Consider the following 166869-nt stretch of genomic DNA (forward strand, 5'->3'; position numbering starts at 1 on the left):
GGAGGCCGGCTCGTACACCGTCACGCTTCCCGGCTCGAACTTCGCGCCGCCCTACGACGGCGTCTCCTGGCTCGGCCCGACACTCGTCACCCCGGCGATCATCGGCGCCTACCTGTGGATCTGGACCGGCTTCGCGATGGTGCTGATCGGCGCGGGCCTGTCGACGCTGCCGCGCGACACCCTGGAGGCGGCGCGCATGGACGGCGCCAACGAGTGGCAGGTGTTCCGCCGGATCACCGTGCCCCTGCTGGCCCCCGTACTGACCGTGGTCTTCGTGACCCTCGTCATCAACGTGATGAAGGTCTTCGACCTCGTCTACATCATCGCGCCCGGACCGGTGCAGGAGGACGCCACCGTGCTGGCCACGCAGATGTGGCTGGTGTCCTTCGGCGGCGGCAACGACCAGGGACTCGGCAGCGCGCTCGGCGTACTGCTCCTGCTGCTCGTCGTCCCCGCCATGGTCTTCAACGTCCGCCGCTTCCGAGGGAGTCAGCGATGAACGTCAACGCGCTCAGGCGGGCGCTCGGCAGCGGTCTCGTCCAGGCCTTCCTCGTACTCGTCGGGCTGATTTGGCTCACCCCGCTCGCCGGACTGCTCCTGTCGTCCCTGCGGTCCACCGAGGACACGGCCACCGGCGGCTGGTGGACGGCCCTCACCAGTCCCGGCCAGCTGTCCTTCGACAACTACACGGCGCTGCTGGGGAACGCCGGCATCACCCAGGCGTTCTGGAACACCGTGCTGATCTCGGTGCCCACGACCGTGCTCGTCGTCGTCATCGCCGCGCTCGCCGGATACGCCTTCGCCTGGCTGGACTTCCCCGGCCGTGACCCGCTCTTCCTGCTGGTGGTCGCCCTGTTGGTGGTGCCGGTGCAGATCGGCCTGTTGCCGGTGGCCAAACTCTTCGGCCAGCTGGGGCTGTTCGGCACGATCCCGGGCGTCGTCCTCTTCCATGTCTCGTACGGACTGCCGTTCGCGATCTTCCTGCTGCGGAACTACTTCGCGGAGATACCGAGGGAGATGCTGGAGGCGGCCCGCATGGACGGGGGCGGCGAGTGGCGCATCTTCACACGGCTCGTCCTGCCGGTCGGGCGGCCCGCCATCGCGAGCCTCGCCATCTTCCAGTTCCTGTGGGTGTGGAACGACATGCTGGTGGCGCTGCTGTTCGCCGACAGCTCGGCACAGCCCCTCACGGTGGAACTGCAGTCGCAGATACGGCAGTTCGGCAGCAACATCGACGTACTGGCGCCGGGTGCGTTCCTGTCGCTGATCGTGCCGGTGGTCGTGTTCTTCGCGTTCCAGCGGCACTTCGTGCAGGGGGTCATGGCGGGATCCGTGAAGTAGGCCCGGTGAAGCTCTGGACAGCTGAAGCACTGGCCAGCTGAAGCACCGGCCAGCTGAAGCACCGGCCAGCTGAAGCACCGGCCAGCTGAAGCTCCGGACTCAGGCCGCGTCCTGGAGCTTCACCGGTCCCGGCTCCGGCCTCTTCGCCGAGCAGCCGTCGCCCGACGAACGTCCGCGCAGTCGCCGCCACAGCCACGGTCCGAGGAAGTCCACGGCCCAGCGCACCTCGGCGCCGACGGCCCGCAGGGCGGGGACGCGAGGCCGCGGGGGCAGCGCCTCCGCCCAGGTGTCATGACCCGGCAGACCGAGCGTGTGGGCCATGCCGGAGGCGATGCGCGCGTGACCCAGCGGGCTCGCGTGCAGCCGGTCGTCGGCCCAGAGACGGGGATCGGTGGTGACGGGGTGGGCGAAGACGTCCAGGACGGCCACGCCGTGCCGCTCCGCGGTCTCACACAGGCGGGCGTTGAGGTCGAGGATGCGGGGGAGCACCCGGCGCGCGAGTGGCGACACCTTCCCCAGGTCGGGGAAGGTCACGGTGGCCACCCGCGCTCCCGACGCGGTGAGACGGGCGAACATCTCCTCGATGTCGGCGATGACCGACGCGGCGTCGAACCCGGAGCGCACCAGGTCGTTCATACCGGCCATGACCGTCACGAGGTCCGGCTTCAACTCCAGTGCCGGTCCGAGCTGTTCGGCCCTGATCCGGGCGGCCGTCTTGCCGCGTACGGCGAGGTTGGCGTACGCGAGACTCGGCTGGTGCCCGGCCAGGACTTCGGCAAGCCGGTCGGCCCAGCCTCGGTGCCCGCCCGCGGGGTCGGGGTCGCCGAGGCCTTCCGTCAGGCTGTCGCCGATCGCCACGTAGCGCGTGTAGGGGTGCGGAGCGGTCATGGAGAGAAGTCTTCCATCGATGTGCTGCCTCACCGGTGGCTGCCCCCGCCGACTGTGTGCGGTGCGGGAGGTTGTCGACGAGGTGTTCGCGCCTGCTTCTCCGCCCTGCCCGACGCGGACCGGGCAACCCTGCTCGACCTGCTGCAGCGCTTCACCGCAGAACGCGACACGTAGCCCCGGACCCGACGTCCAGGCACAACCTCACACGACCGTCCGTTGAGCGACCGCCTCGGCGCCGGCCGAAACAGACGCCCGGCAGGCGCCTCGGCCCCACCTGTCGACCACGGACTGTTCCCTGCCAACGCAGCTACGGGGCCCGGAGAAGTCGCCATGACAGTCTCCGGGTCCCGGGCCCGGGACGGCACGCCACTCCGGCCCGCCGGAAACCCCGGTGCTCAGCCGCGTCGGGCGGCGTCGTAGACGGCTCGCGCGGTCTTGTCGAGCGTCGGCCCGTACATCGGGGTGCCGCCGTCGCGCTCGCCGTGGCTGTTGACCGACACCACGGTCCCCTTGCCGGTGTAGGAGTTGAAGTCGGCGAGCCAGGGACCGCCGCTCGCGCCGCCGCCGAGATCGCACGGGACGCGCTGCTCGCCTTCGGGGGCGCGCTGAGAGGTACCGGCGCAGTACAGCAGCTGCTCGCCCCGCTGGGGCGTGGTCGCCGGATAGCCGAAGGCGGTGACCCGCACACCGGCCGGACGGTCGAAGGCGATGCTCTGCGCTCCCACCGCGTCGGTGAGCCGCTTCCCCTTGGCCGGGGTGGCGACGACCATCGCCGCGACGTCGTTGACCGTGTCCTCGACCCAGGTGCGCGGTGTCATGGTCGCCTTGACGGCATAGCGGCCGTACGGCGCCTTGCCCTTGGCGTAGCCGGGGACGAAGACGATGTCGCTGTAGGTGTTGACGGGCGAGGAGCCGAGGCGCGCGCAGTGAGCGGCAGTCATGATCACTGAGCGGTTGTCGCTGGTGACGGCGCTGGCCGTGCACCAGGTGTCCTGCCCCTTCGAGTTGACGAAGAAGAGCCGGCCGATGCTGGGGATGCCCTTGCCGGTCCAGGTCTTGCTGAGCGGTCCGGTCGGTCCCACGTCGACGGTGCGGCCGACCTGCTTCATGCGCGCGGGCGTCCAGTACGAGAGGGCGGCGGCCAACTCCGCCGCCGTGTAGGTGACCGTACTGACCTGGCCGGTTCCGGCGGCGGCCGCCGCGGGTGAGGCCGGGGCCGCCAGAGGGCCGGCCAGGGCCAGCAGGACGGTGGCGAGACCGGAGACGGTGCGGCGCGCGCCTCGGGACGGGCTGGGCGACATGGGTGTCCTCTCGGATGATCGGGATCGGGATCGGGCCATCACCCGGAAGGATGCGATTCTGGCGAGTGGGGTGCATCCGCCGTCTGATCTTTCGTTGCCACGGCCCACGGCCCACGGCCCACGGCCCACGGCCCACGGCCCACGGCCCACGGCCCACGGCCCACGACCCACGACCCACGGCCCTCTCGTCCCGGGGTGACGTTCCCACCCTCCCGGCCCTCACTTCGAAGCTGCGAAGACCCCCATCCGCATAGGCAGCCGAGTGCAGGCACCCTGCCGGCCTGGTCCGCGCATCACGGACACGACGGCGTGCTGCTCGACTCGGGCCGTGGCCGCCCGCGCTGCGAGGACCCGCAGGTCGGCCGCCGTGCCCGTCGTCTCGCGGTCGCGGGCCCACTCGACGCTGTGACGCCGTACGTCTCGCCGGAATGGCGCGGTACGACCACCGAGCGGTAACTGCACGAGACCGGGACCACTGCGAAGGCGAAGCCGCGTACGGCGTCGTCGGTGGCTGTCGGCGGTCCTGACGGCTCCGCGTGCTCGGCGAGCACGCGGTACAGGGCGTGCGGCCCACCCCGAGATCCCGCGCGATGTCCGTGAGGACTGGGGCGGGGTTCGCACGACAGCGGGTCAGGACGACGGCAAGGGTGTCCTCGTCGGCCGCTCCCGCGCGGTCGACGAACCCCATCAGCGGGTAGTGACCGTAGATTCGGAGACCGACGTGCTTCGGCCCCCGTGCTGCTGTGCGGCGCGAGGGCTCAACGAGTGCTGTCCCAACTCCTACTCTCAGGCCACTGGATTTTGGTGGCTCTGTCACCATGCGTTGATGACCGGAGCGTCGGGCGCGTGCTGCCGCCAAGCCGTGTTGAGGCGCGCGAGGCGGTCCGCGGCGGCGATGCCGCGCAGGGACGCGACCTTGCCGTCACTGATTTCGAACGCCACGGCGCCCACGATCCGGCCGTCGATCACGGCGAGGACGGCCGGGGAGCCGTTGACCAGCGCGCTATGGAGCGCGGGCGAGCCGCCGGCCAGCCGCCGCTTCGCCGGGGTGGGCTTGAAGCCGGCCCGTACGTAGGAGGCGACACGCTCGCGCGTCCTGTACCGCAGCAGCCGCCTGGCCAGTCCGGCGCCGTCCGAGACCGCGGTCACGTCGTCGGTCAGCAGAGCCACCAGCCGTTCGGTGCGCCCGGATGTGGCGGCGACGAGGAACTCCTCGACGACCCGGCGCGCGGCCGCGGGGTCGGCCTCGCCGCTGCGGTGGCGCTCGGCGGCGACCCGGATCCGGGCCCGGTGAACATGCTGCTGGCTCGCGGACTCGGTGATGTCGAGGATCCCGGCGATCTCGGCGTGGGGGTAGGTGAAGGCCTCACGCAGGACGTAGACGGCCCGCTCGACTGGTGAGAGGCGCTCCATGAGGGTCAGTACGGCCAAGGACACCGATTCACGCTGCTCGAAGGTGTCGGCCGGGCCCAGCATCGGGTCGCCCTCGAGGAGTGGCTCGGGCAGCCAGTCTCCGGCCGCCCGCTCGTGGCGCGCCTGCGCCGAGCGGAGCCGGTCGAGGCAGAGATTGGTGACGACCTTGGTCAGCCACGCTTCCGGCACCTCGACCCGTTTGCGGTCTGCGGCCTGCCAGCGCAGGAACGTGTCCTGCACGGCGTCCTCGGCGTCGGCGGCCGAGCCGAGCAGACGGTACGCGAGCGAGGCCAGCCGGCCCCGGCTGGCCTCGAACCGTTCGATGGCGACGCTCTCCACGCGGAACAGCCTATGCAGAGACACTCACACCGGCCCGGTCCGGTGCGGCTGCCAGGCGGCGCTTGTGCTTCGGCATGCCGAAGGTCGGGTGGGCGATGCCCCACCCGGCTCCCTTGAGCACGCCCGACTTGAGCCGCGCGGCGGTCCGGCCGCCCAGGTACCAGGACTTCGACAGGGCGTCCCCGTCCACCATCTGGAAGATCGCGTCCCGCCGCCCGAGGCTGATGTGGTTGCCGTGGTACTTCAGCCCAAGGGTCGGGACCTCACCCCCCGTCAGCCGTGCGATGATCGCGGCGGTCGCCTGCATGTTGGTGAGGCCGGCCGAGGCGCAGGACATCGGCAGCGGTCGGCCGTTCTCACCGATCGCGTTGGCGCAGTCACCGGCGGCGTAGACATCCGGGTGCGAGACCGAGCGCATGGTTCGGTCGACGACGATCTGGCCGGTCTCGGCGACCTCCAGTCCGCTGGCGGCCGCGATGGGGTGCACGGCGAACCCGGCCGACCACACGGTCACGTCGGCCGAGATGGACATACCGCTGGCGGCGATCGCCCGTGTCGGCTCGACGGCTTCGATGCGGGTCTGCTCGTGCACAGTGATGCCGAGCCGGTTGAAGGCCTGGCACAGGTGACGGCGGGCCTTCGGGGAGAGCCAGGCACCCAGCTCGCCGCGGGCGGCGAGCGCGACCGAGAGGTCGGGCCGGGACTCGGCGAACTCGGTGGCGGTTTCGATGCCGGTCAGCCCCTCACCGACGACCAGCACGGTGCCGCCCTCGCCCAGGCCGGCCAGGCGCTCGCGCAGACGCAGCGCCGAGGACCGGCCGGTCACATCGAAGGCGTACTCCGCCACGCCGGGGACGCCATGGTGGGCCACGGAGCTGCCGAGCGCGTAGAGAAGCGTGTCGTATGCGAGCTCGCCGTCGCCGTCCTCGCCGATCACGGCGACGGTCCTGCGCTCGGGGTCGACGCCGGTGACGCGCGCCAGGCGCAGCCGCACCCCGGTGCCCGCGAATACGTCGGCGAGCTTGCGGAACGCGAGGTCCTGGCCGATCGCGAGCTGGTGGAGCCGCATCCGCTCGACGAAGTCGGACTCGGCGTTGACGACGGTGATCTCGGTGTCGGCGGGGGAGAGCCTGCGGGCCAGGTTTCCGGCGGCGAAGGCCCCGGCGTATCCGGCGCCGAGTACGACAATGCGGTGCTTCATGACGTTGCTCCTGTCTCGTTCGCGTGCCCCTTGGACGAGACGGCGCCCCGATTGCTGACAGGAGCCGGGTGTGACGCGGGACACCCAGCCAGGACGAGCGGCTGAGCCTTCCGGCGGGCACTTGGGCCTGCTGCCTCGGGCAGTCGAAACGGGGCGACGGCCGGCTACCGATCGAGATGGCTTCTCCACTGAGCCGACTGCTGTGGATCTCGGCGGCCTGCCCCGGGCGCACCTCGGAGTTCGACGCCTGCCGACATGACAAGCTCACCCGGAAACTGCGGGAAGCCGGGCTCGGAGCCATCGCCGACCTGGGTTTCGTCGGCCTCGACGACGGCCGCCCCGACGCCGACCCGCCGGTGATCACCGGCTACGGGGCCGCCCGGAACCGGCCCCTGACGCGAGACGCGAGATCAGAAACCGTCCAACACGGCACTGGCGGCCGTCCGGGCATCCGTCGAGCAGGCTTCGCCCACCTCAAGAGCTGGCGCGTCCTCGGCAAGGTACGCACCGCCCCCGCCTGGGCAACCGCCCTGGTCCGGGCTTGGTTTGTTGTAGTCCAACCCGTTCGCGGCCCGTTTACGGCCCGGCCCACCGGCCCAGACGGCCCGGCCCACCGGCCCAGCTGGTCCGCCTGGCGACGCAGCCAGCAGGCGCGATCACGAGTAGTGGGCCATTACCGGAGACCAGTGTGACTGAGCACGTCCGCTGGCCACTCTGAGTACCGAAGTTGGTCGTCCCGAGCCAAAAGTTGAGGGGTTCATCGGTCGCTGGGAGTAGGTCCTGCGCCTCAGGCGCGCTTCGCGCCTGCTTGGCTAGGGTCGGCCCTCATGGAGACCACGGGAATCGTTCGCCGCCAGACGGTGGAGCGTAGGCGCGACGCTCTGAAGCGGCTCGATACCGAGCGGGATGTATGGGTGTCGACGGCTCACCCTGATCACGGGCCGCACCAGGTGCCGCTGTGGTTCTTCTGGGATGGACGAGCAGTGTGGATGTGCACCAGCGCCACTGCCGTGACCGCGCGGAACGTCCGCAAAGAGCCGCGCGTGCGCCTGGCGCTACCGGACACCTTCGACGTGGTGCTCCTCCAGGGTGAGGCGGAGTGCTTCCCGGACCAGGAGGTGCCCGGAGGCGCAGCGGAGGCGTTCGCCGACAAGTTCGGGTGGGATCCACGCGTGGAAGAGGGGTCCTTTCTGTATGTACGAGTGGTCCCGAGGACTGTGCGCGCCTGGCGCGGCGAGCCGGAACTACGCGGGAGAGTCATCATGAGCGACGGGATGTGGCTGGAATAACGGCCGCCCTGGCGGAGGACGCGCCGACGCCGGATCGCGCCCGGCCGTGTCCGCCGCACGCCGACGCGCCTCTCTCGGATCACGATCCAAAGCTGGAGTACTGGGGCGCGTATCGGGTCGTGATCAATGAGCACCGCAGCTTCCGGGGCGGGGGGGCTCCGTCGGGAGTACGGGGCCGGCGATCTGCGGCTGCGGCGTGTGGGCACGAGTGACCGGAAGCGATGCCGCAGGCACGCAGCGGCTCACGAGGGTCCCGGCTGCGCGCCCGCCGGGACGGTGTGTCAGACCATGGCGAGCCGGTCCACCAGCAGCTCCGTCCTCCGCTCGGTGTCCTCCGGCGGCAGCCGTCCCGCTCGGGTCAGGGTGGCCAGCCCGTGCAGGGCCGCCCAGAACACCTCGGTGAACAGTCCCGGGTGGACGCCGTCCCCGGCGACCTCGCCGAGGCTTTCCAGCAGGTCGGCGAAGGCGTCCTTCAGCGGCTCCGGGGTGTCCTCGTGCGCGAACGCCAGGCCGCCGTCGAGCCGGAACATGGCGTCGTAGACCGCCGGGTAGCGCTCGGCGAAGTCGGGGTAGGTGCGGGCGAGTGCGGTGACCCGGGTGCGAGGGCCGTCCGCGGCGGAGGTCGCGGCCCGCAGCGCCGCGGCCATCTCGGCGGCACCCTCGAGGGCGACGGCGCCGATGATCTCGCGCTTGCCGCGGAAATGGCTGTAGAGGACGGGCTGGCTGTATCCGATGCGCTCGGCGAGCCGGCGGGTGGTGACCGCGTCCCAGCCCTGTTGCTCGGCGAGTTCGCGGGCCGTCGCCACGATGAGGCGCTCGCGGCCCGCCCGTTCGCGCTCCTTGCGTTCCTGACCGAGCGGCAGCGGGCCACCGAAATCCCGGCATCCGGGAAAGCAGCCGCCGCCAAGAGTCCACCTCTGCGATCCCGACAAACTACGCCCCTTGATGACCTGCGCGGCTCTCGTGCTCTTGGCTCTCGGCTCTGGTTCGGGTGAGGTCTTTGATCCAGATCACGAGGCACGCAGGTGAAGCCCGGCGAGGTGGCTTCGCGGCGCCCAGGAACGAAGAAGGCAGCAGCGAAGTCAGCACTTCGGTTGGCGAGTTGAGTGGCGTGGTCGGCGAGCGAGCTGGTCTCGCTCCCGGCACGCACACTCTCGCCGCCCGAACCGACCGAGGCGTCGCAGCCCAGTCCACCCGGGGGCATGGCGCATGAGGACACAAGGTTCACGGGTCGGGGTGTCGTCAAGGTTCCGCGTCAGGAAGGGGCGAGGACGCAGAACTCGTGGCCCTCCGGGTCGGCCAGGCACGTCCACGGGACGTCGCCCTGGCCGAGGTCGAGGTCGGTGGCGCCGAGCGCCCGCAGCCGGGCCACCTCCGCTTCCTGATCGTCACCGGGGTACGGCAGCAGATCGAGATGGACGCGGTCTGGCACCGTCTTCCCGCCGGGCGTGCGGAGGAACTCAAGATACGGGCCGACGCCCTTGGCGGAGCGCAACACCGCATGATCGTCGGTCACCTCGTGCACGGTCCAGTCCATCGCCTCACCCCAGAACCGGGCCATGGCCCGCGGATCCGCGCAGTCGACGACCACCGCGGCGATCGGCCCGGTGTCCCGGTAGACCTCCCGAGGCTCCAGCACGCAGAACTCGTTGCCCTCCGGGTCGGCGAGCACGGTCCACGGCACGTCGCCCTGGCCCACGTGGGCGGGCGTCGCACCGAGAGCCTGGAGGCGCGCGACCAACTCCGCCTGATGGCCCGCAGAGGTGGTGGCGAGATCGAGGTGCACACGGTTCTTTGTCGTCGTCTTGGGTTCCGGGACGGGAACGACGTCGACGCCGACGGCGACCGGATCCGGCCAAACCAGGCCGCCGGCGGGGCCAACGTAGGTGGTCACACCGGGGCTGTACGCACTCCAGCCGAGCGCCTCCGCCCAGAACCGGCCGACAGCCGGGGCATCAAGAGCCTTAATGTTCACCTGAACAGGTCGCAGCGCCATGCCGGCGATCCTAGACGCCCGCTCTGCAACGACATCCGCAGCAATAGTCGACAAGCAGAGATCATTCGCTCACCAGCCGTAGTGCTCAGCCCGCCAACCAGGGCCTGTCCGGCGGAACTTGCCGGACAGGCCGCTGGTCTGGAGGAGGGCTCAGCGCTCTAGCGTGAAGATGAAGTCGCGGGAGAGCTTGCCGCTCAGCCTGACTACCGAAACGAGGCTTCCCTCCGTGATCGGCCTCTCGACCTCGGCCCGCGAAAGGCCGCATCGTTCAGCGATCAGTCGCACCGGCCGGAGAGCGATCCGCGCCGCGAAGCGGACCGAGACGTCGATCACCTCGCGTTCCAGGTTGATCGGACCCGCCGGTGTCGAGGCGCCAGGCGCTGTCCCGGTCGAGGGCGATGCGATGACGGCGCCGCACGGCCGGATCCTGGAGCAGTTCGGCTGCCAGGCCAGGGCCGTGGTCATGCAGCCGGTCCAGCAGCTCAGGTCGTACGGAGCGCACGTTCATCCTCTCCAGGACCGTGAGCTTCGTGGTTTCCCCGCAAGCGGTGCTGAGCGGGCGCTCCGGTTGGCCCGACTGGTCGACCAGAGCGCCCAAAGGAAGTACTGCCCGGACCTGTCGCCGGAGATGGGGGACCGCCCCGGCGACAGGTCAGCGGGTGACGAGGAACTCGAGCGTGTCGATCACGCGGTTCGAGAAGCCCCACTCGTTGTCGTACCACGCGACCACCTTGACGTGACGGCCGTCGACGCGGGTGAGTGCCGAGTCGAAGATCGACGAGGCGGGATTGCCCACGATGTCGGACGACACGAGCGGGTCGTCCGAGTACTCGAGGACGCCGGCGAGCGGCCCCTCCGCCGCCGTGCGGTACGCCGCCAGCACGTCGTCGCGCGTCACGTCGCGGGCGACGGTCGTGTTGAGTTCGACGATCGAGCCCACCGGCACCGGTACGCGGATCGAGTCGCCCGACAGCTTGCCCTCGAGGTTCGGCAGCACCAGGCCGATCGCCTTGGCGGCGCCGGTCGTGGTCGGCACGATGTTGACGCCGGCGGCCCGGGCGCGACGGGCGTCGCGGTGCGGACCGTCCTGCAGGTTCTGCTCCTGCGTGTAGGCGTGCACCGTCGTCATGAACCCGTGTTCGATACCGGCGAGTTCATCGAGGACCGCGGCCAGCGGCGCGAGCGCGTTGGTGGTGCAGGAGGCGTTCGAGACGATCGTGTGCACGGCCGGGTCGTAGGCGTCGGTGTTGACCCCGAAGGCGAGCGTGACGTCGGCGCCGTCCGACGGCGCGCTGACGAGTACCTTCTTCGCGCCCGCGTCGAGGTGGGCCCGGGCGGCCTTGGCCGAGGTGAAGCGGCCGGTGGCTTCCAGGACGATGTCGACGCCGAGTTCGGCCCACGGCAGCTGCCCCGGTTCGCGCTCGGCCAGCACCGTGATCCGACGGCCGTCGACGACGAGGGCGTCCCCGTCGACGGTCACCGGGCGCCCGAGCCGGCCGGCCGTACTGTCGTAGGCGAGCAGCCGGGCGAGAGTGGCCGGCTCCGTCAGGTCGTTGACGGCGACGACCTCGAGGGCGCTGTCGCGCTCCAGCAGTGCGCGCAGCACATTGCGTCCGATGCGGCCGAATCCGTTGATGGCGATGCGAGTCATGAGTGATGTCCCTTCCCTTCCCCACCAGGCTCGCCCGCGGCCGGCGCCGCTGACAGTGGCGGGATCGCCACGGTTCAAAAGGATCCCGCCACACCCGCCACACCCGAAACCGCACGGTGCCGGGCGGTTCACTCGCCCCGGGTGAAGGTGCGCCGGTATTCGCTCGGCGTGGTGCCGAGGATGCGCTGGAAGTGCAGGCGCAGGTTCGCGCCGGTGCCGAGCCCGATGTCGGCGGCGATCTGTTCGACGCTGAGCTGCGAGCGCTCGAGCAGTTCGCGGGCCAGGTCGATGCGGGCGCGCATCACCCACTGCATCGGCGTGTAGCCGGTCTCCTCGACGAAACGCCGGGAGAACGTGCGCGGCGACACCCCCGCCTGCCGCGCCAGTATGTCGAGGGTGAGGGGCTCGCCGAGCCGGTGCAGCGCCCACTCGCGGGTGGCGGCGAACCGCTCGCCGAGCGGCTCGGGGACGCTGCGCGGCACGTACTGGGCCTGGCCGCCGCTGCGGTAGGGGGCCGCGACCAGACGCCGGGCCGCGTGGTTGGACGCGGCCACTCCGAGGTCGCCGCGCAGGATGTGCAGGCACAGGTCGATGCCGGAGGCGGCGCCGGCCGAGGTGAGCACGCTGCCCTCGTCGACGAACAGCACGTTCTCGTCGACCTGGACGAGCGGATGCCTGGCCACGAGTGCCCGCGTGTAGTGCCAGTGCGTCGTGGCGCGCCTGCCGTCGAGCAGGCCCGTGGCGGCGAGCGCGAAGGCGCCCGTCGAGATGGCGGCGAGCCGCGCGCCCCGGTCGTGGGCGGCGATCAGTGCCTCGACGACGGCACGTGGCGGGTCGTCGCGGTCCGGGAACCGGTAGCCGGGGACGAAGACGATGTCGGCCCACGCCAGCGTGTCGAGGCCGTGCGCGACGTAGTACGCGAGGCCGTCGCCGCCGGTCACGAGACCGGGTGTCGCCCCGCACACCCGCACCTCGTACGGCATGCTCGCGCGGGTCGTGAAAACCTGCGCGGGAATTCCGACGTCGAGCGGCTTCGCACCCTCGAGCACAAGGACGGCGACGCGATGCAGGTGGGGTGCAGGCACAGGAAGAGGCTACGTGGGACGTGACTTCGATACGTCCACTGCGCGGACCGGGCACACGACACACCGGCCGGGCTGCCCTCCACGTTCCACGTTGGAGTCCACCGCCCGTCCGAGCCGTCGCTCGCACGGCAGGGCCTTCGGCCGGTGCGCATCGTTGCTGCGGTGAAGAACCTGGGCCGTGCGGGTGAGCCCAGCCGCCTTTGTCCCCGGGGGACGAGTGAGGGCCGGTAGAACGCGGGGAGTTGTTCCGTCGTGATGAAGGGTGGTCATGGTGAGCCGAGGCTTGATCGTCGTGGATGTGCAGAACGACTTCTGTGAAGGAGGCAGTATCCCCGTACCGGGCGGCGCGCGGATCGCGACCAAGATCGCCGACCTGGTGGAGCGGACCGCGGGTCGTGACTACCGGTACGTCGTCGCCACCCGCGACCACCACATCGACCCGGGAGGCCACTTCTCCGAGACCCCGGACTTCAAGGAGAGCTTCCCCGTCCACTGCGTCGCAGGAGGCGAAGGCAGCGAGTTCCACCCCCACTTCGCCCCCGCCGTCACCGGCGGAAAGGTCGACGCTGTCTTCTTCAAAGGCGCCCACAGCGCCTCCAAGAGCGGTTTCGAGGGAGCCGACGAAGAAGGAACCCTCCTCGCGGAGTGGCTGCGTGCCCGCGGGGTCGAGGACATCGACGTGGTGGGCATCGCCACGGACCACTGTGTGCGTGCCACCGCGCTGGACGCCGTGAAAGCAGGCTTCCGCGCACGGGTACGCCTCGACTACTCCGTCGGAGTCGCACCGGACACGACAGCCGCAGCCGTGGACGACTTCCACCAGGCAGGTATCGCCGTATCCGGCGAGGCACCGCTGCCGCAGTAGTCCCCGCGTCAGGCCTGGCGCGGACCGGAGCGAACGGTAGGCCTGGCGCGGACCGGAGCGAACGGTAGGCCTGGCGCGGACCGGAGCGAACGGTGGTGCGCCCTGCCGCCGAGGAACAGCGACAGAGCGCACTGACGAAGTCTCACGGGCGAGCAGCCGCAACGGTGCCGCTCCCCGGCCCAGGGCGGACCGGGGAGCGCTCGCAGCGCTGCCGGCCGCTCAGCTCGGCTGGTCTCCGGTGCAGCGGAAGACGCCGCCCTTCACCGACTGATCGCCGTACCTCGGGGGGGATCACGGTACGGGCGAACTGGCCATCGACTTAGTGGTGGTCGTGGTTTCCTCGGTGCGGTTACGGGCGCGCCCCGCAGGAGGTCTCGGGTACCGGGCCGGGGGCGTCAGGGCCGCGGGCACCGTGGCGGTGATGCGGTCGGGGCACCGTCGGACGTCCACCGCGAAGTCGGCAACCACTGCCGGCTGCCAGCCGCTGCGCCGGGCGACCAGGCCGGATGCGTAGGCGAAGACCACGAGTTGGGCCCGGTCGCGGGCACGGAGTTTGGCCATGGCCCGGTTGATGTGGGTCTTCGCGGTCATCGGGCTGATCACCATGCGGTCGGCGATCTGGTCGTTGGACATGCCCCGTGCGGCCAGGGCGACCGCGCCCGCCGTCCTGTTCACATGCACCGGCAACAGTGCCCGTTCCCCGTTCCCCGGTCGCCGAGGCACTGCTGCGTCACCGGACCGACGGTCACGTCGAGGTGGCAAGCGCCGGTAGCCACCCCAAACCCCGCATCCACTCCGACGCCGTACAGGTCCTGCGTGAACATCACGGCATCGACATCTCAGGGCAGCTTCCACGGCACCTGGACACCCTGCTCGGGCGACGATTCGACTATGTGATCAGCCTGTGCGACAAGGTCCGCGAGGTCTGCCCCGACTTCGGCGACCAGCCACGGCTGGTCCACTGGAGCATCCCCGACCCCACCGCGGCCACCAGCCCCGACCCGGTCGGCCACCCCGCGTTCGTTCGCACAGCAGCAGAGATCGACACCAGCATCCGCTACCTGCTGCCGCTGCTCACCCTCACGCCACAGGAGGTTCAGCCGTGACCACGCTCGACCAGTTCGCCAGCGTCCGCTACCTCGTCGACGACGTCCAGGCGGCCATCGACTTCTACACCACCCACCTGGGCTTCACCCTCCGCAGCCACCCCGCCCCCGCCTTCGCCGACGTGACCCGAGGGCCGCTGCGGCTACTGCTGTCCGGCCCGGCCAGCTCCGGCGCCCGCGCCACCCCCAGCGACCTCGGCGCCGGGCGCAACCGCGTCCACCTGACCGTCGACGACCTCGACGCCGAGATCGACCGGCTGCGTGGCGCCGGACTGACCTTCCTCAGCGAAGTGGTCTCGGGCCCCGGCGGGCGTCAGATCCTGCTCACCGACCCCGCCGACAACCTCATCGAACTGTTCGAACCCGCCCGCTGAGTGAAGCGCGTTCACCCCCGCCGCAAGCGAGTCACGGCAGCACTGGAGCTGCCGATCATGTGCAGCAGGCGCACCCGGGACGGCAGCCGCACGCGTCGCTCACCTTGCCCGCGGCCGGAACCGTCGCGGCGGAGGGAGCGCAGCAGCCCTTGCCCTGCCAGGCGTCATGGCCTTCCTTGACGGCGATGGCTGCGATGACGAGGGCGGCCATCGGGTCGGCCCAGGACCAGCCGAGAGTGGCGTTGAGGACCAGGCCGACCAGGAGGACGGCGGAGAGGTAGGTGCACAGCAGAGTCTGCTTGGAGTCGGCGACCGCGCTGGCGGAGCCGAGTTCACGGCCGGCCTTGCGCTGGGCGGCGGACAGGAACGGCATCACGGCCAGGGACAGCGCCGCGATGACGATGCCGGGGATGGAGCGTGCGGCCTCTCCGGTGCCGGTCAGCGCCCGGGCCGCGTCGACGCTGACGTACGCGGCGAGCGCGAAGAAGGAGAGGGCGATGATCCGCAGGGCGGTCTTCTCCCGCGCCTCGCGCACCGCGTGCTCGCGGGCGGAGAACTGCCAGGCGACCGCGGCGGCGGAGGACACCTCGATGACGGAGTCCAGGCCGAAGCCGATCAGCGCGCTGGAGGAGGCGATCGTGCCCGCGGTGATCGCGACGACCGCCTCGATGACGTTGTAGGTGATGGTGGCCGCGACCAGCAGCCGTATGCGCTTCGCCAGCGCGTCTCGGCGGGCCGGGGACGGGGCTGTGCCGATGGATGTCTCCGCGGCCATCAGCAGCAGCCCTTCGTCTCCGCGTCCGGGCAGGTCTTGTCCGCCTCGACGGCCACCACGGCGGTGCGCAGGTGGCCCAGCGCGTGCCCGAGACGCTCGTCGGCGAGCTCGTAGCGGATACGCCGGCCGACCGGCACCGCGACGACCAGGCCACAGTCGCGCAGGCACGCCAGGTGGTTCGACAGCCGGGTCCGGGAGATCTCCAGGGCGTCGGCGAGGTCGGCGGGATGGGCCGGGGCCTCGCGCAGGGCGAGAAGGATCCGGCAGCGGATCGGGTCGGCGAGGGCGCGGCCGAACCGCGTCAGCACCTCGATGTCGGCGGCGAGAGTCAGCACACCATCGATAGTACACAGAATCCTGAATTCATAGAATCGTGAATCATGGAATGGTGAATCGTCGACTCCCGGAGCACGGGCGCCACGGGAGTGCTGCTCGTCCCGCCCGACGACGCTCGGCTGATCACGAGCCCCTCCTGCCCATCCGGTTGAGCGTCTTCGGCGTGCCCAGCCCGGCCGTTCCGCGCGACCAACTGCTGTTCAACGTCGTCGCCGGGTCTGGCGCCCCGTGGCGTTACCGCCACGACGGCGCCCTGCACGGCGACCTCGCCCCGCGCCTGTTTGCCGGGCACGCTGCCCGGCGTCGTCCTCGGCGCTGCCGTCTGGGGTCCTCGCCCTGCCAGGCCCGGACGTATTCCGGCTCCTGATCGCCACCCTGCCGCCACCCTGCCGCTGCCGCTGGGGTTGGGGCTGCGCGCCTTTGCCCGGCGCACCACCGGCCGCCGTCCGCTGGAGGGTTGGTGCCTCGCGCGCTCACCGGTATCGCGTGGGTGGTCGGCCTGGCGGCAGCACACCAGGTCACGCCCTCCGAGCACACGAGCTGACCATCCGCTGCTGCTCGTCCCGGCGCTGCTGACGCCATCGGTGCCGGGGAACGTGCCGGCGTTGTCACCTGTCGTCGGTAGCGTGGCAATCGTGATGGTGGGCTCTGATGAAACCCGGCTGGTCTTGTTGCGCGGCAACAGTGCGTCGGGGAAGTCGTCTGTCGCGGCCGGCCTGCGCGAGAGGTTCGGCCGGGGCCTGGCCCTGGTCGGCCAGGACAACCTGCGCCGCGTCGTGCTCCGCGAACACGACCGCCCGGGAGCGGCGAACATCGGCCTCATCGACCTGACGGCCCGCTACGCCCTGGACGCCGGATTCCACGTCGTCGTCGAAGGCATCCTGTACGCCGACCGCTACGGCGACATGCTCGCCCGGCTGCGCGCCGACCACCGCGGCCCGACCCATGGTTACTACCTGGACGTGCCGTTCGCCGAAACCCTCGCCCGGCACGCCACCAAGCCGATCGCGGACGACGTCAGCGAGACGCAGCTGCGCGACTGGTACCGGCCGCGCGATCTGCTGCCCGACGGTGTCGAGACCGTCATCGGTGTCGGCAGTGCTCTGGAGGAGACCGTCGGCCGCATCATGCTCGACACCGGCCTGGCCCACCTGCCCGCACGGGACCGCTGACCGCAACTGGCGGTGTTGCGGCGGGTGTTGAGCCAAGAGAGGGAGAGGGAGAGGGCGGGATGGGCAGCGCGGGCGCGGGCGGGGATCGGGGCGCGCTTGACCGTGATACGCGTCGGCCAGGGCGCCGAGCGCCGCGCCGTCGGCGGCGACACCGGCAGTGAAACAGTGAGCACGTGGCACCCCTGACCTGGGCAGGGGGCCCTCTCATGCCGGGGCTGCTGAGAACCCGCACACCGTTGCACCGTCGGCTCGCTGTGTGCCGGCCGACAGCACGAGACCCCGGGACGGGGCTTCCCGGGGTCTCTCTGTGCACTGGTGTGTCCGGCACGTTCAACGACCGCCACCGGCCTCGGTCACCCCCGATCCCCGGGTTCCCGCGTAGTGCTGCACAAGGTGATCGGGTGATGGTCCAGGCGCGTGTCGTCGATCGGGTGATGGTCCGGGCGCGTGTCGTCGATCGGGCGGCGGAGCCCGTGTGCGAAGGGCAAGGCGCCTGGCGGATCTCGTGCGGGCGTATCCCAGCCGAGGTGCGAGGAACTTCAGCGATGTCTGTGCCGTCGACCATTGATCACCGGGCCACCGGCTACAGCCTGGCTCACGCCTACTGGCTGGCCAAAGCATCCGACCTCGCCTATAAGGACGAGGCCACCATCGAGGAGCAGGCACGCGCCTGGGGCTTCGACCGGGTACGGCACCACCAGACCCGGTTCAGCCCGCCCTTCCCCTTGCAGGACACGCAGGCCTACGCCGCGGCCAGCGACCACATGATCGTCACCGCGTTCCGCGGTACGGAACCGGTCCAGATCAAGGACTGGCTCTCGGACGCCACCACACCACACCACACCGCCCCGCCCCGGGCCCGGCGGCACCGGATTCGTCCACCACGGCTTCGCCGACGCACTGGAATCGATCTGCCCCGACGTCGAGGACACCCTCGCGGAGTACCGCACCAACGGCCAGACCGGCTGGTTCACCGGCCACAGCCTCGGCGGCGCCTTGGCCATGCTCGCCGACGCCCGCAGGTACCTGGAGGAGCCGCGCCTGGCCGCGGACGGCGTGCACACCTACGGTCAGCCCCGCACCTGCGACCGACTCCTGGCCGCCGCCTACGACAAGGGCTTCAAGAACCGCATGTACCGCTTCGTCAACAACAACGACATCGTGCCCCAGATGCCCCCTCGAGCCTGTCTACACCCACGTCAGCGCACTGCGCTACATCGACTCCCGCGGCAGGCTGCGGGAGAGCATGCCGCTGCTCGGCTCACTCACCGACCGGGCCGGAGGCCTGGCCACCGATCCCCTGGCACCGGCCGGCGACGGGGTGCGCGACCACTTCATCAACGCCTATGTCACCGCTTTGGAGAAGACCCTGGCGTGAGGGGCCGGCGCGACGGCCACCTGTGCCGACGCCCTCCAGGGCCCAGCGCCGACCTGTGGCTGAACCAGTAGCCCCGTAGCCCGCCGACCAGCCGAGTCGGCCCTGGACGCCAGGTCGCCGAAGCTCCACACCCGGTGCAGGGTGTGGAGCTTCGGCTCACTCAGCGGAAGGGACCGTCGGTCGCGAAGGCGTGGGCTGCGAAGCGCTTGCCCATTCGACGGTACGCGGCGGCGGTGGGGTGAAGGCCATCGGCCAGGTCATCCGCCTCGTCCGGGCCGAGCAGCTCGCGTCCGTCGAGATGGTGGAGGTGGGGATCGGACGCCTGCCGTGCCGCGGCGATCCGGGCCAGCTCGGCACGGACCACCGCCAGCGACAACGCCCCGTCGGCCACATCGGCCGGGTCGCCCAGGGCAGCGAGCCTCCCGTCCGGGCCGGTCGCGGTCGGGCCGGGGGCCTCCTCCAGGGCCGGACAGCTCACCGGAGAGATCAACAGCAGCGGGGTGTCCGGGTGTCCATCCCGGATCGTGTCCAGGAATCCGTGTACCGCCGGGCCGAACGTCCGCAGCCGGAAGGCGGACAGGCTCACGATGTTGATGCCCACCTTGAGGCTGATCAGGTCGGCGGGCGTATCGCGGATCGTCCGGGCGACATAGGGATCCAGCAGCGCGTTGCCCGCCAGGCTGAGGTTGATCACCTCAACCCCTCCGAGCGCGGCTGCCACCACCGGCCAGGTCCCGGTCGGGCCGTCGGCCTCGATGCAGTGGCTGATCGAACTGCCGTGGTGCACCCAGCGGCGCCGCCCGTCCGGCAGCGGTGCCAGCACGTCGCCGTCAGCGCGCAGTGCCACCAGTTCCGTCGGGGTCTGCTGCGGCAGCCACAACTCGACGCTCTTCATGCCGGCCGGCAGCCCGGCGAACCGTACGGTCCCTGGCTCGCCCGGGATGAGTCGCTGTACGGCCCCGGGGCCCGCCATCCGCAACACGTTGCCCACCGGCGCCTGCTGACGCCCGGCCGAGGCGCCGTCCACCAGCAACTCCAGCATCCCGGTCGGGCGAGGGTGGGGGTCGGAGTCGAGCTGGCCGGTGGAGGTGAGTACCTCGAACTCCAAAGCGCGCGCATCGGTGCGGAACACCAGCCGCACCCCCGAAGGCATCACGGTCACCCCGTAGACCGACGGGTCCTGGTACTGCTCCTTGGTCCACGCGGGCAACCGGCGCGGCATCACCCCTGCCTGGGTGGTCTCCAGGTCCAGCGCACCCCGTAACTCCACCGGCCCGCCCACCAGGGGAACCGCCCGCATCGCCACCGTCACCGCTCCTGTCCGAGGCCAATGTGGACCGGAGACGACAGCAACCCGGTGCCTCCGCGCCTCATCGGCGCCCGCCGAACTCCCAGTCGTGGACCTCGATGTCCGCGTACCGGCCCGGAGTCAGGACGGCTCGTGCCGTGTCCGGATCCGGGGCCCTGAGCAGCGCCGCCGTACCCAGCCAGGTGTCGCCGTCGTCGGACAGCAGCGGCCCGTACGCGACCAGCTCGTCCCGGTCGAGCGGCAGGGCAAGGTCGGCGGCCGGGCCCTCTCCGAGGCCGAGCACCAGGTACCGGTTGCCGCCGGTCCGGCCACCGGGGAATTCCCACATGGTGCGCCCCAGCACGTTCCGCCACCGGCGCAGCAGCACGTCCCGGTACGCGCCGGCCTGGTAGTTGGGCTCGTCGAAGGCGAACGCGCGGGCGGCGGCGGGATCGGGCAGGTCGACGATGTGCACGCTGCCGGTGGGTGTTTCACCGTCATCGGCGAAGGTCGGGCCGCGAGCGATCAGCTCCTTCGCGTACCGGTCCATGTAGGACCAGTGCTCCTCCAGCAACTCCTCGCGTAACGCGAGGGAGCCGGGCCGATCACGGTGGTAGCAGAGGAACTCCATGACCACAGACCCTTCCCCACCAAGGGCACCATCGCAACTGGCTTTTGGCGACGATGATCCCGCGCTCCGAGCGAGGCAGCCTTCCGCCGATCGGCGTAGCCATACTGCCGCGCGGTCACCACCAAGTGGCTTGCGAACAAGGCTGCTTCGCAGCCGAGTGACAGAAACGGCGTCCGGCGCCGACGTCCCCGGTCCAGGACGCCCCACAGCCGCCCAAAGGAGTACGCACCTGACTTTGAGAACGGCCCTGAGGATCGCGGTACGAGCGCGATCACCGCGACGTTCCGGCCGGTCGCGGCATGACACGGCGCGCAGTGAGGACGCACCTGATAGCGGCGAAGCGCGCGGGTAAACGTCGAGTACCCGCCCACCGCTATCCTGGCGTGCGAACCTGCAGGTGAAGAGAGGAGAGCGCGTGCCCCGCATGGCGGCGAGCGACCGGAGGGCCGAGCTCCTCGAAGCGGCGATCCGGGTCATGACGCGGGACGGCGTGGCCAAGGCCACCACCCGCGCGATCGTGAACGAGGCCGGCATGCCCCTCGGGGTGTTCCACTACTGCTTCGACTCCCGGGAGCAGTTGCTCGAAGTGGTCACGCAGACGCTCACCGAGCGGTACGTCGCGGAGGCCCGCGCCCTGTTCACGCCGCACCGGGAGATCCGCGACAGCATCCTCGACAGCCTGCACGCGTTCTGGAAAGGGTTCGAGGCGAACCCGCGAGAACACCAGATCAGCTACGAGCTCACGCAGTACGCGCTGCGCAATCCCGGCTTCGAGAACGTGGCCAGACGACAGTACGAGATCTTCCTGAGCGCGTTCGCCTCCCTGCTCGACCTGGCCGCCGACAATGCCGGGATCGAGTGGACGGTGCCTGTACCGGTGCTCGCGCGATACGTGCAGTCGACGATCGACGGCCTCAACATCACCTGGCTCGTCGACCGCAACAGCGACGACAGCCAGGCGGCCCTCGAACTGCTTGCCGATCACCTCCTCCAGCACACCCGGCCCCGGGAGGCCTGAGCCCGGCGGGTCGGAACAGCTCATCCCGCGGTGGCGGACGTGCCCGGCTCGGACCACACGTCGGGCGGGACGACGCCGAGTGACCGGCCGCGCGGGTCGAGGACCCGGCCGAGGAGTTTGTCGTGGCGCAGGGTCATCGTGCGGTCGGTGACGACGAGGCCGGGATGGACGTCGCAGAGACGGGTCTCCAGCCGCAGCACATCGCTCACGGAGTGCAGAGAGGCCTGGACGACGAGGTTGTACTCGCCCGTGACGGCGGCGCAGTTGCGGACCTCGGGGAGACGGACGAGGGCGTGACCGATGGCGGACAGCTCCTTGACGGGGGCCGTGGCCCAGAACGTGACAGCGACGGGCCAGCCGCCGAGCGGGCGGGCGAAGTCGCAGCGGAAGCGGACCAGGCCGAGCTTGGTGAGCCGGTCGAGACGCCGCCTGACGGTGAAGGCGGTCGTGCCGAGCGCCTCCGCCAGGGCCTGGAAGGACGCACGACCGTCCTCGTGCAGCAGGCTCAGCAGGGTGCGGTCGCGCGAGGTGATCTCCTCGCCGCCCGTACTCCGGCGGGCGTCCCCTCCACCGGGCGGTGTGCCAAGCAGCGAGCGCTGTTCGGGATCCAAGGCGTCGATCTGCCATTGCCCGCCCTCGGCGAACATGTACGTGACGATCCTCGTGCGTACGGCGGAGATGCCCGGCACGGCCGAGAGGACGTCCAGGGTGTAGTGCGCCATCGCCGTGACGTCGGCGGTGCCCACGGTCGCGAGGAGCCGGTGGGTGTCCGCCGACCGCTCGACCGTGACCGCGTGCGGGTGACCCCGCAGCGTGCCGGCCACGGCGTTGGCCGTGCCGGCCGCGCAGTCGATCTCGACGAAGGCGACACAGAGGCGATGGAGCAGCCTGGGTCCGGGCGAGACCCCGACCCAGGCTTCACCCTGGTCGGCGAGCCGGCGGAAGCGGCGCGCCGCCGTGACGGCGTCCACACCGAGGGTCCGGCCCAGCCCGGTCCAGGAGGCGCGAGGGCGTAGCTGCAGGGCGTGGATGAGCGCGAGATCGCCTTCACTCAGCACGAGCACTCCTGTCCATATCCTGCATACGATGCTGCTACTGAGGCTGAATCCTGCACCTGGGCAGCCCGTACGGCAGAGTGTCGCACTCTGGACGCCCACAACACTCCCTGTGCGTGTCGCAGCCGAGCGATGAGGTGGCCGTCATGGCGTTCGCCGACTACCAGAACGAGATCTACCTGAACGGGCTGGGAGGGGTTCTGCCCCCGTTCCCGATGGACTTCGCGGAACTGGAGGCCAAGGCCCGCGCAGCGCTGTCGCCATCGGTGTGGTCCTACGTCGCCGGTGGCGCGGGGGACGAGCACACCCAGCGAGCCAACGTCACCGCCTTCACCCGCTGGGGGCTGATCCCGCGGATGTTCGTCGGCGCCGCACAGCGCGACCTGACCGTGGAGCTGTTCGGCATGACGCTGCCGTCCCCCGTGTTCCTCGCCCCGGTCGGTGTGATCGGACTGTGCGCCCAGGACGGGCACGGTGACCTGTCCACGGCTCGCGCCGCCGCGCGCACCGGCGTGCCCATGGTCGCCTCGACGCTGTCCGTCGACCCGCTGGAGACCGTAGTCGCCGAACTCGGTGACACCCCGGGCTTCTTCCAGCTGTACACGCCCACCGACAGAGCACTCGCCGAAAGCCTGGTCCACCGCGCCGAACGCGCCGGCTACCAGGGCATCGTCGTCACCCTCGACACCTGGATCACCGGCTGGCGCCCGCGTGACCTCGCGGTGTCCAACTTCCCGCAGCTGCGCGGCCACTGCCTGGCGAACTACTTCACCGACCCTGTCTTCCGGGCGGCGCTGCCCCGCCCGCCCGAGGAGGACCCGCAGTCCGCGATCCTCCACTGGACCCAGGTCTTCGGCAACCCGCTGACCTGGCAGGATCTGGACTGGCTGCGCTCCCTGACCGACCTGCCGCTGATCGTGAAGGGCATCTGCCATCCCGAGGACGCCCGGCGCGCTCGGGACGGCGGAGCGGACGCGATCTACTGCTCCAATCATGGGGGCCGCCAGGCCAACGGCGGCCTCCCCGCTCTCGCCGCACTGCCCGCCGTCGTCGAGGCGGCCGGTCTGCCGGTCCTCTTCGACTCCGGGGTCCGTAGCGGCGCCGACATCGTCAAGGCCCTCGCCCTCGGCGCGACGGCGGTCGGCATCGGCCGCCCCTACGCCTACGGCTGCGCGCTGGGCGGCACGGACGGAATCGTCCACGTCCTGCGCGCGCTACTCGCCGAGGCGGATCTGATCATGGCGGTCGACGGATACCGGTGCGTGGACGGCCTGGTTCCCGAGGCGCTTCAAGCCCTGTAGGCGGCAGGCCTGTGAGGAGCCGCCACGCGAGGGCCTGCCCCCGCGGCCATGTCCGTGAGTGACCGCGTGGTCCGGTGTGTGGCTGCGCAGGTCCTCAAGTGCGACCGACCTCTCTCTGTGCCTGCCGTCGCTCTCCGAGCGAAGACCGAGGAAGAAGCCATGTGTATGAGCCGGACGCGGGCGACACATGTGTCATCGGTGCCGGTCCGGCAGGGCTCGCGACGGCGCGGGCGCTGAAGGCGCGCAACCTGCCGGATCGGTGGTGGCTGGACGGTCGGGCGCGCGGACGGGCAGCGCGGCCGACACACCCATGTGCTGATGTGCTGATGTGCTCGGGATCGCAGTGGTATCCCGACATGCCCCGGCTGCCCGGAGGGATTCAGCGGCGAGGTCCGGCACGCGAACACGTATCGAGGCCCGGACGAGCTGCGCGGCAACCGGGTGCTGGTCGTCGGGCCCGGGGCCTCCGGACTGGACCTCGCCTGCAGTCGGTCACGCGGCGGACGACGGTCGGCGCCCCACCGAGCCGTCTGCCCAGCGGGACCGCGGAGTGACAGCGGGCGGTGGTGCGGCTCTCGCACTCGCGCCGCCGAGTGGGTTGCTTCGTCGCGTATCGGGTCAGGTGCTGGGTGTCCTCGGCGCTCGGTATGTCCTGGACGCGGATGGCGCCGATGTCCGGAGCGGTGCCTCTGAGGAGCGCTCTATCCGTAGGCCAGTTTCCGGAGTATCAGGGAGGCGAGCGGTGTCGGCAGAGCACGCAGGGTACGGACCAGAGCCGCTGTGGGCCAGGGGAAGTACGCCTGGGCCGGTTCGTTCTCCAGGGCGTGTATGACATGCCGTGCCCCACGTTCCTCGCTGATCTCGAAAGGCTTGGGCAGCCCGTCCTCGCTGATGCGTGCTGTGGCCACGAAGCCCGGATGGATGGTGGTGAACCGGATTCCCCGGGGCCCCAGTTCGACACGCGCAGCGTCAAGGAGGGTGCGTGCGGCGGCCTTGGCGGCCGAGTACGGGCCCTGGCGGGGAATGCCTATGAGCCCGGCGAGGGAGTTGGTGTGGGCGATCAGGCCGCCGTCGCGCTGCCGCAACATCTGTTCGGTCAGCGGGATGAGGTAGTTGACGACGACGTCGTAGTTCAACGCCATGATGCGTGAGACATCGGCGACAGAGACCTCGTCCATGGCCATGTCCGGTCCGTCACCGGCGTTGAGCAGCGCGATGTCGACGGACCCGAACTCCCTGGTGGCGGCCGCCACCACGTCGGCCGCCTCCCGCGCGTCGAGGGCGTCGGCCGCGATGTCCAGGCAGTCGCTGCCCGCGGCCCGTACCTGCTCCGCGAGCCTGGCCAGTTCGGGGGCGCGCCGGGCCGTGATGACCAACCGGTTCTTGCCGGGGGCGAGTTGGCGCGCCACTTCCGCGCCGATGCCCGAGGACGCGCCGACGATCAGGATCGTACGGTCGGTGATCCTTGCCATGGTGTTCCTGTTCTCGAAGGTAGGGCGAGCGTCGCGGGACGCGGGAGAAGGGGAAGCCGACGGTGCCTCCAGAGGTGATCATGCCCGCGCGTGTTCCCGATACGGTCGCTCACCGTTCAGGAGTGAGTCAAGTGTCCAAGACGTTCGTCTTGGACACGGTGGTAGCCTGTGGGTCGACCCGATCTGGAGGAGCGGCAGCCGAATGGCCCGTATGGCGCTGAGGGAACGGCGGGAAGAGCTCATCGCCGCGGCGATCAGGGTGGTGACCCGGGAGGGCGTCGCCAAGACGACGACCCGCTCCATCGTCCGCGAGGCGGGCATGACCCTCGGCGTCTTCCACTACTGCTTCGATTCACGTGAAGACCTTCTCGAACAGGTGATCACGCGTATCACGGACGATTTCGTGATCGCCTTCCGGCAGGCGTGTGCCGGGGAGACGGAGCTGCGTCCGGCCGTCGAGAAGAGCCTGAGCGCCTTCTGGGACGGCGTGCAGGCCGGCCCCGGCGAGCATCTGGCCGGTCACGAACTGGCCCACTACGCCTTGCGGCAGGCGGGTATGGAGAAGCTGGCGCGCCGTCAGTACCGGCACTACCTGGACGTCCACGAGGATCTCGTGACGGACATCGCCGCGAAGACCGGCGTCCGGTGGACCGTCCCGGGCCCGGTCCTCGCCCGCTACCTGAACTCGGTCCTGGACGGGCTCACGATGTGCTGGCTCATCGACCGCGACACCGAAACCAGCCGCGCGGTCCTGGATCTCACCGGCAGGCACCTGGAGACCCTCGCTGTGAGCCGTACGGACGCGCTGTCGGCCTGAGCCGGACCGGTAGCACGGAGCGCCCGGCCGGTCGGGCCGCCGAGCCCGCCCGGCCGGCGTTCCAGGCCCGTCCGTCAGCCGAACAGATCCGGTTCCGTTCGGCGGCAACATCATCGAGACCGGCACCGACTCCTACCGACTGGCCGCCACCAGCGCCCGCGCCGAACAGCAGGCCGCCCGGGCCGCCGCGGGCTGACAAAGACGGCGCCGTCCTACGGGGCCCGGGCACGTCGGCGCTCTTTTGCCCGGCCGGCGAGGCGTTGACGCGCCCGCCCGGGTGCTCACGAGTGCCTCTGATCAGGGACGTCCCGGCGCTTTGCAGGTCGTTTCCCGTGAGGTGTGTGATCGTTCCCCGCCAGGCTGGGTCAACTGCCTCGGAGGGCCCCTTCATCGAGGTGTCCGTATCTGTGGGCCGTGCGGCACTGACTCCAGTCAAACTGCAAGGTCGAACGACTCAACCGAACCCTGCTCGACAACTCACGAACAAGTTTTCAGGCGTTGCGCGAGCAATGGCGTGGCTTCGGCGGGATCGATGTCGCAGACCAACAGCCCGGGCTTTCCGTAAGGTTGATGGCTAAGCAGCGTGCCGTCCGGCCGCACTACGGCGGATGTCGTGGGCGATCCCGGGCTCGCGCAGTTGACGGCGGCGATGTAGCAATTGTTCTCGGCGGCGCGACATAGAAATGCCCTCTCGTGAAAGGAGTTTCTCGGGTCGGCGAATTCAGTTGGCTGAAACGCGCCGGTCTCTGCTTCGCTATAGTGCGGGTGGAACACCAACTGGGCGCCGTTGCAAACGGCCCAGCGTACTGTCTCCGGATAGCGAAAGCCCTCGTGGCAAATCGCGATGCCGAAGCGGAAGCCGTCGACTTCGAATATCCGGCGATCGCTGCCCGCCTCGTATATGGAATCTTCTGCTGGGTCGAGCTGCACCTTGTCCTGATAACCCGCTCGACCGCCGTCGGGCCGAAGCACGAGCGTGGTCAGACGTGGCTTGTCGGAAACGTACCGCTCCGTACCGAGCACCACGTAGATGTGGCTCTCCCGCGCGGCCTGGGCGATGCGCTCGTGCGCAGCTTCCAAGAAGTTGGCGCTCACGGCCTTACGCGATCGCGGCGGCCATGGGTAGCCCGGCACGTACGCTTCCGGGAAGCACACGATACGCGCGTCGGCAGCAGCAGCGGCTCTGACCGCGCGCTCGGCTCGCACCACGGAGTCTTCTGGATTCTCGGGAATTTCGAGGTTGGCGAGCGCGATGCGAAGTCTTGTCATGCGACTCATTGTGCTGCACAGCCCGGACACGCGAGGGGGCGATCCGGCTGCACTGCCCAGCGGCCGGGCCGTCGCCTTCGGTGAATTGTTCGCGCCGCGACCGGCTCTGCCCCACCACACCACGTCGCTCCGGACCACCGCCCGCTGTGATCAACCTCGCCGACAGCCGCACACGCGCCCCGCACCTCAGCCGACCCCGCTGATTTCGCCCCATGGCTTGTCCAACGCATCACCTGCGGACGGGATGCACTCGCGAGTCCCAGAGTTCAGAAACAGGCTCTGCCCCGGCACGGGCTCAATCCGTCGCAGCGGGCCCGCCAGGTGGAGTCATTTCTCACCTACAAAATCGGGTCCCTCAGGCACCGGGTGGAGTCAGAACTGACCTACAGGTGGCGTCAACCGTCACCTACGAAGCCACTGGAGAGGGGCCCGGCATTCTCAACTGGATGGTCCTGCAAGCTCGTTGCTTCTGAAGTGAGGAGGTGGGCTGCACCGGGTGTGACGCCTCCGGGGCGCCGCAACGGCGCCGCAACGGCGTCATGCGGGGGCCGGGGGCCGGGGGCCGGGGGCCGGGGGCCGGGGGCCGTACAGGCCGTTCATCGGCGAGTCCTGAGGCATGGGTCCGGACCTGGGGCGGAACAAGCGCGTCTCTCCCACAGGGGCGCGGTGCAATGGGTGCCGTGACAGCGCGGTCTGGGGGAGGCCCGCTGTGCTCGACGGTGCGGCGGCGGGGGATCGCGCCGCCTGGGTGGCGGTGGCCGGGGCCCGGCTGCAAGGGGGGGCGGGGGGCGTCTGCCCGGGGGCTTCGGGTGGCTTCTGTCAGGCTTCGTGGTTCAAGTGCTGTGCGTACCAGGCGGAGCAGGCGGCGAAGCGCTCGTCGAAGCCCGGGCCCGGGTCCAGTTCCGTGTGGTGCCAGATGTGACTGGTGTCGAACCAGTGGTCCTCGGTGAGCAGGGCGTACTGGTGGGCGGAGAGTTCCGGTATCCGTTGTCTCACCAGCCCGCGGTGTTCGCTGATCGGCACCCGCTGGATTTCCGGCAGGCGCAGGAGGGTCCGCAGGCGTGCGAGCAGGCTGTCCATGGGCAGCAGCCGCGGGTCGGCCACGTGATAGGTGTCGTCGTTGCCGTGCGGGCGGGGCTGCCGCGACAGAGCTGCGATGACTCGGGCGAGATCCTCGACCGCTATGACGGAGGATCGGGGCGGTGTTCCGTCCGGCCAGGACGGCACCTGCCGAAGAACGCGGGCCACGGTGGGTACGAACCAGCGGTCCCCGGCACCGTATATGAGGTGAGGGCGCAGGACAGTGCCGCCTGCGGCCCGTACGGCTTCCTCGGCGCGTAGGCGTGTGGTGCTGGCGGGTGAGACCGGCGAAGGCTCCAACTGCCCCTCGTGCGGGCCGCGGTGGGGGCCCATCCCGTAGATTGAGGCCGTGCTGACGTAGATGAAGTGCCGGACTCCGTGTCGGCGGGCCTCGGCCAGCAGGGCTTGTGTGCCCAGGTGGTTGATGTCGTGGCACTTGTGCCGGTCGCGTCCCACGTAACTGGCGGCGTGGATCACCGTCGCGACTCCCGAGCAGACGTCACGCAGGGTGAGGGGGTCGGCGAGATCGCCGGCCACATGCCGCACTCCGGTGGCTTCGGCCGCCTGGGGCGGTCTTCGGGACAGTACGCGCAGGGGCCTCGGGCCGTGTGCGGGATGTTCTCGGGCCAACTCCTTCAGTACGGCGCTGCCGATGAATCCTGTGCCGCCCACCACCAGGATCGCGTCGGTGTCGGTACTCGTCGTGGTGGCGCGGTTGTCGGTCGTCGACGTCCGTGTGGGCCCGGCCGTACTTCTAGGGGAAATGAAGGCCATCTCAACCCTCCTGGGTATGCGTGGTGTTCATGTTCACCCGCTTCGCAGAAAAAACCGCTCGCCTGGTATGTTTTGGGGGCTTGTGTGTGTGATGTGTGCGCGGATTGGGTTGCTTGTTCGGCTTTGCGGTGCTGCGTGGGGTGTTAGGAGTGCGTGCCGCCGCTGGCATCGAGGTGTGTGGTGGTGGGTTGGTTTTGGGGTTGTTGGGTTTCTTGGTGGACGTGGGCGCCGCGGGTGGGGGTGAGGTGGAGGTTGGTGATGATGGGGGGTTGGGTGATGGTGGGGAGGAGGTGGCGTAGGAGGTGGGTGGCTCGGGTGGTGAGGTCGTTGTAGTCGGTGAATGCTTGGGACATGGATTGGATGCCGGCGAAGGAGCCGACGATGACGTCGGAGGTGGTGGGGGGGTGGATGTGGGGGAGGAGTTCGCCTTGGGTTTGGGCGTTTTCGAGGATTTCCTGGATGAGTTGGCTCCAGCGTTGGAAGGGGCCGGTGCGGTCGAGGGTGGTGGCCATTTGGTCCATGGCGAGGCGGACGCTGGCGCGGACCATGGGGTCGGTCTGGAGGCGGTGGGCGTGGAGCATGACGATGTCGACGAGTTCTTGTGTTCTGCAGGGTCTGCGGGGGATGTGGAAGTGGTTGTCCTGGGCGTCGAGGACGCCGAGGGCGAGTTCTTCTTTGGATCGGAAGTGGAAGTAGAGGGCTCCTTTGGTGACTCCGGCGCAGTTGAGGATTTCGGAGATGGTGGCGGCTTGGTAGCCGCGTTCTTCGAATACTTTGGCTGCGGCGAGGAGGATGGTTCGGTGTGTGCGGATGGCCCGGTCCTGTTTTGCCATGCGGTCTCCCCGTGTGTGTCGTGGCTGACGGGCTCCGGTAAAGAAACCGCCTAGTACGTATATTACAGCGGGGGTGGGGTGGGGGGTGGGGTGGTCCGCTGTGCCGGGTGCGGTGAGCGGGGGGCCGGGGTGCGGGTGCCGGGGGTGGGTGCGGGCTGGAGGGGGAGACCGGCTGGGGTGCTGGGGTGCTGGGGTGCTGGGGTGCTGGGGTGCCGGGGTGTTGGGGTGCCGGGGTGCCGGGGTGCCGGGGTGCTGGGGTGTGGGGTGGTGGGGTGGTGGGGGTGTGCTTTCCCGGGTGGTGTGGTGGGTTGTCCGGGGGTGGGGGTGCGGCCGGTTCGTGTGGGTGATGTCCGCCGCGCCGGTCTGCTCCGGGCTGCCCTGGCCTGCCTCGGCCTGCCTCGGCCTGCCTCGGCCTGCCTCGGGCTGCCCTGGCCTGGGTCGGGCTGGGTCGGGCTGGGTCGGGCTGGCTCGGGCTGGCTCGGGCTGGCTCGTGTGTGGTGTGTGTGGTGGTGGGGTTTGGGGCTGTCGTAGTGGCTGGTTTGTTCCTGGCTGGCGCTGTTGTTTTGTTGCCGTGTCTTTGGGGGTGTGTGCCTGCGGGGGTGTGGGGTTCTGCCCGCGGGGGTGTTGGGGGGTGTCGGGCCTGCTCCCGGTGTGTGTGGTCTTGGCGGGCTTGGGTGGCGGGGGTTCCCCCGGGGTGCCTGACCTGCGCCCGCGGGTGTGGGGGGCTCCCGGGGGTCCGGCGGGCTTGGTTTTTCGGTGGCGGGGGTTCTCCCGGGGTGCCTGACCTGTGCCTGGGGGGTGTTGGGTTCCCGTCCCGGGGGGTGTTGGGCCTGCCCTGAGGGGTGTTGGGTCCGGCTTCCGGCAGCGGGGGGTGGGGGTGCCGGGGGTGTCGGGTCTGCCTTGGGGGTGTGTCTGTGGGGGTGTTGGGTCCGGCTTCCGGCAGTTGGGGCTGGGGGCTGGGTGCGGGCTGGAGGGGGAGACCGGCTCGGGTGCTGGGGTGCTGGGGTGCTGGGGTGCTGGGGGTGTGTCTGTGGGGGGGGTGGGTTGTTGGGTGTGGGGTGGTGGTGTGGGTGCCTGGTGTGTTGGTTGGTGTCTGTGGGGTGGGGTGGGGTGGTTTGTGCTGGTCAGTGGGGGGTGGGGGTTACGGTGCAGTGGAAGACGGGTTGGCCGTTTTGGTGGCCGGTGATCTGGACGGGTGTGTGGGGGCCGGGGTTGGGGCCGGGGTTGGGGGTGGGGGTGGCTTTGATGATGCAGGGGGTGTGGAGTTCGGCGTAGCGGTGGAAGGTGCTGGTGAGGGAGAGGGGGAGGAGGGGGTGGGGCAGGACGGTTGCGGTGGCCTGGCGGGCGGCTTCGATCAGGACCATGCCGGGCACGTGGTCGACGGGGTGGTCGAAGAGGACGGGGTGGCGGGTGTCGAGGCGTAGTTGCCAGTGGTGGGGTGTGGTGAGGGGGGTGAGGACGACGTCGGTGGGGGATGTGCGTCCGACGGTTTGTGGTGCGACGGGGGCGGTGAGGGGGAGGCGGGGGTGTGTGGTGGGGGGTGTGTGGGGGGTGCGGAGGCGCTGGTAGACGGTGGGGGAGGCGCAGGAGTAGGAGGCGCTGCCGGTGGCGAGGGGTTGTCCGTCGCGTCGGATCACTGCTTCGTAGCGCAGGGCTGCCAGGGTGCGGCCGCGGCGTTTGATGTCGGGGCAGGTGATGTCGAGTTCCAGGGAGGCGGGGGCGGCGCCGATGTGGAGCTGTTCGGGGTGTACGGCGATGTTGAGTTCCCACATCAGGAAGTGGTGGCCGAGGGGGACGCCGAATTCTGCGTGGGCCAGGAGTGAGCCGACCTGGCGGATTGTTTCGGCTGCGATGAGCGGGTCGTGGCGGCCTTCGACGGCGGTGAAGAAGCTGTGGGCGCGGGGCCATTGGGCTCTGACGGTGAAGCGGGTGTCGTCGGTGCGTTCCCAGCCGGTGAGCAGGACTTCCGCGACCGCTGCGCGGTGGACGAACTCTTTGGGGACGGTGGTGGTGAGGGCGAGGTGGTCGAAGGCGCCGGGGAGGCTGGAGGCCCCGGTGAGGGCTTTCGGCGGTGCTGTGCGGAGCGTTGGGTGTTCGACCTGGAATGTGCTCGCGGTCATTGATCCCCCTTGAACACGACTGTGGGAGGTGGGCCGTCCGGCCCCCTGGCGGGGGCCTTGGGGCCCTCTGGGCGCCCCAACATACATACCAACCGGTTTTGTTTCTAGCGGTAGCCGGGACTCCGCTAATCCGGAACGGGGGGGTGTGCGGTGGGGTGTGTCCGGGGGGTGCGGGCGGCGGTTGCCGCGCACTTGGGCGGGGTGAGGGTGCGGGCGCGGCGGGCCGGGCGGGGCTCAAGCGGAACCAAGGGTTTTCTCCAGGGCGGCGGTGGAGCATGGCCGGCGGGAGGGATCCATGGACGGGCGTGGTGGAGCGGCCCCGGTGCTGCGGGTGGAGTGCGGTGGGGCCGGTGGGAGGGGACTGGCGGCCGTTGCCGTGGTGCTGTTCGTGCTGTTCGTGCTGTGCGGCGGCCCGGCTGTCCGGGCGGCGGGGCCGGCCGGCGGTGCTGGTGCGGGGGGCGGGCCGGGCTGGTGCGGGGGGCGTGATGGCTGCCGGCCGCCGGGGAGTTGGCGGTGAGGGGGAGCGGCTGCGCGGTACGGCGGAGCGTGCGGCCGGCTGCCGGGCCGGGAGCGGGGGCGGGATCTCCTTCGGTCTGTCGCGGAAGGGGTCTGGCGTGGCGGGTGCCGTCCGGTGTGCGGGGGCGGCACCGGGGGCCGGTGTGCGGGCTTGGGCCGCGTGCGGCGGGAGGGCGGGCGCGGCGCGGCAGGTGGGGGGCGGCGCGGCGGCCCGTAAGCGGAGCGGTCCGCCCCGCGTCCGGGTCCCGGCGGTGGGGCCGGGCGGCCGCGCGGTCCGGGTCTCTTCGGCGGGGCCAGGGCGGTCCGGGGCGGCGTGTGGCGGGTGCCGGGCCGGTGGGGGGACGGGCCGTACCCCGTTGGTGTGATGGCCGGGCGGGGGCGGGGCGGGGCCTGCGGGCGGTGTCTGCCGGTGTCCGGGGCGTGGGTGTCCTCGGTGGCGTGCCGGGGTTTCGCGGGCGGGGCCGGGCGGGGGCGGGGCGGGGCGGGGTTGGCGTGGTGCCGCTGGGTGTGTGCCGGGGCGCGGGCCGGGGGCGGACTCCTGCGTGCGGCGCGGGCGGGGGCCCTGCGCCGGCTGGTCGGTGGCAAGGCCTACGGTGGTGGGTGCGTCGTGAGGGACGGTGTGCCCGCCGGTACGGGCCTGGCGCGCGCGTGGACGCACCTGCGGGGACGCGGGTGCGGGGACGGTCTGCCAGTGCCAGTGCCAGTGCCAGTGCCAGTGCCAGTGCCAGTGCCAGTGCCAGCGTCGGCGTCGGCGCGGTGCCGGAGCCGGGGTTCCCCCGGGCGGGCGGGCGGTCACGGTGTGCCGGGCCGGGGCGGGGTGCCCCGGCCGCGCGGCCGGGGCACGGCCTGGCCGGCCACGTCACCGGCCGGTGACACGGCCGGTGACGTGGCCGTGTCGCCGGGCGGCGGGCTGTCGGCGTCCGGTGCGTGGCCGGTCCGTCCGGGTCCGGTGCTGCGCGGGTGGGGCGTGGCGCGCCGGCCCGTGCGCGGACACGCCCGACCCGCCCTCGTGTGATGAGCGAACCGATGATCCACCGGACGCCGCACGCCCTGTTGCCGGGGGTGCCGCGGGACCGCAGTGCCAGCCAGGAGACAGCCGATGGTCAAGCAGGAGCGCGCGGCCCGTACCCGCGGGGCACTCATCCGTGCCGGGGCCGAAGTGTTCGCGCAGGAGGGCTTCGCGCCCGCTTCGCTGTCGGCGATCAGCAGACGGGCGGGGGTCAGCAACGGTGCGCTGCACTTCCATTTCGCGAGCAAGAAGGCGCTGGCGCAGGCGGTCGAGGCCGAGGCGCTGGAAGGGATGCGGCAGGTCGTGCGTGATGCCCTGCGCCAGGACGGCGGCCCTCTGCGGGTGCTGGTGGAGGCGACGTACGGCCTGATGGGCCGGATCGCCGATGACGTCGTGGTGCGGGCGGGGTTCGAGCTGGGCGGCGGTCCGCGCCGCCGGGAGGGTTCCTCGCTGCGGGGGGAGTGGCAGCGCTGGGTGGAGGAGACGCTGCTGCGCGCCGAACGGGACGGCTGGCTGGCCGAGGGGGTCTCCGCGGATGACGCCGCGACCGCCGTCGTGGCCGCCACGGTCGGCTTCGAGGTGCTCGCCGGCACGGACCGGGCGTGGCTCTCCGAGCGGAAGGTCACGGGGCTGTGGGGCCTGCTGCTGCCCCGGCTGACCGCCCCGCACGCCCTGGTGCCCGGGGACGCCGGCGACAGCGGGCCGCGGCGGTAACACCCTGCCGGACCGCTCCGGCCCTGCGCACTCCACCCGCACACACCCGGACACCCGTACCTCTCCCCGCCGGGAAGCCCCCTGCCCGTACACCCGGACACCCGTACGCCTCCGTGCGGTGAAGTGCCCGCGCTGGTACGCCTGTGCGTCTCCGCGTGCGGTGAAGTGCCCGCGCCGGTGCGCCCGTGCGTCTCCGCGCCGTGAAGTGCCCGCGCCGGTGCGCCTGTGCGTCTCCCCGCCGTGAAGTGCCCGCGCTGGTACGCCTGTGCGTCTCCGCGTGCGGTGAAGTGCCCGCGCCGGTGCGCCTGTGCGTCTCCGCGTGCGGTGAAGTGCCCGCGCCGGTGCGCCTGTGCGTCTCCGCGTGCGGTGAAGTGCCCGCGCCGGTGCGCCCGTGCGTCTCCCCGCCGTGAAGTGCCCGCGCCGGTAGGCCGGTGGGTCTCCGCGTGCGGTGAAGTGCCCGCGTTTGCCGTCGGCCGTCCCGGTGGCCGGGGGGTTTGCCGGGGCGTGTCTGCGGGGTGGGGCCGGAGGCGGTCGCGCGAACAAAAAACAGCACGGACGGTTTGATATTGACAAACCGTCCGTGCCGTTTTTTACTGGGGGGCATGCCGGCAGCGGCTCCGCCGGGACCAGGCGCGAAAAGGACTGACCACTTGCTCGCACTCGTGCAGGACTTCATGCAGCAAATGAGGGGGACGGCATGGACATCGCTGTACTGGGCGCGCTGGACGTCCGGGAGAACGGGGTCTCGGTGACTCCCACGGCGCCGAAACCGCGCCAGGTCCTGGCGCTGCTGGCCCTGCACGCCGACCAGGTGGTGCCGGTCGCCGCGCTGATCGAGGAACTCTGGGGCGAGCGGCCCCCGCGCAGTGCGCGCACCACGCTGCAGACCTACGTGCTGCAGCTGCGTGAGCTCATCTCCGCGGCCCTGGCGCGCGACGCGGCGGGCGCCCCGGCGCGTACGGCCAAGGATGTGCTGGTCACCACGCCGGGCGGGTACCGGCTCGACACCTGGGGCGGTGCCAGCGATGTCGGGGAGTTCGAGCGGCTGGCCGGCAGCGGGTACCGGGCCATGGACGCCGGTGACTTCGCCGGCGCGGCCCGCCACCTGCGCGAGGCCCTCGCGCTGTGGACCGGCGCCGCTCTGGCCGACATACAGACCGGCCCGCAGCTGGGGATGGAGACCAGGCGGCTGGAGGAGACCCGGCTGTGCGCGTTCGATCAGCGTATCGAGGCCGATCTGCGGCTGGGCCGCCACCGCGAACTGCTGGGCGAGCTCACCGTCCTGGTCAGCCGCTACGCAACCCATGAGAAGCTGCACGGCCAGTTCATGCTGGCCCTGCACCGCTCGGGCCGGCGCAGTGAGGCCCTCGACGTCTACCAGCGGCTGCGTAACGCCCTGGTCCGCGAGCTGGGCCTGGAGCCCTCGGCCGGGCTGCGCCGGCTGCAGCGCTCGATCCTGGTGGCCGGTCCGGAGCCGGCGCTCGATACGCCGGTGCGCAACGAGCGCCTCACCCGCGTCGGCTGACCGGCCGTCATGCCCTCAGCAGCGCGTGACCTCTCCCGGGGCAGGCGGGCGGGATCCGGGCCGGGGGCGGTACGGGCGCCGCTCCGGCCCCCGGGGCGGACGCACGGATGCGCGGGCGGCGGCCCGCGCCGGTCCTGTCCGGCAGCGGCCTACGTCCTGCCCCCGGCTCCGGCGCGACGCGGGCGGGTGGCGGGAGGGCCTGCCGCCGTCCCCGGCGGCGGAGCATCCCCGGGGACGCCCACGGCCGCCCCGCCCCGCCCCGGCCCGCCCCGGCCGGGGGCGGGGCCTTGGTGAAGCGGCCCTGAACGGCCACGCCCCTCGGCGCGGTGCCCGCCGCCCCCGGCGGCCGCGTCCGGCGGCCGCGTCCCGCACCCCCAGCAGCGTCCGTCGCCGGCCGGCCGGGACGGACCGTCCCTTGGAGTCACACATGATCGATGACAGCCGGCCGCTCCCGGCCGCCCCGCTCCCCGCCCCGCCGGCCGATCTGCTGACCGGACTCGTGGAGATCCTCGCCGCCGTGCTGCGGCTGAAGGCCGAGAAGATCGACCCCGGGCAGACGTTCCGGTCGCTGGAACTCGACTCGCTGCTGACCGTCGAGTTCGTCGCCACCGTCAACACCCGCTACGCCACGGACGTCAAGGCCGACGCCCTGTTCGACCACCCCACCCCCCTCGCGTTCGCCCGGTACGTGGCGGGCGAGCGGCAGACCCCGCACGCGGCTCCCTCCGGCCCCCCGGCCCGCGGCCGGCAGGCTCCCGCTCCGGCGGCGCTCCTGTGGCCCGGGCCCGCGTTCACGAAGCAAGCGGTCCTCGACGTGCTGCGCGAGGAACTGGCCCGCACCCTGTGCTGCGACCCGTGGGACATCGACACCACGGCCGCCTTCAGTCTCCTGGGCGTGGACTCCATCCTGGGGGCGGAGTTCGTGGCGGAGGTCAGGCGCATCTACGGTCTGCGGGAGCGGCCCGTCACGCTCTACGACCACACCAGCCTCGCGGCGCTGGCCGCCCACATCGCCGCCACCGCCACCGCCACCGCACCCGCATCCGCATCCGTCCCGGCACCCGTATCCGCATCAGTCGCCGCCCCCGCGGCCGCCATCGTCCCCGCACCCGCGGCCATCCCCGCACCCGCGTCCGCCACCGTCCCCGTCCCCGCACCCGCACCCGCCCCCGCGTCCGTGTCCGCTTCTGCACCCGCGTTCGCACCCGCGTTCGCGGCCGCTTCTGCGGCTGTCCCCGCGGTCTCGCTTCCGGTACAGGTCCCGGTGTCCGGTACGGCCGCCGGGGCGATCGGACTCGCTGCCCTCCTCGACGCCGTGTCCGACCACCGGATCTCCGTCGACGAGGCGCTCGAACTGCTGCCCCGGCGCGCCTGACGGCCGCGGACGATGGACGAACGCGAGATCCTCACCCGGCTCAGGGCCGGAACCCTCGACCGCGAGCAGGCCACCCGCCTGCTGACGCGGCAGACACGGCGCGGACCCGAAACCCCCCGGCCCGCACCCCCGTCCCCGCCCCCACCGGTGTCCCCTGCGGTACCCCCGGCCGCGCCCCCGTCCCCGGCCCCGCCCCTGTCCCCGGCCGCGCCCCTGTCCCAGGCGGCACCTGTGTCCCCGCCCCCACCGGTGTCCCCTGCGGTATCCCCGGCCGCGCCCCTGTCCCAGGCGGCACCTGTGTCCCCGGCCGCACCTGTGTCCCCGGCGGCACCGGGGGCATCGGTGTCTCCGCCCGCACCGCCCGCACCGCCCGCACCGGGGGCACCGGTGTCCCGGCCTTTTCCGCCCGTCGTGGCGGAGTGCGGGCCGGTCCTTCCCTCCGGGGCCGGGGCCGGGGCCGTACCGGCGGCGGGCGGTGACATCCCGGGTGTGGAGGACGGTTACGCCGTCGTCGGCCTTGCCGGGCGCTACCCTGCGGCGGCGGACCTGAACGTCTTCTGGGACAACCTCCGCGAGGGCCGTGACACCTCCTCGGACGCGCCCGCCGGCCGGCCCGGCCCTTCCCCCCTGGAGGAGGGGCAGCGCGGGCACTTCCTGGACGGTGCCGCCGACTTCGACGCGGAGTTCTTCCAGTTCGCCCCCGAGGAAGGCGCTCTGACGGACCCGCAGGAGCGGCTCTTCCTGGAGACCGCCTGGGAAGCGCTGGAGGACGCGGGCTGCACCGGAGCCCGGCTGGACGCGCTGCGCGGCCCGGACGGCACCCCGCGCGCGGTCGGTGTCTTCGTCGGCGCCAGCGCCGGCGACTACGCGCTGCTGGCCGCCGCGTCCTTCAGCCGCGGCCGGCCCGCCGTGCCCCGCAGCGGCCACTGGGGCCTGCCCGGCAGGCTGGCCGCGCTGCTCGGCCTGAGCGGGCCCGGGCAGGCCGTCGACACCGCCCAGTGCTCGGCCCTGACCGCCCTCCACCTCGCCGTGCAGGCCCTGCGCCGCGGTGAATGCGCCGCCGCCGTCGTCGGCGCCGCCGAACTGCTGCTGCACCCCTCACGGGCCCGGGACGCCGCGGGGGAGGGCGTCGGCGCGGCCGTCGTCAAACCGCTGCGCCGGGCGCTCGCGGACGGGGACCGGGTGTATGCCGTCATCCGCGCCACCTCCAGCGGATTCGCCCCGCCCCCCGCGCCCGCGCCTGCCGCCGGCCTGCACGAGACCCGCGAGGCGACCGTGCGCCGCATCGGCGACGCCGGGGCGGCCACCGGACTGGCGGCCCTGACCGCCGCCGTGCTCCAGCTCGGCCACGGCACCCTCGCCCCCGCGGCCAGCCGGCCCACCGCCCGGCCGTGGCCGCGCCCCCGCGACGGACAGGGGCGCCCGACGCCCCGTACCGCCACGGTCGAGGTGGCGGCCGACGGCGGCTTCACCGCACGCGTCGTCCTCCAGGAACACCTCGCGCCCCCGCCGGCGCACCGCCCCCCGGCACCGGAGGACACCCCCGGCCGCGAGGAACTGGTGGTGGTGTCCGCGCCCACGCCCGCCCACCTCGCCGCCACCGCCGCCAGGCTCGCCGACTGGCTCACCCGGCCCACCCCACCGCCCGACGGCGACGGCGACGGCGGAGGCGGAGGCGGAGGCGCGGCCGGCGGGCCGGTCCTCGCCGACGTGGCGCGGGCCCTGCGCACCGGCCGGGCCGCCCTGCCCTGCCGGATCGCGCTGCTCGTCACCGACCTGCCCCGGCTCGTCGCCGGGCTGCGCCGCTTCGCCGGACACCCGGCCGCCGGCGGCGACGTCCGCTACGCCGACCTGCGCGGGCACGGCGGCGACCCGATGGGCCTGGGCGCCCTGCCGGAGACCGGCGCCTACCTGGCCGCGCTGTGGCGGGGCGGACACCTCCGGCAGCTCACCGGGCTGTGGCTGTCCGGGCTCGACGTCGACTGGGCCGCGCTGGAACCGGGTCCGGGTGCCGGGACACCGGCCGCCGTACCGCCGCCCTCGGCGTTCCTGCGCCGGCCGCTGTGGCTGGACCCGGCCCCCGGCACCCCGGCCCCCGGCACCCCGGCGTCCGGCCCGGCGCCCGCCACCCCGGCGTCCGGCCCGGCGCCCGCCACCCCGGCGTCCGGCCCGGCCCCCGCCACCCCGGCCCCCGCCACCCCGGCGTCCGGCTCTCCGGTGTCCGGTACCCCGGCGTCCGGTACGGAGCGGGCCGGATGACCGGCCAGGACCCGGGGCGGCACACCTCTGCCCGGCAGGGGCCGCAGCCGGTGAAACTGTGGTTCTGCCCCAACGAGGAACTCGCCCCCGGCATGACCGCGATCCTGGCCGCGCACTGGCTGGACGAGCACGAGCGGGAGACCGCGGGCCGCTTCCTCTTCGAACGCGACCGGCGCCAGTACCTCGTCGCCCACGCCCTCGTACGACGCGTCCTGGCACTGGAGAGCGGTATCCCGGAGGCCGAGGCGGTGATCTGGCGTTCCTCGCGCGGCCGGCCGTTCCTGCACAAACCGCCCGAGGGGCTGCCGCGCGGGGGCCGGGAGCTGGACTTCAACCTCTCCCACTCGGGCGGCCACAACCTGCTCGGCGTGGTGCGCCGCCACCGCATCGGGGTGGACGTGGAGCGGCTCGACCGCGGCGGCCAGGGCTTCGACGCCGTCGTGGCGTCCTTCGCCGAGGACGAGCGCCGGTGGGTGGCGCGGGCCGCGCCGGGCCGGGCCCGCGACCGGCGGGTGCTGCGGCTGTGGACACTGAAGGAGGCCTACTCCAAGGCCCGCGGCCTCGGCCTCGCACTGCCCTTCGACGCGTTCTCCTTCACCCTGGCCGAGGACCTGGGGGTGACCGGCTTCCGGCCGCCCGACAACGACGCCGACCCGCGGTGGCGCTTTGTGGAACTGGAGCCGGTGCCCGGCGTGCTGGCCGCCGTGGCCGTCCTGGCCGACACCGGCACACAGGCCGTGCTCCACCTGCACCACGGATTCCCGTGGGGGCGAGCCGCTCCCCGGCTGCTGCCCCTGCCCGAACCCGCCCGCGCCCGGGTGTAGGCCGGGTGCAGGACCGCAGAGGGACAGAGGGACAGAGGGACAGGGCAGGCAGGGGGGCAGGGCGGGCGGGGCAGGTGTCCGGCCCGCTGGCCTGCCTGCCTGCCTGCCTGCCGGCCGTGGGCCGGGCGGCGGGCCCACGGTCACCGAGGTGCCCGGCCCGCCGGGCGCGGGCGCGCAGCCGGTGCTGTCACCGGGCCGTGTGGGGGGCCGTGTGGGGTGGCTTGCGTATGCCGCTTGGCCAGGGCGAGGGTGGCGGTGGAGTTGTGGCCCAGTGCCCGGCGCAGGCAGCGGCGGGCCTGTTCCACGGTGGTGCCCTCGCCCAGGACGGGCCCGATGGCCTCCTCCCGCAGCAGGACCGTGTGCCGGGAGGTGACGGTGACACCCGACGCGTCCGGGACGACGGACCACTGGCCGGTGTGGGAGTGCATCAGCGCCGGTGTGCGGGTCTGCTTGTAGACGATCCGGCCGCTGTCTGGGAAGCAGACGCGTACGGACTGCGTGGTGTGCGCGGCGCCGTCGGCGGTCCGCGTGTCCATGGTCATGACCTGCACGCCGGGGGTGTCCTCGGCCACCTCCAGGCGGGCGACGCGGGGCAGGAGCCGGGGCCAGTCGGCGACGCGGTGGAGGAAGCCGTAGACCGGCTCGGGCGGGCCCTGGACCCGGATGCTGTCCTCGAAGGACAGCACCAGCTGATCCAGTCGCTCCCACCGCTCGGCGAGGTCCTTCAGCCGGCAGAGTTCCGCCCTGCTGTTGGTGTCGGTGGCCCGGCGGACCCACTCGGCGTCCTCGGCGCGGTCACCGCCCACGGTGAAGTCGTGCAGCAGGACCAGCCGGCACGCCCCGCTCCCGCGCTCCTGGACGGTCCACCGCCCCGCACCCCGCACCCCGAACCCCACGCCCCACGCCGCGTGCCGCGTGCCGCGTGCCGCGTGCCGTCACGCCGCCTCCGGCTTGCGGCGAGCGGCTACGTCGTCCCCGGCAGCCGGGTGGCCAGGGCGTCGAAGCGGCGCAGCAACACCTCCTGGCGGCGGCCCAGTTCCTCGACACGCTGCTGGAGCCGGGCGATCTCGGCGCCCAGTTCCAGCGCCTGCGCCTGCGCCGGTGTCGTCGCAGCGGACGGCAGGTCCGGGCGGGCCGGGACGGACAGGTCGGGGGCATGGTTGAGGATCGCCTCCAGCCGGCCGCGCAGCACCGGACCCGGCTCGATCCCCAGGGCCTCCACCAGACGGCGCCGGGCCCGCTCGTAGACACCCAGCGCCTCGGCCTGCCGGCCGCCGCGGTACAGGGCGACCATCAGCAGGTCGTAGAACCGCTCGCGCAGCGGATGATCGGCCGTCAGCTTCTCCAGCTCGCCGGTGATCTCGTCGTGCTGCGCACAGCGCAGACACACCTCGTACAGCGTCTCCAGCACGCTCAGGCGGTTCTCCTCCAGCCGGTCCGCCTCGCTCGTGCAGATCGGCCCGTACCGGCTGTCCTGGAGCGCCGGCCCGCGCCACAGGGCCAGCGCGCCGCGCAGCAGCCGGGCCGCGGACCGCGGATCGGTGGCGGCCGCCGCCCGGCCCTTCGCCGAGAGCCGGCAGAACCGTTCGACATCGGTGGTGGCGCGGCCCAGGCTCAGCAGATAGCCGGTCGGCAGCGTGGTGATCCACTCGTGGCCGGGCACCGCAAGGCGCGGCTCGGGCAGCAGCCGCCGCAACCGGGCCACATGCGCCTGCAGCGCGTTCCCCGCGTTCGACGGCGGGTGCCCGCCCCACAGCTCCTCGGTGAGCTCCTCGGCGGACAGCAGCCGGCCGGCACACAGCACCAGCGCCGAGAACAGGGCGCGCTGCTTGGACCCCGGCGGCACGATGTCCTCGCCCGTGCGGCCGTCGTGTATCTCCACCGGCCCCAGCAGCCGGAACTCCGTCCCCCCGGCGGGCACGGCAAGAACCCCGGCGCTGTCCGCTCCGGCGGCGGACGCCGCGCCCCCGCCCGGCACGCTCACCGCGCCACCGCGCGGTGCGGTCCGGCCCGGCGGACGCCCCCGGCGATCCGCGAGCCGCCGGGGAACCGGCGCGGCCGCTCACGGCAGGCCGCAGGGGAACCACCGGCGTGGCGAAACACCAACAGCCGCAGCTCCATCGTGACTCCCCTCCTGGCCGACAGCCGACAGCCGACAGCCGACAGCCGACAGCCGACAGCCGGCAGCCGACAGCCGACAGCCGGCAGCCGATGGCCGGGCGGCTGGCCATCGCCATCGCCATGGCCATGGCCGTCGGCTGCCGGCCGGGCGGCGGTGGCCGTTGGCGGCCCCGCGGTGCTCGTCGCCCGGGCACCTGGTGAGCGCGGGTGAGGCGCCCGGCCGGTCGGACGATATCCGCCCGGCCGGGGCGGCGGCCGGGCGCACGAGGCAGGTTCCACCATCCGTACAAGCGTTCTTGAGCGGACCGGCCCGGCGGGGCGGGCCCCGGCTGTGGAAGGTCACTCGAACTTGGCTGGAGCTACCGAGGGGGGTGGCGGGAACGGGGCTAGCGTGCTGAACGGCCGACGGCTCTCAAGCCATCGAGGGAACTCGATCGATACGGGGAGGAAACCATGGAGTTGCAGGTCCTGGGACCGTTGAGCGCTGAGGTCAACGGGGTGTCGATCGTCCCGACCGCGGGCAAGCCGAGGCAGATGCTCGCCCTGCTCGCCTTCTACCCCAGCCGGGTGATGCCCGTGTCCATGCTCATGGAGGAGATCTGGGGCGCCCACATGCCCCAGAGCGCCATGACCACCATGCAGACGTACATCCTCCAGCTCCGCCGCCGCCTGGGGACCGCGATGGGCCCCGACGCCCCCGGAACGGCCAAGGAGGTGCTGGCCACCCGGCACGGCGGCTACGTGCTGCAGATCCCGCCCGAGAGCGTCGACGTCCACCGCTACGAACAGCTGGTCACGGCCGGACAGTCGGCCTGCGAGGAGGGCCAGGACACACGGGCGGCGGACCTGTTCCGCGACGCCCTGGCCATGTGGCAGGGACCCGCGCTGGTCGACGTACGCGTCGGTCCCATCCTCGAGATCGAGGTCATGCGGCTCGAGGAGAGCCGTCTGGTCACCGTCGAGCGGCGCATAGACGCCGACCTCAGACTCGGCCGGCACACCGAACTCATCGCCGAACTCACCGACCTGACGGCACGTCACCCCAAGCACGAGGGGCTGCACTCCCAGGCCATGGTGGCGTTCTACCGCTCCGGCCGGCAGGCCACGGCACTGGACGTCTACCGCCGGCTGCGCATGCGTCTGATCGAGGAACTGGGCATCGAGCCCTCGCCGCAGCTGCAACGGCTGCACCAGGCGATGCTCACCGTCGACCCGGCCCTGGACGTGGTGTGCGGGCCGCGCCGCACCTCCACCTTCAACCTGTACGCGGTCTGAACCCCAACGGCACTCCAGGCGCCGGCGCCACCCTCATCAGGCGCGGACCCACCAGGAGGAACGGCCGATGCGCGACGAACAGCCGGGCGGCCCCTTCTTCGTCCGCGGACCCGCACCACCCCGGCCGCCGGGAGAGGCCTGCCGCGTCGCTGGGCGCCTGGCACCGGCCCCGCCCGCGCCCCCGGCGCGCTGCGGCACCGCCGGCCCGCCGGCGGGCATCAACCTCGCCCTGCAGGACGCGGCCGCCGCCCACCCCGTGCTGCTCGACGCGCTCCACGCCGGCGACACCAGCCGGATGCGGCTGCCGCCCTACCAGCAGCGGCGCGCCCGCACGGCCGCGGCCGTGCACCGCATGGGAGCGGATACAGGCCCAGGGCACCGCTCGGCCGCGGCGGACCCGTGACCGCACAGCTGCGCTCCGGCGCCGCCGCACTGCTCACCCGCTCCCGGCTGGGCGAGCACCGCACCCACCGCATCGCCCACGGCGCCGACGCCGTCACCGTACGCACCGACCTGACCGACCTGTTCGAAAAAGGCCCCCGGACAGAGCACACCTGACACCCCCGCCCGCGGCGGCCCGGACAGGCCGGCCCCCACCGGCCCACCGGCCCCGCCGCCGGACCGCCGGACCGCCGGACGCCTCGGCGGCAGGCCGTCACGGAGGCCGTCACGGAGGCCGTCACGGAGGCCGTCACGGAGGCCGTCACGGAGGACGCCGTACCCGGGTGCGCCAGGGGCCGCGAGCGCTCTTCGAACGGTCCTCGAGCGCACAGGCAGAACGTGAGAGCCCCCAGCGGTGCACGCGCCGCCCGCCGAGACCCGGAGGACACCAGCCGTGGCGCACCTGACGTACCCCGGCCTCCCGGTGGACGGCCTGCTGCGCACGGCCGCCGCCCGCAGCCCCGACAGCGTCGCCGTCCGCGCCGCGCGCACGGCGCTGTCCTACGGCGAACTGGACGCCCAGGCCGGCCGGATCGCCGCGTTCGTGCAGCAGGAGACCGCCGGCCGGCCCGGCGTGCATGTCGCCGTCGCGGGCGTCCTCGACGACCCCGTCTTCGCGGCCGCCTACTACGGAGTGATACGCGCCGGTGCCACGGTTGTCCTGGTCAACCCGCTGACCGGCAAGGACGGGCTGCGGTACGTCCTGGCCGCGGCCGCCGCCCGGATCGCCCTGGTGTCCTTGGCCACGGCCCGCCTGCCGGCCAGGACGCGGGACGCGCTGCCCGCGCTGCGCACCCTGGTGGTGATGGGCCCGCCCGACGGCACGGTGCCCAGCGGATGCCTGCCGCTGCGCACCGCCCTGGACACCGCGCCCGACGCCCCCGCCGAGCACCGCCCCCGGCCGGGACACCGTCGCCTGCGCGCAGTTCACCACCGGCACCACCGGCCGGCCCAAGGGTGTACGCGTACTGCTCACCCACCGCGATCCGGTCGCCAACGCCCGCCAGACCGCGCTCGCCCACCTCGTCCGGGCGGGCATCGTCCTGCGCGAGACGCCCGGGAACCACGACGGCGACGGCCCCCTGCACGCCATCGCGGCCCGCGCCGACGAACGCCTCGCCCCCTTCGGGCGGATCCGCCTCACCGAAGCCTGCGACGCCGTACCCCGCACCCCCACCGGCAAGCCGGCCCGTGCCCTGGTCCGCACCCGGCTGCGGGCACGGGCCGCCGTCGGGCCGTTCACCCCCACCCCCTGACCGAACCCGCCAGGAGCAGACCATGGTGACCTTCGTCAACAAGCTGACCGTCAACATGGTGACCTTCGTCAACAAGCTGACCGTGCACGGCGGCCTCGGCCGCTTCCTGGAACCGGCCCTCCGGCAGGACACCGCCGCCCACCGCCGGGCCGTGCGCGGCCAGGAGTTCCAGACCCTGCTCCAGAGCCTGCGCCCGCCGGCCACGCCCGACCGGGGACGGTACGAGACGGTGGAGGCGAGCGCGTGAGGGCCCACCCCGGCCGGCCCCGGGCGATGGTCGTCGGCGCGGGCCCCGTCGGACTGACCGCCGCCTACGAACTGGCCCGCAGGGGGCTGCGGGTGCGGGTCGTCGACGCCGCGGCCGGGCCCGCCCGCACCAGCAGGGCCGTGGCCGTGCATCCGCGCACACTGGAGACGTTCGCGCAGATGGGCGTCGTCGACGCCATGACGGCACGCGGGCGCAAGAACCGGGCCTTCACCATGTACGCCGGCGGACGCCGGCCGGTCCGCCTGGAGGCCGACTACTCCACGATGCCCACCTCCTACCCGTACACGCTGGTCATCCCCCAGACCGAGACCGAGGCCGTGCTGCGCGAAGCGGTGGCCCGGTGCGGGGTCGACATCGAGTGGGGCGTACGGCTGACGGGACTGGAGCAGGACACCGAGCGGGTGCGCGTGCGGCTGGCACGGGCCGACGGCGGCCAGGAGAGCGCCGAGACCGGCTGGCTGGTCGGCTGCGACGGGGGACACAGCACCGTGCGCCGCCTGCTCGGTCCGGAACTGCCCGGCCACAGCAGCGAGACGTGGATGCTCGCCGACGCGCCCGCAGGCACCGACCTGCCGCCCGACACCGTCTACTGGACCCACACCGGCGGCCAGGCCCGGTTGACGGTGCCCTACGCCCGCGACGGGCACTGGCGCCTCCTCGACACCGCCCCGGCCCCCGGCGCATCCGGCGAAGACGGTGCCGCCGAGCGGCTGAGCGCCAGGCTGCCGGCCGGGTTCGGCCGCCGGGTCCGGGTCGGCGAACCCGTGTGGACCTCCGTGTTCACCTTCCGGCAGCGGATGGTGCAGCGCATGCAGGACGGCCGCGTCTTCGTGGCCGGGGACGCCGCCCACGTGCACAGCCCCGCCTCCGGACAGGGCATGAACACCGGCATCCAGGAGGCGTACAACCTCGCCTGGAAACTCGCCCAGGTGGAACAGGGACACGCCGGAAGCGAACTGCTGGCCACCTACAGCCAGGAGCGGGTGCCCCTCGGCGAGGCGCTGCTCGGCTCCGCCCGCACCGCCACCTTCCTCGTCCAGCTGAAGAACCTGCTCGCCGCGGCCGCGCTGCCGGCCGTCTTCGCCGCCGTACGGGCGCTGCCCGCGCTGCGCCGCGCCGTCCAGCGCAAGGTGCTCGGCGGCATGTCCGGACTGCGCATCGGATACGGCGCGTCCTGCCTGACCACCACCGCCTGCGACGAGGACGCCCAAACCGGCTTCCTGGCGATGTCCGTGCCCGTGCGGATCCCCCCGGCCACCCCCGCCCCCGGCACACGGATCACGGCGGCGCCGGTCCACCACCCGCGCGCGCCGGGCTGCCGCGCCCTGCACGACGAACTGCGCGATCCCCGCTGGTCGCTGCTGCTGGCCGCGGGCGGCACCGGCCCCGGCGACACCCCCGTCGGCGTGGCCCTGACGGCCGCTGTCCAGTACGGCGAGTGGCTGTCGGTGCGGACGGTGGGCGGTACGGGCCCCGACGGGCCCGCCCCCCTCGCCGACACCGGCGCCCGGCTGCGCGCCGCGCTCCAACTGGCCCCGGGCTGCTGGCTGCTGGTGCGCCCGGACGGCTATGTCGCCGCACGCGGGGACCGGCTCACCCGCGCCGCGCTGAACCGGGCCCTGGCCCCGCTGCGCCCGGCCGCCCCGCTGGCCGGGCAGGCACCCCCCGAACCGGACGTCGCCCGGCCCGCCTCCACATACCGGCCCAGGGAACACTGACCGCGGCCCGCCACCCGCCGCACCGGTCACCGACGGAACAAGAACGAGACCGAACGGAACGGAACGGGACCGGGCGGGACCGGGCGGGACGGGGGAGGGGGCGGGGGCGGGGCGGGGCGCTCCGGGGCCGGAGGTCTCCCGGCAGCCGGACCGGCGCCTCCCGGGGCCTCGCGCCCGGCGTCGCCCCCACGGCCGGGCGGGCTCGGCGGGCTCGGCGGGCTCGGCGGGCTCGGCGGGTTCGGCGGGTTCGGCGGGTTCGGCGGGTTCGGCGGGTTCGGCGGGTTCGGCGGGTTCGGCGGATGTGGCCGCGGTGCCGACCGCGGCCGAGGTCTCGACGACGAAGGGAAGGGTGCTTGTGGTGACGGGTGAGCGCGTGCACCGTACGTCGCACTCGATCGAGGTGGCCGCACCGGCCGGTGTCGTGTACGGACTGATCTCGGACGCGGTCCGGTGGCCTCTGCTCCTGCCCTCGACCGTGCATGTGGAGCGGCTGGAGTTCGACGGGACCAACGAGCGGCTGCGCATGTGGGCGACCGCCGGCAGCCAGGTCAGATCCTGGATCTCCACGCGCGTGCAGGACCCGCGCACCCGGTGCGTGCAGTTTTGCCAGCAGCACCTGCAGGCGCCCGTGAGGACCATGAACGGCACCTGGGTCGTCGAGGAACGTCCGGGCGGGAGCAGCCTGCTGACCCTGCTGCACGACTTCACGGTCCACGGCGACCGGGCCGAGGACGTCGCCTGGACGGAGCGGGCCCTGGGCGTCAACTCCCCGGCCGAGCTGGGCAGTCTGCGCTCGCTCGCCGAGCGGTGGACACGGTTCGACGAACTGGTGCTCTCCTTCGAGGACGCGGTGGCGATCGACGCGCCCGTCGAGCCGGTGTACGACTTCCTGTACCGGGTCGGCGACTGGCCCCGGCGGATCCCGCACGTGTCGCGGCTGGAGCTGACCGAGGACACCCCCGGGGTGCAGGTCGTGACGATGGACACGCTCACCGCCGACGGGCTGGTCACCACCGCCTCGCTCCGGTTGTGCTTCCCGCACGCCGGCCGCATCGTCTACAAGCAGACCGTCACGCCGGCCCTCATGCAGGCGCACACCGGCGAGTGGAACGTCCTGCACGGTGAACACGGAGTGATGGCTGTCGCGCAGCACAGCGTCCTGCTCCGCGAGGAGGCCGTGCGGCGCGTCCTGGGCCCCGACGCGGACCTCGCCCAGGCCCGCCGCCACGTCCGCGAGGCCCTGGGCCGCAACTCCACCGCCACCCTCCACCTGGCCCGCCGGCACGCGGAATCGGTGACCGGGCCGCGATGACCGGGCCGCGATGACCGGGCCGCGATGACCGGGCCGCGGTGACCGGGCCGCGGTGACCGGGCCGCCCGTCGCCGGGCAGGAGGCGACGGCACGCACCGGGCGGGAGCCTTTCCGCCGTGCCGTCGACCGCGGTGAAGGGCCGCGACGGTGCCGGCCCGCGCATGCGCAGGTCCTCAAGCGGCCGCCGGAGGCGCGCGAAACGGTGCTCCGGCCGAACCCGGGCGCCCGATCGAGCCGCCCTCCGAGCCGCCTCCGAGCCGCCTCCGAGCCGCCTCCGAGCCGTCTTCGAGTCGTCTTCGAGCCGCTTTGGAACCGCTTTTGAGCCGCCTTCGTCAGGATGTCAGCCATGACCACCACCGCCATCGGGACCACGCCCGCCGGCCCCGGTCAGTGGGAGGCCGACACCCGGGGCCGCGCGGCCCGGCTCGAGGCCCTGCTCGGCGACCCCTACGACCCCGCCAACCCGCACGGGCTGCGCGCCCTGTTCGCCGCGGACGAGCGCCGTCAGCCGCCCGCCGCCACCGAGGAACTGCTCACCGGGGCCGCGCTCGCCGCCGAGTTCGTGCCCGCCGAGTACGGCGGCCGGCTCACCCGGGCCGATCTCCTCGCCCGCGTCCTGCGCCCGGTCTTCCGGCGCGACGTCGCCCTCGGCTTCGGCCACGGCATCACCTCGCTGTTCGCCGCCGGCGCCGTCTGGGCGGCCGGCACCCCCGAACAGCGCCGGCGCCTGGCCGGCCTGCTGCTCGCCGGCGGCCGGGCCGCGATCCTGCACCACGAACTCGCCCACGCCAACGCGATCCTGCGGCACGAGTTCACCGGCCGCGCCGTGCCCGGCGGCGGTTACCGGCTCGACGGACGCAAGGACGTCATCATCAACGCCGCACGCGCCACGGCGCGGGTCGTCTACGCCCGCACCGGCAGCGGCCCGCGCAGCCACTCGGTGCTGTTCGACGCCGGGCCGCCCGGCGGCGAGGGCGTGCGCCACCTCCCGCGGGTGCCCACCTCCGGCATGCGAGGGGCGCTCTTCTCCGGGCTGGAGTTCACCGGCCGCCCCGTCCCCGGCGACGCCCTCGTCGGCGGCACGGGAGACGGCATCGCCCTCGCCCTGCGCACGTTCCAGGTCAACCGCAGCGTGATCTGCGGGGTCCTCACCGCGGCCGCGGGCACCGTCCTGCACTCCGCGGTCCGGGCCGCGACCGACGGCCGCAGCGGCCCCGTCGCCCGCCGCTGGGGCAAGCCGCTCACCGGGGTCTTCGCCGACCTGCTGGCCTGCGACAGCATGGCCACGGTCGCCCTGCGCGCCCTGGGGCTGCTGCCCGAAGCCGCCCATCTGTTCGCCGCCGCCGTCAAGTACGTCGTGCCCGACCTGCTGCGGGAGGACCTGGAGGAACTCGCCACCGTGCTGGGCGCCCGCGGCTACGAACACGGCAGCCCCCACTACGGCGCCCTCGACAAGCTCCTGCGGGACCTGCCCGTCGCCGGACTCGGCCACGCCGGCACCGCCGCCTGCCAGGCCGTGATCGTGCCGCAGCTCAGGACCCTCGCCGAGAGCTCCTGGTTCATCGAGGAGGAGCCGCCGCCCGCGCTGTTTCGCGAACGCGCCGAACTGCCCCCGCTGGACTACCGGCTGCTGGGCATCGCCGGCGGCGGCGACTTCATGGCCGCCTCCCTCCTCGGATCGGCCGCCCGGCTCGCCCCCGCCCGCCGCGCCGGCGGCCAGATCACCGCGCTGGCCGCGCTGGCCGAGGTGTTCGTCACCGAACTGCGGGCCCTGCGCGAGGCATGCCGGCGGCTGCCCGGGTACGGGTCCCCGGCGCTCGCCGATCCCGCGGTGTGCGTACTCGGCGACCGCTACAGCCTGATCGTCGGCGCCGCCGCGGTCCTCGGCATCTGGGAGGGCCAGGACGGCAGCGACCCCTTCCTCTCCGACCCGGCCTGGGCCGTGCTCGCCCTGTCCCGGATCGGCCAGCGGCTCGGCGTCCCCGTGCCCGACCTGCCCGACGGCTGTGCGGCACGGGTACTGGAAGAACTGCTCCGCCGCTACCGGACCGGCCTCAGCTGCGACCTGGACGCCACGCTCCTGGCCCAGTGACAGCACCCCCGCACGCGCGCCGGCCCGACGGATGGCCCCGAAAACCCAAGGCGCCGGCCGCCCAAGGCGCCGGCCGCCCAAGGCGCCGGCCGCCCAAGGGGCCGGCGGCACAGACAGGGCAGAGCAAGGAAGGGCAGAACGCGGAACAGGAAGGGCAGCCAGGGTGAACCCGTTGACGCACACCGAACCGGCCGCGGCGGCCCGGCCGACCGGCGCCGCCCGCATCCCCGAACCGGTCCACGTCAGCGGCCCCGACGGGCCCTGGCACGGGGTGCGCGAGGACATGGACCTGCGGGGCAGCGCCGTGGTGTACACCACCTGGGGCGAATGGCTCACCGCCGCCGTCACCGACCCCACGCTGCGGCACCTGCTCGGCCGCGACTGGCAGCGCTACCGGCATACCACCGAACCGGTCGTGCGCCTGCGGTTCGTGGCCTCCCGCATGGCCACGAAGTTCACGGCCGCCGCCGCGCTGGGCACACAGCCGGCCGCACTCGACCTGGCCTACAAGATCGGGGGACGCCCCTATCTGCGCGGCCTGGACCAGATCGACGTGAGCCTCACCCACACCGACGACCTGATCGCCGTCGGCGTCAGCCGCAACGGACGGATCGGCGTGGACGCCGAACCCGCCGGACGGCCCATGTCGTTCGACCTGCTCCACAGCCACGTGTGCACACCCGCCGAGCGCGCCGAACTGCAACAACTGCCCGAAGCCCGGCGAGCCGCCGAACTGCTGCGGCTGTGGACCCTGAAGGAGGCCTACACCAAGGCCCTCGGACAGGGAATGCGGCTCGGTTTCACCGAGTTCGGCTTCGGCGTGGGCGGCAACGGCCTGCTCACCCCCGACGGCCGGCCCGCGGCCCGGGACGAATGGGCGTTCGCGACCCACCGCGTGCTCGGCCGCTACCTCATCAGCGTGGCCTGCTACGACACCGGCCTCGACACCTCCCGCGACACCGCCCCCCACACCATGCTCGACGAGGGCTTCATAAGCGCCGTCGCCGGCCTGCTGCACCCCGACGACCCGCCCCGGCGCTGACCCCTCTCTCTCGCCCCCGGGCGCCGGGCTGCCCCGCCCCGGCTGGACGGCACCGCCACGCAGGGCCGGTAATTCCGCCCCCGACCGGGGCGACAGGCGAGGGCACGCGCCCGCCGGTTCCCGGCCCAACGGCGAGCGGCCGGTGCACGCGCCGCTCCCGCCCACCCCAGGACGAGCCGCGCCTTGGGGAGGGCACCTGCGCCGCTCCCGCCTGGCCGCACCGCCAGGACGAGCCGCGCCTTGGGGAGGGCACCTGCGCCGCTCCCGCCTGGCCGCACCGCCAGGACGAGCCGCGCCTTGGGGAGGGCACCTGCGCCGCTCCCGCCCGGCCGCACGCCAGGACGAGCCGCGCCTTCGAAACGGCACCCGCGCCGTCGCCTTGGGGGAGGGCACCCGCGCTGCTCCCGCCCGGCCGCACCCGCGCCATCCCGCCGTGCCCGGCCGGGCACGCCGCACCCGCGGGGCCACCGCCGGACCACCGCCGTGTCAGCGCCGTGTCAGGCCCGTATGGGCCGGCCTTCGCATACTCGTTGCGCGCTCGCAGAGAGGGGAGGCAGGGGGTTCTCCGCAGTCGTCCGCACAAGCCGTGCACACAGCCGTACGCGTCCAGGGGCGGCGTACGCGCGGCCACGCGGACGTGCGCGCCCCGGACAGCCGATGACCGCCGACCACACCTCATCCACGCCGCCCGAGGAGATGACGACCGTCGTCGTCGACCTCGGCCGGCCCCCCTATGACACCCCCGCCCTCGAACTGCGCGGCCCGCTGGGCCCGGCCCGGCTCGAGGCCGCCCTGGACCACCTCGCCGCCGACAACCCCGACGCGCCGGTGTGGCGTCACCGGATCGACCGCCTCGGCCACGAGCACCACGCGCTGCGGCTGGCCGCCGACGACGTGCACACACCGGGCGACGCCTTCCCCTACGGCCTGCTCGCCGACCTGCTCACCCGCTCCACGCCCGCACGGCCCGCCCCCACCCTGGTGCCCACCCCGCTGCAGCGCGAGCTGCTCGCCGACGCCGACGCCCTCCCCGGCCGGCACCTCGCCCAGCTCGCCTGGGCCTGGCACGGCCCCCTGGACAGCGAACGCTTCCACACCGCCTGGCAGTCGGTCGTCGACCACGAGAGCGTGCTGCGCACCGCCTTCGACGACAGCTGCGAACCCCTCCTCGTACGGCACGAGCACACCGACGCCGAGGTGCTGTGGCTGCCGCACGGCACCGCCCGCTGGCCCGACGTACTGGAGGACGACCGCCGGCGCGGCATCGACCCGCGCCGGCCCGGCGCCCTGCGCGTCACCGTCCTCGCCGGCGCTCCCGCCCCCACGCCCCCCGCCGAGCCCGCCCGGGTCCTGCTCACCTACCACCACGCCCTGCTCGACGACTGGAGCGCACGCCTGCTGCTGCGGGCGTTCTACCGCGCCTACCTGGCGGACGGCCGCCTGCCCGGCGGTGAACGGCGCCCCGATCTGCGCGACTACGTCCGCTGGCTGCGCCGTCAGGACACCGCCCCGGCCAGGGACTTCTGGACGCGGGCCGTACCGCCGCGCACCGCGGCCGCCTGGCCCGCCCGGCACACCGCCCCCGCCCCGGCCGGCCCCGTCGGACGCACCCGGCTGCGCCTGAGTGCCGCCCAGACCGAGCGGCTCGCCGCCTGGGCGGCACGCTGGGGCAGCACCGAGAGCGGCGCACTGCAAGCCGTCTGGTCCCTGCTGCTGTACCGGGCCGGCGGGGCCCGGGCCGCGGCCCCCGTCCGGTTCAGCGTCACCGCCTCCGGACGCGGCATCCCCTTCGAGGGCGCCCCCCGCATGCCGGCCGCGCTGAGCACCGCCTGGCCGCTGTCCGTCGAGGTCGCCCCCCACTCCACCGTGGCGACGCTGCTCAGCGATCTGCGCGACCGGATCCTGGAACGCTCGGCCTATGAATGGCTCTCACCGGGACAGATCCGCTCCTGGACGGCCCCGCAGCACCACGCGGCCAACGGTACGCACAGCCCCACCGGCACCGAGGACGGTACGCACAGCCCCACCGGCACCGAGGACGGTACGCACAGCCCCACCGGCACCGAGGACGGTACGCACAGCCCCACCGGCACCGAGGACGGTACGCACAGCCCCACCGGCACCGAGGACGGTACGCACAGCCCCACCGGCACCGAGGACGGTACGCACAGCCCCACCGGCACCGAGGACGGCACGCGCAGCCCCACCGGCACCGAGGACGGTACGCGCAGCCCCACCGGCACCGAGGACGGCACGCGCAGCCCCACCGGCACCGAGGACGGCACGCGCAGCCCCACCGGCACCGAGGACGGCACGCGCAGCCCCACCGGCACCGAGGACGGCACGCGCAGCCCCACCGGCACCGAGGACGGCACGCGCAGCCCCACCGGCACCGAGGACGGCACGCGCAGCCCCACCGGCACCGAGGACGGCACCCTCCTCGTCTTCGAGAACAGGTTCCGCGACCCGGACGACCTGACCGCCGCCCTCGCCGCCCGCGGCATCCGCGTGGAGCACCCCGAGACCCTGGGAACCCCCACGGCCTTCCCCCTCACGCTCGTCGCCCACCACGACGGCGACGAACAGCTCGTCCTGACCGCCGTCCACGACCGCTCCCGGATCGCCGACGCCACCGACGTCCTGACCCACAGCGCCCTGCTCCTGGGCGAACTGCCCTACGTGGCCGACGACTCCACGACCGTGGCCGACCTGCTGCGGCTGCTGCCCGCCGCCGACACCACCACGACGCCCGCGTCACCCCCCACCCCACCCACCGGCGCCGCCCACCGCGCGGACACCCGGCCACACGCCCAGGCGCAGCCCCCACTGCTGCCGCTGCGGGCCGCCGCCGACGCCCGGGCGGGCACCGTCTGCCTGCTCCAGACCCCCCACGTCCCCCGCGCCCGCTACGACCGGCTCGCCCGCGCCTACCAGGGCCCCGAAGCGGTGATCCTGCTGCGCGCGGTACCCGGCGGGCCGCACGCCCGGTACACCGCGCTACGCCCCCTGGCCCGCGCCGGCCGGCTCCTGGTCCTGGGCGGCTTCTCCGGCGGCGGAAGCACCGCCTACGAGATCGCCCGGCGTATCGCGGCGGCCGGCGGCCGGCCCCCGCTCACGGTGCTCACCGGCGCCGCGACCGGCGCGGACCGCCTCGCCCGGCTGCTCGAAACCGCCGCCGCCCAGGCCGGGCACCCCGGACGCACCGGATGACCGGCCCCGGCGGCGCCGCCATGAGCCAGGGACGGCCGGCCGGCCGTCACGCGACCCCCCTACACCCCTGGAGAGACATGTCCCGTCGCCTGTTCACCTCGGAGTCCGTGACCGAGGGCCACCCCGACAAGATCGCCGACCAGATCAGCGACGCCGTCCTGGACGCCCTGCTGCGCCAGGACCCCCACGCCCGTGTGGCCGTCGAGACACTGATCACGACCGGCCAGGTCCACATCGCCGGAGAGGTCACCACCACGGCCTACGCGCCGATCGCCCAGATCGTCCGCGACACCGTCCTGTCCATCGGATACGACTCCTCCGCCAAGGGCTTCGACGGCGCCTCCTGCGGCGTCTCCCTCTCCCTCGGCGCCCAGTCGCCCGACATCGCCCAGGGCGTCGACACCGCCTACGAGGCCCGGACGGCCGGCGCCGACGACGCACTGGACCGGCAGGGCGCCGGCGACCAGGGCCTGATGTTCGGCTACGCCACCGACGAGACACCGTCCCTGATGCCGCTGCCCATCGAGCTCGCCCACCGGCTGTCCCGCCGCCTGGCCGAGGTGCGCAAGAACGGCACCGTGCCCTACCTGCGGCCCGACGGCAAGACCCAGGTCACCCTCGAGTACCGGGGCCACACCCCGGTCCGCCTGGACACGGTCGTCGTCTCCTCGCAGCACGCCGCCGACGTCGACCTCGACACACTGCTCGCGCCGGACATCCGCCGCCACGTCGTCGACCACGTGCTGGCCGGCCTGGCCGAGGACGGCATCAAACTGGACACCGAGGACCACCGCCTGCTGGTCAACCCGACCGGACGCTTCGAGATCGGCGGCCCCATGGGCGACGCCGGCCTGACCGGCCGCAAGATCATCATCGACACCTACGGCGGCATGGCCCGCCACGGCGGCGGCGCCTTCTCCGGCAAGGACCCCTCCAAGGTCGACCGCTCCGCCGCCTACGCGATGCGCTGGGTCGCCAAGAACGTCGTGGCCGCGGGCCTGGCCGAGCGCTGCGAGGTGCAGGTGGCGTACGCGATCGGCAAGGCCGAACCGGTCAGCGTGTTCGTGGAGACCTTCGGCACCGGCGAGGTCCCCCAGAACCGTATCGAGGACGCCATCGCCCAGGTCTTCGACCTGCGCCCGGCCGCCATCATCCGCGACCTCGACCTGCTGCGCCCGATCTACACGCGGACCGCCGCCTACGGCCACTTCGGCCGCGAACTGCCCGACTTCACCTGGGAGCGCACCGACCGCGCCCGGCACCTGAAGGACGCGGCCGGCCTCTGAAACGGCCGGCCGCCCCAGCCCGAGGGAGGCGTAGTGAACACGACCCGGACGGACGCCCTGCGCGAGGCGCTGGCCACCCGTGTGGTGGTCGCCGACGGCGCGATGGGCACGATGCTGCAGGCGCAGGACCCGACCATGGAGGACTTCCAGCAGCTGGAGGGCTGCAACGAGGTCCTCAACGCCACCCGCCCCGACATCGTGCGCTCGGTGCACGCCGCGTACTTCGAGGCGGGTGTGGACTGCGTGGAGACCAACACCTTCGGCGCGAACCACGCGGCCCTGGCGGAGTACGACATCCCCGATCGTGTGCACGAACTGTCCGAGGCGGGGGCGCGGATCGCCCGCGAGACGGCGGACGAGTACACCGCCCGCGACGGCCGGCAGCGGTGGGTGCTGGGCTCCATCGGCCCGGGCACCAAACTGCCCACCCTGGGCCACATCGGGTACACGACGATCCGGGACGGTTTCCAGGCCAACGCGGAGGGCCTGCTCGCCGGCGGCGCGGACGCGCTGATCGTGGAGACCACGCAGGACCTGCTCCAGACGAAGGCCGCCGTCCTGGGCGCCCGCCGCGCGATGCGGGCGGCGGGCGCCCAGGTTCCCCTGCTGGTGTCGCTGGCGTTCGAGACGACCGGCACCATGCTGCTGGGCTCGGAGATCGGCGCCGCGCTGACCGCGCTGGAGCCGCTGGGCATCGACATGATCGGCCTGAACTGCTCGACCGGCCCCGCCGAGATGAGCGAGCACCTGCGCCATCTGGCCCGCCACTCCCGCATCCCGCTGCTGTGCATGCCCAACGCCGGCCTGCCGGTACTGACCAGGGACGGCGCCCACTTCCCCCTCGGTCCCAAGGGCCTGGCCGACGCCCAGGAGAACTTCGTCCGCGAGTACGGTCTGTCCCTGGTCGGCGGTTGCTGCGGGACCACGCCCGAGCATCTGCGGCAGGTGGTGGAGCGGGTCCGTGGCCTCACGCCCGCCCCGCGCGAGGCGCGTCCCGAGCCGGGTGCCGCCTCCCTCTACCAGAGCGTGCCCTTCCGCCAGGACACCGCGTACATGGCGATCGGGGAGCGGACGAACGCCAACGGGTCGAAGAAGTTCCGTGAGGCGATGCTGGAGGCCCGCTGGGACGACTGTGTGGAGATGGCCCGCGACCAGATCCGTGAGGGCGCCCACATGCTCGACCTGTGTGTGGACTATGTGGGCCGTGACGGTGTGGCCGACATGGCCGAGCTGGCCGGCCGGTTCGCCACCGCCTCGACCCTGCCCATCGTTTTGGACTCCACCGAGGTGCCCGTCATTAGGGCCGGGCTGGAGAAGCTGGGCGGGCGGGCGGTCATCAACTCCGTCAACTACGAGGACGGTGACGGCCCCGCCTCCCGCTTCGCGAAGGTCACGCAGCTGGCGCGGGAGCACGGGGCGGCGCTGATCGCGCTGACCATCGACGAGGAGGGGCAGGCCCGCACCCCGCAGAAGAAGGTCGAGATCGCCGAACGGCTGATCGCGGATCTGACCGGGAACTGGGGTATCCACGAGTCGGACATCCTCATCGACACCCTGACCTTCACGATCTGTACCGGTCAGGAGGAGTCCCGCGGGGACGGTATCGCCACCATCGAGGCGATCCGTGAGCTCAAGCGCCGCCATCCGCAGGTGCAGACCACGCTGGGGCTGTCGAACATCTCCTTCGGTCTGAACCCGGCCGCCCGGATCCTGCTGAACTCCGTCTTCCTGGACGAGTGTGTGAAGGCGGGCCTGGACTCGGCGATCGTGCACGCCTCGAAGATCCTGCCGATCGCCCGCTTCAGCGAGGAGGAGGTCACCACCGCTCTGGACCTCATCCATGACCGGCGGGCCGAGGGGTATGACCCGCTGCAGAAGCTGATGGCGCTGTTCGAGGGCGCCACCGCCAGGTCGCTGAAGGCGGGCAAGGCCGAGGAGCTGGCGGCGCTGCCGCTGGAGGAGCGGCTCAAGCGCCGCATCATCGACGGTGAGAAGAACGGCCTGGAGGCCGACCTGGACGCGGCCCTGCGGGAGCGGCCGGCGCTGGACATCGTCAACGACACGCTGCTGGACGGGATGAAGGTGGTCGGTGAGCTGTTCGGCTCCGGCCAGATGCAGCTGCCGTTCGTGCTGCAGTCCGCCGAGGTCATGAAGAGTGCGGTGGCGCATCTGGAGCCGCACATGGAGAAGACCGACGACGAGGGCAAGGGCACCATCGTGCTGGCCACGGTGCGCGGTGACGTCCATGACATCGGCAAGAACCTCGTGGACATCATTCTGTCCAACAACGGCTACACGGTGGTCAATCTCGGTATCAAGCAGCCGGTCTCGGCGATCCTGGACGCCGCCAAGGAGCACCGGGCCGATGTGATCGGGATGTCCGGGCTGCTGGTCAAGTCCACGGTGATCATGAAGGAGAACCTTCAGGAGCTCAACCAGCGCAAGCTGGCCGCCGACTACCCGGTCATCCTCGGCGGGGCCGCCCTGACCCGCGCCTATGTCGAGCAGGACCTGCACGAGATCTACGAGGGCGAGGTCCGCTACGCCCGGGACGCGTTCGAGGGGCTGCGGCTGATGGACGCCCTGATCGGCGTCAAACGGGGCGTGCCGGGCGCGAAGCTGCCCGAGCTCAGGCAGCGCCGGGTACGGGCGACGGCCACGGCCACCGCGGTCGAGGAGCGCCCGGAGGAGGGGCACGTCCGCTCCGACGTGGCCACCGACAACCCCGTCCCCACACCCCCGTTCCGGGGCACCCGCGTCGTCAAGGGCATCCAGCTCAAGGAGTACGCGGCCTGGCTCGACGAGACCGCGCTGTTCCGCGGCCAGTGGGGCCTGACCAAGGAGCTGGTCGAGACCGAGGGCCGGCCCCGCCTGCGCGGCCTGCTGGACCGGCTCCAGACCGGCAACCTCCTCGAAGCGGCCGTCGTCCACGGCTACTTCCCCTGCGTCTCCAAGGGCGACGACCTGATCATCCTGGACGAGCAGGGCAACGAACGCACCCGCTTCTCCTTCCCCCGCCAGCGCCGCGGCCGCCGGCTGTGCCTGGCCGACTTCTTCCGCCCCGAGGACTCCGGCGAGATGGACGTCGTCGGCCTCCAGGTCGTCACCGTCGGCTCCCGCATCGGCGAGGAGACCGCCAGGCTCTTCGAGGCCGACGCCTACCGCGACTACCTCGAACTGCACGGGCTGTCCGTGCAGCTGGCCGAGGCACTCGCCGAGTACTGGCACGCCCGGGTGCGCGCCGAACTCGGTATCGCCGCCGGCGACGCCCGCTCACTGGACGGCCTGTTGCGCACCGAGTACCAGGGGTGCCGCTACTCCCTGGGCTACCCGGCCTGCCCCGACCTGGAGGACCGCGCCAAGATCGCTGAACTGCTGCAGCCGGAACGCATCGGTGTGCGCCTGTCGCAGGAGTTCCAGCTGCATCCCGAACAGTCCACCGACGCCCTCGTGGTCCACCACCCCGAGGCGGGCTATTTCAGCGCGGGGGGCCGGCCTTGAGCACCCTGCGGGAGATCCTGGCGGGCGGCGCCCACTCCGTCTCCTTCGAGTTCTTCCCGCCGAAGACACACGCCGGGACCCGGACGCTGTGGAACGCGATCCGCCGGATCGAACCGCTCGCCCCCACCTTCGTCTCGGTCACCTACGGGGCCGGCGGCTCCTCGCGGGAGCGCACGATCGAGGTCACCAAACGCATCGCCGCCCAGACCACGCTGCGGCCCGTGGCGCACCTGACCGCCGTGGGCCACTCCGCCGACGAGCTGAGACACATCATCGGCCAGTACGCGGACGCGGGCGTGCGCGACGTGCTCGCACTGCGCGGCGACCCGCCGGGCGACCCGAACGCGCCCTGGGTCCCGCATCCCGGGGGCTTCACCCACGCCCACGAACTGGTCTCGCTGGTGCGCAGGTCGGGCGGCTTCAGCGTGGGCGTGGCCGCCTTCCCCGAGCGCCACCCCCGTTCGCCCGACTGGGACACCGACATCCGCCACTTCGTGGCCAAGTGCCGTGCGGGCGCCGACTACGCCGTCACCCAGATGTTCTTCCGGGCGGAGGACTACCTGCGGTTGCGCGACCGGGTCGCGGCGGCGGGCTGCGACACCCCGGTCATCCCCGAGATCATGCCCGCGACCGACGTCCGGCAGATCGCGCGGTTCGCCGAACTGTCCCACGCCACCTTCCCCGACGACCTCGCCCGAAGGCTGGACGCCTGCCGCGGCAACCCGGCGGACGGACACCGCGTCGGCGTCGAGCACGCCACCGCCATGGCCGAACGGCTGCTGGCCGAGGGCGCTCCCGGCCTGCACTACATCACTCTCAACCGGTCCACCGCGACCCTGGAGATCCACCGGAACATCCACCGCGCCCTGCGCGGTCCCCACGCCCTCTCGGCCGCCCGCTGACACCGGATCGGCACGGGCGGCGCGCACGGCAGGCACCGCACCCCGCCGCACCGCACCGCACTGGACCGGCCGCACCGGACGGGGCGGGACGGGGCGGGGCGGGGCCCGCAGGACCGCTTGAGCCGCGCTCGAGATCCGTGGCCCCTGCCACGGGCCCGGGGTTCACTTGGCGCCATGGCCCTCCACGCGCAGCTCCCGCCGTGCCCGATGCTGTCCGAGCCCCGGCTGCGGGACGCCCAGGCCCTGCTGCTGTCCGGCGACCCGCGCCGGGCGGCCGACCGCTGCGCACACCTGCTCGGGGGTGCCCCGCACGCCAGGACACCCGGCTGGCAGGCCGCGTTCGGCGCGCTGCGCGCGGAGTCCCTGCTGTGCCTGGGCGACGCCGGGTGGGCCGAGCGTGAGGCCGCCGCCGCGGTACGGGCCGCCCCGCCCGGCGGTGCCCTGGTGCTGTGGCCGGCGGCGGTCCTGGCGCAGACACTGACCGAGACGGGCCGGTACGAGGAGGCGGACCGGCAACTGCGCGACGCCGCCCGCGGACCGCTGCCGTCCACGGCGTACGCCCTGCCGTACCTCAGGGCCCGCGGCCGGCACCGCCTGGCCGTGCGGCGCCCCGCGGAGGCCCTCGCCGACTTCCGGCGGACCGGGGGAGGGGTGAACCGTCCCGACGCGGGCCTGTTCTTGCACCTTCCCTGGCGGACCGACGCGGCCGAGGCCCTGCTGGGGCTGGGCCGCTGCCGGCAGGCCGCGGAACTGGTCCGCGAACAGCTCGCCCGCACCGCCGTCCTCGGCCCCAGGTACCGGGGCGTCGCCTTGCGTCTGCTGGCGGCCACCGAGGAACCGGCCCGGCGGCCGGCCACGCTCGCCCGGGCGATCGTCGAACTGCGCGCCTGCGCCGACCGCCCGGAGCTCGCCCGTGCGCTGGCCGACCTGGGGGACTGCCTGCACGACCTGGGGGACGACTTCACCGCCGGCGGGGTCCTGCGGCGCGCCCGGCACCTGGCCGCCGACTGCGGAGCGCCACCGCTGCCCGCACGCGTCCTGCCCGGTACCGTCCGCCCGGCCCGCTACCGGGCCGGCACGTCCCCGCGCCGCCTGCCCGCCGCGCCCCGCGACGACCGTCCCGCCGCCAGCGGCGTGTGAGCGCCCGGCCCTCGGCGCCGGCACCCGGCGCCGAGGGCCGGGCGTCCGTGCCGGAACCCGTGCCCGCGGCCGCGTTTGCGCCGGCCCCCGTGCGCGGTCAGTCGTCGGCGCCGAAGTAGTCCGGCTGGGTCTGCACGTTGAGCTCGCGCAGCCGGATCTTCCGCGCGGGGTCGGTCCGCCTGTCGTTGATCTTCAGGACGTCGAGCCCCTTGACCAGGTCGCTCGAGTAGATGTGGCCGTTGTAGTAGTACGCCGACCACGAGCCGCCCCATGCGACGGCGTCCGTGGTGAGCGGGCCGCGCTCGAAGTAGGCGATCTCCCTGGGCCTGGCGGAGTCGGTGAAGTCCCAGACGGAGACACCGCCCTGGTACCAGGCCTGGACCATGATGTCCTTGCCCTTGACCGGGATCAGTGAGCCGTTGTGGGCGACGCAGTTCTCGGTGGCCGTCTGGTGGCGCGGGATCTTGTAGTAGCTCCTGAAGACGAGCTTGCGCCGGTCGCCCTTGCCGACGATGTCGTAGATGCCGTCGGCGCCTCGGTCGGGTCCGATCTCCGCGTTGCAGGTGGCCGCGCCGCCGCCGCCCAGCTCGTCGGTGAAGACGACCTTGTCGGCTTTCTGGTTGAAGGTCGCCGAGTGCCAGAACGCGAAGTTGACGTTGTCCTGGACCTGGTCGATGACCCGGGGGCGCTCGGGGTCGGCGATGTCGAGGAGGACGCCGTCGCCCATGCAGGCGCCTGCCGCGAGGTCCTCGGAGGGCAGCACGGTGATGTCGTGGCAGCCGGTGGTCTTGGTGACGCCCGGGTGGGTGGGCTCGCCCGGGTTGCCGCCGCCGTCCGGTCCGTCGCCGGGGAAGAGCACCGGGAAGCCGACCACGGCGGCCTTGTGCGGGGCGCCGCGCGGCACCTTGATGACCGAGATGCCGTCGAGCGGCGGCCGGCAGTCGGGGTAGGTGGCGCTGGGGCCGTAGGAGGAGACGTAGATGTAGACGCTCCGGCGCTCGGGCACCAGGGTGTGGGTGTGCGAGCCGCAGGGGGTCTCGACGGCGGCGACGTACTTCGGGTTCGCCTTGTCGCTGATGTCGAAGACCTTCATGCCCTCCCAGGAGGACTTCTCGGTCTCCGGCTGTTCGGTGCTGGCGCAGGAGTCGTCGCTGCGCGAGGAGTCGGTGGACAGGAAGAGCAGGTTCCCTGAGACGGATATGTCGTTCTGCCAGCCCGGGCAGAAGACCTGGGCGACGGTCTTCGGGGACGCGGGCACGCTCATGTCGAAGATCCGGAAACCGTCGAAGTTGCCCGCGAAGGCGTACCTCCCCTGGAAGGCGATATCCGTGTTGAAGCCCGGCAGCGCCTGGTTGGGGAGACTGGCCACGGGTTCGATGTTGGCCGAGTGGACGATCCCGTCGGGAGCCGGGACGCCGCCCGGGGACGGCGCGGTGGTGCCGGGGCCGGGGGCCGCACCCGCCTGAGTCGTCGTCAGGAGCGTGCACAGGAGCCCGGCGGCGGCCACGAGCGCGCCCAGGCGTCTGCGCCGCGCTCGGGGACGGGGCAGGGGACGGGTCAACAGGGGCACCGCGGCCCTCCCTGGTCGAAGTGGTCGCCGTGCACGGCGGAACGGTGCACGGACATCGGCAGTATCGGTCCGGTCACGACCGCGCCGGTCGAGGCGGGCTTGACCGTCCGTGGAGCCGCCGGACCCGCACCGCGCGGGAGCGCGGTGCGGGCGGCTAGGGGGCTTCTGATGGATCTCCGCGGCGTCGCGACGCCCGGCACGCACTCTCGCCGCACCGGACGAAAGCCCGACTAGCTCCGCTACGAGGACTTCCGCCCGGCACGCCGGGAGCACGCACCGACCGCCGCTCCTTCTTCCACGGAGCTCCGTCAGAAGCCCCTAGGCGTCGATGTCGCGGAGCTTGAAGGCCGAGGCGAGTTCCGCGACCGGAACGGTCCGCCCCGCGTACCGGTCGAGGTGCGCGCTCTCGAACAGCGCGTGGATTGCGCGGCCGGGGAATTCCAGCGAGTCGGTGTCCGCCGGAATCCGGTCCGCGCTGGTCGCCGCCATGACCGCCTCGGTGCGGGTGAACCCCGGCGAGAGCGCCAGCGCCGTGGCGCCGTGCGGGCGCAGGTCGTGCGCGACGGTGCGGGCGAGCCGGCTCACGGCCGTCATCGCCAGGTCGTAGAACACGTGCCCGCCCAGGACCTCGGAGCCGGGATCGGTGTAGCCGGTGAAGACCAGCAGGCCGCGACGCTCGATGAGCAGCGGTGCGGCGTGCCAGGCGGAGACCATGTGGCTGCGGACACCGACGTCGACCATGTTCGACCAGTGTTCCAGCGGCAGTGTCCAGAACGGCCCGCCCACGAAGGGCAGCGCGTTGCCGTTGAAGGCGTTGGCGACCATGAGGTCGATGCCGCCCTGTTCGGCACGGATCCGGTCGAACAGGGCGGCCACCGCCTTGTCGTCGGCGTGATCGACGACCACCCCGATCCCCGTGCCGCCACGGGCCGTCACCTGCTCGGCCGTGTCCTCCACGGTTCCCGGCAGGTCGCTGTAGCGCCGCCCGCGGGACTCCCGGTCGGTGACGTAGACGGTCGCGCCGGCCTCGCCGAGGACGAGCGCCGTGCCCCGGCCGATGCCGCGCGCCGCACCGGTGACGACCGCGATCGTGCTGCTGTCCATGTGATCCTCCCCTGGCATGCGTCGCCTGGCACGCTACGTGCGTCACCCCGGGGGGAGGCGGTCCCACACGGGACAGAGGAGGACATCCGCCGCGAATTCCGCGCCGTGCTCGACGGATCCCCGAGCGAAACTGCACCGCTGGTGCAGCGGGGCCGGCGGCCACCGCCGGCCGATGGTGACACGGCCACCGCCCGGCCGACGTCCGTGTCCTGGCCGGCCGGACGCGCCCCCGCCCCGTGCGCCCCGTGCGCCCCGTGCCCTCCAGGATCGCTCGAGCCCCGGTGGGGGACCGTGGCCCTGCCGGGCGGACCCCGCTTCACTTGGGGAACCAGCCCCCCCCGCGACCGCCGGCCGCCGGCCCTCACCCCCCCGGGGCCGGCGGCCCGGCCGCGGCGTCCGCCACCGGGCCCCGGGCCCCGGCCCGCACGCGAGAAGAAGACGGAGCCGACCGTGCACCCACCCGCCCCTGCCGAGCCCGGCCGCCTGACCGCCGTCCGGGCCGCGAACATCTTCGACGGTGACCGGGTGCGCGGACCGGGCACCGTCTTCATACGGCAGGGGGTCATCACCGGCGTCGAGACGGCCAACACCGCTCCCCCCTGCGACGCGGCCGTCCATGAACTGGGGCCCGGCTCCTTCCTGCTGCCCGGGCTCATCGACGCCCACAGCCATCTGTGCTGGAACGCCGGGCCCGACGCCGTCGCCGCCGTCACCGCGGACCCGCAGGCCACCCTGCACGCCAACGTCCGGGCGGCCGCCGCCCGCGCCCTGCGGGCGGGCATCACCACCGTCCGGGACCTGGGCGACCGCGACTACGCGGTCGTGGCGGTACGCGACGCCGCCGCACCCCGCCGGCACGAACTGCCCGAACTGCTCGCCGCCGGGCCCCCCTTGACCACGCCCCGGGGCCACTGCCACTTCCTCGGCGGCGGCACCGCGGGGGCGCACGCGCTGCGGCGCGCGGTGCGCGAGCGGTTCGACCGCGGCTGCCACACGGTGAAGGTGATGGCCAGCGGCGGCAGCGTCACCCCGGGCAGCGACCCCTCCCTGCGGCAGTTCACCGCGGACGAACTGCGGGCCGTGGCCGAACAGGCGCACGCTCTGGGAATGAACACGGCCGCGCACGCGCACGCCCCGGCCGCCATCCTCGACGCGGCGCGCGCGGGCTTCGCGACGGTCGAACACGTCTCGTTCATGACGGGCGACCGCTTCCGTCCGCGGGCCGCCGTCATCGACGCGCTCGTGAGCGCCGGGACCTTCGCCTCGCTGACGGCCGGGGACGTCTGCGCGGACCGGGCCGCCGCGCCGCCGCTGGCCGCGAAGATGCTCCAGTGCCTGGCGACGGTGCTGCCGCCGCTGAGGGCGGCGGGCGCCCGGATCGTCCTGGGCTCGGACGCCGGGATCGGGCCGACCAAGCCCCACGACGCACTCGTCGAGGGCGTGCGCGATGCCGTGCGGCTCGGCGTCGACGGTGCCGCCGCGCTGCGCATGGTCACCGGCGAGGCGGCCGAGGCCTGCGGGGTCCAGGGCCGCAAGGGACGCCTCGCGCCGGGCGCCGACGCCGATCTGCTCGTCCTGGGGGCCGACCCGGTCCTGGACATGGCGGCGCTGACCGAGGTGCGCGGCGTCTACCGCCTGGGACACCCGGTGCACGGCCACGACGCCGCCCCCCTCTGAGACGCCCCCGCCGGGCAGGCATCCGGCGGCCCGCTGGACTTCCGCTCGACGACCGCTCGAGTCCGGGCGGAAAACGGCGTTTTGCCCCGCGCGGCCCGTTACGGTGCTCAAGGCCGACGGCCGGCGAGGAACCCACAACCGGCCCTGCGCCCCGCCTGTCCCACCCGCACCGCCCTTTTCCGCACCACAGCCGACAACCGGGGGAGAACCATGATCAACCGCAGAGGAGCCGTCCGCCTGGGCATAGGCGCCGGCGCCGCCACCGCACTCGGCGGTGCCCTGTCCGCCCCCACCGCGGGGGCCGCGCCGTCCGGCCGCCGCCGCGCCGCGGGCCCCGACTGGAACGCGCTGCGGCGCCACCTGTCGGGGGACGTCGTCCTGCCGGGGGAGGCGGACTACGACCGCGCCCGCAAGATCTACATCGGCTACTACGACCGGGTCAGACCGCAGGCCGTCGCCTACCTGGACAACACCGAGGACGTCCGCACGGCCCTGAAGTTCGCGCAGGACCACGCGATCCGGCCGACGATCCGCAGCGGCGGCCACAGCTTCGGCGGCTACTCCGTCTCCGACGGCCTGGTGCTCAACCTCTCCCGCCTCGATACGGTCCGCCTCGGCACGCGCACCGTCCACGTGGGCCCCGCCGCCCAGCAGGTCGACGTCCTCCAGCAACTCGCCCCCCAGGGCATCGCCGTGGCCAGCGGCATCTGTCCCGGGGTGTGCCCCGGCGGCTTCGTGCAGGGCGGCGGCCTGGGCTGGCTGACCCGCCAGTACGGCATGGCGTGCGACACCCTCGTCTCCGCGCAGGTCGTCCTCGCCGACGGGCGCGTCGTGCGGGCCTCCCCCAAGGAGCACCCCGACCTGTTCTGGGCGATGCGCGGCGGAGGCGGCGGCAACTTCGGTGTCGTCACCCGCTACGAGATGCGGGCGTTCGACGTGCGCTCCATGGTGAACTTCCAGCTCACCTGGCCGGCCGACGCCGCCCAGCGGCTCATGGCCGCCTGGCAGAACTGGGTGATCGACGGCCCCCGCGAACTGGGGGCGGCCCTGGGCCTGCAGATGACCGACGCCGGCAGCGACGCCGTCGACCTCATGGTCTACGGCGCCTGGCTGGGCGCGCCGGACAGGTTCCCGGCGGTCCTCGACTCGCTGATCTCCATGGCCGGTTCGGCACCCGCGACCCGGGACATCAAGGAACTGTCCTACCGCGACGCCATGATGTCCTGGTACGGCTGCGCCGACCTGACACCGCAGCAGTGCCACACCGTCGGCTACACCCCCGAGGCGAAACTGCCCCGGGAGAACTTCGCGCTCGACCGCAACCGGATGTTCTCCGGCCCCGTCCCCGACCAGGGCCTGCACGACATGCTGAACGTCTTCTACGCCGACCGGCGCCCCGGGCAGTTCCGCTACCTCAGCCTCTTCGCCTTCGGCGGCGCCGCCAACGACGTCGAGCGCACCGCGGCGGCGTACGTCCACCGGGACACCGAGTTCTACACCGGCTTCTCGGTGGGGCTGTCCGACCCCAGCCCCACCCCGGAGGACGAGGCGGCCGCCCGCGCCTGGGACGACAAGGCCTTCGCGGTCATCGACCCGCTCTCCAACAAGGAGAGCTACCAGAACTTCATCGACCCCGCGCTCACCGACTGGAAGTCCTCCTACTACGGCGAGAACTACGAGCGGCTCACCACCGTCAAGCGCACCTACGACCCGCACCGCCTGTTCTCCTTCGCACAGGGGATCGTGTGAGCTCCAGGCACCCGCTCAAAGGCCGCGTGGCCGTCGTCGCCGACGGCCACGCGGCTGCGGCCGCGGCATCGCCACCGGACCCGGCGCAGCCGGCGCGACCGTGTACGTCACCGGCCGCACCTGTGCCGGGCACCCCCTTCGAGAGGGGCCGCCCGGAGACCACCGAGGAGACCGCGGCCCTGGTCCAGGAGGCCGGCGGCACCGACGGCCACCGCGACGACCTCTGCTGCGACCCGGCCGAACACGCGGTGGTCCGGCTCGCCCGCGCCCAGGCCGCGGAACTGGCACGGCACCACGTCGCGGCCGTGGCCGTCACCCCGGGACTCCCGCGCTCGCAGGCGATGCCCGACCACGTCGGGGTGAGCGAGGAGAACCGGCGCGAGGCGATCGCCGCCGACGCGCTCTTCGCGTTCTCCGCGAGCCCGCGCCACCTGCGGCGCGGTGTGGCGCGGCCGGCCGCCGACCCGCACGCACCCGGCAGGTCGGGAGACCTGTACGCCAGTTGGGAGCTCGCCGAGGAGCACGGCTTCACGGATGTGACCGGCGACCGGCCCGACTGGCGCCACCGGAGCCGGTGAACGCCCCTCCGGTGAACGACCCCCGGTGGAAATCCGATACCCGACCAAGAAGGTGACACACATGGCCGACCCACGAGCCGGCACGAGCAACGGTGCGGGCAAGATACTCCTCGCACTGCTCTGCATGGCTCAGTTCATGCTGATCCTGGACCTCGCCGTCGTCGCGGTGGCCGTGCCCTCGATCCAGTCCCAACTGGGCGTCTCCACGGCGGACATCCAGTGGGTCTCCACCGCCTACGGCCTGGCCTTCGGCGGCTTCCTGGTCGCCGCGGGCCGCGCGGCCGACCTCTTCGGACCCAAGCGCATCCTCCTGGCCGGCCTGGCCGTCTTCGCTCTCGCCTCCGCCGCATGCGGCCTGGCCCCCGGCGGCGGCCTGCTCTTCGTCGCCCGCGCCGTACAGGGATTCGGCGCCGCCCTCGTCTCCCCGGCCGCGCTGACCCTGGTCACCACCAGCTTCGGCGAGGGCGAGGACCGCAACAAGGCGCTCGGCATCTGGGGGGCCGTCTCCTCGGGCGGCGCGATCGCCGGACAACTGCTCGGCGGAGTCCTCACCGACCTGGCCGGATGGCGCTCCATCTTCCTGATCAACGTGCCCATCGGCATCGCCGTGATCGTCGCCGTGGCGGCGTATGTGCGCAAGGACCGGCCCCGCGCCCAGGGACGCATCGACCTGCCGGGCGCGGCGCTGCTCACCGCGGGCGTCGTCCTGCTGGTGACCGCGGTGACCCGGGCGGCCGAACACGCCCTGGACACCAGTGTCCTGGCCACCGGCGCCGGCGGGCTGCTCGTCCTGGTGGCCTTCACCCTCCACGAATCCCGGGCCGCCCACCCCGTGGTCCGCCTGTCGATGTTCCGCAACCGGTACGTGGCCTACGGCAACCTGGTGTGCATGCTCACCTCCGGCGTGGGCACCGTCTCGGTGTTCCTCACCACCCTCTACCTGCAGCAGGTGCTCGGCCTGAGCCCGATGACGGCCGGCCTGGGGTTCGTCCCGGTCACCGCGCTGATCCTGGTGGTGTCGATGCGGATCCAGCCGCTGGTGAAGAGGTTCGGCGTGCGGACGCTGCTGCATGTCTCCGCGCTCTGCCTCGTGATCGGGGCGCTGCTGCTCAGCCTGGTCACCGTCGACGGCTCCTACTGGGTGCAGGTGCTTCCCGGGCTGCTGTTCAGCGGCCTGGGCGCGGCGCTCAGCTTCACCCCGGCGATGATCCTGTGCACCACCGGCGTCGCCGACGAGGACCAGGGGCTCGCCTCCGGGATCCTGGGCACCTCGCAGCAGATCGGTGCGGCCGTCTTCCTCGCGGCCCTGAACACCGTGGTGGCCGCGGTCGCCGCCGGCGGCGGCCCGCAGGCGCTGACCGACGGGTTCCGGGCGGGTTTCCTGTGGTCCCTCACACTGCCCGTCCTCATGGTCGTCTGCGTCCTGGCGCTGCCCCGCGAACGGGCGGGGCAGCCGGACGGCGCAGGCACCGGCGACGGCGGCTCCGCGAAGCCGGGCCCGGCCGAGGAAGCCGTCCGCTGACCGGCACGGGCCGGCCATACCGGCCGGCCCGTGCCTTTGCTCGCCGAGCGGGCCCGAAGGCGAGGGGCACCGCACCGGTGGGTCCTCACGCCGCCGCCTCAGGCGGGGGCCGTCCCCCGCGGGCGCCGGCGCCCGCCCGGGCGCCGCCGCCCGGGCGGGCCGGGCCGCACCAGTACCGCAGGCTGTGCCGCAGCTGCCCGGTGCCACCGCCGTGACCGGCCCAGGCGATGTACCCGTCCGGCCGCACGAGCAGCGCCTCGGCCAGATCGGTGCGCTCCGCCCGGCCCCGTACGACGGTGACCCGGTCGGCCCACCCCTGGGCGGCACCCGCGCAGACACCTCCCGCGGACTGGTCGAGCAGGACGAACGTGCCCTCCCGGAACAGCTCGTACAGCCGCCCGGCCCCGGGCCCGGGGCCGGCCCCGGCCGGCCGCAGCGCCGCATCCGGCAGCCGGCGCCCCACGAGCCGGTGCACCGGGCCGTCAACGGCGCCGGGCAGCGGCGGATACCGCAGCGTGAGACCGGACAACTGATCGACGACCGCGGACTGCACCAGGGGCAGCCCCATCAGCCGGGTGCTCAGCGAACGCACCACGCGCGCGGCGGGCGACCTGGACACCTCGAAGCGGTAGAGCAGATCCGTCGTGCGCAGCGTGGCACGGGCGATGGGGCGGCGCTCGCGCTGGTAGGTGTCCAGGACATGCGCGGGACAGCGGCCCCGCAGATGGGCCGCGAGCTTCCAGCCCAGGTTCAGCGCGTCCTGGACACCCGTCTGCAACCCCTGGCCGCCGGAGGGGATATGGGTGTGCGCGGCGTCACCGGCGAGCAGCACCCGGCCCAGCCGGTAACGCTCGCTGAGCCGCTGCTCGCTGCGGAACCGGGACATCCACAAAGGGTCGTGCAGACCGAAGTCGGTGCCCAGGACCGACCGGCAGCTGTCCCGCAGCTCCGCCACCGTCACCGGCGTGTCCACCGGCACCGCCATCCGCTCACGGTCCAGGACGATCAGCCGGAACGTGCCGTCACCGAACGGGAAGAGGACCACCATGCCGCGCCGCCCCATGCGCGCGTACACCACCGGGTCGGGCTCGACGGCGAGCCGCACGTCGGCGACGATCAGCGAACTCTCATAGGCCGACCCCTCGAACCGGATACCGGCCAGCCGCCGCACCGTGCTGTGCGCCCCGTCGCAGCCGACCACGAAGTCCGTGTGCAGCACCGTGGTGCCCTCCGCGGTGGTGAGGTCGGCGCTCACACCGCCGGCGTCCTGCCGCAGCCCGGTCAGTTCGACACCACGCCTGATGCGGGCGCCGCGCTCCACCGCCCAGCGGCGCAGCTGCTCCTCGGTCCGGTGTTGCGGGATGACCAGCATGTACGGGAAGGGGGTGTCGGCCCTGCCGTAGTCCAGCCAGCCCTTGCCGTCGCCCAGGGCGGCGTGCGCCCACGGCAGCCCCCGCTCCACGAACGGCTCGGCGCGGCCCCGCAGGTCGAGCAGTTCGAGGGTGCGCGGGAGCAGACCGAAGGCCCGGGAGCGGTCGGACGCCGCCGGCCGCTTGTCGATCACATGGCAGGTGAGGCCTGCCGCGCACAGCTCCGCGGCAAGCGTGAGACCGGTGGGCCCGGCTCCCACCACGAGGACGGACGGGGACGTGGACATCGGCGCTCCTGAAGGTGCCTGTCGGGCCGCAGCGGTCATACGGGGCGTACGGCGTGGGTGACGACGAAGACGCCCGGGTGGGTCTCCGCCCGGCGCGGGCAGAGGCCGGCCCGCCGTACCAGGGCCCGCATCTCCTCGGCGCCGTACAGCCGGGGCAGCCGGCCCAGAGCCTTCAGGACCACGGTGAGCAGCGCTCCCGGCGGGGCGTGCTCGGCGATCAGGACGGATCCGCCCGGGCGCAGCACCCGCCGCACCTCCCTGAGCCCCGCCTCCGCGTCCGTCCAGTGGCCGAACGAGGTGGTGCTGAGCACCAGGTCGACACCGCCGTCCGGCAGCGGCAGCCTCTCGGCGCGGCCGGCGTGGAGCGAAGCGGCGGGCAGCCGCTTGCCGGCGATGGCGAGCATCGCCTCGGCCGGGTCCACGCCGTGCAGGCGGGCGCCCGGCCACCGCTCGGCGGCCGCGGACAGCAGCTGCCCGGTGCCGCAGCCGATGTCGAGCACGGTGTCCGGGGCGAGACGGGCCTGCTGGGCCCAGCCGAGCACCAGGTCGTGGGCGGCCACGCAGTCCTTGCCGAACTTGGCGTCGTAGCGCGGCGCGATCCGGTTGAAGGTGCGCACGTGTCCGGGGTCTGCCATGGCTTGCTCCGCCTTTCCGGCGCTGTCGACGCAGGGCACATCACCAAGACGCAGGGCCCATCACATGAAGGGGGCCCGCCGCTCCCGTGAGGGCTGCCCGCCCCGCCGTGGCCGGGCCCAGGCCCAGGCCCAGGGCAGGGGCCGGGGCCGGGGTCAGGGGCTGAAGTCCTGGCTCTCCTTCAGCACGGACCGGGCGATCTCCTCCAGCCTGTCCCACTGGATCGACTCCGGAGGCGTGAGCCCGCGCGCCTTGAGGTAGCGCGCGGTCTCACGCTCCATGGCCTCGGCGACGCCCGCCCAGCCCTCCGAGCCCAGACCGGGCCCGGGAATGACCCGCTCGGGCGTGAACCCCCAGCCCTCGCCGTGCCGGGCCAGGCGGCCGGTGACCGACAGCAGCTGGATCGAGCCGAGCCGTTCGTCGTGGCTGTGCCAGAGCAGCCACGCCGGCCCCTCCGCGGCCGGGGTGCCCTCCGGCAGCGCGAGCACCATCACCGAGGACTCCCGGTCCTGGCGCGGCTGCACCCGCAGGCTGAACGGGTACCCGTCGAGGTCCGCGAAGGAGAGCACCGGACGGCTGAACAGGTGCAGGTACTTGTCGAGTTCGGACCACGCCGTCATGCCACACGCTCCAGGATCTGCTCGCCCGTCTCGTTCTTCGAAAAGGTCCACACCCGCTCGGGGGTGACGGTGATCCGCACCCGCCACCAGTAGCCCTTGGGCGTCATCTCCCGGCTCTCGGGGGACAGGACGCCGTGCAGCGAGTCGGGCTGCCTGCGGAACAGTTCGGCCCAGAAGTCCTCCAGGCCCTCGGCGGTGTGCAGCTCGTCCGGCGCGGTGGCGCGGCCCTGGACGAGCACCGGAGCCGTGGTGGAGGGCAGACCGCTGCCGGTGAAGTCGGAGAAGAGCAGGGAGACCCGGTCGTCGCGGTGGATGTGCTCCAGCTTGCGCGGATAGGCCACCCCCGTGCTCAGCACGATCTCGTTCTGCTCGGGCTTCCACAGATACGCCAGGGGCCAGGCGACGGAGCGCCCCTCCTTGGAAAGCGTGGCGAGCTCACAGACTCGTACTCGTCGCAGAACGTCGGTGACGTCTTCGGACAGGTTGGCGAGCATTGGTCTCCAAACCCTTTCGTGGCACGGGCGTCGAATTTCCTGCTGTGCACTTCTTACGCCGCCCGTCACCATAACGGGCCATACCGGCAAGCCACTTGAGAATTACTTGAGGAACACTTTCGCCGTCAGCGCGGCAGGGCGACCAGCTCGGTGAGCGAACCGGATATCGGGACACAGGCCGGCGCCTCGGCTCCCGGCGCCGTGACCAGGGCCCGCACCGTGCCGCCGGGGACCGTGGAGATACGCACGACCGGGTCGATGACCGTGCCGGCCGGAAGGACGACGGGCGCCCGCTGCATGATCCGGGTCAGCACCAGCTGCATCTCCAGGAGCGCCAGGTTCCGGCCGATGCAGTTGTGCCGACCCAGCCCGAAGGGGAAGTACTCGTGCTGCGCGGGCCTGGCGTCCTCCCAGCGCTCCGGGCGAAAACGCAGCGGCTGCGGGAACGTCGCCGGGTCGCGGTGCGTCACGAAGGAGCTCACCACCGCCATCGCGCCGCGCGGCACCGGACACCCGTCCACCTCGGCCCCCTCGTCGGCGTAGCGCACACCGAACGACGCCGGCGGCATCAGCCGCAGACTCTCCTTCACGACCCGGCCGAGCACCGGCATCCGGGCCAGCGTCGCGGGCGTCGGCGGCGCCTGCCCGGCGACCTGGACCACCTCCTCGCGCAGCCGCCGCCACCACGGGCGGTGCTGGTCGAGCAGGACCAGGGTCCACAACAGCGAGGAGGCCACACTGTCGTGGCACAACGCCGTGTACGCCTCGCCGAGCAGCTCGTCATCGGTGAGCCGCTCCCCCTCCTGCCCCTCTGGCCCCGCCAGCCTGCCCAGCAGGTCACCGCCCGCCCCGCCGGCGCGACGGTCGGCGACCAGGGCGCGCAGGATCTCCTCGATCTCGGCCGCCAGCCGGGTCATCCGCGCGTACGGCGTGCCCGGCAGCGGCACCTGCACCAGCGCGGTCAGCGGATGACCGGCCGCCGCGGCCAGCCGCACCATCTTGTCGTTGAGGCGCTCGGCGGCCACCGGATCCTCCAGCCCGGCCATCGTGGCCAGGGAGATCCGGGTCACCAGCCGCGCCAGCTCCTCGTGCAGCACCACCTGCGCGCCGGGCCGCCACCGGTCGAGCATCTCGTCGGTGAACCGCACGATGGCATCGCTGTAGGCGTTGACGTACCGCGGCGAGAAGGCCCGCTGCATGGCCTGGCGGTGCCGCCGGTGCACCGTGCCGTTCAACCGCAGGAGCCCGCTGGTCAACAGCATCATCGGGGAGCCCGCGGGCAGCCGCAGGTGCCGGAAGGAGTCCGACACGAAGCCCGCGCCGGTCAGGACCTGACGCGCCTGCTCGGGACCGAACGCGAACAGCGTGCGCGGCCGGGACGCGGGCAGCGCGCACACGGCACCGTACTCGCGCCGCAGCCGGCACAGAAAGGGCAGCGGACGGCGCAGCAGGTTCAGCCCCGCCGCCATCCGGCGCAGCCCCAGCACATCCGCCGGTCCGGCAAGCCGTCCCGCCCCGGCCGGGGCGGGAGAAGGTCGAGGCATGGCGATTGTCCTCTCGAAATAACGTGCCGAAAAACGTGCCGAAAAAAGTGCCGAACGACGTGCCGAATGACGTGCGTTCGTGATTTCGGGTGCCCGCGTACGGAAGCCGCGTGTCCCAACCCGTCAAACCATCACCCGAAAACGGTGCGCCGAACAGAATTCCCCGGAAAAGAAACATGCGGTGCACCGAGGCTCAGCCCCTCGTCCAGCGACGCCCTAATTCCACTCAGGGACCGCGCAAGGCGGTTCAGGTGTCCTGGGTCCCGGGCCACGTCCGAACGCCCCCTTCGCGTGGGCCGCGACGACCGCGAAGAAGCATCGAGGAAAGGGCGAGCGCCTTGCATGCGCGTACGAACGAGCAGACGGTGCTCGCCGCCATCCGGTCGGCGTGCGACCGCGACCCCGGCGCGGTGGCCGCGGTGTTCCCCGCCCAGCCCGCGCTCGGCCGGCCCGACGAGACCCGCTTCACCCGCGCCGGCCTGGACCGCGCCGCCCGCGCACTCGCGGTCGGACTGCGCCGCCACGGCGACGCGCCCGTCCTGCTGCTGATGCAGCCGGGCCCCGACTACCTCACCGCCTTCCTCGCCACCACCTACGCCGGGCTGCCCGCCGCGCCCGTCTACCCGCCCAACCCCGCAGACGTACGGCGGGACTTCACCCGGCTCGGCGCGATCCTCGCCAAGCTCCCCGACGCCACCCTGCTCACCGAACCGGGCCTGCTCCAGCCGCTGCGCGCACTGTTCGCCGAGCGGCTGCCGCACATCGACCCCGCCCGGCTCCTCGACACCGCGGCCGACGACGCGCTCGCCGACGCATGGCGCGAGCCCGCCGTACGCGCCGACGACCCGCTGTTCATCCAGTTCACCTCCGGGTCCACCGGCACCCCGCGCGGCGTCGTCGTCGCGCACCGCAACCTGCTCGCCAACGTCGCCGCCATCACCGGCCGGTTCGGGCTCGGCCCCACCAGCACCGGCGCGCTGTGGCTGCCGCCCTACCACGACATGGGGCTCGTCGGCGGCATCCTCACCCCCCTGCTCACCGGCTTCCCCGTCCACCTGCTGTCGCCCCTGTCGTTCCTCGCCGACCCGATGAGCTGGCTGCGGCTGCTCGACCGGACCAGGGCCACACACACCGGTGCCCCCAACTTCGGCTACGCGCTGGCCACCCGGCGCGCCACGCGGCAGGACATCGCCGCCCTCGACCTGAGCGCCCTCGAGGTCGCCTTCTGCGGCGCCGAACCCGTCGACCCGGCAACCCTGCGGGCCTTCGCGCACACCTTCGCCCCCGCCGGCCTGCGCCCGGACGTCTTCCTGCCCTGCTACGGACTGGCCGAGGCCACCCTCATCGTCAGTGGCGCCCGGGCCGGCGCCGGGCCGCGCACCGTACGCGCGGACACCGACGCGCTGGCCCAAGGCCGCGTCCAGGAGCCCCGGGAGGGCGCCGCCGTCACCGAACTGGTCACCAGCGGCCCCCCGGTCGCCGGCACCGACGTGCTGATCGCCGACCCCCTGGACGGCAGCCGCCGCCCGGCCGGCACCGTCGGAGAAATCCTCGTCGCCTCCGACGGCGTCGCCACCGGTTATCACGACGAACCCGAGGAGAGCGCACGGGTCTTCGGCGTGCGCGTCGCCGGATCGTCCAGGACCTGGATCCGCACCGGCGACCTCGGCTTCCTCACCGACGACGGCGAACTGGTGCCGGTCGCCCGCGTCAAGGACGTCATCGTCGTACGCGGCCGCAACATCCACCCGCAGGACCTCGAACGCACCGCGCAGGACACCGACCCGGCGATCCGCAAGGGCTGTGTCGCCGTCAGCGCACTGCCCGGCCCCGACGGCAGCGAGGAGATCCTCCTCGTCGCCGAACTGCGCAAGGAGGCTGCCGGCGACCCGGCCGCAGCCCGCCGCACCGCCGCCGCGGTGCGTGCGGCCCTGGCCCGCGAACACTCCGTGCCCGTCGCCGCCGTCCACCTCATCCGCCCCGCGACCCTGCCCAAGACCTCCAGCGGCAAGGTGCGGCGCCGGGCCGCCCGCGCCGCACACCTCGACGGCTCCCTCGACACACTGTGGTGCGACACCGCCTCCCCGCCCCCGCCCGGTGTTGCCTCTCCGCCCCCGCCCGCCCTCGCCTCCTCGCCCCCGCCGGGTGCCGTCTCCTCGCTCTCGCCCGGTGTTGCCTCTCCGCCCCCGCCCGCCCTCGTCTCCTCGCCCCCGCCCGGCGCCGCCTCCCCGCCCCCGCCCGGCGCCGCCTCCCCGCCCCCGCCCGGCACCGGGCCCCGGCCGGCCGGGAACCCGGCGGCCCCCCACACGGCCGACGGCGACCTGCTGCACGCGCTCGCGGCCACCGTCATCGCCCACTTCGGCGGCGGCGACGCCCCCACCGGGGGCCCAGGCGGCGACGCCCCCGCGTGGGCCCCGGACTCCCTCACCGCCGCCCGCCTGGCGGGCGAGACCTCACGGATCTTCCGGATCCTGCTGCCGCCCGCCGACGTGCTCGCCGGCGTCGACGCCGGCCGGCTCGCCGAACTCATCCGGTCCGCGCCCACCGCCGGCGCACCCCTCGCCGCCCCGGACGGGCCGGCGCCCCTCACCCCGGGCCAGGAGTCCCTCGCCCTGCTCCACGAACTCGACCCGGCCGCCCCCGGCCTGTCCCTCGGTATCGCCTTCGCCCTGCCGCAGGCGATCCCCCCCGAACACGTCGCCCGCGCCCTGAACGCCCTGGTCGCCCGCCACCCCGCGCTGCGCAGCCGCCTGCTGCGCCGCGGCCAGGAGTGGACCCGCGTCATCGACGCCGCCCCCGACCCGGCCGCAACCTGGGGCCGCTACTGCGCGCTCACCCGCCTCCTCGCCACCGGCGAGGACGAACTCCTCGGCCTGCTCGACGAACACTGCCGCCGCGTCCCCGACCTCACCGAAGGCCCGCTGTTCCACGCCGAGATGGTGCTCTGCGGCACCTACGGCGCCCACCTCGCGGTCACCGTCCACCACGCGGTCGCCGACCTGTGGTCGATCGGCGTGCTCGCCACCGAACTCGCCGCCCTCCTCACCGAGGTGGACCCCGCCACCGCCGCGGCGGCACTGCCCGCCCCGCCCGCCACCCCCGCGGCCCGCCCCGACCCCCGGCGCACCGCTCGCGCCTGGCGGTTCTGGCGCGAACTCTGGGGCCACGGCGTCGACCCTCTCCAGCTCCCGCCCGCCCAGACCCGCCCCGAGAAGGACACCGAAGAGGGCAAGGGCCTGGCCCGCACCGCCGTCCACGCCCCGCTCACCCTGGACGCCGCCCGCACCCGGGCCCTGAAGGCCCTCGCCAAGGAATGCGGCGCCACCCTGTACGCGGTCCTGCTCGCCGCCCAGTCCCTCACCCTGGCCCGGCTCACCAACACCGCCAGGGTCCCTGTCGGCGTCCCGATGCACGGCCGCACCTCCGGCACACATCACGCCGTCGGCTTTCTCGTCTCCACCGTCCCCGTGCCCCTCGACACCGCCACCGGCACCGTCGGCGACCTGGTCGCCCGTGCCTCCCACGCCCTGCGCGGCGCCCTCGCCCACCACACCGTCGGCCACCCCGAACTCGTCGCCCTGTCCGCCGCCGACAACGGCCCCGACATCCCCGCACCGGACGCGGCCCTCCTGCTGCAGCAGGACACCCCCGGCGCCCCCCGCGGCCTCGGCACCGGGCTCCTCGGCGCCGGCGTGCGCCTCGGCGACCTCCACCTCGGCGTGACGGTCACCCCGCCGAGCATCGGCCCGTTCGGCCTCACCACCCTCCTCACCGAGAACGACGGCACCCTCACCGGCCGCGTGGAGGCAGACCCCGCCCGGTACGCCGACTGGCTGGCCGGCCAGTTCGCCACGGCCTTCACCGCCGTCGTCGACGGCCTGAGCGCCGGAGCGGACCGGGCCGTCGACGACATCAGCGCCGTCGACGACGAGCAGCGGGCCCGCATGGCGCGCTGGTCCCGGCCGGCACTGCCGGAGAACGGCGAGTCGACGCTGCACGAACTGGTGCTCGACACCGCCCGCCGCCACCCGGGGCGCACCGCCGTCGTCGCCTACGACGGCAGCCTCAGCTACCGGGAACTCGCCGACCGCTCCGCCCGCGTGGCCGCCGCCCTCGCCGCGGCCGGATGCGGCCCCGGCAGCACCGTCGGCGTCCTCGCCCCCCGCGGCCGCGACCTGCCCGCCGCACTCCTCGGTGTGCTGCGCGCGGGCGCCGCCTATCTCCCGCTGGACCCCGCCACCCCGCCCGACCGTGTCGCCGCCGTCCTCCAGGACGCGGGCTGCCGCCATGTCCTCACCGGCTCCGTGGCCGTGGAGCGCGACCACCTCCTGCCCGTCACCCTCGTCGGCCTCGACGCCGCCCTCCGCGACGCACACCGGACCCACATCCCGGTGCCGGAGACCGCCACCGGCCCCGACGACCCGGCGTATCTGCTGTTCACCTCCGGCTCCACCGGACGCCCCAAAGGAGTCGTCATCCGCCACCGCGGCGCCGTCAACCTGGTCCGCTGGGCCGGCCGCGCCTACCGGGACGACGAACTGGCCCGCACCCTCGCCGTCACCCCCACCACCTTCGACCTGTCGGTGTTCGAACTGTTCGTGCCGCTGGCCCGCGGCTGCCAGGTACACATCCTCGACAGCGTCCTGGACCTGTCCGACGCCCCCGCCCACGCCCGGGGCGCCACCCTCCTCAACACCGTGCCCTCGGCCGTCGCCACCCTCGCCGAGCGCGGCACCCTGCCCGCCTCGCTGCGCACCGTCAACGTGGCCGGCGAACCCCTCACCGCCGGCCTGGTGCGCACCCTGCACGACACCCTCCCCGGCGTCCGCGTGGTCAACCTGTACGGGCCCAGTGAGACCACCACCTACTCCACCTACGCCGAACTGCCGCCGGGCACCACCGACCCGGTGCCCATCGGCCGCCCCGTCGGCGGCACCACCCTGGCCGTCGTCGACGCCGACCTGCGCCCGGTGCCCCCGGGCGGCACCGGTGAACTCCTCATCGGCGGCGCCGGAGTCGCCCGCGGCTACGCCGGCCGCGCCGACCTGACCGCCGCCCGCTTCCTGCCCGACCCCGACAGCCCCGGCCGCACCCGGTACCGCACCGGCGACCTGGTGCGGTGGCGGCCCGACGGACAGCTGGAGTTCATCGGCCGCACCGACCACCAGGTCAAGGTCCGCGGATTCCGCATCGAACTCGGCGACGTGGAGAAGGCACTGCGCACGGTCGCCCCCCTCAAGGACGCCGCCGTCCTGGCACTGGGCGAGGGCACCGGCCGCCGCCTGGCCGCCTACCTGGTGCCCGAACAGCCCCTCGACGGCGACCCCGCCCCCTGGCTGCGCGGCATCCGCCGCCGGCTCGGCCGCGAACTGCCCGGCTACATGGTGCCCGGCCAGTACGCCGTCCTGGAGGAACTCCCACGCAACCGGCACGGCAAACTCGACCGCCACCGCCTCGCCCACATCCCGGCCTCGGCACTGCGCACCGGCAGCCGGATCGCCCCGCGCGACGAGCCCGAACGGCGCGTCGCCGCCTGCTGGCGGCAGGTCCTGCCCACCACCGAAGTCGCCGTGAGCGACGAATTCCTCGACCTCGGCGGCCACTCGCTGATGCTCAGCCGCCTCGCCCACCTCCTGGGCCGCGCCTTCGACGTCCACGTACCCCTGACGGAGCTGCGCACCCGCACCACCGTCGCCGAACAGGCCGCCTACCTCAGCGAACTCGCCCGGCAGCCCGCCCCGCCGACCCCCGCCACCCCCGGCTCCCCACGCCGCCTGGACCGCAGCCGCTACACGGCCGCCGGCCGGAGCCGCGGCACCCCCTGACCCGCGTCCCCGGCCTGGCCGCCTCCCGCCGCCCGCCCGACACCGCCCGCCCGCCCCGATTCGGCTGCGACGCCTTGGAGCCCCAGTGAAAGACCGGATACCGCCAGACGCGCACCTCTTTCCCGCCTCCCCGGGCCAGGAGCGGCTGTGGTTCCTGGACCGGATGAACGCCACGGCGAGCCGGGCCTACACACTGGCCCTGCGGCTGGACCTCAAAGGCGCCCTGGAACACACCACCCTGCAGGCCGCCCTCAACCGCGTCATGGAACGCCACGAAGCACTGCGCACCGCACTGCGCCAGGTCGACGGCCGGCTCACCCAGGTCGTCGTGCCCGGCATCACCGCCGGCCTGCCCCTGGTCGACCTGACCGACACCGCCGCAGACGACGACGAGTGCCGGCGCCGCGAACTCGACCGGCTGCTCGGCCAGGAGACCCGCCGCCCCTGGAACCTCGCCCAGCCGCCCCTGCTGCGCTGCCTCCTCGCCCGCCTGGCCGACGACCACCACGTGCTGCTGCTGACCGTCCACCACGCCGTGTGCGACGGGCTCTCCCTGCAGATCGTCCTGCGCGACCTGCTGCAGGCCTACACCCAGGGCGGCCTCGACCCGGACACCGAACCCCTGCAGTTCGCCGACTACGTCGTCTGGAACAGCGGCGCCCCCGACGACGACGGCACCCCCGACCCCCAGTGGGCCGCGCGCCGCCGGCGGGCCCGCGACCACTGGACCGACACCCTCACCGGCGCCCCCCACATCCTCGAACTGCCCACCGACCGCCGCCGCCCCGCCCTGCAGTCCCACGCCGGCGCCCGCGTCCCCGTACGCCTGGCACCCGCCTACGCCGACCGGCTGCGCGACTGGTCCGCCGCCCACGGGGTCACCCCCTTCACCGCACTGCTCACCGCGTACGTCGTCGTCCTGTCCCGCACCAGCGGCTGCGACGACCTGCTCGTCGGCCTGCCCGTCGCCGGACGCGGCCACCCCGACCTGTCCGGCACCGTCGGATACCTCGCCAACACCTGCCCCCTGCGCGCCGACCTGCGCACCGACCCGACCCTCGGCGACCTCAGCCGCACGCTCTACACCACGCTCACCGGCGTCCTCGACCACGCCGACCTGCCCTTCGGTGAACTCGTCGACCTGCTCGCGCCGCCGCGCATGCCCGAACGCAACCCCCTCTTCCAGGTGCTGTTCGGCCTCCAGCAGGACGTGCGGCGCAGCTGGGACCTGCCCGGACTCCACGTCGACGTCACCGACGCCGACTGCGGCAGCGCCCGCGTCGATCTGTCGCTGTTCCTCTTCGAGGACCGCTCCGGGGCCTTCGAGGGATTCCTGGAGTACGCCACCGCGCTGTTCGAGCACTCCACCGTCGAGCGGTTCGCCGACCAGCTCCACCGCGTGCTGAACCAGCTGCTGCGCGACGCGGACGTGCCCGTCTCCGCGGTCGACCTCACCGGCGTCGGCGGCGACACCACCGCCCGCATCGACGGCGGACCGCTGGAGCAGCCCTGGCCGCTGGTGTGGCCGCGCATCGTCGAGATCGCCGGCCGGCACCCCGACGCCGAGGCGGTCCGCGACGAGCGCCGCGCCCTCGACTACACCACCCTGCTCGCCCGCGTCGAAACGGCCGCGGCCCGGCTGCACCGGGCCGGAGCGGGCGCGGGCGACCGCGTCGCGGTCTGCGTCGAACGGGACGCCGACACCGTCGTGGCCCTGCTCGCCTGCTGGCGGCTCCGGGCGGTGTACGTGCCCCTCGACCCGGCGGCCCCGCCGCCGCGGCGCGCGATGATCCTCGACCAGGCCGCCCCCGCCGTCGTCGTCGCCACCGACCCGGCGACCGTCCCCGACGCCCACCGGGCCCGCACCCTGCCCGCCGCCGCCCTGGCCCCCGACCCCGCCCGTCCGCCCGCCCGGCCCTCACCCGCCGCCGCCCGGGCAGCGGTCGCGTCCGCGCCGCTGCCCGCCGGCGGTGCCCGCCCGCCCGACACCGCCTACCTGATGTTCACCTCCGGCTCCACGGGACGCCCCAAGGGCGTCGCCGTCAGCCACGCCAGCCTCACCTCCTTCCTGCACGCCCTCACCGGCCGGATCGAACTGGGCCCCGGCGACCGGTGGCTGGCCCTGACCACCACCGCGTTCGACATCTCCCTGCTCGAACTGCTCGGGCCCCTGGTCACCGGCGCCACCGTCGTCGTCGCCCCCGCCTCCGCCCAGCGCGGCGCCGTCGAACTCGCCGACCGGCTCAGCGCCGCAGGCATCACCGTCGCCCAGGCCACCCCCGCCGTGTGGCGGCTCGCCCTGTCCGCCGGCTGGCAGCCCAGACAGGGCTTCACCCTGCTGTCCGGGGGCGAGGCCCTGCCGCCCGACCTGGCCGACGCCCTGGCCCGCACCCCGGCCGACGTCCACAACCTGTACGGGCCCACCGAGACGACCATCTGGTCCTGCGCCGCCACCGTGCGCCCCGGCGAGCCGGTCACCATCGGCCACCCCCTGCCCGGCACCCGCGTCCTGGTCGCGGACGCCGCACTGCGCCCCGTCCCGGCCGGCGTCTGCGGTGAACTCCTCATCGGCGGGCCCGGCGTGGCCACCGGCTACCTCGGCGACCCGCGGCGCACCGCCGCCCGCTTCGTGCCCGACCCCGACCGCACCGGCGAACGCCTCTACCGCACCGGCGACCTGGTGCGGGTCCGCCCCGACGGCCTGATCGAGTTCGTGGGCCGCGCCGACGACCAGGTCAAGGTGCGCGGCCACCGCATCGAACTCGGCGAGATCGAGGCCGCCCTGCACGCCCTGCCCGGCATACGCCACGCCGCGGCCACCGTCCTCGATCCGCGCGGCGCCGCCCGCATCGCCGCCTTCCTCGTCGCCGACGGCGACGCCCTCGACGCCCCCGACGCGGCGACGGCCCTGCGCGGCCGCCTCGCCCAGGTGCTGCCCGCCGCGTATCTCCCCACCGAGCTGTACGCGCTCGACGCCGTGCCGCTCAACCCCAACGGCAAGGTCGACCGGCGTGCCCTGCCCGGCAGCGGACGGCGCCTGGACGGCGGCCACGAGCGCGTCGCACCCTCCACCGGCGCCGAACGCGCCGTCGCCCGGCTGTGGTGCGAACTCCTGGGCCTGCCCGAAGTCGGCATCCACGACGACTTCTTCGGCCTGGGCGGCCACTCCATGCTCGCCGCCCGGCTGCTGCAACGCATCGACGACGACCTCGGCACCCGCGTGCCCGTGGCCGAGTTCTTCATCGAACCGACCGTCGCCCGGCTCGCCCGGACCGTGGGCCAGCTGCACGGCGACGACACCGCACTCCACGGCCCCCACGGCCGAACGCCACAGCACACCGAGCCCGCGTCCCCGGGGCAGCCGGCCCCCGCCGACGACTGGGACTTCCCCGCCGTCCGCCGCACCGTGCCCGGCCAAGTCCCCGTTCACCAGGAGGTTGTGCAGTGAGCAAGCAGGACGCCCCCTCATTCGGCCAGACCCTGCAGCAGGTGCTGGCCGAGCGCGGCGCGGACGCCGCCGCCCCGCTGTCCGCGGAGCAGAAACGGCTGTGGCTGCTGGGCGGCATCGCCGACGGCGCCTGGGCGGTGGTCAGCGCCCGCTACCGCATCCCCGCCGCCACCGACCCCGCCGAACTGCAGCTGCGCCTGGCCACCCTGGTGTCCCGGCACGAGACGCTGCGCAGCGTCTTCGTCGACGTCGCCGGCCGCCCCGCCCGCCTGGTGCTGCCCTTCGCCCAGCCCCTGATGCGCACCGTCGACGACACCGGCCGGCAGGACCCGGCCGCCGTCGAGGAACTCGTGCGCCACACGGTCCAGGAGGAGTTCCCGCTCGGCCACGGCCCGCTCCTGCGCGTCCTGCTGCTGCGCTCCGCCGGCACGGACAGCGAACTCGTCCTGGCCGGACACCGACTCGCCCTCGACGCCACCTCCCTGGACCTGCTCGCCGCCGAACTCCTCGGCGCCGACGTCACCGAACCCCCCGACGCCCTCTCCACGGCCCTGGCCGCGCAGCGCACCGCCCTGGCAGACGAGGGCCTCAAACCCCGGCTCACCGCCTGGGCCGGGCAGCTCGCCCGTCCCGCCGCCACCGACATCCCCGGCCACGGACCCCGCCCCGAGGTCAAACAGAACGCCCACGCCCGCGTGGAACTGCGGCTGCCCGCCGCCCTCGCCGCCCGCGCCGCGGACACCGACGACCTCGACGCGCACGCCGCCACCGCCTGGCTCACCGTGCTCCTGCGCAACCAGGCCACGGGCGCCGCCCAGTGCGGCGTCCGCACCGGCCGGCCCGCCGAACTGGCCGCCGTGGCCGGCCCGCTGGACACCCTGCGCCCGGTCCGCGTGGACGACGCCGCCGACCGCCCGCTCGGCGACCTCCTCACCGAGGTCGCCGCACAACTGCGCACCCCCGCCGCCGACGTGCCCTTCGCCCACCTCGTGCAGAGCGCGCCACCGCGCCGCGACCTCAGCCGCACCCCGTATCTGCAGACCGTCGTGCGCACCCACCGCGCCGGGCGCGGCGCGGCCCGCCCCGTGCCGGGCGCCGCGGGCGGCACCGAATACGACCTCGAACTCACCCTCCGCCCCGACCAGGACGCCCTGCACCTGCGCATCGACTACGACAGCGCCCTGCACCCCGAAGAGCGCGTGCGCGGCCTCGGCTCCCAGTTCGCCGCCGTCCTCGACGCCGTACTGCCCGGCGGCGACGCCCGGCTCACCCCCGCCACCGTCGTCCTGCACGACGACGCCGCGGCCGCCCGCGCCGTCCGGGCGGGACGCGGAACACCCATCGAGGACTGCGGCAACTCCCTGGTCGACCTGGTCCGCGACCGCGCCGCCGAAACCCCCGACGCCCTCGCCCTGCGCCAGAGCGACACCCACCTCACCTACGCCCAGCTGTGGGCCGGCGCCACCCGCCTCGCCGACGAACTGGCTGCCCGGGGCGTGCGCCCCGGCGACCGCGTCGCCGTCTGGCTGCACCGCACCCCCGCCACCGTCACCACCCTGCTCGCCGTCCTCGCCGCGGGCGCCGTGTTCGTACCCGTCGACGCCGCCTACCCCGAGGAACGGGTCCGCTACCTCCTGGCCGACGCCCGGCCCGCGCTCGTGGTGAGCGACAGCTCGGTGCCCGGATCCGCCGACCCCGGCGTGCCCACCCTCCTCCTGGACCGGCTGCCCGCCACCCCCACCCAGGGCCCCGCCAGACCCGAACGGGTCCCGGCGCACGCCCCCGCCTACATGATCTACACCTCCGGATCCACCGGCCGCCCCAAGGGCGTCCTCGTCCGCCACTCCAGCGTGGTCAACAACCTGCGCTGGCGGCAGCGCACCTGGCCGCTGAACGCCGACGACCGGGTCCTGCACAACCACAGCTTCAGCTTCGACCCCGCCATCTGGGCGGTGTTCTGGCCCCTGGCCGCCGGCGCGTGCGTCGTCCTGGCCGCACAGGAGCAGATGACCGACCCCAACGCGATGCTGCAGACCCTCCGCAACGAGCAGGTCACCGTCCTGGGCGGCGTCCCCTCCCTGCTCACCGTGCTGCTCGACCACCGCGACGCCGGAGCCTGCACCCGCGTCCGCCTCGTCCTGTCCGGCGCCGAGCCGCTCACCGACACCCTCCTGGAGCGGATCTCCACCACCTGGTCCGCGGACGTCGTCAACCTGTACGGGCCCACCGAGGCCACCATCGACGCCACCGCCTACACCGTGCCCGCCGGCGCCCGCACCATGCCGCTGCCGATCGGCCGCGCCGTCGACAACACCGGCGTCCACGTCGTCGACGCCCAACTGCGGCCCGTACCCGACGACATACCCGGCGAGATCGTCGTCACCGGCGCCGGCCTGGCGGCCGGCTACCACGACCGGCCCGAGCTGTCCGCCCGGCGCTTCCTGCCCGACCCCTTCGACACCCCCGCAGGACGCCTGTACCGCACCGGCGACCTGGGCCGCCGGCTGCCCGACGGAAACATCCAGTTCCTCGGCCGCATCGACGACCAGGTCAAGATCCGCGGCCACCGCGTCGAACTGTCCGAGGTCGAGAGCGCCGTCACCGCCGTACCCGGCGTCCTGGACGCCTGCGTCACCGCCCTGGACGCCGGCACCGAGCACGCCCGGCTGGCCGCCGCCGTCGTCCTGCCCGGCCAGGACGGCCAGGACGGCCGTCCCACGCCCGAGCGGCTCCGCGAGGCCCTCGCCCAGCAGCTGCCCGCCCATCTGGTGCCCGACCGGTTCCTGGTCGTCGACCAGCTGCCGCGCACCCCCAACGGCAAGGCCGACCGCCGCCGCGTCGCCGAACTCCTCGCCGACGCACCCGAGCCGGGCCACGGCACACCCCAGGGCACCACCGAGCCCCGCAACGCCGTGGAGCGCTCCGTCGCCCAGGCCTTCGCCGAGGTGCTGCGCGTGGACGCCGTCGACCTCCACGCCGACTTCTTCGACGCCGGCGGCACCTCACTGATGCTCGCCCGGCTGGCCTCCCTGCTCGGCGACCGGCACGACGTGGACATCCCGCTGCACGAGTTCTTCCGCACCCCGACCGCCGCCGGCGTCGCCGAGACCATCGAGGTGTACCGGCGCGAGGGCATCGCGGGAGTCCTCGGCCGCAAGCACGCCGCGACGCTGGAGAACGACGGCACCCTGGACGCGTCCATCACCCCCGACGGGCTGCCCCGCGCCGACTGGGACAACCCCCGGCGCGTCTTCCTCACCGGCGCCACCGGCTACCTCGGACTCCACCTCCTGGAGCAGCTCCTGCGCCGCACGGACGCCGAGGTCGTCACGCTGTGCCGGGCCCGCGACGCCGAACACGCCATGCGGCGGCTCCGGGACGGCTTCGCGCTCTACGAGATCGACATCGACGACCAGCTCCACCGGGTGACCTGCGTGAGCGGCGACCTCGCCGAGGAACGCCTCGGCCTGACCCCGCGGCAGTGGCACGACCTGGCGGCCACCGTCGACGTCATCTACCACAACGGCGCCCTGGTCAACTTCGTCTACCCCTACTCCGCGCTCAAGGCCGCCAACGTCGGCGGCACCCAGCGGGTCATCGAACTGGCCTGCACCACCCGGCTGAAGAGCGTCCACCACGTCTCCACCATCGACACCCTGCTCGCCACCCACATGCCCCGCCCGTTCCTGGAGACCGACGCCCCGCTGAACTCCGCGGTCGGCGTCCCGGCCGGCTACACCGGCAGCAAGTGGGTCGCCGAGAAAGTCGTCAACGAGGCCCGCAAACGCGGCATCCCCGTCTGCGTCTACCGCCCCGGCCTCATCCTGGGCCACACCCGCAACGGCGCCACCCAGACCATCGACTACCTGCTGGTCGCCCTGCGCGGCTACCTGCCGATGCGGATCCTGCCCGACTACCCCCGCATCTTCGACGTCATCCCCGTCGACCACGTCGCCCGGGCCATCGTGCACATCTCCGGCAAACCCGAAGCCCTCGGCGGCTTCTACCACCTGTTCAACCCCGCACCGGTGCCGCTGCGCACCTTCTGCGACTGGATCAGAAGCTACGGCTACGAGTTCGACACCGTGCCCTTCGAGGAGGGCAGGCGGCGGGCCCTCGGCGTCGGCCCGGGCCACCTGCTGTACCCGCTGGTACCGCTGATCAAGGACGCCGAGGCCGAGCCGCACCGGGCCCTGGACCCCAAGTACCTGCACGAGGTCCGGCCCGCCCTCGAATGCGCCCGGACACTGCGCATGCTCCAGGGCAGCGACGTGCACTGCCCGCCGACCACCGAGGCCGACGCGCACGCCGTCCTGGACTACCTGGTCCGCACCGGTTTCATGCCCGCGCCCGCCGACATCGTGCCCGACGCCTGGACCGCAGGGGAGACCCGATGACCGACCTCGACCACACCGCGCCCTCAGGCCGGCCCGACTACGTGGCCCAGGTGGCCACGGTGCCCTTCCTGCTCGGCCGCCCCGAGGAACTGCCCGCCACCGGCCCGCGGATCCGCGACGCCGCCGCCGGCCGGGCGGCACAGGTACTCGGCCGGCTGTCCGGGCCCGGCGCCCGGGACAGCCTCGCCGGCCTCCTGTCCGCCGCCCGCACCGCCCGGGACGAGCTGACCCCCACCGGCACCGGACCGGTCGGCGAGGACCCCGAGGAGTCGGAGGCCAACGGGGACAACGACCTCGCCTTCGGCATCGTCCGCACCCGCGGCCCGGCCGCCGAACTCCTCGTCGACGCCGGCGTCCACGCCCTCATCGGCATCCTGGAGGTGGCCGCCGACCACGGCAGCGACCTCGACGCCCCGACCTGGCAGCGCTTCCTCGGCGGCTTCGACGCCCTCTTCGGCTGGCTCGCCGACCCCGGCCGCGCCCCCGCGGTGAGCGCGATGCCCGCCGCCGGACCGCCCGCGGCCCCCGCACCGCAGGACGCGCTGCGCCGCTGGGTGCGCGGACACCACGTGTTCATGGTGTTCGCGCAGGCCGCCACCACCGCCGCCCGCGTCCTGCAGAACAGCGCCGAACACGCCGACCCCGGCGCCGCCGCGGCGGCCGCCGCCGCCACCGTGGAACTGATGCGCGGCTGCCACGGCGCGCTCGCCTACGCCGGCAGCGCCAACCGCGACCAGTACAACGAGCAGATCCGGCCCACCCTGATGCCGCCCGTCGCCCCGCCGAAGATGAGCGGCCTGCACTGGCGCGACCACGAGGCGCTCATCGTGGAACTGGGCCGCAGCGGCCCCGCCTGGCAGTGGCTGGAGGCCCGGCGCCCGGGCCTGCTCGGCGAGTTCCGGCACGTGCTCGGCGAGGCCTACGACGCGCACCGCGGCGTGTGCGGGCACTTCGTCGGCGACATGGCACCCAGCCTGCTCGCCACCCAGCGCTCCTCGCGTTCCGCGGTCGGCGTCCTCTCCCAGCTGCGCCGCGTCCGCCTCGGCGCCCTGCCGACACCGGCCGACCCGGACGCCACCGCCCCCAACACCGCATCGCACACCACCGCCCCTGCCGCCCCCAACACCGCATCGCACACCGCCGGCCCGGACGCCGCATCGCACACCACCGCCCCTGCCACCGCCGACCCGCACACCGCCGCCCCCAACACCGCATCGCACACCGCCGGCCCGGACGCCGCATCGCACACCACCGCCCCTGCCACCGCCGACCCGGACGCCGCATCGCACACCACCGCCCCGGACGCCGCCGCAGCACCTCACGCGTGCCCGGCCGACTCCGGCACCGGCGCTCCCGCGTCCACCCCGCCCGCCCCGCCCGCCGCGCACGGGGAACCCACGTGAGCCGCCCGACCCACGCCCTGCGGCGGGCCCTGACCCGGTTCGGCCCGGCCGCGGCCGCCACCGCCGCCGCCGCGGTGGCCGCCACCGCCCTCACCGCGCCGCGCCCCCGCCCCCAGGACGCCCCCGACCGCGACTTCTCCGCCGCCCGCGCCCTGCGCCACCTGCGCGAAGTGGCGTCGGAACCGCACCCGACGGGCTCCCCGGCCGCCGACCGGGTACGCGCCCACCTCCTGGCCGAACTCAAGGAACTGGGCCTGGAGACCGAGGTCCAGGACGCCGTCGCCGGCCACGCCGTCGGCCGTACCCCCTACGGCCCCGAGTACCTGGCCGCGGGCCGCGTACGCAACGTCATCGGCCGCCTGCCCGGCTCCGTGCCCGGCAGGTCCGTCCTGCTCATGACGCACTACGACTCCGTGCCGCAGGGCCCCGGCGCCAGCGACGCGGGCGTGCCGGTCGCCGCCCTCCTGGAGGCGGTGCGCGCACTGCGCGCCGACGGCCGCACCCTCCTCAACGACCTGCTCGTGGTCTTCACCGACGGCGAGGAGGCCGGACTCCTGGGCGGCCGGGCCTTCTTCGACCAGCACCCGCTCGCCGCCACCGTCGGCGTCGTCCTCAACTTCGAGGCGCGCGGCACCCGCGGCCCGGTGCTGATGTTCGAGGCCGGGCCGGGCAACGGCCCCGTCCTCGAACACCTCGCCCGGACCGGCGTCCCCGTCTTCGCCAGCTCCCTGTTCGACGCCGTCTACCGGCGCATGACCAACGCCACCGACTTCTCCGTCGCCAAGCAGCACGGCCTGCCGGGCCTCAACTTCGCCCACATCGGCGGCTTCTCCCGCTACCACGGCCCCCTGGACGACCTCGACCACGTCGACCACCGGGCCCTGCAGCACCACGGCGACCTGGCCCTGGCACTGGCCCGCCGCCTCGGCGACGCCGACCTCGCCGAACTCACCGGCGGCGACGCGGTGTTCTTCCCCGTCAAACGCGGCACCCTGGCCCGCCTCCCGGCAGCCGCGGTGCCCGCGCTGACCGCCACCGCAGGACTTGTCTGGGCCGGCGGCCTGCGCAGCGCACTGCGCCGCGGCACCCTCGACGGCCGCCGCCTCGCCGGTGACGGCGCCCTGCTCGCCGCCAAGGCCCTCGCGGGCGCCGCCGCCGGCACGGCGTTCACCGCGGCGCTCGGCAGGGCCGCCCCCGAGTTCCGCCGGCACGGCGACTTCCACGGCTCGGGCGATGTGTACGCGGCCGTCCTCGGCCTCGCCTCGGCCGCGGCCCTCGCCCAGCGCGGCGACCGCTCCCGCGCCGCTTCACGGGCCGCGGCCGCCACCCTGCCGCTGACGGCCGCGTCCGCCGCCCTGGCGGGCGCCCTTCCGGGCGGCAGCTATCTGACCCTGTGGCCCTGGCTCGGCGCCGGCACCGGCCTGTGGCTGCTGACCGCCGACGACACCGGCCGGGCCGCCGATCTGCGGCACGCCGCCGGCGCCACCGCGGCCGCCGTGCCCGCCGCCGCGCTGCTCCTGCCGCTGACCCGGCTGCTCTTCGACGGGCTCACCCCGCGCCTGGCCGGGACCGGTGTCGTCGCCGTCCAGCTCGCCGGGGAACTCGCGGCACCCGCCCTGGCCGGACTCGACCCCCGGGTGCGCCGCACCGCCGTCGCGGGCGGACTGCTGCTCGCCGCCGGCGTCGCCGCCCGGCGCCTGGCCCGCCGCGGCAAAGGCACCCCGCCGCCCGAGACCCTCAGCCATCTCCACCTCCCCGAGCGCGGCGAGGCACTGTGGCTCAGCAGCGACGCCACCCCCACCCCGCGCGCCCGGGCCGCCCTGGGGGACACCCCCGAACACGGCCCGCTGCCCGAGCTGTTCCCCGGCTGGAACTACTCCTTCCACCACGCCCCGGCCCCGACCGTCGACCTGCCCGCACCACGGGCGGACATCGAGGGCGAGGCTCCCGGCGAGGCGGGCTGCCGCAGCGTACGGCTGCTGCTGCGCTCCCCGCGGGGCGCCCGCCAGCTCTCGCTCGCGGCCCTGGACACCGGGGTACGGCGCTGGCGCGTCGAGGACGGCCCGTGGAGCGAACCCACCGCCCGCACCCCGTCACCCCACGCGCCGGCCGGCCCCCAGGACGGCGGCTGGGAGCTGTGGCTGCACGGCGTACCCGACTCGGGCATCCGGGTCGAACTCGAACTTCCGTCCGCTCCGGTGCGGTTGAGGCTGCTCGACCGGGTGGACGGACTGCCCCGGGAACCCGCCGGCCTGCCGGCGGGCGGCACCGGCCCCGGGGAGCACCACCCGGCAGCCGCCCTGCACGTCGACACCTGGGGCAACGCCTCACTGGTGGCGGCCACCGTGCGGATACCGGCCCGGACTCACCCGCAATGACAGTCGACCCAGACTCGAGAGGAACGCAGAGGGTGCCCACTTTCCTGGGAGAAGACGACTCCGTCGCATGTGCGGTGGTCGTCAACGACAAGGGACAGTACTCGATTTGGCCGCAGGAGCGCGCGATCCCCGAGGGTTGGCGCGCCACCGGTGTCAGCGGGCCGCGCGACGCCTGCCTCGAGAACATCGCGTCCGTCTGGCCCGAACCGACGGCTGCCACCTGACACCGCAGGAACCGACAAGGAGATCACATGACCCTGAACGCCCCGGACCTGTCCCCGCTCACGGCCGCCGCCGGCGGCCCGCCCACCGGCAGGACCCCGCTGGACATGGACGGCCTGGCCTGGATCCTCTTCGGCCACGCCGCGTTCCAGTACCTGAACGCGGCCTGTGAACTGAACCTGTACGAGCTCCTCGAGGCGAAGCCGGGTCTGACCGGCGAGGAGATCGGTGCCGAGCTGGGCCTGGCCGAGCGGGCCACCGACATCCTCCTGCTCGGCGCCGCCTCCCTGGGCACGCTCACCGTCCAGGACGGCCGCTACCAGGTGGCGGCCGTCCTCTCGGACCTCGTCAAGACCCCCGACTGGCAGCGCTTCAAGGACACCGTCGCCTTCGAGCAGTACGTCGTCTACGAGGGCCAGCTCGACTTCACGGAGTCGCTGCGCACCAACAGCAACGTCGGTCTGCGCCGTGTCCGCGGCACCGGCCGCGACCTGTACCACCGCCTCAGCGAGAACCCGCACATGGAGTCGGTGTTCTACAAGTACATGCGGTCCTGGTCGGAGCTGGCCAACCAGCACCTGGTGGAGAAACTCGACCTGTCGGGCAGCCGCCGGCTGCTCGACTGCGGCGGCGGCGACGCGGTGAACTCCATCGCCCTCACCCAGGCCAACCCGCACCTGTCCGCGACCATCCTGGAGATCGCGGCGACCGCCCCGATCACCGAGAAGAAGATCGAGGAGGCCGGTCTCAGCGACCGCATCGACGTCAAGCCGGGCGACATGCACGCCGACGAGTTCCCCACCGGCTACGACACCGTCATGTTCGCCCACCAGCTGGTCATCTGGACCCCGGAGGAGAACACGGCGCTGCTGCGCAAGGCGTACGAGACGCTGCCCGAGGGCGGCCGCGTCATCATCTTCAACTCCATGTCCAACGACGAGGGGGACGGCCCCGTCGTGGCCGCCCTGGACAGCGTCTACTTCGCCGCGCTGCCGGCCGAGGGAGGCATGATCTACCCCTGGAAGACCTACGAGGAGTCCCTGCGCAAGGCCGGGTTCGACGAGTCCGCCTTCGAGCGGATCGAGTTCCCGGGCTGGACTCCGCACGGCGTCATCATCGCCACCAAGTAAGCACCGCGCCCCCGGTACACCACCGGGTCCGCGCACCGCCCGGCCCCCGGACCGCCAACGCCCGGGGGCCGGGCCCCTTCGTGTGCGGGGGCCGGCCCCCGGGCGTGGACCGGGGCGCCGCGCTGCGGGCCGAAAGGCGTGCCTACGAAGCCGTCCGCACCGGCTCCGGCTTCTCGGCGCCGGGAGCAGGGGAGGCGCCAGGGGAGGCGGGGGAGGAGGCGCCGGGGGCGGGGGCGGGGGGAGGCGTCGGGTGGTCGCGCAGTACGGGCCAGCCGCGCCGCACGCGCAGCCAGTCGCCCAGCGGGTCGGCGGCGGACGCCTGCACGGACAGGACGGCGATGCCCGTCGGGGAGGCCGGGGACTCCTCGATCCGCAGATCCTCCACGTTGACCCCGCGCCGGCTCACATCGGCGAGCAGCCGGGCCAGCTCACCCTCCTGGTCGGCCAGCGGCACCCGCACATCCTGGTAGGAGCGGCCCTGCGCACCGTACTTCTGGGGGATCAGCGCCTGCCCGGCGCGCCCCTGGTCGAGCAGGTGGCGCAGCAGTTCGCGGTAGGCGGCCCCCTCGTCGGCCGGCCCGTCGGGGGCACGGCCGGCCAGCGCGGACAGCGAGCGCCGGACGAGACCGAGATCCTCGACGAGGATGTCCAGGGCGTCCAGGACCGCCGAGGCGTTGGAGCCGAGGATGTCGGTCCACAGCTCCGCGTCACCGGCCGCGATCCGGGTGAAGTCACGCAGACCGGACCCGCACAGGCCGAGCGTCTTGCTGTCACAGGAGCGCAGCATCCGGGCCGTCACGGCACTGACCAGGTGCGGCAGATGCGAGGTGACGGCGATGGCACGGTCGTGGGCCTCGGCCTCCATGGTCACGGCATGCCCGCCGCACAGCTCGACCAGCAGCAGGGCGGCCCGGGCGGTCTGGGCCGAGGTGCTCGCCGACGGAGTGAGGATCCACGGCTTGCCGCGGAAGAGGTCCTCGCGGGCGGCCCCGGGGCCGTGCAGCTCACGCCCCGCGATGGGGTGCCCGCCGATGAAGAGGGAGGCCTCGACATCCGCCCCGCCCCCCGCGAGAGCGGCCTTCACGCTGGCCACATCGGTGTAGTGGCGGGCGATACCGCGGCGCTGCGCCTCGGCGACGGCGGTGTACACCTGGTGCGGGGGCACCGCGAGCACGGCCAGATCCGTCGGGCGGCCGGGGGCGCGGGCGGTGCCCGCGCCCATGGCCTCGGCGATGCGCAGGGACTCGCGGCGGACATCCTGCAGATGCACTGCGACGCCCTGCCCGCTGAGCGCGAGCGCGATCGAGGTGCCGATCAGGCCGGCACCGATCACGGTGACGGTGTGCAGGGACTCGACAGGCTCAGGGATTCCGATCACCTTGGCAGGACTCCGTCTCGGGACCGGGGCCGGGGCCGGGGCCGGGGCCGGTCGGTACTGGGTGGTCTGGGTCGGTCGGTCGCCGCCGGGCGGATCAGTAGCGGTACTGGTCCGACTTGTAGGGGCCCTCGACCTCGACACCGATGTAGGCGGCCTGCTCGGGGCGGAGCGTGGTCAGCTTCACGCCGAGCGCGTCGAGGTGGAGACGGGCGACCTTCTCGTCGAGGTGCTTGGGCAGCGTGTAGACGCCGATCGGGTACTGCGACTGCTTGGTGAACAGCTCGATCTGGGCCAGCGTCTGGTCCGCGAAGGAGTTGGACATCACGAACGACGGGTGACCGGTGGCGTTGCCCAGGTTCAGCAGACGGCCCTCCGACAGCACGATGAGGACCTTGCCGCCGGGGAACGTCCAGGTGTGGACCTGTGGCTTGACCTCGTCCTTGACGATGCCCGGGATCCGCGCCAGACCGGCCATGTCGATCTCGTTGTCGAAGTGGCCGATGTTCCCGACGATCGCCTGGTGCTTCATCCTGGCCATGTCCGAGGCCATGATGATGTCCTTGTTGCCGGTCGTGGTGATGAAGATGTCGGCCGTCTCCACGACCTCGTCCAGGGTCGTGACCTGGTAGCCGTCCATCGCCGCCTGCAGCGCGCAGATCGGGTCGATCTCGGTGACGATCACCCGGGCGCCCTGCCCCCGCAGCGACTCCGCACAGCCCTTGCCCACATCACCGTAACCGCACACGACGGCCGTCTTGCCGCCGATGAGAACATCCGTGGCCCGGTTGATGCCATCGATCAGGGAATGCCGGCAGCCGTACTTGTTGTCGAACTTCGACTTGGTGACCGCGTCGTTCACATTGATCGCCGGGAACAGCAGCACACCGTCACGCTGCATCTCGTACAACCGGTGGACACCCGTCGTGGTCTCCTCCGTCACACCACGGATCTCCGAGGCGAGCTGGGTCCACTTCTGGGAGCCGTCGGTGATGGTGCGGTTCAGGAGTTCGAGGACGACGCGGTGCTCGTCGTTCTCGGCGGTGTCGACGGCAGGGACCTTGCCGTCCTTCTCGTACTCGACGCCCTTGTGGACGAGGAGGGTGGCGTCACCGCCGTCGTCCAGGATCATGTTCGGGCCGCCGGTCGGGCTGTCCGGCCAGGTCAGCGCCTGCTCCGTGCACCACCAGTACTCCTCCAGGGTCTCGCCCTTCCAGGCGAAGACCGGGACGCCCTGCGGGTTGTCCACCGTGCCGTTCGGGCCGACCGCGATCGCGGCGGCGGCGTGGTCCTGGGTGGAGAAGATGTTGCAGGAGGCCCAGCGGACCTGGGCGCCGAGGGCGACCAGGGTCTCGATGAGGACGGCGGTCTGCACGGTCATGTGCAGGGAGCCGGTGACGCGGGCGCCGGCGAGAGGCTGGGCCTCGGCGTACTCCTTGCGGATCGCCATCAGGCCGGGCATCTCGTGCTCGGCGAGCGTGATCTCCTTGCGGCCGAACTCGGCCAGGGACAGGTCAGCGACCTTGAAGTCCGAAAAGTGGGCTGTGGGCGAGGGCATGGAAGAACTCCTAAGGTTTCAGGCCGATGTGGGCCGGGGCGGGCGGGTGTGGGAGCAGCGCGCCTCCAGGCGGTGGACGCGACGGCGCCCGGTGCACCGCGCCAGGTGGCCGCAGGAACTCCCCCGAGAGCCGACGCCGGTCCGCCGGGGCACGAGGAGCCGGGCGCTCGCGCGGCACGGCCGGTACGGAGGGCGGGTACGGGTGGCCGCGGCAGGAACCGGCAGCCGCACCGCACCGCACCGCGCCGTGCCGCGGGAGCCGGTGACAGCGATGCGGCGCATCACACCCCGGTGGCCTCGGCGGGAACGGCGCGGATGACATTCATGCCACTGGGCAGGGCGTCGACCCGGCTGACCCGGAACCCGGCCTTGGACAGCAGGGACTCGACCTGCGCGGTGGTGCGTTCCTGCCCGCCGGTGCCGCCGAACAGCGAGAGCATGTAGAGGTCCATGACGGCCGCGGTGCGCAGCCACTCGTCACGCTGTCCGAGGCCCGCCCCGATCAGATCCACGATCATCACCGTCGAGGAGTCCGTCATGGCGGCCCGGACGGTCCGCAGGATGTGCACGGCCTTGTCGTCGTCCCAGTCGTGGAGGATGTGCGACAGCAGATAGAGATCCCCGCCGCCGGGGACGCTGTCGAAGAACGAACCGCCCACGACGCGGTAGCGGTCGGCGAGCGGATCGGGTTCCGCCCGCTGGGCCTGCAGCGACACCGAGCCCGGCAGATCGAAGCAGATGCCCCGCGTCTGCGGATGCTTCTCCAGGATCCGGCGCAGAAACGTGCCGTCGCTGCCGCCGACGTCGACGACCGTCCCGTACCCGGAGAAGTCCACGTACCGCAGGAGCTCGTCGAGTTCGAGCACCAGCCCGCGGCCCTGGGAGTCGTCGAAGACACGGCGCAGCTCGTCGTCCCGCTCCATGAGCGTGAACAGGGACGCTCCCCGCGCCCGTTCGAGCGGCGACGTGCCGGTGCGCACCGTCTGCAGAAGGTCGTCCCAGGCCGACCCGAACACTCCCGCCACCAGCTTCGCCGACGGCTGCACGGAAGCCGGGTGGTCCAGGGTCAGGGCCCTGCCGAGCGCGGTGAGCCCGTAGACCCGCTCGGCGACTTCCTCGAAGGCACCCAGAACGGCCAGAGCGCGCAGCAGCCGGTTGAGCGCGGCCGCGTCGGTACCGGTACGCTCCGCGATCACGTCGACGGCCAGCGGGCCCTCGGCGAGCAGGTCCGGAACGCCGATCTGGACCACGACGACCAGCGCCCGGGACGGAAGCTGGTCGTAGAGCATCCTGCGGGAGGCAACCGCCGCCTCCCGCTGCTCGCCGTTGAGTTGCCGCACGGTCGCCTCCTGACGTCAGGCCTGCCGGTCCCGGGCGCCCGCCCACGGTCCACCCGGGGCAAGCACATGGTCACGATTCGACGGCACCGCCCCGGAATCCTGGTCGAGCACGGCTCGCACGTCCCGCGGACCCACCCGCCCCATGCGGGAAGGGGAGGCGTTCCGCGACCCCGGCGGCAGCGAACCTCGAGCATCCTTCGACGCGCCTTCGAGCAGCCGCCCGGACCATGACGACAGGGCGAACCCGAAAGCCGACCACGGTGCACCCCCCCGGCCCGGGACCGCCCCCCGTGTCCTCGCCCTTTGGCGTGGTCGCGGACCCGGCCGGCCCGACCGCCACGCACCACCCGTCCGAAGGGGACCGCGCGTCCGGACCGGCGACCGCGCCCGCCTCCGCCCGCCACCACGCCGGGCCGGGACGGCGTCCTCGGGCCGCACCCCTGAAGATCCTCGACCGGAGGGGCCCCGCCCGGCGCCCAGGCTCCCCCCCACAGTCCTCGGCGCCTTCGTCACGTCCCACCGCCAGAGAACCGGAGACCTCCCATGTGGCCGATGCTGGGTTGGATACGGCGCCTGAACAGCTCCTCCACGCCCCGCTACGACAACCCCCACGTGCACCCCAGGCGCCCGCGGCGCGGCCTCTTGCGGCGTGCCCCGGCGGCCGGCCGCCGGAAGGACGGTCGAGCCCGGCTCGACGTTCCCTAGCACCCCTGCGCGTGGGCCTGTCCCTCCTCCCGCCGGTCAGGGCACTGTGCGGGTATGAGGTCTGGCGAAACGGTACTGCTCCGCGGCGCGCCGGCGAACCGGCGGCCGGGGCGGGTGCGTCGAGCCCGGCTCGACCGCCCACCGGGCGGCCTGGCGCCCCCCGCGCACCGCCCGACCGGTACCAGCCCCTGACTCCCGCATGCGCCAAGGCGGCCGACAGCCCCAAAGCCCCGGGCGGCCGGCTCCTCTCTCTTCGACGAATCGTGGAGGCCCAGCTTGCCGACCCACACGGGAAACTCCCCTCAGCCGTGCGGCCACCCCCTCGCGGAAACCGACGACACCGGCCGCGACATCTCCTTTGGCATCCTCGGCCCCCTGCAGGTCGTCATCGACGGCAAGCCGATCCGCATGGGCAGGAACCGCCAGCGGACCGTCCTGGCCGTGCTGCTCCTCAACGCCAACAAGATCGTCCCCGTCGGCTCCCTGGTCGACGCGGTGTGGTGTTCCGAACCCCCGGCCACCGCCGACAAACAGATCCAGACCTGCATCTGGCGGCTGCGCAACGCCTTCGCGGCCGCGGGCGCCCCGGCCGGGCTCATCGACACCGCCCAGGGCGGCTACCGGATGCGGCTCACCGACGAGGACCTCGACGTCCACGTCTTCGAGACGACCGTGCGCCAGGCCCGCGAACAGGCTGCGGCCGGCGACCTGGAGAGCGCCATGGCCCGCTACCAGAGCGCCCTGTCCCTGTTCCGGGGCAAGCCGCTCGCCGACCTCACCGGGCCGCTCGCCTACAGCGTCGCGGCCCACTGGGACGAGCGCCGCTTCACCGTCCTGGAGGAGTGGCTCGACGTCTCGCTCGCCCTCGGCCGGCACGCCGAGCTGATCAGCGAACTCAAGCCGCTGGTCGCCGAGTACCCGATGCGCGAGCGGCTGTGCGCCCAGCTGATGACGGCGCTGTACCTCTCCCAGCGCCGGGCCGAGGCACTCGCCGTCTACCGCAACAGCCGCACCACACTGATCAACAAGCTCGGCCTGGAACCCGGCGCCCGGCTCCAGGAGGTCCATCAGCAGATCCTCGCCGGCGAGCCGGTCGCACCACCGCCCACCGCACCGCGGCGCACCCCGCGGCCCGGCCGTCCCCCCGCCCAGCTCCCCGCCCGGATAAGCGACTTCACCGGCCGGCACGATCTGATCCACCGCATCACCCGGGACCTGCGCGCGGTGGGCGGACCCCGCGTGGTCTCCCTCGCGGGCTGCGGCGGCAGCGGCAAGACCGCACTCGCCGTACACGCGGGACACAGCGTCGAGGAACACTTCCCCGACGGCCAGCTCTACGCGGATCTGCGCGGCCAGAGCGAGCCCGTGCCGCCCCAGGAGGCCCTGCGGGGCTTCCTCGACGCCCTCGGCGTGCCCGAGCACCGGATTCCGGCCGGCCTCGCCGCCCGGGCGGCGCTGTTCCGCAGCACCACCGCCGGCAAGCGCCTGCTCATCGTCCTCGACGACATCGCCGAGTCCACCCGGTACGAGGCCCTGCTGCCCAGCGGGGAGAGCGCGGTGCTGTGCACCGGCCGGGCCAGCCTCCTGAAGATCCCCGGCCTGATCGAGTACCGCGTCGACGGGCTGCCCGCCGAGGAGGCACTGGACCTGCTCGCCTCGGTGGCGGGCGTCGAACGGGTCCTCGCGGAGGCGGACAGCGCCCGGCAGATCACCGAACTGTGCGGCCGTCTCCCGCTGGCCATCCGGGCAGCCGGAGCGCGCCTGCGGACCCGCCCGCACGGCACCCTGAGCAGCTTCGTGGACCGCCTGGAGGACCGGCACAACCGTACGGCCGAACTCTCCATCGGCTCCCTGGACGTGGGCGCGCGCCTGGCCTCGACCCTCGACCAGCTCTCCCCGGCCGGCTACCAGCTGTGGCTGCGGCTCAGCCAGTGCGACCTGGAGGCCGTCCCGGAGCGGACGGCCTCAGCCCTCTCCGGCCGGCCCGCCGAGGACACCCAGCGCATGCTCGACACCCTGGTCAACCAGCACCTGCTGACCGTCGCCCCGGGCGACGCGGCCGACGGCCCCACCTACGGGTTCAACCCCCTGGTGCGCGACTACGCCTGGCAGCGCGCCGAAGCGGAACTCGGACCGGCCGCACGCGGCACGGCCGACCGGATCGCGCGCCCCCTGCGGCCGGGACAGCTGTCCGCCGCGGGCACCGGCCGCCACCACCCGAACGGAAAGTCAAGGAGCTATGGCAGTCAAGTGGTTTGAGCCGCCCGCGCTCCGGCGGCGGACACCGCGCCCCGCGCCCGCCGCCGCGGGCGACGGCCGCACCACGGCGCCGAGGCCGTGGTGGCCGCTGTCCGCCACCCTCGTCCTCGCCCTGCTGTGCCTGGCCCTGGCCGCGTGGGACAGCCGGATGCCCGGGCCGCGCGGACCCGACGCGCCCGCCGGAACCTTCTCCGCCGCGCGGGCCACCGCGCACGTCCGCGCCATCGCACAGGAACCGCGCCCCCACGGGTCCGCCGCGCAGTCACGCGCCCGCGATCACCTCGTACGCACCCTGACCGGCCTCGGCATCGACACCCGGGTCCACACGGGAGCCGCCGCCGCCCACATGCCCGATCTGTCCCCCACCGGAGCGGACTCCCGGTACGCCAGCCTGCGCCTGGACAACATCGTCGCCCGTATCCCCGGCACGGACAGCACCCGCCCGGTCGCCCTGGTCACGCACTACGACTCCGTGGAGGCCGGCCCCGGCGCCAACGACGCCGGGGTCCCGGTGTCGGTGCTCCTGGAGACGGCGCGCGCGCTGCGATCCGGCCCCCCACCACGCAACGACGTGCTGTTCATCCTCACGGACGCCGAAGAGAGCGGCCTGCTGGGCGCGCAGGCCCTGGTGAACTCACCCGACGTGCTGCCGCGCGACGCCGTGGTGCTGAACTTCGAGGCACGCGGCAGCAAAGGGCCCAGCCTGATGTTCGAAACCGGGCCCGACGCCGCCTGGCTGGTCGACGCGCTCGCCGACCACGCCCCCGACCCCCGCACCAGTTCCCTGCTCGACGCCGCCTACGGCTATCTGCCCAACCTCACCGACTTCACCGTGTTCAAAAGGGCCGGCCACCAAGGACTCAACCTGGCCTACCTCGACGGCTACACCCACTACCACGGGCCGGACGACAGCCCCGAGAACGTCGACCCGGCCACGGTCCAGCACCAGGGCGACCAGGCCCTCGCCCTGGCCCGCGGCCTGGGCGCCGCCGACCTCGCGCACACCCCGCGCGGCGACTCCGTCTACTTCCAGGTCGCCGGACGGCTCCTCTCCTATCCGGCGGCGGTGGCCCTGCCGACCGCCCTCGCGGTGACCGGCCTCGCCCTGGCCCTGTTCCTGCGGCTCCGCGCCCGGGCGACGGTCACCGTCAAGGGCACCGCCCGCGGCCTGACGGTCGTCCTGGGCCAAGTGCTGCTCGCCTGCGGTGCCGCCTTCGCCCTGGCACCGCTGACGGCGTCCGGGCACGCCGAGTTCAGCCACTACGGCGACATCCCCGGCCACGGGCCGGCCGTCACCGGGTTCCTGCTGCTCGCGCTCGCCCTCGGCACGGCACTGGCGCTGCTCACCCGCCGCTGGGCCGGCCGCCGCGACCAGGTCACGGGCGCGATCGTGCTCTGGCTGCTGCTCGCCTGCGCCACGGCGGCATTCCTGCCCGGCGCCAGCCACGTGTTCACCTGGCCCGCCCTCGGCCTCGTCGCCGCCGCGCTGCTCACCTCCCGCGCCGGCGCGGCAACGGCGGACCGGATCCTGGCGGCCGTCCTCGGCGTCCTCCCGCTCGGCCTGCTCGTCCTCCCGCTCGTACTGCTCCTGCCGACCGCGCTCGGGCTCGGCCTGGTGGCCGGACCGGTGGTGTTCGTGGTCCTGATGAGCGCACTGCTGCCCGCCGTGCTGCCGCCCGCGCCGCGGCCACGGCTGCTGCCGCTCGTCCCGGCCACGGCCGCGGCCGTCAGCGCCGCGCTCCTCGCGGCCACCGCCCTGTTCCCCGTGCGGGACGACCACCCCGGCCGGGCCGACCTGCTCTACGTCCTCGACGCGGACCGGCGCCGGGCGCACTGGCTGAGCGGCTCCCCGCCGGACGCGTCCAGCGAGCGGTTCCTGCCCCAGGGGGCCGAGCCGGCCTCGGTGGCCGACCTGTGGCCGGGCTGGCAGGTACCGGTCCGGCGCGGCCCGGCCGCAGTGCGCCCGCTCGCCGCCCCCAAGCTCACCACGACACTCGTCGGGGACGACGGCGCCGACGGGCGGCGCGTGCGCGTCACCGCCGCATCACGGCGCGGCGCCCGGGAACTGGTGTTCCTGGTGACGGGCGCGGCCGTACGCGGCTACACCCTCACCGGCGTACCCGGACACCACCGGGACACCCCGGCCGGCAACCCGCCGTGGGAGCTGTGGGTCCGCCAAGTACCCGACCGCGGACTGCGGTTGGAACTGGAGCTGGCACCGGGACCGGTGACCGTCCGGGTCATCGACCGCACGACGGGACCGCCGGCCGACCCGGGGGACCAGCCGCGGTCCGAACCCCGCCCCCCGGCCCTCGGCGTGGCCTCCTTCAGCGAGGCCACCATGGTCATGACCGCCCGCACACTCGGCTAGAGAGGCCCGCGACGGCCGAGGCCACGCCGGGCCGTGAAGCCTCCCCGCGGGCCTCCCCGACCCCGGCAGCGCACCGACATCGGCGGACCCCACCCCCGGTGCGCGCAGCCGACAGCGTGCGCCGGCGCCGAAGTTCCCGCCGCCGGGCAGAAGGTGTGGCCGCCGCCGGGCCGCCGGCCGGCCCACACAGAACGGCCCGGGCCGGATCACCCGGCCCGGGCCGTTCCTGCCTCACGCGCCGCACGGGCCGCACGGGCCGTCGTGGGGCGGCGACGGGTCAGCCCGTCTGCTGCTGCGCGGGCAGGCGGCCGGCCAGGACGCCGGCCGCCTTCTTCACGTCACGGCAGATCTGCGGGGTCATCGCCGTGGTCCGCGACAGGCGCAGCTCGACGCTGGACCGGTCCCCGTCCGCCAGGAAGACCTTGCAGACGCCGTTGAGGGCGCCCTCCAGCATCACGGCGTCCCTGCCCTTGATCTCCATCTTCGTGCGCTTTCCGTCGCCGGAGACGGCGGCGTCGAGCGGGCGGTCCTCCGGCCTCAGGGTGAGCGTGCCGTACTCGTGCTCCTGCGCGGTGCAGCCGTCCTCGGCGATGGAACTGACGGCGGGCTCGCTCAGGCCCAGCTCCTGCGCGACGGGCCGCAGCATCGTGCAGGCCGGGGTGTCGGAGGCCGGCGGCTCCGTGGCCGAGGAACTGCCGCACGCGGCAGCTCCCCAGGTGGCGCACGCCAGCGCCGCGGCCGCGGCCAGGGCACGCCGAACGGGGTGACGGGTCATGATGTTGCGCTCCGATCTATCCGGTGGTCATCGGCTCGGCACGAGAGACGAAGAGAGGAAAAGGGGTCCCCGGCAGAAGCCGGGGCAGGGGTCAGCGCTGGAGGATCGCGCACGCCCAGTGCATCCCGCGGCCGTTGGCGGCGAGCGCCACGAGGTCCCCGGCCGCCAGCTCGCCCGCCTCGTCGAGACGGGCCAGGCAGAACAGGTGATCGGCGGCGCCCAAGTGTCCGTGGCGGGCCGCCAGGCGGGCGTTCGTCCGCTCCACCGGCACCCCGATCAGCTCGGCCTGGGCGCCGAGCACCCGGGTGTTGTCGTTGAGCAGCACCAGCCGTGCCAGGTCCTCCTCCGTGCACCCGGCGTGGCGGCAGGCGCGGTGCACCGCGCGCGCGGTGCGCTCGTCGATCTCCTCGGCGAAGGCGGCCATCCGGTCGGCGTCGTGGCCGAAGTGCTCGACGATGTCCCAGGCGTCGCGCACCGCGGGCATCTCGGTCCCGGGCACGAACGGGTGCCGCCCGCCGCCGACGTCCATCCGGAAGAAGTCCGCGTACCGCCCGTCGCTCTCCGCGTAGGAGGCCCGCCAGCGCAGACCCGGCGCGCCCCGCACCGCGAGCGCCGCGGCGGCGCCGTCGGAGAACAGCAGCGAGTGGGTGTCCAGACGGTTCCAGTACGCCTCGACGGTGCGGTTGGCGCCGATCACCAGGGCCGTGCCGTAGTCGGGGTGGGTGGCGAACCGGCCCGCCAGGGTGTCCAGGGCGGTGACGCCGCCGACACAGCCCTGGTCCACGAGCACGGCCTCGGCACGGACCAGGCCCAGCGCCTGCTGGACCCGGGCCGCGGCGTCCCAGTACAGGTGGTCGGCCAGGTCGGTGAGGGCCACCACGACCAGATCCACATCGCGCGGGTCGACGCCCCGCAGGGCCCGCGCGCCCGCCTCCACGGCCAGGTCGGTGACGCTCACCTCGGGCAGCGCACGGTGGAGGTACTCGTAGCCGTATCCCAGGACGCGTTCGATGTCCTCGGTGTACTCGGCCACGATGTCCTTCACGGCGATCTCTTCGCCCAGGGCGACGCCGAAGGCACTCAACCCGTAATCCATTGGCGCACCTCACGGTAGGTCGACGAGTCGCTCGAGCTGTTCGGGGTCGCTGAGGGAGTCCGAGACGGCCCGCAGGAACGCGACCGCCTCCCGGCCGTTGACCACCCGGTGGTCGTAGGCGAGACCGAGGGTGACCACCGTGGCCGGCACGGGCGCCCCGTCCGCCAGGACGAGCCGGGTGAGCGGGCCGCCCACCGAGACCATGCACAACTGCGGCCACATCACGATCGGCTGGACGACGACGACTCCGGGCTCGACGTTCAGCGACACCGTGATGGCCCCGTCGGCGAGCTCTCCCGCGGTGAGCTCGCCCCGGAACGCCTTGAGCCGGAAGTCCATCAGGTCGTCGGCGAGTTCGGTCAGCGGCCGGTCGGCGCAGTCCCGCAGCACCGGGGCGTACAGGCCGTTGCCGACGTCCACGGTCACCGCCACGTCCGCGCCGTCGGCCAGCTCCACGGTCCGCTCGTCCAGGAGCGTGCCGAACAGGTGCGGGAAGACGGGCTGCGCCGCGGCCACCGCCCTGATGACCGCCTCCGGCAGGCCGACGTCCGCGCCGGACTTCTCCGACAGCGTCCGAAGGCGCGCCAGCAGGGCGTCCACCTGGACCTCGACCGCCGAGAACGCAGCGGGCACCTCGCGGTGCGCACGGGAGACCACGGCGGCGGTGCCCTGCTGGACACGGTCCAGGACATGGATACGCCGGCCCGGCCCGGCCGCGCGGGCGGCGGGTACGGCTTCCTCGGCCGCCACGGGAGGTACGGCTTCCTCGGCCGCCGCGGCGGGGGAGGGGCCGGGGGGCGGGGCGAAGGCCGGGCCGGGGGGTGCGGTGAACAGCTCGGCGAGGAACTCGCCCACCCCGATCTCGACGCCGGCCGGGGCGTGCACCCTGAGGTACCCGGACGCCGGTGCCTCGATCTCCTCCACGGCCTTGGAGGTCTCGACCTCGACCAGCGGCGCGCCCTGCTCCACGTACTGTCCGTCCTCGGCCTGCCAGTCGAGCACCAGGTAGGCGGTGTCGTTGTTGTTCAGCTTGGGCACCGCGACCGGCACTCCGGCCGCCCGCGTGTCCGGCTCGGCCGCCTGCGTGTCCGGGGCGGCTGTCCGCGTGTCGGGGGCGGTCTGTCGCGCCGCCGGTCCGGCCGGCCGCGTGTCCGGCGCGAGGGCCTGCGTCACCGCGTCCACGATCTGCCGGACCCCGAGCAGCACCTGGGCCTCCAGGTGCGGCGCGGTGGGAACCACGGAGTCGGCCGACGACAGCAGCAGCACCGGGGCGTGCAGCTCGCGCCAGGCGAGCTGATGAATCCGGGCCGCCACGTCGGCCCCCCAGGTGCCGCCCTCGGTGCTCTCCTCGGCCACCGCCACGAGCCGGGCACCCGTGATCAGCGGCAGCACCGGCTCCAGGTCCAGCGGATACAGCCGGGCGGGCACGAGCAGCCGCACGCCCCGTCCCCGCTCGCGCAGCTGCCGGGCGGCGTCCAGGGCACGGTGGGCGACCCCGCCGGGGCAGAGCAGCACCACGTCGGCGCGGCTGTCGTCCGTGGCGCTCACGTGCGCCCAGCCGGTCGGACCGTCCAGCAGGGAGAACCGGTGGGCCTCGTCCACGACACCGTGGCGGAACAGGCGCCGGGTGTAGAGGACCTTGTCCTCGAACAGCATCGCGGGCCCGTCATCCAGCCCCTGCGACAGCAGCGCGTAGGGATCGTGGAACGGCGTCGTCTCGTACAGCGCCAGATTCGGGATGCCGAGGAAGTGCTTCTGCACGCTCTGACTGTGGGTCGGGCCGTAGCCCCGGTTGCCGCCCACCGGACAGCGCACGACCACCCGCATCGGCACCCGGTCGCCGTACATGGTCACCGACTTGGAGATCATGTTGAGGATCTGGTCGAAGGCGAGCGCGGCGAAGTCGCCGAACATCATCTCCACCACGGCCTGATCGCCCGCGAGCGCGAGGCCGGCCGCGACCCCGGAGATGCCCGCCTCGCTCAGGGGGGTGGTCAGCACCCGGTCCGGGTGGCGGGTCGAAAGACCCCGGGTCACCTTGAAGGCGCCGCCGTAGGGATCGTGTACGTCCTCGCCGAGCAGATGGAGGGCCGGCCGCTCGTCGAAGAGCCGGTGCAGGGCGCTGTTGAGGGCCTCCACGACCCGGGGCGCGGGCTGCGTCGTCACCCTGTGCTCCCCTTCTCCTTCTCCTTCTCCCTCTCCTTCTCCGCGAGGATCGCCCGCAGCCTGCCGACCGACCGGCAGGCGCGTGCCTCACGGGCGGTGAGCCGTATCCCGTACCTCTTCTCCACGTGGGCGACGATCTGGACGTGCCGCAGGCTGCTCCAGGCCGCCGTGGTGGCCGGACCGGTGTCCTCGGTCACCTCCTCGGCGGGCACCTGCAGGACGTCGGCCACCAGCCGGGTCAGTTCGCTCATGAGCTCACCATCCTCGTGTCGCTCGGGCCGGCCGCCGTCCACTGGGCCGGCGGCCGCGCCTCCACCTCCTCGGCCACCCTCTCCATCTCCGTTCGTATGCGCGCGTCGAGTTCGAGGAACGGCCGGCCCAGACGGGCGGCCAGCTCCTGATGCCAGTCGGCCGCCCACAGGGCGTCGACCTCGTCGCGGGGGCGGGTGTCGTCGCCCTTGCTGTGCGGGCCGAGGCGGCGCGTGGTGAACTGCACCACCGCCGGGCGGTGTTCCTCGCGCACCCGCCGCACCAGCGGCGCCATCCGCTCCCGGATCTCCGGTATGCCGTGGCCGGTGATCTCCAGGAAGTCGATGCCGAACGCGGCGGCGCGGTCCGCGAGGGAACCGGCCATCTCCAGGTGCGTCGGCGTGGACTGGGCGATGCCGTTGTGCTCCACGACGACGAGCACCGGCACCTGCCACAGCGCGGCCATGTTGAGTGCTTCGTACACCGCGCCCTCGCCCCAGGTGCCGTCACCGGTGAACGCCACGGCGATACGGCCGGACCCGGTGCGCTTGCAGTGCAGGCCGAGCCCCACCGCCAGCGGCAGGCTCTGCCCCTGGACACCGGTGGAGTGGAACCCCTCGCGCCGGATGTGCTGGCTGCCGCCGACACCCGAACACACCGCCCCGGCCCGGCCCATGATCTCCGCGAGCAGGCCGGCGGGGTCGCGGAACAGGGCCAGGTAGTGGCCGTGGCCCCGGTGGTTGCTGAGCACGAAGTCACCCGCCAGGAGCGGCGCCAGGGCGACCGGGACGTACTCCTGCCCCAGGCAGGTGTGCGTGGTCCCGTTCAGCCGCCCCTCGGAGAACATCCTCAGCAGCACGGTTTCGAAGTGGCGGATGCCCAGGAGGGCTTCGAGGTCTCGGGCATCCGGTGCGCGGAACGGTTCCCGCCCTTCAGCGGTCATACCTGACGCCTCCCAGCGGGCTGGACAACGGAATTCTTCGCGGGCGGGACCGACCCTCCGGAGGCCCCCTGGACGGGAGGCCCCAGCGGGCTCGGGACAAGGCGCGGCCTCGTCGGGGCGTGACGCTAACGAGCCCTGTTCTCAAACCGGTATCACCGCCAGGCCGCCCGCTCTTAGGGGCCTCTCACCCCGTTCTCACCTGCTTGCGGCCGCCGCGCGCCGCACCCTTAACTGGTCGTGCGTCCCGGAGAAAGCGGCCCGCGTACCGCCCTTTCGCCTGCCTCGCGCGCCGTCGTTTCCCAGCGCGTCTCCCGCCCCATGGCCGTACCAAGCCCGCACCCCCGCACCCCCGCGCCTTCGCGCGCCGCGGCCCGCCGGCCCCGCGCTCCAGGCGGGACACCCGACCGAAGGAGTCAGCAGATGCCGCACTCGCCGCAGGTGCTCATCGTCGGCGCCGGCCCCACCGGACTCGCGCTCGCGGCGGAACTTGCCGGGACCGGCGTCTCCTGCCTCGTCGTCGACCGGCACACCGAGCGCGGCACGCTCTCCCGTGCCTGCACCGTCGAGCCCCGCACCCTGGAACTCCTCGACATGCGGGGGCGGGCCGACGACGTCCTGGCCGCGGGACTGGAGTGCCCCAACCCGCCGCTCGGCAACGAGGACGGCCACCTGGACTACGGCCTCCTCGACACCAACTTCCCCTTCAGCCTGTCGATTCCGCAGTCCAGGACCGAGGATGCGCTGCAGAAGGCGGCAGAGAAGGCGGGCGCGGAACTGCTCTTCGGCACGTCCGTGACCGGCCTGGAACAGGACGACTCGGGCGTCGAGGTACGCATGGAAGGACCGGCCGGTCCCCTCACCGTGCGGGCGCGGTACGTCGTCGGGTGCGACGGCGTGTACAGCACCGTGCGCGAGGCGATCGGGGTGGAGTACGACGGCTGGAACTACGAGCAGTCCCTGATGATGGCCGACGCCCGGCTGAGCAGCCCGCCCGGGCCGGCCGAATACGCCCGGATCACCCGGCGCGGCATGGCGGCCTTCTTCCCCTTCAAGGACGGCACGTACCGGATCATCGTGCTCGACCGCCAGAAGTTCACCGTCCCCGCCGACGAGCCGCTGACCCTGGAGGACCTGAGCGAGAGCTGCGCGGCCATCCTCGGCCTGGACGCCGGCATCCACGACCCGCTGTGGCTGTCGCGGTTCCGCAGCTCCCAGCGGCACGCCAAGCACTACCGGGCCGGCCGGGTCCTGCTCGCCGGGGACGCCGCGCACACCCACATCCCCTCCGGCGGCCAGGGGCTGCAGACCGGCATCCAGGACGCGTTCAACCTCGGCTGGAAACTCCGGCTGGTGATCGAGGGCGCGGCGCCCGACGCCCTCCTGGACAGCTACGAGGCCGAGCGCTACCCGATCGCCGCCGACACCCTGCGCAAGACCGACCTGTCCTTCCGCTTCGAGACCTCCGACGGCCTGCCGGCCCGCATCCTGCGCAAGGTCACCATGTGGTCGATGCGGATCAGGGCGGTGCACCGGCTCAACGTCGAGCACCTGTCCGGACACGCCCTGCGGTACCCGCCCGACCGGGGCGGCCGCTGGGTGGGCCGCCGCGTGCCCGACCGCCCGCTCGCCGCGCCGCAGGCAGCGGGCCGGCTCTACGAGCTGTTCCGTGACGGCCACTTCGTCCTGCTCGGCCCGGACGACCGCGTACCACCGGCCGCGACCGCGTGGTCGGCGCGCCTGCGCACCGGTGTGCTCGCCGAACCGATCGGCGACCGCTGGCCGCGTCACGTCCTGATCCGGCCGGACGGATACGTCGCCTGGGCCGGCCGGACCCCGGACGCGGGCCTGGAAGGCGCGCTGCACCGCTGGTGCGGCGCCCCGCGACCGGCCGCCGGCTGACCCGCGCCGACCGACGGCCGGGCCACGCCTGCGCCCGGCCTTCCGCGGCCCACGACGGGCCCTACTGCCGTGCGGTCCGTCCGGGCGCGCGGCTGGGAGAACATCTGCGATGTCCGCGCTCTTCGTAGCCCTGATGCTTCCTCTCCTCGCCGCCGTCCACTACTACGTGTGGCGGCGCACGGTCCGTGACACCACGGTCCGCGGCTCCCGGCCGCGCCGCATCGGCACCGCGGTGATCATGCTGCTCGGGCTGTGCCTGGTCCTCGCGCCGCCGGGCGAGTGGACGCTGCCGAGGCCGCTGGCCGTCGCCGTGGTCTGGGCGGGCTTCCTGTGGGCGGCCGTGCTCCTCTACCTCACCCTCGCGCTCCTCGTCGGCGAGGCCGTACGCCCCCTCCTGCTGCGGGCGGCGCGGCACCGGCCGGCCGCCGCAGCCGAACCGGCCCAGGTCCCCGCCCCTGCCCCCGCTGCCGTGCCCGGAACGGGGACGGGGACGGCAGCGGAGGAGGGCACGGCGGCCGCGGGCACGGCGCACACGGCACAGGCAGCCGTCCCCGATCCGTCCCGGCGGCTGTTCGTCGCCCGGGGCATCGCCCTGGCCGCGGGGGCCGCGGCGGCCGCGACGGTCGGCCACGGCGCCCGCACCGCGCTCGGCCCGCCCCGGCTCAAGCACCTCACCGTGCCGCTCACCCGGCTCGACCCGCGGGCCCACGGCTTCCGGATCGCCCTGGTCAGCGACATCCACCTCAACACCATCGCCGGACGCGCTCGCACCGAGCAGATCGTGGACCTCATCAACGGGACCGAACCCGACCTGGTCGCCGTCGTCGGCGACCTCGTGGAGGACGGCTCCGTACGGGACATGGGGCGGGCCGCCGAACCGCTCGCCCGGCTCCGGGCGGCCCACGGCAGCTTCTTCGTCACCGGCAACCACGAGTACCACGCCGGCGCGGAGCAGTGGCTCGACCTGGTACGGGATCTGGGCCTGCGCCCGCTGGAGAACGAGCACGTCGCGCTGGAGGGGTTCGACCTCGCCGGAGTCAACGACGTCACCGGCGAGGAGCACGGCCAGGGCCCCGACTACGACGCCGCCCTCGCCGGGCGTGACCCGGACCGGGCCGTGGTCCTTCTCGCCCACCAGCCCGTGCAGGTCCACGAGGCGGCCGAGCGTGATGTGGACCTGCAGTTGTCCGGCCACACCCACGGCGGGCAGTTCTGGCCCTTCACCTACCTCCCGGCCCTGTCCCAGCCCACCGTCGCCGGCCTCGACCGGTACGGCGACACCCAGCTCTACGTCACCCGGGGCACCGGTTTCTGGGGGCCGCCGGTGCGGGTGGGCGCGGACCCGGACATCACGGTCGTCGAACTGGCGTCGCCGCGCGCGTGATCCACGCCGGTCCGGCGCGGCGAGGACGACGAAGACCCGGCCCGGCCCCTCCGTGCCGCGCGCCTTCGGGCCCCTGCGGCAGGGGCACGCCCGCGGCGGGGCGCGGCGGGGCGGGGGCGGGAGTGGAAGGCGGCTGCCTGGAGTACCGGCGCCGGTGAGGGTGCCGCCCGGGCCGAGGAGCACATCGAGGGCGTCCACCCTGCGCCGGATGCCGGATGCCGGATGCCGGATGCCGGATGCCGGATGCCGGATGCCGGATGCCGGATGCCGGATGCGGGGTGCGGGGTGCCGGAGGGGCGCGGGCCCGGGGCGGCCTCGTCGAGCACGGCCGTCAAGCGCACGCCGACCGGCCTGCGGCCGTAACCGGCGCGGCTCTCGCGGGGGAGATCCCGGCCCGGGACTCCCTCCCCGACCACCTGCACCCGACCACCTGCACCCGACCACCCGCACCCGACGACCCGTGCGGCGCGGCCCGTCCCGGCCCCGCGACGTCCCGTACGAACCCGGTCACGTCCGTCCGCCCTCTCGCCACGTCTCAGGGCAGGGGCACGGAGGTCCCACCACCCCGAACGGATCGATCACATGGCCGTGCGGCGCCCGTGCGCAGCGCACGGTGGCCTCATCACCGGCCGGCGATCGCCATGGACCGCAGGGCGAGCGCGTCGACCTTTCCCCCCGCCGTCCTCGGCAGCGCGGGCAGCACCTCGATGTGATCGGGGCGCATCGCGTCGGGCAGCGTCTCGGCGATCTTCCGGCGCAGTTCCGCGTCCGCGACCTCGGTGTCCAGCGCCACGAAGGCGACGAGCCGTTCGCCCGCCTTCTCCTGACGCAGCAGCACCGTGCAGTCGGCGACCGCCGGATGCCGGCGCAGCGCCGCCTCGACCTCGCCGAGTTCGATGCGGAACCCGCGGACCTTCACCTGGTGGTCGACCCGGCCGAGGATGTGCAGCCGCCCGCCGGGCGACCACAGGCCGCGGTCACCGGTGCGGTAGAGGCGCCGGCCGGCCTCGAACGGGTCGGGCAGGAACCGCTCGGCGGTGAGCGCCGGCCGACGGTGGTAGCCGTGGGCCACGGCGGGACCGCCGAGGTAGATCTCGCCCGGCACGCCCGGCGGTACCGGCCGCAGCCGCGCGTCGAGCACGTAGGCACGGTAGTTGGGCACCGGGCGGCCGATCGGGATGCCCGCGCCGGCCGGCTCCGCGGGCCCGCAGCGGTGCGTGGTCGCCCATACGGCGCACTCGGTGGGCCCGTAGTCGTTGAACAGCGGCGCGTCGGGGCAGTGCCGCAGATGCTCGGCGACGGTCTCGGGTGTCAGCTGCTCCCCGCCCACGGCCACCATGGCGAACCGGCTCAGCACCGTCGCGTCCGCGACCTGGAGCACGATCCGGTAGTGCGAGGGCACGGCGTGGACATGGGTGATGTCCGCGCGCTCCAGCAGCCGCAGCAGCGCGATCGGGTCGTGCGCCTCCTTCTCGGTGGGCAGCACCACGGTGCCGCCACCGGTCAGTGCCCAGTACATGCCGCCCGCCGCACCGTCGAAGCACAGCGGCGGCAGCACCAGATCACGGCCCGGCGCGGGCCCGGCGGCGGCCCGTGCCGCGGTGGACGCGACGATCGCCCCGTGGTGCACGGCGATGCCTTTGGGCACCCCCGTGGAACCGGAGGTGTAGATGACGTACGCCGTGTCGTCGGGGCTGACCCGCACTCCGGGGCAGTGGCCGGGCAGGCCCTCCATGTCGGCGGGCAGCAGCACCGGCACCGGCACGTCGGCCTCGGGCGGCCGCGGGGCGAGCAGCGCGTCGGCGCCCGCGTCGCGCAGGATGTGCCGGATGCGCTCCGCCGGATAGGTCGGCTCGATGGGCACGTAGGCCGCGCCCGACTTCAGTACGCCGAGCATCGCGACCACCGACTGCGCGGCGCGCTCGGTGAGCAGAGCCACCAGGCGGCCCGGTCCGATGCCCTCGGCGCGCAGCCGGTGGGCCACCCGGTTGGCGGCGAAGTCCAGTTCACGGTAGGTGAGTTCGGTGTCGCCGCACACCACGGCGACCGCGTCCGGGGTGCGGCGGGCGCACTGTTCGACCAGGGTGTGCAGGCACACCTCTTCCACCGGGCGCGCCGGGCCGCGTGACCACGCCTGGAGCGCGGCCCGCTCCGCGCCGGTCGGCGCGTCGATGTCATGGACCGGGGTGTCGCCGAGCAGCGCCTGAAGGACGCCCGGCAGCCGCGCGGCGAACGCGGCGACCGCGTCCGGCTCGAAGAGCCCGGTGTCGTAGTCGACGCGCAGCCCGTCCCCGTCGGGGTCGAGCAGGACCAGCAGGCCGTGCCGGGCCACGGCGTCGGGGAGCCGTACCCCCGCCACCGTACGGTCGCCGACGCGCTGCGCCCCCAGCCGCCCGCCCGGGGCCACGGCGAGCGTCGCCCGGGTCTGCGCGGGCACGGGGGTGCCCGCGTCGACCGCCCGCTCGGCCCGCCGCAGCAGTGCGGTCCCCTTGAGCGTCTCGTCCACCCGCAGGGACACCGCCGCCGGGTCGGCGCCCGCGAGGAGGAGTCGGCTTTCCTCCGGGCCGCCGTACCGGGCGAGGAGTAGGTTCACGGCGGCCGCCAGGGCCGCCTCGGCGGGCATCCCGGCCGCCCGCAGCCGGTCGGCGACCGGCCCGGCCGGGATGTGCACCGTCGCCGCGACCCCCGACGGCGAACCGCCGGACCGCAGGGCGGCCGGCAGCTCTGCCGCCAGGGGTGCCGCGACGTCCCCGGCCCCCGCCCGCGGAAAGGGGGAGCCCGGGGTGAACAGCCACCGCATGACCGCGGCCGGCGGCAGCGGGGCGGCGGTGACGACGACCAGGAGGAACCGCTTCTCGGTGAGCCGGCCCAGGAGCACGCGGGCGTGCCCGGTGTCCGCGCGGGCGGCGGCCACCTCTTCCCGGACCAGCTCGCCCCACGCCGACTCGTCCGCCACGCCCGTCAGGTCGTGCACGGTGAGCGTGACCTGCGGCCGCTGCGCGGCGAGCCGGGTGCGCAGCGCCGGCACGTCCGCCGGGCCGCCGACGAGCCAGGCGTCGGCGAGCGGACTGTCCGCCACCGGCCTCGTGTTGTCGGACACGGTTCCTCCTGCTCTCGTCACGGGCGTCAGATCAGGACGCGTTCCCGCGCCGTGCGCCGGTGCGTGCGGGACTTGCGCAGATCCCGGGTGACGACCACCTTCTTCAGCCAGCGGTCGGTGCCGTCGAACCGGGCCTTGAACGCGCTGCGCCCGTGCACCGCCTTGAAGTTGTCGACCACCAGCAGATCCCCGGCACTGAGCGGCACGTCGACCAGGTTGCGCTGCAGCTCCCGGCACAGGGCGTCCAGCGCCTCGGTGGCCTCCCCATCACCCGGCAGGGCCGACATGAACTCCGGGTCGATGCGCAGGTACGGCTGCTCGGGATGGCCGAACAGCACGGCGCACGGCTCCGGATCGTCCTCCATCAGATGGATGGAGTGCGCCGTACCCTGGTGCTCGGTCAGCTGCTGCGCGTTCTTGAGCTGCAGCGTGTCCGGGCGGATGAGGAACCGGGGCTCGGACAGCACGGCACGCTGACCGTCCGTCAGTTCCACATCGTCCACACTGGCCACCACCGTGGGCACGGCATCGTGATTGCGCAGCCCCAGGAGCATCAGGTAGTCGCAGCGGTACGGGTGGAAGCCGTCCTCGGTGTGCCAGGCGAGCTCCACCGTGCCGTGCCCGCTCTGGGACTCCTCCTGCCCCGGCATGGGCAGCACGTCGTGCACGAGCCGGCCGCCCTGCAACGTCGACCATCCGAAGACGTCACCGAGGTGTGCCGAGGCCAGCAGCAGGAACACCGCGTGCGCCTCGGCCTCGGTGTCCCGCGGTACGTCGTGCCAGTGCTGCGGGGTCGGACCGATCCGGTCGTCGCCCACCGGCACGCCCCGCACCACCAGGGCCGACGCCGTTTCACCGGCCCGGAACTCCTGTAACTCCTTGACCAGGGACGACGGCAGCCGGTGGCCCTGGGACGGCAGGTCGTCGAACAGTTCCGGTGCGCTGCTCGACCCGTACCGGGCGAGCACCGATGCGGTGAGCGTGCGCAGCGCGCTCCGGTCGGCGTCGTCGAGGTTCACGTAGCGGATCACGCGCACCCCCGGCCCCGGCACACGCAAGCATTCTCGTATGTTCATCACATCCCCTTTCGCCGCGATCAACTGGCGGCGTCCTGCGGCACGATGTCCTCGGGTGCCGGCAGATAGCCGGCGTCGACCAGGAAGCGGAAGCAGGAGTGCGCCCACTCCTCGCTGACCGGAGGGCAGCTGATGCCCGAGCCCTCGAGCGCCTCGGTGAGCATCCGGCACTCGTCCATCGGGTTGATCTGCTTCTGCAGTTCCGGGTCGAGCGCGGCGTGGCGCATCGTGGCCACGCGCAGCAGCGGCGTCATCGGGAACAGGATGTGGTCCTCGTCGACGTTCAGGGCCTGCTGGCGGGCGTCCTCCTCGTCGATCACGTTCAGGTCGTAACCGAACGAGCGCAGCCACTGGTAGCACTGCGTCATCGTGGTCGGCGCCGGGTTGGTGATGTTGAAGTTCTTGCCGAAGTTCTCCTCCCGCAGGGACGTGTAGACGATGGCCTCGGCCGTGAAGTCCACCGGCACCGCGTTGATGACGTCGTTGTAGAGCGGCAGCACCCCCAGGTCCAAAAAGCCCCGCAGGTAGACGTACAGGTAGTCGGTGTGGTGCGAGGCACCGGTCTCGGTGTGGCCGGTGATCATCCACGGGCGCTGCATGGTGACCGGGATGCCGCGGTCCCGCGCGATGTACATGATCTTCTCCGCCAGCCACTTGCTGCGCGGGTAGCCCGTGGGGATCTTGATGGGCCGCGGGTCCAGGTCCTCCTCGGTGAACGGGCGCTCCGTGGCCGTGCCCATGAACACGTCGACACTGGAGACGAAGTGCACCGACTTCAGCGTCTCGGTGGTGGCCAGCCGCAGCACCTCCTTGGTGCCCTCGACGTTCGCCGGCCGCGCCGCCTCGTACGGATAGGTGAAGTTGACGACGGCACCGCTGTGGTAGATCACGTCGATCTCGGACGCGCAGGCCGCGAAGTCCTCGTCGTCCAGGCCCAGACGGGGCTTGGCCAGGTCACCGATGACCATCCGCATACGGGAGCGGTAGGACTCGTCCCAGGCGTGGTAGGTGCGCAGCGTCTGCTCCATGCGCTCCCACGCGGCCTCCTCGTTCTCCGCGCGGATCAGGCAGTGCACCATCGCCTCGGTGCGCTTGATCGCCTCCACCACGATGAACGCGCCCAGGTAGCCGGTGGCACCGGTGACCAGGACATGGCGCGGGTTGAACAGCTCGGCGCGCGGCAGATTCCCGGGCGTGATCTCCTCGGGAAGCGTGATCTCCGCGTGCAGCTCCTCCAGCTGCTGGGCGTACAGGACCTCGCTGTCGACGTTGTCGCGCTGGCGCCGGTCCTCCTCGATGGCCTGCGCGACACCGGCCACGGTCGGCACCCGGAAGATCTGCTCCACCGGCAGCGTCACCCCGTGCGTCCGCGACAGCTGCGCGGTCAGCCGCGCCACCAGCAGCGAGTTGCCGCCCAGCTCGAAGAAGTCCGCGGTGGCACTGACCGTGGCAAGCCCCAGCAGCGAGCAGAACGTCTCGGCGATCTCCGCCTCCAGCTCGGTGCCCGGCTCGACGAAGTCCTCCAGACCCAGGTCCGGGGCGGGCAGCGCCGCGGTGTCCGTCTTGCCGTTACGGGTGAGCGGCATCTTCTCCAGCGTCACGAACGCGCTGGGCACCATGTAGTCGGGCACCTGCTCCAGCACATGCTTGACCAGCGCTTCCTTCGTCACCACCCGGCCGATGACCGGAACGACGTAGGCCACCAGACGGGGCACACCCGGCTGGTCCTCGCGCACCATCACCGTCGCGGCGGCCACCAGCGGATGGCGCCGCAGCACGTTCTCGATCTCGGTCAGCTCGATACGGAAGCCACGGATCTTGACCTGCGTGTCGGCGCGGCCCAGGAACTCGATGGTGCCGTCCTGCCGGAAACAGGCCAGGTCACCGGTCCGGTACAGACGCGCCCCGGGCTCCTCGGAGAACGGGTCCGGCAGGAAGCTCCCGGCCGTCATCGCCGGCCGGTTGACATAGCCGCGCACCACACCCGCACCACCGATGTACAGCTCACCGGGCACCCCGGGCGGCACCGGGTTGAGCGCCTTGTCGAGCAGATGGATACGGGCGTTGGGGATAGGACGGCCGATCGGCACCCGGCTGCCGCGCGCGTCCTGGGCCGACACCGCGTGCACCGACGCCCACACGGTCGCCTCGGTGGGACCGTACTCGTTGAACAGCGCGACCCCCGGCGAGCGACGGAAATGCGTCTCCACCAGGCCGGGCGGCAGCACCTCACCGGCCAGGACGGTGGTGCGCACCGACGCGAACGCCTCGTCGTCCGTCTCCAGCAGCACGGCGTACTGCGAGGGCACACCGTCGACGTGCGTGACCTGCTTGGCACGGATCAGCTCGCTCAGCAGCCGCGGGTCGAGCACCTCCGTCTCGTTGGGCAGGACCAGCGTGCCGCCGCGCCGCAGCGTCCAGTACAGGCCACCGCCGGAGGCGTCGAAGGTGAACGGGGCGAGCACCAGATAGCGCTCCGGCAGCCCCGGCTGCTCGCACGCCGACCGGGCGAGCGTGGAGTGCACGATGTGCCGGTGTTCCACCGCCACACCCTTGGGACGGCCGGTGGAACCCGAGGTGTAGATGATGTAGGCCAGGCCGTCCGGGGCGACCTCCACCGCGGCCCGCTCGACCGGCTGCTCGGGGTCGGCGACCGGCAGCGGCACACCCCGCACGCCGGGCAGCTTGCCCGACAGGGCCTTAAGCGCGCTCTCGGCGCCGACGACGCACTCGATGCCCGCGTCCTCGGTGATGGCCGCGATCCGGTCCGCCGGATAGGACGGGTCGATCGGCACATACGCGCCGCCCGCCTTGAGCACACCGAGCAGGGCCACCATCGTGTGCACCGAACGGTCGGCGAGCACACCGATGCGGCTCTCCGGACCCGCTCCGTGCTCCGCGAGCCGCGCGGCCAGCGCCTCGGCGCGCAGGTTCAGGGAGGCGTACGTAAGCTCCGCCGTGCTGGAGGTGAGCGCCACCGCGTCGGGGCGGGCCGCCGCGCTCTGCTCGACGAGCTCGTGCAGCAGAGACGGACCCCCGTACGCGGCACCGGTGGCGTTCCATGCGGCCAGCCGCTCCTGCTCGTCATGGCTGAGCAGCGGGAAGTCCGCCAGGGCACGCTCGGGAGCGGCGGCCGCCGACTCCAGCAGCAGCAGCATCCTGCCCAGCAGCCGCTCGACGGTGTCCCGGTCGAACAGGGCGGTGTTGAACTGCGCGCGCAGCACCAGCTCCCCGTCGCGCACCACCGCGTACAGGTCGATGTCGTGCGCCGTCCAGGTGACCGGCAGGTCGACCGGGCGGGCGGTGGCGCCCGGCAGCTCGCGGACCGCCCACTGCTCCTCGAAACCGAACAGCACCTGGAACAGCGGCGTGTGGCTCAGGTCGCGGGCCGGCTTGGCCGCGTCCACGATCTGCTCGAACGGCAGCCGCGCATGCCCCAGCGCCTGCGACAGCACCGACTGCGAGCGCCGCAGCAGACTCGACAGGGACTCGCCCGCCTCGAGTTCGAACCGCAGCGGCAGCGTGTTCTCCAGTGGACCCACCAGATCGGTGGCGCCCTCCTGCCAGGTGGGCGGCACCGGCACACCGACCGCGAAGTCGCTCTGCTGGGCATGGCGCGAGAGCACCGCCGCGAACCCGCTCAGCAGCACCCCGGACAGCGTGCCGCCGCCCGCCGCCGCGACCCCCTCGAGAGCCGCGTGCAGCCCGCGCGGCACGGAGACGCTCACCACGTCGGCGTCGATGGTCTTCACCGGCGGACGCGGCCGGTCCGTGGGCAGCTCCAGGGTGTTCAGACCCGACGTCCGCCCGCGCCAGAACGCAACGTCCCGCTCCGCGTCGTCACCGCCGAGCCACGCCTGCTGGGCGGAGCCGAGGGCCTGGATGTCCGCGACACCGGCGCCGGCCGCACCGCCGCCGCCGAGCTGCCCGGCGTACCCGGACAGGATCTCGTCGGTGAGCCGCCCGACCGAGGGACGGTCGGCCACCAGCTGATGGACGGTCAGGAGCAGGATGTGGTCCTCCTCCCCGAGCCGCAGCAGACTCGCCCGCACCAGCGGGCCCTGCGCCAGGTCGAACCGGCGGCGGGTCTCGGCCGCCGCGATCCGCTCCAGCTCCTCCTCCAGACGGCCGGGATCGACCTCGACCACCGGAAGCCGCAGCGACGCCACCGGCTTGACGGTGGCGAGCGCGTTGCCGTCCACCGTGCGGAACGTGGTGCGCAGCACCTCATGGCGCTGCACGACCGCCGCCAGCGCCTGCTGGAGCACGGCCGGGTTGATCCGGCCGGACAGCCGCACCGCGGTGCTGGTCTGCCACGGCCGCTTCTCGTCCAGCTGGATCAGCAGCCACAGACGGCGCTGCTCCAGGGTGAGGTTGCTGGTGAACGCCGATGCCGAGCCGTCGAGAAGACCGGCCAGGGCCGCGCGCTTCTCGTCAGCGGACAGTGAACTGATCTCATGCGCCGTGCTCATGTGCGGACTCCCGTCCTCGCTGTGGTGGTGGTCAGGCAGCGCGCTTGCGAACCGAGCGGGGACGCATATCGGTCCAGACCTTCTCGATGTGCTTGAGGCACTCCTGCTTGCTCCCGGTCCGGCCGGTGGCGGACCAGCCCGCCGGCACCGCCCGGTCGGCGAACCAGACGGAGTACTGGTCCTGTTCGTTGATGACGACCTGGAAGACCGTGTCGGCGTCGTCGATACCCATGCGTGGCTCCTGGTGATGTGAGGTGGTCGGTTGTGCGAATGTGGCTCGCGCGGATCACTTCAGCTGCCGCAGCAGCTGGTCGATCTCGTCGTCGGACATCCCCGCGAGCTGGCTGAGCACCGCCTCGTCGACGGTGGGCCGCCGCTCGCGGGCCCGCTCGAGTTCCTCGACGGCCGCGGCGAGACCGGTCGGGGTCGGCTGACGGAAGAACTCCCGGACGGGCACCTGGAGACCGAACTCCTCCCGTACCCGGCTGAGCAGCTTGGCGGCGAGCAGGGAATGACCCCCGAGGCCGAAGAAATCGGAGTGCACACCGACCTGCGGCAGCTTCAGAACCTCCCGGAACAGCTCCAGCAGCTGCCGCTCCACGTCGTTGCGCGGCGCGGCGTCCTCCAGCCCCTGCGCCGGCTGCTCCGGCGGCGCGGGCAGCGCCCCGCGGTCCACCGCCCCGTCGGCACCCAGCGGCAGTCCGTCGACCACCACGAACACCTCGGGAACCTCGCAGGCGGGCAGCGCGGCCCGGGCCCGGGCCCGCACCTGGGCGGCGAACGCCTCCCGCTCCGCCCGCCCGGCCGGCGTGCCCTCCGCGACGAGCCAGGCGACGAGAGCGCCACGCCGATCGGCCGTCACGGCCGCGCCGCGCACGCCCGGGAGGGCACACAGCCGCTGCTCGACCGCCGCCGCCGTGATCACCTGATCCCCGGCGAACAGCCGTCCCTCCGCGGGCCCCAGGACCTCCAGGGCACCGCCCCGGGATCGACGGCAGAGCAGCCCGGCCGAAACCGGAGGATGCGCGGCGTCGGCCAGATGCAGCTCGCCCACCACTCCCTCGGGCACCGGAACGCCTCGCACGTCGAGCACGCTGCGGACGGTGCCCGCAAGGGCAGGCCCCAGGTGACGGCCCCGCGAGCCGTCGAGCGGCGCCAGAGCCAGCGGCGTGGCCAGCGGCCGGGGAGCGGGACGGCCCAGGAACACCTGACAGCCGGTGCGCGCCAGCATGTCCACCAGCTCCGGGTCGAGGACCCCGCCGACGCAGACGAGCCGGGACCCCGCAGGCGGCGTCCACCCCGCGGTCAGCGCCCGCTGCCACGCCGGGGGAGCGGCGAGCACCAGCGCCCCGGGCGGCCCGCCCGGCGCCGGCGCCGGCCCCGACAGCATCAGGCTGCGGCCGTGCACCAACGGCATCAGCAGGTCCAGCGGGGACGGCGGCACGTCATCGCCGAGCAGCAGCACGTCGTCCTCGGCGCTCACCGACAGCCGCTCGGCCACCGCGGCCACCGCGGCGGCCAGCGCCCCGTGCGTCCACGCCGGCCCACCGCCCGCCCCCCGCCACGCGGGTGCGCCGGGGCCCGGCACGGCACCGGCCCCCACCGGATCGAAACGCGGCCCGGTGGTGATCAGCCACCCACCCGGCTCGCCCTCGTCCCGCCGCACGAAGGCGCCGTCGCGGTCGTGGCGATCGCCGTACGCCACCACACCCCCCACCTCCCACACCGCGAGGACGACGGCGAGCAGACCCGCCGACGCCTGCGGGGGAGTGGTGACCACGGTCCCCGGACCGGCGATGCCCTCCGCGCGCAGCGCCCGGGCCAGCGCGGCGGCCCAGTCACGCAGTTCACCCAGACTCACCACGGCGTCCGCGGCGGACACCGTCACCTCCTCCGCGCCGCGCCCCGCAAGCAGGTCAAGAACCGTGCGCCCGGCACCGGGAACGGGAACGGCGTCGGGAACGGGAACGGCGTCGGGGACGCGCCGGGCGACGCCTTCGCCCCCGCCCCCGCCCCCCGACGGCAGCGCCCCCACCGGCGTCTCCGGCTCCCGCACCGCCTGGGTGAGGATCTGCCGGTGCAGCTCCCCGATACGGGCCGCGGTCTCCTCGTCGTACAGCCCCTGGCTGTAGTCGAGCTGCAGGCGCAGCCCGTCGCCGTCCGGCAGCACCGTCAGCCACAGATCGAACTTCGCCGCCGTGCCGGTCAGTTCCACCGGGCTCATCGTCAGACCGGGCAACTCCACCGCCGTACCCGGTGTGTTGGGCATCGAGAACATCACGTCGAACAGCGGATTGCGGTCCACAGCACGGGCCTGCCCGACCTCCCGCACCAGCCGGTCGAACGGCATCCGGTCGTGCGAGAACGCGCCCACACACACATCACGGACCACGGACGCGGCCGCACCGAACCCCTCCCGCATCGGCAGCCGGGCACGCAGCACCAGCGTGTTGGCGAAGAACCCCACCAGATGCTCGGCGTCGGGATGGTGCCGCCCGGCCACCGGCGTACCCACGGCCACGTCGTCCTGCCCCGTCACCCGCGCCAGCGCCACCATGAACCCGGTGAGCAGCACCATGAACAGCGTCCCGCCCGACTGCCGGGCCAGACCCTCCAAAGAGGCCACCACCTCGGGAGCCAGCCGCTGCTCCACCCGGCCGCCCGCACCGCCGGCCCCTTCACCACGGGGCCGGTCCACCGGCAGCCGCAGGGGCTCCGTGCCCGCCAGGGCCTCGCGCCAGTACCCCAGCAGCCGCTCCATCCGCTCCCCGGCGACCTCCCGCTCCAGCCAGCCGACGTAATCCGCGTACTGCACGGGAAGCTCGGCCCAACCGGCACCGCCGCCCTCGCTCAACCCCCGGTAGGCGGCCGCGAGATCGGCATAGAACACATCCATCGACCAGCTGTCACACACCAGATGATGAACCGTCACGATCAGGGTGTGCCGCCGCGGCCCCTCCTTCACCAGGACCAGACGCACCAACGGCGGCGCGTCCAGGGCGAACGGCTGCTCCGCCTGCTCCCGCGCCAGACGCTGCACCCGCGCCCCGGCCTCCCGCGACGGCAGGCCCGAGCAGTCGACCACCGGCACCGACACCAGAGCCTCGGGCAGCACCAGCTGATGCGGCACCCCGTCGACCAGACCCACGCCGGTGCGCAGACTCTCGTGCCGGGCCACCACCTCGTTGACCGCCTGCTGCAGCAGCACCACATCCAGGTCACCGGCCAGACCGACCGCACTGACCACGTTGTAGGCGGCGTTGCTCTCCGGCGCGAGCTGGCACACGAACCACAGACTCCGCTGAGCCGGCGCCGCCGGCAGCACGAAGTAGTCGCTGTAGTCGCGGATCTCCCCACTGCTGACACCGCCGACATACGAGGAACTGCTCATCGGCTCCACGCCTCCCTTCCCAGCAGTGCGCCGACGGCTGTCTCGATGTACGCCACGACACTCCTCTCGTGGTCCTGCACGAAGAAATGACCGCCGGTGAACTCGCGTACGTCACAGTCCACCGACGTATGCCGGCTCCAGCCGCCGTCACCGCCCCGCACCAGCGGGTCCCGCGATCCGCGCAACACCCGCACGGGGACGGGCAGCGGCGGCCCCGGCGTATGCCGGTAGGTCTCCGCGAGCGTCAGATCGGCCCGGATGGTGGGCAGCATCAGCTCGATCAGATCGGCGTACTGCGGCAGAACCGGAACATCCAGCCCCTCCCAGGCCCGCAGCCGGCCGAGCAGCTCCTCGTCCGGCAGATGCCGGATCTCCTCGGCGTCGCCGTAACCCGGCGCATCCCGGCCGGAGACGAACAGCGCCACCGGCAACGGCAGTTCACGGACCTGCAGCCCACGGACCAGCTCATACGCCGCCAAGGCACCCATGCTGTGCCCGTACAACGCGTAACGCCGCCCCGTCAGCGGCCGCAACACCGGCACCACCGCATCGACGAGCGCGCCCACCTCGGTGAACGCCGGCTCCCGGATCCGGGCCTCCCGCCCCGGCAACTGCACGGCGGTGACCCGCAGCGCCGACGTATGACGGTGCCAGTTCCCGAACACCGACGCACTGCCCCCGGCATGCGGCAGACAGACCAATTCGCAGAGCGGCTCCGTCACTTCACCGAAGGATCTGAACCACCTCGAACTCAGCCGGACCGGGCCCACGCGTACCTCCACAGGAGATGACGAACGTAAATCGCGAAAAGCACTGCTCCCACACCACCGGATCAGGCCCAGGAATCAGATCTCCCGACCGAGTCACAACGCGGCCATCAATGCCTACCAGTTCCAAGGGAGGGCACGTCAATGACCCATCGCCCGCCTGATAGGCGAGCGATAAGAAACTGAGAGCCGAGTGAGAAACGAAGTGAGACCCGAACGAGAGACACGGCCCCTTTGATGGTGCGGCGGCACGTCCGGCGCCTTCCGTGCTGCCGTCCCACGGTCCCCGCTCCACCGAGACACACAGGGCCCCAGCGGCCAAGGGAAATGGAGTCCGCCGATGTCGACCCCCGCTCGCTCCACACTCGTGCACACCCTGGCCGGACACGCCGCCACCCGCGGCGACCGGACGGCCTACGAGTACCTGCACGACGACGGCCGAGTGGACACCCTCACCTACCGACAACTCCTCGACCGGGCGGCCAGGGCGGCGACACGACTACGGGCGGACACCACCCGCCCCGGCGGGCCCGCCCTGCTGCTCTACCCGCCCGGCCTGGACTTCGTCATCGCCGTATGGGCCTGCTTCCTGGCCGGCGTACCCGCGGTGCCCTGCTACCCGCCGCTGTTCGGCCCGACCGAGCGCATCGCCGCCCGCTTCGCCCGCATCCTCGACGACTCCCGCGCCACCACCCTGCTCGCCGACCCCGCCGTCCTCGGCCTGCTGACCGCCGGCCTCCCCGCCGGACGACTGCCCCGCGTGGTGACCCTCGACAGCACCGGCGAACCGGAGAAGGACCAACCCCCGCAGCGGGACATCGACCACCTCCTCGACACCGCACCCGCCCCCCACGACGTGGCCCTCATCCAGTACACCTCCGGCAGCACCGGGCAACCCAAAGGCGTCGTCCTGGAACACCGCAATCTCCTCGCCAATATCAAGGCGATTTCAGACGTGTTCCGCCTCGACGAAACAGCACGGGTGATCTCCTGGCTGCCGCCGTATCACGACATGGGACTCATCGGATTCATCCTCACCCCGGTCCACGGCGCATTCCCGGTACGCCTCATGTCCCCCATGCATTTCCTCAAAAAGCCCCTCGACTGGCTGCGACAGATCAGCGAACTCGGCATCACCCACACCGGCGGACCCAATTTCGCCTACGACCTGTGCCTGCGCCGCGCCGAAACCGCCGACCTCTCCGGCCTCGACCTGAGCACCTGGCGCCTGGCCTTCAACGGCGCCGAACCGATCCGGCCCGCCACCCTCACCGACTTCACCCGGCGCTTCACCCCGCACGGCTTCCACGCCACCTCGTTCCTGCCCTGCTACGGCCTGGCCGAGGCCACCCTCATCGTCACCGGCCGCCACTGGACGGGCCCCGAAGAGACCGGCGAGGACGGCCGCGTCGACTGCGGACCGGTCATCGACGGCCACCACCTCGCCGTGGTGAACCCCGACACCACGCTCCCCGTACCGGACGGCACCGAAGGGGAACTCTGGATCAGCGGCCCCAGCATCAGCACCGGCTACTGGAACACCACCGGCATCCCCGACAGCGACCTCTTCGGCACCCTCGACGGCACCCGCTACCTGCGCACCGGCGACCTGGGCCGACTCCACGACGGCCACCTCACCGTCACCGGCCGGCGCAAGGACGTCCTCATCCAGAACGGTGTCAACCACCACGCCCACGACCTGTGCGCCGCCGCCGTCGAGGACAACCCCGCCGTCCGCCCCGCCGCAGCGGCGTTCAGCGGCCCGGACGAGGAGATCATCATCGCCGTGGAAGTGGCCGGCAAGGACCACGACCCCGCACAGCTCGCCGCCGACATCCGCGAACGCGTACTCGCCGCCACCGGAGCCCGCGTACACACCGTCGTCCTCTGCCCGCCCCGCACCATCCCCCGCACCACCAGCGGAAAAATCCAGCACTCCCTGGCCCGCACCCGCCACCTCACCGGCGACCTGGGCGGCCACGCCGTCACCGCCCACACGACCCTCGCCGCCGAGGAGGACGCCGGCCTGATCACCGCCTTCCTCTCCTCCGTCTTCGCCGCCGTGTGCCAGGTCCCCGCCTGCGGCCCCGACGACACCCTCACCTCCATCGGCGGCGACTCCCGGCGCGCCGCCGAGATCGCCGCCGTGGTCGAGGACGCACTCACCCTCCCCGTCCCCGTCGAAGAGGTCCTGCGCGCCCAGTCGCCCCGCGAACTGACCGCCACCCTCTCCCAGCAGTGGGCCGAGGACGGCATACGCACCCAGCACGCCCTGGAACGCGTCAAGGCGCTGCTCCCGCACGGCGCCTGACCCCCCCCACCACCGGTACCGCACCAGCCTGCGGCGGACCGGACCGCACCTCGACCAGCCACACCGCAGGACGACGAAAGGGAGGGCCACGACCGTGTCCGAGACCAACCAGTTCCCCGCCGAACTCGGCCGCTCCCTCGTCGACCGCTGGCGCACCCGCACCGCCGGCCCCGCCACACCCGACACCCCCGACGGTGCCGCCCGCGTCAACCCCATCCAGCTCGGCCTGCGGCTCTTCGAGGAGATCCACCCCGGCACGGCGGCCAACGTGCTGCGCTTCGACGCCGAGGTCGAGGGCCCCCTCGACACCGACCGCCTCGCCACCGCACTCGGCGAACTCTCCCGCCGCCACGCCGTCCTGCGCACCACCTTCCCCGACGGCGACCCGCACACCTGCGTCGTCGCCCCGGCCCCCGGACCCGACCCCGACCTCACGGTCGTCGACCTGACCTCCCACGACGCGGAAACCGGCCGGGACACCGCCCTCAGCCAGGCGGACACCCGCGCCGCCGCACCCATGAACCTCGCCACCGGCCCCCTGTGGCGCGTCGCCGTCTGGCACCTGTCCGACGGCACGTCACTGCTTCAGCTCCTCGCCCACCACATCGTCGCCGACGGCTGGTCCCTCGGCGTCTTCCTCACCGAACTCACCACCCTGTACGAGGGCCGCACCCCGGCACCGGCCACCCCGCTGCCCACCGTCGCGGCCACCCCGAGCGAGGCCGACCTGGCCGCCTGGCGCGAACGGCTCGACGGCGCCAAACCGCTGTCCCTGCCCACCGACAGGCTCCGACCCCGCACCCGCCGGTTCCGCTCCGCACACGTCGACCTGGCCGTCGACACCGAACTCCTGCGACGCGTCGAAGAACTCGCCGGCACAGCCCGCATGACCCCCTTCATGGTGCTGCTCTCAGCCCTCCACCTCACCCTCGCCCGCACCGCGGGCCACGCCGACATCACCATCGGCTCACCCATCGCCACCCGCGAACGCCACCGCGCCCCCGGCGCGGTCGGACCGCTGGCCACCATGCTCGCCCTGCGCACCGACACGACCGGCTCCCGCACCGTCCGGGACCTCCTCAACACCGTCCGCGACACCTGCCTGGACGCCTACAGCCGCGCGCACGTGCCCTTCGAGGCCCTGGCAGGCCAGGCCGGCCAGAGCGGCGAGTCACTCTTCGACGTGCTGTTCGTGCTCCAGCCACAGCTCACCGAGACCCGCCTGGGAGAACTCCCCGTACGCCCGCGGCTCATGGCCCCCTCCACCATCCGCAACGACATCGAGCTGTACCTCTGGCAGGGCGACGACGGCATCACCGGCTTTCTGGCCTACGACACCGACCTGTTCGCCGCCGAAACGGCCACCCACCTCGCCGAACGCTTCCGGACCGCCCTGACCGCGATCGTCACCGACCCCGACCGCGACCTCGCGGACGTGAGTGTGGTGTCGGGGGGTGAGTGGGGGCGTTGGCGGGAGTTGTCGGTGTCGCGGGTGCCGGCGTTGATTCCGTCGTCATCGTCATCGTCATCGTCATCGTCATCGTCGTCTTCGTCGTCGGTGGTGTCGGTGTGTGGGTTGGTGGAGGCGCAGGTTGATCGTGTGCCGGGTGCGGTGGCGGTGCGTGCGGTTGATGGTGTGTTGACGTTTGGTGAGTTGGAGGTGCGGGCGAATCGTTTGGCGTGGGGTTTGAGGGGGTTGGGGGTGGGGCCGGGTGATCTGGTGGGGGTGTGTTTGCCGCGTACCGCTGATCTGGTGGTGGCGTTGTTGGGTGTGTTGAAGTCGGGTGCTGGTTTTGTGCCGGTGGATCCGGGTTATCCGGCGGAGCGTGTCGCGTTCATGCTGGAGGATTCCGGTGTGTCGGTGGTGTTGCGTTCTCTGGACGACGTTCCGGGTTTTGCTGGGGGTGCTTTCTCTTCGTCTCGTCCGCCGGTTTTGGGTGGGGGTGATGATGTTGCGTATGTGATTTATACGTCGGGTTCGACGGGGCGTCCTAAGGGTGTGGTGATTGAGCATCGTCAGGTGGTGGCGATGTTGGGCTGGGCGGGTCGGGTGTTTTCGGCGGGGGAGTTGTCGGGGACGCTTGCGGGGACGTCGGTGTCTTTTGATCTGTCGGTGTTCGAGATTTTTGCGCCGTTGTCGGTGGGTGGTTCGGTGGTGTTGTCGCCGGGGAGTGTGCTGGATCTGTTGGTGAATCCTTCGTTTTATGAGGGGGTGACGTTGGTTAATACGGTGCCGTCGGTGGTGCGGGAGTTGTTGGCGGCGGATGCTTTTCCGTCGGGGGCGCGGACGGTGAATTTGGCGGGGGAGGCTTTGTCGCCGGGTTTGGTGCGGGATTTGTATGCGCATCCGGTGGTGGAGGTGGTGAACAATCTTTATGGGCCGAGTGAGGATACGACGTATTCGACGCATGCGGTGACGTGTGTGGGGGATGAGCGGACGCCGATCGGTGTGCCGGTGGACGGGACGTCTGCGTATGTTCTGGATGGGGGTCTGCGGCCGGTTCCTTTGGGTGCGGTGGGGGAGTTGTATTTGTCGGGTGCGGGGGTGACGCGGGGTTATCTGGGGCGTGCTGCTCTGACGGCGGAGCGTTTTCTGCCGGATCCTTTCGCCTCCGGTGGTGGGCGGATGTATCGCACGGGGGATCTGGTGCGGTGGCGTTCGGACGGTCAGCTGGATTATCTGGGGCGTGCGGATGGTCAGGTGAAGGTGCGCGGTCACCGGATCGAGCTGGGTGAGGTGGAGGAGGTCCTGCGCCGGCACGAGCGGGTCGGCGAGGTAGTGGTCGTGGCGGGTGAGGGCGCGGCCGGCACGACCCGCCTGATCGCCTACATCGTCGCGGCCGACACCGACACCGACGCCGATGCCGATGCCGAAAGCACGCTGGACGTGGCGGTGTTGGGTGCGCATGCGCGGCGGTGGTTGCCGGACTTCATGGTCCCGTCGGTGTTCATGACGCTGGATGAGTTCCCGCTGCTCCCGAACGGCAAGATCGACCGCTCCGCACTGCCCGCCCCTGACTCCGAGGCTGCCCGGGCGGTGTTCCGGGACCCGCAGACGGAAGCCGAAAAGCTCATCGCCGGGATCTGGCAGGAACTCCTCGACGTCCCCCGCGTCGGCGCGGACGACGACTTCTTCACCCTCGGCGGCCACTCCATCCTGGCGACCCGGGTCACCCACCGGCTCAGCGAAGAACTCGGCACCCACATACCCCTGCCCCTGCTCTTCGAGCACCCCACCCTCACCGACCTCGCCGCGCACCTCCCCCAAGCCGGCGAGCGCCACCTCCCCATACCGGTGGCGACCCGCACCCCCAACCGCGACGGCACGATCACCCTCCCCGCGTCCTCCGGGCAGAAGCGCCTGTGGCTGCTGTGCTCACTCGACCCACGGGCCCATCTCGCCTACCACCTCAACGGAGGCGCGAAGATCACCGGACCCCTCGACGCCCAGGCCCTGGCGGAGGCCATCCGCGACGTCGCCCGCCACCACGAAATCCTGCGCACGACACTGCGCGAGGAGAACGGCGACATCGTCCAGGTCGTCCACCCCACCTGGCGCTGGGACCCCACCACGACCCCCGACGAGGCCACGACCCCGGACGAGGCCGAACTCATCGAAGAATGGCGCCACTCCACGGCCGACCTCGCCGAAGGCCCCCTGTTCCGGGCACACGTGGTGCGGCAGGCCGACGACCAGCATCTCCTCCTGCTGAGCCTGCACCACACCATCGCCGACGGCTGGACGCTCACACTCCTGCTGGACGAGATCGCCCGCCGCTACGCCGAGCTGTCCACAGGCCAACCCCCCGCCGCCGAACCCGCCCTCCAGTACGGTGACTTCGCCCACTGGCAGAGCAGTACGCCCACCCCCGAGACCGGGCTCGCCCACTGGCGTGAACGACTCGCCGGAGCAGCCGAACTGGACCTGCCGACCGATCACCCCCGCCCCGCCCGCCCCACACACCGCGGCGCGGCCGTTCCCCTCGAGCTGCCCGCCGAGGCCATCGCCAAGGCCGCCCGGACAGCGGGAACAACCGAGTTCGCCGTGGTCGCGACCGCCGTCACCATCACCCTGAGCGCCCTCTCCGGCAGCCACGACATCACCATCGGTATCCCGACCAGCGGCCGTACCCACCCGGACACCGCGGGCATCCTCGGCTTCTTCACCAACACCCTCCCGCTGCGCCGCACACTCGACCCCCACGCCACCCTCGCCGAGGCCCTGCGCGGCACCCACCACGCCCTCATGGAGGCGCACCAGCACGCCGACATGCCCTTCGAGGAGATCGTGCGCCACGTCGCGCCGGCCTCGCAGGGCCCAGCACGCAGCCCGCTCTTCCAGGTCATGCTCGCCCTGAACGAAGCCCCCTCGCGCACCCTCGGCCTCCCCGGACTGCGTGTCACCCGGCTCGACATCCCCCCGGCGGAAACCCAGTTCGAGCTCTCGCTCCACCTGGAACAGACCGACACCGCCGTCACCGGCTACCTCACCTACAACACCGACCTCTACGCGGAGACCACCGCCCGCCTCTTCCCGGAACGCCTCGCCGTCGTCGTCTCCGCTTTGGCGGAGCGTTCGGGTGTGGTGCTGGGGGAGTTGAGCGTGGTGTCGGGGGGTGAGTGGGGGCGTTGGCGGGAGTTGTCGGTGTCGCGGGTGCCGGCGTTGATTCCGTCGTCATCGTCATCGTCATCGTCATCGTCATCGTCATCGTCGTCTTCGTCGTCGGTGGTGTCGGTGTGTGGGTTGGTGGAGGCGCAGGTTGATCGTGTGCCGGGTGCGGTGGCGGTGCGTGCGGTTGATGGTGTGTTGACGTTTGGTGAGTTGGAGGTGCGGGCGAATCGTTTGGCGTGGGGTTTGAGGGGGTTGGGGGTGGGGCCGGGTGATCTGGTGGGGGTGTGTTTGCCGCGTACCGCTGATCTGGTGGTGGCGTTGTTGGGTGTGTTGAAGTCGGGTGCTGGTTTTGTGCCGGTGGATCCGGGTTATCCGGCGGAGCGTGTCGCGTTCATGCTGGAGGATTCCGGTGTGTCGGTGGTGTTGCGTTCTCTGGACGACGTTCCGGGTTTTGCTGGGGGTGCTTTCTCTTCGTCTCGTCCGCCGGTTTTGGGTGGGGGTGATGATGTTGCGTATGTGATTTATACGTCGGGTTCGACGGGGCGTCCTAAGGGTGTGGTGATTGAGCATCGTCAGGTGGTGGCGATGTTGGGCTGGGCGGGTCGGGTGTTTTCGGCGGGGGAGTTGTCGGGGACGCTTGCGGGGACGTCGGTGTCTTTTGATCTGTCGGTGTTCGAGATTTTTGCGCCGTTGTCGGTGGGTGGTTCGGTGGTGTTGTCGCCGGGGAGTGTGCTGGATCTGTTGGTGAATCCTTCGTTTTATGAGGGGGTGACGTTGGTTAATACGGTGCCGTCGGTGGTGCGGGAGTTGTTGGCGGCGGATGCTTTTCCGTCGGGGGCGCGGACGGTGAATTTGGCGGGGGAGGCTTTGTCGCCGGGTTTGGTGCGGGATTTGTATGCGCATCCGGTGGTGGAGGTGGTGAACAATCTTTATGGGCCGAGTGAGGATACGACGTATTCGACGCATGCGGTGACGTGTGTGGGGGATGAGCGGACGCCGATCGGTGTGCCGGTGGACGGGACGTCTGCGTATGTTCTGGATGGGGGTCTGCGGCCGGTTCCTTTGGGTGCGGTGGGGGAGTTGTATTTGTCGGGTGCGGGGGTGACGCGGGGTTATCTGGGGCGTGCTGCTCTGACGGCGGAGCGTTTTCTGCCGGATCCTTTCGCCTCCGGTGGTGGGCGGATGTATCGCACGGGGGATCTGGTGCGGTGGCGTTCGGACGGTCAGCTGGATTATCTGGGGCGTGCGGATGGTCAGGTGAAGGTGCGCGGTCACCGGATCGAGCTGGGTGAGGTGGAGGAGGTCCTGCGCCGGCACGAGCGGGTCGGCGAGGTAGTGGTCGTGGCGGGTGAGGGCGCGGCCGGCACGACCCGCCTGATCGCCTACATCGTCGCGGCCGACACCGACACCGACGCCGATGCCGATGCCGAAAGCACGCTGGACGTGGCGGTGTTGGGTGCGCATGCGCGGCGGTGGTTGCCGGACTTCATGGTCCCGTCGGTGTTCATGACGCTGGATGAGTTCCCGCTGCTCCCGAACGGCAAGATCGACCGCTCCGCACTGCCCGCCCCTGACTCCGAGGCTGCCCGGGCGGTGTTCCGGGACCCGCAGACGGAAGCCGAAAAGCTCATCGCCGGGATCTGGCAGGAACTCCTCGACGTCCCCCGCGTCGGCGCGGACGACGACTTCTTCACCCTCGGCGGCCACTCCATCCTGGCGACCCGGGTCACCCACCGGCTCAGCGAAGAACTCGGCACCCACATACCCCTGCCCCTGCTCTTCGAGCACCCCACCCTCACCGACCTCGCCACCCATCTCCCCCCAACCGGCGCGGGCCAGGACACCGACGCAGAAGCAGCCGCATACGGGGACAGGCAACCGGCACCGCACCTCCCCGTCGTCGACCGGGTCCCCGAACCCGACGGCACCCTGGTGTTCCGAGCGTCCCCCGGCCAGGAACGGCTGTGGGTGCTGTGCCGCCTGGACGAGCAGGCGAACCTCGCCTACCACATCAGGGGCGCCGTCCACATCGAGGGAACCCTTGACGCGGACGCATTCCACACCGCGCTGCGGCACCTCGCGCACCGCCACGAAGTCCTGCGCATGTCCCTGCGCGAAGTGGCGGACCACGTGTCCCAGGTCGTGGCACCCGACCCCGAAGTACCGCTGACCCGAATCACCACTCCCGACTGGGAATCGGTGATCGAGGCCGAGAACCAGCGGGCGTTCGACCTCACCACCGGACCGCTGTGGCACGTGACGCTCGTCCGCGTCGCGCCCGAGCACCACGTCCTGGTCATGAGCCTGCACCACGTGATCGCCGACGGCTGGTCCCTCGACCTCCTCCTGCGTGAGATCGCCGTGCACTACGGCTCCGTACTCCAGTCCCCGACCACCGAACCGGCTCCGCCCCCGCCCGCGGCCTTCCAGTACGCGGAGATCGCGCACTGGCAGCGGGAGACCGCACACACCGAACTCGACTTCTGGCGAACCTACTTGGCCGGCGCCTCGGCACCCGACCTGCCCACCGACCGGCCCCGCCCCCCGAAGCAGACCTACCACGGCGCCGCAGTACCCCTGGCCCTGCCGCACGAGGCGCTCACCACCGCGGCCCGGGCCGCGGGAACCACCGCGTTCACGGTCCTTGCCACAGCACTGTCCGTCGTCCTGGCCAAGCTCACCGGCCAGTACGACGTCACCATCGGCACCCCGGCCGCCGGCCGCGACAACCCGAGCACGGCAGACGTGGTCGGCTACGTCGTCGACACCCTGCCCCTACGACTGCGTATGAACCCGGGCCACACGCTGGCCGAGACCCTGCGCGAGGCGCGGGACGCCGTGAACGCGATCCGCGGCCACCAGCGGATTCCGCTGGAGGAACTGATCCGCGCACTGCGCCCCCAACGCGACCGGAGCCGCAGCCCGCTGTTCCAGGTACTCCTCGCGGTCAACGGCACCCCGCCCCAGTACCACTTCCCCGGCCTGCGGATGCACCCCGCACCGATGCCGATCGGCACCACCCCCTACGACCTCGTGGTCCAGGCCGAGGAACGCGACGGCCGCATCACCGGACACCTGGTCTTCAACACCGACCTGTTCGAGACGTCCACGGCCCAGCTGATCGTGGACCGCCTGACGGAGACCGTGTCCGCTTTGGCGGAGCGTTCGGGTGTGGTGCTGGGGGAGTTGAGCGTGGTGTCGGGGGGTGAGTGGGGGCGTTGGCGGGAGTTGTCGGTGTCGCGGGTGCCGGCGTCGTCATCGCCGGTGTCGGTGTGTGGGTTGGTGGAGGCGCAGGTTGATCGTGTGCCGGGTGCGGTGGCGGTGCGTGCGGTTGATGGTGTGTTGACGTTCGGTGAGTTGGAGGTGCGGGCGAATCGTTTGGCGTGGGGTTTGAGGGGGTTGGGGGTGGGGCCGGGTGATCTGGTGGGGGTGTGTTTGCCGCGTACCGCTGATCTGGTGGTGGCGTTGTTGGGTGTGTTGAAGTCGGGTGCTGGTTTTGTGCCGGTGGATCCGGGTTATCCGGCGGAGCGTGTCGCGTTCATGCTGGAGGATTCCGGTGTGTCGGTGGTGTTGCGTTCTCTGGACGACGTTCCGGGTTTTGCTGGGGGTGCTTTCTCTTCGTCTCGTCCGCCGGTTTTGGGTGGGGGTGATGATGTTGCGTATGTGATTTATACGTCGGGTTCGACGGGGCGTCCTAAGGGTGTGGTGATTGAGCATCGTCAGGTGGTGGCGATGTTGGGCTGGGCGGGTCGGGTGTTTTCGGCGGGGGAGTTGTCGGGGACGCTTGCGGGGACGTCGGTGTCTTTTGATCTGTCGGTGTTCGAGATTTTTGCGCCGTTGTCGGTGGGTGGTTCGGTGGTGTTGTCGCCGGGGAGTGTGCTGGATCTGTTGGTGAATCCTTCGTTTTATGAGGGGGTGACGTTGGTTAATACGGTGCCGTCGGTGGTGCGGGAGTTGTTGGCGGCGGATGCTTTTCCGTCGGGGGCGCGGACGGTGAATTTGGCGGGGGAGGCTTTGTCGCCGGGTTTGGTGCGGGATTTGTATGCGCATCCGGTGGTGGAGGTGGTGAACAATCTTTATGGGCCGAGTGAGGATACGACGTATTCGACGCATGCGGTGACGTGTGTGGGGGATGAGCGGACGCCGATCGGTGTGCCGGTGGACGGGACGTCTGCGTATGTTCTGGATGGGGGTCTGCGGCCGGTTCCTTTGGGTGCGGTGGGGGAGTTGTATTTGTCGGGTGCGGGGGTGACGCGGGGTTATCTGGGGCGTGCTGCTCTGACGGCGGAGCGTTTTCTGCCGGATCCTTTCGCCTCCGGTGGTGGGCGGATGTATCGCACGGGGGATCTGGTGCGGTGGCGTTCGGACGGTCAGCTGGATTATCTGGGGCGTGCGGATGGTCAGGTGAAGGTGCGCGGTCACCGGATCGAGCTGGGTGAGGTGGAGGAGGTCCTGCGCCGTCACGGGCGGGTCGGCGAGGTGGTGGTCGTGGCGGGTGAGGGCGCGGCCGGCACGACCCGCCTGATCGCCTATATCGTCGCGGCCGACACCGACACCGACGCCAAAACCGACGCCGATGCTGATGCCGATGCCGAAAGCACGCTGGACGTGGCGGTGTTGGGTGCGCATGCGCGGCGGTGGTTGCCGGACTTCATGGTCCCGTCGGTGTTCATGACGCTGGATGAGTTCCCGCTGCTCCCGAACGGCAAGATCGACCGCTCCGCACTGCCTGCCCCTGACTCCGAGGCTGCCCGGGCGGTGTTCCGGGACCCGCAGAGCGAGGCGGAGAAACTGATCGCCGGGATCTGGCAGGAACTCCTCGACGTCCCCCGCGTCGGCGCGGACGACGACTTCTTCACCCTCGGCGGCCACTCCATCCTGGCCAGCCGCGTAACCAGCAGGCTCGCCACGCGCACGGGCATGGACGTCCCGCTGAACCTGCTGTTCGAGTACCCCGTCCTCGCCGACCTCGCCACCCAGCTGCCCGATCCGGCGACATGGCCGGCCCAGGCCGCCATTCCCCGCGTACGCCGGGTCCTGGGACGTGCCGGATCGAGCTGAACGAACCCCACGGCCAACAGGACCACCACGGCCAACAGGACCACCACAGCCAACAGGACCACCACGGCCGCCACGGCCAACACAGCCATCAGCAGGACCACTGGAACACGCGAACCAGGAGAAAACGATGAGTCAGACAGAGCACATACTCCACACCTCCCCGGTCGGCGCGGGCGTCGGTGACGCCAAGGCGACCGTGCCCGCAACCTCCGCCGCACCCAAGCCGGATGCCTCCACCGGCCTCTACGCGCCGCAGCCCGCGATGCTGGGATTCGCCGGCTTCCTGCTCGGTTCCCTCTCGCTGGCGTTCTACCTGAAGGATGTCAGCATCCCGGCCAACTCCCTGGTCGCCCAGTTGCCGATCATGGTGTTCAGCAGCGCCATCCTGCTGCTGATGGCCGCCGGCTGGGCCATGCGCCTGGGAGACGGGGTGTTCGCCGCGGTGTACGGCCTGTTCGGCACGTTCTGGCTGAGCTTCTCGGTGCTCAGCATCGCGCTGAACAACAACTGGATGGGCGAATTCGAGAACATCGAACAGCGCAGGGCCACGGCCAACTTCGTCCTCGTCTGGGCCATTGTGATCATTCTGCTGACCCTGACGACCCTGCGCCTGCCCAAGGCGTTCACGTTCCTGTTCGTGGTGGTCTCCACGACGCTGCTCGTCCTCTTCGGGTCGATCGAGCAGGCCATCGACCAGATGATCAACAACCCGGCGAAGCCCGACGACCCGTGGCTCGTCTACGTGGGCATCGGCACCATGTTCCTCTTCATCGCCATCGGCATGTACATCTTCGCCAGCGCCGTGCACAGCGCCACCGGCGCCAAGCGCATACCGCTGGGCAAGCCGTTCATCAAGTCCCGGTAGTCCAGGCCTCGCAGGACCCCCTCGGCCGGGCACCGAACCGCGGCAGGTCACGCCGCCCCCGGTGCCCGGCCCTCCGGCCCCGCCCGCAGGCCGGGAATCGCCGGCCCTCGACGCCGGCCGGCCTGTCTGGGGGCACGTTCACTCTCACTGACTGGGCTCTCCTCGATGACTCCACAGGAAACGACCGTCTCTTCCCCCGCGCGCGCCGGAAAACGTGAATGGACGGCTCTCGGTGTTCTCGCTCTGCCGGCGATGCTCATCACCCTCGACAACACGGTGCTGCACCTGGCCGTGCCGCACCTGAACGCGAGCCTGAACCCCAGCGGTCTGCAACTGCTGTGGGCCGTCGACGTCTACAGCTTTCTGATCGCCAGCCTGCTGGTCGTCGCGGGTACGTTGGGCGACCGGATCGGGCGCCGCCGGCTGCTGCTGATCGGCGCGGTGGGCTTCGGTGCCGCCTCGCTGCTGACGGCGTTCTCCACCAGTGCCGAGATGCTGATCGTCAGCCGTGCGCTGCTCGGCATCGCCGGGGCGACCTTGACGCCTTCCTCGATGTCGCTGATCCGCAACATGTTCCACGACGCCCGGCAGCGTGCCGTGGCCTTCAGCGTCTGGATCGCCTGTTTCCTGGTGGGCGGCGCCATCGGCCCGCTCGTCGGTGGCGCGATGCTGGAACACTTCTGGTGGGGCTCGGTCTTCCTGCTGAGCGTGCCGGCCATGGTGCTCACGCTGATCCTCGGTCCCGTGCTGCTCCCCGAGTACCGCGACCCCGAGCCGGGCCCCCTGGACTGGGCGAGCGCGGGCCTGCTCGTGCTCTCCCTGCTCGCCACCGTCTACGGTCTCAAGAAGCTCGCCGGCGACGGCATGGCCGCGGTCCCCGTCCTGGCCCTCCTCGCCGGTCTCGCCCTGGGCGTGGCCTTCGTCGTGCGCCAGCGCAGGCTCACCCACCCGCTGATCGACATGGGGCTGTTCCGCGAGCGGACCTTCTCCGTATCCCTCGGTGCGATGGGGCTCGCCCTCTTCGTGATGTCGGGATCGCAGTTCTTCATGGCGCAGTACATCCAGATGGTGGTGGGACTGTCGCCGCTGGAGGCCGGGTTGGCGTCGCTGCCGGGCAGCGTCGGGGGTGTGACGGGGGCGTTGCTCGCCCCGGTGGCTCTGCGGTGGACGCGTGCGGCGCATGTGATGACCGTGGGCCTCGCGATCACCGCGGTCGGCTTCGTGGTCCTGGCCCAGGCAGGTGCCGACAGCGGGCCGGTCACGGTGATGGTCGCGCTGGGGCTGCTGAACTTCGGCGTCGGTCCCGCCATCGTGCTCGGCACCGACATGATGATCAATTCCGCGCCGCCGGAGAAGGCCGGAGCGGTCTCCGCCATCTCGGACACCTCTCACGAACTGGGCCTGGGCCTGGGCATCGCCGTACTCGGCAGCATCGGGAACGCGGCATACCGCGGTCAGGTCTCCGGCGAACTGCCCGCCGGGCTGCCCGAGGAGGCCGCTGCGGGGATCCAGGACACCATCGGCAACGCTGTCGACCAGGTCTCCCGTCTGCCGGAGGACCTCGGCACAGCCGCGCTGGATGTGGCACGGGAGGCGTTCACCCACGGGATGGTGCTGGTGAGCGTCATCTGCGGGGTCCTGACGGTGGTGACCGTGTTCATGACGCTGGGCCTGCGCAGGGTGCCCGCGGTCGTCGGGAGCGATGAGGCGGGCGAAGCCGACGAGGCCGGCAGGGCCGGCGCGTCCGAAGAGCCCGGCAAGGCAGGCAAGCCCGGCGAGGCGTCGGCGGAACTGCAGGAAGCCGGCGGCCGCACCACCGACTGACGCTGCGAACTGCGAACTGCGAACTGCGAACTGCGCTGCGAACTGCGAACTGCGAACTGCGAACTGCGCTGCGAACTGTGACTGCCCGACACCCGCAGCGGGATGTCGGGCAGCACCCGCACGGCAGGCCGAGGTCAGGAGCCGGATGCCGGGTCCAGCGTCGCGGCGATCACGAGGTATCCGTTGTCCGGGCTGGCCGCCGCGCGGCGCATGAGGTCGATGTACTGGTCGACCGGTTCCGGGCCGTCGAGCCGGGCCAGTTCGTCGCGCCGGGCCTCGACGACATCGGCCATGATCATCCCTGTCCGGACCACGTGGTCGCTGATGTCACGGATCTCGACGTCGACGAACCCATGGGCGGCCAGCAGCTCGGAGTACTCGGCGGCGGTGGCGAACGGGCTCACGTGGTAGGCGGCGCAGATGTCGTCGAGCACCTTGCGGCCTTCGGGACTCACCGGCGGGCGTTCGACGGTGTCGGCGATCACCAGCCGCCCGCCGGGGCGCAGCACCCTGGCCGTCTCGGCGAGCGCCCGGCCCCGGTCCGGCACGTGGAGCATCGACTCGATCGCCCACGCGTCGTCGAACGAGTCGTCACCGAACGGCAGCGCCATCACGTCGGCGTTGTGGAAGGCGGTCACGTCCGACCGGCCCGCCTCCACGGCGCGTTCGGTGGCCTGCTCCACCTCGACGTCGCTGATGGCGATGCCGGTGACGTGCGCGTCCCTGGCCGCGACGAGCTGCAGCGCGGGTTTGCCCACACCACAGCCGATGTCGAGGACCGCGGCGCCGGGGGCGGGGTCGAGCAGGGTGATCAGCAGGTCGGTCAGCCGGGCCGTGGCGACCTCGACGCTGCTGTCGTCGGCGTCGTCCTCCCAGTAGCCGTAGTGCAGGTTCTCGCCCCAGGCGGCGTTGAGAACCTGGCCGAGGCCTTCGTAGAAACCCGCGACATCGTCAACGCCGGATAACAGCTTGTCAGCCATTTCTGATCTCCCTGTCGTGTCTGCGACACCCTGCCCCTGGCCGCTCGACCGGCCGGACCACCGCAGAGGCCATGAGGACCACTGCGGAAAGAACGGGGCCGGCCGGCAGTATTTCCCGGGGTGCTCGATACATGGTGCTCTTACGCGTAAACAAACATCACGGCCGGCATCGGCTGTCAAGGCATTCCGTATCAGCCCCGGCCGAGCCGGTCCGGCCGAAAGCGACCGGCCAGCGGCATGAGAAAGGCCGGCCCCCGAGAGACGGGCACAGACCACCCCGGCCCGCTCCTGCCGTCCGGCCGCGGGTTTCCCGACGCCAGACGCATACGCAGCCATCCAGTCCCGCCACACCCCGAACGGTCCGGGATTCAGAATCGGGGGCTTCATGTGAAGCCCCCGATTCCACCTGGCGGAGAAAAGCTCCCGTGGCGGCACGCCCTTGACACCGGAACGGATACCGAAACGGAACCGAAACGGATACCGAATCGAGAGCGCCCACGCCGCCTCCGAAGACGGGGCACCCACCGGCCGGGACATGAACCGGCCGGTGAGCGCTCCGTACCGATGCCGGATCAGGCGGGGCGTATGGACAGTGCGTGACGGAACACGTCACGCGGATCGTAAGCCTTTTTCACCTGCTGCAGCCGCGCGTAATTCGCTCCGTAATACAGCGTGTGCCACGGTGTGTCGGAGGTATTCCACGCCGGGTCGGCGAGATCGACGTCCGGATAGTTGATGTACGCCCCGGCGTTGATGTCGTTGGGCACCGGAACACCCCCGGTCGTGCTGTAGACGTCCCGGTAGAGCTTGCGCACCCACGCCACGTGCGCGGCGTCCTCGCTCTGCGTTCTCCATACACCGGGGGTGAAATAGACGCGCAGGACCGAGTCCCGATGCACATAGGCGGTCGCGTCCGGGCGTATGGTGTTGATCTTCCCGCCGAGAGCGGCCAGGTTCACCTGGGCGCCCGGATTGCTGATGGAGTCGTCGTTGAGATAGCGGTAGATCGTCGCTATCTGCTCATCGGTGTAACTCTTCCGCAGATCCGAGGTCTTGTCCTTCTGGCGCCCGGGGGGACCCCAGTACCAGTTGTCCCGGTCGAGCCACGGCAGCTCGTGCCTCGTGTCCGACGCGACCTTGACACCGGCGCCCGAGGTGACGTCCGCGAACAGCCTGTCGAGCAGCGCCTCCCCGCCCTCGACCGTGTCCTCGACACCGGCCATCAGGCCGATCGTGCCGGCCGACCGGTGCGACCCGGAGAACGTGGCCCAGATCTGGGTCTCCTTCGCCCCGGGAGCACTGTTGCGCTCGAACCACTGGCAGTAGTTGCGGATGAGCGTGGTGAACGACTGCTGCGACAGGGACTCCCACGACCACTGCACCGTCCGGACCCGCTGATTCCCGGCCCGGGGAAGGAGTGTGCCGGGATCGGTGGAGACCACCCCCGGCGTACGCAGCCAATACCGCGTCACGACACCGAAGTTGCCGCCGCCACCGCCCGTGTGCGCCCACCACAGGCCCCGGTTGGGGTCGTTGGCCTCTCGCGTTGCCACGACGGTACGGGGTGTTCCGTCGGCACCCACCACGACCACCTCGACGGCATAGAGGTGATCGACGGCGATCCCGTGCATGCGGGAGTAGAAGTTGTAGCCGCCGCCCAGGATGTGCCCGCCCAGACCCACCTCCGAGCAGCCCGCGGAGGGAATCATCACGCCCCAGCCCTTGAAGAGCGTGTTCTGCGTCGGAGCCACGATCGCGCCCGGCCCCACGGAGAACGCCTTCCGTGACTCGTCGAAGTAGACGTCCGACATCTGGGAGAGATCGATGATCTCTTTGACCTCGGAGGACGCCGTGAAGTTCTCCAGGCAGTGGCCCCCGGAGCGCACGGCGACCCGTCGACCGGCCGCGACGGCCCGGCCGAGCGCCTCGGCGACCTGGCCGGGGGAAGTCGCGATGGTTATCTGGTCGGGCCGGCCCGTGAAACGGGTGTTGTGCCCGCGCAGGAAACTGTCGTACCGGGTGTCCCCGGGCTGCACGGTGACGGAGCCGAACGCCGGTGTGCACGCTCCGCCGGCCGCCCCCGCCGCGGCCGCGGCCGCGGGCCGGGCACCGGCCAGGACGTCCGCCGACACCAGACCGGCCCCGGCGACTGCGGCACCGGTGAGAAATCCCCGGCGCTTCAATTCGGACATGGATGAGACTCCTTGCTGTTGACGATCATTGGCAGGCGCCGCGACAGGTCGTCGTGGGGAGCGGCGCCGCGGCGGGTCGGCCCGCCTTCTGTTTCACGGGCAGTCGGACGGCCGGCACTCCGGCCCCCTCTTCACATCACGGCGGACCCGGGACGCACCGAACCCCGGGGGCGCGGCGCCCACGGGCCACGATCCCTGCCGCCGGCCCGGATGCTGTACCCGGCGGCAGAACCCCAGCGCCCCGCCCACGGGCCACCACGATCCCTGCCGCCGGCCCGGACGCCGTACCCGGCGGCAGAACCCCAGCACCCCCTGCACCCCTTGAACGGGGCCCGTCCTCACACCCGGGACCGGCCGGCCGCCGCCCGCACCTCCAGCAGCGGCAGGCCGGCGGCGTGCCGGCGCAGGAACGTGGCGGTCGGGGTGTCGGCGTCGGCGACGGTGTCCACAGTGCCCTGCGCGACCACGGCACCTCCGTCGGGGCCGGCTCCCGGCCCCAGGTCGATCACCCAGTCCGCGGACGCGGCGACGGGGATGTCGTGCTCGGCCACGACGACGGTGTTGCCCGAGTCCAGCAGCACATCGAGTGCGTCCACCATGCGCTGGATATCGGAAGGATGCAGGCCCGAGACGGGCTCGTCGAGCACGACCAGACCGGCGCCGCGGCCTGCCGCGCCACGCTGGATCGCCGATGCCAGCTTCAGCCGCTGCGCCTCTCCGCCCGACAGTTCGGTGGCACTCTGCCCGAGCTGGAGATAACCGAGCCCGACCCGGTTCAGGGCCTCCAACGTTTCCGCGAGCTGCCGCGGCGCGGGAAACCGCTCCACGGCCTCGGCGATGGTCAGCTCCAGAACCTGATCGATGGTCAGCCCCTGGTAGGCGATCTGCAGAGCCTCCGGCTTGTAACGCCGGCCTTCGCACGCGTCGCACACCACCCACACGTCCGGCAGGAAGTGCATGTCGACCAGCTTGCGGCCGTAACCGGTGCAGGTCTCGCAGCGGCCCCCGCCCGCGGTGTTGAAACTGAACCAGGAGGCACTGACCCCGCGCCCGCGGGCCGCATCGGTCTCGGCGAACAGCCTGCGGACGATGTCGAACGCCTTGCTGTAGGTGGCCGGATTGGACCGCGGGGTCCGGCCGAGCGGCTCCTGGTCGACGACCGCGACCCAGCTCAGCCCGCCCAGACCGGTCACCTTGCGCACCGTGTCGGTCGCCGTCCCGTTCAAGGCGGCCTCCACACCCGCCCCGAGCGCGCCGAGCAGACTGCTCTTGCCACTGCCGCTCACCCCGGTCAGACAGGTGAGCCGGCCGACAGGAAAACGCACCCGCTCCGCGGTCACATTGTGCGCACGCAGGCCGTGCAGCTCCACCCAGCCCGTGCCGTCCCCGACCGGCCGGCGCCCGCGCCGCAGCCGCGGCCCGTCACCGGCCAGATACCGCCCGGTCAGCGACGTGGGATGGGCGGCCGCGTCGGCCGGCGGACCCGACACCAGGACCTCACCGCCGAGGCGGCCCGCCCCCGGCCCCATGTCGATCACCCAGTCCGCCCGGGCGATCAGCTCGGGATCGTGCTCGACCAGAAGCACCGTATTGCCCGCCTCGCGCAACTCCAGGGCGATGTCGAGCAGATGCGCCTTGTCCGCCGGATGCAGCCCCGTCCCGGGTTCGTCCAGGACGAAGATGATGCCGCTCAGTTCGGTGCTGAGCTGCGCCGCGAGCCGGGTGCGCTGCAACTCGCCCCCGGACAGCGTGGCCGCGCTCCGGGACAGCTGCAGATGGGCCAGACCGAGCCGCTCGAGCACCCCGAGCCTGCGCACCAGATCCTGCAGCAGCGGCTCACCCACCTCACGCTGCCCGGCACCCAGGTCGTCCGCCACATGCTCCGCCCAGCTACGCACCTCCCGCACCTCGACCCCGAGCAGGCCGGGATACGTCATCCCGCCGAGCCGCACGGACCGGGCCACCTCGTCGTACCCGCTGCCACCGCACGTGGCACACGGCTGCTTACGCATGTACGGCAGATAGCGCTCCTTGGCACTGGGCGTCTGGGCGTTCACGAACACCCGCTCCACCTCGGCGAGCGCGCCCCGCAGCGGCTGGGTCGAGCGGTAGGTCATCGACGCCGTCTCGTTCTTGTTCGGCATGTCGATGGTCGCCTCGATCTTCTCGTCCCCCGTGCCGTACAGCACGCAGTGACGAAACTCCTCCGGCAGCGACTGCCACGGCCGGCCGAGGTCCACGCCCCGCTTCTCGGCAAGCGCCGGTACGAACGCGTGCTCCCCCGACCGCCACTTCGCGAACCAGGGCGAGGCCCCCTCGAAGAGCGGAAGCTCCGGCCGGGTGATGATCAGCTCCTCCTGCGCCTGCCAGCGCCCGCCCACCCCGTGACAGTCGGGACAGCTCCCCTCCGGCGAGTGCCGGTCGAAGTGCGCGGTCGTCAGAAGACCGCCCCCGCTCACCGCCACCGGGTCCGCGCCCAACGCGGGAAGCCGCGAATACAGCAGCCCCAGATGCCCGTCGATACCGGTGATCGTCGCGACCGTGGAACGGGGGTTGCGGTTCAGACGGCGCTGGTCGACCGCGAGCGTCGGGCCGAGCCCCAGAATACGGTCGACCTTCGGCCGGTTGCGCTGGGTGATGTACTGCCGGACGAACGGCGAAAGACCCTCCAGGTACCGCAGTTGGGCCTCGTTGTGCAGGGTGTCGACGGCCAGCGAGGTCTTGCCGCTGCCGCTCACCCCGGTGAAGGCGACGAGCTGCCCCTTGGGGATGCTCAGCGACACGTCCCGCAGATTGTTGGTACGAGCCCCCACGACGTCGATGGTCTCGCGGCCCATGCTCGCGACGTCCCGCACGAATTCAGTCAAGTCCCGCCACCCTCTCAGACGTTGCAGGGCATGAGCGGGGAGGTCACCCCCACGCACCCCGAACGGATCGATCACGCTACTACGGGCGATTCGCAGCCCGGTTGCCGTCGGGTCGAGGACGGCTCGAGACCCTCTCGAACCCGACTTGAGTCCCACTTGAACACGCCGGATGACCAGCCCCGTCCGGCGTGCGACGACGAGCCCCCTTCCGGGGCGAAAGCGGGGCCGCGGGCACCGCATCCACGAGCGGTTTCGCCGCGGGCCCCAGGTGACGGCACCCCAGCCGACGACACCGACCACGCGATCCGTCACAAAGAACCCGGCGCCGGCCGCCGCGCGCGGCGAGAGCCAAGGCCCGCAGCACCGGCGCCGCGGACCGTCCCCCCCGTTACCTTCTTCATGACCCCGCCCCCGGGCCCCCGGCCCTGAAGGAGCGACGTGATCGAAACCAGCGAAACCAGCGCCACCGGCGGCAGCACCATCCGCACAGCCCTGACAGCCCTGACCGTGCCCATCGCGCTGCGCCTCCACCGAGCACCGACAGCGGTACCCGCCGCCCCGCCCGGGACAACACCAACCACCACCGACAACGGCCGCCTCCCGTACCAGGGGCCAGGCAGGAGAACAGAGCGGGCCCGGACCCACAGGTCCCCCGCCCGGCTCGCACACCCGACCCGACATCGAATGAAATGAACTATCCAGTCCTCTATGCTGTACCTCGCTCGGCCGTCCTGAGCGCCTTCACGACGCCCCCGGACCGCCGCCACCACTCACAGACCCCCACCACACTCCGAGGCAGGCCATGTCCCTCTCGCTCACCGTGTCCGACGAGGTGCGCACCCTCGCGCCCGGCTTCACGCACGTCGCCGTCGAGGCACACGACCTCACCAACGGACCCAGCACCGATGCCAGCTCCGTCCTCCTAGACGACGCCGCCCGCCGCCTCGCTGTACGCCTGGACGGACGCGCCCCGCACGAGGACCCGCACATCGCCGCCTGGCGCGAGGTCTACACGGCGTTCGGCTCCAAGCCGTCCCGCACCCGCAACTCGGCGGAGGCGCTGGCGAAACGAGCCCTGTCGCCGGCGGGACTGCCCCGCATCAACCTGCTCGTCGACCTGTACAACGCCATCAGCGTCGCCCACCTCATCCCCGTCGGCGGCGAGGACATCGACCACGTCCAGGGCGGCATGCGCCTGGTACGCGCCACCGGCGACGAGGACTTCCTGACCGTCACCGGCGGCGAGGAGGTCATCGAACACCCCGACGCCGGCGAAGTGATCTGGCGGGACGAGACCGGCGTGACCTGCCGCCGCTGGAACTGGCGCCAGGGCCCGCGCACGAGGCTCACCGAGAAGACCACCTCGGGCATCTTCCTGCTGGAGAGCCTGGCGCCGATGCCCGTCACCGACGTCGAGACGGCCGCAGCCGAACTCGCCGAACTGCTCGCCAAGTTCAGCCCCGGCGCACACATCACCGTGCACGCCCCCCACCCCGACCGATGAGCGAGCCCGCCCGACTCCGCCCGGAGCGCGACCAGGCGGCGCTGACCCCGTCCCCGACCGCCCTGAAGCAAGAAGGCAATGCCCGGCCGGCTCGACGGCTTCCGCACCCCCGGCCACCAGCCTGCGCGTGATGAACCACTGAGCCACCCACCACCTGGCCGCACCCACCTCGCGGCCAGGTGAGACGACCAACCCGCCCCGGGCGGACCGGACATCCCCGGCCGGCGAAAGGGCACAAGGCCGGGCCCGGCGTGCTCGTCACAAGCAGCGACAGCAACGGCGCCGCACGCACAGCCCACGAAGACCGCCGAGGCCACGAACCCACCGGTCATCCCACCGGTCATCCCACCGGCCTGCCGAGACCGTGACGAACGTGACCGAACGAGGGAACCGCCCACGGACAGCGCGGAGCTGACAGCACCGAAGACCGCGCCCGCCCCCACAGGCACAAGGGCTCACCCGGCCACGACCGCGCAGGCACCGCCGGCGGGCCGCAGCATGGTCACCGCGGCCCGCCGACGGTCCGCCCCTCACCGATACCCGGTCGCATCCGCGGGCTTACCGGCGTCGTCGACCTCGACCAGGTAGCGCCAGCAGTCCGGACGCGAACCATCGAGGTCGGTGAAGCCGTACTCCTGGGCGAGCTGCCCGCTCGACAGCGACTGACCGTTCCAACGAGCGACATCAACATCACCGGCCAACGCCGCGACCGCACGCCCGACATACGCCGGACTCTCCGAGATGCAGAAGTGCGGCACCGTGGCCAACGCGTCCCGCCAGTTGTCCTCAGCAACACCGAACGCGTCGAGCATCATCTCCGAACGCAGCCAGCCCGGACTCAGCGCCACCGCCGTTCCACCATGCGGCTTCAGCTCGTGAGCGAGCACGAACGCCATACGCAGCACACTGTTCTTGACCAAGTCATAGAAGTACGAGTTGCGATAGTTCACCCCGTTGTACGCGGACGTGCCATCGGTCATCTCCACCACGAGACCACCCGGTTGCCGCACCAGCAGAGGCAGCAGGAAGTGGCTGGTGATCGCATGGGTCTCCACCCCCAGCCGCAGCAGCCGCAGCCCGTTGTCGAGGTCGTGCTCCCACACCGGCTTCTCGAACTCGAACAGCCGCTCACCACCCCAGACATTGTTGACCAGCACATCAAGCCGCCCCTGCTCGGCGCCAATGCGCTCGGCCAACGCACGGACCTGCTCCGGCACCAGGTGGTCGGTCGCCACCGCGATACCGGTTCCGCCCGCGGCACTGACGAGTTCCGCGGTCTCCTCGAACGTCTCGGCCCGGTCATACTCCGAACGCCGTTCCGCAGTCGTACGGCCGGTGACATAGACCGTCGCACCCGCCGCCCCGAGCTGGACGGCGATGCCCCGCCCGGCGCCCCGCGTGCCCCCCGCAACCAGCGCGATCTTTCCGCGGAGGTCCGGTGTCGATGTGTCGGGCGTCAATCCCATGAAAGTCCTTTTCTCTCTGTACGGCCGGCCCACGTCCGCCATCGACGCCAACCGGTGACACCATCCTCACCCCCATACCCGACACCTTGTGTCGCCTTTCCGCACCCATCTCACCGACACCACCGAAAGCGGCCGACCCGATGCCACACGCGACCTCACCCCTCCCGCACCAGGCCTTCCACACCAGGCGCCCCCTCACCCGTCGACCGCACCGGACCGGCCTGAACCCAGCGCATACCGATGGCGGACAACTGCTCCATCCGCTCCGGCGAAAGCGCCCCCGCCCGGCTGCGCTGGTTACCGATCTGACAAATCCACGAAGGACCACTGCATGGATGCCGAATCTGGCGATCTCGAGGTCATCGCTTCAGCTGTCCTCGGCCGGTCCGGACGCACGGGCTACAGTGCCGCGTTCGAGAAGGCGGTCACTCATCCCGTCGGTGATCTGCTGATCCTCGACCGTGTCCATCTCGACAAGGCATGGAGGGGCTTCGGACCAGGACTGATCCTGGCGGCCGAGGCGATCCGGCGGCTGTTGCGCGGTGGGGCGTACCCGGCCATGGGCGAATACCTCGAGGACCGCGAGCAGCTCACCTAGGCGTACCGGCGCCAGGCGAAGAAGAAGATCGCCGCGCTGTGGGAGAGCATCGGCTTCCAGCGATGGGGCGGGGACCCGGCCGGGGCGGCCCCAGCCGACGTGCCGGAGGCCAAGCGGCCCGGTATCCGCCTCACGCTGCTTGTGGCGCTGGTGCTGTACCGGATCACCGACGCCGACGTGGCTGCCTGGCGAGCGGGCCGAGGCGAGCGGACAGGCAGCACAGTCGGTGACCTGACCCGCGGCCTAGCCTTCGGCGCGATCACGGCGGTGCTGCGGCGTCCTGGATCAAGGCGCCGTGGATCGCTGAGAGGCGGGCGGCCCGGACGGGCACGGGCCGGAGTCGCGGAGACCAGCCCGTCGGGATCGGAGGGCTGCGGGCCGAGGGGACGGCGGCCGAACGCACTGCCGAGTTCCGGCCGTCCGGATGCTGTGGCAGGACGGGGCCGATCGGCCTTTACTGGAAGGTGAGGATCACCGGAACAGGCGACCGAATCGTTTCGCCCGACGCCGGATGCTTCGCCAAGGCAGGAGGTCGTGCCATGGACCCTCCTCCGCGAGAGCGCGACCTACCGCACCTCGTGGTCGACCGCCCGGACCGGCTGCGCGGCCGGGTCTTCGTCCTCGACGACCAGCCGATGCTGGTCGGGCGGGACTCCGACTGCCAGATCCAGGTGGGCGATCCGGGCGTCAGCCGACGGCACGCGGTGGTGTGGCGGGCCTCGGGCCGGACCACCGTCGAGGATCTCGCCTCCACCAACGGCACCATGCTGAACGGTCACCCGGTGCTCGGGCAGCAGGTGCTGCACTCGGGTGACGTGCTGGATTTTGGTCCCTTAGAGGTGCATTACGAAGAGCTGCGCTCCGCCGACCGGACCGTTCAGGCCCCGAAGCCCGGAGCCGGCGGCACCCCGGGCGGTACCTCGGACACCATGCCGGGCTGGGGCCCCGCCCCCGAGCCCGGGCCCACGCCTCACGGCGCTCCCGCCGCAGGGCCGCCGCCCTCCGGCCCGCCGGGCCGCCAGGCACCGCGCGAGGCCGGCCGTACGCCGCCCGGCGGCGAGCGGCGGTTCGACATCGGGGAGCAGCAGGCCGACCGGCTGAGCAATGTCGCCGGGGACCAGTACAACTACGTTCAGCAGGCGCAGCGCGAGAGCTTTTTCAGGGAGATCGCCGCGACCCGTACCAGGGCGCGACACCTGATCATGCTCGGCTTCCTGCTCTTTCTGGTCGGGGGCGGGATCTACGGCTGGGTGATCATTCGATTCGTTTCCGGGACCAACGACGATATTTCGTCGGGGAGTTCGACCTTCGACTCTTCCCCGGAGCTGCTCGGACCGAAGGTGGCCGGGGTGCCGGTAGGGGCGGTCGGGTTCGCGATGGCGGCTATCGGGACGGTTCTGACGGTCATCGGGATCGTTCTGCACATCGTGACGACGTCCCGGCGCCGCCGCTTCGAGGATGCCGAGCGGCAGGCGTCCTGGCGGCAGCGGTGAGGAGATGGGGAGCCATGGCCTTCAACATTGGCAACCAGCAGGGCGGCGTGGTCAACAACGTCGCCGGGAACCAGACCGTTCACGGTGGCCAGTCGGCCGTCTTCACGGCGGGCGGGCAGGAGGTGCGCGGCCTGGTCCGGGAACTGAGGGCGTCGATCGAGCGGACGGCGCTGCCGCCGGCAATCGAGCCCGAGGTGCGGGCCGAGCTGGACTCGCTGGACGAGGAGGTCGCCCGGCCGGAGCCGGACCGGGAGGCAGTGGCGGGCCGGCTCGGCCGGATCACCCGGCTGCTGTCCTCGGCGGGTGCGCTGGTCACGGCCGGCACCGGGCTGATCGGGCCGCTCGGAGCGCTCGCGGGCTGGCTTGGCGCACTCGGCCAGCCGATCTTGCGGGCGATCGCAGGCTGATGGGAGGAGGCTGACGGAGAGGGCCCTGACCCCGGAGTTGGACACGGGCCACGCGGGTCCGACAAGGCCCGGCCTCAGCCGCTCACCACAGGGATCACCATCTGCCACCACCGAAAACGGAATAAAAACCTCGGTAACCACTACTGGGGTGCGAGATTCGGTGTCGTCAGCCCGTCCTCGCAGGGTCCCCGGCGCCTGTGCCGCTCGAAAAGTCGTGGCTGCACGTCACGCGGTATATCCGTCGTACTCGTTGATGAGGCCACCGGTGATCCGGGTGTGCAGGACTTTGCGGGTGTCGAGGTCGTGCACGGTGGCGGGCTTTTCGCGGGCGTCGGGTGGTAGCTGGTCGCGGGCCTGGTGGGGCCGGTGCCCGTTGTGGTGGAGCTGGTAGGCCGCCAGGTCGATGGGCGGGCACCCAGGTCGTCCGGCGTGCTCGGATCGGAGCGGCTTCATGCCGTCCTGCAGCCCTGTTTCGCGGCCCGGAAACATAAGTGGATAGCTTATCCGATTGCGTGTTACGGTCCCCGGTAAACGGATGAGCTATCCGCATAACCGGGTGGAGGGGCACATGACGAAGAAGACAGCCGTGGTCACGGCGGGGACAGCCGGTATCGGACTGGAGACAGCCCTGGGGCTGGCCGACGCCGGGTTCTTCGTCACCGTGGTCGGACGCAACGCCGACAGGGGTGCTCAGGCGGTCGACCGAATCAACGCGATGAACCCGTCCCATCCCGCGCGGTTCCTGCCCGCCGACCTCGGCTCGCTCGACCAGGTGCGCGCGCTCGCTGACCAGATCGCCGCCGAACATGCCACTTCTGGCGACCCCCTGACCGCGCTGGTCAACAACGTCGGCGCGATGTTCTCGCAGCCACAGACCCTGGACGGGATCGAAGCGTCGTTCCTCGTCAACCACCTCTCGCCGTACCTGCTGACGGAACTGCTACTGCCCACGCTGACGGCCGACACCCCCAGCAGGATCGTGAACGTGACATCGAGTGCAGTCGGGCTTGCGAAGCGGTCCTTCGACACCGTTGAGCCGCCCGGCGGCTACTACGGCTTCCATTGGTATGGCCGCGCCAAGCTCGCCAACCTCGCCTACACGCTCGACCTTGCCACCCGGCTCCAAGGCACGGCCGTCTCTGTCTTCGCCGCCGACCCCGGAGGCGCCGCAACCGACATGACCAACGGCACCATGACCGATCCGAAGATCGTCTCACCAGCCCTGCGGCTGCTCTGGCCGCTGGTACGCCGCAAGTTCGAACGCTCTACTTCGGGTCCGGCGTCCCTGGCTGCCCGGCCCTCGATCGTCGCCGCCACCGACGCCACCCTTACGGGCCGGACCGGCATCGTCATCGGAGCCCAGACCCACCCGGTGAAACCTCTGCGCGCAGCCACAGACCCCCGCGTCGCCCAGGACGTGCGCCGGCTCAGCGAACGGCACGCGCCCCTCACGACAACCTGACCCGCCGAGCGGCACGGGTACCGGCGGCGACATCATCCGGATGGGTCATCCGATTAGCATGTCCCCCATGACGACGCCCCTTCGCAAGGACGCGGCCCGCAACTGGGACCGGATCGTCGCTGTCGCCCGTGCCCTCGTCGACCAGGGCACACCCCTGCAACTGAACGACGTCGCCGGCCGCGCCGGACTCGGAGTCGGCACTGTCTACCGCCACTTCGCCACCCCCGAGGCGCTGCTGGAGACCGTCGCCACTCCCTGCCTGGAAGCCCTGGCCGCCCACGGCCGGCAGGCGCTGGCCGACACCGATCCCCGGCGCGCGCTCGAAGCCTTCTTGTTCCGCACCGTCGAAGCGCAGGTCACGGACGCGTCCCTGGCCCCGGTCGCCGCCGCAGCCACCGACACCTTGCCGCGCACCACGGAACTCAAAGAGACGCTTCAGTCGGTCGGCACCGCACTCCTCGACCGGGCGCGCGACGCCGGGGCGGTTCGACGTGACCTGGCCGCCACCGACCTCGTCCCGCTCATGTGCGGCATCGCCTACTCCGTCAACGTCCATGGCGGCACACCTGCCGACCGGCTCGACACCGCACACCGCTACTTGGCCGCACTCCTCGAAGGACTGCGGGCCACGCCACAGCACCCGTGAGAGCACCGCCCGCACACCAACCGGGGGTGCTTCGGGTGCCCTCCGCCGGTGTGGGCAGTCCGATCGCCAGCAGGAGACGGCTGCCCGCCCCAACGACGACTGCATGGCGCACAGGTCCGCGACCGCCGTCCCCATGGGGAACCGTGACCACGAAGGCGGGGAATCTCGTGACGCGGAACCGGCCGAAAGCGGAGAATTTCGTGACCGTTGACAGGCGGCGAGCTCGGCCAGGCGGGCTTCGGTCTCGGCGAGGGCGGTGGTGAGCCGATCGATCTGCTCGCGCAGGTTGTCGGCGCGGGCTGCGGTCTCATCGTGTTCGGTCTGCAGCAGCCGCAGGAGTTCGCTGGCGTTCACGCGGCCGGCTCCACGTCGTCCCGCCCGGTGGGGGTAGGGGTGGTGAGGCGGCGGAGCATGCCGGCGGTGGAGGCCCAGTAGACCCGGTAGGCCGCGATGTCGGGTCGGTGATCGTAGTTGCGGGCGAGGCCCCGGTGCAGCATGAGGGTGCCGTTGACCTGCTCGACCACCCACCGCTTCGGTTGCGGGACGAAGCCCTTGCCTTCGTCGTCGGGGTTGCGTCGGACCACCTCGACGGTGATGTCCTTCACCGCCCCGTGGATGATCACTGGTGCGGTGACGCTGACTGGAGAGTACGGAGCGCGCCGCCGCCGCCCGGGCCAGGAGGCGCTCGCGGCCACCGACGCCGCACCCACCGCCGAAAAGCCAACGCCATCCTCAAGACCTGGCGCGCGAGGATGCGTTCCGCCCGCGCCGCCGTCCGCCGCATCACCGGCCACAGCATGCGTCGCGGCTGGATCCAGCTGAACGCCTCGCTGACGGCGTTGTCGAAACAAGATCCGACCCGGCCCATGGACTGGAAAACGCCCAGCTTGCGGCAGGACCGGCGGAACCTCCGCGAGGCGTACTCGGCGAGTTCAACCAGTCGTTGCAACACCGGGCTGTTGCAGCGAGCGTAGCTGCTCTTCGAAGACCTCGGCGGGTGTCCGCCAGCCGAGGGTCTTGCGGGGCCGGTTGTTGATCGCCATGGCGACGGCTTCGAGGTCCGTGGACGACCACCGGGACAGATCGGTGCCCTTCGGGAAGTACTGACGCAGCAGCCCGTTCGTGTTCTCGTTCGTCGGTCGTTGCCAGGGTGAGTGGGGATCGGCGAAGAACACCTTCGTCCCGGTATCGATGGCGAACTGGGCGTGGCCGGAGAGTTCCTTTCCGCGGTCCCAGGTGAGGGTTTTGCGTAGCTGCTCGGGCAGCTGCGTCATCGACGTCGTGAGCGCCGCGTTCATCGCGATCGCGCCATAGCCCCCGAGTGAGGTGCCGTTCTTCACGGGCGGATTCTCGCCCCAGCCCTCGAGCCGGGGCAGGTGCACCAGGAGCGTGGAGCGGCTGCTGCGCTCGACCAGCGTGCCGATCGCGGAGCGACCCGTCCCGATGATCAAATCGCCTTCCCAGTGTCCGGGGACCGCGCGGTCTGCGGCCTCGGCGGGGCGTTCGCTGAGGATGACGTCCGCGGTGACATGCCCCTGCGGTTTGTTCTGTGACCGTGCACGGGGAGTCCGCAGCGCCCGGCCGGTGCGCAGACACGTGACCAGTTCCCGCTTGAGCGCGCCACGGCCCTCGATGAACAGCGCCTGGTAGATCGCTTCGTGGCTGATGCGCATGGACTCATCATCGGGGAAGTCGACATGGAGACGGTGCGAAATCTGCTCCGGGCTCCATGCCGTCGCCCATCGTCTGTCCTGCCGGTGCGGCTTGTTCAGCCCTTTCCATGCGGGCGTCCTGGGCCCGGCGACGATCGTGTTGTCGGGGCGGCGGACACTGCCGACGAGCCGGTCCTGCACGTACTCACGCAACCTGTCGTTGCCTGTGAGCTTCGCGGTCCTCGGGCGCTTGGCGGCCTGCTGTGCTTTCCACTGGGCGACCGTCGCGCGGTACTCCTGCTTGCCGCCGCGCGTGGCGGCGTTGCGGCGCAGTTCGCGAGAGATCGTTCCGGGGTCACGCCCCAGGGCGCGGGCGATCTCGCGCACGCCCTTGTTCATCGCCCTGAGGATCGCGATCTCCTCGCGCTCCTCGAACGCGAGGTACCGGCCCGTGGGCTCGGCCAACGAGATCGGAGGCATGCCGCCAGCGTGACGAAACCACCTCGCACCCACCGGCCACGACACGCCGACCGCCAACGACGCCTCCACCGTCGTGACCCCCGTGGCGATCAGCCGCCAGAACTGGCGCTGCACGACTCGAGACGGATCAGGCCGCCCCGGCGAACGCATCGCCGGCCGCAACGCACGATCAGCGCGCCACTGCCGACGCCGACCCTCCGGAACATCGCTGGTCTTCAAACTCCAGTCCGCCGTGGCCACGTCGCACACCTCCGAGATCAAAGTGTTGCGACGACCAGTTGAATCCACCCTCGCTGCCGCGGTCCGTGTGGAAGATGACGCCCCGCACGTTTCCGCCGCGGGTGGCTGCGGCCATGTGCAGGGCGGCCACGACTAGGCCCGCGTCGTGCCGCTCTCCCATCGCGTAGCCGAGCAGGCGGCGGGAGAACAGATCGATGACCGTGGCCATTCTGTGGAATCTGTGACCTGCGACTTCAGTTCTGGGAGCTTTGCCGGACTTCGATGATCGGTAGCAGTTGGGCGGTGATGGGTCCGCTCAGCTCGCGGGGGCTCGGGCCGGCGGGTGTGGGGGTGTCGGCGAGCCGGTCGAGGAGGGAGTCGAGGGCTGCCTGGCCGTCGTCGACGGCGGCGCGTTCGTCATCGGTGAGCGGGATGGAGACGAGTATCCGCTGCAAGTTGGCTTTGGCTTCCAGGAGTTGAGCCCGGCTGGAGTCCTTGGGCGTGTAGAAGTCACAGCGTGCGCAGGCCATGCGGTGCTGGCACTGCTCGAAGAAGCTGTAGGTGCAGTAGCCGTGGCCGAGATCGTAGTGCTGCCAGGGCTCGCCGCCTGCGGCGGCGCCCGAGGCGACCGCGTCGCGGTCGACGAGGACCTCGATGGTCCGCAGGTTCCGGGAGAAGTATCCGGCCTCGGTGTATGCCCTGGTCAGCGTGTTCGGTGTGATCTTCGCGTAATGCTGGGTGCTGGTCGGGCTGCGGTGCCCGAGCCATGCCTGCAGTTCGAAGAGCGTCATCGGCTCCTTGGCGTTGTAGAGCTGGCTGGCGATGGTGGAGCGTGCCCGGTGACTGGTGATGTTGCCGCGGACGTCGGCGGTGGGCACTCCGGCCTTCTCGCAGAGCGAGGGGATCAGGGTGCGGTTGATGTAGTTCTTCGCGACGGGGTGGGCCCGGACGGAGAAGAGCAGGTCAACGCGCTCGTTGGTCTTGGCGTCGAGGCGCTTGGGCTGGGTGGGCCGCTGGGCCTGCCAGGCTTCGATGGCCTGGCCGACGATCGGGTCGACGGGCTTGGTGAACGCCGTACTGGTCTTGTTCACGGGGACATCGAGGAGGCAGACAGCCTGTTCGGCCAGGACCTCACGGGAGGCACCGTCGATGGGGTGTCCGTCGTGCTGCCAGCGGACGCAGCCGACCCGGAGCCGGGAGATCTCGTCGCTGCGCAGGCCGGAGAAGAGCCAGGTCAGAGCGAGAGCGCGGATCAGTTCCAGGGGGTAGTAGCTGCCCGCTGAGGTGCCGGGGAGGTCGCTGGCCTGGAGGTTGAGTCCGGCCCACAGCAGTTTCGCCCAGACCTCGTCGGCGATGACGCGAGGGTCGGTGGAGATCAGGGCGGCGATCGTGCGGGGCACCGCCAGGGCTCGGTTCGTGTCGAAACGCCTGGGGATCCATTCCCATTCCTGCAGGTCGCGCAGGAACGTGCGGGTGCCCATCAGGATGTGGGATTTGGTGCGTGGGGCGATCGGGTCGCCGAGACGCTCGTGGAGGTGGTCGGTGCGCTGGACGTAGTCTCCGACGGCCATCTTGTCGACTGCGGCGACCCAGTTCGCGCAGGTCGACCGCGTCCAGTGGGCCGGATCGACGGCGTCGGGATGTTCGGCAGCCAGCCAGCGGCCGGTCTTGGCCATGTTCGTACGGATGTTGTTGCGAACGGCCGTGGTGAGCGTGGAGGTGTCGTACCAGCGTTGCAGATAGCCGGCCCACGGCTCGGGCACTCCGGCCAGGCCCGGAGCGTGGTTGAAGCCGGGTCGGACCGGGACCCGGCAGTGCCCGAGATCGGCCAGGACCTTCTGCAGTGCGTAGAACCCGGAGGCATAGCGGGGGCCGGTGGCCGGGTGGGCCTGCAGGCGGGCGAACGCCTCGGTGGTCAAGTCCTCGAGGCGGGGGCTGCGGTTGATCAGCAGCGCCTGGGCCAGCACTCCGGGCAGCCGGTAGCGGCCATCCTCGCGGCTCTGGCTGCGGTAGCCCCAGCCCTCCGAGACCTTCGCGACCTCGGCCATCGCCGTCTGCAGCATCTGTGGCCCGAACAGCAGCTCGGCCAGGTAGAACCGGTTGAAGTAGCCCAGGTGCTGGTAGTCGGTGAAGCCGCCGAGGAGATGGGCCAGGGCGATCAGGAACGGGCGGGTTGCGGTGTCCGTCGGCAGTGGCTGGGCTGTGCGGAACGCGGTACTGCCGGTGGAACACAGCCCGGCCCAGTCCCAGGGCGTCCACCCCCACCAAGAACGGTCCAGGGTGCGGCAGTTGGCCAGTACGATCGCCACGGCCTGGGCTCCGGCCCGGCGGTGGCTGACCTCACCGTCGTGGTGCAGGACGCCGCGGGCCTGGTCGAGAGGGTCCACCAGCCGGGTCAGGGCCCTCCAGTGCACGGCGGTCCGACGCGGAATCCCGCCGTGAGCCCGCTGCCGGCGCAAGGCCCGCAGGTCCATGGCCGCCAGCGCATCCCGCTCCCGGCCGAGCAGCTGCGGACGGCAGTCGAAGCCGTCCAGCGCGAACACCCTCAGCCGCTGCGTCCCCACCTCGGGTGTCGAGATCAGCGGCCTGACCTGGGACGGGATCACCACGGGGACCTTCCCGCAGTGGTGAGTGTCTCGACCCGCCAGGCGTGCAGATGCGACATCGAGGCGTTCAGTCGGGCGGAGAGCTCCCGGCCCGAGAGGTGGATGTAACGCAGGGTCGACTCGGTGCTGCGATGTCCGGCGAACGAGGCGATCGCGTGCACCTCCCAGCCCATCCGGGCCAGATCCGTCAGACACAGGTGCCGCGTGGTGTGCGTGGAAAACCGTGTCACCTCCGCGGTGAGCGCGATCCGGCGTACGACCTTGGACCACGTCCACAAGGTCAGTGGCTGGGCCGCGTTGCGCCGCGACTCCGACAGGAACAACGGCCCCCGCGCCCGCGACAACGAAGCACGGTGCCGCAGATACTCGCCGAGCAGCACGCCGGTGGACGCCGAGTAGGGCACCACCCGTTCCTGACGCGTCTTGGTCGTTTCCGCCCGCACCCGCAGTGTGCGGTGGGCCGGATCGATGTCGTCGGTCCGCAGCGAGCACAACTCCTCGCGGCGAAGCGCCGAGTCGTAGGCGAGAGCCAGCATCAGCCGGTTGCGCACCGGCTCGGCCCGGAAGACCTCCAAGATCCGCAACCACTCGTCCTCCGACGGGATCCAGGGCAGCTTCACCATCCGCGGCACCAGCCCCCGCGCCGTCCCGCCACCGGTCCGGCCGGGGGTGTAGCGGCCGCGGCCCACCGGATTCGACTCCCGCACGCCCTCCTCGACGAGGAAGTCAAAGAACAGCCGCACCGGCACGAGCCGCTGCTGCAGGGTGGCGTTGGACAGGCCCGCTCCCGAGTCCAGGGCCAGAACGTTCGCACCACCGCGACTCGGTCGTGTCCTCAACTCCCGTACGAACGCGGCAACATGGACGCGACTGGCCGCCTCCGGGGCGATCCCCTCCCGCTCACAGACCAGCAGGAACTCACCCAGTCCCCGGGCATAGGCGTCGATCGTCCGAGGCGCCCGCCCCAGATCCGACCAGATCTGCAGCCACTCGGCCGCCCGCTCATGCCGCCCCAGGACCGGCCACTTCTCCGACAACACCGTCACGGACACGTTCAACGCGACACTGGCACCGTCGTACCGCCCCGGCCGTAAGGTCCATCCGTCAGCGTGATTCCACGTAACTTATAGATACACCTTGCCCTCGCCGGTCTCGATCTCCGTCATGTCCCCGCACCACACCAGGTCGGGCGCTTCGGCGGTGAAGTCCCGGTTGACGAAGTCCGGGGCGGCCGGTCGTCTTCCCGGCCGGGTCAGTCCGCGCCGGTGGCTGACCTTGCGGGCGACCAGGCCGAGTTCGGCCATGAGCTTGGCGATGGTGTTCACCGAGACCCGCCAGCCCTGCCGCACCAGCTGGATCCAGATCTTCGGCGAGCCGTAGGTGCCACCGGAATCGATGAACTCCTCCCGTACCGCCTCGGCCAGCTGCCGACGGCGTACTTCACGCCGGGTTGGCCGACGGGTGCGGTGCTTGTAGAACCACGACTCGCTCACGCCCAGGGCGCGGCACGAGACTCGGTGCGAAATACCGTGCTCGGTCCTGAAGTCGCTGATCACCCCGACCACTTGGGACGGGTCCGCCACGGCTACTTCACCCACGGGACCATGCAGCGTTTGAGGACATCGCGCTCCATGACCAGTTCCTTGTTGTCCCGCTTGAGCTGGGCATTCTCCCGCCGCAACCGCTCCAGCTCGTCACTCCCGCCGGCCGGCGCCGTCCCTGCCCGGCGAGCGCGCGAGACCCAGCTGGCCAGCGTGGTCTCGTTGATGCCCAGATCCTTGGCGACCTCGGCAATCGGCTTCCCGGTCTCCGTCACGATCCGTACCGCACCTTCACGGAACTCCGGATCGAACTTCCGTCGCTTCTCCGCCATGACTCCCAACTTCCCCTGCAGTCACGGTCTTCACGCTACGAGGGGAGGGACAGGCGCAGATCGAGGTGTTCCAGCGGCTGATCGGCGTCCGCGTCCAGCAGCCAGCGCCCGTGCTTATGGCAGACCCGATGCCAGCGTGGCAGGTAGCGCACCGCTCGCAGTGCCTGCCCGGTGCGCCGCGCGGTGCACAGCCGGCAGCCGAACGCGGCCGGACCCGCCATCGTGCCCGCCGCCCGCCACCGTGCCTGTGCCACCCCGGCCTCCCGGCCGGTGCTGATCTTGGGGTCGTCCATGGTGAAGGCAGGCAAAGCGCGCGCCAGTACCTTGGGCTCCACCCTGCACAGCTCGGCGAGCACACCCCGCCCGGCCCCGTTGAGGACGACCTCCGCGTCCGCCCGCGCACCGCCGCCGTCGTGCCGGGCGGGAGAGTTGCGGCATGTCCACAGCCGCAGCACACCGGCGGTCGGGAGACCGTAGCGGGCCGCCACACGGCTGATCAACGATGCGGTCAGCTCCCCGGCCAGCGGCACGGTCCGCAACACGCCCGCTGCCACACCACACCCCCGATGCCGTTTCCTGCTCCTGCTCAGTGCCAGCCCCCCACGCGCCTCACAACCAGCCTGCGGGCCCCTGCCTGGGTGGCTCGCGTCCGGCGGGCTGGCCGGGTTCCGAGGGCCGACTGCACAAGGCTAGAGGCCACCTCCCAACTTGCCGCCCTCGTCCGCCGCTGAGTCACAAAGCAGGTGTTGGCCTGCGGCCAGCGTCACGTCAGTAGTCGAGGTCGAGGTAGTCGATGTCGTTGAGGGTGACGTCGGAGAGTCCTGTGGCGCGGGTTCCGCCGTCTTGGAAGTAGATCTCTTTGAATCCCTCGGCGATGATCCCGCGCATCTGTTGGTCGCTGGCGCCTGTGTTGCGGGCGTCGAACAGGCGTTGTGCGTACGCCGGGGGGAGGTGCACCGTCAGGCGCCGGAATCTTCCGTCGTCGGTGGTGCCGACGGGTGCGGTGTACCCGAACCGGGCCCGGGTCTCCACGGTGATCCCGGTCGCGGTGGCGGCCTGCTTCTGTCGGCGCTTGCGGACCTGGGGCTGCCAGCGGGTCCGTACGGCAGCGTCGATCCGTTCGGCGATGGCGCGTGGCGGGTGCTTGCGTTCGCCCTTGCGGTAGCGCTCCACCGACCGCTGGCTGACCCCGATCTCCTCAGCGACAGCCCGGGTCGTCTTGAGCTGCTTGATCAGGTAGCCGATCTGCCCTTTGAGTGTCTTGGGCGGCTGGCGGGTGAAGGCTTCCCGGTCGGCGCGTTCGATGGCGTCGTCGATCTCTGCCACGGCTCAGCCCTTCTCGACGGTGGGGGCCTGGCCGCTCGTGTCGGCCGGCGGGGTCCGGGTCGTGTGCGTCGGGCCGGTGTCGGGCACTGGCCTACTCTCCTTCGTCGTGGACGGCGTCGCCGCCCTTGATGTGGCGGGCGGGGTTGTGGCCCTGTTCCATGAGGTCGACCGCCCAGAGCATCGACTGGACGCCTTCGAGCTTGGCCAGGCCGGGGGTGGGTCCGAGGCGGAACCCGCCGGGCTGGGGCTTGCCCGATGCGGCGTAGGGCAGGAAGTCCAGCGGGCTCTCCCCTGGCGAGGGGTAGACGACGCAGTCGGAGAGTACGGCGAGCGGGTACAGCCCCGTCATCGTGGCCATGTTGCGCAGTTTGCGGTGCATGTTGACCCGTGCTTTGGAGATGACGGCGGCGCGGATGTCGGGGCGCCAGGTGGGGCGTTGGAGGGCCGGCCACCGTTCGCCCTCCTTGTATTTCTTGCCCTGGGGGCGTTCGCGCAGTTTGCCGATGCCGCCCTTGACGGTGGCCTTGATGGCGGCCAGCACCGCCGCCATGGCCGGGTCGGTGTCCTTGTGCCGCTCCATCGCCGCCAGGAACTGCACGTCCGTGAGTTCCTTGGTGACGCCGAGGTCGGCGAGGGTGTCGATGTACGCCTCCTTGAGGCGGTCGTGCCACGGGTCCAGGTAGGCGCCGGTCTCGCGGCGCAGGTACCCCTCCAGGGGCTGGACGTTGTGGCCGAGTTCCTGGGCGTAGGCGACGGTGTGTGTCTGGTACCAGGCAGGTCCGGTCGGCCGGGTGCCGTCCGGGGTGAACGGTGAGGGCAGGCGCGGGTCCACCTCGACGTGGGACAGGTCGACCAGCCAGCTCCCGGGGATCTTCGGGTTGAACGTCGGGGCGTGGAAGTGGTCGGGGCCGGACAGGCCGACGACCAGGCGGGCCGCGGCGGCGAGGAACGCCGTGTTCAGGTCCAGGCCGACCGCGAAGGGCAGTGTGCACTCCTCATCGCTCAGCAGGTCCACCGGCCGCACCCACTGGTACGCCTCCTCGTTCAAGAACCCGCCGCTCCAGCCGCTGTCCACGACGACCGGGTGCTCGGGGGTGGCCTCCGGCGGCGCCGGGTCCATCGGCTCGGTGCCAAGGCTGCCGGGGTTGTGGCCGGGCACCCAGTTCCCGCTCGCCTCGTCGCGCACCGCGCGGGTGGGCGGGCGCAGCGCGGTCATCAGCTCAAGGCCCGATACGGCTGTGGAGCCGCGCGGGGTGATGACCCGGGTCGCGTACACGCCGAGGACGCGGGCGACGTCGGCCGGCTCCATCTCCGCCACCCCGGGCCAGGACCGCTCATCGAGCGCGTCCCAGGACAGGATCGCGAGCTGCACGCACTGCCGGTCGCGGCCCTGGGCCTTGCGGTAGATCCTTGCCCACGGGCCGAACCCGCGCTGGGTGAGCCGCCACTTCGCCTTCACCACCTGTTTGACCACCGGGTGATCCTCGGGAAGGCGCAGGGAGCGGCGCTGTTCGTGGCCTTCCAGGCGCTCGGGCAGTCCGAGTTTCACGGCGGCTGCGGCGGTGAGGACGATCAGCGGGTCGGAGTCCTTGCCGTAGCGGTTGAGCTTCGCGGCACCGAGGCCGGACTCGCGCAGCGTCCACTCCACCAACTCCGGAACGGTGGCCGCCGGGCAGTCCAGCACGATCCCGCCCGTGCCGTACGCGCAGCCGTCACCGTCCAGGACCGCGAGCGGGCCGTGCGGGAAGCGCGGATCTGCTGCCGGCTGCGCCGCCCTCTTCGTGGCCGGACGCCGCGATGCGGTGGCGGGCCGGGGGGTGGCGGGGCGTGCCGGCGCCGCAGCCGGAACGGCGGAAGCCTGCGGGGCCGGGGCATCTGCCGTCTCCGCCCTGGACGCACCCGGTTCGGCAGACGCCGCAGGCACGGTCGCGGCAACCGGAGCTGTCGGAGCTGTGCCGGGGGCGGGGTACTTCGCCGCCCACCCGTTCAGCAGCCGCTGGTAGGCATCCAGGCGCGGCGACTTCGGCTCGCTGCGGCCGTTCTCCCAGTTCTTCACCGACTGGGTCGTCGTCTTCAACGCGGCCGCCAGGCGGGCCTGCGTGATGCCGGCGGCCTCACGCAGCCGGGCACGCTCCGCCGGTGGCGGCAGGTGCGGCTCCTCGTTCAGCAGAGCGTCAACGGACGCGAACAGCTCTTCCTCGGATGGCATGACCCTGCACCCTTGCTCCAGGCAGTCCTTAACCACAAACTTATCCCACTCCTTAACCTTTCTGCGCCCATTCCAGCGCGGCGGGTGCGGTGAGTTTGCCGGCGGTGAGCTTCGCGCAGCGTGCTTATGGCCGTCGGGGGAGGGGAAGTGTGATCGCCATGACGAGCGTGATGCAGCACTACGGTCTGCTGTGGACCGACCCTGACGGTGCCCCGCAGGCGTCGGCCGGCAGGTACGACAAACGGTCGGCGAAGTGTCGCCGCACCGAACTCAAAGCTGTGGGCTGCACACGTGTCGAGATCGTGCCGGTCAAGCCGGGTGACGTTCCCGAGCCGGTTTCCTGAGCGAAGCGGGGACGTAGACAGAACTCTGCGATCAGAAGTCCCGTCCAGCAGCCCCCCGCCACGCAGCGCGTCGACCAGCCACTGAGCCATCCCTCAGTCGAACAGACCGAGGTCCGCGAGCAGCTGGCGCCGCGTATCGGGCAGCGAGTCTCGCCTGCTGCGCATGTTGCTGCGCCATACCCCGAGTCGGACCTCGGTTCCGTCTTCCAGCCACTCTGTGTGCCCGCGTGGGACGGTCACGGTGCCGGTGCGGGCTCTGTACTGCGCGAGGGCCGCGACGCCCCGCTCGAACGTCGTAGAAGCCCTTGCGGGCTCCTCCGGCTCCGGGGCGAGCGGTGTGATGCCGAGCTGCTCCAGGCGCTCGCGCTGTCCGTCGGTCAGGGCCTGCCAGACTGCCGGTTTCCGCTGTCGGGCCAGCCATTTCCCGATGTCCATGCCGTGGACGGTGAGGCCGGGCAGGACGTCGGCCTGTCCGTCTTCGTCGCGTACGAGCTCGCGCAGCGCGGCGTAGTGCCGCTGCCACTCCGCCGGCCACTCCGGGTTCCAGTCCTCGTCCACGGCCTCCAGCGCCGCCTTCCACTCAGGGTGTCCGTCGAGTGCACCTGGCCGCCTCAAATTCGCGAGCCACATCCCCAACGGCCGGTCGAGCATGGTCGCGGGCCGGGGCGCGCACAGCGTCCAGTGCTGGTCGTAGTAGGCCTTCGCGGCTTCCAGGTTCTCCTGGAACCGCTCATCGGCCAGGGACCACACCATGCCCAACTGCTCGAGTCGCCTCGCGCGCTGGCCGGTCATCTGCCCCGCCCCGTAGGCCCGTCGTTGTTCCGCGACCCATTGTCCAAGCGGTGTCGCGCCCTCGCGGTGTCCGTAGGGCACGCGGGCGTGCCGCTCCCGTTCGGTGAATTTTTTGAGTGCGGCCCAGCCGCGGGCCCAGTCCTGGCGTTCGGTGTCGATGACGTTGAAGGACACCCAGTCCGCGACCATCACCGGATCCCTGGGGGCGGCGAAACGGAGCAGCAGCCGGGATTCTTCCTCGCCCTCCTCCGGCGCGACACCGATGTTCACGGACGGCTGCGCGACGTCTTTCTGCGGCTCCTGCGGAATCGCAAGCAACTCCACGGCCTCTTCGTCGTGAGCCCGTAGACCTTCCAATACCTTCACCAAAGGGCGATACGACCCCGAGGTGAACATGTCCTCCGGCTGCTCGCCCGGCTGGAGAAATACCGGCACGATCAGAGAGGCGAGCTTGCCCTGCCCGGGTTTTTGCCGGAGCGCCCGGCCGATGGCCTGGACGATGTCGTGCGGCGCGCCCTTGGGGTCCAGGAGGGCGACTGAATCCACGCTTCGAATATCGACACCCTCGCCCAGGACCCGACAGTTGGAGAGCACGGCCCGCTGCGCCGTGGTCCCGAACGAGCCGAGGACTTCCCGCCGGCGTTCGGGGACGTGCTCGCCGCACAGCCAGTTGGCCCAGATCCGCTTCGGGTATGTCTCGGGCTGGTCGGCGTGCAGCTTCGCCGCGACGCGCTCCAGGCCCTCGGCGTACGCCTGCGCCTCGATGGTGCGGTGGTGGAAGGTGATGCACGTCGACAGGTCGTGCTGCGCCATCGTGTGCAGCAACGCGGCCTGCAGCGCCCCGAGCCGCTGACCGCGGACCTCCTCGCTGTGCCGCTCCTCGCCCATCAGCCGCTCCGGCGTGACGACCGGGTCCTTCAGCTCCAGGACGATGATCTGGTACCGCGCCAACAAGCCCCGGGAAACGGCAGAGGCGAGCGAGAGCTTGTACAGGACCGGCCCGAAGACCCTCTCGTCGTCCATGGACGCCGCCATCTCACGCGGCAGCGGATCCCGCACCCCTTCCGTAACCTCGCGGTTCAGCCGCTCCTCCCAGATCCGCGGCGTCGCCGTCAGGTACAGCCGCCGGTAGGCCGGGATGACGCTCTGGTCGTGGATGTCCGCCCACGCCTTCCCCATTGAGCCACTTGTCCGGTGCGCCTCATCAACCACCGCAAGGTCTACTGGATCAAGCTTCTGACCGTAGACACCCTCGAAAGCCTCCGCCAGGACACCCAAGCTGGCGTACGTCGCGTAGATGGTCACCGGCCCCTGCCCGTGCCACAGCGCCAACTGGATCGGGTTCGTCGTGGAGCGCACCTTCAACGACCACAGCCCCGGATCGTCCTGGAGCGAACACACCGTCACCGCCGGCCCCTTGTGTCCAGCCTCGTGCCACGCCCTCACCGTCTGCGCCAAAAGATCCAGCGTCGGCACCAGCACGAGCACACGCCCCCTGGGCACAAGCCGCCTCGCCGACGCGGCAGCCATGATGGTCTTCCCCGTCCCACACGCCGCGTGCACCTGCCCACGAAGACCATTCCAGGGAATACCACCCGGCGGAACATCAAGACCCCGCACAATAGCGGCAACGGCCTCGATCTGGTGATCACGCAACTTCACGGCCATGCCCCGTGCTCTCCATTTCGCGGAATGCGGCGCGTAATAACAATTGGAATCCAAGGCGCAAGGTGCGCGACGGTAGGGGTGTAGCATCTGATCCCAGACTCTACACAGTCACGACTCGTGATGCATCACTCGCACACCAACTTCGCACCCGAAGGTGGCACAGTGACTCAATCTCACTCACGAACGGCCGGTTGCCCTGTATGCTGACAGGCCATTGGTGAACACGTCGGGACAGGTTAGACAGTGGGGGGAGGGGTTCAGGGTGGAGCGCAGCGGAACCCGTCACTACAAACGAGGCCGGCACTCCGTCAGGCCGACGACCCGTCACATCCGTTACAGAGGTGGTGACTGGGAATCCCAAGCCCTACACAGTCCCGCGCGCGATGCACCCACCCCTTACTGCCAGCCTCAGGAATCCCGCTTGCGGGATTCCCTCAATTCGCGCTGCGCGAATTGACATGCACTCAGAATTCCGCTTGCGGAATTCGATTCCCCCGCTTGCGGGGGAATCTGGCGGAGCGTCAGCGGAGCCACGCCCGAAGCGAAGCGGAGGGCGTCACTATGCAGCGCGCCAGCGCTGC

The 166869-nt window shown here is 72.3% G+C and carries 111 protein-coding genes and 8 pseudogenes (1 of these 119 running past the window's edge); 60 read left to right on the forward strand and 59 right to left on the reverse strand.

Going from position 1 to position 166869, the window contains the following annotated elements:
* Together OG272_RS45895 and OG272_RS45900 are read left to right on the forward strand one after the other, a co-directional pair.
* Positions 1–499: the end of an ABC transporter permease subunit gene (locus OG272_RS45895; protein ID WP_327726251.1), read on the forward strand. Its footprint begins 857 nt before the window's first position; 499 of the gene's 1356 nt are visible here — the last part of the coding sequence; its start codon lies off the left edge, out of view; its stop codon occupies positions 497–499.
* Positions 496–1341: a carbohydrate ABC transporter permease gene (locus OG272_RS45900; protein WP_326573615.1), complete on the forward strand. Its 846-nt coding sequence runs from the start codon at positions 496–498 to the stop codon at positions 1339–1341. Before OG272_RS45895 ends, OG272_RS45900 begins: the two co-directional genes overlap by 4 nt.
* Before the next feature lie 99 nt (positions 1342–1440).
* On the opposite strand, the gene OG272_RS45905 is transcribed toward OG272_RS45900, so the two are convergent.
* The 4 genes from OG272_RS45905 to OG272_RS45920 form a co-directional block, all read right to left on the reverse strand.
* A complete protein-coding gene (locus OG272_RS45905) occupies positions 1441–2229 on the reverse strand; it encodes an SGNH/GDSL hydrolase family protein (protein ID WP_326573614.1) in 789 nt (262 codons plus the stop codon).
* Between the two features lie 395 nt (positions 2230–2624).
* Entirely contained in the window at positions 2625–3530 is a 906-nt protein-coding gene (locus OG272_RS45910; RefSeq protein ID WP_405895954.1) for a trypsin-like serine peptidase, read from the reverse strand.
* A gap of 813 nt (positions 3531–4343) precedes the next feature.
* A complete protein-coding gene (locus tag OG272_RS45915; RefSeq protein WP_405895955.1) occupies positions 4344–5282 on the reverse strand; it encodes a sigma-70 family RNA polymerase sigma factor in 939 nt (312 codons plus the stop codon).
* A gap of 10 nt (positions 5283–5292) precedes the next feature.
* Positions 5293–6483, reverse strand: a complete 1191-nt coding sequence (locus OG272_RS45920; protein WP_405895956.1) for an NAD(P)/FAD-dependent oxidoreductase — start codon at positions 6481–6483, stop codon at positions 5293–5295.
* An 827-nt stretch (positions 6484–7310) separates the two neighbouring features.
* On the opposite strand from OG272_RS45920, the gene OG272_RS45925 reads away from it, so the two are divergent.
* Positions 7311–7772, forward strand: a complete 462-nt coding sequence (locus OG272_RS45925; protein WP_328224633.1) for a pyridoxamine 5'-phosphate oxidase family protein — start codon at positions 7311–7313, stop codon at positions 7770–7772.
* Positions 7773–8053: 281 nt separating this feature from the next.
* On the opposite strand, the gene OG272_RS45930 is transcribed toward OG272_RS45925, so the two are convergent.
* From OG272_RS45930 to OG272_RS45950, 5 genes and pseudogenes are all read right to left on the reverse strand, one after another.
* Positions 8054–8635 (reverse strand): TetR/AcrR family transcriptional regulator, encoded by a 582-nt coding sequence (locus tag OG272_RS45930; RefSeq protein ID WP_328224797.1) that lies wholly within the window; start codon positions 8633–8635, stop codon positions 8054–8056.
* 392 nt (positions 8636–9027) lie between these two features.
* Positions 9028–9768, reverse strand: a complete 741-nt coding sequence (locus tag OG272_RS45935) for a VOC family protein (protein WP_327726248.1) — start codon at positions 9766–9768, stop codon at positions 9028–9030.
* A 150-nt stretch (positions 9769–9918) separates the two neighbouring features.
* A pseudogene (locus OG272_RS45940) lies at positions 9919–10324 on the reverse strand (DUF1062 domain-containing protein); the annotation flags it as partial.
* 96 nt (positions 10325–10420) lie between these two features.
* Positions 10421–11419 carry a type I glyceraldehyde-3-phosphate dehydrogenase gene (gap, locus tag OG272_RS45945; RefSeq protein ID WP_327726247.1) on the reverse strand — a complete coding sequence of 333 codons (999 nt, stop codon included), beginning with the start codon at positions 11417–11419 and terminating at the stop codon, positions 10421–10423.
* Between the two features lie 128 nt (positions 11420–11547).
* Entirely contained in the window at positions 11548–12504 is a 957-nt protein-coding gene (locus OG272_RS45950; RefSeq protein ID WP_326573606.1) for a helix-turn-helix domain-containing protein, read from the reverse strand.
* Positions 12505–12775: 271 nt separating this feature from the next.
* Here OG272_RS45950 and OG272_RS45955 point away from each other — a divergent pair, with 271 nt between their 5' ends.
* The gene (locus OG272_RS45955) at positions 12776–13369 is read left to right on the forward strand and encodes an isochorismatase family protein (protein WP_327732031.1); all 594 of its coding nucleotides are present in this window, start codon (positions 12776–12778) and stop codon (positions 13367–13369) included.
* Between the two features lie 486 nt (positions 13370–13855).
* Here the strand turns inward: OG272_RS45955 and OG272_RS45960 are convergent.
* Positions 13856–14041 (reverse strand): annotated as a pseudogene (locus OG272_RS45960) (response regulator transcription factor); the annotation flags it as partial.
* Positions 14042–14058: 17 nt separating this feature from the next.
* Here OG272_RS45960 and OG272_RS45965 point away from each other — a divergent pair.
* Positions 14059–14475: an arsenate reductase ArsC gene (locus tag OG272_RS45965; RefSeq protein WP_405895957.1), complete on the forward strand. Its 417-nt coding sequence runs from the start codon at positions 14059–14061 to the stop codon at positions 14473–14475.
* Positions 14472–14849 carry a VOC family protein gene (locus OG272_RS45970; protein ID WP_405895958.1) on the forward strand — a complete coding sequence of 126 codons (378 nt, stop codon included), beginning with the start codon at positions 14472–14474 and terminating at the stop codon, positions 14847–14849. The genes OG272_RS45965 and OG272_RS45970 overlap by 4 nt, the downstream gene beginning before the upstream one ends.
* Positions 14850–14904: 55 nt before the next feature.
* On the opposite strand, the gene OG272_RS45975 is transcribed toward OG272_RS45970, so the two are convergent.
* Complete coding sequence (locus OG272_RS45975) at positions 14905–15624, reverse strand: cation transporter (protein WP_405895959.1); 720 nt, start codon at positions 15622–15624, stop codon at positions 14905–14907.
* The gene (locus tag OG272_RS45980) at positions 15624–15959 is read right to left on the reverse strand and encodes a metalloregulator ArsR/SmtB family transcription factor (RefSeq protein ID WP_327726245.1); all 336 of its coding nucleotides are present in this window, start codon (positions 15957–15959) and stop codon (positions 15624–15626) included. Before OG272_RS45980 ends, OG272_RS45975 begins: the two co-directional genes overlap by 1 nt.
* A 639-nt stretch (positions 15960–16598) precedes the next feature.
* Between OG272_RS45980 and OG272_RS45985 the strand changes: the two genes are divergently transcribed.
* From OG272_RS45985 to OG272_RS45995, 3 genes and pseudogenes are all read left to right on the forward strand, one after another.
* Positions 16599–17132: an AAA family ATPase gene (locus OG272_RS45985; RefSeq protein ID WP_405895960.1), complete on the forward strand. Its 534-nt coding sequence runs from the start codon at positions 16599–16601 to the stop codon at positions 17130–17132.
* A 909-nt stretch (positions 17133–18041) separates the two neighbouring features.
* Positions 18042–18254, forward strand: a pseudogene (locus tag OG272_RS45990) (lipase family protein); the annotation flags it as partial.
* 124 nt (positions 18255–18378) lie between these two features.
* Positions 18379–18510, forward strand: a complete 132-nt coding sequence (locus OG272_RS45995; protein WP_405895961.1) for a hypothetical protein — start codon at positions 18379–18381, stop codon at positions 18508–18510.
* A 160-nt stretch (positions 18511–18670) separates the two neighbouring features.
* On the opposite strand, the gene OG272_RS46000 is transcribed toward OG272_RS45995, so the two are convergent.
* Positions 18671–19810 carry a GDSL-type esterase/lipase family protein gene (locus OG272_RS46000; protein WP_327732030.1) on the reverse strand — a complete coding sequence of 380 codons (1140 nt, stop codon included), beginning with the start codon at positions 19808–19810 and terminating at the stop codon, positions 18671–18673.
* Between the two features lie 70 nt (positions 19811–19880).
* Positions 19881–20429, reverse strand: coding sequence for a YciI family protein (locus OG272_RS46005; protein WP_327726243.1), 549 nt, complete (start codon positions 20427–20429; stop codon positions 19881–19883).
* A gap of 424 nt (positions 20430–20853) precedes the next feature.
* On the opposite strand from OG272_RS46005, the gene OG272_RS46010 reads away from it, so the two are divergent.
* Entirely contained in the window at positions 20854–21447 is a 594-nt protein-coding gene (locus tag OG272_RS46010) for a TetR/AcrR family transcriptional regulator (RefSeq protein ID WP_326585976.1), read from the forward strand.
* Positions 21448–21467: 20 nt separating this feature from the next.
* On the opposite strand, the gene OG272_RS46015 is transcribed toward OG272_RS46010, so the two are convergent.
* Complete coding sequence (locus OG272_RS46015; RefSeq protein WP_326585306.1) at positions 21468–22505, reverse strand: Lrp/AsnC family transcriptional regulator; 1038 nt, start codon at positions 22503–22505, stop codon at positions 21468–21470.
* Between the two features lie 143 nt (positions 22506–22648).
* Here OG272_RS46015 and OG272_RS46020 point away from each other — a divergent pair, with 143 nt between their 5' ends.
* Complete coding sequence (locus OG272_RS46020; RefSeq protein ID WP_405896142.1) at positions 22649–23803, forward strand: lactate 2-monooxygenase; 1155 nt, start codon at positions 22649–22651, stop codon at positions 23801–23803.
* Between the two features lie 348 nt (positions 23804–24151).
* Positions 24152–24496, forward strand: a complete 345-nt coding sequence (locus OG272_RS46025; RefSeq protein WP_327732028.1) for a hypothetical protein — start codon at positions 24152–24154, stop codon at positions 24494–24496.
* Positions 24497–24504: 8 nt separating this feature from the next.
* On the opposite strand, the gene OG272_RS46030 is transcribed toward OG272_RS46025, so the two are convergent.
* The gene (locus OG272_RS46030) at positions 24505–25275 is read right to left on the reverse strand and encodes an SDR family NAD(P)-dependent oxidoreductase (RefSeq protein WP_327726242.1); all 771 of its coding nucleotides are present in this window, start codon (positions 25273–25275) and stop codon (positions 24505–24507) included.
* Positions 25276–25477: 202 nt separating this feature from the next.
* Between OG272_RS46030 and OG272_RS46035 the strand changes: the two genes are divergently transcribed.
* Both OG272_RS46035 and OG272_RS46040 read left to right on the forward strand, forming a co-directional pair.
* Complete coding sequence (locus tag OG272_RS46035) at positions 25478–26092, forward strand: TetR/AcrR family transcriptional regulator (protein ID WP_327726241.1); 615 nt, start codon at positions 25478–25480, stop codon at positions 26090–26092.
* An 85-nt stretch (positions 26093–26177) separates the two neighbouring features.
* Positions 26178–26288 (forward strand): annotated as a pseudogene (locus OG272_RS46040) (AAA family ATPase); the annotation flags it as partial.
* A gap of 281 nt (positions 26289–26569) precedes the next feature.
* Here the strand turns inward: OG272_RS46040 and OG272_RS46045 are convergent.
* From OG272_RS46045 to OG272_RS46060, 4 genes are all read right to left on the reverse strand, one after another.
* Positions 26570–27361, reverse strand: a complete 792-nt coding sequence (locus OG272_RS46045) for a carbon-nitrogen hydrolase family protein (RefSeq protein ID WP_327726240.1) — start codon at positions 27359–27361, stop codon at positions 26570–26572.
* Between the two features lie 819 nt (positions 27362–28180).
* Positions 28181–29215: an NAD-dependent epimerase/dehydratase family protein gene (locus OG272_RS46050; RefSeq protein ID WP_405895962.1), complete on the reverse strand. Its 1035-nt coding sequence runs from the start codon at positions 29213–29215 to the stop codon at positions 28181–28183.
* A gap of 143 nt (positions 29216–29358) precedes the next feature.
* A complete protein-coding gene (locus OG272_RS46055; protein WP_326585311.1) occupies positions 29359–30048 on the reverse strand; it encodes a ScbR family autoregulator-binding transcription factor in 690 nt (229 codons plus the stop codon).
* 1124 nt (positions 30049–31172) lie between these two features.
* Positions 31173–32168, reverse strand: coding sequence for a ScbA/BarX family gamma-butyrolactone biosynthesis protein (locus tag OG272_RS46060; RefSeq protein WP_327726238.1), 996 nt, complete (start codon positions 32166–32168; stop codon positions 31173–31175).
* A 1615-nt stretch (positions 32169–33783) separates the two neighbouring features.
* Between OG272_RS46060 and OG272_RS46065 the strand changes: the two genes are divergently transcribed.
* The 5 genes from OG272_RS46065 to OG272_RS46085 all read left to right on the forward strand — a co-directional run bounded on the left by OG272_RS46065 (position 33784) and on the right by OG272_RS46085 (position 40390).
* Complete coding sequence (locus OG272_RS46065; protein WP_326573106.1) at positions 33784–34407, forward strand: ScbR family autoregulator-binding transcription factor; 624 nt, start codon at positions 33784–33786, stop codon at positions 34405–34407.
* A gap of 697 nt (positions 34408–35104) precedes the next feature.
* Positions 35105–35932 (forward strand): AfsR/SARP family transcriptional regulator, encoded by an 828-nt coding sequence (locus OG272_RS46070; RefSeq protein WP_326573104.1) that lies wholly within the window; start codon positions 35105–35107, stop codon positions 35930–35932.
* Between the two features lie 427 nt (positions 35933–36359).
* Positions 36360–37307: a phosphopantetheine-binding protein gene (locus OG272_RS46075; protein ID WP_328222125.1), complete on the forward strand. Its 948-nt coding sequence runs from the start codon at positions 36360–36362 to the stop codon at positions 37305–37307.
* Positions 37308–37694: 387 nt separating this feature from the next.
* Positions 37695–39566, forward strand: a complete 1872-nt coding sequence (locus OG272_RS46080) for a beta-ketoacyl synthase N-terminal-like domain-containing protein (protein WP_327726236.1) — start codon at positions 37695–37697, stop codon at positions 39564–39566.
* Positions 39563–40390: a 4'-phosphopantetheinyl transferase superfamily protein gene (locus tag OG272_RS46085; protein ID WP_326573099.1), complete on the forward strand. Its 828-nt coding sequence runs from the start codon at positions 39563–39565 to the stop codon at positions 40388–40390. The genes OG272_RS46080 and OG272_RS46085 overlap by 4 nt, the downstream gene beginning before the upstream one ends.
* Positions 40391–40530: 140 nt before the next feature.
* Here the strand turns inward: OG272_RS46085 and OG272_RS46090 are convergent, their stop codons facing one another.
* Both OG272_RS46090 and OG272_RS46095 read right to left on the reverse strand, forming a co-directional pair.
* The gene (locus tag OG272_RS46090) at positions 40531–41286 is read right to left on the reverse strand and encodes an SRPBCC family protein (protein ID WP_327726235.1); all 756 of its coding nucleotides are present in this window, start codon (positions 41284–41286) and stop codon (positions 40531–40533) included.
* 68 nt (positions 41287–41354) lie between these two features.
* On the reverse strand, positions 41355–42374 hold the full coding sequence (locus OG272_RS46095; RefSeq protein ID WP_326573095.1) for an AfsR/SARP family transcriptional regulator: 1020 nt from the start codon (positions 42372–42374) through the stop codon (positions 41355–41357).
* A gap of 590 nt (positions 42375–42964) precedes the next feature.
* Between OG272_RS46095 and OG272_RS46100 the strand changes: the two genes are divergently transcribed.
* From OG272_RS46100 to OG272_RS46170, 15 genes and pseudogenes are all read left to right on the forward strand, one after another.
* Positions 42965–43786 carry an AfsR/SARP family transcriptional regulator gene (locus tag OG272_RS46100; RefSeq protein ID WP_326573093.1) on the forward strand — a complete coding sequence of 274 codons (822 nt, stop codon included), beginning with the start codon at positions 42965–42967 and terminating at the stop codon, positions 43784–43786.
* A gap of 67 nt (positions 43787–43853) precedes the next feature.
* Positions 43854–44189 carry a hypothetical protein gene (locus OG272_RS46105; protein ID WP_326573091.1) on the forward strand — a complete coding sequence of 112 codons (336 nt, stop codon included), beginning with the start codon at positions 43854–43856 and terminating at the stop codon, positions 44187–44189.
* Positions 44186–44344 (forward strand): hypothetical protein, encoded by a 159-nt coding sequence (locus tag OG272_RS46110; protein ID WP_327726234.1) that lies wholly within the window; start codon positions 44186–44188, stop codon positions 44342–44344. The genes OG272_RS46105 and OG272_RS46110 overlap by 4 nt, the downstream gene beginning before the upstream one ends.
* Positions 44345–44651: 307 nt before the next feature.
* Positions 44652–44999: pseudogene (locus OG272_RS46115) on the forward strand (AMP-binding protein); the annotation flags it as partial.
* 163 nt (positions 45000–45162) lie between these two features.
* Positions 45163–45483: pseudogene (locus tag OG272_RS46120) on the forward strand (hypothetical protein); the annotation flags it as partial.
* Positions 45484–45505: 22 nt separating this feature from the next.
* A complete protein-coding gene (locus OG272_RS46125; RefSeq protein ID WP_405892109.1) occupies positions 45506–45730 on the forward strand; it encodes a hypothetical protein in 225 nt (74 codons plus the stop codon).
* The gene (locus OG272_RS46130) at positions 45727–47469 is read left to right on the forward strand and encodes an FAD-dependent oxidoreductase (RefSeq protein ID WP_405892107.1); all 1743 of its coding nucleotides are present in this window, start codon (positions 45727–45729) and stop codon (positions 47467–47469) included. The genes OG272_RS46125 and OG272_RS46130 overlap by 4 nt, the downstream gene beginning before the upstream one ends.
* A 358-nt stretch (positions 47470–47827) precedes the next feature.
* The gene (locus OG272_RS46135; RefSeq protein ID WP_327726231.1) at positions 47828–48781 is read left to right on the forward strand and encodes an aromatase/cyclase; all 954 of its coding nucleotides are present in this window, start codon (positions 47828–47830) and stop codon (positions 48779–48781) included.
* 346 nt (positions 48782–49127) lie between these two features.
* Entirely contained in the window at positions 49128–50873 is a 1746-nt protein-coding gene (locus OG272_RS46140) for an acyl-CoA dehydrogenase (protein WP_327726230.1), read from the forward strand.
* A 172-nt stretch (positions 50874–51045) separates the two neighbouring features.
* Positions 51046–51915, forward strand: coding sequence for a 4'-phosphopantetheinyl transferase superfamily protein (locus tag OG272_RS46145; protein ID WP_327726229.1), 870 nt, complete (start codon positions 51046–51048; stop codon positions 51913–51915).
* 657 nt (positions 51916–52572) lie between these two features.
* Complete coding sequence (locus tag OG272_RS46150; RefSeq protein ID WP_405892104.1) at positions 52573–55125, forward strand: condensation domain-containing protein; 2553 nt, start codon at positions 52573–52575, stop codon at positions 55123–55125.
* A 77-nt stretch (positions 55126–55202) separates the two neighbouring features.
* Positions 55203–56411 carry a methionine adenosyltransferase gene (gene metK / locus OG272_RS46155; protein WP_326573073.1) on the forward strand — a complete coding sequence of 403 codons (1209 nt, stop codon included), beginning with the start codon at positions 55203–55205 and terminating at the stop codon, positions 56409–56411.
* A 33-nt stretch (positions 56412–56444) separates the two neighbouring features.
* Positions 56445–59912 (forward strand): methionine synthase, encoded by a 3468-nt coding sequence (gene metH, locus OG272_RS46160; RefSeq protein ID WP_405892102.1) that lies wholly within the window; start codon positions 56445–56447, stop codon positions 59910–59912.
* Complete coding sequence (gene metF, locus OG272_RS46165) at positions 59909–60814, forward strand: methylenetetrahydrofolate reductase [NAD(P)H] (protein WP_326585313.1); 906 nt, start codon at positions 59909–59911, stop codon at positions 60812–60814. Before metH ends, metF begins: the two co-directional genes overlap by 4 nt.
* A gap of 174 nt (positions 60815–60988) precedes the next feature.
* Complete coding sequence (locus OG272_RS46170) at positions 60989–61954, forward strand: hypothetical protein (RefSeq protein ID WP_327726225.1); 966 nt, start codon at positions 60989–60991, stop codon at positions 61952–61954.
* A 97-nt stretch (positions 61955–62051) separates the two neighbouring features.
* Here OG272_RS46170 and OG272_RS46175 read toward each other — a convergent pair whose 3' ends face one another.
* Positions 62052–63524 carry an LVIVD repeat-containing protein gene (locus OG272_RS46175; protein ID WP_405892099.1) on the reverse strand — a complete coding sequence of 491 codons (1473 nt, stop codon included), beginning with the start codon at positions 63522–63524 and terminating at the stop codon, positions 62052–62054.
* A gap of 318 nt (positions 63525–63842) precedes the next feature.
* Positions 63843–64628: an SDR family oxidoreductase gene (locus OG272_RS46180; RefSeq protein WP_326585315.1), complete on the reverse strand. Its 786-nt coding sequence runs from the start codon at positions 64626–64628 to the stop codon at positions 63843–63845.
* Positions 64629–65078: 450 nt separating this feature from the next.
* Between OG272_RS46180 and OG272_RS46185 the strand changes: the two genes are divergently transcribed.
* The 4 genes from OG272_RS46185 (at position 65079) to OG272_RS46200 (ending at position 70154) form a co-directional block, all read left to right on the forward strand.
* Complete coding sequence (locus tag OG272_RS46185; protein WP_327726224.1) at positions 65079–66305, forward strand: amidohydrolase family protein; 1227 nt, start codon at positions 65079–65081, stop codon at positions 66303–66305.
* Positions 66306–66515: 210 nt separating this feature from the next.
* Positions 66516–68054 (forward strand): FAD-binding oxidoreductase, encoded by a 1539-nt coding sequence (locus OG272_RS46190; RefSeq protein WP_326585317.1) that lies wholly within the window; start codon positions 66516–66518, stop codon positions 68052–68054.
* Positions 68051–68632 (forward strand): hypothetical protein, encoded by a 582-nt coding sequence (locus OG272_RS46195; protein WP_405892097.1) that lies wholly within the window; start codon positions 68051–68053, stop codon positions 68630–68632. Before OG272_RS46190 ends, OG272_RS46195 begins: the two co-directional genes overlap by 4 nt.
* A 61-nt stretch (positions 68633–68693) precedes the next feature.
* Positions 68694–70154 (forward strand): MFS transporter, encoded by a 1461-nt coding sequence (locus OG272_RS46200; RefSeq protein WP_327726222.1) that lies wholly within the window; start codon positions 68694–68696, stop codon positions 70152–70154.
* An 85-nt stretch (positions 70155–70239) separates the two neighbouring features.
* Here OG272_RS46200 and OG272_RS46205 read toward each other — a convergent pair whose 3' ends face one another.
* The 5 genes from OG272_RS46205 to OG272_RS46225 form a co-directional block, all read right to left on the reverse strand.
* Positions 70240–71811, reverse strand: a complete 1572-nt coding sequence (locus tag OG272_RS46205; protein ID WP_405895963.1) for an FAD-dependent oxidoreductase — start codon at positions 71809–71811, stop codon at positions 70240–70242.
* A gap of 35 nt (positions 71812–71846) precedes the next feature.
* On the reverse strand, positions 71847–72446 hold the full coding sequence (locus OG272_RS46210; RefSeq protein WP_326585321.1) for a class I SAM-dependent methyltransferase: 600 nt from the start codon (positions 72444–72446) through the stop codon (positions 71847–71849).
* Between the two features lie 153 nt (positions 72447–72599).
* A complete protein-coding gene (locus OG272_RS46215) occupies positions 72600–73064 on the reverse strand; it encodes a hypothetical protein (protein ID WP_326585322.1) in 465 nt (154 codons plus the stop codon).
* Entirely contained in the window at positions 73061–73558 is a 498-nt protein-coding gene (locus OG272_RS46220; RefSeq protein ID WP_326585323.1) for a pyridoxamine 5'-phosphate oxidase family protein, read from the reverse strand. The genes OG272_RS46215 and OG272_RS46220 overlap by 4 nt, the downstream gene beginning before the upstream one ends.
* A 125-nt stretch (positions 73559–73683) precedes the next feature.
* Positions 73684–75102, reverse strand: a complete 1419-nt coding sequence (locus OG272_RS46225; RefSeq protein WP_405892093.1) for a cytochrome P450 — start codon at positions 75100–75102, stop codon at positions 73684–73686.
* Between the two features lie 338 nt (positions 75103–75440).
* Here OG272_RS46225 and OG272_RS46230 point away from each other — a divergent pair, with 338 nt between their 5' ends.
* The 7 genes from OG272_RS46230 (at position 75441) to OG272_RS46260 (ending at position 93905) form a co-directional block, all read left to right on the forward strand.
* Positions 75441–80927 carry an amino acid adenylation domain-containing protein gene (locus tag OG272_RS46230; protein ID WP_405892091.1) on the forward strand — a complete coding sequence of 1829 codons (5487 nt, stop codon included), beginning with the start codon at positions 75441–75443 and terminating at the stop codon, positions 80925–80927.
* A gap of 85 nt (positions 80928–81012) precedes the next feature.
* Positions 81013–84375 (forward strand): non-ribosomal peptide synthetase, encoded by a 3363-nt coding sequence (locus tag OG272_RS46235; protein ID WP_405892089.1) that lies wholly within the window; start codon positions 81013–81015, stop codon positions 84373–84375.
* Entirely contained in the window at positions 84372–88772 is a 4401-nt protein-coding gene (locus OG272_RS46240; protein ID WP_405892087.1) for an amino acid adenylation domain-containing protein, read from the forward strand. The genes OG272_RS46235 and OG272_RS46240 overlap by 4 nt, the downstream gene beginning before the upstream one ends.
* Positions 88769–90175 (forward strand): hypothetical protein, encoded by a 1407-nt coding sequence (locus tag OG272_RS46245; protein WP_405892085.1) that lies wholly within the window; start codon positions 88769–88771, stop codon positions 90173–90175. The genes OG272_RS46240 and OG272_RS46245 overlap by 4 nt, the downstream gene beginning before the upstream one ends.
* A complete protein-coding gene (locus OG272_RS46250) occupies positions 90172–92553 on the forward strand; it encodes a M20/M25/M40 family metallo-hydrolase (RefSeq protein WP_405892083.1) in 2382 nt (793 codons plus the stop codon). The genes OG272_RS46245 and OG272_RS46250 overlap by 4 nt, the downstream gene beginning before the upstream one ends.
* A gap of 32 nt (positions 92554–92585) precedes the next feature.
* Positions 92586–92777, forward strand: coding sequence for an MbtH family protein (locus OG272_RS46255; RefSeq protein WP_327726214.1), 192 nt, complete (start codon positions 92586–92588; stop codon positions 92775–92777).
* Between the two features lie 27 nt (positions 92778–92804).
* Positions 92805–93905 carry a methyltransferase gene (locus OG272_RS46260; RefSeq protein ID WP_326585331.1) on the forward strand — a complete coding sequence of 367 codons (1101 nt, stop codon included), beginning with the start codon at positions 92805–92807 and terminating at the stop codon, positions 93903–93905.
* A gap of 142 nt (positions 93906–94047) precedes the next feature.
* Here OG272_RS46260 and OG272_RS46265 read toward each other — a convergent pair whose 3' ends face one another.
* The 3 genes from OG272_RS46265 to OG272_RS46275 all read right to left on the reverse strand — a co-directional run bounded on the left by OG272_RS46265 (position 94048) and on the right by OG272_RS46275 (position 98178).
* Complete coding sequence (locus tag OG272_RS46265) at positions 94048–95283, reverse strand: prephenate dehydrogenase (RefSeq protein WP_327726213.1); 1236 nt, start codon at positions 95281–95283, stop codon at positions 94048–94050.
* A 94-nt stretch (positions 95284–95377) separates the two neighbouring features.
* Complete coding sequence (gene ahcY, locus OG272_RS46270; protein ID WP_405892080.1) at positions 95378–96838, reverse strand: adenosylhomocysteinase; 1461 nt, start codon at positions 96836–96838, stop codon at positions 95378–95380.
* A gap of 281 nt (positions 96839–97119) precedes the next feature.
* The gene (locus OG272_RS46275) at positions 97120–98178 is read right to left on the reverse strand and encodes a methyltransferase (protein WP_405892078.1); all 1059 of its coding nucleotides are present in this window, start codon (positions 98176–98178) and stop codon (positions 97120–97122) included.
* A 981-nt stretch (positions 98179–99159) separates the two neighbouring features.
* On the opposite strand from OG272_RS46275, the gene OG272_RS46280 reads away from it, so the two are divergent.
* Complete coding sequence (locus tag OG272_RS46280) at positions 99160–101142, forward strand: BTAD domain-containing putative transcriptional regulator (RefSeq protein ID WP_327726210.1); 1983 nt, start codon at positions 99160–99162, stop codon at positions 101140–101142.
* A complete protein-coding gene (locus OG272_RS46285) occupies positions 101123–103513 on the forward strand; it encodes a M28 family peptidase (RefSeq protein ID WP_405892076.1) in 2391 nt (796 codons plus the stop codon). The genes OG272_RS46280 and OG272_RS46285 overlap by 20 nt, the downstream gene beginning before the upstream one ends.
* Positions 103514–103790: 277 nt before the next feature.
* Here the strand turns inward: OG272_RS46285 and OG272_RS46290 are convergent, their stop codons facing one another.
* From OG272_RS46290 to OG272_RS46310, 5 genes are all read right to left on the reverse strand, one after another.
* Positions 103791–104288, reverse strand: coding sequence for a hypothetical protein (locus tag OG272_RS46290; RefSeq protein WP_326585337.1), 498 nt, complete (start codon positions 104286–104288; stop codon positions 103791–103793).
* Positions 104289–104379: 91 nt separating this feature from the next.
* Complete coding sequence (locus OG272_RS46295) at positions 104380–105384, reverse strand: 3-oxoacyl-[acyl-carrier-protein] synthase III C-terminal domain-containing protein (protein WP_326585338.1); 1005 nt, start codon at positions 105382–105384, stop codon at positions 104380–104382.
* 9 nt (positions 105385–105393) lie between these two features.
* Entirely contained in the window at positions 105394–107550 is a 2157-nt protein-coding gene (locus tag OG272_RS46300; protein WP_328222106.1) for a 2-oxo acid dehydrogenase subunit E2, read from the reverse strand.
* Complete coding sequence (locus tag OG272_RS46305; protein ID WP_405892074.1) at positions 107547–107801, reverse strand: acyl carrier protein; 255 nt, start codon at positions 107799–107801, stop codon at positions 107547–107549. The genes OG272_RS46300 and OG272_RS46305 overlap by 4 nt, the downstream gene beginning before the upstream one ends.
* Positions 107798–108742, reverse strand: coding sequence for a thiamine pyrophosphate-dependent dehydrogenase E1 component subunit alpha (locus OG272_RS46310; RefSeq protein WP_327726206.1), 945 nt, complete (start codon positions 108740–108742; stop codon positions 107798–107800). Before OG272_RS46310 ends, OG272_RS46305 begins: the two co-directional genes overlap by 4 nt.
* A 420-nt stretch (positions 108743–109162) precedes the next feature.
* Between OG272_RS46310 and OG272_RS46315 the strand changes: the two genes are divergently transcribed.
* Together OG272_RS46315 and OG272_RS46320 are read left to right on the forward strand one after the other, a co-directional pair.
* Positions 109163–110641, forward strand: a complete 1479-nt coding sequence (locus tag OG272_RS46315) for an FAD-dependent monooxygenase (RefSeq protein ID WP_327726205.1) — start codon at positions 109163–109165, stop codon at positions 110639–110641.
* A gap of 109 nt (positions 110642–110750) precedes the next feature.
* Entirely contained in the window at positions 110751–112025 is a 1275-nt protein-coding gene (locus tag OG272_RS46320) for a metallophosphoesterase (RefSeq protein WP_327726204.1), read from the forward strand.
* Positions 112026–112647: 622 nt separating this feature from the next.
* Here OG272_RS46320 and OG272_RS46325 read toward each other — a convergent pair.
* Genes OG272_RS46325 through OG272_RS46350 form a run of 6 tightly spaced genes read right to left on the reverse strand, consistent with a single transcriptional unit; the run spans position 112648 to position 124786 of the window.
* Entirely contained in the window at positions 112648–115125 is a 2478-nt protein-coding gene (locus tag OG272_RS46325) for an amino acid adenylation domain-containing protein (protein WP_405892072.1), read from the reverse strand.
* Between the two features lie 26 nt (positions 115126–115151).
* Positions 115152–116201: a guanitoxin biosynthesis L-enduracididine beta-hydroxylase GntD gene (gene gntD, locus OG272_RS46330; RefSeq protein WP_405895964.1), complete on the reverse strand. Its 1050-nt coding sequence runs from the start codon at positions 116199–116201 to the stop codon at positions 115152–115154.
* A 20-nt stretch (positions 116202–116221) separates the two neighbouring features.
* Positions 116222–120673, reverse strand: a complete 4452-nt coding sequence (locus OG272_RS46335; RefSeq protein WP_405892070.1) for an amino acid adenylation domain-containing protein — start codon at positions 120671–120673, stop codon at positions 116222–116224.
* A gap of 31 nt (positions 120674–120704) precedes the next feature.
* Positions 120705–120905, reverse strand: a complete 201-nt coding sequence (locus OG272_RS46340; protein WP_326585347.1) for an MbtH family NRPS accessory protein — start codon at positions 120903–120905, stop codon at positions 120705–120707.
* Between the two features lie 54 nt (positions 120906–120959).
* A complete protein-coding gene (locus OG272_RS46345; protein ID WP_327726201.1) occupies positions 120960–124064 on the reverse strand; it encodes a condensation domain-containing protein in 3105 nt (1034 codons plus the stop codon).
* Positions 124061–124786: an alpha/beta fold hydrolase gene (locus tag OG272_RS46350; RefSeq protein WP_326585349.1), complete on the reverse strand. Its 726-nt coding sequence runs from the start codon at positions 124784–124786 to the stop codon at positions 124061–124063. Before OG272_RS46350 ends, OG272_RS46345 begins: the two co-directional genes overlap by 4 nt.
* Positions 124787–125171: 385 nt before the next feature.
* Between OG272_RS46350 and OG272_RS46355 the strand changes: the two genes are divergently transcribed.
* The 4 genes from OG272_RS46355 (at position 125172) to OG272_RS46370 (ending at position 139504) form a co-directional block, all read left to right on the forward strand.
* Positions 125172–127142: an AMP-binding protein gene (locus OG272_RS46355; RefSeq protein ID WP_405892068.1), complete on the forward strand. Its 1971-nt coding sequence runs from the start codon at positions 125172–125174 to the stop codon at positions 127140–127142.
* Positions 127143–127236: 94 nt separating this feature from the next.
* A complete protein-coding gene (locus tag OG272_RS46360; protein ID WP_405895965.1) occupies positions 127237–136815 on the forward strand; it encodes an amino acid adenylation domain-containing protein in 9579 nt (3192 codons plus the stop codon).
* Positions 136816–136942: 127 nt separating this feature from the next.
* On the forward strand, positions 136943–137680 hold the full coding sequence (locus OG272_RS46365; protein ID WP_327726198.1) for a GPR1/FUN34/YaaH family transporter: 738 nt from the start codon (positions 136943–136945) through the stop codon (positions 137678–137680).
* Between the two features lie 165 nt (positions 137681–137845).
* Positions 137846–139504, forward strand: coding sequence for an MFS transporter (locus OG272_RS46370; RefSeq protein ID WP_327726197.1), 1659 nt, complete (start codon positions 137846–137848; stop codon positions 139502–139504).
* Positions 139505–139638: 134 nt separating this feature from the next.
* Here the strand turns inward: OG272_RS46370 and OG272_RS46375 are convergent, their stop codons facing one another.
* The 3 genes from OG272_RS46375 to OG272_RS46385 form a co-directional block, all read right to left on the reverse strand.
* Positions 139639–140484: a methyltransferase domain-containing protein gene (locus tag OG272_RS46375; protein WP_326585354.1), complete on the reverse strand. Its 846-nt coding sequence runs from the start codon at positions 140482–140484 to the stop codon at positions 139639–139641.
* Positions 140485–141056: 572 nt separating this feature from the next.
* Complete coding sequence (locus tag OG272_RS46380) at positions 141057–142676, reverse strand: BBE domain-containing protein (protein ID WP_326585355.1); 1620 nt, start codon at positions 142674–142676, stop codon at positions 141057–141059.
* 338 nt (positions 142677–143014) lie between these two features.
* Entirely contained in the window at positions 143015–145543 is a 2529-nt protein-coding gene (locus OG272_RS46385; protein WP_405892065.1) for an excinuclease ABC subunit UvrA, read from the reverse strand.
* Between the two features lie 802 nt (positions 145544–146345).
* Between OG272_RS46385 and OG272_RS46390 the strand changes: the two genes are divergently transcribed.
* The gene (locus OG272_RS46390) at positions 146346–147047 is read left to right on the forward strand and encodes a phenylalanine--tRNA ligase beta subunit-related protein (protein WP_326585357.1); all 702 of its coding nucleotides are present in this window, start codon (positions 146346–146348) and stop codon (positions 147045–147047) included.
* A gap of 530 nt (positions 147048–147577) precedes the next feature.
* Here the strand turns inward: OG272_RS46390 and OG272_RS46395 are convergent.
* Positions 147578–148513, reverse strand: coding sequence for an SDR family oxidoreductase (locus tag OG272_RS46395; RefSeq protein WP_326585358.1), 936 nt, complete (start codon positions 148511–148513; stop codon positions 147578–147580).
* A gap of 331 nt (positions 148514–148844) precedes the next feature.
* On the opposite strand from OG272_RS46395, the gene OG272_RS46400 reads away from it, so the two are divergent.
* The 3 genes from OG272_RS46400 to OG272_RS46410 all read left to right on the forward strand — a co-directional run bounded on the left by OG272_RS46400 (position 148845) and on the right by OG272_RS46410 (position 151011).
* Positions 148845–149111: a hypothetical protein gene (locus OG272_RS46400; protein ID WP_327726195.1), complete on the forward strand. Its 267-nt coding sequence runs from the start codon at positions 148845–148847 to the stop codon at positions 149109–149111.
* 539 nt (positions 149112–149650) lie between these two features.
* Positions 149651–150604, forward strand: a complete 954-nt coding sequence (locus OG272_RS46405) for an FHA domain-containing protein (protein WP_327726194.1) — start codon at positions 149651–149653, stop codon at positions 150602–150604.
* A 14-nt stretch (positions 150605–150618) separates the two neighbouring features.
* A complete protein-coding gene (locus OG272_RS46410) occupies positions 150619–151011 on the forward strand; it encodes a hypothetical protein (RefSeq protein WP_326585361.1) in 393 nt (130 codons plus the stop codon).
* Between the two features lie 225 nt (positions 151012–151236).
* Here the strand turns inward: OG272_RS46410 and OG272_RS46415 are convergent, their stop codons facing one another.
* Positions 151237–151464 (reverse strand): hypothetical protein, encoded by a 228-nt coding sequence (locus tag OG272_RS46415; RefSeq protein WP_327726193.1) that lies wholly within the window; start codon positions 151462–151464, stop codon positions 151237–151239.
* 115 nt (positions 151465–151579) lie between these two features.
* Here OG272_RS46415 and OG272_RS46420 point away from each other — a divergent pair, with 115 nt between their 5' ends.
* Both OG272_RS46420 and OG272_RS46425 read left to right on the forward strand, forming a co-directional pair.
* Complete coding sequence (locus OG272_RS46420) at positions 151580–152473, forward strand: SDR family NAD(P)-dependent oxidoreductase (RefSeq protein ID WP_327750275.1); 894 nt, start codon at positions 151580–151582, stop codon at positions 152471–152473.
* 67 nt (positions 152474–152540) lie between these two features.
* On the forward strand, positions 152541–153119 hold the full coding sequence (locus OG272_RS46425) for a TetR/AcrR family transcriptional regulator (RefSeq protein ID WP_327726191.1): 579 nt from the start codon (positions 152541–152543) through the stop codon (positions 153117–153119).
* A 350-nt stretch (positions 153120–153469) separates the two neighbouring features.
* Here the strand turns inward: OG272_RS46425 and OG272_RS46430 are convergent.
* The 10 genes and pseudogenes from OG272_RS46430 to tap form a co-directional block, all read right to left on the reverse strand.
* Positions 153470–153742: pseudogene (locus OG272_RS46430) on the reverse strand (IS5/IS1182 family transposase); the annotation flags it as partial.
* A gap of 309 nt (positions 153743–154051) precedes the next feature.
* Positions 154052–155251 (reverse strand): IS30 family transposase, encoded by a 1200-nt coding sequence (locus OG272_RS46435; RefSeq protein ID WP_327726190.1) that lies wholly within the window; start codon positions 155249–155251, stop codon positions 154052–154054.
* A 169-nt stretch (positions 155252–155420) separates the two neighbouring features.
* Positions 155421–155705, reverse strand: a pseudogene (locus OG272_RS46440) (DDE-type integrase/transposase/recombinase); the annotation flags it as partial.
* Positions 155706–155724: 19 nt separating this feature from the next.
* Positions 155725–158079 carry a tyrosine-type recombinase/integrase gene (locus tag OG272_RS46445; RefSeq protein ID WP_405892062.1) on the reverse strand — a complete coding sequence of 785 codons (2355 nt, stop codon included), beginning with the start codon at positions 158077–158079 and terminating at the stop codon, positions 155725–155727.
* A complete protein-coding gene (locus OG272_RS46450) occupies positions 158073–159128 on the reverse strand; it encodes a tyrosine-type recombinase/integrase (protein WP_405895966.1) in 1056 nt (351 codons plus the stop codon). The genes OG272_RS46445 and OG272_RS46450 overlap by 7 nt, the downstream gene beginning before the upstream one ends.
* Positions 159129–159200: 72 nt before the next feature.
* Positions 159201–159569 carry an IS3 family transposase gene (locus OG272_RS46455; protein ID WP_405892061.1) on the reverse strand — a complete coding sequence of 123 codons (369 nt, stop codon included), beginning with the start codon at positions 159567–159569 and terminating at the stop codon, positions 159201–159203.
* A 92-nt stretch (positions 159570–159661) separates the two neighbouring features.
* Positions 159662–159949, reverse strand: coding sequence for a transposase (locus OG272_RS46460; RefSeq protein ID WP_327726189.1), 288 nt, complete (start codon positions 159947–159949; stop codon positions 159662–159664).
* Between the two features lie 35 nt (positions 159950–159984).
* Entirely contained in the window at positions 159985–160503 is a 519-nt protein-coding gene (locus tag OG272_RS46465; RefSeq protein ID WP_327726187.1) for a TniQ family protein, read from the reverse strand.
* Between the two features lie 214 nt (positions 160504–160717).
* The gene (tpg, locus tag OG272_RS46470) at positions 160718–161275 is read right to left on the reverse strand and encodes a telomere-protecting terminal protein Tpg (protein WP_327726186.1); all 558 of its coding nucleotides are present in this window, start codon (positions 161273–161275) and stop codon (positions 160718–160720) included.
* Positions 161276–161366: 91 nt separating this feature from the next.
* Positions 161367–163484: a telomere-associated protein Tap gene (tap, locus tag OG272_RS46475; RefSeq protein WP_327726185.1), complete on the reverse strand. Its 2118-nt coding sequence runs from the start codon at positions 163482–163484 to the stop codon at positions 161367–161369.
* A gap of 158 nt (positions 163485–163642) precedes the next feature.
* Here tap and OG272_RS46480 point away from each other — a divergent pair, with 158 nt between their 5' ends.
* Entirely contained in the window at positions 163643–163828 is a 186-nt protein-coding gene (locus OG272_RS46480) for a hypothetical protein (RefSeq protein WP_327726184.1), read from the forward strand.
* 93 nt (positions 163829–163921) lie between these two features.
* Here OG272_RS46480 and OG272_RS46485 read toward each other — a convergent pair whose 3' ends face one another.
* Entirely contained in the window at positions 163922–166288 is a 2367-nt protein-coding gene (locus OG272_RS46485) for a Helicase associated domain protein (protein WP_328222102.1), read from the reverse strand.
* Positions 166289–166869 lie beyond the last annotated feature (581 nt).

This window comes from Streptomyces sp. NBC_00104 (assembly GCF_045160825.1).
In the GTDB taxonomy this organism is placed as follows: Bacteria; Actinomycetota; Actinomycetes; order Streptomycetales; family Streptomycetaceae; genus Streptomyces.

Excerpts from the sequence above, each read along its gene's own strand:
- OG272_RS45900 (WP_326573615.1), top strand. The coding sequence starts at position 496 with ATGAACGTCAACGCGCTCAGGCGGGCGCTCGGCAGCGGTCTCGTCCAG.
- OG272_RS45905 (WP_326573614.1), bottom strand. The coding sequence starts at position 2,229 with ATGACCGCTCCGCACCCCTACACGCGCTACGTGGCGATCGGCGACAGC.
- OG272_RS45910 (WP_405895954.1), bottom strand. The coding sequence starts at position 3,530 with ATGTCGCCCAGCCCGTCCCGAGGCGCGCGCCGCACCGTCTCCGGTCTC.
- OG272_RS45920 (WP_405895956.1), bottom strand. The coding sequence starts at position 6,483 with ATGAAGCACCGCATTGTCGTACTCGGCGCCGGATACGCCGGGGCCTTC.
- OG272_RS45925 (WP_328224633.1), top strand. The coding sequence starts at position 7,311 with ATGGAGACCACGGGAATCGTTCGCCGCCAGACGGTGGAGCGTAGGCGC.
- OG272_RS45935 (WP_327726248.1), bottom strand. The coding sequence starts at position 9,768 with ATGGCGCTGCGACCTGTTCAGGTGAACATTAAGGCTCTTGATGCCCCG.
- gap (WP_327726247.1), bottom strand. The coding sequence starts at position 11,419 with ATGACTCGCATCGCCATCAACGGATTCGGCCGCATCGGACGCAATGTG.
- OG272_RS45975 (WP_405895959.1), bottom strand. The coding sequence starts at position 15,624 with ATGGCCGCGGAGACATCCATCGGCACAGCCCCGTCCCCGGCCCGCCGA.
- OG272_RS45985 (WP_405895960.1), top strand. The coding sequence starts at position 16,599 with ATGGTGGGCTCTGATGAAACCCGGCTGGTCTTGTTGCGCGGCAACAGT.
- OG272_RS45995 (WP_405895961.1), top strand. The coding sequence starts at position 18,379 with ATGCCGCTGCTCGGCTCACTCACCGACCGGGCCGGAGGCCTGGCCACC.
- OG272_RS46000 (WP_327732030.1), bottom strand. The coding sequence starts at position 19,810 with ATGCGGGCGGTTCCCCTGGTGGGCGGGCCGGTGGAGTTACGGGGTGCG.
- OG272_RS46005 (WP_327726243.1), bottom strand. The coding sequence starts at position 20,429 with ATGGAGTTCCTCTGCTACCACCGTGATCGGCCCGGCTCCCTCGCGTTA.
- OG272_RS46010 (WP_326585976.1), top strand. The coding sequence starts at position 20,854 with ATGGCGGCGAGCGACCGGAGGGCCGAGCTCCTCGAAGCGGCGATCCGG.
- OG272_RS46020 (WP_405896142.1), top strand. The coding sequence starts at position 22,649 with ATGGCGTTCGCCGACTACCAGAACGAGATCTACCTGAACGGGCTGGGA.
- OG272_RS46030 (WP_327726242.1), bottom strand. The coding sequence starts at position 25,275 with ATGGCAAGGATCACCGACCGTACGATCCTGATCGTCGGCGCGTCCTCG.
- OG272_RS46035 (WP_327726241.1), top strand. The coding sequence starts at position 25,478 with ATGGCCCGTATGGCGCTGAGGGAACGGCGGGAAGAGCTCATCGCCGCG.
- OG272_RS46045 (WP_327726240.1), bottom strand. The coding sequence starts at position 27,361 with ATGACAAGACTTCGCATCGCGCTCGCCAACCTCGAAATTCCCGAGAAT.
- OG272_RS46050 (WP_405895962.1), bottom strand. The coding sequence starts at position 29,215 with ATGGCCTTCATTTCCCCTAGAAGTACGGCCGGGCCCACACGGACGTCG.
- OG272_RS46055 (WP_326585311.1), bottom strand. The coding sequence starts at position 30,048 with ATGGCAAAACAGGACCGGGCCATCCGCACACACCGAACCATCCTCCTC.
- OG272_RS46060 (WP_327726238.1), bottom strand. The coding sequence starts at position 32,168 with ATGACCGCGAGCACATTCCAGGTCGAACACCCAACGCTCCGCACAGCA.
- OG272_RS46065 (WP_326573106.1), top strand. The coding sequence starts at position 33,784 with ATGGTCAAGCAGGAGCGCGCGGCCCGTACCCGCGGGGCACTCATCCGT.
- OG272_RS46070 (WP_326573104.1), top strand. The coding sequence starts at position 35,105 with ATGGACATCGCTGTACTGGGCGCGCTGGACGTCCGGGAGAACGGGGTC.
- OG272_RS46075 (WP_328222125.1), top strand. The coding sequence starts at position 36,360 with ATGATCGATGACAGCCGGCCGCTCCCGGCCGCCCCGCTCCCCGCCCCG.
- OG272_RS46085 (WP_326573099.1), top strand. The coding sequence starts at position 39,563 with ATGACCGGCCAGGACCCGGGGCGGCACACCTCTGCCCGGCAGGGGCCG.
- OG272_RS46100 (WP_326573093.1), top strand. The coding sequence starts at position 42,965 with ATGGAGTTGCAGGTCCTGGGACCGTTGAGCGCTGAGGTCAACGGGGTG.
- OG272_RS46105 (WP_326573091.1), top strand. The coding sequence starts at position 43,854 with ATGCGCGACGAACAGCCGGGCGGCCCCTTCTTCGTCCGCGGACCCGCA.
- OG272_RS46125 (WP_405892109.1), top strand. The coding sequence starts at position 45,506 with ATGGTGACCTTCGTCAACAAGCTGACCGTCAACATGGTGACCTTCGTC.
- OG272_RS46140 (WP_327726230.1), top strand. The coding sequence starts at position 49,128 with ATGACCACCACCGCCATCGGGACCACGCCCGCCGGCCCCGGTCAGTGG.
- OG272_RS46150 (WP_405892104.1), top strand. The coding sequence starts at position 52,573 with ATGACCGCCGACCACACCTCATCCACGCCGCCCGAGGAGATGACGACC.
- metK (WP_326573073.1), top strand. The coding sequence starts at position 55,203 with ATGTCCCGTCGCCTGTTCACCTCGGAGTCCGTGACCGAGGGCCACCCC.
- OG272_RS46170 (WP_327726225.1), top strand. The coding sequence starts at position 60,989 with ATGGCCCTCCACGCGCAGCTCCCGCCGTGCCCGATGCTGTCCGAGCCC.
- OG272_RS46180 (WP_326585315.1), bottom strand. The coding sequence starts at position 64,628 with ATGGACAGCAGCACGATCGCGGTCGTCACCGGTGCGGCGCGCGGCATC.
- OG272_RS46190 (WP_326585317.1), top strand. The coding sequence starts at position 66,516 with ATGATCAACCGCAGAGGAGCCGTCCGCCTGGGCATAGGCGCCGGCGCC.
- OG272_RS46200 (WP_327726222.1), top strand. The coding sequence starts at position 68,694 with ATGGCCGACCCACGAGCCGGCACGAGCAACGGTGCGGGCAAGATACTC.
- OG272_RS46205 (WP_405895963.1), bottom strand. The coding sequence starts at position 71,811 with ATGTCCACGTCCCCGTCCGTCCTCGTGGTGGGAGCCGGGCCCACCGGT.
- OG272_RS46210 (WP_326585321.1), bottom strand. The coding sequence starts at position 72,446 with ATGGCAGACCCCGGACACGTGCGCACCTTCAACCGGATCGCGCCGCGC.
- OG272_RS46215 (WP_326585322.1), bottom strand. The coding sequence starts at position 73,064 with ATGACGGCGTGGTCCGAACTCGACAAGTACCTGCACCTGTTCAGCCGT.
- OG272_RS46220 (WP_326585323.1), bottom strand. The coding sequence starts at position 73,558 with ATGCTCGCCAACCTGTCCGAAGACGTCACCGACGTTCTGCGACGAGTA.
- OG272_RS46225 (WP_405892093.1), bottom strand. The coding sequence starts at position 75,102 with ATGCCTCGACCTTCTCCCGCCCCGGCCGGGGCGGGACGGCTTGCCGGA.
- OG272_RS46245 (WP_405892085.1), top strand. The coding sequence starts at position 88,769 with ATGACCGACCTCGACCACACCGCGCCCTCAGGCCGGCCCGACTACGTG.
- OG272_RS46260 (WP_326585331.1), top strand. The coding sequence starts at position 92,805 with ATGACCCTGAACGCCCCGGACCTGTCCCCGCTCACGGCCGCCGCCGGC.
- ahcY (WP_405892080.1), bottom strand. The coding sequence starts at position 96,838 with ATGCCCTCGCCCACAGCCCACTTTTCGGACTTCAAGGTCGCTGACCTG.
- OG272_RS46285 (WP_405892076.1), top strand. The coding sequence starts at position 101,123 with ATGGCAGTCAAGTGGTTTGAGCCGCCCGCGCTCCGGCGGCGGACACCG.
- OG272_RS46290 (WP_326585337.1), bottom strand. The coding sequence starts at position 104,288 with ATGACCCGTCACCCCGTTCGGCGTGCCCTGGCCGCGGCCGCGGCGCTG.
- OG272_RS46295 (WP_326585338.1), bottom strand. The coding sequence starts at position 105,384 with ATGGATTACGGGTTGAGTGCCTTCGGCGTCGCCCTGGGCGAAGAGATC.
- OG272_RS46305 (WP_405892074.1), bottom strand. The coding sequence starts at position 107,801 with ATGAGCGAACTGACCCGGCTGGTGGCCGACGTCCTGCAGGTGCCCGCC.
- OG272_RS46310 (WP_327726206.1), bottom strand. The coding sequence starts at position 108,742 with ATGACCGCTGAAGGGCGGGAACCGTTCCGCGCACCGGATGCCCGAGAC.
- OG272_RS46315 (WP_327726205.1), top strand. The coding sequence starts at position 109,163 with ATGCCGCACTCGCCGCAGGTGCTCATCGTCGGCGCCGGCCCCACCGGA.
- OG272_RS46320 (WP_327726204.1), top strand. The coding sequence starts at position 110,751 with ATGTCCGCGCTCTTCGTAGCCCTGATGCTTCCTCTCCTCGCCGCCGTC.
- gntD (WP_405895964.1), bottom strand. The coding sequence starts at position 116,201 with ATGAACATACGAGAATGCTTGCGTGTGCCGGGGCCGGGGGTGCGCGTG.
- OG272_RS46335 (WP_405892070.1), bottom strand. The coding sequence starts at position 120,673 with ATGAGCACGGCGCATGAGATCAGTTCACTGTCCGCTGACGAGAAGCGC.
- OG272_RS46340 (WP_326585347.1), bottom strand. The coding sequence starts at position 120,905 with ATGGGTATCGACGACGCCGACACGGTCTTCCAGGTCGTCATCAACGAA.
- OG272_RS46345 (WP_327726201.1), bottom strand. The coding sequence starts at position 124,064 with ATGAGCAGTTCCTCGTATGTCGGCGGTGTCAGCAGTGGGGAGATCCGC.
- OG272_RS46355 (WP_405892068.1), top strand. The coding sequence starts at position 125,172 with ATGTCGACCCCCGCTCGCTCCACACTCGTGCACACCCTGGCCGGACAC.
- OG272_RS46365 (WP_327726198.1), top strand. The coding sequence starts at position 136,943 with ATGAGTCAGACAGAGCACATACTCCACACCTCCCCGGTCGGCGCGGGC.
- OG272_RS46370 (WP_327726197.1), top strand. The coding sequence starts at position 137,846 with ATGACTCCACAGGAAACGACCGTCTCTTCCCCCGCGCGCGCCGGAAAA.
- OG272_RS46375 (WP_326585354.1), bottom strand. The coding sequence starts at position 140,484 with ATGGCTGACAAGCTGTTATCCGGCGTTGACGATGTCGCGGGTTTCTAC.
- OG272_RS46380 (WP_326585355.1), bottom strand. The coding sequence starts at position 142,676 with ATGTCCGAATTGAAGCGCCGGGGATTTCTCACCGGTGCCGCAGTCGCC.
- OG272_RS46390 (WP_326585357.1), top strand. The coding sequence starts at position 146,346 with ATGTCCCTCTCGCTCACCGTGTCCGACGAGGTGCGCACCCTCGCGCCC.
- OG272_RS46395 (WP_326585358.1), bottom strand. The coding sequence starts at position 148,513 with ATGGGATTGACGCCCGACACATCGACACCGGACCTCCGCGGAAAGATC.
- OG272_RS46400 (WP_327726195.1), top strand. The coding sequence starts at position 148,845 with ATGGATGCCGAATCTGGCGATCTCGAGGTCATCGCTTCAGCTGTCCTC.
- OG272_RS46405 (WP_327726194.1), top strand. The coding sequence starts at position 149,651 with ATGGACCCTCCTCCGCGAGAGCGCGACCTACCGCACCTCGTGGTCGAC.
- OG272_RS46410 (WP_326585361.1), top strand. The coding sequence starts at position 150,619 with ATGGCCTTCAACATTGGCAACCAGCAGGGCGGCGTGGTCAACAACGTC.
- OG272_RS46415 (WP_327726193.1), bottom strand. The coding sequence starts at position 151,464 with ATGAAGCCGCTCCGATCCGAGCACGCCGGACGACCTGGGTGCCCGCCC.
- OG272_RS46420 (WP_327750275.1), top strand. The coding sequence starts at position 151,580 with ATGACGAAGAAGACAGCCGTGGTCACGGCGGGGACAGCCGGTATCGGA.
- OG272_RS46425 (WP_327726191.1), top strand. The coding sequence starts at position 152,541 with ATGACGACGCCCCTTCGCAAGGACGCGGCCCGCAACTGGGACCGGATC.
- OG272_RS46435 (WP_327726190.1), bottom strand. The coding sequence starts at position 155,251 with ATGCCTCCGATCTCGTTGGCCGAGCCCACGGGCCGGTACCTCGCGTTC.
- OG272_RS46460 (WP_327726189.1), bottom strand. The coding sequence starts at position 159,949 with ATGGCGGAGAAGCGACGGAAGTTCGATCCGGAGTTCCGTGAAGGTGCG.
- tap (WP_327726185.1), bottom strand. The coding sequence starts at position 163,484 with ATGCCATCCGAGGAAGAGCTGTTCGCGTCCGTTGACGCTCTGCTGAAC.
- OG272_RS46480 (WP_327726184.1), top strand. The coding sequence starts at position 163,643 with ATGACGAGCGTGATGCAGCACTACGGTCTGCTGTGGACCGACCCTGAC.
- OG272_RS46485 (WP_328222102.1), bottom strand. The coding sequence starts at position 166,288 with ATGGCCGTGAAGTTGCGTGATCACCAGATCGAGGCCGTTGCCGCTATT.